At 27.0% G+C, this 230,686-nt stretch carries 186 protein-coding genes, 10 tRNA genes and 4 pseudogenes (1 of these 200 only partly in view); 109 read left to right on the top strand and 91 right to left on the bottom strand.

The genetic code is table 11. The annotated features are described in order from the left end of the window. Positions 1–144: 144 nt before the first annotated feature. Together secB and grxC are read right to left on the bottom strand one after the other, a co-directional pair. A complete protein-coding gene (secB, locus tag CRV10_RS01600) occupies positions 145–582 on the bottom strand; it encodes a protein-export chaperone SecB (RefSeq protein ID WP_136130071.1) in 438 nt (145 codons plus the stop codon). Between the two features lie 4 nt (positions 583–586). Further along, positions 587–838, bottom strand: coding sequence for a glutaredoxin 3 (gene grxC, locus CRV10_RS01595; protein ID WP_136130070.1), 252 nt, complete (start codon positions 836–838; stop codon positions 587–589). An 803-nt stretch (positions 839–1,641) separates the two neighbouring features. On the opposite strand from grxC, the gene CRV10_RS01590 reads away from it, so the two are divergent. Together CRV10_RS01590 and cspE are read left to right on the top strand one after the other, a co-directional pair. Further along, positions 1,642–2,928, top strand: a complete 1,287-nt coding sequence (locus CRV10_RS01590; RefSeq protein WP_136130069.1) for an aromatic amino acid transport family protein — start codon at positions 1,642–1,644, stop codon at positions 2,926–2,928. A 628-nt stretch (positions 2,929–3,556) separates the two neighbouring features. Next, positions 3,557–3,766, top strand: a complete 210-nt coding sequence (cspE, locus tag CRV10_RS01585) for a transcription antiterminator/RNA stability regulator CspE (RefSeq protein ID WP_006118399.1) — start codon at positions 3,557–3,559, stop codon at positions 3,764–3,766. 96 nt (positions 3,767–3,862) lie between these two features. Here cspE and ybeD read toward each other — a convergent pair whose 3' ends face one another. Beyond that, a complete protein-coding gene (gene ybeD / locus CRV10_RS01580) occupies positions 3,863–4,126 on the bottom strand; it encodes a DUF493 family protein YbeD (protein WP_136130068.1) in 264 nt (87 codons plus the stop codon). 118 nt (positions 4,127–4,244) lie between these two features. On the opposite strand from ybeD, the gene lipB reads away from it, so the two are divergent. Together lipB and lipA are read left to right on the top strand one after the other, a co-directional pair. After that, on the top strand, positions 4,245–4,880 hold the full coding sequence (gene lipB / locus CRV10_RS01575; RefSeq protein WP_136130067.1) for a lipoyl(octanoyl) transferase LipB: 636 nt from the start codon (positions 4,245–4,247) through the stop codon (positions 4,878–4,880). 108 nt (positions 4,881–4,988) lie between these two features. After that, the gene (gene lipA / locus CRV10_RS01570; RefSeq protein WP_241971807.1) at positions 4,989–5,900 is read left to right on the top strand and encodes a lipoyl synthase; all 912 of its coding nucleotides are present in this window, start codon (positions 4,989–4,991) and stop codon (positions 5,898–5,900) included. A 34-nt stretch (positions 5,901–5,934) separates the two neighbouring features. On the opposite strand, the gene rodA is transcribed toward lipA, so the two are convergent. The 11 genes from rodA to CRV10_RS01515 form a co-directional block, all read right to left on the bottom strand. Beyond that, complete coding sequence (rodA, locus tag CRV10_RS01565; protein ID WP_136130065.1) at positions 5,935–7,059, bottom strand: rod shape-determining protein RodA; 1,125 nt, start codon at positions 7,057–7,059, stop codon at positions 5,935–5,937. 40 nt (positions 7,060–7,099) lie between these two features. After that, the gene (gene mrdA / locus CRV10_RS01560) at positions 7,100–8,950 is read right to left on the bottom strand and encodes a penicillin-binding protein 2 (protein ID WP_136130064.1); all 1,851 of its coding nucleotides are present in this window, start codon (positions 8,948–8,950) and stop codon (positions 7,100–7,102) included. A 163-nt stretch (positions 8,951–9,113) separates the two neighbouring features. Further along, positions 9,114–9,767 (bottom strand): nicotinate-nucleotide adenylyltransferase, encoded by a 654-nt coding sequence (gene nadD, locus CRV10_RS01555; protein ID WP_136130063.1) that lies wholly within the window; start codon positions 9,765–9,767, stop codon positions 9,114–9,116. Then, positions 9,757–10,794, bottom strand: coding sequence for a DNA polymerase III subunit delta (gene holA, locus CRV10_RS01550; RefSeq protein ID WP_136130062.1), 1,038 nt, complete (start codon positions 10,792–10,794; stop codon positions 9,757–9,759). Before holA ends, nadD begins: the two co-directional genes overlap by 11 nt. Before the next feature lie 18 nt (positions 10,795–10,812). Then, positions 10,813–11,409 (bottom strand): hypothetical protein, encoded by a 597-nt coding sequence (locus CRV10_RS01545; protein WP_136130061.1) that lies wholly within the window; start codon positions 11,407–11,409, stop codon positions 10,813–10,815. Between the two features lie 29 nt (positions 11,410–11,438). Then, a complete protein-coding gene (gene leuS, locus CRV10_RS01540) occupies positions 11,439–14,042 on the bottom strand; it encodes a leucine--tRNA ligase (protein WP_136130060.1) in 2,604 nt (867 codons plus the stop codon). Between the two features lie 688 nt (positions 14,043–14,730). Then, the gene (gene ybeY / locus CRV10_RS01535) at positions 14,731–15,198 is read right to left on the bottom strand and encodes an rRNA maturation RNase YbeY (protein ID WP_136130059.1); all 468 of its coding nucleotides are present in this window, start codon (positions 15,196–15,198) and stop codon (positions 14,731–14,733) included. A 208-nt stretch (positions 15,199–15,406) separates the two neighbouring features. Further along, entirely contained in the window at positions 15,407–16,753 is a 1,347-nt protein-coding gene (gene miaB, locus CRV10_RS01530; RefSeq protein WP_136130058.1) for a tRNA (N6-isopentenyl adenosine(37)-C2)-methylthiotransferase MiaB, read from the bottom strand. A 297-nt stretch (positions 16,754–17,050) separates the two neighbouring features. After that, positions 17,051–17,122, bottom strand: a tRNA-Gln gene (locus CRV10_RS01525). A gap of 9 nt (positions 17,123–17,131) precedes the next feature. Then, positions 17,132–17,213, bottom strand: a tRNA-Leu gene (locus CRV10_RS01520). Positions 17,214–17,215: 2 nt separating this feature from the next. Continuing rightward, positions 17,216–17,292 (bottom strand) — tRNA-Met (locus CRV10_RS01515). 370 nt (positions 17,293–17,662) lie between these two features. On the opposite strand from CRV10_RS01515, the gene CRV10_RS01510 reads away from it, so the two are divergent. Next, entirely contained in the window at positions 17,663–18,235 is a 573-nt protein-coding gene (locus tag CRV10_RS01510) for a DedA family protein (protein ID WP_136130057.1), read from the top strand. 231 nt (positions 18,236–18,466) lie between these two features. Here the strand turns inward: CRV10_RS01510 and CRV10_RS01505 are convergent, their stop codons facing one another. The 7 genes from CRV10_RS01505 to bioB all read right to left on the bottom strand — a co-directional run bounded on the left by CRV10_RS01505 (position 18,467) and on the right by bioB (position 24,271). Further along, the gene (locus CRV10_RS01505) at positions 18,467–19,183 is read right to left on the bottom strand and encodes a Bax inhibitor-1/YccA family protein (protein ID WP_136130056.1); all 717 of its coding nucleotides are present in this window, start codon (positions 19,181–19,183) and stop codon (positions 18,467–18,469) included. Positions 19,184–19,498: 315 nt separating this feature from the next. After that, entirely contained in the window at positions 19,499–19,951 is a 453-nt protein-coding gene (moaE, locus tag CRV10_RS01500; RefSeq protein WP_136130055.1) for a molybdopterin synthase catalytic subunit MoaE, read from the bottom strand. 1 nt (position 19,952) lies between these two features. Then, positions 19,953–20,198, bottom strand: a complete 246-nt coding sequence (gene moaD / locus CRV10_RS01495) for a molybdopterin synthase sulfur carrier subunit (RefSeq protein ID WP_136130054.1) — start codon at positions 20,196–20,198, stop codon at positions 19,953–19,955. 504 nt (positions 20,199–20,702) lie between these two features. After that, the gene (gene bioD / locus CRV10_RS01490; protein WP_136130053.1) at positions 20,703–21,374 is read right to left on the bottom strand and encodes a dethiobiotin synthase; all 672 of its coding nucleotides are present in this window, start codon (positions 21,372–21,374) and stop codon (positions 20,703–20,705) included. Continuing rightward, on the bottom strand, positions 21,371–22,126 hold the full coding sequence (gene bioC / locus CRV10_RS01485) for a malonyl-ACP O-methyltransferase BioC (protein WP_136130052.1): 756 nt from the start codon (positions 22,124–22,126) through the stop codon (positions 21,371–21,373). The genes bioD and bioC overlap by 4 nt, the downstream gene beginning before the upstream one ends. After that, the gene (locus tag CRV10_RS01480) at positions 22,110–23,261 is read right to left on the bottom strand and encodes an aminotransferase class I/II-fold pyridoxal phosphate-dependent enzyme (RefSeq protein ID WP_136130051.1); all 1,152 of its coding nucleotides are present in this window, start codon (positions 23,259–23,261) and stop codon (positions 22,110–22,112) included. Before CRV10_RS01480 ends, bioC begins: the two co-directional genes overlap by 17 nt. A gap of 2 nt (positions 23,262–23,263) precedes the next feature. Next, entirely contained in the window at positions 23,264–24,271 is a 1,008-nt protein-coding gene (gene bioB / locus CRV10_RS01475; RefSeq protein WP_136130050.1) for a biotin synthase BioB, read from the bottom strand. An 88-nt stretch (positions 24,272–24,359) separates the two neighbouring features. Between bioB and bioA the strand changes: the two genes are divergently transcribed. Together bioA and gpmA are read left to right on the top strand one after the other, a co-directional pair. After that, positions 24,360–25,649: an adenosylmethionine--8-amino-7-oxononanoate transaminase gene (gene bioA / locus CRV10_RS01470; protein WP_136130049.1), complete on the top strand. Its 1,290-nt coding sequence runs from the start codon at positions 24,360–24,362 to the stop codon at positions 25,647–25,649. Between the two features lie 143 nt (positions 25,650–25,792). Next, positions 25,793–26,494: a 2,3-diphosphoglycerate-dependent phosphoglycerate mutase gene (gene gpmA, locus CRV10_RS01465; protein WP_136130048.1), complete on the top strand. Its 702-nt coding sequence runs from the start codon at positions 25,793–25,795 to the stop codon at positions 26,492–26,494. Positions 26,495–26,622: 128 nt separating this feature from the next. On the opposite strand, the gene nadA is transcribed toward gpmA, so the two are convergent. The 9 genes from nadA to sdhC all read right to left on the bottom strand — a co-directional run bounded on the left by nadA (position 26,623) and on the right by sdhC (position 37,397). Beyond that, positions 26,623–27,669 (bottom strand): quinolinate synthase NadA, encoded by a 1,047-nt coding sequence (nadA, locus tag CRV10_RS01460; RefSeq protein WP_136130047.1) that lies wholly within the window; start codon positions 27,667–27,669, stop codon positions 26,623–26,625. A 271-nt stretch (positions 27,670–27,940) separates the two neighbouring features. Then, complete coding sequence (gene sucD / locus CRV10_RS01455) at positions 27,941–28,810, bottom strand: succinate--CoA ligase subunit alpha (protein ID WP_136130046.1); 870 nt, start codon at positions 28,808–28,810, stop codon at positions 27,941–27,943. Then, complete coding sequence (gene sucC, locus CRV10_RS01450) at positions 28,810–29,979, bottom strand: ADP-forming succinate--CoA ligase subunit beta (protein ID WP_136130045.1); 1,170 nt, start codon at positions 29,977–29,979, stop codon at positions 28,810–28,812. Before sucC ends, sucD begins: the two co-directional genes overlap by 1 nt. A gap of 48 nt (positions 29,980–30,027) precedes the next feature. Further along, complete coding sequence (odhB, locus tag CRV10_RS01445; protein ID WP_136130044.1) at positions 30,028–31,272, bottom strand: 2-oxoglutarate dehydrogenase complex dihydrolipoyllysine-residue succinyltransferase; 1,245 nt, start codon at positions 31,270–31,272, stop codon at positions 30,028–30,030. A gap of 16 nt (positions 31,273–31,288) precedes the next feature. After that, positions 31,289–34,078: a 2-oxoglutarate dehydrogenase E1 component gene (locus CRV10_RS01440; protein WP_136130043.1), complete on the bottom strand. Its 2,790-nt coding sequence runs from the start codon at positions 34,076–34,078 to the stop codon at positions 31,289–31,291. 102 nt (positions 34,079–34,180) lie between these two features. Further along, positions 34,181–34,894: a succinate dehydrogenase iron-sulfur subunit gene (locus CRV10_RS01435; RefSeq protein ID WP_136130042.1), complete on the bottom strand. Its 714-nt coding sequence runs from the start codon at positions 34,892–34,894 to the stop codon at positions 34,181–34,183. A 17-nt stretch (positions 34,895–34,911) separates the two neighbouring features. Continuing rightward, positions 34,912–36,678, bottom strand: a complete 1,767-nt coding sequence (sdhA, locus tag CRV10_RS01430) for a succinate dehydrogenase flavoprotein subunit (protein ID WP_136130041.1) — start codon at positions 36,676–36,678, stop codon at positions 34,912–34,914. Further along, positions 36,679–37,026 (bottom strand): succinate dehydrogenase, hydrophobic membrane anchor protein, encoded by a 348-nt coding sequence (gene sdhD, locus CRV10_RS01425; RefSeq protein ID WP_136130040.1) that lies wholly within the window; start codon positions 37,024–37,026, stop codon positions 36,679–36,681. Next, positions 37,020–37,397: a succinate dehydrogenase, cytochrome b556 subunit gene (sdhC, locus tag CRV10_RS01420; protein WP_241971806.1), complete on the bottom strand. Its 378-nt coding sequence runs from the start codon at positions 37,395–37,397 to the stop codon at positions 37,020–37,022. Before sdhC ends, sdhD begins: the two co-directional genes overlap by 7 nt. A gap of 1,594 nt (positions 37,398–38,991) precedes the next feature. Between sdhC and fldA the strand changes: the two genes are divergently transcribed. Continuing rightward, on the top strand, positions 38,992–39,504 hold the full coding sequence (fldA, locus tag CRV10_RS01415) for a flavodoxin FldA (RefSeq protein WP_136130038.1): 513 nt from the start codon (positions 38,992–38,994) through the stop codon (positions 39,502–39,504). 22 nt (positions 39,505–39,526) lie between these two features. Here the strand turns inward: fldA and glnS are convergent, their stop codons facing one another. Beyond that, positions 39,527–41,182: a glutamine--tRNA ligase gene (gene glnS, locus CRV10_RS01410; protein WP_136130037.1), complete on the bottom strand. Its 1,656-nt coding sequence runs from the start codon at positions 41,180–41,182 to the stop codon at positions 39,527–39,529. Positions 41,183–42,525: 1,343 nt separating this feature from the next. On the opposite strand from glnS, the gene trxB reads away from it, so the two are divergent. Both trxB and infA read left to right on the top strand, forming a co-directional pair. Beyond that, entirely contained in the window at positions 42,526–43,488 is a 963-nt protein-coding gene (gene trxB, locus CRV10_RS01405) for a thioredoxin-disulfide reductase (protein WP_136130036.1), read from the top strand. 212 nt (positions 43,489–43,700) lie between these two features. Then, a complete protein-coding gene (infA, locus tag CRV10_RS01400; protein WP_136130035.1) occupies positions 43,701–43,919 on the top strand; it encodes a translation initiation factor IF-1 in 219 nt (72 codons plus the stop codon). Positions 43,920–43,941: 22 nt separating this feature from the next. Here infA and rimK read toward each other — a convergent pair whose 3' ends face one another. The 3 genes from rimK to CRV10_RS01385 form a co-directional block, all read right to left on the bottom strand. Further along, positions 43,942–44,832: a 30S ribosomal protein S6--L-glutamate ligase gene (gene rimK, locus CRV10_RS01395; RefSeq protein ID WP_136130034.1), complete on the bottom strand. Its 891-nt coding sequence runs from the start codon at positions 44,830–44,832 to the stop codon at positions 43,942–43,944. Between the two features lie 38 nt (positions 44,833–44,870). Continuing rightward, positions 44,871–45,593, bottom strand: a complete 723-nt coding sequence (gene nfsA, locus CRV10_RS01390; RefSeq protein ID WP_136130033.1) for an oxygen-insensitive NADPH nitroreductase — start codon at positions 45,591–45,593, stop codon at positions 44,871–44,873. A gap of 202 nt (positions 45,594–45,795) precedes the next feature. Further along, positions 45,796–47,013: a serine hydrolase gene (locus CRV10_RS01385; RefSeq protein WP_136130032.1), complete on the bottom strand. Its 1,218-nt coding sequence runs from the start codon at positions 47,011–47,013 to the stop codon at positions 45,796–45,798. 514 nt (positions 47,014–47,527) lie between these two features. On the opposite strand from CRV10_RS01385, the gene moeA reads away from it, so the two are divergent. Beyond that, positions 47,528–48,763, top strand: a complete 1,236-nt coding sequence (gene moeA / locus CRV10_RS01380) for a molybdopterin molybdotransferase MoeA (protein WP_136130031.1) — start codon at positions 47,528–47,530, stop codon at positions 48,761–48,763. Then, the gene (moeB, locus tag CRV10_RS01375; RefSeq protein WP_136130030.1) at positions 48,764–49,519 is read left to right on the top strand and encodes a molybdopterin-synthase adenylyltransferase MoeB; all 756 of its coding nucleotides are present in this window, start codon (positions 48,764–48,766) and stop codon (positions 49,517–49,519) included. A 183-nt stretch (positions 49,520–49,702) separates the two neighbouring features. Here the strand turns inward: moeB and CRV10_RS01370 are convergent, their stop codons facing one another. Together CRV10_RS01370 and CRV10_RS01365 are read right to left on the bottom strand one after the other, a co-directional pair. Further along, a complete protein-coding gene (locus CRV10_RS01370) occupies positions 49,703–50,110 on the bottom strand; it encodes an H-NS family histone-like protein (protein ID WP_136130029.1) in 408 nt (135 codons plus the stop codon). 1,188 nt (positions 50,111–51,298) lie between these two features. After that, positions 51,299–51,811 carry a porin family protein gene (locus CRV10_RS01365; RefSeq protein ID WP_136130028.1) on the bottom strand — a complete coding sequence of 171 codons (513 nt, stop codon included), beginning with the start codon at positions 51,809–51,811 and terminating at the stop codon, positions 51,299–51,301. A 999-nt stretch (positions 51,812–52,810) separates the two neighbouring features. Between CRV10_RS01365 and serS the strand changes: the two genes are divergently transcribed. The 8 genes from serS (at position 52,811) to CRV10_RS01330 (ending at position 60,745) form a co-directional block, all read left to right on the top strand. Beyond that, the gene (gene serS / locus CRV10_RS01360) at positions 52,811–54,100 is read left to right on the top strand and encodes a serine--tRNA ligase (protein ID WP_136130027.1); all 1,290 of its coding nucleotides are present in this window, start codon (positions 52,811–52,813) and stop codon (positions 54,098–54,100) included. 167 nt (positions 54,101–54,267) lie between these two features. Then, complete coding sequence (gene serC / locus CRV10_RS01355; protein ID WP_136130026.1) at positions 54,268–55,356, top strand: 3-phosphoserine/phosphohydroxythreonine transaminase; 1,089 nt, start codon at positions 54,268–54,270, stop codon at positions 55,354–55,356. Positions 55,357–55,433: 77 nt separating this feature from the next. Further along, positions 55,434–56,720 carry a 3-phosphoshikimate 1-carboxyvinyltransferase gene (aroA, locus tag CRV10_RS01350; RefSeq protein WP_136130025.1) on the top strand — a complete coding sequence of 429 codons (1,287 nt, stop codon included), beginning with the start codon at positions 55,434–55,436 and terminating at the stop codon, positions 56,718–56,720. A gap of 62 nt (positions 56,721–56,782) precedes the next feature. After that, positions 56,783–57,475, top strand: a complete 693-nt coding sequence (cmk, locus tag CRV10_RS01345) for a (d)CMP kinase (protein ID WP_136130024.1) — start codon at positions 56,783–56,785, stop codon at positions 57,473–57,475. Positions 57,476–57,580: 105 nt separating this feature from the next. Next, the gene (rpsA, locus tag CRV10_RS01340) at positions 57,581–59,263 is read left to right on the top strand and encodes a 30S ribosomal protein S1 (protein WP_136130023.1); all 1,683 of its coding nucleotides are present in this window, start codon (positions 57,581–57,583) and stop codon (positions 59,261–59,263) included. A 71-nt stretch (positions 59,264–59,334) separates the two neighbouring features. Next, on the top strand, positions 59,335–59,622 hold the full coding sequence (gene ihfB, locus CRV10_RS01335) for an integration host factor subunit beta (protein WP_136130022.1): 288 nt from the start codon (positions 59,335–59,337) through the stop codon (positions 59,620–59,622). Positions 59,623–59,800: 178 nt separating this feature from the next. Continuing rightward, complete coding sequence (locus CRV10_RS03735; protein WP_422386880.1) at positions 59,801–59,971, top strand: Trm112 family protein; 171 nt, start codon at positions 59,801–59,803, stop codon at positions 59,969–59,971. Between the two features lie 132 nt (positions 59,972–60,103). After that, positions 60,104–60,745, top strand: a complete 642-nt coding sequence (locus CRV10_RS01330) for an MBL fold metallo-hydrolase (RefSeq protein ID WP_136130021.1) — start codon at positions 60,104–60,106, stop codon at positions 60,743–60,745. A gap of 15 nt (positions 60,746–60,760) precedes the next feature. On the opposite strand, the gene CRV10_RS01325 is transcribed toward CRV10_RS01330, so the two are convergent. The 3 genes from CRV10_RS01325 to asnS form a co-directional block, all read right to left on the bottom strand. Beyond that, complete coding sequence (locus tag CRV10_RS01325; protein ID WP_136130020.1) at positions 60,761–61,951, bottom strand: amino acid aminotransferase; 1,191 nt, start codon at positions 61,949–61,951, stop codon at positions 60,761–60,763. Positions 61,952–62,058: 107 nt separating this feature from the next. Beyond that, entirely contained in the window at positions 62,059–64,488 is a 2,430-nt protein-coding gene (locus CRV10_RS01320) for a porin (protein ID WP_136130019.1), read from the bottom strand. A 230-nt stretch (positions 64,489–64,718) separates the two neighbouring features. Continuing rightward, positions 64,719–66,119 (bottom strand): asparagine--tRNA ligase, encoded by a 1,401-nt coding sequence (gene asnS / locus CRV10_RS01315; protein WP_136130018.1) that lies wholly within the window; start codon positions 66,117–66,119, stop codon positions 64,719–64,721. A gap of 409 nt (positions 66,120–66,528) precedes the next feature. Between asnS and pyrD the strand changes: the two genes are divergently transcribed. The 4 genes from pyrD (at position 66,529) to pqiC (ending at position 71,193) form a co-directional block, all read left to right on the top strand. After that, positions 66,529–67,539 (top strand): quinone-dependent dihydroorotate dehydrogenase, encoded by a 1,011-nt coding sequence (gene pyrD, locus CRV10_RS01310; RefSeq protein ID WP_136130017.1) that lies wholly within the window; start codon positions 66,529–66,531, stop codon positions 67,537–67,539. Between the two features lie 184 nt (positions 67,540–67,723). Continuing rightward, entirely contained in the window at positions 67,724–68,968 is a 1,245-nt protein-coding gene (locus CRV10_RS01305; protein WP_422386879.1) for a PqiA/YebS family transporter subunit, read from the top strand. 6 nt (positions 68,969–68,974) lie between these two features. Continuing rightward, positions 68,975–70,618, top strand: a complete 1,644-nt coding sequence (gene pqiB / locus CRV10_RS01300; RefSeq protein ID WP_136130015.1) for an intermembrane transport protein PqiB — start codon at positions 68,975–68,977, stop codon at positions 70,616–70,618. Continuing rightward, positions 70,615–71,193, top strand: a complete 579-nt coding sequence (gene pqiC / locus CRV10_RS01295) for a membrane integrity-associated transporter subunit PqiC (RefSeq protein WP_136130014.1) — start codon at positions 70,615–70,617, stop codon at positions 71,191–71,193. The genes pqiB and pqiC overlap by 4 nt, the downstream gene beginning before the upstream one ends. 70 nt (positions 71,194–71,263) lie before the next feature. Here the strand turns inward: pqiC and CRV10_RS01290 are convergent, their stop codons facing one another. The 3 genes from CRV10_RS01290 to CRV10_RS01280 form a co-directional block, all read right to left on the bottom strand. Next, complete coding sequence (locus CRV10_RS01290; RefSeq protein WP_241971804.1) at positions 71,264–72,994, bottom strand: AAA family ATPase; 1,731 nt, start codon at positions 72,992–72,994, stop codon at positions 71,264–71,266. A 216-nt stretch (positions 72,995–73,210) separates the two neighbouring features. After that, positions 73,211–74,305: a porin OmpA gene (ompA, locus tag CRV10_RS01285; protein WP_136130012.1), complete on the bottom strand. Its 1,095-nt coding sequence runs from the start codon at positions 74,303–74,305 to the stop codon at positions 73,211–73,213. A 581-nt stretch (positions 74,306–74,886) separates the two neighbouring features. Further along, positions 74,887–75,213: a TusE/DsrC/DsvC family sulfur relay protein gene (locus tag CRV10_RS01280; RefSeq protein WP_136130011.1), complete on the bottom strand. Its 327-nt coding sequence runs from the start codon at positions 75,211–75,213 to the stop codon at positions 74,887–74,889. 177 nt (positions 75,214–75,390) lie between these two features. Here CRV10_RS01280 and CRV10_RS01275 point away from each other — a divergent pair. The 5 genes from CRV10_RS01275 to trhO all read left to right on the top strand — a co-directional run bounded on the left by CRV10_RS01275 (position 75,391) and on the right by trhO (position 77,568). Continuing rightward, positions 75,391–75,475, top strand: a tRNA-Ser gene (locus CRV10_RS01275). 153 nt (positions 75,476–75,628) lie between these two features. Further along, the gene (gene pgsA / locus CRV10_RS01270) at positions 75,629–76,204 is read left to right on the top strand and encodes a CDP-diacylglycerol--glycerol-3-phosphate 3-phosphatidyltransferase (protein WP_241971803.1); all 576 of its coding nucleotides are present in this window, start codon (positions 75,629–75,631) and stop codon (positions 76,202–76,204) included. Positions 76,205–76,333: 129 nt separating this feature from the next. Continuing rightward, positions 76,334–76,407 (top strand) — tRNA-Cys (locus tag CRV10_RS01265). Between the two features lie 5 nt (positions 76,408–76,412). Then, positions 76,413–76,499: transfer RNA gene (locus CRV10_RS01260), tRNA-Leu, on the top strand. Positions 76,500–76,614: 115 nt separating this feature from the next. Beyond that, positions 76,615–77,568 carry an oxygen-dependent tRNA uridine(34) hydroxylase TrhO gene (trhO, locus tag CRV10_RS01255; RefSeq protein ID WP_136130010.1) on the top strand — a complete coding sequence of 318 codons (954 nt, stop codon included), beginning with the start codon at positions 76,615–76,617 and terminating at the stop codon, positions 77,566–77,568. 84 nt (positions 77,569–77,652) lie between these two features. On the opposite strand, the gene pyrC is transcribed toward trhO, so the two are convergent. Beyond that, a complete protein-coding gene (gene pyrC, locus CRV10_RS01250; protein ID WP_136130009.1) occupies positions 77,653–78,699 on the bottom strand; it encodes a dihydroorotase in 1,047 nt (348 codons plus the stop codon). Between the two features lie 332 nt (positions 78,700–79,031). Here pyrC and murJ point away from each other — a divergent pair, with 332 nt between their 5' ends. Next, positions 79,032–80,582, top strand: a complete 1,551-nt coding sequence (gene murJ, locus CRV10_RS01245; RefSeq protein ID WP_136130008.1) for a murein biosynthesis integral membrane protein MurJ — start codon at positions 79,032–79,034, stop codon at positions 80,580–80,582. 380 nt (positions 80,583–80,962) lie between these two features. Here murJ and rne read toward each other — a convergent pair whose 3' ends face one another. Next, positions 80,963–83,329, bottom strand: a complete 2,367-nt coding sequence (gene rne / locus CRV10_RS01240; protein ID WP_136130007.1) for a ribonuclease E — start codon at positions 83,327–83,329, stop codon at positions 80,963–80,965. Positions 83,330–83,783: 454 nt separating this feature from the next. Between rne and rluC the strand changes: the two genes are divergently transcribed. The 11 genes from rluC to CRV10_RS01185 all read left to right on the top strand — a co-directional run bounded on the left by rluC (position 83,784) and on the right by CRV10_RS01185 (position 93,183). Next, positions 83,784–84,746 (top strand): 23S rRNA pseudouridine(955/2504/2580) synthase RluC, encoded by a 963-nt coding sequence (gene rluC, locus CRV10_RS01235; RefSeq protein WP_136130006.1) that lies wholly within the window; start codon positions 83,784–83,786, stop codon positions 84,744–84,746. A gap of 249 nt (positions 84,747–84,995) precedes the next feature. Then, entirely contained in the window at positions 84,996–85,181 is a 186-nt protein-coding gene (rpmF, locus tag CRV10_RS01230; protein WP_136130005.1) for a 50S ribosomal protein L32, read from the top strand. Between the two features lie 282 nt (positions 85,182–85,463). Next, the gene (locus tag CRV10_RS01225) at positions 85,464–86,420 is read left to right on the top strand and encodes a beta-ketoacyl-ACP synthase III (RefSeq protein ID WP_136130004.1); all 957 of its coding nucleotides are present in this window, start codon (positions 85,464–85,466) and stop codon (positions 86,418–86,420) included. Positions 86,421–86,437: 17 nt separating this feature from the next. Further along, positions 86,438–87,370, top strand: a complete 933-nt coding sequence (fabD, locus tag CRV10_RS01220; protein WP_136130003.1) for an ACP S-malonyltransferase — start codon at positions 86,438–86,440, stop codon at positions 87,368–87,370. Between the two features lie 14 nt (positions 87,371–87,384). Further along, on the top strand, positions 87,385–88,119 hold the full coding sequence (gene fabG, locus CRV10_RS01215; RefSeq protein WP_136130097.1) for a 3-oxoacyl-ACP reductase FabG: 735 nt from the start codon (positions 87,385–87,387) through the stop codon (positions 88,117–88,119). Between the two features lie 140 nt (positions 88,120–88,259). Beyond that, the gene (gene acpP, locus CRV10_RS01210; protein ID WP_136130002.1) at positions 88,260–88,496 is read left to right on the top strand and encodes an acyl carrier protein; all 237 of its coding nucleotides are present in this window, start codon (positions 88,260–88,262) and stop codon (positions 88,494–88,496) included. A gap of 353 nt (positions 88,497–88,849) precedes the next feature. Beyond that, the gene (gene tmk / locus CRV10_RS01205; protein ID WP_136130001.1) at positions 88,850–89,485 is read left to right on the top strand and encodes a dTMP kinase; all 636 of its coding nucleotides are present in this window, start codon (positions 88,850–88,852) and stop codon (positions 89,483–89,485) included. Continuing rightward, entirely contained in the window at positions 89,482–90,468 is a 987-nt protein-coding gene (locus tag CRV10_RS01200; RefSeq protein WP_136130000.1) for a DNA polymerase III subunit delta' C-terminal domain-containing protein, read from the top strand. Before tmk ends, CRV10_RS01200 begins: the two co-directional genes overlap by 4 nt. Before the next feature lie 22 nt (positions 90,469–90,490). After that, the gene (locus CRV10_RS01195; RefSeq protein ID WP_136129999.1) at positions 90,491–91,270 is read left to right on the top strand and encodes a YchF/TatD family DNA exonuclease; all 780 of its coding nucleotides are present in this window, start codon (positions 90,491–90,493) and stop codon (positions 91,268–91,270) included. A 94-nt stretch (positions 91,271–91,364) separates the two neighbouring features. After that, the gene (gene ptsG, locus CRV10_RS01190; RefSeq protein WP_136129998.1) at positions 91,365–92,795 is read left to right on the top strand and encodes a PTS glucose transporter subunit IIBC; all 1,431 of its coding nucleotides are present in this window, start codon (positions 91,365–91,367) and stop codon (positions 92,793–92,795) included. Between the two features lie 43 nt (positions 92,796–92,838). Further along, positions 92,839–93,183, top strand: a complete 345-nt coding sequence (locus tag CRV10_RS01185; protein WP_136129997.1) for an HIT domain-containing protein — start codon at positions 92,839–92,841, stop codon at positions 93,181–93,183. Between the two features lie 50 nt (positions 93,184–93,233). Here CRV10_RS01185 and mfd read toward each other — a convergent pair whose 3' ends face one another. The 11 genes from mfd to ispE all read right to left on the bottom strand — a co-directional run bounded on the left by mfd (position 93,234) and on the right by ispE (position 107,949). Then, positions 93,234–96,695 carry a transcription-repair coupling factor gene (gene mfd / locus CRV10_RS01180; protein WP_136129996.1) on the bottom strand — a complete coding sequence of 1,154 codons (3,462 nt, stop codon included), beginning with the start codon at positions 96,693–96,695 and terminating at the stop codon, positions 93,234–93,236. Positions 96,696–96,743: 48 nt separating this feature from the next. Continuing rightward, positions 96,744–97,787 (bottom strand): spermidine/putrescine ABC transporter substrate-binding protein PotD, encoded by a 1,044-nt coding sequence (gene potD, locus CRV10_RS01175; RefSeq protein WP_136129995.1) that lies wholly within the window; start codon positions 97,785–97,787, stop codon positions 96,744–96,746. Positions 97,788–97,799: 12 nt separating this feature from the next. Next, complete coding sequence (gene potC, locus CRV10_RS01170; RefSeq protein WP_136129994.1) at positions 97,800–98,570, bottom strand: spermidine/putrescine ABC transporter permease PotC; 771 nt, start codon at positions 98,568–98,570, stop codon at positions 97,800–97,802. 12 nt (positions 98,571–98,582) lie between these two features. Next, positions 98,583–99,428, bottom strand: a complete 846-nt coding sequence (gene potB / locus CRV10_RS01165) for a spermidine/putrescine ABC transporter permease PotB (RefSeq protein ID WP_136129993.1) — start codon at positions 99,426–99,428, stop codon at positions 98,583–98,585. Then, a complete protein-coding gene (gene potA / locus CRV10_RS01160; RefSeq protein ID WP_136129992.1) occupies positions 99,412–100,530 on the bottom strand; it encodes a spermidine/putrescine ABC transporter ATP-binding protein PotA in 1,119 nt (372 codons plus the stop codon). The genes potB and potA overlap by 17 nt, the downstream gene beginning before the upstream one ends. 442 nt (positions 100,531–100,972) lie before the next feature. Then, on the bottom strand, positions 100,973–102,346 hold the full coding sequence (purB, locus tag CRV10_RS01155) for an adenylosuccinate lyase (RefSeq protein WP_136129991.1): 1,374 nt from the start codon (positions 102,344–102,346) through the stop codon (positions 100,973–100,975). Between the two features lie 82 nt (positions 102,347–102,428). Then, complete coding sequence (mnmA, locus tag CRV10_RS01150; RefSeq protein ID WP_136129990.1) at positions 102,429–103,529, bottom strand: tRNA 2-thiouridine(34) synthase MnmA; 1,101 nt, start codon at positions 103,527–103,529, stop codon at positions 102,429–102,431. Positions 103,530–104,145: 616 nt separating this feature from the next. After that, on the bottom strand, positions 104,146–105,207 hold the full coding sequence (ychF, locus tag CRV10_RS01145; RefSeq protein WP_136129989.1) for a redox-regulated ATPase YchF: 1,062 nt from the start codon (positions 105,205–105,207) through the stop codon (positions 104,146–104,148). A gap of 62 nt (positions 105,208–105,269) precedes the next feature. Beyond that, complete coding sequence (gene pth / locus CRV10_RS01140; RefSeq protein WP_136129988.1) at positions 105,270–105,854, bottom strand: aminoacyl-tRNA hydrolase; 585 nt, start codon at positions 105,852–105,854, stop codon at positions 105,270–105,272. A gap of 152 nt (positions 105,855–106,006) precedes the next feature. Next, positions 106,007–106,954, bottom strand: a complete 948-nt coding sequence (locus CRV10_RS01135; protein ID WP_136129987.1) for a ribose-phosphate pyrophosphokinase — start codon at positions 106,952–106,954, stop codon at positions 106,007–106,009. Between the two features lie 128 nt (positions 106,955–107,082). Then, positions 107,083–107,949: a 4-(cytidine 5'-diphospho)-2-C-methyl-D-erythritol kinase gene (ispE, locus tag CRV10_RS01130; RefSeq protein WP_136129986.1), complete on the bottom strand. Its 867-nt coding sequence runs from the start codon at positions 107,947–107,949 to the stop codon at positions 107,083–107,085. Between the two features lie 612 nt (positions 107,950–108,561). Between ispE and hemA the strand changes: the two genes are divergently transcribed. The 5 genes from hemA (at position 108,562) to CRV10_RS01105 (ending at position 114,175) form a co-directional block, all read left to right on the top strand. Beyond that, positions 108,562–109,818: a glutamyl-tRNA reductase gene (gene hemA / locus CRV10_RS01125; RefSeq protein ID WP_136129985.1), complete on the top strand. Its 1,257-nt coding sequence runs from the start codon at positions 108,562–108,564 to the stop codon at positions 109,816–109,818. A 38-nt stretch (positions 109,819–109,856) separates the two neighbouring features. Further along, complete coding sequence (gene prfA, locus CRV10_RS01120; RefSeq protein WP_136129984.1) at positions 109,857–110,939, top strand: peptide chain release factor 1; 1,083 nt, start codon at positions 109,857–109,859, stop codon at positions 110,937–110,939. After that, entirely contained in the window at positions 110,939–111,784 is an 846-nt protein-coding gene (gene prmC / locus CRV10_RS01115) for a peptide chain release factor N(5)-glutamine methyltransferase (protein WP_136129983.1), read from the top strand. The genes prfA and prmC overlap by 1 nt, the downstream gene beginning before the upstream one ends. Before the next feature lie 165 nt (positions 111,785–111,949). Next, a complete protein-coding gene (gene sirB1 / locus CRV10_RS01110; protein WP_199733832.1) occupies positions 111,950–112,756 on the top strand; it encodes an invasion regulator SirB1 in 807 nt (268 codons plus the stop codon). Between the two features lie 204 nt (positions 112,757–112,960). Beyond that, positions 112,961–114,175, top strand: a complete 1,215-nt coding sequence (locus CRV10_RS01105) for a bifunctional succinylornithine transaminase/acetylornithine transaminase (RefSeq protein ID WP_136129982.1) — start codon at positions 112,961–112,963, stop codon at positions 114,173–114,175. Positions 114,176–114,197: 22 nt separating this feature from the next. On the opposite strand, the gene nadE is transcribed toward CRV10_RS01105, so the two are convergent. The 3 genes from nadE to hxpB form a co-directional block, all read right to left on the bottom strand. After that, positions 114,198–115,022: an ammonia-dependent NAD(+) synthetase gene (gene nadE, locus CRV10_RS01100; protein WP_136129981.1), complete on the bottom strand. Its 825-nt coding sequence runs from the start codon at positions 115,020–115,022 to the stop codon at positions 114,198–114,200. A gap of 51 nt (positions 115,023–115,073) precedes the next feature. Then, positions 115,074–115,613, bottom strand: coding sequence for a metal-dependent hydrolase (locus tag CRV10_RS01095; RefSeq protein WP_136129980.1), 540 nt, complete (start codon positions 115,611–115,613; stop codon positions 115,074–115,076). Positions 115,614–115,820: 207 nt separating this feature from the next. After that, on the bottom strand, positions 115,821–116,489 hold the full coding sequence (gene hxpB / locus CRV10_RS01090; RefSeq protein ID WP_136129979.1) for a hexitol phosphatase HxpB: 669 nt from the start codon (positions 116,487–116,489) through the stop codon (positions 115,821–115,823). Positions 116,490–117,128: 639 nt separating this feature from the next. Here hxpB and thrS point away from each other — a divergent pair. The 14 genes from thrS (at position 117,129) to sufE (ending at position 133,352) form a co-directional block, all read left to right on the top strand. Beyond that, positions 117,129–119,045, top strand: a complete 1,917-nt coding sequence (thrS, locus tag CRV10_RS01085; RefSeq protein ID WP_136129978.1) for a threonine--tRNA ligase — start codon at positions 117,129–117,131, stop codon at positions 119,043–119,045. 21 nt (positions 119,046–119,066) lie between these two features. Further along, complete coding sequence (gene infC, locus CRV10_RS01080) at positions 119,067–119,627, top strand: translation initiation factor IF-3 (RefSeq protein WP_136129977.1); 561 nt, start codon at positions 119,067–119,069, stop codon at positions 119,625–119,627. A 59-nt stretch (positions 119,628–119,686) separates the two neighbouring features. Beyond that, positions 119,687–119,884, top strand: coding sequence for a 50S ribosomal protein L35 (gene rpmI, locus CRV10_RS01075; protein ID WP_136130095.1), 198 nt, complete (start codon positions 119,687–119,689; stop codon positions 119,882–119,884). Positions 119,885–119,924: 40 nt separating this feature from the next. Further along, complete coding sequence (gene rplT, locus CRV10_RS01070; RefSeq protein ID WP_136129976.1) at positions 119,925–120,281, top strand: 50S ribosomal protein L20; 357 nt, start codon at positions 119,925–119,927, stop codon at positions 120,279–120,281. 248 nt (positions 120,282–120,529) lie between these two features. Next, positions 120,530–121,516 carry a phenylalanine--tRNA ligase subunit alpha gene (gene pheS / locus CRV10_RS01065; protein WP_136129975.1) on the top strand — a complete coding sequence of 329 codons (987 nt, stop codon included), beginning with the start codon at positions 120,530–120,532 and terminating at the stop codon, positions 121,514–121,516. A gap of 14 nt (positions 121,517–121,530) precedes the next feature. Beyond that, positions 121,531–123,918 (top strand): phenylalanine--tRNA ligase subunit beta, encoded by a 2,388-nt coding sequence (gene pheT / locus CRV10_RS01060; protein ID WP_136129974.1) that lies wholly within the window; start codon positions 121,531–121,533, stop codon positions 123,916–123,918. 4 nt (positions 123,919–123,922) lie between these two features. Continuing rightward, on the top strand, positions 123,923–124,225 hold the full coding sequence (ihfA, locus tag CRV10_RS01055) for an integration host factor subunit alpha (RefSeq protein ID WP_136129973.1): 303 nt from the start codon (positions 123,923–123,925) through the stop codon (positions 124,223–124,225). A gap of 523 nt (positions 124,226–124,748) precedes the next feature. Further along, positions 124,749–127,157, top strand: coding sequence for a phosphoenolpyruvate synthase (gene ppsA, locus CRV10_RS01050; RefSeq protein WP_136129972.1), 2,409 nt, complete (start codon positions 124,749–124,751; stop codon positions 127,155–127,157). A gap of 598 nt (positions 127,158–127,755) precedes the next feature. After that, positions 127,756–128,130: a Fe-S cluster assembly scaffold SufA gene (sufA, locus tag CRV10_RS01045; RefSeq protein ID WP_136129971.1), complete on the top strand. Its 375-nt coding sequence runs from the start codon at positions 127,756–127,758 to the stop codon at positions 128,128–128,130. Positions 128,131–128,138: 8 nt separating this feature from the next. Beyond that, the gene (sufB, locus tag CRV10_RS01040; protein ID WP_136129970.1) at positions 128,139–129,635 is read left to right on the top strand and encodes a Fe-S cluster assembly protein SufB; all 1,497 of its coding nucleotides are present in this window, start codon (positions 128,139–128,141) and stop codon (positions 129,633–129,635) included. A gap of 57 nt (positions 129,636–129,692) precedes the next feature. Beyond that, positions 129,693–130,433 carry a Fe-S cluster assembly ATPase SufC gene (sufC, locus tag CRV10_RS01035; RefSeq protein ID WP_136129969.1) on the top strand — a complete coding sequence of 247 codons (741 nt, stop codon included), beginning with the start codon at positions 129,693–129,695 and terminating at the stop codon, positions 130,431–130,433. Next, on the top strand, positions 130,414–131,691 hold the full coding sequence (gene sufD / locus CRV10_RS01030; protein WP_136129968.1) for a Fe-S cluster assembly protein SufD: 1,278 nt from the start codon (positions 130,414–130,416) through the stop codon (positions 131,689–131,691). Before sufC ends, sufD begins: the two co-directional genes overlap by 20 nt. After that, positions 131,691–132,935, top strand: a complete 1,245-nt coding sequence (gene sufS, locus CRV10_RS01025; RefSeq protein ID WP_136130094.1) for a cysteine desulfurase SufS — start codon at positions 131,691–131,693, stop codon at positions 132,933–132,935. Before sufD ends, sufS begins: the two co-directional genes overlap by 1 nt. Before the next feature lie 3 nt (positions 132,936–132,938). Next, positions 132,939–133,352 carry a cysteine desulfuration protein SufE gene (gene sufE / locus CRV10_RS01020; protein ID WP_136129967.1) on the top strand — a complete coding sequence of 138 codons (414 nt, stop codon included), beginning with the start codon at positions 132,939–132,941 and terminating at the stop codon, positions 133,350–133,352. Between the two features lie 116 nt (positions 133,353–133,468). On the opposite strand, the gene CRV10_RS01015 is transcribed toward sufE, so the two are convergent. Then, positions 133,469–133,544, bottom strand: a tRNA-Val gene (locus CRV10_RS01015). Positions 133,545–133,691: 147 nt separating this feature from the next. Between CRV10_RS01015 and CRV10_RS01010 the strand changes: the two genes are divergently transcribed. Together CRV10_RS01010 and grxD are read left to right on the top strand one after the other, a co-directional pair. Next, complete coding sequence (locus CRV10_RS01010) at positions 133,692–134,318, top strand: riboflavin synthase subunit alpha (RefSeq protein WP_136129966.1); 627 nt, start codon at positions 133,692–133,694, stop codon at positions 134,316–134,318. 129 nt (positions 134,319–134,447) lie between these two features. Continuing rightward, entirely contained in the window at positions 134,448–134,789 is a 342-nt protein-coding gene (grxD, locus tag CRV10_RS01005) for a Grx4 family monothiol glutaredoxin (protein WP_136129965.1), read from the top strand. A 20-nt stretch (positions 134,790–134,809) separates the two neighbouring features. On the opposite strand, the gene rnt is transcribed toward grxD, so the two are convergent. Continuing rightward, a complete protein-coding gene (gene rnt / locus CRV10_RS01000) occupies positions 134,810–135,463 on the bottom strand; it encodes a ribonuclease T (protein WP_136129964.1) in 654 nt (217 codons plus the stop codon). A gap of 686 nt (positions 135,464–136,149) precedes the next feature. Here rnt and pdxH point away from each other — a divergent pair. Next, the gene (gene pdxH, locus CRV10_RS00995) at positions 136,150–136,806 is read left to right on the top strand and encodes a pyridoxamine 5'-phosphate oxidase (protein WP_136129963.1); all 657 of its coding nucleotides are present in this window, start codon (positions 136,150–136,152) and stop codon (positions 136,804–136,806) included. Positions 136,807–136,861: 55 nt separating this feature from the next. Further along, on the top strand, positions 136,862–138,136 hold the full coding sequence (tyrS, locus tag CRV10_RS00990; protein ID WP_136129962.1) for a tyrosine--tRNA ligase: 1,275 nt from the start codon (positions 136,862–136,864) through the stop codon (positions 138,134–138,136). A gap of 61 nt (positions 138,137–138,197) precedes the next feature. On the opposite strand, the gene nth is transcribed toward tyrS, so the two are convergent. The 3 genes from nth to manA form a co-directional block, all read right to left on the bottom strand. Further along, on the bottom strand, positions 138,198–138,851 hold the full coding sequence (gene nth, locus CRV10_RS00985; protein WP_136129961.1) for an endonuclease III: 654 nt from the start codon (positions 138,849–138,851) through the stop codon (positions 138,198–138,200). Between the two features lie 84 nt (positions 138,852–138,935). Then, a complete protein-coding gene (locus tag CRV10_RS00980) occupies positions 138,936–139,265 on the bottom strand; it encodes an RnfABCDGE type electron transport complex subunit B (RefSeq protein WP_136129960.1) in 330 nt (109 codons plus the stop codon). A gap of 47 nt (positions 139,266–139,312) precedes the next feature. Further along, positions 139,313–140,494: a mannose-6-phosphate isomerase, class I gene (gene manA / locus CRV10_RS00975; protein ID WP_136129959.1), complete on the bottom strand. Its 1,182-nt coding sequence runs from the start codon at positions 140,492–140,494 to the stop codon at positions 139,313–139,315. A 133-nt stretch (positions 140,495–140,627) separates the two neighbouring features. Between manA and fumC the strand changes: the two genes are divergently transcribed. Beyond that, complete coding sequence (gene fumC, locus CRV10_RS00970) at positions 140,628–142,019, top strand: class II fumarate hydratase (protein ID WP_136129958.1); 1,392 nt, start codon at positions 140,628–140,630, stop codon at positions 142,017–142,019. Between the two features lie 42 nt (positions 142,020–142,061). Here the strand turns inward: fumC and pntB are convergent, their stop codons facing one another. Both pntB and CRV10_RS00960 read right to left on the bottom strand, forming a co-directional pair. Further along, a complete protein-coding gene (gene pntB, locus CRV10_RS00965) occupies positions 142,062–143,456 on the bottom strand; it encodes a Re/Si-specific NAD(P)(+) transhydrogenase subunit beta (protein WP_136129957.1) in 1,395 nt (464 codons plus the stop codon). Positions 143,457–143,459: 3 nt separating this feature from the next. Beyond that, the gene (locus CRV10_RS00960) at positions 143,460–145,007 is read right to left on the bottom strand and encodes a Re/Si-specific NAD(P)(+) transhydrogenase subunit alpha (RefSeq protein ID WP_136129956.1); all 1,548 of its coding nucleotides are present in this window, start codon (positions 145,005–145,007) and stop codon (positions 143,460–143,462) included. Positions 145,008–145,533: 526 nt separating this feature from the next. Between CRV10_RS00960 and CRV10_RS00955 the strand changes: the two genes are divergently transcribed. The 3 genes from CRV10_RS00955 (at position 145,534) to CRV10_RS00945 (ending at position 150,720) form a co-directional block, all read left to right on the top strand. Then, positions 145,534–146,313 carry an SDR family oxidoreductase gene (locus tag CRV10_RS00955; RefSeq protein WP_136129955.1) on the top strand — a complete coding sequence of 260 codons (780 nt, stop codon included), beginning with the start codon at positions 145,534–145,536 and terminating at the stop codon, positions 146,311–146,313. Between the two features lie 125 nt (positions 146,314–146,438). Continuing rightward, positions 146,439–148,703, top strand: coding sequence for an FdhF/YdeP family oxidoreductase (locus CRV10_RS00950; protein WP_136129954.1), 2,265 nt, complete (start codon positions 146,439–146,441; stop codon positions 148,701–148,703). A 79-nt stretch (positions 148,704–148,782) separates the two neighbouring features. Further along, positions 148,783–150,720 (top strand): exoribonuclease II, encoded by a 1,938-nt coding sequence (locus tag CRV10_RS00945; RefSeq protein WP_136129953.1) that lies wholly within the window; start codon positions 148,783–148,785, stop codon positions 150,718–150,720. Positions 150,721–150,776: 56 nt separating this feature from the next. On the opposite strand, the gene pyrF is transcribed toward CRV10_RS00945, so the two are convergent. After that, positions 150,777–151,493, bottom strand: a complete 717-nt coding sequence (gene pyrF / locus CRV10_RS00940; RefSeq protein ID WP_136130093.1) for an orotidine-5'-phosphate decarboxylase — start codon at positions 151,491–151,493, stop codon at positions 150,777–150,779. A 287-nt stretch (positions 151,494–151,780) separates the two neighbouring features. Beyond that, on the bottom strand, positions 151,781–152,509 hold the full coding sequence (gene pgpB / locus CRV10_RS00935) for a phosphatidylglycerophosphatase B (protein ID WP_136129952.1): 729 nt from the start codon (positions 152,507–152,509) through the stop codon (positions 151,781–151,783). Between the two features lie 183 nt (positions 152,510–152,692). On the opposite strand from pgpB, the gene ribA reads away from it, so the two are divergent. Then, positions 152,693–153,286, top strand: coding sequence for a GTP cyclohydrolase II (ribA, locus tag CRV10_RS00930; RefSeq protein WP_136129951.1), 594 nt, complete (start codon positions 152,693–152,695; stop codon positions 153,284–153,286). 1,104 nt (positions 153,287–154,390) lie between these two features. On the opposite strand, the gene cysB is transcribed toward ribA, so the two are convergent. From cysB to sohB, 3 genes are all read right to left on the bottom strand, one after another. After that, positions 154,391–155,365 carry an HTH-type transcriptional regulator CysB gene (cysB, locus tag CRV10_RS00925; RefSeq protein WP_136129950.1) on the bottom strand — a complete coding sequence of 325 codons (975 nt, stop codon included), beginning with the start codon at positions 155,363–155,365 and terminating at the stop codon, positions 154,391–154,393. 219 nt (positions 155,366–155,584) lie between these two features. Further along, positions 155,585–158,161, bottom strand: coding sequence for a type I DNA topoisomerase (gene topA / locus CRV10_RS00920; protein WP_136129949.1), 2,577 nt, complete (start codon positions 158,159–158,161; stop codon positions 155,585–155,587). Positions 158,162–158,535: 374 nt separating this feature from the next. Then, on the bottom strand, positions 158,536–159,549 hold the full coding sequence (gene sohB, locus CRV10_RS00915; protein WP_136129948.1) for a protease SohB: 1,014 nt from the start codon (positions 159,547–159,549) through the stop codon (positions 158,536–158,538). 570 nt (positions 159,550–160,119) lie between these two features. Here sohB and CRV10_RS00910 point away from each other — a divergent pair. The 11 genes and pseudogenes from CRV10_RS00910 to gap all read left to right on the top strand — a co-directional run bounded on the left by CRV10_RS00910 (position 160,120) and on the right by gap (position 174,160). After that, the gene (locus CRV10_RS00910) at positions 160,120–161,682 is read left to right on the top strand and encodes an anthranilate synthase component 1 (protein WP_136129947.1); all 1,563 of its coding nucleotides are present in this window, start codon (positions 160,120–160,122) and stop codon (positions 161,680–161,682) included. Further along, positions 161,682–162,263, top strand: coding sequence for a glutamine amidotransferase-related protein (locus tag CRV10_RS00905; RefSeq protein WP_136129946.1), 582 nt, complete (start codon positions 161,682–161,684; stop codon positions 162,261–162,263). The genes CRV10_RS00910 and CRV10_RS00905 overlap by 1 nt, the downstream gene beginning before the upstream one ends. Positions 162,264–162,279: 16 nt before the next feature. Next, positions 162,280–163,278 (top strand): anthranilate phosphoribosyltransferase, encoded by a 999-nt coding sequence (gene trpD / locus CRV10_RS00900; protein WP_136129945.1) that lies wholly within the window; start codon positions 162,280–162,282, stop codon positions 163,276–163,278. Between the two features lie 2 nt (positions 163,279–163,280). Further along, positions 163,281–164,642 (top strand): bifunctional indole-3-glycerol-phosphate synthase TrpC/phosphoribosylanthranilate isomerase TrpF, encoded by a 1,362-nt coding sequence (gene trpCF, locus CRV10_RS00895; protein WP_136129944.1) that lies wholly within the window; start codon positions 163,281–163,283, stop codon positions 164,640–164,642. A 48-nt stretch (positions 164,643–164,690) separates the two neighbouring features. Then, complete coding sequence (trpB, locus tag CRV10_RS00890; protein ID WP_136129943.1) at positions 164,691–165,884, top strand: tryptophan synthase subunit beta; 1,194 nt, start codon at positions 164,691–164,693, stop codon at positions 165,882–165,884. Continuing rightward, complete coding sequence (gene trpA, locus CRV10_RS00885; RefSeq protein ID WP_136129942.1) at positions 165,881–166,693, top strand: tryptophan synthase subunit alpha; 813 nt, start codon at positions 165,881–165,883, stop codon at positions 166,691–166,693. Before trpB ends, trpA begins: the two co-directional genes overlap by 4 nt. Positions 166,694–166,764: 71 nt before the next feature. Next, a complete protein-coding gene (locus CRV10_RS00880) occupies positions 166,765–167,502 on the top strand; it encodes a YciC family protein (protein WP_136129941.1) in 738 nt (245 codons plus the stop codon). Between the two features lie 480 nt (positions 167,503–167,982). After that, positions 167,983–169,445, top strand: a pseudogene (gene cls, locus CRV10_RS00875) (cardiolipin synthase). Positions 169,446–169,991: 546 nt separating this feature from the next. After that, a complete protein-coding gene (gene xthA / locus CRV10_RS00870) occupies positions 169,992–170,801 on the top strand; it encodes an exodeoxyribonuclease III (protein ID WP_136129939.1) in 810 nt (269 codons plus the stop codon). Positions 170,802–170,999: 198 nt separating this feature from the next. Beyond that, positions 171,000–172,847 carry a signal peptide peptidase SppA gene (gene sppA, locus CRV10_RS00865; protein WP_136129938.1) on the top strand — a complete coding sequence of 616 codons (1,848 nt, stop codon included), beginning with the start codon at positions 171,000–171,002 and terminating at the stop codon, positions 172,845–172,847. A 314-nt stretch (positions 172,848–173,161) separates the two neighbouring features. Beyond that, positions 173,162–174,160, top strand: coding sequence for a type I glyceraldehyde-3-phosphate dehydrogenase (gene gap, locus CRV10_RS00860; protein ID WP_136129937.1), 999 nt, complete (start codon positions 173,162–173,164; stop codon positions 174,158–174,160). 87 nt (positions 174,161–174,247) lie between these two features. Here the strand turns inward: gap and alr are convergent, their stop codons facing one another. Further along, on the bottom strand, positions 174,248–175,318 hold the full coding sequence (gene alr / locus CRV10_RS00855) for an alanine racemase (protein ID WP_136129936.1): 1,071 nt from the start codon (positions 175,316–175,318) through the stop codon (positions 174,248–174,250). Positions 175,319–175,985: 667 nt separating this feature from the next. On the opposite strand from alr, the gene minC reads away from it, so the two are divergent. The 3 genes from minC to minE are packed head-to-tail and all read left to right on the top strand — an operon-like array spanning position 175,986 to position 177,772. Next, positions 175,986–176,675 carry a septum site-determining protein MinC gene (gene minC / locus CRV10_RS00850; RefSeq protein ID WP_136129935.1) on the top strand — a complete coding sequence of 230 codons (690 nt, stop codon included), beginning with the start codon at positions 175,986–175,988 and terminating at the stop codon, positions 176,673–176,675. A 14-nt stretch (positions 176,676–176,689) separates the two neighbouring features. Next, entirely contained in the window at positions 176,690–177,502 is an 813-nt protein-coding gene (minD, locus tag CRV10_RS00845) for a septum site-determining protein MinD (RefSeq protein WP_136129934.1), read from the top strand. A gap of 3 nt (positions 177,503–177,505) precedes the next feature. Continuing rightward, entirely contained in the window at positions 177,506–177,772 is a 267-nt protein-coding gene (minE, locus tag CRV10_RS00840; RefSeq protein WP_136129933.1) for a cell division topological specificity factor MinE, read from the top strand. On the opposite strand, the gene tsaB is transcribed toward minE, so the two are convergent. Next, a complete protein-coding gene (gene tsaB, locus CRV10_RS00835; RefSeq protein WP_136129932.1) occupies positions 177,769–178,464 on the bottom strand; it encodes a tRNA (adenosine(37)-N6)-threonylcarbamoyltransferase complex dimerization subunit type 1 TsaB in 696 nt (231 codons plus the stop codon). The two genes, minE and tsaB, sit on opposite strands and share 4 nt — an antisense overlap. A gap of 159 nt (positions 178,465–178,623) precedes the next feature. Next, complete coding sequence (locus CRV10_RS00830) at positions 178,624–179,838, bottom strand: TerC family protein (RefSeq protein WP_136129931.1); 1,215 nt, start codon at positions 179,836–179,838, stop codon at positions 178,624–178,626. Positions 179,839–180,178: 340 nt separating this feature from the next. On the opposite strand from CRV10_RS00830, the gene manX reads away from it, so the two are divergent. The 3 genes from manX to CRV10_RS00815 are packed head-to-tail and all read left to right on the top strand — an operon-like array spanning position 180,179 to position 182,882. Beyond that, positions 180,179–181,138 carry a PTS mannose transporter subunit IIAB gene (gene manX, locus CRV10_RS00825; protein WP_136129930.1) on the top strand — a complete coding sequence of 320 codons (960 nt, stop codon included), beginning with the start codon at positions 180,179–180,181 and terminating at the stop codon, positions 181,136–181,138. A gap of 59 nt (positions 181,139–181,197) precedes the next feature. Next, a complete protein-coding gene (locus tag CRV10_RS00820) occupies positions 181,198–182,007 on the top strand; it encodes a PTS mannose/fructose/sorbose transporter subunit IIC (RefSeq protein WP_136129929.1) in 810 nt (269 codons plus the stop codon). A 29-nt stretch (positions 182,008–182,036) separates the two neighbouring features. Next, entirely contained in the window at positions 182,037–182,882 is an 846-nt protein-coding gene (locus tag CRV10_RS00815; RefSeq protein WP_136129928.1) for a PTS mannose transporter subunit IID, read from the top strand. Between the two features lie 47 nt (positions 182,883–182,929). Here the strand turns inward: CRV10_RS00815 and htpX are convergent, their stop codons facing one another. Together htpX and CRV10_RS00805 are read right to left on the bottom strand one after the other, a co-directional pair. Continuing rightward, entirely contained in the window at positions 182,930–183,829 is a 900-nt protein-coding gene (htpX, locus tag CRV10_RS00810) for a protease HtpX (protein WP_136129927.1), read from the bottom strand. 475 nt (positions 183,830–184,304) lie between these two features. Next, a complete protein-coding gene (locus CRV10_RS00805) occupies positions 184,305–186,374 on the bottom strand; it encodes a S9 family peptidase (RefSeq protein ID WP_136129926.1) in 2,070 nt (689 codons plus the stop codon). A 287-nt stretch (positions 186,375–186,661) separates the two neighbouring features. Between CRV10_RS00805 and pyk the strand changes: the two genes are divergently transcribed. Continuing rightward, on the top strand, positions 186,662–188,104 hold the full coding sequence (gene pyk, locus CRV10_RS00800; protein ID WP_136129925.1) for a pyruvate kinase: 1,443 nt from the start codon (positions 186,662–186,664) through the stop codon (positions 188,102–188,104). Positions 188,105–188,181: 77 nt separating this feature from the next. Here the strand turns inward: pyk and CRV10_RS03715 are convergent. Further along, a pseudogene (locus tag CRV10_RS03715) lies at positions 188,182–188,559 on the bottom strand (peptidoglycan DD-metalloendopeptidase family protein); the annotation flags it as partial. 449 nt (positions 188,560–189,008) lie between these two features. After that, complete coding sequence (gene znuA, locus CRV10_RS00790; protein WP_136129923.1) at positions 189,009–189,953, bottom strand: zinc ABC transporter substrate-binding protein ZnuA; 945 nt, start codon at positions 189,951–189,953, stop codon at positions 189,009–189,011. Between the two features lie 70 nt (positions 189,954–190,023). Between znuA and znuC the strand changes: the two genes are divergently transcribed. Together znuC and znuB are read left to right on the top strand one after the other, a co-directional pair. Then, on the top strand, positions 190,024–190,779 hold the full coding sequence (znuC, locus tag CRV10_RS00785) for a zinc ABC transporter ATP-binding protein ZnuC (RefSeq protein WP_136129922.1): 756 nt from the start codon (positions 190,024–190,026) through the stop codon (positions 190,777–190,779). Further along, a complete protein-coding gene (znuB, locus tag CRV10_RS00780) occupies positions 190,772–191,560 on the top strand; it encodes a zinc ABC transporter permease subunit ZnuB (RefSeq protein WP_136129921.1) in 789 nt (262 codons plus the stop codon). The genes znuC and znuB overlap by 8 nt, the downstream gene beginning before the upstream one ends. Positions 191,561–191,564: 4 nt before the next feature. Here znuB and ruvB read toward each other — a convergent pair whose 3' ends face one another. The 4 genes from ruvB to aspS form a co-directional block, all read right to left on the bottom strand. Further along, positions 191,565–192,536: a Holliday junction branch migration DNA helicase RuvB gene (ruvB, locus tag CRV10_RS00775; protein WP_422386882.1), complete on the bottom strand. Its 972-nt coding sequence runs from the start codon at positions 192,534–192,536 to the stop codon at positions 191,565–191,567. Between the two features lie 44 nt (positions 192,537–192,580). Further along, positions 192,581–193,198 (bottom strand): Holliday junction branch migration protein RuvA, encoded by a 618-nt coding sequence (gene ruvA, locus CRV10_RS00770; protein WP_136129919.1) that lies wholly within the window; start codon positions 193,196–193,198, stop codon positions 192,581–192,583. A 92-nt stretch (positions 193,199–193,290) separates the two neighbouring features. Beyond that, positions 193,291–193,758 (bottom strand): crossover junction endodeoxyribonuclease RuvC, encoded by a 468-nt coding sequence (gene ruvC, locus CRV10_RS00765; RefSeq protein WP_136129918.1) that lies wholly within the window; start codon positions 193,756–193,758, stop codon positions 193,291–193,293. Positions 193,759–193,890: 132 nt separating this feature from the next. Continuing rightward, positions 193,891–195,660 (bottom strand): aspartate--tRNA ligase, encoded by a 1,770-nt coding sequence (aspS, locus tag CRV10_RS00760; protein ID WP_136129917.1) that lies wholly within the window; start codon positions 195,658–195,660, stop codon positions 193,891–193,893. A gap of 245 nt (positions 195,661–195,905) precedes the next feature. On the opposite strand from aspS, the gene cmoA reads away from it, so the two are divergent. The 5 genes from cmoA (at position 195,906) to CRV10_RS00735 (ending at position 201,252) form a co-directional block, all read left to right on the top strand. Then, positions 195,906–196,634, top strand: a complete 729-nt coding sequence (cmoA, locus tag CRV10_RS00755; RefSeq protein ID WP_136129916.1) for a carboxy-S-adenosyl-L-methionine synthase CmoA — start codon at positions 195,906–195,908, stop codon at positions 196,632–196,634. Further along, positions 196,631–197,599 (top strand): tRNA 5-methoxyuridine(34)/uridine 5-oxyacetic acid(34) synthase CmoB, encoded by a 969-nt coding sequence (gene cmoB, locus CRV10_RS00750; RefSeq protein WP_136129915.1) that lies wholly within the window; start codon positions 196,631–196,633, stop codon positions 197,597–197,599. Before cmoA ends, cmoB begins: the two co-directional genes overlap by 4 nt. A 327-nt stretch (positions 197,600–197,926) precedes the next feature. Next, positions 197,927–199,072 (top strand): MalY/PatB family protein, encoded by a 1,146-nt coding sequence (locus CRV10_RS00745; protein WP_136129914.1) that lies wholly within the window; start codon positions 197,927–197,929, stop codon positions 199,070–199,072. A 241-nt stretch (positions 199,073–199,313) separates the two neighbouring features. Further along, positions 199,314–201,053 (top strand): arginine--tRNA ligase, encoded by a 1,740-nt coding sequence (argS, locus tag CRV10_RS00740; RefSeq protein WP_136129913.1) that lies wholly within the window; start codon positions 199,314–199,316, stop codon positions 201,051–201,053. A gap of 113 nt (positions 201,054–201,166) precedes the next feature. Next, positions 201,167–201,252: transfer RNA gene (locus CRV10_RS00735), tRNA-Ser, on the top strand. 76 nt (positions 201,253–201,328) lie between these two features. Here CRV10_RS00735 and putP read toward each other — a convergent pair. Next, positions 201,329–202,813 carry a sodium/proline symporter PutP gene (gene putP, locus CRV10_RS00730; RefSeq protein WP_136129912.1) on the bottom strand — a complete coding sequence of 495 codons (1,485 nt, stop codon included), beginning with the start codon at positions 202,811–202,813 and terminating at the stop codon, positions 201,329–201,331. Positions 202,814–203,248: 435 nt separating this feature from the next. Here putP and putA point away from each other — a divergent pair, with 435 nt between their 5' ends. After that, positions 203,249–207,226, top strand: coding sequence for a trifunctional transcriptional regulator/proline dehydrogenase/L-glutamate gamma-semialdehyde dehydrogenase (gene putA / locus CRV10_RS00725; protein WP_136129911.1), 3,978 nt, complete (start codon positions 203,249–203,251; stop codon positions 207,224–207,226). A 94-nt stretch (positions 207,227–207,320) separates the two neighbouring features. Here putA and CRV10_RS00720 read toward each other — a convergent pair whose 3' ends face one another. Next, on the bottom strand, positions 207,321–207,503 hold the full coding sequence (locus CRV10_RS00720; RefSeq protein WP_136129910.1) for a hypothetical protein: 183 nt from the start codon (positions 207,501–207,503) through the stop codon (positions 207,321–207,323). A 127-nt stretch (positions 207,504–207,630) separates the two neighbouring features. Between CRV10_RS00720 and CRV10_RS00715 the strand changes: the two genes are divergently transcribed. The 10 genes from CRV10_RS00715 to hisIE all read left to right on the top strand — a co-directional run bounded on the left by CRV10_RS00715 (position 207,631) and on the right by hisIE (position 216,881). Beyond that, a tRNA-Asn gene (locus CRV10_RS00715) sits at positions 207,631–207,703 on the top strand. A 237-nt stretch (positions 207,704–207,940) separates the two neighbouring features. Continuing rightward, positions 207,941–209,359, top strand: coding sequence for an exodeoxyribonuclease I (sbcB, locus tag CRV10_RS00710; protein WP_136129909.1), 1,419 nt, complete (start codon positions 207,941–207,943; stop codon positions 209,357–209,359). 474 nt (positions 209,360–209,833) lie between these two features. Next, on the top strand, positions 209,834–210,733 hold the full coding sequence (hisG, locus tag CRV10_RS00705) for an ATP phosphoribosyltransferase (protein ID WP_136129908.1): 900 nt from the start codon (positions 209,834–209,836) through the stop codon (positions 210,731–210,733). Between the two features lie 4 nt (positions 210,734–210,737). Continuing rightward, a complete protein-coding gene (gene hisD / locus CRV10_RS00700) occupies positions 210,738–212,042 on the top strand; it encodes a histidinol dehydrogenase (protein ID WP_136129907.1) in 1,305 nt (434 codons plus the stop codon). Next, positions 212,039–213,103 (top strand): histidinol-phosphate transaminase, encoded by a 1,065-nt coding sequence (hisC, locus tag CRV10_RS00695; protein WP_136129906.1) that lies wholly within the window; start codon positions 212,039–212,041, stop codon positions 213,101–213,103. The genes hisD and hisC overlap by 4 nt, the downstream gene beginning before the upstream one ends. Before the next feature lie 11 nt (positions 213,104–213,114). Then, a complete protein-coding gene (hisB, locus tag CRV10_RS00690) occupies positions 213,115–214,182 on the top strand; it encodes a bifunctional histidinol-phosphatase/imidazoleglycerol-phosphate dehydratase HisB (protein WP_136129905.1) in 1,068 nt (355 codons plus the stop codon). Next, positions 214,182–214,769: an imidazole glycerol phosphate synthase subunit HisH gene (gene hisH / locus CRV10_RS00685; RefSeq protein WP_136129904.1), complete on the top strand. Its 588-nt coding sequence runs from the start codon at positions 214,182–214,184 to the stop codon at positions 214,767–214,769. Before hisB ends, hisH begins: the two co-directional genes overlap by 1 nt. Next, positions 214,769–215,506 carry a 1-(5-phosphoribosyl)-5-[(5-phosphoribosylamino)methylideneamino]imidazole-4-carboxamide isomerase gene (hisA, locus tag CRV10_RS00680; RefSeq protein WP_136129903.1) on the top strand — a complete coding sequence of 246 codons (738 nt, stop codon included), beginning with the start codon at positions 214,769–214,771 and terminating at the stop codon, positions 215,504–215,506. Before hisH ends, hisA begins: the two co-directional genes overlap by 1 nt. Continuing rightward, positions 215,488–216,258: an imidazole glycerol phosphate synthase subunit HisF gene (hisF, locus tag CRV10_RS00675; protein ID WP_136129902.1), complete on the top strand. Its 771-nt coding sequence runs from the start codon at positions 215,488–215,490 to the stop codon at positions 216,256–216,258. The genes hisA and hisF overlap by 19 nt, the downstream gene beginning before the upstream one ends. Then, positions 216,255–216,881, top strand: coding sequence for a bifunctional phosphoribosyl-AMP cyclohydrolase/phosphoribosyl-ATP diphosphatase HisIE (hisIE, locus tag CRV10_RS00670; protein WP_136129901.1), 627 nt, complete (start codon positions 216,255–216,257; stop codon positions 216,879–216,881). The genes hisF and hisIE overlap by 4 nt, the downstream gene beginning before the upstream one ends. A gap of 82 nt (positions 216,882–216,963) precedes the next feature. Here hisIE and dcd read toward each other — a convergent pair whose 3' ends face one another. Both dcd and ahpC read right to left on the bottom strand, forming a co-directional pair. Continuing rightward, complete coding sequence (dcd, locus tag CRV10_RS00665; RefSeq protein WP_136129900.1) at positions 216,964–217,551, bottom strand: dCTP deaminase; 588 nt, start codon at positions 217,549–217,551, stop codon at positions 216,964–216,966. 179 nt (positions 217,552–217,730) lie between these two features. Beyond that, positions 217,731–218,294, bottom strand: coding sequence for an alkyl hydroperoxide reductase subunit C (gene ahpC / locus CRV10_RS00660; RefSeq protein WP_136129899.1), 564 nt, complete (start codon positions 218,292–218,294; stop codon positions 217,731–217,733). 251 nt (positions 218,295–218,545) lie between these two features. Between ahpC and metG the strand changes: the two are divergent. The 3 genes and pseudogenes from metG to CRV10_RS00645 form a co-directional block, all read left to right on the top strand. Continuing rightward, positions 218,546–220,177, top strand: a pseudogene (gene metG, locus CRV10_RS00655) (methionine--tRNA ligase); the annotation flags it as partial. A gap of 86 nt (positions 220,178–220,263) precedes the next feature. Next, the gene (rplY, locus tag CRV10_RS00650; RefSeq protein WP_136129897.1) at positions 220,264–220,548 is read left to right on the top strand and encodes a 50S ribosomal protein L25; all 285 of its coding nucleotides are present in this window, start codon (positions 220,264–220,266) and stop codon (positions 220,546–220,548) included. A gap of 52 nt (positions 220,549–220,600) precedes the next feature. Beyond that, positions 220,601–220,674 (top strand) — tRNA-Pro (locus tag CRV10_RS00645). Between the two features lie 180 nt (positions 220,675–220,854). Here CRV10_RS00645 and CRV10_RS00640 read toward each other — a convergent pair. Beyond that, the gene (locus CRV10_RS00640) at positions 220,855–221,352 is read right to left on the bottom strand and encodes a TIGR00645 family protein (protein WP_136129896.1); all 498 of its coding nucleotides are present in this window, start codon (positions 221,350–221,352) and stop codon (positions 220,855–220,857) included. Positions 221,353–221,930: 578 nt separating this feature from the next. On the opposite strand from CRV10_RS00640, the gene CRV10_RS00635 reads away from it, so the two are divergent. Continuing rightward, positions 221,931–222,581 carry an epoxyqueuosine reductase QueH gene (locus tag CRV10_RS00635; RefSeq protein WP_136129895.1) on the top strand — a complete coding sequence of 217 codons (651 nt, stop codon included), beginning with the start codon at positions 221,931–221,933 and terminating at the stop codon, positions 222,579–222,581. A 41-nt stretch (positions 222,582–222,622) separates the two neighbouring features. On the opposite strand, the pseudogene gyrA reads toward CRV10_RS00635, so the two are convergent. From gyrA to nuoL, 5 genes and pseudogenes are all read right to left on the bottom strand, one after another. Beyond that, positions 222,623–225,160, bottom strand: a pseudogene (gene gyrA, locus CRV10_RS00630) (DNA topoisomerase (ATP-hydrolyzing) subunit A); the annotation flags it as partial. A 270-nt stretch (positions 225,161–225,430) separates the two neighbouring features. Continuing rightward, positions 225,431–225,742 carry a DUF883 family protein gene (locus tag CRV10_RS00625; protein ID WP_136129893.1) on the bottom strand — a complete coding sequence of 104 codons (312 nt, stop codon included), beginning with the start codon at positions 225,740–225,742 and terminating at the stop codon, positions 225,431–225,433. Between the two features lie 302 nt (positions 225,743–226,044). Then, positions 226,045–227,523: an NADH-quinone oxidoreductase subunit NuoN gene (gene nuoN / locus CRV10_RS00620; RefSeq protein ID WP_136129892.1), complete on the bottom strand. Its 1,479-nt coding sequence runs from the start codon at positions 227,521–227,523 to the stop codon at positions 226,045–226,047. Between the two features lie 27 nt (positions 227,524–227,550). Next, complete coding sequence (gene nuoM, locus CRV10_RS00615) at positions 227,551–229,050, bottom strand: NADH-quinone oxidoreductase subunit M (protein WP_136129891.1); 1,500 nt, start codon at positions 229,048–229,050, stop codon at positions 227,551–227,553. A gap of 56 nt (positions 229,051–229,106) precedes the next feature. Then, positions 229,107–230,686: the 3' portion of an NADH-quinone oxidoreductase subunit L gene (nuoL, locus tag CRV10_RS00610; RefSeq protein WP_136129890.1), read on the bottom strand. The gene runs 253 nt beyond the window's last position; the window shows 1,580 of its 1,833 coding nt (coding positions 254–1,833); the start codon falls outside the window, past its right edge; its stop codon occupies positions 229,107–229,109.

The following is a 230,686-nucleotide window of genomic DNA, read 5'->3' as shown; positions in this document are numbered from 1 at the left end:
CAAAACAAGTATACAATTTTTTGTTTAGTCAATTTTTAACAATAATATAATATGAATATATTAAATTTTATTATATAGCGCCTTATTATAATCCTACGTAATAAGATAAATAGAAATTTAGATTAATCTAGTAATATTTCTATATTATTTTTTTTGTTGTAATTTAGTTGTAAAAAGTTTATCAAAATTTATAGGTACTAAATTAATTTGAGGAAAGGTACCACGTGCAATTAAATTATTAATACATTCACTTGCATAAGGAAATAAAATATTAGGACAATATACTCCTAAACAATGCATTAGTCGTAAATCTTGAATACCTATTATATTAAATATCCCAGCTTGTTTAACTTCACAAATAAAAGCAGTGATTTTATCTATATCAGCAATTACAGTTACACTTAACACTACTTCAAATAATTCATTAGATAACTGGTATGAAGAATTATCTATATCCAATTTTAAATTTGAATTCCAGTCTTTTTGGAATATTTGTGGAGTATTCGGCGCTTCAAATGAAATATCTTTGATATATATACGCTGAATTTGAAATGTAATTTCATCAATATTATATTCTGACATATTATTACAATCCAAATGTGTTTAATTTTTTTTGATTATCAAGCGATAACAAATCGTCATAACCTCCTATAGGTTTATCATTTATAAATATTTGAGGGACTGTTTTGCTACCAGCACGTTCTATCATTTCTTGTCTTTTTATTTTACTGTTATCGATAGAAATTTCTTGAAAAGCAACGCCTTTTTTGTTTAAAAAATCTTTTGCTTGATGACAATAAGGACATGTTTTTTTTGTATATATTTCAATTTTTAACATTTTATCAACCTTATAGTATTACAGCAAATTTATCATTTCATAATCCTGTATTAAAATCTAGTATTATAAACTTAAAATATATTATTATTATAAAACAATAATATTGGTAAATTAATTTTTATTAAATCTATAATTCAAATATTTATATAAATCAAATTCGTTACCTAATGCGTTATTGTAATATTATATTTTTTGATAATATATTATACTTATAAATCTATTAATAATTTTAAAAAAACCAATTTAATTTTTTCAACATATAATCAAATTTTTTAGAAATATAACCTATCAATATTGTAAATATATTATTTCAAATTAAAATTGTATTGCAGATAGAATATGTTTTTGATATTAAATAATATTTGATATCAATTGTTAATTTTTATATAAATTAATTACTTTAAAATTAAGCAATTAACATTTATTTCATAAGGAATATTAACTTTATAATATTATTATGAAAATAATTGACTTTTATTTATTTTAAATATCATATATTCATAATATTTCTATTCGGAATATGTAATTTATATTATTGATGAACAAATATTAATGTATTAGATAACATAAAATATATATAATAATAAAATTACTCTAATCATATATTTATCATAACAAAAACGTACTGATTTTGTCAATAGATATTTATAATTTTAATTAATATTAAATTTTAATTTAAAAAAATACAAACATTTTAATTTATTTTATAAAAATAATTTATATTTTCCTTTTAGAAAAATGACATATATTTCTAATCATTTTTTAGATAAAACAACATTACAATAATTTTGTTGGAGTATTAAATGAAAACCACTCAGATCAATACGTTAAGTACTATTAATACTGTAAAAAGAGGGTGGCATAAAACAGATACTGTATGGTTATTAGGTTTATATGGCACAGCAATTGGTGCAGGAGTATTATTTCTACCTATTAATGCAGGTATCGGAGGTTTAATTCCATTAATTGTCATGGCTGCTATCGCTTTTCCTTTAACTTTTTTTTCTCATAGAGCGTTAACAAGATTTGTATTATCGGGAAATAATCCTTTAGGAGATATTACTGAAGTAGTAGAAGAACACTTTGGTACATGTGCAGGTAATATAATGACTTTATTTTATTTTTTGGCAATATATCCTACTCTTTTGATGTATAGTGTTGCGATGACTAATACATTAAATAGTTTTATTGTAAATCAATTAAAATTAATACCTCCACCACGTGTTTTAGTATCTTTCATTTTTATTATTTTTATGATGACAATAGTAAGATTTGGTGAAAAAATAATATTAAAAATAATGAGTTTATTAGTTTATCCTTTTATCATAGCATTAATTTTAATATCATTTTATTTAGTACCTCATTGGCGAGGAGAAATATTAGACACTTTGAATTTAAATGAAAATATTAATAGTAACTTATGGATTACATTATGGTTAGCTATTCCGGTTATGGTTTTTTCTTTTAATCATTCGCCTATCATATCTTCTTTTGCATTAGTAAAACGTGCAGAATACGGTGAATATGCAGAAAAAAAATGTTCACGTATTCTTATTTTTTCAAATTTATTAATGGTAATAACAGTTATGTTTTTTGTTTTTAGTTGTGTTTTTAGTCTGTCTTCTCAAGATTTAAATATGGCTAAAAAACAAAATATAACTATATTATCTTATCTAGCAAATCATTTTAATGTACCAATAATAGCTTGGATAGGTCCACCACTTGCAATTGTAGCTATCACAAAATCTTTTCTTGGTCATTATTTAGGTGCTAAAGAAGGACTTAATGGCATAGTAACTAAATTATTACGTAACTTAGGAAAAACAATAGCTCCTGAAAAAATAAATTTTTGTAATTCATTGTTTATTTTAATAACTACTTGGTTAGTAGCTACGCTAGATCCTAATATTTTAAAAATGATAGAGACATTAGGAGGACCTATTATTTCAGTGATTTTATTTATAATGCCAATATATGCAATTAGAAAAATTTCAAATATGCATAAATATTGCAATAATATTAGTGATTTATTTATTGTGTTTATAGGTTTTACAGCTATTTCTGCAATTTTATATTCATTATTTTACTAACTTATATCCATTCTATAAAAAATAAATCATCATAAGTTATTTTATATAATAAATTAATCATAATAAAAGTATACTAATTAAAATTATTTTTTTATAAAATTGTTTTTATTTACGATTATTATTGCTAATTTTGTTGTAGCTTAAAAAAAATTAACTTCAATAAATTTAGATTTGTATTTATTTTCTATATGTATATAATAAGCAATAAGCAGTTTTTTAATAAAAAATCTTTTAATTAATTGTAATAAGTTAGTTATAATACTTTATTGATAAGACTAGCTGTTGAGATAAAAAATATAGATTATGTAATAAAATATATGTCATGTTAATGTATACATTTATAATTTGTACTTATAACGGCTATTAGTTTAAAGATTTTTTTAAAATTATGTCAATATTTTATTTGAATTAAATATAATATTGTGCAATAGTTAAAGCCTAAATAGATTTGAATAGTTCATATTAAAAATTATTAGGGAGGTAAAATATTAACATAATAAAAATATGCATTGAAAATAGTACTTGTTAAAGTACAATGAAATGTAAGTTGTATAATTATTTCTATAGTTGCTGTACTGAACAACAATACAGTTGTAGCGTTATATTTTTCATGTAAAGGTAATATTAGATGTCTAAGATCAAAGGTAATGTTAAATGGTTTAATGAATCAAAAGGATTCGGGTTCATTACTCCTGAAGATGGTAGCAAAGATGTATTTGTGCATTTCTCTGCTATTCAGAGCAACGGATTCAAAACTCTAGCTGAAGGTCAAAGAGTTGAGTTTGAAATTACTGACGGCGCAAAAGGTCCATCTGCTGCTAACGTTATCAGTCTTTAAGTTAACAGTCAGAACCAAAACCACCCGCCGCTACTAGGCGGGTTTCCATTGTTAAAAACATGATAAGCTCAATTCACTTATAAAGTATTTTTAATATTACAATACAAAACGAACTATTTTAATTTTAACTAAGTTTTCATATATGTTTTCAATTTCATCAATATGATTAGCATTGATAGTAATATTCACAGAACTATAATTTCCTTTACTGCTTTTGTAGACTTTAATTTGATATTCTTCTGAGTAGTGAAGAGTGACTACTTTAATAATGTTATTAATTAAATTAGGTTTAGATAATCCAATGACTTTAAAAGTAAATTTAGCAGGAAATTGTATTGACTTTATAAGTTTTGTTTTCATGAATACACTTTATTAATATAAATAATTTATTCTATTAGTTTGATGAAACGCTAGAAAGCAGATAACTATGCAATTATAATTTTAAGTCCATTATTATTTTAACATAAAAGGATATTTTTTGCCAATAAACTCTATTGTGATACGTCAGTTAAATTTATGTCCATGGAAATCTGTATCAGATGCTATGCATAAATATACTATCCACCGTAATAATAAAAGTTATGATGAGTTATGGTTAGTAGAACACTATCCTATTTTTACTCAAGGTCGCTTCGGTTCTAGTAAACATATTTTAGAACCAACTAATATTGAAGTCATTAAAAGTGATAGAGGTGGTCAAGTGACTTACCATGGACCAGGACAACAAATTATGTATGTGTTAATTGACTTAAAACGTCGTAAAATTAGCGTTCATCAATTAATTAGTATTTTAGAACAAACAGTGATTAAAACTCTAAGTTATTTTAAAATAAGAGCTCATAATCGTCTTGATGCACGTGGAGTATACGTAAAAAATGAAAAAATTTGTTCACTTGGATTGCGTATTAGTAAAGGTTGTTCATTGCATGGATTAGCACTAAACGTAACAGTAGATTTAACTCCATTTTTAATTATTAATCCATGTGGTTATGCTAATATGAAAATGACAAAAATACAAAATTTTGATCATGATGTCAGTATTACTAAAGTTAAGTATTTATTAGTATCAGAATTTACTGATTTAATGAATTATAATTATATTAAATGGCAATAATAATACCACATGTAATAAATTTTTAATTTCTTAAGATTTTTTATTTTAATTTAAATAAATTTTAAAATGCCTTTAAAAGCATGTATTTTATTATATAATCTATTTATAATGAAAATAATTCCAATAAAAAATATAAAGATACAGGATCAAGAAATACTTCCCAAACCAGATTGGATTAAAATTAAGTTACCTATAGATTCAAGTCATATTGCTAATGTAAAATCTATCATGCGTAAAAACAATATAAATTCAGTTTGTGAAGAAGCGTCTTGTCCTAATATTATTGAATGTTTCAATAAAAAAACAGCAACATTTATAATTCTTGGTGTTATTTGCACTAGAAGATGTCCGTTTTGTGATGTTAAACATGGACAACCTTTGACGCCTGATGATAAAGAGCCGGAAAGACTAACAAATGCTATAATTAATATCGGATTAAAATATGTAGTAATTACTTCAGTTAATCGAGATGATTTACTTGATGGAGGTGCACAACATTTCGTTAATTGTATTAGTTCTATTCGTAAGAAAAGTAATAATATTAAAATTGAAATATTAGTTCCTGATTTCCGTAGATGTATGAATCTTGCTTTAAATATTATCAATAATCAACCACCTGATGTATTTGGACATAATATAGAGAACGTTCCAAGAATATATCGTCAAATACGTCCTGGTGCTAATTATAATAAATCACTTCAGTTATTAGAAAATTTTAAAAAATATCATCCTAATATTCCCTCTAAATCTGGATTGATGTTAGGATTAGGTGAAACTAATTCTGAAATTATCAAAGTCATGCAAGATTTACGTAATCATGGTGTCACTATGTTAACATTAGGACAATATTTACAACCAAGTCGTAATCACTTACCAGTAAGACGCTACGTAGCTCCAAAAGAATTTGATGATATGAAAAAAGAAGCTTTGTCCATGGGTTTCACTTATGCAGCTTGTGGTCCACTAGTTAGATCTTCTTATCAAGCTGAAAAACATGATAAAGGACTACAAGTTAATTAAATGTTATATAGAATATACATTTACTATTAAATTATCAGACAGGTATTTTCCTATGAGTATCAATAGACATCATGATACCAAATCCAGCCATCAACACTATAAGAGCTGAGCCACCATAACTTACCATAGGCAACGGAACTCCAACTACAGGTAAAATACCGCTTACCATACTAACATTTACAACTATATAAATGAATAAAATTAACATTAATGTGCTTATGATAACACAACCAAAAGCACTTGGAGCACGTAATGCTAATATTAAACCTCTTATAATTAATAATAAATATAATATAAATAAAATTAAAACTCCTATTAATCCTAGTTCTTCTGCTAAAACTGTGAAAATAAAATCCGTATGACTTTCTGGTACAAAATTCAATTGTGCTTGAGGACCTTCAAGAAAACCTTGACCATATAGTCCTCCAGAACCGATTGCTATTTTAGATTGCACAATATGATAACCAGCTCCTAATGGATCGACATGAGAATAAAATAACATAGATATACGTTCACGTTGATAACCTTGCATTAAAAAAAACCAAAAAATAGGACTAAATGAAATAATAAAAATTGATGCTATAAAAATTAATTTCCAGCCGATACCAGAAATAAATAATACAAGTAAACCTGACATAGCTACTAAAATAGATGTACCAAGATCCGGTTGTTTTGCTATTAATAAAGTTGGTATAGATATAAAAATTAAGGAAATAAAAATACGTATAAATGTTAATTGATAACAATCACGATTAATAAGCTTTGCAATTGCTAAAGGCACTACTATTTTAGCAATTTCAGATGGTTGAAACCGTAATATTCCTAAATCTAACCAACGTTGTGATCCTTTGCTTATTTGACCATAAATATCAACTATAATTAATAATATTACACATATACCATAGAGATAGTATGCAGTTATTTCATAAATTTTAGGTGGTAATTGAGCTAATATTATCATAGTTGCTAGACCAATTATTACTTGAATAATTCTTTTCTCCATAGTAACTATATTTTGGCCGCTAGCGCTCCAAACAATCATCATACCATAGATTAATACAAGGATAATAGCAAGCATTAAAAGCGGATCGATATGCATACGCATCCATATCGAATATTTTGGTACATTATCATTTTTATTTAATATTTTGATTGACATATTTGCTTTTCCATTACATATTATCATCAATTCAATCAATCTATTTATTTTTGTAGATTAAAAAATAATCTAAAATTTGACGCATAATTTTTCCAATTTTATTATTGCTACTATTTTCCATAATAATTGTAATTGCTATGCGCGGTTTATCATATGGTGCAAATGCATTCATTAGCTTATGATCACGTAAATTTTCGTTGATTTTATGTGAATTATATGTTTCATTTTTCCTTAATTTAAATAATTGAGCAGTACCAGATTTTGCTGCAATTTTATAGGGTGCATTTGCAAAATTTTGGTAAGCCGTTCCATGTCTATTATTAGCTACACCATACATGCCTTGTTTCACTATACTCCAATACTTAAAATTAGAATAGATTACATTTTTTGAAAATGGTTTATTATAATAAAATTTATTTGAATGTGCTTCTTTAACAGCAAAAAGTATATGAGGTACCTTAACCACTCCATTATTTATTAGAGTAATCATTGCTATATTCATTTGTAGTGGAGTTGCAGTCCAATAACCTTGTCCAATACCAACTGGAATTGTATCTCCTTGATACCATGGTTTATGAAAACGATTTATCTTCCAATTACGTGTTGGCATATTACCTTTGTTTTCTTGTGGTAAGTCTATACCAGTATATTGACCAAAACCAAATTTAGTCATCCATTGAGAAATGTAATTGATTCCCATATTATAAGCTATTTGATAAAAAAAAGTATCAGATGATTCTTCTATAGATTTTATGATATTAATATAACCGTGTCCTGATTTCTTCCAATCGTGATAATATTTCTTAGAACCTGGCATTTTCCACCAACCCAGATCAAATATATTAGTATTTTTATTAATTATACCTGCTTCAAGTGCTGTAAGTGCAATATAAGGTTTGACTGTAGATGCTGGGGGATAGGTGGCTTGGATAGCTCTATTATATAAAGGGAGATCCTTATTTTGTAATAGCATATTATAACTTTTAGTAGAAAGACCATTTATAAATAAATTTGCATCATAACTGGGTGTAGAAACCATCGCTAATATTTCACCATTTTGCGGATTACTTGCAATAACAGCAATGCGACCTTTATTTGATAACAATTTTTCAATATATTGTTGCAATTTTATATCAATAGTAAGATAAATATCTTTACCTGATTTAGGTAATCTTTCATCTAATAATTTGATTTTGCGACCAATACTATTGATCTTTATTTGTTGATAGCCAGAATTTCCATGTAATATTTTTTCATAATAAGATTCAATTCCTAATTTACCAATGTTTTTGTCTACTATATAGTTATCTTTTTCTTTATTTTTTTCCAAATACTCTCTATCTTTACGATTAATTCTTGCAACATAACCTAAAACGTGGGTTAATGTTTTGCCAAAAGGGTAATAACGTTTTTCATCTTTTTTAAGATATGAATTAGGTAATAGATATCTATTTGTAGCAAAATAATAAAGTTGTTTTTCATTTAACTCATGCGCAACAGATATTATCGTATTCATATTGCTTTTCTTATTGATTTTTTTAAGATCTTTATCTGTGATATTAAAAATTTTACGTATGTTTGGAATTTTATTGTTAACTTTAATAAAATCTTTTAATACTAATTCTAAGTGATATGCACTACGATTAATAGCTAAAGGTATACCGTTACGGTCATATATAAGACCTCTTCTAGGTGCAACAGGATTTAATTTAATATAATTATTCATTGATTTTATTTGATACTCTTCAAAATGTACTATTTGTAAAAAATACAAGTTTACTAATATTGCAGAAAATAGTATTAGAATGAAGAAAAAAGTAATTAAAGTTCTGTTAACAAGAATTTGTTTTATACTACTGTAACTACGAAAATTATTATTTTTAAATTGCATTTTATTTGATGAACATGTCGTCCTATTATTAATATGAATTAAATTTATTTATACAATAAAACCAAATATATTTAGAAATATTTAAAAAATTTATAATCATAATCTGCTTTATTATCAATTAATTCATAATAAAAGTAATCATGAATAAAATAATAAAAAATATTTATTTCATATATAATCTATGTTTTATAATATAATCAATGACAGCTTGCGGAAGCAAATTATTACAATTACACATTTTATTTTGACTAAACAGTAATTTTATTTTAGTAGAAGAAACATTAAAAAAAGGTGTATTAGCTAACCATATACATCCTGAAGGTTTTAAATATAGTTTGTTAATGTCACGAGTAATATATTTATACAATGAAGAATCTATTTTGTTATCTTTTTCGTTTAATGTAATGTCAGAACGATTACATACCAATAGATGGCATAATGAAATTAAATCTTTCCAACGATACCAATTAGTTAAATTTAATAAAGAGTCGTAACCCATTATAAAAGCGATCGATGTATTATTACCTAATTCTATACGTATTTTCTCCATAGTAGAAACAGTCCAAGATGGTTCTTCATATTGTAATTCACGATTATCAATTTTGAACAAAGGTTCTTTATTAATAGCAAATCTTAACATATCAAGACGTTGTATTGCATTTGCTTCTGGTTTTAAACGATGAGGAGGTATGTTGTTAGGCATTAAAATTACAGATTTTAAGCCAATCTCGCTAGCTAGCATTTTCGCTGAGTACAAATGACCAAAATGAACAGGATCAAAAGTACCACCAAATATTGCATATAAATTAGAATACATAGGATAGGTTCATCGGAAATATATTTTTACAGATAATAAAAGATAATAGTTCAAATTGTAACCAAACCATTGGATAATAGTATTGTTTTATTGAACGTTCAATTTTAATTGATAAATCAACTATTAATTGTAAATCAATAATATTCAATCTTTTTAAAGCGACATCAAATAAATATCTTCTTGTCTTCCAGATATTATACTTATCCATAATATTTTGTGATATTTTTTGATTTTGATAATGATAAATTTTTATTAATATTAAAATATCACGTTGTAAAGTACTCAATAAAATAACTGCTTCACTATCAATTTTCTCTAGCTCACTAAGAATATTAAAGGAACGAACAATGTTACCTTCTAATAAAGCATTAACCCAATCAACAGAAAAAAAACAGGGGATTTTATTTAATGATTCTTTAATTCTAGAAGTATTAATTTTATCATCGTAGCATTGTAAACATAAAAATTTTATAGCTTGATCAAGTTCTAGTAAATTACCTTCATAATAATGACAAAGCAGCTGTATTGCATTATCATCTATAAGTAAATTCATACTTCGCACACGATTTAATATCCATTTCGGCAGTTGCTTAGAGTCTAATTTCCAACATGAAACTATAACACTAGATCTAAAAAGTGTTTTAAACCAAAGACTATTTTCATCATGTTTAGATAACTTCTTTATACGACAAACAATTAAAATATTGGAATGTAAGAATTTATGCATTATAATAAGTTGTTTTGTAATTAATGAATTTATAGTGTTTTCAGTAAATTCTAAATCAATGATTATTTTAGTAGTATTAAATAAGCTTAGTGAATTGCACGTTGTGAATAATAAATTCCAATTAGTATTGTTATCTATTATAAATTTAAAGTATTCTTTAAAACCATTTGTTACAGCTTTTTTATTGATCATAGAATAACTTTCATTTAATAATAAAATTTCATTACCTACCAATATATAACTATTGTTTAGCGTATCACTAAGTTGATTACTAAGCTGTTGTGAATTAATTTTTATCATGTTTAGTACATTATTATGTTAATTAATAATTAATCTTGGCAATTTCCTATTGTGAACATTATTATTATGAATATTATTAACATGATGAATATTATTTATACGATTTAAAGGTTTAGTTTTTGGATTTAAGACAGTTGCTTTATGATTTAACTTATATATATCAAAAATATTATTTATTAATTGATCATTTATATATTGTAATTCATTATTAATTTTAATTTTTTTTGGACATAGTGCTTCAAAATAATCGTTTGTCAATAGAAAAATTTTTTGTTCAGGTAATATAAAATATATTTTTGTATTATGTATAAGGTCACAATCCGTTTGATTTGCATTGACAGAAGAATTAGATTGCTTACTTTCTGGATAACTAAATACTAGTTTGGAATATATTTCACGATTTTTTGGATTATTTTCAACTACTTCAATGTTTCTAATAGCTAATGATTTATGTAAAGATTTTACAATTGGATTTTGAGGTTGATTATTACAAATAATTATTTTACTAAATCCTGGTGGTGCTTTATAACAATAAATTGATTTCATATCACAACTGACTATAATAAATGTCATTATTATTATTAAGATAAAATTTTTATTGGTTAGTTTTTTCATATTTATTCCCTATTTTAATAAGTAAAAAATCATTGTTTAGTAACAAAATTAAGAAGTTTACTTGGTATATATATAACTCTAAGAATATTTGAAACATTAATGTATTTTGCTATCGTATATCTTTGCATAGCAATTTTTTGTATTTGTTCTTGTTTCAGATTATCATCAGAAATTAAAATTTTATCGCGTAGTTTCCCATTAACTTGAACTAATATCATTGTTGAATTATCAGTAGTTAATTCAAAATTATTAGGAACAGGCCAAGATGATTCGTCTATACTACCTTTAGCTCCTAAATGATGCCATAATTCATAACAAATATGTGGAGTAAATGGATAAAGTAGACGTGTTAAAACCAATAATATTTCTTGCCTAACTGCTCTATCTTGATAACTTTCCATAACTTTTGAATATTTAACTAGTAAATTTACTAATTTCATAATAGAAGCAATAGCCGTATTAAAAGATCTGCGACGATCAATATCATCTGTTACTTTAATAATAGTATTATTTGATTGTTTTAATAATAATTTTTGATGATTATTGAGATTGAGATCAGATAAAACTAACGAATAATTTTTTTTCTGTTGTACATGTTCAAAGACTAATTTCCAAAAACGTTTTAGAAATCGGTTTATCCCAATAATACCAGATTCTTTCCATTGTAATGTCATTTCTACTGGAGCTGCAAACATAATAAATAAGCGTAAAGTATCAGCTCCATAAAGAGCTACTATTTTCTGTGGATCAATTCCATTATTTTTAGATTTAGACATTTTATGCAGACCAGCATAAATTAAATCATGCCCTGCATTATCATATGCCTTTATAATTTGACCCTTTTTATTATATTGAGTAATAACATTTAATGGTGACACCCACTCTCGGTCACCATTTGTTTTGATATAGTAAAAAGCATCAGATAATACCATACCTTGACAAAGAAGACGCTTGACAGGCTCGCTAGATTTTACAAATCCAGCATCACGTAATAATTTATGATAAAAACGAAAATACAGTAAATGCATTATTGCATGCTCTATACCTCCTACATATTGATCTACTGGCAACCAATAATTTGCAGCTTCAGAATTTATCATATCTTCATTATAATTAGAACATGTATAACGTGCATAATACCAAGATGATTCCATAAAAGTATCAAAAGTATCAGTTTCTTTAAACGCCAACTGGTTATTTATTGTAATTTCAGCCCATTTTCGATTGACTTTAATTGGACTTTTAAGTCCATCCATAATTACATTTTCAGGCAATATAACTGGCAGTTGATTTTTAGGTATTGGCAATATTGTTCCATCTTGTAGTGTTACCATTGGAATTGGTGTGCCCCAATATCGTTGACGTGATATGTTCCAGTCCCGAAGACGATAGTGTACTTTACTTATACCAATTTTTTTTATTATCAATTCTTCAGAAATAGCTTTAAGAGCATCTGTACTGGTCAATCCATTAAATTTACCTGAGTTAAACAAAACTCCTTTTTCTATCATTGGAGATTTACTAACATCTGGTTTACTACCATCTATATTAAGAATAACAGGTTTTATCGGTAAATTATATTCAATAGCAAAATCCCAGTCTTTTTGGTTATGAGCTGGAACAGACATTATAGCTCCTGTTGCATATTCCATGAAAACAAAATTTGACACCCATACTGGAATTAATTGATCCGTTAAAGGGTTAATTGCCAAAAAATTAGTAACGACTCCTCTTTTTTTTCTTTTTGCTAAATCAGATTCAGCTAGTTTAGTATGGCGACATTCTGTTATAAAATTAGCAAGCAAAGGATTATCAATTGAATCTTTCAAAGCTAGTGGATGATTTACAGATAAATTAATATAAGTTACTCCCATGATAGTTTCTGGCCTGGTAGTATATACAACTATTTTTTCTGTATTATTAGCTACATTGAAAGTAATTTCTATCCCTTCGGATCGACCTATCCAATTACGTTGCATAGTTTTAACTTGTTCTGGCCAATATTCGAGAAGATCTAAATCCCTTAATAGTTCTTCTGCATAGTCAGTTATTTTCATAAACCATTGTGATATTTCTTTACGTTGTACTTTATTATCACAACGCCAACAACAACCATTAATAACTTGTTCATTAGCTAAAACAGTTTTATCATGATTACACCAATTTACCTCTGATAATTTTTTGTAAACAAGACCTTTTTCATAAAGTTTGATGAAAAACAATTGTTCCCAATAATAATATTCTGGCTTGCAAGTAGTAATTTCACGATTCCAATCATAACCAAATCCTAAAGATTTTAATTGTTTTTTCATATAATCTATATTTTTATAAGTCCAGACTGAAGGAATAGTATTGTTTTTAATTGCAGCATTTTCTGCTGGCAATCCAAAAGCATCCCAACCTATTGGTTGCAATACATTTTTACCAAGTAAACGTTGATATCTCGTAATTACATCCCCAATAGTATAATTCCTAACATGACCCATATGTATATTACCAGATGGGTAAGGTAACATAGATAAACAATAATATTTCTCTTTTTTTTTGTTTTCAGTCACACTGAAAGTGTTATTTGTATTCCAAATATTTTGAACTTTAAATTCTATATCTTTAGGAAGGTATTTTTTTTGCATATAAACTTACAATCCCTATATCAAATATTTTCTGACTAATTTATCACTCAAGTTTTATTTGATGCTATATGTTTTTGCATAAATATATAATTTTATATATTTTAAAGTTAACTGTTTTAAAATATATAAAATAATATAAATATTTATTATTTAAGTTAATAATAAATATCATTCTAGAAATATTAGATCACTTATGTTTAAATAAACAAAGATTTATAACAATCATTCATTATAAGTTTTCTATTAACGATAGAATAAAATTACCTTTTTTTGATTAAAAAACCTTATTAATTGTGTAAATTATAATTCCATTGTACCAGTGTCATATAATGCTATTGCATAGTATAAACTGATGACTTCCAAATTCTTTACGTTTTTTCATGAAATGATTTGCATATTTGTTTATAAATGCGACTAAACACTAGATTATAATTATATAACATTCCAGACATAAATTAATATTTTATATATAAATTTTAAGATTGACATAACAAAAATATAACAATATTAATTGTAATCAGTAATTAAAGATAAATTTAAGTCACGCATAGTTATTGATATTTTTTCGATCAATTAATACTAATAAATCATGTTTATAAAGATATTTTCTATAAAATAGATGGTATCATAAATTATTAACGGTGAAATCATACAAAATTAAATAATATTAACATATAAAAATTACATTTTATTTTTCACATATATAATATGGATTAGGATAGCCAAGAATAGACATTATTTTAATTTCAATAAATTCCATTTTTTTAGCTTCGTATCTTTTATTATGAGTATAACCAAGTAAATGAAGAATACCATGAACTATTATATGCAATAAATGAAACTCAATGGTTTTTCCTTGCTGGATTGATTCTTCTTCAATTAATGGAAAACATATGACTAAATCTCCTAGCAAAGGTAATTTTATAAAAGGAAACTGTTCAAAAGGAAATGAAAGAATATTTGTAGAATTATTTTTTTTACGATACATCAAGTTTAGCTTACAGCTTTCTTCTTTATCTACTAAGCGTATGGTAATGTTATTTTTTATTTGTAAATATATAAATATATTTTTTATCCAACACTGAAATTTCATTATATTGGGTATATTGATAGTATTTTTACAAGCAATTTGCAAATCAAAATTATTCCATTTCATTTGGTTTCATTCTTCTGATTTTAAAAAATCATTAGTCAAACTTAATTTGTTTTTAATCTAATATATATTAAATAAATAATAAATAAAAATTTTAAAAAAGGCAGTGCATTATTAATAATATTAGTTTAATAAACAAAATTATATCAATTTATACTCATATTTTAAATAAAGCATGTATTGATATTTTTATATTTAACAAACAATACTTTTAAAGAATGTCTGGTTCATTTTCTATTTTTAGCAATTTACCTTTTAAAGCATTAAAATTATTACTAACAATTTCTACGTCAACAAATTTGCCAATATTATCAGGTGAACCATTAAATGTAACAATGCGATTATTTTCCGTTTTTCCTGATATTTGTTTTATATCTTTATTTGATAAACCATCTACTAAAACACGCTGTACAGTGCCAACCATTCGATCACTCCAACGTCTAGATTGCTGATTAATAAGATTTTGTAACAAATAAAGTCTTCTTTTTTTTTCTTCTTTTTTTACTTCATCAGATAAATCAGCTGCCGGTGTTCCTGGTCTTGCAGAATATACAAAACTAAAACTCATATCAAAATTAATGTCCATGATAAAATGCATAGTTTGATTAAAATCATCTATTGTTTCACCGGGAAATCCTACAATAAAATCTGAACTTATTTGAATATCAGGACGGACTTGAATTAGCTTATTAACTATAGATTTATAGTGCAAAACAGTGTGTGATCTTTTCATTAACTTAAGTATACGATCAGAACCACTTTGTACGGGTAAATGTAAAAAACTTACCAATTTATCGACATCTTTGTAAACTTCGATTAATTCATCACTAAATTCAATTGGATGACTAGTAATAAAACGAATTCTATCTATGCCTTCAATCTTTGAAATATGACGTAATAAAGTAGCAAAATTACACATTCTACCATTAAAATTAATTCCTCTATAAGCATTTACATTTTGACCTAATAAAGTAATTTCTCTTACTCCTTGAGAAGCTAATTGAATAATTTCTAATGATATTTCTTTAACAGATCGGCTAACTTCTTCTCCTCTAGTATATGGCACTATACAAAATGTGCAATATTTATTACATCCTTCCATAATAGAAACAAAAGCGCTATATCCTTTAGGGATAACTTTAGGAAAATAATTAAATTTTTCTAATTTTGGAAAACTAATATCTACAACAGGAATCCTAACATCATAAAAACTATTTATCATTTTAGGGAGACGATGTAATGTTTGAGGTCCAAAAATAATATCCACGTAAGGAGCTCTTTGGATAATATATTCACCTTCTTGTGAAGCTACACATCCACCAACTCCAATAATTAAATTTTTTTTATTTTGTTTAAAAACTTTCCATCTACCTAGTTGGTGAAATAGTTTTTCCTGTGCTTTTTCTCTGACAGAACAGGTGTTAAGTAATAAAACATCTGCATTTTCAGGTTTTGTTGTTAATACATAGTTATGTGTCTTTTTTAATAATTCGATTATCTTAGATGAATCATATTCATTCATCTGACAACCCCAAGTTTTAATATATATCTTTTTCATGTCAACATAAACTCTTTAATATAATTTAAAATAATCTAATTACATTTAAAATATTTTTTCTTAATTTTGCCATTAAATTATTTTGATTATATTTTTAGTGTTGTAATATAAAAAAGGCATTATAGAGGTATTTAATATATGTTGTAACTCAATTAAAATATATGTAATAGATCGATTGAGTTAAACAAACAAGTCAGGTATCTAGTTTACAGATAAATACACACAAGATATTTGACATGAAAGTTAAAACATAATAAATGATTGAAAATCAAAAGTAAATTGTATCCTTATCTGTAACTGGGGTACCTGGATTCGAACCAGGGAATGCCGGTATCAAAAACCGGTGCCTTACCGCTTGGCTATACCCCAAAACGTATATGCGGAAGGCGAGATTTGAACTCGCATACCTAACGGCGCCAGAACCTAAATCTGGTGCGTCTACCTGTTTCGCCACTTCCGCAGTGGTAGCTACGACGGGAATCGAACCCGTGACATCAGCGTTATGAGTGCTGTGCTCTGACCAACTGAGCTACGTAGCCTTTCCTTTAATTATAATCATTATGATAAGTTAATCATATCCAGTCAACTAATTTTTTCACAATTAATTTTTTATTTTATATATATAAACATACATTAATAAAATGTACATAATTGCATGTTTTTTATAACAGATTATAATAATATAATCATCCATGGAAAATTAAAAAAATGTCTTTTTTAAAATATTTTGTTTAACGTTGTATTTTAAAAACCTTAAAACAAGGTTACCTATAAAAATCAATTATACCAGTATTTTAATAAAATAAATTTAATAAATAATAAACCTTCTATACATAATAAACATTCATATTCTGCAAATGCATACATAAACAATTCATCCGACTAAATTTTCGCCAAAGGAGATGTAGTATCTTACACTTAAATATTAAAGAATTAATAGCTCATTATGGCTATTTAGCGCTTTTTATTGGATGTTTTGCAGAAGGAGAAACTTTTACATTAATAGGAGGTATAACAGTACACGAAGGTTTATTAAATTTTACTAAAGTATTATTGACAACTATGGCAGGTGGTATCATTGGAGATCAATTTCTTTATTGGATTGGACGTAAATACAGCACTAGAATTTTACAAAAATTAAAAAAACATAAAAATAAAGTAATCAAAGCAAGAAGATTAATTAAGAGTCAACCTAGCTTGTTTGTGATTGGAGTACGGTTTATGTATGGATTTCGTATTATTGGTCCGGTAATTATAGGTGCAAGCCGTCTTAATTCAATGAAGTTTTTTATATTAAATGTGGTAGGAGCAGCTATATGGTCATTAACCTTTATTACTTTAGGATATTACGCTGGAAGTATAATTATTTATTGGTTGTACAGGTTTGATCAGCATTTCACGTACCTATTTAGTATAGGTTTCGTTTTATTACTATTAATAATAGTAAGTTATATATTTATTTATAAAAAAAAGGATAAGTGAAGTTTGTAGCATATAATATAATTTCTCACAAATATTATATAAATTTATTATTATTTCATTGAAAATGATAAATAATTTTTATTTAAAATCATTATTTATTATTTTTAAAAATTGAACTATATTCACGATATTAAAAAATCAATGATAAATGTTTTATTTGCTATTAATTTTTATCTCCCTTTCTCCGTTGAACTCTATTTTCTTTTTTGAGGAGATAGGGAGAATAAATTTTTACAATTGTTTATTGCGATCACCACCAATTCTAAGTAATACTGTAAATAAATTAATAAAATCTAAATAAATAGTAAAAGCACCTAATATTGAAATGCAGCGTAGATTTTCACTATCATTAATATCTACTTGATTACCAAGAATTTTTATTTTTTGTGTGTCATATGCTGTTAAAGCAACGAATAATAAAGTACTAATATATGTTATTAACCACATTAACATAGAACTTTTTAATAAAAAATTAATTAATGAAGCAACTAAAACACCAATTAAAGCCATCAATAGTATATTATTAAAATTACTTAAATCTCTATTTGTAGTGTAACCATAAAGACTCATAAGACCAAACATAGTTGCAGCTACACAAAAAATGATAGCAATAGATAAAGAACTGTATACTAAAAAAATATGTGACATTACTAATCCAGTTATCATAGAGTACAGCATGAACATACCAGTTGTTGCTGCACCACTTAATTTTGTAATTGAATTAGAGATTAAACATGTTAGAAATAGCTGTATTGCAATTAATCCAAGAACAGTATTTCTATCATTCAAAATAAATTCTGTTAATATAGGCTTATGAGCAGTTAGCCATGCAACACATGATGTAAGTATTAAACCGCATGTCATCCAGCCATATACTTGAGCCATATAAGTTTGTAGCTCTCGAGATGATTGTTGTGAAATTGAACCAGTTTCAAAATATCGGTTCATGATTGATACCTCTTAATGCTTTAAATAATATTTTTATTTTTTAATTTTTATATTGATATAATAACAAATTCTTTTTATAAAAATTAGTAAAAACAATTTCATTGTTTACTAATTATAAAATGATATAATTAATAAATAAAATATTATTTTTTGTCGTATAATTTTAATAATTCAATTTTTAGCTTCTAATCTAATTAGACCTAAAAGAAAGAGCTTTATATTATAATAATCTTCTTTAAAAGATTTTATATAATTTTTGATTTTTGTTATACGATCAATAATTAATTCTGTTACAATTAATTTAGTTAATTTTTATTAATTCCAATGAATTAAAGCATCATTATCACTAGCATTTACTTCAATCCAACGATAGCCAAAGTTTGTTTTTTCACATTTCCAAAATAATGCATAAGTTTTTATATAATCAACAAGATATTCTATAGCAGCAAAAGCTTCAGTACGATGAACACTAGTAACACCAACGAAAATAATCTCATTTCCAGGATTTAATTTTCCAAAACGATGAGTTATGTTGACACGTTCTAAAAACCAACGATTACTAGCTTCTTGAATGATTTGTTGTAAAAATTTTTCTGTCATGCCAGAATAATATTCTAATGTTAGTCCTGTGACAAGATCTCCAAGATTATAGTTGCGAACTTTACCGGTAAAAGTTACTATTGCACCACTTTCGGTACAATTGTTTAACCAGAAATATTCTTGATGTAAATCAAGAGGTTTTTGTATAATGTTAATTTTAGACTTCATTTTAGCCCCCAGTAACTGGGGGGAAAAAAGCTACTTCATCACCTGAATGAATTGGATTACTCATAGATACTAACTCATGATTTACTGCTACTAATAGGTTATCAGAACTAAATGCAATTTTCCAAGATTCACCCCTTTGAGATAAGGATTTAACCAAAGATTTAATATCTGTATAATCTTCTAGAACATCTAACGAATTAATTCCCACTATTTCGCGTACTTTAGCAAAAAATAATACCTTAATCATAAAAAGATACCGCCTAATAAATCTTTTAAAATTATTAAAACACTTGATCAACATATATTATTGATAGTAATTTTATATATATCTTAAAAATAAAAATAACATATACTAAATTTTTTAATAAGTTAATAAACAGTTCCTATATAGTATCATATAACTAATTACAAACTTAAGTTTTATTATAAATAATTTAACTTTATTTCATTATTGCTAATATCTAGTAGAAAAGATTGATTTAAATAAAAAACACAAAAACGATTAAAAGAATAAGTGTATAATATATTTACTGAAAATATAAATTAATTGATCAAGATATTTCAGGAATTTATATATACTTAATTTGATAATATAATAAATATATTAGACATAAAATAATTTTTTGGATTTTAAGACATCAAATAATAAAATGAATTTTTCTTCGGAATAAATTTTATTAATGTAATAAAATATAGCTAAAAATCATTATAAGATTAATGAGATTATAATTTATTTATATCAAATAATAAATTATTCAGGTAAAATCAAAAAATCATTGTAGCTTTTAGAATGTTCACATAATCCAAGATAAGGTATTACACCTAAACAAGGTTGTGGTAACATTTTTTTAAGACTAATAATATAATCTTCATAGTATTTATCTGGGGGTATTATTGTGTTAGCAATCCATCCTGCTAAATTTAATCCTCGAAATTTTATTGATTCAACAGTTAGTATTGCATGATTAATACAACCTAATTTAACTCCAACTACTAAAATCACTGCAAGCTGTTCTAAATGTACCCAATCTGCATATAATTGAGAAGAAGAAATTGGTGTATACCAACCTCCTGAACCTTCTATTATAATCCAATTAGCTAATTTTTTTAACTTTAACAATCCATTAGATAAAGTAGAAAATAATATTGGCGTATTTTCCTTAGCACTAAGTATATGAGGTGCAGTTGGTTCAATAAAAGATAAAGGATTTATTTGTGAATAATTTAATGATACACTACTATATCTCTGTAAAATTAACGCGTCATTATTACGAATTCCTTCCGATGTGATTTTACAACCAGATGCTATTGGTTTATAACCTGCTGTACGGTATCCATAATTGTTTGCTATTTGCAGTAATAAACTGCTAGATGTAGTTTTTCCAACTTCTACATCAGTACCAGTTACAAACAAACATTTCATAAATTAGTTACTCCATATATTAAATGATAGCTAAGACGAAAACCATGTTCATCACGTGGCCAATATGTTTCTAGCAAATTCAAACGATTACGTGTTAATAACATACTATTACGTCCTTTATGAATATGTGTGGCACCAATGCCTTTTAATGAACGCATTGCACTAATAGCATTAGGAAAATGCATGATTATAATTTGAGATTGACATTTTAAATTTTTATCATGACAAATTTTAAATATTTCTTTTTTAGTAAGAAATTTATTAGCATGACTATATTGATCAATATATGACCAAGCGAATTGTAATTCATACAAAGAACCATCACTAAGTGTGGAGAACAATAAACATCCGTATGGTTTTAACAACTTATTGAATTGACTTAATACTTGATTTAAATCATTACTCCACTGCACAACTAAATTGCTCCAAACTATATCTATACTAGAATTAGCTATAGGTAGACTATCAATATCTCCTACTATATAGTGATTTGCAGAGTTATTTTTCTTAGCTTGTTTTAACATTTGAAACGAAAGATCTAAAGCCATTACATGCTTACCATACTGCCGCCAAATACGGCTATACCATCCAGTGCCACAACCAGCATCTAATAGTAATTTGCCTAAGCAATTAGGAGCTAGTTTTAGTAATGTATCACCACTTAATCTTTGTAATTCTGAATAATTATCATAACATGTCGCAGCTCTATCAAATGCTTTTGCTATAGCTTTTTTATTAATGATTCGTTTCATGTAAAGCCTCCAGCAAAATATCTATATCTTCAAATTTATGAGCAGCAGTTAAAGTTATACGTATACGTGTTGTTCCCAAAGGTACAGTAGGAGGTTTTATGACATTAACCCAACATCCGGCTTTAGCTAATTTTGTTAAAACTAGTTGTGCTTCATTATCATCTTCTATCATTAATGGCTGAATAGCACTACTCGATTCTATTAGTTTCCAAGAAATAGATTTCATACCTTTTTTGAAATAATTTATATTTTCATTAAGACGATCACGTAAACTTTCACTTTTTTGAACTAAATGCAAAGCACATTGTAAAGCAAACGCTTGGGCTGGTGGCATACAAGTTGAATAAATTAAATTCTTTGAAAACTGTAAAAAATAATCAGCTGTGTTTTCATCGCATAATAAAGCAGCACCACCAATACCAAATGCTTTGCTGAATGATATTGTTAGTAAATTTGGTTTTACTCCTTGCAACCAACAACTACCACGTCCTTCAGCACCTGTTATTCCTATTCCATGAGCATCATCAACTAGTAACCAACTGTTATTTTTTCTTGTTTTTTCATAAATATTTTTCAATGGAGCTGTATCACCATCCATGCTAAAAATTCCTTCTGTTAACACTAATATTTCACCACGACATAAATACTGTAAAAAAAAATTCAAACTTTCTATCATATTATGACGAAATCTATATAATTTAGCAGGACTACGAATTGCAGCATCGAGCAGTGAAGCATGAATTAATTTATCAGCTATAATATGATCATATTTTTTAGTAAGTAAATTGATTACTGCTTGATTAACATCAAAACCAGAAATAAATAGTATTGCACGTGAATAACCTAACCAATTAGCCAGTTGTATTTCTAAATTTGAATGAAAACAACTAAAACCAATTATATGACTAGAAGATCCTGAACCAGTACCCATTAAATCGATACCCTTTTTCCAGCTATTAACTATTAATGGATGTTGATTTAATCCAAGATAATCGTTACTAGAAAAGTTAATATAATTTTTTTTTCCTTTTCTAATCAAACGAGTATTGTTTTTATCTATTATACAACGTTTACGCCATCTATTATTATAACGTTGTGTAGATAAAGATGAATTAATTCTCTGTTGCCAACTCATTATCATGTCGCATCATAGAATTGTTCATTGGATGATAGTTGATTATTTAGAGTATTATTCCTTTCATTATGATTACACTCTGTTTTAATTCCTAATTTACGAAATAGAATAATATCTTTATCCTCTTCTGGATTAGATGTTGTCAGTAATTTACAACCATAGAAAATTGAATTTGCTCCTGCCATAAAACACATTGCCTGAGTTTGTTCGCTCATTTGATTTCGACCAGCTGAAAGTCGAATATACGAAGTTGGTATCATAATTCTAGTTATAGCAATAGTTCTAATGAAATCAAATGGTTCAATATTTTCATTGTTAGCGAAAGGTGTACCTTTAATCTTTACCAACATATTAATTGGTATACTTTCTGGAGGTTTTGGTAAATTTGCCAATTGTAATAATAAACTAGCTCTATCTTTTACTGTTTCACCTAAACCTAATATTCCTCCAGAACAAATTTTAATACCTACCTTGCGGATTTTACTTAAAGTATCTAATCTTTGTTGATAACTTTTTGTAGTAGTTATTTTATTGTAAAATTCTGGTGAAGTATCAAGATTATGATTATAAAAATCAAGACCTACTTTAGCTAAACGTTGCGCTTGATCGTCAGATAGACTACCTAAAGTCATACAAGTTTCCATTCCTAAGGCTTTTACTTTTTTTATTATTTTTTCTAAATATGGCATATCACGATCGTGAGGACTTCTCCAAGCGGCTCCCATACAAAAACGACTAGAACCGTTAGCTTTAGCCTTACGGGCAGCCATTAAGATTTTATCTATTTCCATTAAGCTTTGATATTTTAAATCTGTGTGATATCTTGAACTTTGAGAGCAATATTTGCAATCTTCTGGACATTTACCTGTTTTAATTGATAGTAACGTGCTTATTTGTATAATCAGAGGATTGAAATATCTACGATGTACTTGTTGTGCTCTAAATATTAGTTCAATAAAAGGTTCATTAAAAAGATCTTCTACTTGTTTTAATTTCCAGTGTTGTATCATCATCTACTCCAACAATTAAAGATTAACTTTTATTGATAAATAAAATTATATTGATAAAATTATTGTTTTATTCAGGTTTATAATAATAATGTTAATAAAAAAAGATTATGAATTCGATCGTAGCCATATTTGGCATCCTTATACATCTATGAAAAAACCCTTACAATGCTATCAAGTAGTGAGTGCTAAAGGATGCCGATTAAAATTAGATAATGGAAAATATCTTATTGATGGAATGTCATCATGGTTATCAGTAATTCACGGATATAATCATCCACGTCTTAACTGTGCAATAAAAACACAAATAAAAAAAATGTCACACGTAATGTTCGGTGGTATTACTCATCCTTCAGCAATTACATTATGTCGTAAATTAATAGATATAATGCCATCATCTCTAGAATGTATATTTTTATCTGATTCAGGTTCAGTATCAATAGAAGTAGCTATGAAAATGGCATTGCAGTATTGGTTAGGAAATAATCAAAACCGTCAAAAATTTTTAGCTCTTCAACATAGCTATCATGGAGATACTTTTGCTGCAATATCTGTATGTGATCCAAATAATTCAATGCATCATTTATGGAAAGGTTATGTAAACAAAAATTATTTTGCATCTGTGCCAATATGTAATTTTTCTGATGATTGGGATATAAAATATTTTGATCATTTTGCTTTTCTTATTAAAAAACATCATAAAAATTTAGCAGCAGTTATTATTGAACCAATTTTACAGGGAGCAGGTGGAATGCGTATTTACCATTATAAATATTTACAATTGGTTCGTAAATACTGTGATATATATGGAGTATTGTTGATTGCTGATGAGATCGCTACTGGTTTTGGTAGGACTGGCAAATTATTTGCATGTGAACATGCAAATATTGAACCTGATATTTTGTGTATAGGAAAAGCACTTACCGGTGGAACAACGACTCTTGCAGCTACCATTACTACTCGTAAAATAGCTAATAAAATTAGTAATAGTCAAGCAAATTGTTTTATGCATGGGCCAACTTTTATGGGAAATCCTATAGCTTGTGCTGTAGCAGCAGAAAACATATCTATGTTACAAAATAACGATTGGATAAATCAAGTTGACAATATTGAAAAACAACTTCGTAAAAACTTATTACCACTAAAACTTCTACATCAAGTTTCAGATGTTCGTATATTAGGAGCAATTGGTATAGTTGAAACTTATAAATTAATAAATATTATAACAATTCAAAAATTTTTTGTTGAACAAGGCGTTTGGATTCGTCCTTTTGGTAGATTGATTTATATAACACCAGCATATACCATTAAACAGGAAGAATTGGAAAAGTTAACGAAATCTATTAAATTAGCAATTGAAAATCCTTTAAATTTTCTTTAATAAAATTCAGACAAACTGGAATTTATTATTAAATTATAATGTATCTTTGTAGACATTATTGAATATCTTTGATTTACAGAATATTGTACATTAAATAATGTACGATTAAAAGCAATTATTTAAAATAATTAAGGATGTTTTTTATGAACTTAATAAAGTTAGTTTTATTAAGACATGGTGAAAGTGAATGGAATAAGGAAAATCGTTTTACTGGATGGGAGGATATAGATTTATCTAGCAAGGGGCATGCTGAAGCTAAACAGGCTGCTGATATCTTGAAAAAGAAAGGATTTTTATTTGATATTGCTTATACATCTATGCTAAAAAGATCTATTCATACCTTATGGCATATTTTAGATAAACTTGATCAAGTTTGGCTTCCAGTAGAAAAAACCTGGTGTCTTAATGAACGTCACTATGGTGCTTTACAAGGATTAAATAAAGTAGAAACAGCTAATAAATACGGAAGCAAACAAGTCGAAAAATGGAGAAGAGCTTTTACAGTGTTTCCTCCAAAAATAGAAATTAATGATAGGAGATTTCCAGGATATGATATTAAATATGCTTTTTTAACACCTGAACAATTACCTGTTGCTGAAAGTTTAGAATCAACTTTTAATAGAGTAATTCCTTATTGGCATACAAATATCTTACCTAAGATCAAAAAAGGTAATAAGGTAATTATTGTTGCACATGGTAACTCATTAAGAGCATTATTGAAACACTTAGATAATATTAGTGAAGAAAAAATTGTGGAATTAAATATCCCCACCGGAAAGCCTTTAATATATGAATTTGAATTTACAAATGATTTAAAAATATTAAAAAACTATTACCTTAATTAAAAATGATTTTGATCATAATGATCATTAATTTCATAAAATATGATTTTATATTGTCTATATAATGAGATATTTAAGATATAAAATTTAAATTATTAACAATAAAATAAATATTTATATGTTGTTTTTAATTAATTTTTAAGTTTTTTTGCAAAATCAAGCATACGGTTCAATGGTAATAATGCTGCTTTACTTAATGCAGGATTTATATTAATTTCATGTTTAGAACCACCAAGTTCAAGACTATCAGAAATTGTTTTTAGAGTATTCAGTTCCATCCATGGGCAGTGAGCACAACTACGGCAGGTTGCGCCTTCACCTGCTGTAGGTGCTTCTAATAGTTCTTTGTTTGGTACAACTTGCTGCATCTTATAAAAAATAGCTCGATCAGTAGCAACTATTAATTGCTTGTGTGGTAACTGTTTTGCTGCATTAATTAATTGACTTGTAGATCCCACTGCATCTGCTAAGTCAATTATTTGTTTTGGAGATTCAGGATGTACTATTAATCCAGCATCTGGATATATTCGTTTCATATTTTTAAGTGCAGCAAGCTTAAATTCATCATGTACAATACATGATCCTTGCCAATTAATAATATCAGCTTTTGATTTATGTTTGATATAATTTCCTAAATTACGATCTGGTGCCCAAATAATTTTTTCACCTAAACTACTAAGATATTCAATTAACTCAAGTGCAATACTTGATGTGACAACCCAATCTGCCCGGGCTTTTACTGACGCAGAAGTGTTAGCATAAACCACTACAGTACGATCCGGATGATCATTACAAAAAGAATTAAATTCCTTAATTGGACAACTGAGATCTAGAGAACACTCTGCTTTTAAGGTAGGCATTAGAACAGTTTTCTCGGGGTTAAGAATTTTAGCTGTTTCTCCCATAAAGCGTACACCAGCAACTAGCAATGTTTTTGCTGGATATGAATTACCAAATCTGGCCATTTCTAGTGAATCAGAAACGCACCCTCCTGTCTTTTCTGCTAATCGCTGAATTTCAGGATCTGTATAATAATGTGCTATTATAACTGCATTTCTAGACTTTAAAAGCATTTCTATTTTATTTAAGTAAAATAACTTTTCTTCATTACTTAGTATCGGAGGTTTAACTGGTAAAAAATAAGATGGATTTTCGTAATTAAACATAATACTGTTCATTATTATTGATATAGTAAATTATTCGTTATAAAGATTTTAATATAATACCATTTAGTTTATATCTAAAATTTTTCTGATTAAAACTATTATGTATTCTGTGATTTTCCTTGTTGTATTAAAGAATAAATATTGTCTTTATATTGATCCATTAATCTCATTTTTTATAAAACTAAAACTTACTAAATAATAGTATAAATATCTTAAAATATTGTGATAAAGCATTTTACTTTAAATAATCTTGTAATAATTGATATTAAACAATGACTCATAATTATGACATAACAGATTTTACTGCTTTACCAATATCTGTCAATTTTAATACTATTTTAACTCCAGCTTGTTTCAGTAATGCTATCTTTGCTTCTGCAGTCCCTTTTCCACCTGAAACAATAGCACCAGCATGTCCCATACGCTTACCTTGGGGAGCTGTTACACCAGCTATATAGCTGACTATAGGTTTATTTACATTGTTTTTAATAAAAAAAGTAGCTTTTTCTTCAGCTAAACCACCAATTTCACCAATCATTACAATTGCTTTAGTATTTACATCATCTTGAAACATTTTTAATATATCTACGAAATCGGATCCAGGAATAGGATCACCTCCAATACCTACACATGTAGACTGACCATATCCAATATTAGTTATTTGTTGTACTGCTTCATATGTTAAAGTACCAGAACGTGAAACAACCCCTATAAAACCTGGTTTATGAATATAATCGGGCATTATACCAATTTTACATTCACCGGGAGTAATGATTCCTGGACAATTAGGACCAATCATACGCACACAACTAGAATCTAATTTGTTTTTTATTACAACCATATCCAAAATAGGAATACCTTCAGTAATTGTAATAATTAGTTTTATGCCTGCATCTATAGCTTCAAGAATACTATCTTTACAGAATTGTGCAGGCACATATATGACGCTAGTATCAGCACCAGTAAATTCTATAGCATCTTTTACTGTATTAAATACTGGTAAACCTATATGTGTAGTACCTCCTTTTCCTGGAGTTACACCACCTACAAGTTTAGTCCCATAATTTAATGCTTGTTTACAATGAAACGTAGCTTGTTGTCCAGTGAAACCTTGGCAAATTACCCTAGTAGATCTATCTATTAAAATAGACATTATTTGTTCTCCGTAGCAACATTAACAGCATATTTTACTGCTTCTACTAAATCATGTAATATAATAATATTCAAGCCGCTATCCAGTAAATATTGTTTACCTAATTCAGCATTATTACCTTCTAAACGCACTATGATCGGTAATGTTATATTTAATGTATTTATTGCACTAATAATAGAATCAGCAATTAAATCGCAACGCACAATACCACCAAAAATATTAACAAGTATAGATTTGATATTAGTATCAGATATTATGATTTTAAAAGCCTCGATAACACGCAATTCAGTAACATTACCACCAACATCCAAAAAATTCGCTGGTTGACCGCCATAATATTTAATTATATCCATAGTTGCCATAGCTAAACCTGCACCATTGACAATACAACCAATGTTACCTTGTAATGAAACATAATTTAATTCAAATTTAATTGCTTGTGATTCTCTTTCATCTTCTTGACTATAGTCATACATTTTACTTAATTCTGGATGACGAAATAATGCGTTACTATCAATGGATAATTTACTGTCTAAACAAATTAAATTACCTTTTTTATCAATTACTAAAGGATTTATTTCAATTAACTTAAGATCAAGTTCGGTAAACATAATTGATAAATTTACAAATATTTCAGTAAATTGCATTATTTCTTTACCTGATAATCCTAATTTAAATGCTAATTCACGTCCTTGATATTCTTGTTGACCAACAGAAGGATCTAATGTTATCTTATGAACCATATTGGGAGTTTTTTTTACTTTGTGTTCAATTTCAGTGCCTCCCATATTAGAACCTATAAAGCTTATACGATGTGTTTCACTATCAATAATCGCACTTAAATAGAGTTCTTTATTAATATCAGTATTTTCTTCAATTAGAAATTTGTTAACCAGTTGCCCGCAACTATTTGTTTGCTCAGTTATAAGATATTTTCCATACCATTTTTTAAAAAAATTTCTAGTTTCTTGTTTATTTTTTACTATTTTCACTCCTCCAGCTTTACCTCGACCACCAGCATGTACTTGACATTTGACCACCCACGAATTGGTATTCATTTTACAACAAACTTCTTCTATTTGTGATATATTAGTACAAATATAACCTTTTGGCACTGGTATTCCATATTGCGTAAGCAATTGTTTAGACTGGTATTCATGTAAGTTCATGATTTTTATCCATCGATAAATAAAACATTTTTTTTATTGTGTTGTAAATTATATATCTAATAATAAACGTATTGGATCTTCTAGCAGTTCTTTTATCTTAACTAAATAACCAATAGCTTCACGACCATCAATTAAACGATGATCATAAGATAAAGCTAGATACATCATCGGCAATATTACAACTTCTCCTTGAACAGCTACAGGTCTATCTTGGATAGCATGCATACCTAAAATTGCACTTTGAGGTGGATTAAGAATAGGTGTAGACATTAATGATCCAAATACACCACCATTAGTAATGGTAAAATTGCCTCCCGTAAGTTCTTCTACCTTTAATTTATTATCACGACCTTTAGTTGATAAATCTTTTATTTTTTTCTCAATATCTGCCATATTCATATGATCAGCATCATGTATAATTGGTGTAATCAATCCTCTCGGTGTTGATATAGCTATACTAACATCAAAATAATTATGATAAATTACATTATCTCCATCAATAAAGGCATTAATCTCCGGATATTGTTTTAATGCTTCAATAACGGCTTTAACATAAAAAGACATAAAACCTAGACGAACCCCATGTATTCTTTCAAAAAGATCACCATACTGTTTGCGAATATTAATTATAGATGCCATATTTACTTCATTAAATGTTGTTAACATAGCAGTGCTGTTTTTTGCAGCTATTAATCGTTCTGCAATACGTTTGCGCAAACGGGTCATAGGAACACTTTTCTCAACACGATCAATATTTGAATAATTATTAATTATTGATCTATTATCGTTGTTATGATATTCTAATAAATTCTTGACTTTTTCCATTGTTATACGTTGATTAGAATAATCATTTTTAATTTTAGAAATATCTAAATCGTATTTTGCAATAAATCGACGAATTGATGGAGTTAAAATTTCTTTTTTTTCTTGTTTTTCTTTTATTAAATCTTCTTGTTGTTGATTGATTAAAATATCTTTTTTCTGGTCTGGATTGTTATCATTATTTTTCTGATCTTGATTATTATTGTCATTGACATTATTGTTGAAATCATTATTTATTTTTAACAAACCAATTACTTGACGTGATTTTACAACAGAATTTTTATCTTCTAGAATAGTTTCTAATATTCCATTAGAAACTGCTGGAATTTCTATTATAACTTTATCAGTTTCAATTTCTACTAATATTTCATCTATATTGACTTGATCACCCGGTTTTTTATTCCAAATTGATATCGAAGCGTCAACAACTGATTCGGGTAAATCAGGAACAATAATTTCCAATATACTCATTATTTTTCCTTATTATTTACGTTAGTGCACTATTTATGAGCTCTTTCTGCTGTTTGTGATGTAAATACGTATAGCCCACAGCTGGTGAAGCAGCAGCAGGACGACTTGCATAACGTAATTTAGCATTTATTGGTATAATTTTACTAAAGTAATATTGAATATAAAACCATGCACCTTGATTTAAGGGTTCTTCTTGACACCAAATAAAATCCTTAACATTTGAATAAGATACTAATAATGCAGTTAACGCTTGATATGGAAAAGGATAGAGTTGTTCAATACGTACTATAGCAATAGTATCTTGTTTGTTTTTACTCTTTTGCTCCATTAAATCAAAATATATTTTACCAGAACACATTATTAAACGTTTAATCTTTTCTTTATCTACATTGATAACTTCATCAATTACTAGCTGAAATTGTCCATTTGCCATTTCTTCTAATGTTGATGTAACTAATGGATGTCGAAGTAGTGATTTTGGAGACATAATAATTAATGGACGACGTATTTTTCTTATAGCTTGACGACGTAATATATGATATATTTGGGCAGGTGTAGACGGAATACAGACCTGTAAATTTTGTTCAGCACAAAGCTGCAAATATCTTTCGAGACGTGCAGACGAATGTTCTGGACCCTGACCTTCATAACCATGAGGCAAAAGCATAACAAGTCCACACATGCGACCCCATTTTTGTTCGCCAGAACTTATAAATTGATCAATAACTACTTGTGCTCCATTCGCAAAGTCTCCGAATTGAGCTTCCCAGATATTCAACACTCTTGGTTCAGTAATAGAATAACCATATTCAAATGCAAGGACTGCTTCTTCTGACAGAACAGAATCCCAAACTCTAAATTTTCCTTTATTATCTGCTGATATAGAGTCTAAGGGAATATACGTCGATCCATCAATTTGATTATGGATAATAGCATGTCTATGAAAAAAAGTACCTCGACTAGAATCTTCTCCTGAAAGACGTACTGAAATTCCTTGACTAATTAAAGAAGCATATGCTAAATTCTCAGCTGCACCCCAATCAAAATTTCTTTTACCTTCTGCCATTTCTTTACGATCTTTGTAAATTTTAGCTACACGTTCTTGCACTTTTATTTCTATAGGAATATGGCTAATAATTCTTGACAAATTTTTGAGATAATTTTCATCCATATATGTTTTATAATCTTCTTCCGATTTCTTGTTGCCATATAGTGACCAAATAGATGAATTTGTAGAAGGATATAATCCTGATATCATACATTCACCTTTTTCAAGTAATGTACGATAAGAAATCACAATGTCATTTATTTCTTTTTGAGAAATAATATCATTATTACTTAAATAATCTGAATAAATTTTAAGTGCAGTAGGATGTTGTTTTATTTTTTTATACATTAAAGGTTGAGTTACCATCGGTTCATCAGCTTCATTGTGACCATGACGTCTATAGCATACTAAATCAATGAATACATCACGTTTAAATTGATTTCTATAATCTAAAGCTAATCTACTAATAAATAATACAGCTTCTATATCATCAGCATTAACATGAAAAATAGGTACTGATATCATTTTACCAATATCTGTACAATATTTAGTTGAACGTGAATCTTTAGTATTTGATGTAGTAAAACCCACTTGATTATTAATTATAATACGTACAGTACCACCTACTTCATATCCTCGTGTTTGAGACATATTTAATGTTTCTTGTACTACACCTTGACCAATAACAGCAGCATCACCATGAATTGTAATTGGCAATATTTTATCGTTATTGATTGCACGATCTATTCTAGCACGTGTTGAACCCATAATAACTGGATTAATAATTTCAAGATGAGAAGGATTGAATGCCAGTACTAGATGTAACAAACCATTTTCTATTCTTACATTAGAGGAAAATCCCATATGATATTTTACGTCTCCTGTACCAGAATTTTCTTTATTTGTTCCAGAAAATTCATCAAACAAATCTTTAGGTTTTTTACCTAAGATATTAATTAATACATTAAGACGACCACGATGAGCCATACCTACTACTATTTCTTTAGTTTCATTTTTAACTGAATGTCGGATTATTTCACGTAATAAAGGAATTAATACGTCGCCTCCTTCTAAAGAAAATCTTTTTGCCCCTGGAAATCTTGCACCTAAATATTTTTCCAATCCTTCAGCTGAAACTAAATCTTTTAAGAATTCTTTTTTTTCTTCTTTGCTGAATACAGAATAGCAACTATTTGATTCAATATAATTTTGAATCCAAATTTTTTCTTCATTGCTACTGATATGCATATATTCTGCACCAATAGAACCGCAGTATCTTTTTTTTAAACTATCAATTAAATCAGATAATTTTATTGATTCGTTTTTTCCTGTAAAAAAGCTAATATCAAAATTTTTTTTTAAATCATCGGGAGTTAACTCATAAAAGCTAGGATTTAGTTCTGCAACTAGATCTTCTTTACACAAGCCTAATGGATCTAATTTTGCACATTTATGACTATAAAAACGAAAAGCATTAATTAATTGTATAATTTGTAACTTTTTATAATTATCCTCAGGATAAGTAGAATTGAAACGATATTTTTCTTGTGCTAAGCAGAGTAAATGATTACGTATACTAGAATGTATCTGCTCTAATTGAATTTCCGTTCCTGCTATTGTTCTAAATAGTACACTCCATTGTTGATCAATAGAATTAGGGTTTTTTAAAAAATCTTCATAGATCTTTTCTATATAACGATAGTCCATATTAGCTAACCAGGAAGATTCTAGCCAGGATTTGATAGCTCTATTATGCATTATAATCCCTTAGATATTAATTATCATAATAAGTTTCGAAAAATTAATTAAATCACAAAAATGTTTCAATAATTCAAAGATATTTTTTAAATGATTTACTTATTAACTATCACATTTTAACAGCATTAATTTAATTTGATTAATAGCCTTTGTTGGATTCAATCCTTTTGGACAAACACTAACACAATTCATTATATTATGACATCTAAAGACGCTAAATGAATCACCTACCGAATCAAGACGTTCTTTTGTTTCTGTATCTCTCGTATCGATTAAAAATCGATAGAGTGTTAACAAACCAGCTGGACCAATAAATTTATCTGGATTCCACCAAAATGAAGGACATGAAGTTGAGCAACAGGCACAAAGAATGCATTCATATAATCCATTAAGACGTTCACGTTCATCCGGTAACTGAAGATATTCACGTGTTGGATTTTCATATTTATTTATTAGAAAAGGTTTGATCTTCTTATATTGTGCATAAAATTGGCTCATATCAACGACTAAATCTCTTATAACTGGTAATCCAGGCAAAGGACGTATAATAATTTTATGTTGTTTATTTTTTAATTTTGATAAAGGAGTAATACAAGCTAATCCATTTTTACCGTTCATGTTTATACCATCAGAACCACATACTCCTTCTCTACAAGAACGACGAAATGATAGTGTTGGATCTTGTTGTTTTAAAGAGATCAATGCATCTAATACCATTATGTCACGATTATCTTCGATCTCAAGAGTATAATCTTGCATGTATGGTGTTTTATTTATTTCTCTATTATAACGATAAATTGAAAACCAAAGTTTCATAACTATTTTTACTCAATTTAGTAAGTACGTACCTTTGGTGGAAAAGAATTACGAAATTTAGGTGTTATATTAACTTGGCGACGAGTCATATTTTCAGTTTGTGGAAGATAGATACTATGACATAACCAATTTTTATCATCTCTATTAGGAAAATCAAATCTATTATGTGCTCCTCTACTTTCAGTTCGATAATTAGCGGCCATTGCAGTTGCATAAGCTGTTTCCATTAAATTATCTAATTCGAGACATTCGATAAGTTGTGTATTGAATTCTTTGGAATGATCATATAATCGAACTGATTTTAATCTTTCACGTATAATCTTTAATTCATTAATACCATGTTGCATAGATTTACCTTCTCTAAATACAGAAAAATTATTTTGCATACATTGTTGTAGCTCTTTTCTAATATCAAATGGGTTTTCTCCTGTTGTATTATTTTCCCAATGATTTAAACGTACCATGGCATCATGAATTTCTTCTTTAGAAGCATCTTTTAACTCTCCTTGTTCTTCAATACTTTTAGGTAAATATAAACCAACTGCTCTACCAAATACTACTAAATCCAATAATGAATTTCCCCCAAGGCGATTAGCTCCATGCACTGATACACAAGCAACTTCACCTACTGCAAACAAACCTGGAACAATGAAATCCTCACCTTTTTCATTAATTTTAATTACTTGACCAGTTATTTTAGTCGGAATTCCACCCATCATATAATGACATGTAGGAATGACTGGTATAGGTTCTTTTATAGGATCAATGTTAGCAAAAGTATAAGATAATTCAAGAATACCTGGCAATTGTGATTCAAGATTTTTTTTTCCTAAATGATCTAGCTTTAATTTGACATGTGGACCACAAGCACCATCAAAACCACGACCTTCGCGAATTTCTATCATAATGGATCTGGCTACTACATCTCTACTAGCAAGATCTTTAGCATTTGGTGCATAACGTTCCATGAAACGTTCACCGTGTTTATTTAAGAGATATCCACCTTCACCACGACAACCTTCTGTTACTAAAACTCCTGCACCAGCTATTCCAGTTGGATGAAATTGCCACATTTCCATATCTTGTACTGGTATTCCCACACGTAATGCCATACCTATACCATCACCAGTATTAATATAGGCATTAGTTGTAGATTGGAATATTCGACCCGCTCCACCAGTAGCTAGTATAGTAGCTTTAGCTTTAAAATGAACAATCTCACCAGTTTCAATTTCAATAGCGATACATCCTACTATTGCGTTATCTATGTTTTTTACTAAATCTAATACATACCATTCTGAAAAAATTGTTGTTTGATTTTTTAAATTTTGCTGGTATAAGGTATGTAACAAAGCATGTCCAGTTCTATCAGAAGCTGCAGCAGTACGGGCAGCTTGCTGTTCTCCAAAATTTTTTGATTGCCCTCCAAATGGACGCTGATAAATACGACCATTATCAAAACGTGAAAAAGGTAATCCCATATGTTCTAATTCTAAAATTGCTTCTGGACCATTTTTACACATATACTCAATTGCATCTTGGTCACCTATGTAATCAGATCCTTTCACAGTATCATACATATGCCACTCCCAATTATCTTTATGTGCATTACCTAAAGTGACAGTTATACCACCTTGTGCAGATACTGTATGGGATCTTGTAGGAAAAACCTTTGATAATAAAGCACAATGTTGTCCAGATTTAGCAATTTGAAGAGCAGCTCTCATTCCTGCACCTCCAGCACCTATCACAATAGCATCAAATTTTCTAATTGGTAAATTCATCTATCCTCCACAAACTATAATAAATCCATAAATAGCATATGATATTAACCCTAATATAATTATCAATTGTATTATAAGGCGTAAAAATACTAACTTAACGTAATCTGTTAATACTTGCCAAACTCCAATCCAACCGTGTATAAGAACAGATAATATCATTAGCATAGTAAATATTTTAGTTACAGTATGTTGAAAAAAATTATGCCAAGTATAATAATTTAATTCATCTACATGAATTAGAAAAGTGCAAATATAAATTATATATAGAAAAATAATTATTGCTGCTATCCTTAATATTAACCAATCTTGAATACCCTTGCGACTCAAAGCAAATGTATTGTTCACCATATGAACACTCCTGCTAATATAGACAAAATTATAGTCATGCTAAATACGATGTAAGTTGAGAAAGTGCTAGTTTTTAGTGTCTCAGATAAACAGCTAAAATCCATTAATATATGACGAATTCCATTAATTATATGATATATTAAGATAGTGAAAATTAACCAACTGATAAATTTAAAATAAAAACTATTGAAAATAGATGTAATATATTGAAATTCTTCTAAAGAAGAAAGAGATAAATCTAAAAACCATAAAAAAATACCAAAAACAAATAATATGATTACACCAGAAATCCGGTGTAATATAGACGATATAGCTGGAATAGGAAAATTAATCGTCGACAATTTTAAATTGATGGGTCTTGATTTCTTCATTGTAGCTAACAATTCTTAATTAAAATCAATTTGATAATGTCAATTATAATGATTACTAAAAAAATTGCTATAAAATAAAGAGATCGCAATTATTATATTAAAAAATCTTAAAATTTTTTGATGATTGTTATTATTATATATTTTCATAAAATATTTAGTAAAATAGTTCTAAAAATTATTATTTAGAACGTGTGAGTTAGATAATTATAAATTGATTATATTCTTAGAAAGAATCTTATTCTAAATTACAATAAGATATAAAATATATTGTAGTATTTTATTTTTTTAATTACATGCGTTTTTTGTGCTATTGAAGAATTATTATACTATAAAAAATAGTAGTGATTGGTTTTAAATTATTTTACATCAACTTTATTAAAATCCAAAATATGATATTTAATTGTTTATGTAACCGTATAAAATATAAAAATAATTTCCTTATATCAAAATTAATTGGTACAAAATTTATTACATGTAATTTAAGATTCAGTCTTGCATATTTTTGTTAATTAAATAATTTATTTGTTAATGCAAATAAGATTACACAATTAGGTCAATTAATTAAATTACTTATTCGGTTGATTACATTTTATTTAATGTCAATGTGACATGTATAAAATATTTTATATTGTAATATATTTATGAGTAAATAACTGTGTTATTTATTTATATAGTATTATTTAGACATGTAAAATCCAATAGTTGTTGTATGTAAATAATTTAGAGTATTAACTATATTTTATCATAATGCTAATAGTAAATAGAATGCTTCTATTTTATAGTTTGTACATCAATTGCTCTATGTATAAGTTATAAATAATTCGTTTGTTTATTGTAGAAGTGAAAATTATTTCATTATTATTGAAAGCAGTGGATAAAAATAACCAAGTGAGGAATTTTTTTAAAAATATGTTGGAATCAATTAATATTATTGGCAATATTTAAATATTTATTAAATTAGAAATAATTCTTTTCCTTAGTCATGAATTTTTATTATCGTAAAAAATAATAAAAAATGTTTTGAAATTTTGCATGAAGCATTTAATAATAATTAATTAATTATAAATTTTAAAATATTGATAATATTAAAAATTTTATTGAAAAATATTTTTTATTGAATGATTATTAGACTATAGATGTTTATTCTTAAATAAACAGGAATAATTTTTTTCAATTTTTATTTGTTACAAGAGCACATAACAATAGATATATCAAACATTAGATATATCATTAGAAAGAAATATCATATATAAAGTGAAGCTTTCTAAGCATATTAATTGTATATTAGCTATGGAGAAACAAATTAAGTTTTAAATTAATTCATTAATAATATTTTACACTTAACATTATTTTCAAAATTAATTAATACATTGTTTTTTTAACAATAATGAATATTTTTATTTTTAAAAATTATTTATATATCTATAGTCTCAATTTTAATAAAATGTAGTATATTTAATTTTAAGTGGATATTTTAGAAATCAAACATTTTATAAATGCATAACATATAGATTATTAAAATAATAATACTAGCAATCATTAAAGTGATGATTTGTTATATTGCATAAATTATACTGATGATAAGGTTTATTATATGTCAAAAATAGGTATTTTTTTTGGTAGTGATACTGGAAACACTGAAAATGTTGCACATATGATACATAAACAATTAGGGCATAATATGGCAAATATTTATGATATAGCCAAAAGTAATCAGCAAGATCTAGAAATGTTTAATATCATTTTAATGGGTAGTCCAACATGGTATTATGGGGAGTTACAATGTGATTGGGATGATTTCATTCCGATATTAAAAAAAATTAATTTTGATGGAAAGAAAGTAGGATTATTTGGTTGTGGTGATCAAGAAGATTACACAGAGTATTTTTGTGATGCAATAGGAATTATGAATGATATTGTTGTATCTAATGGCGCAAAAGTAATAGGTTATTGGCCTACTACAGGATATAACTTTGAGTCTTCAAAAGGTATTTTAAATAAAGATTTTTTTTTAGGGCTAGCTATTGATGAAGATCGTCAGCCGGATCTTACTAAAGATCGAGTAGATAAATGGGTAAAACAAATTTTAAATGAATGTAATATATAAAGAATATTAGAAATATTAAGAATTAAAACGATGAAAATTTAGTAAAATGATCACGTAAACTAACGATACGATTAAATACTAAATTACTGGAATTAGACTTATCAATACAGAAATAACCTTCTCTTTCAAATTGATAAGTTTCAGTTGGATACGTATCTTGAATACTATCCTCTACATATCCATATTTAATTTCTAGTGATTTTGGATTTATGTTGATCAGAAAATCTTCTTCTGTTTCTGGATTTGGAATTGTAAACAAATAACTATATAAATGAAACTCAGCTGGTAATGAATGCAATGTTGAAACCCAATGAATAATGCCGATATCATTAGTTTTATATTTGTTGAATGTATTTAAATCACATGTACAATAGATGCAATTAATATTTCCTTCTTTGTCTTTAATGACATAGTCAGAACGAATCACACATGCATTACGTAAACGAACTTCTTTCCCAAGAACTAAACGTTTATAATTTTTGCCAGAATGTTCACGAAAATCAGCTCTATCAATCCAAATTTGATTACTGAATCTTACTTCACGAGTACCCATTTCTGTTTTTTTTGGGTGATTTTGCATTGTGATATTCTTTTTATAATTTATTGGAAGATTTTGAATGATTAACTTTATTGGATTTAAAACAGCCATTGCACGAGGTGCATTTTGATTAAGTTCATCACGAATACATGATTCTAATAAATTCATCTCAATAAGATTTTGTTGTTTTGTTACTCCTATTATGCGACAAAATTTACGAATTGAAGAAGCTGTATAACCTCGACGACGTAATCCAGCAATGGTAGGCATTCTTGGATCATCCCATCCTGTGACATAATTTTTATTGATTAATTGATTTAATTTTCGTTTTGACATTACTGAGTATTCCAAATTTAATCTAGAATATTCATATTGTTTTGGATATACATTGATAGAAATATGTTCTAGAATCCACTCATAAAGACGACGGTTATCTGAAAATTCTAATGTACATAATGAATGTGTAATGCCTTCTAAAGCATCTGATATACAATGAGCGAAATCATACATGGGATAAATACACCAATTATAGTTAGTTTGATGATGTTTAACAAATTTAATTCTATATAATACTGGATCTCGCATTACCATACAACTAGAAGACATATCAATTTTAGCACGTAAACATGCTGTGCCTTCTTGAAAATTACCATTACGCATTTTATCGAACAATAATAGATTTTGTTTGATAGGTCTATTCCTATAGGGACTATTTATGCCTGATTTATTCCAAACTCCACGGTATTCCTGAATTTCTTTTATTGTTAGTTCATCTACATACGCTAAACCTTTATTAATAAGTTCAATTGCATATTGATACATTTGATTAAAATAATCTGATGTAAAATAAATATTTTCCTTTAAAGGAAAACCCAACCACTGTATATCAGTTTTTATAGAATCAATGAAATTTATGTTTTCATTTACAGGATTTGTATCATCAAAACGTAAATTGCATGTACCATTATAATCTTTCGCAATACCAAAATTTAGACATATAGCTTTTGCGTGACCAATATGTAAATAACCATTTGGTTCAGGAGGAAAACGGGTACGTATTTTTTTATATCTATTGTTAGCTAAATCTTTATCTATAATTTGACGAATAAAATTAGTTGGTTGATTTTTATTTTGTTTCATTTATATAACATCCTTAAAATCACTAATAGTAAACAATCATACAACATAAATATTGATGTATGCTATCATATTAATAAGTTGTATAATTTAATATAAAATTATAATGAATAGTGAATTTATAATTCATAAAATATTGTTATCCGAAATGTATCATCATAATTGTCAAACTCATGCTATATCATGAAATTATTTTTGCATTTTACCAAGATTAACCTATATTATTTCACTAATGAATTGTCAAGCGTGTTTGATTTTATTTTTTATGACAGTATAGAAATGTTTACCTTAAGTTAGACGTAATCATATTAATTATTATTCTTTGATGTATAAAAATAGACCAACGTTCATAAATGATGATTCAAATTTCTAAATAATTTACCCTTGAAAGTTATTTATCTAATACCAAAACTCAATTTTACTACCATTAATTCATTAGCTAACTATAACCAATCTTAAAAACAATACAAGTGATATATTGCAAACTACTAAAAATGTTCTAGAAAATTTGTTAAAGGATATTTAATTTCTGAATTGACATATGGATTTTATTATCAATTTGAATTGTTATTTACCATATTGAACTGTATTATGGTACTATAAATTAATATTTTAACTTTAATATGATTTCCATATAGCACTACAAAATCAAAAAAAACATATCTTTATCGTAAAATAGTTTGAGCAATTATTTCCAGTATCTTATGCTACAGAATTAATAAAAAACAGTGATTGCATTACTTATTCATCACATAGATAATTAAATATGATAGAAATTGTATAAAAATTAATGATATATCTATTCGTTAGTTAAAAAACATAATTTCTTATTATAGTAACTAATTTTTTATTATTGAAAATACGATGGGAAATTACTTTTTAAATATCTTTTTATATGAAAATAAAAGTATATAGATAACATAAAAATAAAATATTTAATATTATATTTGTTATTGTATATTTACATATACATTGATTTTATTTATTGGAATAATATCAATGATTTAATATTATTAACAGTATGCAAAACTTGATTTTTTGTGTTTATAATTTATTGATTACCAATAGATACAAAATATTAACTTATTAACTACGTTATTTAATAATTTATTTTATGTACTAAGTAATGTATTATATAATTTGTGAGTTTAGTCGTTTTGTTTCATTATTTTTTAGCAATATAATTTGTAATATTACTAACTAAGAAATAAACATTTTTTATTGATAAATATAGCTAATAATCAATGTAACTAATATATTAATAATTTATGTTTAACAATATAAATTGTGTTACTATATAATTTAGTAATCATCAAATCTATCAAGATTAATTTATAGAGTAATATATGAAAACAAAAAAACATTGCAAATTAATAATTTTAGGATCCGGTCCTGCGGGTTATACGTCGGCTATCTATGCTGCACGAGCTAATCTTAATCCTGTACTAATCACTGGTATGGATAGAGGAGGACAGCTTGCTACTACTAATGAGATAGAAAATTGGCCAGGAGATCATTCTAATTTGACAGGTCCATTATTGATGGAACGAATGTATCAACACGCTAAAAAATTTAATACAGAAATTATTTTCGATCATATTGAAAATATTAATTTACAAAGTCGTCCTTTTCATTTATCGGGTGATTATGCATACAGTTGTGATGCACTAATAATAGCAACTGGAGCATCAGTTCGTTATATCGGTTTAAAATCAGAAGAAAATTTTAGAGGTAAAGGTGTATCTTATTGTGCAACTTGTGATGGTTTTTTTTATAAAAATAAAAAAGTAGCAGTAATTGGTGGAGGAAATACTGCTATTGAAGAATCTCTTTATCTATCTAATGTAGTATCTGAAGTACATATAGTTCATCGTCGTGATATTTTTAATGCTGAAAAGATTTTAATTGATAGATTGATGAAAAAAATAGAAGAAGGCAAAGTTGTTTTGCACATGAATTATACAGTACAGGATATCATAGGGAATGAAACAGGAGTTACCGGATTGAAATTAAGTTCTAACGTAGATGAGCAGCAAGATATCATTTTAGATGTAGTAGGAATATTTATTGCAATTGGCTATGTTCCAAATACTAATTTTTTAAACAATCAATTAGAATTAGAAAATGGGTATATAAAAATTAAAGGGGGATTAAATGGTAATGCAACTAGAACTAGCATTGATGGCGTATTTGCTGCAGGTGATGTAACAGACCATATTTATCGACAAGCAATAACTTCCGCTAGTACTGGTTGTATGGCTGCTCTTGATGCTGAATTTTATCTAGATTGCTTATCAAAAAATAATTAATAAAATATTTTTATATTTTTAAAATTTAATAAAATAACAAGTTTTAGGTATACTTATTGATAAATATTCAAGTTAGTAATTTTTTAATTAAAGTCATACTAGAATAATGTATACTTTATAATCAAGATTACTTAAGAAAACAAACTAATAATAAATTTACAAAATTGTTTTATTCATTTCTTGATTTGATTAATGTAAAGTTAGAGGATCTGATGGTCAAAGAAGATAATATTGAAATGCAGGGTACTGTACTAGATACTTTACCGAATACTATGTTTAGAGTAGAACTTGAAAATGGACATATCGTAACTGCTCATATTTCCGGTAAAATGAGAAAGAATTATATTAGAATCCTAACGGGTGATAAAGTAACAGTTGAATTAACTCCTTATGATTTAAGTAAGGGAAGAATTACTTTTCGTAGTCGATAGATTATGTATATAAATAAAATTTTTATTTATTATTTGAATAACAACATCTTTTTTCAACTAAGTCAATTATCATACTTGCAATATTTAAACCGCTTGCAGTTTCAATACCCTCTAGACCTGGAGAAACATTAATTTCTGTAACCAACGGACCTCTATTAGATCTGATAATATCAACTCCTACTACTTCTAAATTTAGTATCGAAGCTGCTTTTATTGCAATATCACGTTCTTGATTAGTAATTTCAATTTGATAAGCTTTACCTCCTCTATGCAAGTTAGAACGAAAATCTCCTATCTTGGATTGTCTTTTAATTGAAGCTACTACTTTTTTATCAATAACTAAACAACGAATATCACAACCATCAGCTTCTTTAATAAATTCTTGTATTAAAATATTAGCATTCATGATACGAAAAGCATCTATTATACTTTCTGCTGCTCTAGATGTTTCAGCTATTACTACCCCAACTCCTTGAGTACCTTCTACTAGTTTCAGTATTAAAGGAACACCACCTACTAAATCAATTAAATTTTTAGTATCTTCATGCCAAGACACAAAACTAGTTATTGGGATATCAATACCTGCCTTTGCTAATAACTGCAATGCAAACAGTTTATCACGTGCTTTAGTTATAGCTATTGATGTATTAAGTGAATAACTTCCACACATTTCAAATTGACGCAATAAGTTAATGCCGCAAAAAAAACTAGATATACCTATTCGAGGAATAACAGCATCAAAATGTTCTAACATTGTGCCATGTAAATAGATATTAGGTAATATAGGATTAATATTGATATAACATAATAAAGGATTAATATTTCTTATAAAATGTCCGCAATTTTGAGCTACCTTAATTAAGCGACAACAAGAATAAAGTGTTTTATCACGTGATAAAATAGCTATTTTCATTATTCAACACCTCATATTACTATTATCTTTTTAATTTTTTAATATATACCCCAACCTTGTTTATGTAAATAATTCAACATATATGGTCGCATTTCTTTAATCATTAATTGTTTGATTAATTGACTCCAAGTATCATTACGTTTATTATTGCTTCTATTTTGATAATATTTTTTAATATCTAAATTATATCTTTCTAGTATTTTTTGATTTAAGGGATGGTATTTATTTTCATGAACAATCACTTCCCATGGTATTCTAGGTTTTATTTCGGGTATGTATTGGGGATAACCCAAACAAAGTCCAAATAGTGGCAATACAAACTTCGGTAAATATAATAACTTTACAGCTTTTTCAATATCATTACGAATACCACCTATGAAAACACCTCCAAGATCCATGGATTCTGCTGTAATCATCGCATTTTGTGCCATCATTGCAGTATCAATACAACCAATAATTAGATATTCAATATAGCCTAACTTTGCATTAGAACAAACTTCTATATGGCGATTAAAATCAGCACAAAACACCCAAAATTCAGCAGATTCTAATATCCATTTTTGATCACCTGACAATATCGCAAATTCAGAACGTAATAATTTATCACTGATACGTATAATGGAATAGCATTGTAAAAAACTTGATGTAGATGCTGACTGCGCTGCTTCAATTATCTGTTTGCATTGCTCATTACTAACTGCTTGATTAGTAAAATTGCGAATAGAACGATGATTACAAATTAAATTAGTAATTGATTTCATTAAATCTCCAGACACTAATATTTGGTTAACCTAGTTTTATATAAATAGCTATTACGTTGATATAAGACTTAAGAAATAAAAAATCAATTTTTGAAATTACTTTACTGCAATGTTCTTACTTTACATTATAAGAATAATAAATCTTAATAATTGCATGTTAATACAAAGACATATCAAAATAATATATATAAAAAATCAATAATTAATGAATATATTGCAACAAGATACTAATCCAATTGCTCATTTTTATGATTAAAAAATCAATAAATCTACTTAAAAAGTTTCCTTTCGTAACTTCACTTAGTGCTATCAATGGACAATGTTCTATATGTTGACCATTAATTTGAAAATCAATAGTTCCAACTATTTGATTTTTGACTATAGGTGCTTCTAAACGCTTTGAGTGTAAAGTAAAATAAATTTTAATATCTTTTTCTTGGCCTTTAATCACACTTAAAGATAAATTTTTATTCACACCAATATCAAGTTTGTTTTTGTTTCCAAACCATACTTTTTGTTGTATAAAAAGTTTGTTAGCTTTAATAGGTGTTACTGTCTCAAAAGAATTAAAGCCCCAAACTAATAATCTCTCACTATCTCTAAAACGAATATTTTCATTAGGAGAACCTAGTATAACTGAAATTAAACGGGTATTATTTTTTATAGCAGAAGCTACTAAATTATTTCCAGCACTTAACGTATGACCAGTCTTAATACCATCAACTTGTAAAATACGACTCCATAGTAATTTATTCCGATTAATCTGCTTAATTTTATTAAAAGTAAATTCTTTTTCTTTATTCAATGCATATTCTTCAGGAACATCACGAATTAGTGCTTGCCCAATTAATGCCATATCACGGGCAGTACTATATTGTCCTTCTGCATCAAGACCATGTACTGTCATAAAATGAGTGTTTTTTAATCCTAATGCTTTGACATAGTAGTTCATTAAATCAACAAATGCATCTTGACTACCTTCTATGTGATCAGCTAATGCTATACAAGCATCGTTACCAGATTGAATAACAATTCCTTTATTTAAATTATATACAGATACTTGATCACCTGGTTTGAGAAACATTAAAGATGATCCTTGTAATAATGGATTTCCAGGAGCCCATGCATCTTCACCTATGGTTACTAAATCTCCATATTTAATTGTACCATTTTTAATTTTTTGTCCTACTACGTAACTAGTCATCATTTTAGTTAAACTAGCCGGATTAAGTCTTTTGTCAGAATTAAATTCTGATAATACTTTACCATTAGCATAATCAATAAGGATCCAAGATTTAGCGTTAATTTTAGGTGGTAAAGGTGTAATTTCTTTAGCATAAATGCTATAAGGAGTAGTAATTAAGGAAAATGTTTCTATAGTAAATACTATTATAAAAAGAATACTTTTAGCTTTTATCATTTGCGTTTATTAACTTTAAGTAAAAGATGTTATTAAAAGAATTAATTATAATTGTTTTTTGAATTTAATCATTTATTTTTGTATTGTTAATTCAATAATTGCTTGTTTGTCAGGAATAACGTAATTAAGATTATAATAATTTATTCATTAAAAATGATTATTAAAAATCATCTAATCGTTTTTAAACCAAAATGAATTTTTTTAATTTAACTATTTCTTTATTGCTATTAACTAATTATAGTAATATAATTAGTCTTTTTATAAAAAATCAATATTGATGTACTTAAACTATTTAATTTTGTTTTTAAATATTATTGCCAATTGATTTTGATATATTTCTTTTTATTACTAATATATTATAGTTGTAAAACATATCATTGATGTCACTTCACTATAATATTACTTCACTATTTATTAATTTACAATAAATTAAAATTTATATTTAAAAAGTTGATTATTTTTATAATAACGGAAGTATAATCAATTACTTTATTGTTATGTTATGATTATTTAAATGAACATTTATATTGAAAAATTAATATCATTCAAAAATGCTAAGAAAATAATGTTAACACATGCTCAAACAATAAAAGGTTCTTTAAGAATAAGAGTTGTTGATGCATTAGGTTATATTACATCTAAAAAAATAATATCCCCTATTAATTTACCATCATTTAATAGTTCGGCTATGGATGGTTATGCTATAAGATATAAGGATGTTAAAATTAATCATCTGTTAAAAATCAATGGTAATTCATTAGCTGGTAAACCGTTTCAGGGCAATTGGCATAAAAATAGCGTAATACAAATAACTACTGGCGCTTTAATACCACAGTATTGTGATTTAGTGATTAAAGAAGAAGATACTAAAAAATTTGGTAATAATATAATTATTACCAAACCTGGTATATTAGGACAAAATATTCGTTGGCAAGGTGAAAATATTAAATGTGGTGATTTAATAGTAGATTTAGGTGTAAAACTTAGTATATCTGAGTTGCCATTAATTGCTTCATTAGGCATTACTAAAATTAATGTAATACGCAAACTTCGTGTTGCAATTTTCTCTACAGGAAATGAATTGCAAGATATTGGAAAAAATATAAAAATTCATCAAATTTATGATATTAATCGTTTTTCTATTGCTCTTATGCTTAGTAAATTAGGTTGTGAAGTTATAGATCTAGGTATTGCAAAAGATAATGCTAATTATATAAGAGGAATGATCAAACAAGCGGATGATTATACTGATATAATAATTAGCACTGGAGGAGTATCGATTGGTAAAACTGATTTTATTAAACAAGTATTAGAAGAGAAAGGTAAAATTATTTTTTGGAAAGTAGCTATAAAACCTGGTAAGCCTTTTACATTTGGTCATCTAAATAAAAGTTGGTTTATTGGTTTGCCCGGTAATCCTGTTTCAGCTATGGTAACATTTTACCATTTAGCACAACCTTTTATTTTAAAATGTATGGGACAAACCTCCCCATCTATAACACAAATTCATAAGGTACGAACTGCAACAACTTTAAAAAAATCACTTGGCTTAACTGAGTTTCAAAGAGGTTTTCTATCTCAAAACTATAATAATGAAATGGAAGTACATTCAACAGGAGTACAAGATTCACATGTTTATAGTTCGTTTTCAAAGGCTAATTGTTTCATTATATTAGAGCCTGAGAGAGGTAATATAGAAATTGGAGAGTTAGTACAAGTTGAGCTTTTTAATCAATTACTTAAGAGTTAAATGATAAGTTTAAATAATAAAAAAGAAATATTACGTTATGTTGAACAGATAAAATTAAATAAATTTAATTTTGATGGTCAACAAAAGATCAAATCCAGTAAAGTAGCTATAATTGGTTTGGGAGGATTGGGTTGTGCAGCTTCAATTTATTTAGTAGCTGCAGGAATAGGGGAAGTTACGTTGATTGATTTTGATACTGTGATATTATCTAATCTTCAACGCCAAATTTTACATCATGATCTTGATATTGATACCCCTAAAGTTTACTCAGCTGCGGAAGATCTCTCAAAAGTTAATCCGCACTGTATACTTAATTTAGTAAATGATAAACTAAAAAATCAAAATATGTCAGAAATAATTATAAGACAACAAGTTATTATAGATTGCACTGACAACATTAAAACTAGAGAACAAATTAATCTTCTATGTTACCAATACAAAATTCCATTGGTTTCTGGAGCAGCAATTAGCATGGAGGGTCATTTAAGTGTCTTTAATTGGAGATTAGATACACCATGTTATCGATGCATTAGTCAATTTTTCACTAGAGATAGTCTTAATTGTATACAACAAGGTATTATGTCACCTATTGTAGGTATAATTGGTGCAATGCAGTCAATAGAAACTATTAAATTATTGACTGATTATGGTACAATGAGTAAAGCTAGTTTATTAATCTACGATGCATTAAACTCAAAGTTTGATCATATAAAAATAAACAAAGATTTAAATTGTCAAGTATGTAGTGTGAGATAAAATGTGATATTGTAAGTTGATTTTTCTAAAAAATTATTATTTTTAGTAGATTTATTTGATATTACGCAGCTAGTATTTATAATTGTACACTATAAGTCGTGTAATATTTTAATATAAAATAATTCCAAAAAAAACAAGAAGCCGAGTCCCCAAAAGGGCTCTCAGCTAATAATTTGATTCTATTCAATCAATCAATAATAGGAAACTATCTAAATTTTTACCTTCTGCTATAGCTTTTTTAATAGCTACCGGAGTTCTACCTTGACCAGTCCATGATTTTTTTTCACCATTTTCATCTGTATAATAATATTTAGCTGGTCTTGGAGTACGTTTATTACGTTTTTTATTAATTTCTGTTATACCTAATAATTCATTAGGATCAATACCATCTTCTAAGAGCATTTTACGATATTTAGATAGTTTTTTTTCCTTTTCTCTATTTTGAATTTCTTCTGTTTCAGCTTCTTCACGACGTTCAGTTACCACAACTGTTAATTTTTCAAGAATTTCTTCTAAATCAGCAAGTGGCAATTCTTTAGTCTGAGCACGTAATGTACGAATATTATTTAAAATTTTAAAAGGATCACTCATAATAATATCCTTAATTATAAATTAGGAGTGCAATAAGGTGTTATTAATAATATTGATGTAAATCACTTAATAAATAAATTATTTTTATCATATAAAAAATTATAGTATTTTTTAATTTAATTAATTATTATTAATAATTAAATTTATCTGAGTGTTTAAAATTATAAAACACATGAATTTACAATTATTATGAATAAAAATATTAAATATTATTTTAACACATGTTCCTTAAAATTTTTATTATTTAAAATAAATCAGTAGATACACAAAAATTAAAACAGAATTTTTATGATATTTTTTATAAAAAATAGCTCGTTGTTGATGTTAATAAATAAAAAATTTAATTATAACTTAATTCATAAACATATAAAAAACAGTGATTGTTTTAAAACAGTGATTGTTTTTATGAAAGTATTAGGTATGGGTGAATTTAAAATAATAGTATTACAAACAAAATAATAATATCTAAGAAATATATAACGTAAATATTAATATGTTTTATATGTTATTATTTAATCAGTGTTTATAAATTATTTTTGAATATTAAAGCAACTCAAAAATAAACAAATAAATTTACAGATTTAATGGTTTAATATTGATTAAAAATATTAGATCTTTAACAAGAGTAAAAAATAAATCATGTAAGTATGTTTAGTTTCTTTAAGAAAACAAATATATTAAATTGATTTTTTATAATACTTGATTTATATATCAATTTCACATAGTCTTTATTAAAGATATCAAGATAATCTCACAATATATTATGAATATATTATGAATAATTTTTGTAAAATGAATTGTATTTATTCATAATACTGAATATTTTATTTTTTAATTAATAATTTGAAATCTTTATATATAATTTATTTCTACTATAAGTATTATATAATTTTTAAGAATTAATTATTTTAATTTCTTTATAAGCAGTGAATTTACTATTTTTAATTACGACAAATTATAGGAATAAAACAATATACTATAATTATTAGTAATGTCTTAAATTTATATCTTTACCTAATATTATTATTTAATAAATGATATTTATTTCTTAAGATTACATTTGTATCTTTACCAATTTATTGATTACAAAATATCAATAATGTTCTAATATCTAATATGATAGCTAATATATTTCTTTATATGTATATGTAAAAAGACGGCATATACAGAACCGTCTTTAACAAAAATCTAGAAATTATAACCTATACCAGCAATTATATTAGTTATAACACCACTTTTCATAATACCTTTTTCAACACCTATATCAATAACAAAATTTTTCACTGGATTAAATTGGATTCCTGTAATGACTGACAATCCTAAACGTTTAAAAATAAATTTATTTCCTATTACAACTACATGTCTACTTTGAAATTTGCTGTAAGCTAAACCCATTCCTCCATAAATACTAGACCAACTATTCAAACGATACATTAGGCCAGTATCAATACTGTAATATTGACTTTTTAAATAAAATTTATTTTCAAATTTACTTACTTTAGTATATACAAATGAATTCATCCAGCTAATTGGAAAATATTTGCTATTCTCATAACGATGTCTTATATTAAAACCATTTGAATTTATAGGTATTTTTTTTGAATTTCCATGAGCAGTACCACCGGATACAGTGATGTTTGCATTTGCTATACCTAATATTAAGGTACAAATTAATGCAGGTAAATATAAAAACTTTTTCATAATTAACCTCAAAAAATGAAAAATATATTTTCATTACTAATTATTAGAATCTAAAAAAATCAAAATTATTTTTTTAATTTATTTGTAAATAATATTATATTTATTAATAATTTTTCAAAATATGTAATTTATCTATTATTGATCTGTAGTTCAATTTTTTTATAATTATTATTTTCTAATTTAAATTTTATTATTTAATAAATTTTATAATATTATTGAATTATCATATGTTTTATTTTAATGTTTTTATAAATAACATATTATTGTGATCCATTAGAAAACAAAATAGTATTAATAGTAATTGCTTAAAATTAACAATAAATATAGCAAATAATTAGTTCAAAAATTTTTTGTTTATTCTACAAATCAAATGATAGTATAAATTAATGTAGGATACTGTCAAAAAATAATAGATTAAAATAAATATTACTGAAAATATAGATGATAATCATTTATTTACTAATTTGACTTATATTTCATAATACTATGAAAAACGTATCTTCTTGATAAGATGTATTACCTATATAGTAGATTGTATTAGTAGATTGTATAAATTTATCTTAACATTAGAATAAATGTACAAGAAAAAGCTTCATTGAAGTAATTGAAGTAGATAAGATGATTGCTAAAATAATTTCAGGAATCAGAATTTACATCAGAAATTTTAAATGGAATCACACTAAGTGATAAATTAAAATAGTTTTAATAAAATACTTCTAAGAATTTAATCTTAATAAGATACAATCTTGTTTAAAATTAACTAGCTGAACTTTGTAGCATTATCATAAAAAATACTCGAAAAGTAATGATTTATATTACAAATTATGTTTAAATTTGATATTTTAATCATTTCACATCCTAATATATAGAGAATCTACTATTATAGTAATGTGCTACAATCCAAAGTAAAATTATAAATTAAATAAAATCAATCATTGAAATTATTTTTTTAACATTGTTTAATATATTTATGCAAAATCTTAAATGTATAGGATAGTTATGCTAGATCCATTTTTATTACGTACTCAACCACAAATAGTAGCAGAAAAATTAAGAAAAAGAGGATTTTCTTTGGATTTAGCAAAAATAATTTCTCTTGAAAGTCAACGCAAATTATTACAACGAGAAACTGAGCAATTAACCATATTATATAAAATCAAATCGCAATACATTGGTAAAATTAAAGCTAGTGGACAGAATATCAATGAATTATGTATGGAATCGAAGATATTAAAATCTAAATTAGATTATAGTAAAATAAAATTAAATGAATTACATAATCAAATTAAAGATTTTCTTGTACAATTACCTAACTTACCTGCAGATGAAGTTCCTGTTGGTAAAAACAATAGTGAAAATCTTGTTATTAGTTATTGGGGAGAATTACGAAAGTTCAATTTTAAAATCAAAGATCATGTGGAATTAGGTGAGATAAATAATGGTTTAGATTTTATTTCCGGAGCAAAAATAACTGGTTCTAGATTTGTATTAATGCAAGGACCAATTGCTCTTTTACACCGTGCCTTAGGACATTTTATGATTGACCTCCATACCATAGAACATGGATATCTAGAAACTTATGTACCTTATTTAGTTAATCAGGAAAGTTTATACGGCACGGGACAATTACCAAAATTTAGTGAAGATATATTTCACATACATAATATAAAAAATAAATCGGAAATTAAAAATTACTATCTTATACCTACTTCTGAAGTACCACTTATTAATTTTGCAAAAAATAAAATTTTTAGAGAAGAACATTTACCTATAAAACTAACTGCTCATACTCCTTGTTTTCGTTCTGAGGCAGGATCTTATGGACGTGATGTACGTGGTTTAATTAGAATGCATCAATTTGATAAAGTTGAATTAATTCAAATTGTGAAACCGGAAACATCAATGAATGCTTTAGAAGAAATAACAAATCATGCAGAACGAGTATTAAAATTATTGAACTTGCCATATCGTAAAGTATTATTATGTACTGGAGATATGAGTTTTGGTGCAACTAAAACATATGATTTAGAAGTATGGTTTCCTTCACAAAATAATTATAGAGAAATTTCATCTTGTTCCAACATGGAAGATTTTCAATCACGTAGAATTAAAGCTCGTTATCGTAATTCAAATAAAAAAATTTCATTAACTCATACTTTAAATGGCTCAGCTCTTGCCATAGGAAGAACATTAGCAGCAGTTATGGAAAACTATCAACAAAAAGATGGTGCAATTATAATACCAAAAGTTTTAAGTCCCTATATGAACAATATACAGAAAATAAATTGATAAAAATATAATTTTTTACTAAAAGAATTTATTGAGATATTAATAATACTTCAAATAAATTAAAAAAATTAATTCTAATTATCTAACATATCATAAATATTTATTACGTTTTCGTAAATATTCAATATTAATAAAAAATAATTTACTAAAATAGTTAGCAGGAACAAATGGAAAAAATATATAATTTTAGTGCAGGACCAGCAATGTTACCAATTGAAGTTCTGTATCGCGTTAAAAAAGAGTTAACTAATTGGAATAACTTAGGAGTTTCTGTGATGGAAATTAGTCATCGCAGTAAGCACTTTATCAAAATAGCGGAAAAAATCATTCAAGATTTTCGCGAATTGCTAGAAATACCTCCTTATTACAAAATACTATTTTGTCATGGTGGCGCAAGAGCACAATTTGCAGCAATACCTTGTAATTTACTTGGATTATTCTCTACAGCTGATTATGTAAATGGAGGATACTGGTCTAACAAAGCAATAGAGGAAGCTAAAAAGTATTGCTTACCTAATATTATAGATGTGAAAATTATCAACAATGATAAAAATGAAATTATTCCAATGCAAAATTGGAATATTAATGATAACGCAGCCTATTTACATTATTGCCCTAATGAAACTATTGATGGTATTGCTATTCATGAACAGCCTGATTTTGGAGAGAAAATAGTAATTGCTGATATGTCATCAAATATATTATCAACTCCTATTAATATAAACAGTTATGGAGTTATTTATGCTAGTGCTCAGAAAAACATAGGTCCTGCTGGTTTAACAGTTGTTATAATAAACGAAAATTTATTAGAACGAAATATTAATTCAAACATCCCATCAATCCTTAACTATAAAATTTTAGCTAAAAATGACTCTATGTTTAATACCCCATGTACTTTTTCTTGGTATTTAGCAGGATTGGTATTCGATTGGTTAAAAGAACAAGGTGGTGTTGTTAAAATAAATAAAATTAATCAAATAAAATCTAATCTTCTTTATGAAACTATTGATCAGAGTGATTTTTATCAAAATAATATCTCTGAAAAAAACCGGTCTATTATGAATATTCCCTTCAAATTATTAAATAGTAAATTAGAAGATTTATTTTTAGAAACATCATCTCAAGAAGGGTTGTTTGCACTTAAAGGACACCGTGCAATCGGAGGGATACGTGCATCGATATATAATGCAATGCCTTTGGATGGAGTTAAAACACTAACTAGTTTTATGCATTATTTCGAGCGCAAATATGGTTAATAAAATAATGATACTTTAAATTTTTTTATAAAAACCTTATCGTTCATAAGATATTACATATTTTTTGGATTTTATTTATGAAAAATTCTATAATTTTAAAACCAATTCATCGAATTAATGGTACAGTTAATCTTCCAGGTTCTAAAAGTATTTCTAATCGTGCTTTATTAATTGCAGCTTTAGCAAAAGGAACAACAAAACTATATAATCTATTGAATAGTGATGACACTAAATATATGTTAAATGCCTTAAAAAACTTGGGTATAGCTTATGAATTATATAACAATAATACTGTATGTAAAATAACTGGTAATGGTGGTTCTTTTACATCATTAAAATCCACACAATTATTTTTAGGCAATGCAGGTACAGTCATGAGACCATTAACTGCTATCTTGTCTTTAGGATCTCAAGACGTTATATTAACTGGCGAAACGAGAATGACACAACGTCCAATTGGTCATTTAGTAGATGTTTTACGAAAAGGTGGTGCTAAGATTGAGTATTTAAAAAATATTAATTATCCACCTGTTAGGATATATGGTGGTTTCATTGGTGGAGAATTTTCGATCAATAGTAGTATATCTAGTCAGTTTTTAACTTCGTTATTAATGGTATCCCCTTTAGCTAAAAAAGATACTAGAATTAGTATTAAAGGATATTTAGTTTCAAAACCTTATATAGATCTTACTTTAAAAATAATGAGTCATTTTGGAATTCAAGTAGAAAATGACAATTATCAGCATTTTTTGATAAAAGGACAACAACAGTATTATTCACCACAGGAATACTTCATTGAAGGAGATGCATCTTCTGCTTCTTATTTTCTTGCTGCAGCTGCAATTAAAGGTGGTAAAGTATGTGTAAAAGGAATTAACTATAATAGTATTCAAGGTGATATACGTTTTGTTGATGTAATAGAGAATATGGGTGCACATGTATATAAAGGAATTAACTATATATCATGTACATCAGGTAAGCTAAAAGCTGTAAATATGGATATGAATGATATCCCTGATGTTGCAATGACAATTGCTATAATGGCTTTGTTTGCTAAAGGTATAACAAAGATAAAAAATATCTATAATTGGCGTGTTAAAGAAACAGACCGTATTTTAGCAATGGCAACTGAATTACGTAAAGTAGGCGCTGAAGTTGAAGAAGGTTACGATTATCTTATTATTAATCCACCAAAAAAATTTTTTCATGCTAATATTGATACCTATAATGATCATCGTATAGCTATGTGTTTTTCTCTTGTAGCATTATCAGACACTTGTATTATAATCAATAATCCAAGTTGTACTAGTAAGACATTTCCAGAATACTTTAAAGAATTTGCTAAAATTTGTCATTATCATTAAATGATTAATTTTTACATAGATCTAAAGTAGAATGACAAAATTAATGATTATTAAAGGTAATAATGATGGCAGTTGTTCCTGTAATAACTATTGATGGTCCTAGTGGAGTAGGTAAAAGTACCATATGTAAAGAAATGGGAAAGTTATTAAAATGGAATATATTAGATTCAGGTGCTATATATCGTTCTTTAGCATTTGTTGCTATAAATAATCACATTAATTTAACAAACTCAAAGGATTTATTTCTTCATTTATATTCAAATTTCGATATAAAATTTTTCAATATAGATAATGAATTTAGAGTTATTTTAAATAAAGAAGATGTAACTGATAAAATTCGTGAAGAAAAAATAAGTAAATTATCTTCTATTCTTGCAACGTTACCTGTAATACGTAAATTATTACTCATAAAACAAAGAAATTTTGTTAAACAACCTGGATTAATTGCTGATGGACGTGATATGGGTACTGTAGTTTTTCCTTATGCAAAACTAAAAATTTTTTTATATGCAAGTTTAGAAGAACGTGCTAATCGAAGAAACTTACAGTTGAAAAAAAATGGTTTTAATGTTAAGTTTGAACGTTTACTTAAAGAAATCAAAAACCGAGATGATCGTGATTATAATCGCAAAATTGCACCTTTGTTACCTGCTAGTGATGCATTAATTATCAATTCAGAAAATATTTCTGTTGAAGAAGTTATAGAAAAAATAAAACAATACGCTCAAAAAAAATTATTATTTCACAATTTATGAACGTGATGGAGTTATGCCAAGGATTAGGTATCAACTATATAAAACAACACCAGATAACATGAAGTTAGATGGCAGTTAAAGTTAAGAGTTTGAAATATTATTAATATGTCTGAATCTTTTTCTCAATTATTTAAAGAATCACTGGAAGAAATAGAAACACGACCAGGTTCAATTGTTCGTGGCACAGTAATATCTATAGATCATGATATAGTTATGGTTGATGCAGGATTAAAATCTGAATCTGCAATTCCTATAGATCAATTCAAAGATATTACAGGAGAGATAAAAATTCAAGTAGGCGATGAAATCGATGTTGCTTTAGATGCTGTAGAGGATGGTTTTGGCGAAACAATTTTATCTCGTGAAAAAGCTAAACGTCATGAAGCTTGGATTATGTTAGAAAATGCATATGAAAATGCTAAAATTGTTATAGGAATTATCAATGGCAAAGTTAAAGGCGGATTTACTGTAGAAATTAACGGTATACGTGCATTTCTACCAGGTTCATTAGTTGATGTTCGTCCAGTTCGTGATATGTTTAATTTAGAAGGAAAAAATCTTGAGTTTAAAGTGATCAAACTAGATCAAAAACGAAACAATGTTGTTGTTTCTCGTCGTGCAGTGATTGAATCTGAAAATAGCGCTGAACGCAATCAATTATTAGAAAACTTATCAGAGGGAATAGAAGTTAAAGGTGTTGTTAAAAACCTTACAGATTATGGTGCATTTGTTGATTTAGGTGGAGTTGATGGTCTATTACATATAACTGATATGGCTTGGAAAAGAGTTAAGCATCCAAGTGAAATAGTTAGTGTAGGAGATGATATCATAGTTAAAATATTAAAATTCGATCGTGAGCGAATACGTGTCTCTTTAGGTTTAAAACAACTAGGAGAAGATCCATGGATAGCAATTGCAAAAAGATATCCTGAGGGCACTAAACTTTCTGGTAGAGTAACCAATTTAACCGATTATGGTTGCTTTGTAGAAATAGAAGAAGGTGTTGAAGGTTTAGTACATGTATCCGAAATGGATTGGACTAATAAAAATATACATCCTTCAAAAGTTGTTAATGTAAATGACTTAGTTGAAATTATGGTTTTAGATATAGATGAAGAACGTCGCCGCATTTCTCTGGGTTTAAAACAATGTAAACCAAATCCATGGCAACAATTTGCTGAAAAATACAATAAAGGTGATCGTGTCGAAGGTAAAATAAAGTCAATTACTGACTTTGGAATTTTTATTGGATTAGATGGTGGAATTGATGGATTAGTTCATCTATCAGATATTTCTTGGAATTCGAATAATGAAAGTATAGAGATATCACGTAATTATAAAAAAGGAGATGAGATTGCTGCTATTGTATTACAAGTTGATACAGAAAGAGAACGCATATCTTTAGGTATTAAACAATTGGAAGAAGATCCATTTCATAATTATATAAGCGCAAATAAAAAAGGGGAAATTGTTATAGGTCAAATAACTTCGTTTGATGATAAAAATGCTGTAGTTAAACTATCTGCTGGAGTTGAAGGTTGTTTAAAAATTTCTGAAATTTCTTGTGATCATCAAACAAATATAACTCATGTAATAAAAGTTGGAAATGAAATTGAAACAAAAATAATCAGTATTGATCGAAAAAATCGGATCATTGGTTTATCTATTAGGCATAAAGAACAAAAAGAACAAAAACAACAATCTGAAGAAAATAATAATGTTATTAATGAAGAAGTTAACTTCTCTAATGTTATGGTTGAAGCATTTAAAGCAGCTAAAAATGAATGATTAACTTAAAATATAAAAATTATTAAGCAATTCTTTGAATAATACTTTGATAATAGTTAATCGGAGATTATATGACAAAATCAGAACTTATTGAAAAACTAGCAAAAAAAAATATTCATATACCAATTAGAACTATTGAAAATGCAGTTAAAGAGATAATTGAACATATGGCTAACACTTTATCACAAGGTGAACGTATTGAAATTAGAGGATTTGGTAGTTTTTCATTGCATTATCGAGCTCCTCGTATAGGTCGAAATCCAAAAACAGGTGATAAAGTAGACTTAGAAGGTAAACATGTTCCACATTTTAAACCAGGTAAAGAATTACGTGATCGCGCAAATATTCTGGCTTCATGATTTTTACTAGATGCTGCATTTTAAACGCAGCATCCTTTATTTTATGCTTCTATTATTTATAGCAATTGTTGTTTATAAAATTATCTTGATATAAATAATTCTGAACATTTTAGTTAACATATTATTTGTTGTGATTGATTAATATAGACTATAGTCAGAATAGGAAATAAATATATAAATGGACAATGTTTTTTTTAAAACTGTAATTTGCCCTATATGTAATAGCAAATTAAATTATAATGTTAATTATAACGCATTAGTTTGTAACTTAGAATCATTAATATATCCCATTAGAGATGGAATTCCAATATTAATAAAAAGTAAAGCTAAACATATATCTATAAACTAATATAAACAGTTATATAAATTAATATAGTACAATTAAATAACATAATCATTGTGTATTTCATATACAATATTTAGAAAAGATAATTTATTTATTAAAACAATAATCCTTACTGTTTATATTTTAAGGTGTCCTATGAATTATCATATTATTCCTGTTACTTCTCTCATGCAAAATTGTTGTATTATTTGGTGTAAATCCACTTGTGAATCAGCAATATTAGATCCAGGAGGAAATGCTGAAAATATAAAAAAAATATTAACTAAGTTAAATCTTCATCCAGTAAAAATTTTAATAACTCACGGTCATTTAGATCACATTGGTTCTGCTAGAGAATTAAGTGAATTTTATCAAATCCCAATAATAGGCCCACATAAATTTGATAAATTTTTATTTGAATCACTATCAGAACAAAAAAATAACATTAATGAGATAAAATCATTAGCTTTTACACCTAATTGTTGGCTTAAAGATAATGATAAAATACAGATAGGTTTATTAACATTTGAAGTCATTCACTGCCCTGGTCACACACCAGGACATATTGTATATTTTTATCGTAAAGGAAGTTTTTTATTTTCTGGGGATGTTATTTTCAAGGGTGGTATAGGACGTACAGATTTTCATAAAAGCAATTATGATCATTTGATCAATTCTATTAATACAAAATTACTTCCATTAGGCGATAATATAACTTTTATTCCCGGTCATGGAACTATGTCTACTTTAGGATATGAAAAAATTAACAATCATTTTTTGAATTTACATTTAAATTAATTAAATTTTATTTAATTAAAGAACTTTTTTTATAGCATTACATAAAAAAGATATATTATAAGGAGTAATACCTGCAAAATTTATACGACCAGAATTTATAATATAAATACCAAATTTTTCATGTAATTTTAGGATCTGTTCTTGATTTAGATCTATACATGAAAACATACCTTGATGTTTGGTAATGAACTTAAGATCTTTTTGCACATTATTATTAATTAAAGTGTTCACAAATAAAGCACGCATGTTCTTTATTCGCATGTTCATACTTAACAATTCCTGTTCCCAAAGTTTATATAATAAACGATCTGCAGAAATAGTTGTTAATATTTTAGCACCATGCGCTGGTGGATTAGAATAATTAGAACGAATAACAGATTTTATTTGGCTAAAAGCATTATCAACTATTTTAGTACTTGATGCTACCAAAGTTATTGCACCAACTCTTTCATTATACAAACTAAAATTTTTCGAATAAGAACTAGCAATAATCATTTCTTCATGTAATTTTAAAAACATACGTAGTCCTTGAGCATCTTCATGTATATTATGTGCAAATCCTTGATAAGCAAAGTCAAATAGTGGCAATAAACCATTATTGTAAGATATTTCTGCTAAATATTTCCATTGTTCAATATCTAAATCAACCCCTGTTGGATTATGGCAACATCCGTGCAATAGTAAGATATCTCCAGCTTTAGCATTTTTTAATGAGTCTATCATACGATCAAATGCTAATGTATGATATTGATTATCATAATATGGATAATAATAAATTTCAAAACCTGCAGTACTAAATATGTTTTTATGATTAGGCCAACTTGGATTGCTAATCCAAATACGTTTTGTAGAAGTTTGTGTTAATATAAAATCTGCAGCTATTCTTAATGCTCCTGTACCACCTATAGTCTGAGCAGTACGTATATGATTTTTTGTAATACTTAAATTGTTTTTTTCAAATAATAGATTTTGCGTAAAACTAGCAAAATCCAACATACCTTCAATACTTAGATAAGTTTTAGTAGTTTCTTGTTCTAATAAAATGCTTTCTGCTTTTTTAACACTGTTAAGAATAGGAGTTTTACCAAAATTGTCTTTATAAACACCTATTCCAAGATTGATTTTGTTGGACCGATCATCTGCATAAAATAAATCAGCTAGTCCCAAAATAGGATCGTTTGGTGCGGATAAAATCGATTCAAACATAGTTTGATTCCATCCAATATATTAAATGTTATATATTAATTATTAATTTTAAGTATAAATAAAAAACGGAACTAATGCTCCGTTTTTTTATTTATAATAAAAATTATTTAAAACTTATAAACTAATCCTATAGCTAAAACATTATCTGGACCATTGAAATTAAATAGACGGTCTGGTTGTGTTTGATTGATGCGATAGTCAACATATGTTGACATATTTTTACTAATATCATAGGTAGCACCAATTTCGAGATATCTATAAATATATGTATCATTACCTTTAGTATTTTTAAATTTTGATTCAACATATGCTACAGAAGGACGAAAACCAAAATCAAATTTATATTGTGCAACGATTTCAAAATTACGCACTTTATCTGCAAAATTGTTAAAATGGGTTTTAGGGTCTGTTATATAAGTTGTAGTATATGTTTCACCATACATGGCAGCAAAATAAACATTATTTTTATCATATTTAATTGCAGCAGACCACTGTATAGCATGATCTGGCATAGAATGTAATTTATTATTATCTTGATTTATTTTTTTATCACTGTTTTTATTTTTATCGGTATTTATGTTTTTGTCGTTTTTATCGGTATTTATGTTTTTGTCGTTTTTATCGGTATTTATGTTTTTGTCGTTTTTATCGGTATTTATGTTTTTGTCGTTTTTATCGGTATTTATGTTTTTGTCGTTTTTATCGGTATTTATGTTTTTGTCGTTTTTATCGGTATTTATGTTTTTGTCGTTTTTATCGGTATTTATGTTTTTGTCGTTATCTTGATTGTTTTGATCACTATCTTGATTTATATTTTTGTTGTTATTGTTTTCAAAATCTTTATCTGTATCATTTTGATCACTATCTTGATTTATATTTTTGTTGTTATTGTTTTCAAAATCTTTCTCTAAACTATCATAAAAAAATCTATATTTATTACCTAAATATTCGTCGTTTTCTTTATATTTGTTTTTATTTTGATTATCAAACTCTTCTATCTCTTTCTGCTCATCTTCTTCTATACTACTTTGATTATTTTGTACAAATAATTCAGATTTGACATTATCAGTTTTTGGATTCGAATTATTTGGATTCGAATTATTTGGATTCGAATTATTTGGATTCGAATTATTTGGATTCGAATTATTTGGATTCGAATCATTTGGATTCGAATCATTTGAGTTCCAATTATTTGGGTTCGAATAATTTGGGCCCCAATTACTTGAGTTCCAATCACTTGGATTCCAATTATTTGGGCTCGAATAATTTGGGTTCCAATTATTTGGATTCGAATAACTTGGATTCCAATTATTTGAGTTCCAATGAGTTGGGTCCGAATCATTTGGGTCCCAATCATTTGGATTCAAATAAACTGGATGCCAATTATTTGGATTCGAATTATTTGGATTCGAATTATTTGGATTCGAATTATTTGGATGCGAATCATTTGGATTTAAATTATTTGGATGCCAATTATTTGGATGCCAATCATTTGGATGCCAATCATTTGGATTCGAATTATTTGGATGCGAATCATTTGGATTCGAATTATTTGGATGCGAATCATTTGGATTTAAATTATTTGGATGCCAATTATTTGGATGCCAATCATTTGGATGCCAATCATTTGGATTCGAATTATTTGGATGCGAATCATTTGGATTTAAATTATTTGGATGCGAATTATTTGGATTCGAATCATTTGGATTTAAATTATTTGGATGCGAATTATTTGCTTTATTAAATTTATGCAGCTTAAATCTACGTAACGGCTTATGTTTGATTGAAACAAATGTCGAAGATGAACTTGGCTTATCTACTTGATTTACAAGTGTGCTGTTTCCATATGCAGCACTTATACCTAATCCCATAGGAGAAACATAAGAAACTGATATTCCTAGAGTATTTCCATTAAAATTTGAAACATAAAAACTAGGAAAACGTTGACTTTGATATTGAACAGCAAAATCTAAATTTTTTATAAGTCCGAAGAAATTTTTATTACGGTAAGTCAACAGTCCACTATTTCTTCCAACTAAAAAATTATCTGTGTATTCTGAACTACCACCAAATTCCGGTAATATGTTAGTCCATTTACTCACGTCACTAATAATGCCATAATTACGTCCGTAATCAATAGATCCAAATGGAAACTTAAAACCAACAAAACCTAAATTTGCGTTACTACTAGAATTTATAGTTGTTTCTGGTGAATCAAGTGTAGATTGATATTGTAATTGTCCATAACCTATTATTTTATCATCTAATAAAGATTCAACTTTAAACCCAAAATTAGCACGACTTTTATCTATGCCAGTATTGTCTTCGCCATGTGGAAAATTAAAAACAAAATAATGACTTCTGTAATTAAAAGAAGTATTTCTATGTATTGCATTAGGAGTAAAATAATGTAATCCATCAATTTTACCATATAAATCTAATTTGGTATTATTTTTATTATAAACTTCTACTGCATTTGTTGCACCATTAATTAAAATAGTTAACATGGCTGCTATAAAAATTTTTTGCCTAACCATTATTCATTAGCCTCATTAGGGTTATTCAGCATAGTTATCATATTTTTTATGAATATAAATAATTTATAAAATTTAATAAATTTAATGTTTAATATAAAAATTTTTCACCTCTTGTTATAATGTTAAATTGTAATTAATTTAGTAAAATTCAAAAAACAATATGCTATCAAGATTTTTGTTTTCTTAGAAATTTTAATTTTATATATGATATATTGACCTACTATTTTTTATTAAAAATTTGCATTACGCGGAGTACGAGGAAATGGAACTACATCTCTAATATTCTGAACACCAGTAACAAACGAAATTAAGCGTTCAAATCCTAATCCAAAACCTGAATGAGGAACCGTACCATAACGCCGTAAATCACAATACCACCAGTAATCTTGTTTTTTTAATCCTAGTTCTTTAAGCCTAATATTTAATACTTCAATACGTTCTTCACGCTGAGAACCACCAATTAACTCACCTAGTCCTGGTACTAATACATCCATTGAAGCAACAGTTTTACCATCTTTATTTAAGCGCATATAAAAAGCCTTAACTTCTTTTGGATAATTTTTAACTATTACTGGTATTTTAAAATATTCTTCTACTAAGTAACGTTCATGTTCAGAAGACATATCCATTCCCCAATGAACATTATTGTCGAATATTTTTTTAGAATTTATTAAAAGATTAATAGCTTCATTATAATTTATATCTGCAAACTTAACAGTAAGAAAGTATTCTAAACGTTTAATGATATTTTTATTAATACGTTCAGCAAAAAATTCCATATCTTCTTTGCGTTCTTTGAGAACTATGTTAAACACGTATTTTAGCATTGATTCAGCTAATACAGCAATGTCATCTAATGTTGCAAATGCTAGTTCTGGTTCCAACATCCAAAATTCAGATAAATGACGACTAGTATTAGAATTTTCAGCACGAAACGTAGGACCAAAAGTATATACTTTTGATAAAGCACTGGCATAAGCCTCGGCATTTAATTGACCAGAAACAGTCAAAAAAGTTTCCTTTCCAAAAAAATCTTTATTGAAATCAATGTTTCCTTCCTTATTATGTGGTGGTTCTTCCATATCTAAAGTAGACACACGAAACATCTTTCCAGCACCTTCAGTATCAGATGATGTAATAATTGGAGTAGGTATCCAGAAATATCCTTTTTCATTGAAAAATTCATGTAAAGCATGAGCTAATGTATGGCGTACACGAGCTATAGCACCAATTATATTAGTACGAGGACGTAAGTGAGCCATTTCGCGCAAATATTCCATACTATGATTTTTTGCTGCCATAGGATAGCTACTAGATTTTTCTACCCAACCTACTACTTCTAGTTTAGTGGCTTGAATTTCAATTTTTTGACAATCACCGGGAGAATTTACTATAATTCCAGTTATAATAACCGAACATCCAGTTGTCAGATGCAATATTATATCTTTATAATTGTTTAAGGCATCATTAGCAACAACTTGCATATTGTTAAAACAAGAACCATCATAAATCGTAATAAATGAATAACCAGCTTTAGAATCTCTTCTAGTACGTACCCAACCACTTATGGTTACTATATCATTAATTAAAACACGACCATTTAACATATCTGCTATAGATACTAAATTCATAGTAATATCTCTTATTTAATAGATTACTTCGTAATATAGGTTTTATTATTTTTATTCTACGTAATCATATTGATTAAAATTAAAGAATAATCATTTCAATTTATTGAAAGTTTTATTACATATTTTTCAATTATAATCAACGATCAAAATAAATTTATCTATATTTTACAATATTTTGCCTATAAATAAAATAGCATTGGAAAACGCAATTATACTGTAATGATTTTGTTATCATAAATTTAATGAAAAAGTTCATCAAAATATTTTGTTACTTTTAATAAGAAATAATATATCAATAATAAGCACTGCAAATTAAAACATACATTATATCTTAGTAAATGTATTGTAATATTCAAATAATTATTAATAAAAATTATTTCTTATATCAATTAATCTTTTTGGAGTAAATATGATTTACTATATCATTAGATCTATATTATTTAAATTAGACCCAGAACTAACTCATAAATTTATAATTAAAAAATTAAGTATCATAGGTGGAACACCATTAGAAAAACTTTTTCAACAAAGATTAATATCTCGTCCAATAAAATGTATGGGATTAATTTTTAAAAATTCATTAGGTCTTGCTGCTGGTCTCGATAAAAATGCAGAATGTATTGATTTTTTTGGAGCTATGGGATTTGGGTTTATTGAAGTTGGCACTGTGACACCTGTAGCTCAAATTGGTAATAAAAAACCTAGGTTATTTCATTTAATAGAATCAGAAGGTATTATTAATCGCATGGGATTCAATAATCTTGGCGTAGATAATTTAGTTCATAATGTAAAAAAATCTAAATTTAAGGGTGTGATTGGTATTAACATCGGTAAAAATGAAAAAACAGACATTGAACAAAGCAAAGATGACTACTTAATTTGTATAAAAAAAGTATATTCTTATGCTGATTATATTGCTATTAACATTTCCTCTCCAAATACTCCATTACTACGTTCGTTACAATATGGAGAAATACTTGATGATTTGCTGAATTCAGTTAAAAATCAACAAAAAGAACTAGCAAAATCCAATTTAAAATATGTTCCAATAGTTATAAAAATCTCCCCCGATCTTTCAGAAGAAGAAATCATTAAAATTGCAGATAGTTTGCTAAGGTATAAAATTGATGGTGTTATTGCAACTAATACATCAATTAATAGATCTTTAGTTAATAAATTAAAACATGCTGAAGAATTAGGAGGATTAAGTGGAAGACCTTTACAGTTAATTAGTAATAAAGTAATACAATCTTTAGTAAAAGAACTTAAAGGACGTATTCCTATTATTGGAGTAGGTGGTATTGATTCTTTAATTGCTGCTAGAGAGAAAATTGCTATTGGTGCATCTTTAATTCAAATTTATTCTGGTTTAATTTATAAAGGTCCTAATTTAATAAGAAATATTATTAACTATATCTAAATTAAATATTATATTACTTAAACGCTATTAGAAATAATGAAATAAAGAAATAGTAAAAACAAATATTTTAATTACTATTATACCATTAGAAAATTATAACACATTAACTTGGTTTTTCTTTAGCTATTATTTAACTATAATATAAAAATAAATAAAGTTAAGAAAGATTGAAGGTAGAATAGATGTGATAGTAAAAAAAAATGTGGATTACATAATTTGCTCAAAATGTGATTTACTAATGGAATTGTCTTGTTCATTTGTTGGAGAACAAGCAAGTTGTCCTCGCTGTCAATCAGTATTAGTATCAAATTGGTTTGAACCTCATAAAAGACATAATATTTATGCAGCAACTGCTATGTTTTTATTAGTATTATCTAATCTTTTCCCCTTTATAAATATAAAACTTGCTGGCATCAGTAATCAAATTTTGTTGAATCAAATTCCATATATCATTATGGATGACGGTTTTACCATACTAGCAGCATTTTTTATGCTAGTCATACAATTTATTCCTTTGTATTGTATTATTATAATACTTTTACTAGTTAATCCTATAAAAATACCATTTCAATTAAAATTGTTATTAGCCAGATCTCTTTTTCATCTGCGCCATTGGATTATGGTCGAAATTTTTATGATTAGTATTTTTATAAGTTTATTTAAATTAACAAATTATGGTGATATTAATTTACAACCTAGTTTCTGTCCATGGTGTTTATTTTGCATACTACAATTACGTTTATTTCAATGTGTTGATCGTCGTTGGCTATGGGAATCTATCAAACCTATACCTAACTTAATACAAACTCCTATAACAGGTATAAGCGGTTTAATACAGGGTTTACGATGCTGTCCTTGTTGCACTGCTATAGTATCGGTATATCAGGATAAGTGCTTAAGATGTGGAATCATATCTAGTGCACGCTATGAATATAGTTTACAATATACATTAGCTTTATTAATGACTTCATTAATTTTTTATATTCCTGCTAACTTCATGCCAGTTATGATTACTGAAATTTTTGGTTTAGAATACCCTGCCAATATTATAGAAGGAATAATTTTATTATGGAATGAAAGTTATTATGTAATTGCTATATTAATATTTACTTTTAGTATTGTAATACCAATACTAAAATTTTTATCAATCGGTTGGTTATGTTGGCATGCAAGTGGATATGGTAATAATAAATGTAAAACAATGCATTTACTGTATAAAGTGATAAAATTTATAGGTCGTTGGTCTATGATTGATGTATTTGTGATACTGATACTTTCATCCTTATTGAAAATAGGAAAATTAATGAATATTTATCCTACCTCGGGGTTAATATTATTCGCATTAGTCGTGATTTTTACTATGATGGCTGAAATGAACTTTGATCCACGGTTAATTTGGGATCGTAATAATATAAAATCAAGGAACTAATATGTAATGGAAATAAACTATAATTATGCTAAGTTAACCCAAATAAAGAATTTGTCTGCAATATGGATTATTCCTTTATTAACTTTGTTTATTGCCACATGTGTTATGATATATCAGTTGGTTCATTTGGGCCCTGAAATAATATTAATTACTGATAATGGTAGAGGAATCGAAGAAGGAAGAACTATTATTAAATGTCATAATGTTAGTGTTGGTTTAGTAAAAGAAGTGTCAATATCTAAAGATTTAAATCATGTTGAAATAAAAGTTAGATTAAAATCAGGTATGAAATACTTATTACATAAAGATAGTATTTTCTGGATAGTAAAGCCTCAAATGAAACATGAAGGAATTAATGGACTTAGTAATTTATTATCAGGAACGTATATCGTATTATATCCTGGTTCTAAGGATGTTGCACTTAAAAAATACACACTCATGAATGATATACCAACGATATTACCACATGTAAAAGGGACTCGTATTCTTTTAGAAAGTAAAAAATCTGAAAAATTATTTAATGGTGATCCAGTTTTTTTTCATGGATATAAAGTAGGGATTATAGAAAATAGTAAGTTTAATAGTGATACTTACAAAATGACCTATCAATTATTTATTGAAGAACCTTATAACCATTTAGTAAATGACAAAATTTGTTTTTGGAAAAACAGTAGTATTGATGCAGGTTTATCTACTTCTAGCATGCGTATTGAGATTGGATCTATTAATACTTTATTAAATAATAGTATAAGTTTCGATAATACAGTTGGTTGTTTCTCAGGAAAATATATTGCAAATAAAAAATTATTTTATTTATTCGATAATCAGGATAGTATGAAAGAAACAATAAATAAAAATTTTATAAATTATGTATTGCTATTTTCAAGTTCTATTCGTGGTTTGAAAGTTGGTGCACCCGTAGAATTTCGTGGTATTCGTATTGGAACTGTATCAGAAGTGCCTTTTTTAAAAGCAATAACAAAACAAAAGTCAAATTATAATTATTACAATATACCGGTATTAATTCAAATTGAACCTAGACGTTTTTTTGACAAGTTAGGTAAAAATTTCATTTTAGAAAAGTATCTTCATAAAAATAAAAACAATAGAATTTACGCAATATTAAAAAATAATAACTTTATATCTCAATCAACATACATTGATTTAGATTTTAATAATAGCGAATCAATGATAAATAAAACAGAAACAGTATTAGGCTATAAAACTATTCCTACTATAAGCAGTAATTTTAATGATATACAACAAAAAATTATATTATTTCTGAATAAAATTGATAAACTACCACTTAGTGGTGTAATTATGAAATCTAATAAGACTCTTAAAGAAGCAGAAAAAATAATCAAAGATTTTTCACTGATTATGGATCAAGTAAATAGAATGTTACAAAATCCAATAACAACACATTTACCTCAAGATATGCATAAAGTATTAATTAATCTTAATGAAATTATTAAAGAGATACAGCCTGGGTCTTTATTATATGATAAATTAATTAACAATATGCAAATATTAAATCAAGTATTAAATGAACTTAAATTAATAATTAAAACTCTTAACATTAGTAGTAATGCCTTAATATATAAACCTAAGCTAGAAAAAGATCCCGAACCAAAAAGGATACAAAGGTGAAAAAAAAAGTAATAATACTTATTACAATGTTATTAACTTCATGTAATAGCTCAATACAAAAAACTTACTATCATTTACCTTTAGAAATAAACGCAAAAATTTTTAATAAACCACTTCAACATTCTACTATTTGGCTTCAACAAATTTTAATACCAGATTATCTTTCAGGTAGTGGCTTAGTTTATCAAACTAACGATGTAGAATATGTTATTACTAATAATAATTTATGGGTTAATCCTTTAGTACAACAATTAACTCAGACTATGGTATGTAGCTTAAATAAAAAACTTCCTGAATGGTTTATATCTGATTTACCATTATTTAGGACAAAAAAAAATAGATTAAATATTGTGATAAAAAAATTCCAAGGAAGATATGATGGTAAAGCAATAATTAGTGGTGAATGGATACTAAAATATCAAAATTACTTTATTAAACGTGATTTTAATTTTATCTTAACACAAAAAAAAGATGGTTATGATGAGCTTGTTAAAACTTTAGCTTTAGGTTGGCAAAAAGTATCACAACAAATATCAGAAGAAGTAGTCAAACTCAATGACAATAAGTTAAAATAAAAATATTTATTTTTATATTTCACAAGCATATGTAGTAATTTGGTAAATTAAAATAATATTTTATTCTTCGCTATTTATAAAACCACTTAAGCCAACTAAATTGACTTGAATCTGGTGTCGTATTATAATTACTTATTCTTTTTTGAATAGTATGAAGAAGACAATTTTCTTGATCTTCTTTATTTTTCCAGAATTTACCTGTGAGTAAGTAAACAGCTTCATTAATATTTGTTACCGTCCAAATATGAAAGTTATTTTGCTTAACTGATTTTACCACTTCTTGATTAAGACTTAAATGACTAGTATTTTGAATTGGTATAATTACACCTTGTTTACCTGTAAGGTTGTGCATACAGCAAACATCAAAAAAAGATTCGATCTTTTCATTTATAGAACCAACTGGTTGGACATTACCTAGTTGATCTATAGATCCGGTAACTGCTATTTGTTGATTAATAGGATATTCTGATAATGCACTGATCAATACACAAATTCCTGCTAATGAAGCACTATCTCCATCAATTTCAGAATATGATTGTTCTAATACTAATGATGCAACGAAAGGTAGCTGTATTTTTAATTGAGCCATTAGATATGATTGTATGATCATCATGCTTTTTACATATATATTACCACCTAATTTAGCATCACCTTCTATATCAACTAGTTCGTTATTACCAGGATAAACTACGCATGTAATCCTAGAAGGAACACCTATAATACGAGGATGACCAGGATAATCAATAACTGATAATCCATTAATTTGTCCTATAACTTCTCCTTCAGTTGCAGTAAGATTTTGTCTTAAATTATTCATTATTGTTTCTTTAAGATAATTTTCTCTCCATAGACGTACCTTTAAAACATTGTGTAATGCTTGACCATCTAATAATTTATCCATAATCAATACAGATTCACGAATGTGACGAATCAACCATCTTGGACATAATGGTAGTATTTCTTTATCATTAGTAAAACGAACACCTTCTTTAATCAATTCTGGCCAAAAGGTTTCCTCTGGTATAGGTAATTTATGTTTTTCTGCTAAATATATAGTCCATCTACACCAATTTAACATATCATCTTCATTGAGTATTGTTATTTCTTCTTCAAATTCAGTATAAATAGCCATTTTATATGATTCTGAATCTATTATTTGAAAATTTTGTAATGATTCTAGATCTCCGCATAAAATCAAATTTAATTTTAATGGGATTGGAGGGATCAATATAGGTAAAGGAAGTTTTTTATTTTGAGGAGGTAATTCAATATATCCTTGTTCAATTGATTTCTTTAAATAAAACCAAATTTTGGGTTGTAGTAAAATAGATTTTAAAGAAAGGACCAATGTACCACCATTAGCTTGATGAATTAAACCAGGTTCAAGATGAATTTTATTTTTGTATATACATGAATATCCAAATAATAAATTTTTTTCAATCCAATCAGTAAAATAAACCTTACCTTGACTGGTAAAAGAATGTTGTGTATCCGAAGGAGGTTTTAATATAACTGTGTCATTAGTTATTTGGTAATTTCCACCAAATAGTGAAGATGAAGGAACAATGATATTTTGAGCTATTTGTGCAATGAGTTTAAGATAATCATAGTTTTCACTACTACAAACCAATAAAATAGGAACACCTTGTTTTTGATGACATAAGTGTGCTATACCATTAATTAATCTAGGTTGTACTCTTTCTATAGGATCAACAGCATGTTCTCTAATTTTTGAGAAGACAGATTTATATTGTAAAATATCTGGCTGTAAATCTTTCCATGTAAGTTGTTTATGATTCAAAATATTAGTACTTTTTATAGTTAAAAACACATTTTACTATTTTAAAATAATAACATCAAAACATTTTCTGCATTATATTGTTAATTGTTATTAACTTAATATGATATGTATCATAAAGCTTCCTCTTCCTAAAAACAGGAAGAGGATCGTTATTATATTTATATGATATTTGCTATATTTTAATATAGCTGCTTATCTGTTTACTAATAATTAATATTATAATTTTGAAGTTAATTTTTTAAAGTAACTACTAACAGTATTTACATTTTTAATCTTTATTTCTACTCTACGATCTGGAGCTAAACATTTAATTAAAGCTTTATGATTTTTAATTTTATTACAATGATCTTTGGCAATGGAGCAAGACATACCCATATCAATTACAGACATATTAGAAGATGGAATGCCTTTATTTACTAAATAATTAAAAACAGTTTGTGCTCGTTTTTTAGACAATTCTTGATTATATTTTATAGAACCAATTCTATCTGTAAATCCTAAAATTATAAAAGTAGTGTTTTGATCTAGTGTTTTTAATGTATTACATAAATCATCTAGAGTTTTTTTACCTTCACTTTTTAAAGTAAACTTATCAAAGTTAAATAAAATATCTGTTTTTAAATCAAAATGTTTATGACCACTAATTAAAGATACCAATTGAGGATAGATTTTAGGAAATATTTTTCCAGAAAAACGTCTTTGACCAAATGTATAAGATAAACCTAAAGTTAATGATCCATTTTTAGGATTTGAACCTACAATATATTTATCACCCAAAGAATTAACAAATTGGTAATCTAGTAGTAATGAAACATCTCTAGCCATAGCATATTCAACACCGGCTGCTATAAAAGGAGAAAAACCTGCATCTTCATCTGACATTGAATTGTTATTACGTTTTGTATACTGATGTGCACGTGCATGCCATATCATCCCTCCAATTCTAGTATATACATTTAGAGTATTATAAACAGGATAACTTAATTTTGCACTTAACTGTAGATCAGCTGGTTTAAAATTACCAAAAACATTTTCCCCTGAATACTTTACATTACCTAATAAATCAAAGCCAAATTCACAATCTAAGTATGGTTTTAATTGATAGCCAAAAAATAAATTTTTGGTATATGAACGTGTATAAGTAATGCCATCATTTTTTGCATATGTATAATCATGTTCACCTGTATTAAAATATTTTGAAATCCCCAGTTTACCACCGATATACCAATTATTTTTTTGAGGCATTGCTTGTATTACAAAAGTTGAAAAACCAATGAGTAAAACTGCAGTTGCAGTAACTATCTTTTTCATTTTATACCTCGTTATAAAAATGAAGAAGTTAATTCTTATAATTTTAATTAAAAGTATAAAGATATATAATTGACGATATGTTATTGAATGAATAAACTTATTTTTTCTATTATTTGTGTTAATTAGTTAATCATGTTTATCTAAGATTACAAATTAACTGTAAGAAAAAAAATTTTGTATTTTAAGAATTTTTTTATCTTTTAATAAATACAACTGAAAATTTAGCATAATTTATAATTATTTACAAACAATTTAGGGAATATATTACATGCTATAAATTATGTAAACAGTTTACATAATTTAATCTTTAAACATTAGTAAATTTTATTTAAAATATTTAAAATTAAAAAAATAATATATTGTTTTAATGTAACGTTATATATTTTGAACCTATTTAATTAAGTAACAGTTAATTGTGTAACATAATTCAATGAAAATTTACATCACAAAAAATACTAATATACTTAAAATAAAAAACGTAATGTACAGTATTAACATTGGTAGTAAACAGCTCCTTTATTTTTTATAGGTCATTTTATTTATACTTAATTATATTGACAAAAAGTTATATTAAATTTATGTTAAAGACATTTACTAGGTTTAGGAATTCCAGCTATTTTAGATGCTTGTTTTATAATTCCTTCTGGAAATAATTTAACTAAATAAATACTATTTCCTTTTTCTCTACCATATTTATCAGCTGTAGCTCTTACTAACATACGTGTTGTAGGTGAAATTCTATATTGTAAATAAAAAGATCTCATTAAATACACTATATTCCAACGTTCTTTATTCATAAGAATATTTTCTTTTTCAGCAATTTGTATTGCTATACTTTCATTCCATTCATCAATATTTTTTAAATATCCTTCAAAATCAAATTCAATATTTTTATTATTAAGTTTCATTAATTATCCTTATTCATTAAATTATTAAAAAATCAGGTATAAAAATTATTACTAATAATTTATTGTATAAAATCAAATTTTTTATTTTATAATGTTATTGATATTCAATACACAAATATAATTATATCTGTAGTTTCTTTACATTGATAATAAAAATATTTATAATAATCCTATTATGGAGGAGTGGCCGAGTGGTTTAAGGCAACGGTCTTGAAAACCGTCGATAGGAAACTATCCGTGAGTTCGAATCTCTCCTCCTCCGTATATTTATTTTTTATAATATATATTGAATAATTGATGTGTTACACAAAAAAAGGCAACTTGAGTCTTATAAGTTATATATCATATCATAAATTTCCCCTGGTTCGAGTTAGTTTTTACAAGGATATTAGAAAACTAAAAATGAATAATTAAAATGAAGTATCGTTATATTTATAATATGATAACAAATATCAGTTTTCCTACGTTGCTAACACTACTACGTTGCTTATTAATACCTTTTTTCATAATATTTTTTTATCTACCTTTTGATAAGGCATCAAGTATAAGCGCTTTAATTTTTATTATTGCTGCAATAACAGATTGGTTTGATGGGTTGCTTGCACGCAGATGGAAGCAAATTACTAAATTTGGTACTTTCTTAGATCCAATTGCTGATAAATTAATGGTAACAGTAGGATTAGTTTTAGTATCTGAATATTTTCATACTTGTTGGATCACAATACCTGCAATAATAATAGTTACAAGGGAAATTATCATTTCTGGATTACGCCAATGGAGTAGTCAAATTAGTAATATTGAAATCATTTCTCCATTGCGCATAAGTAAAATAAAAACTACTGCACAAATGTTGTCTTTAACTATACTTTTATGGCATCCTAATACCATTATAACATATATTGGAATAATAACTTTGTATATAGCATTATTTTTTACATTATGGTCGATGTTTTCTTATTTTAAAATATTTCAATATAATTTATTACAATAAATATTAATTTTATTAATTCTTTATAAGATATAGCATTAAAATTATGGAATTTAACAACTAATGTATTGACTAGTGTAATTAAAATAGTATCATGTTCTTAATATTCGATTAATTTTATAAATAAATTAAGGCGCGTTGGCAGAATGGCGATGCATCGGATTGCAAATCCGGTAATCCCGGTTCAATTCCGGGACGCGCCTCCAATATTGCCCAGGTGGTGAAATTGGTATACACAAGGGACTTAAAATCCCTCGGCTTCATTGCTATGCGGGTTCAAATCCCGCCCTGGGCACCAATATGCAAAATTTTTTTATAATTTAGTCAACTATAGTTTATTCATTTTTTGAACATTGTTATATTTTATATATATCTATATTTTACACAATTAGGTCTAATTTAGGATTAAAACTGTGACAGTGTTGCATAATATCATTTCCAATAAGGAACTAAAAAATAGATTTTTTTCTAAACATCATTCACGTATAACAGTTTCTTTTTATAAATATTTTTATATAACGGACCCAAAACTTTTTCGTGATAACTTATACTACAACCTTAATAAATTAAAAGTTCTTGGTCGTATTTATGTGTCTCATGAAGGCATTAATGCGCAAGTTAGTATACCTGATCACCTATATAATAATATGCAATATTTTATCTGTAATTTAGATAAGAATTTGAATGATTTATATATGAATGTTGCAGTAGATAACCAGAATGATTCATTTTGGGTGCTTCGTATTAAAGTTCGTGATCGTCTTGTTGCAGATGGTTTAAAAGACAATATTTTGAATATTAGTAACACAGGAATTTACTTAGAAGCAAACGAAGTCAATGAAATGTTAGATGATCCTGAAGTGATATTTGTTGATATGAGAAACAATTATGAATATAAAATTGGACATTTTGAAAAAGCTATAGAAATACCTACAAATACATTTCGTGACCAATTACCTCAATCTACTGAAATATTAAAAAATAAAAAAAATAAAAAAATTGTCCTCTATTGCACGGGAGGTATTAGATGTGAAAAAGCAAGTGCATGGATGATCTATAAAGGATTTAAAAAAGTTTATCAAGTTAGAGGGGGAATTATTAAGTATGTTAATTGTGTACGTGAACAAGGTTTACCAAATAGATTTAAAGGTAAAATTTTTGTTTTTGATGCACGCATGAGTGAAAAGGTTTCTGAAGAAGTATTATCTTTTTGTCATCAATGTGGAGATACTAGTGATAATTACATAAATTGTGCGAATGATCATTGTCACTTGTTACTTATACAATGTGTCAACTGTGTAAAGAAATTTATGAACTGCTGTAGTTTAGTCTGTAAAAATAAGATATTAAATAATTATAATATTTAAATATTAACAATATATTTATATTGTTATCTAAAAATTTAAAAACTAAATAATAGAATACAAATCAAAGTTTGATTTGTATTCACTTTAAATTTTAATACTCCAATCTAATGTTTTTCCTGCAAGAAAAGGTACTATATGATTTGGAAATTTACCAATAGCATCCTCTACTATTGTTTGTTTTCGTATTAAGGTAATCTTATCTTTATTAACAGGTAAATTATAAAAACGTGCTCCGTTTTCAGAACAAAAAGCCTCAAAATACTTAAGTGCATTTAATTCCTCAAATATACTAGCATAAACTGATAATGCTACTGGAGCATTAAAGATACCGGCAAGTCCATGGATATTTTCTTTTTTATTACAAAAATGGGGAGCACTATCTGTACCAAGAAAAAAACTTGAATTGCCAGTTGATATTACCCTTCGTAGTGCTTCCTGATGAACTCTACTTTTTAAAATTGGAAAACAGTAAAAATGAGGATTAATTCCATTGATTAATAAATCATTACGATTTAACATTAAATGATGAGGTGTAATTGTTGCACATGTTCTTTTATCAGAAGACTCAATATATTCTACAGCTTCTTTAGTAGAAATGTGCTCTAAAACCATTTTTATTTTAGGGAATTGTTTTCTTATTGGTTCTATCACCTGATCTATAAAACGTGCTTCACGGTCAAATATATCTACATTAACATCAGTTACTTCACAATGAATTAATAGAGGTATTCCTATTTGTTGAATACGTTCTAATATTTTATTAATAGATCTAATATTTTTAACTCCATAAGATGAATGTATAGTTGAATTCATAGGATATAACTTGACCGCATGAAATATACTTGAAACAAAACCTTTTTCTATTTCGTTTGGATCTAATGATTCTGTTAAATAACATGTCATTAATGGAATAAAGTTATGACAATTTGGGACTAGAGATAAAATTTTTTTTCGATAGTTTATTGCGGATTGAATATCCACTATGGGTGATGCTAAATTTGGCATTATCATAGCTCTACCGTATGTTGAACTTGTATAATGTAAAACCAACTGAAGTAATATATTATCACGAACATGTAAATGCCAATCATCTGGACGTTTTAGAGTAATTTCATTTTGTTTTAATATCACTTATTTTTGCATCCTATATTATTAGTCAAAAAAATTGATTGAAAATAACTGTTTATTTAAATAATAATCATGAAATAATTATTCTGATTTAATTGATTTAATAACTAACTAATAGTGATATGTTAAATAAATCGATCAATATAATTCTATTATATTAATTATAAAACAGAATATTATATAACTAATATAAATAAGTTATTTTTCTCATAGTATTAAATATACAGAATGAAAAATATGATATTATATGTTTATATTAAATTTATTCAAAAAATTAAAAATCTGATTATTAAAATATCTAATTTATATAACCTTTCAAAGATTTATTTTTAATTATGAACCTATTAAAATCCTTAACAACAGTTAGCGCCATAACTTTATTATCTAGAATATTAGGTTTTATAAGAGATCTTATTATTGCACAAATTTTTGGGGCTGGGATGTATACAGATGCCTTTTTTTTAGCTTTTAAATTTCCTAATCTCCTAAGACGTATATTTGCTGAAGGTGCTTTTTCTCAAGCTTTTATTCCAGTTTTTATCGAATACAAGAGTAAAAATAATAATCTTGACAGCAAAGAAGATATAAGATTATTTGTATCTTATATCTCTGGCATATTAATAATAGTTTTAATATGTATTGTTATGTTAACTACAATTATAGCTCCTCAATTGGTTTCAATTATAGCACCAGGATTTGCTAATAAAGATAATATATTTTCTGTTGTAATCTATCTGTTACGTATTATGTTACCGTATATTTTATTAATATCATTGTCATCTTTAGTAAGTGTCTTATTGAATATTTATAATTACTTTTTAATACCAGCTTTTACTCCAATTCTATTTAATCTTAGTTTAATAATATTTACACTATTATCTAAATTATATTTTGATTCATCAATAATATTATTAGGGTGGGGTGTATTATTTGGTGGTTTAATGCAATTATTATTTCAAATACCTTTCTTAAAAAGAATTAAATTGCTGGTTATACCTCGTTTTTCTTTAAAGAAAAGTTATGTTTTATTAGTAATTCGCAGAATGGGACCTGCAATAATTAGTATGTCTGTTAGTCAAATTTCTTCAATCATTAATAATATTTTTTCTTCTTTTCTAACTTTTGGATCTATATCTTGGTTATATTATTCTAATCGACTAGTGGAATTACCCATAGGGGTACTAGGTGTTGCACTTAGTACTATTATTCTACCCTTACTGTCAGAGAGTTTAAGTAATAGAAATTACGATGAGTATTCACGCTTAATGAATTGGGGCTTAAGAATTTGTTTGATGTTATCTCTGCCTAGCAGCGTAGGTCTTATAATACTATCAAAACCAATTGTTATTTCATTATTTCAATATGGTAAATTTAGTAATCTTGATACTCTTATGACACAATATGCATTAATTGCATATGCTATTGGCTTAACAGGTTTAATGACTATTAAGATTTTAGTACTTGGGTTTTACTCTCAAAATGACATGAAAACACCAGTTAAAATAGCAGTTATTACTTTAATAGTAACACAATTAATTAATTTAGCATTTTTTAGTTCACTAGGACATGTGTGTCTATCCTTATCAATTAGTTTATCAGCTATTTTAAATTCATATTTACTTTATTATCAACTACGTAAAAAAAATATATTTAAATTACAAGATGGATGGCTTGAATTTTTAATTCATATTTTCATAGCAACATTAGTGATGGCATTAGTTTTATTAATTATATTATATTTTATACCTTCATGGGAACATGGATTAATGATAGAACGTATACTAAAACTTATAGTAACTTGTTTTATAGGATTAGTAGTATATATATTCGTATTAAAAACATTTGGTTTTAAAATAAGTGATTTTTCTTTTCAATCTAGTAAATAAAAGCCCTTTAAAAACAAACCAAAAAATAGGTTTGTTTTTAAAAATTATTCATTCATTTAATTCGTTGGATTTTGAAATATAACTACATCACGTGCATTGTGATCCTATGATAAAATTTTTATATCAAAATTAAATGAAATTAAATTCAATCATAAAAATTTTTACCAGGCTTTAAATTAATATTGATACCTTTTTTAATTTTTCCCGTTAAATTTGTTCATTAAATGTTAACTTTATTAAAGTAATTTACTATTTATAAAATCATTTTTATTAGCAGAATTATTTTTATATTTTATCAGTAATTAAGATGTCTTTTTCTTTTAATTGAATATTACTATACAAGTAGTATATTTAACATATTATACTCATTTGTTATGATATTATTGGTTATGATTTTTTTTATTTATGATAACATTATAATATATGAGTATTTTATTTGATTGTATGTTATTAGACGTCATTTCTACAGTAGTTAATGTACTATTTGAATATTTAAAATTAAACAAACTTGATTCTTTCAGATAAAAACAAAATTTTGCATTATATAAATATTTTATTAGACTGATATTGTTCTTAATAGTATTATTTTTATTTCTGAAAATATGCCTATAAGTTAAATTATTATCTTCAATGAATTGTATTTTAATATTATTAATTTTTTTACAAATTTCTAGGATCTTCAATTGACTTTTTAAATGAAAATTTAATGATATATTTTTAATTTTAAAAATGTTTTTGATGTTCCTTTTTGATTCTATTTTTATAGAATTTTTCTGGTCATACATTACTTTATTTGATATTAATCTGTGCTTGTTAAGATAATGAAATAATTTGTTTCTTATTATAAAATATTTATTTTTTCTTAAATTTTGTGCAGATAAAATGCCATGATGATATTTATTGATATAGATATCATTTAAATAATTAATATATTGTTGAAAATTATTTTTTTGTAAAAAAAATTTAGTTTTATTAGAATTAATAAAGGATGATTCTTCATTAAGAAAAATGTTTTTTAAATTGCTTACTAAACGACTTAAAAAATTATTATTATTTAAAATTCTTATTTTAGTTATTAAAGATTTAATATTAGTTTTTTTCTTAACTTTAGGATAATCCAATATTATTTGACTAGATAACAGTGAATTATTTGACATAATATTTTTTTTTATAATAGATTCTTCTAGATAACGGCGCTTAATATTATTGTCGTGATCTAAAATAGTTGTTTCATGTAACTTAGGTAAATGATAACTTAGTGTTTTAGTTTCTTCACCTTTTCTGACTCGTAAAACAGAATAGTGTGGACTTTCTAAAGCATTACTAGGAACTATAGCAGCACGTACTCCATTCTGACGTTTTTCTATGGCATTTACTGCATCTCGTTTTTCATTAAGCAAATATGATGCTACTTGTATAGGGACAATAGCATGTACTTCTTTTGTATTATATTTTATAGCTTCTTCTTCAATCAATCTTAAAATAGAAAGGGAAAGTGATTCATTATCACGGATAATACCAGTACCGCTACAACGTGGACAAATATGATGACTAGATTCACCTAATGAAGGACTTATTCTTTGTCTAGACATTTCTAACAACCCAAAACAAGAAATATGATTAATTTGAACACGTGCTCGATCTTGAGATACTTCTTCACGCAACCTATCTTCAATAATTTGTTGATTATCCAATGAATTCATATCAATAAAGTCAATAACAATTAATCCTCCTAAATCACGTAAACGAAGCTGTCTAGCAATTTCTTTTACTGCTTCAAGATTAGTATTTAAGGCAGTGGTTTCAATATCTTTACCTCTAGTAGATCGTGCAGAATTAATATCAATAGCAGTTAGAGCTTCAGTAGTATCTATAATAATAGAACCTCCCGATGGTAAAGATACTTCACGCTGAAAAGCAGATTCTATCTGTGATTCTATTTGATAGTGACTAAATAATGGAATACAGCTATCGTATTTTTTTATTTTATTAACAAAATCTGGTCTTCCAATTTCAATAATATGTTTACATGCTAGTTCTAAAAATTTCTGATCATCAATTACAATTTCACAAATATCTTGACGTAAATAGTCACGAAAAGCACGTACAATTACACTACTTTCTTGATAAATTAAAAAAGGTGCGGGACGATTACTAGATATTTTTTTAATTGTTTCCCAATGTTTAATACGGGAATTTAGATCCCATTTCAATAATTTAACTGATTTACCTAAACCAGCTGTACGAACAATTATGCTCATACCTTTAGGAATTTCTAATGATGCAATTATTTCTTTTAACTCATTGCGATCGTCACCTTCGATGCGACGTGAAATACCTGCAGCACGAGGATTATTAGGCATTAATACTAGATAACATCCAGCTAATGATATAAAAGTTGTTAAAGCTGCTCCTTTATTCCCTCGTTCTTCTTTTGCAACTTGAACTATTAATTCTTGACCTTCAATAAATAAATCTTTAATATTGTTAGCATTACTTATATCATTTTCTGAAAAATAATCTGAAGAAATTTCTTTGATTGGAAGAAAACCGTGACGCTTGGTTCCATAATCAACAAAGACAGCTTCAAGGCTGGGTTCTACACGTATAATTTTACCTTTATAAATATTTGCTTTTTTTTGTTCATGTCTAGAATTTTCAATATCTAAATCATAAAGGCGGTGACCATCAACTAAAGCAATACGTAACTCTTCCTCTTGAGTTGCATTAATTAACATTCTTTTCATTTTAAATTGCTCATTGTTCTTTTAATTAGTTCTTTTAATTAGTTCTTTTAATTAGCTCTTTTAATTAATTATATTAATGAAATAGTTATATTTATTAGATGATGAATCTTGTAATTAAAATGATATGACGTATCATTTTAAATTAGTTAAAATTTAGTATAAATATGATATAACTATATCAATTAAAAAATGGTAAATACATATGTTGAATAAAATGATATAACAAATTAATATTTCAAATAATTTTTAATCTTGCTTTATTCGTTTATATCTTTCGTTTAATAATAAGAAAATAATATTTTTAATTTACCGAGCATTTATTAATTTATTTGTATATTAAATTTTGTATTATTATAAAAACTTATTTGCATATATAATAAAAATTTAATAAAAATATTATATGATGTATTATCAATAATAGAAAAACTATATTAATATAATTAAAAATATTAAAATGACAAAGAATTATTGTAAGTTACAAAATATTACTATAACTGATAAAAATCTAAACCAAAGAATTGATAACTTTTTATATTCAAAATTTAAAAACATACCAAAAAATTTTATATACAGAATATTAAGAAAAGGTCAAGTAAGGGTTAATAAAAAACGTATTAAACCTTTCTATAAATTAGAAATAGGAGATAATATACGTATTCCACCATTTTATTTAGGTAATCAATCTTCTAAACAAATATTTCAAAAAAAAATACATGATATAACTTTTTTAAATAAAATTATCTTATATGAAGATGATTCATTAATAGTGTTAAACAAACCTTCAGGTATAGCCGTACATGGCGGAAGTGGATTAAATTTTGGTGTTATTGAGGGACTAAGAGCATTACGTCCTCGTTCATCATTTCTAGAATTAGTACATAGAATTGATAAGGATACATCTGGATTATTATTAATTGCTAAAAAACGTTCTATGTTAAGGCTATTACATGAACAATTACGTAATAAAAGCATTAAAAAAACTTATTTAACACTAGTGAATGGTATTTGGCCAAAGAGTTTAAATAGAATTAATGTTCCTTTAATAAAAATAAATCCTAGGTATGGTAAATCTATGGTATGTGTTGATATCAACGGAAGACCTTCTGAAACATATTTTACAGTAGAAGAATATTTTCAATCTTCTACACTTATGAAAGCTAATCCAGTTACTGGATATACACACCAAATTCGTGTTCATACATTATATGCTGGTCACCCTATTTTATTCGATAAACGTTATGGTAATAAAAATTTTAATAATAAAGTAATTACAACAGGATTAAATCGATTGTTTCTTCATGCTTTTTCTTTAACTTTAATTCATCCAAAAACTAAAAAATTAATGTATATAGAAGCACCTATAGATGAAATGTTAAAAAAATGTTTAAACAATTTACGTTTTTGTATGAAAAAATAATTCATAATTTCACAAACCATTGTTAATGATTTTTAATTTACTCATAAAATTTATTTTATGAATAACATTAAATTTCATAAAACTTTGCTAATATATAAGTAGTCTACTTAGATGTTTTTTATTAATTTCAGTTTTAAGTTTTTTAATGCTAAATATTATTAATGCTAAATATTACTAGTATAGATTAGAACATATTAGAGTACATGCTATTATATTTAACATAATATAAGTTATAAGGAGATGTCCACTATGGCTGTACAAAAAAATAAACCTACTCGTTCTAAAAGAGGTATGCGTCGTTCACATGATTTTCTTAAAACAAATAAAATTTCAATAGATAAAACTTCTGGTGAAACTCATCTACGCCATCATTTAACTTTAGATGGTTATTATCGTGGTGTTAAACTTATTTTAAAAAAAGAAGACACTAAATAACATTGTAACTAGCCAATAAAATTTTTTATTTCAAAAGAAATTTTTCTAAATTTATAAAATAAGATTAACATGACATATTATTTTAAAAGATTGTTAAGATAATACATTTTAATTTATTGAAAAATAAATGTTCTTAATAAAAGTTAAATTCATTACTAAATTAAAATGTCTTGGTTTGTTTTAATAAACTAATTAATTATTAAAACTAAAATGATGTATTAGGAAATTAATAAAAATAATAAAAACTATGTATTTTATATAGTTAGGAGCAGTTTATTTTCAATGTTTGCCAAAATTATTGGTACTGGTAGCTATTTACCTATCCATATTCGAACAAATCGAGATTTGGAAAAGATGGTAGATACATCAAACGCATGGATTGTTTCCAGGACTGGTATAAAAGAGAGACGTATTGCCTCAAAAAATGAAACCGTCGCGAGCATGGGATTTAATGCTGCTAAACATGCTTTAAGTATGGCTGATATAAATCATAATGAAATTGAACTGATTATTATAGCAACTACTTCTTCTAGTCATGCATTTCCAAGCTCTGCATGTATGATTCAACAAATGTTGGAAATAAAAGATTGTACTGCATTTGATTTAGCTGCAGCTTGCACTGGTTTTATTTATGCTTTAAGTGTAGCTGATCAATTTATAAAAAATGGTAAGATTAAATATGCTTTAGTCATTGGTTCTGATGTTTTAGCAAGTAAACTTAATCCTAATGACCGAAATACCATAATTTTATTTGGTGATGGTGCAGGTGCCGTTATTCTAGCAAAAAGCAATAGACCTGGTATTATTTCTACACATTTACATTCTAATGGATCCTATGCACAGCTATTAACTTTACCATATCAAGGTAGCAATATATTTCAAAATAAACCAGTTTATATTAATATGGCAGGAAATGAAGTTTTTAAAGTTGCAGTGGAAGAATTAACTAGCATTGCTAATGAAACATTAAAAGCTAATAGTTTTAACATAGATATGATAGATTGGTTAATACCTCATCAAGCAAATTTACGTATTATTCTTGCAACTGCAAAAAAAATAGGAATAAACATAGATAAAGTAGTTATTACAATTGATCGTCATGGCAATACTTCTGCTGCTTCAGTGCCAAGTGCATTAGATGAGTCAGTTCGGGACGGTCGTGTTAAAACAGGTCAAATTATTTTATTAGAAGCTTTTGGTAGTGGATTTACATGTGGTTCAGCGTTACTACGTTTCTAAATATTTAGGAGTTAATAATGACTCAACTAGCATTTGTTTTCCCTGGTCAAGGATCACAACATATTGGCATGCTAAAAGACCTTATAGCAAAATATCCTATAGCAAGAGAAACCTTTCAAGAAGCATCTTATACTTTGGGATACGATTTATTAAAATTAGTTCATCAAGGTCCAAATGAAGATTTAAATAAAACATGTAAAACACAACCAGCTATTTTAACTGCTTCTGTTGCCATATATCGTATATGGAAACAACAAGGGGGTAGAACACCTGTATTTATGGCAGGACACAGCTTAGGTGAATATTCTGCATTGGTTTGTGCAGATGTTATAACCTTTCCTGATACTATAAAAGTAGTTGAATTTCGCGGTAAATTAATGCAAGAAATAGTTGAAAATAGAACAAGTGCAATGCATGCTATCATAGGTTTAAATGAAATAAAAATTCAGCAAATATGTGAAGAAACAAAAAAAAATCAAATTGTTTCTATAGCAAGTTTTAATGCAACAGATCAATATGTAATTACAGGTGATAAGGAAGCTGTAGAGCGAGCCAGTATTGCTTGTAAATTAGCAGGAGCAAAATATATTATACCCTTAATAGTTGGTATACCTGCACATTGTGTATTAATGAAATCAGCAGCAATAAAATTAGCAAGTGAATTAGAAAAAATAATATTTAAAATACCTTCTATATCAATAATTAATAATGTTGATGTTAAAATAGAATACGATATAAGTGAAATTCGAAGCGCTTTAGTTCGTCAAATGTACAGTCCAGTTCGTTGGTCAGAAATCATCAAATCAATGGCTAAACAACGTATTACTATATTATTAGAAATTGGTCCTGGTAAAGTACTAAGTAATTTAACTAAACGTATTTCAAGCAATTTAACATCTATATCAATAAATAATAGTCACGCTTTATCAATAGCTTTAGATAATATATAGATAATATGAATAAAATGATTTTTAACAATAAAATAGCATTAGTAACCGGAGCTAGTCGAGGCATTGGACTTGCAATTGCTAAAACATTAGCATTCAGTGGCGTTAAAGTCATTGGAACTTCAACAAATGAAGATGGCATTTCAATTATTAATGATAATTTAAAAGATCAAGGTAAGGGTTTACTACTAAATGTTAATGATTCAAAATCTATAGATAACGTTTTAAAAAAAATTTATTCTAAATTTGGCAAAATTGATATTTTAATTAATAATGCAGGTATAACTCGTGATAATCTTTTAATACGAATGAATCATCACGATTGGAACGATGTTCTTAATATAAATCTTACTTCTGTTTATAGACTTTGTAAAGCAGTTATACCTTCAATGTTAAGGAAACGCATGGGACGTATTATTACTATTAGCTCTATAGTTGGAACTTATGGTAATATTGGTCAAACTAATTACGCAGCATCAAAAGCAGGTTTAATAGGTTTTAGTAAATCTTTAGCACTTGAAATCGCATCACGTGGAATAACTGTTAATGTAGTATCACCCGGACTGATTGAAACAGATATGACACGAGTATTAAATAAAGATCAACATTCTAATATTATAGAAAAAATACCTATGAAACGTTTAGGTAAATCTCAAGAAATAGCTGATGTTGTTGTTTTTTTAGCTTCTGAAAAAGCATCATATATCACTGGCGAAATAATTAACGTTAATGGTGGTATTCATGTAATTTAATTATTAGTTTCTATAAACTATTTGCTTTTAAAATAACAATATTATTATTTTGATTCTATTAGATTTTGTTGCATCCTTTTTAATATTTTATAAACTATGAAATCATCGCATAAGCGAGTTTTGACAGGAAATTAAATAGTATGAGTGATATCGAACAACGAGTTAAGAAAATCATCTGTGAACAACTAGGTGTAAAAGAAGATGAAGTCACTAATTCTGCATCTTTTGTAGATGACCTAGGTGCTGATTCTCTTGATACCGTTGAGCTGGTAATGGCTTTGGAAGAAGAGTTTGATACTGAAATTCCAGATGAAGAAGCTGAAAAAATCACTACCGTTCAGGCAGCGATAGATTATATTAATGACCACAAAAACTAAATAAGATAATTAATCCATCCAGATAGCTAAAATAGATAATAGCTATCTGGATTTTTTTATAAATTAATTCAATTTTGATGAATTAGATTGTATATATAAGCATTATTTAATTATTAAAGATAGTAAATTAATATATACAATAAATCAAAATTAAATTTAATAAATATAATTAAGGTTATTTTCGTAAACCTATGTTCTAAAAAAAACAATTATGTAGATAACATCAATATAGTGATTTTTTTAAACATGATAATTTATTTAAATAAATTTAATAAAATATTATTGATTTCAGTAACTATTTTACATATTAAAATATTTATAAAACTATATTTTGTTAATGATAAAAATAAAAAATGCAAAATAAATTTATCACTGTAGAAGGTTTAGAAAGTTCAGGCAAAACTACTGCTTGTAGTATTATTATCAAAACATTAAATGAATATGGTATTAGTAAGAAAAATATTGTGCTTACTAGAGAACCTGGTGGTACTCCTATAGCAGAAAGTTTACGTTATATAATTAAAAAAAACACAAAAAAAGAATTTATATCAGACAAAGCAGAATTATTAATCATGTATGCCGCACGAGTGCAATTGTTGGAAAATGTTATTAAACCAGCTTTAAATGTTGGTAAATGGGTGATTAGCGACCGCTATGATCTCTCATCACAAGCTTATCAAGGTGGTGGTAGGCAATTAGATAAGAATTTGATTCATCATCTTAAATCTATGGTATTAGATGATATTTATCCTAATCTAACTTTTTATTTAGATATCACTCCTGATATATGTTTACGAAGACTACAAAAAAAAGGTGATTTAGATCGAATCGAACAAGAATCATTAAGTTTCTTTGAGCGCACTCGTAATTGTTACTTAGATATAGTTAGAAAAGATAATAGTATAATATTTATTGATGCAACTAAATCTTTAGATACTGTTATTCAGAATTTAAAAAATTCTTTATTTAATTGGCTAAAAATAAAATGAATGATTATCCTTGGTTGGATCAAACCTATATACAAATCATTACTCAATATCAGAATGGTTTTCAACATCCTACAATGATAGTTAACGGAATCAAAGGTATTGGAAAAGAAATACTTATTCGCAAATTAAGTTCTTGGCTATTATGTCATAAACCGATTGGTTTAAAAACATGTCAAATATGTAATGGTTGTAAATTAATGCAGTTAAATAGTCATCCGGATTATTATATAATCAATACTCAAAGAAAAGAAAATTTAGGTATAGAAATAATTAGAAATTTAGTATGTAATCTATATCAGTGCGCACAGCAAGGTAATAAAAAAATTGTGTGGTTAGCAAATATAGACATACTTACTCAATCAGCTGGTAATGCTTTATTAAAGATAATTGAAGAACCACCACCTAATGTTTTCTTTTTTTTTAGTACGCAAAATATTTCAAAAGTATTATTAACAATACGTAGTCGCTGTATTGTATTAAATTTATGTCCTCCTAGTGAACACAGTAGTTTAATATGGTTACAACAACAATGTGTCCAAGAAGAAAAATCTATTATATCTGCACTACGTTTAAGCCATGGAATACCTGTTACAGCATTAAATCTTATAGAAAAAAATTGGTTTCTTAGAAAAGAATTATATGATAATTTATTATTTGCAATTAAGAAAGATATTTTACAATTATTACCTATTATTCATGAAAATGATAGTATCTGTATTCATTGGTTAATATCTTTAATATTAGATGCTATGAAAATGCAAAATAATATAACAGAGCATTTGACTAATATAGATCGTACAGATGTCATTTTTTTATTCTCTAAGTTTTTTTCGTTTAACAATCTAAGTAGTATGATATACGATTGGATAAACTATAAAAATAAATCAATTCATAAAACTTCAGTAAGTAAAGAATTAATGCTTGCTAATATATTATTAAGATCTTTTAGAACTAATATAACTAATTCAATAATTTTTAGTTAATTTCAATTATATGAGAAAATTTATGTTTATTGTTGATTCACATTGCCATCTCAATTTATTAGATTATAAAAACAATCATCATAACATTGACGATGTTATAACAAAAGCAGTGTTACGTGACGTAAAATTCATGCTCGCAGTATCTACTGATTTATCAGATTTTAAAAATCTAAAGAAACTAGTCGGTAAACATAAAAACATTGCACTTTCCTGTGGAGTGCACCCACTTAATAATCCAGAATCATATAATAATAAGGACTTTTATTATTTAGCTGCAGATGATCGAGTAATTGCATTAGGTGAAACTGGATTGGATTACCATTATCGTCAAAATAATAAAATAAATCAACAAATTTCTTTTCGAAATCATATTCGTGCTGGAATTCATCTAAAAAAACCAATTATAGTTCATTCAAGAAATGCCATCACAGATACTTTAAATATTTTAAAGGAAGAAAAAAGTGAAGTATGCAGCGGTGTATTACACTGTTTTTCAGAAAATCAAATCGCGGCACGTAAGTTATTAGACATGGGATTTTATATCTCTTTTTCTGGTATAGTAACTTTTAATAAAAATCAACAACTAGATAAAATTATACGTTATGTGCCAATTAACCGCATTTTGATTGAAACAGACTCGCCTTACCTTACTCCAATTCCACACCGTGGTAAAGAAAATCAGCCAGCCTATACTAGAGATATTGCTGAATATGTTGCTATGATAAAAAATATAGATATAGAAATATTAGCAGAAGAAACTACTAATAATTTTTTAAGATTATTTCAAGTATCTATTAATTAATTTAATAATCATATTAATATCAAGCTTATTAATTAATAAGTGCCCCTATCTCATTGTCTAATAAAATAGATGTATATTATAGGAGTTTTACACTATGTTAACAAATGCTTTTTCTAACTTACAAAAAATTGGTAAATCACTTATGCTACCAATATCAGTATTACCAATTGCAGGTATTTTATTAGGTTTAGGATCAGCTAATTTTAGTATATTGCCTAGTACAATATCACATGTAATGGCAGAAGCTGGAGAATCGGTGTTTTCTAATATGCCATTAATTTTTGCAATAGGTATAGCACTAGGTTTTACAAATAATGATGGAGTTTCAGCATTAGCTACTGTAGTAGCTTATGGTATAATGGTAAAAACTATGTTGACAGTATCTTCATTAATTTTATGTGATACAGTGCAAAATATTAAAATACAACATCTTACTGATACTGGTGTCTTAGGAGGTATTATAATAGGGTTTTTAGTATCATATATGTTTAATAAATTTTATCGTATTATATTACCAGAATATATAGGTTTTTTTTCAGGAAAACGTTTCGTACCAATTGTTTCAGGACTAGTTGCAATTATTATAGGTATATTACTAGCTGTTATTTGGCCGCCTGTAGGATTTACTATTGAACGGTTTTCACAATGGGCTGCCTATCAAAATCCAGTGGTTGCTTTTGGTATTTACGGATTAGTTGAGCGTATTTTAATGCCTTTAGGTTTGCATCATATTTGGAATGTTCCTTTTCAAATGCAAGTTGGTGAATTTGTCAACACATCTGGACAAATATTCCATGGTGATATTCCAAGATATATGGCGGGAGATTCAACTGCAGGTAAATTATCTGGTGGATTTCTTTTTAAAATGTATGGGTTACCATCAGCAGCACTTGCCATTTGGCATACATCTAAATCTGAATATCGTTCAAGAATAGGTGGTGTTATGGTTACGGCTATGTTAACTTCATTTTTAACTGGTATTACTGAGCCTATTGAATTCTCTTTTATGTTTGTTGCTCCTGTTCTTTATATAATACATGCTATATTAGCTGGTATAGCATTTCCTGTATGTATTTTATTTAACATGCGTAATGGAACTAGTTTTTCACATGGTTTAATTGATTTTATTATTTTAAGTGGAAATGGATCTAAAATTTGGTTATTTCCAATTATAGGTATTGTATATTCTTTAGCATATTATGTATTATTTCGTTATTTAATTATTAAATTTGATTTTAAGACACCAGGACGTGAAAATTTTAATAATAATCAATTGTCCTTAACTAATAGAGAAACAGCACGTAAGCTAATTATAGCTTTTGGGGGTAAAAACAATATTACTAGTCTTGATGCTTGTATTACGCGTCTTCGAGTAAAAGTATTAGATACTGATAAAGTAAATAGAGAGGAATTAGAAAATCTTGGTGCACGAGGTGTTCTTGTATCTGGATGTGGTATTCAAGTTATTTTCGGTACTAAATCTGGCAATATTAAAACTGATATAGATGATTATATGAAATTATGACATATAATATATTGTATGTTCTAGTATGTAAAGGAAACATTTTATGTTAAAAGAAACTATTTTTAGTAAAATCATTAAACATGAAATTTCATCTGATATTCTGTATCAAGATGAATTAGTAACAGCGTTTCGTGATGTATCACCTAAAGCACCGACACATGTTTTAATTGTACCAAACATACTCATCCCAAGTATTAATGAAGTTAAAAATGAACATGAAAAAACACTAGGAAGAATGTTCTTAGTTGCTGCTAAAATTGCAAGAGCAGAAAAAATTAATGAAAGTGGTTATCGTCTTATAATAAATTGCAATAAACATGCTGGACAAGAAATTTATCATGTTCATATGCATCTATTAGGAGGTAAAGCATTGGGTCCTATGATATAAACTGAAATAATATAATTTGTAAAATACTTAAATATCTAAATAAGATTTAATCAGACAATCAATAAATAAGTAATGAAATTTTTTATCCATTCTATACGTGAATTTTGTGATTTTATTTCATTACAGTAAACTCGTAGTTTCGTATTTCCATCAAATTTCCATTTATCAGGTTCTTTTTGTATTAAATTAACTAATTTAATAAGATCAACCTTGTTTTTTAAGGAAAAATCGAAATAACCTCCTGTATCATTAACTTTTATTTTACATAACCCTAATTGACGAGCTTGTAATCGTATTGATGCAATTTTTAATAAATTAATTGTTGCATCAGGTAATAAACCGAAATTATTAATCATTTCATTTTGTAGTTCTTGAAGATTATATTCACTTGTAGCAGTTGCAATTTTTTTATATAACGACAGACGAGTGTTTGCATTTTTAATAAAATATTCAGGAATAATAGCTGGTATTTGAAGTTCTATTTCAATGTTTTTATTATTGACTAGATCTTCTATCGAAATCGAAGAAGATTTATTACTCTTGATATCGTGAATATAATTTTCTAATAATTCCATATAAAGTGATAAACCAAGTATTTCTACCTGTCCACTCTGTTTTTCGCCAAGTACTTCACCTGATCCACGAATTTCTAAATCACTAATTGCTAATGTAAAACCAGTTCCTAACTCTTTTAAAGAGGAAATTACTTCAAATCTTTTAGTAGCCCTATTAGTAATAAATTTTTGGCTGGGAATTAATAACCAAGCATATGCTTGATAATGTGAACGTCCCACTCGTCCTCTTAATTGATATAATTGTGCTAAACCAAGCCTATCAGCACGATCAATAATAATTGTATTTGCATTTGGGATATCCATACCATTTTCAATAATTGTAGTACAGACCAAAACATTGAAATATTGACAACAAAAATCATTCATTACTTGTTCTAAATCACTTTCAGGCATTTGTCCATGAGCAATGGTTACACGAGCTTCCGGTATTAATTTGCTTATATAATTAGCTATTTTTTCAATATCACTAACTTTATTATGTAGATAATATACTTGTCCTCCTCTTAAAATCTCTCGTAAAATTGCCTCACGTATAATTTCAGAATTAAATTCAGAAACAAAAGTTTTAACTGGTAAACGATACTCAGGTGGAGTAGCAATAATAGAAATATCGCGCATACCAGTTATAGCCATATGTAACGTGCGTGGAATTGGTGTTGCTGTTAATGTTATTATATCTATATCACTATATATAGCTTTTATATATTCTTTTTGACATACTCCAAAACGATGTTCTTCGTCAACAATTAATAAACCTAAATTCTTCCACTTAATATTTTTATTTAATATTTTATGTGTACCGATTAGAATATTTATTGCACCTTTTTTAGTTTGTTCTAATATAGATTTTTGTTCTTTATCAGTTCTAAAATCAGATAACATTTCAATTTTAACAGACCAATTATTAAATCTGTTTTTAAAGTTTTCATAATATTGTTGTGCTAAAATAGTTGTAGGGACAAGAATTGCAACTTGTTTTTTATCCTCAACAGCAATAAAAGAAGCACGTATTGCTACTTCAGTTTTACCAAAACCAACATCACCGCATATTAATCTATCCATGGTGATGGGTTTGCACATATCTTCTATTACTTCATTTATAGCTTTTTGTTGATCTAATGTAATATTAAAAGGAAAATTACTGCAAAAAGACTGATATCTACTTTTATTATATTTAAAGGAATAACCACACTTTAAATTGCGATTAGCATAAATATCTAAAAGTTCTGCTGCAACATCACGAATTTTTTCAATAGCTTTTTGGCGTGCACGCAACCATATATCACTACCTAATCTATGAAGTGGTATATTGTCATTCGTATAACCTATATAACAACTAATTAAATGAAGTGATGATACCGGTACGTAGAGTTTAGTATCATCCGCGTAAGAAAGAATCAAATATTCAGAGTCAATATTATTTGTTTTAATTGTGATTAAACCCATATAGCGACCAATACCATGTTCTAAATGCACCACTGGTTGTCCATGACTTATTCTTTCAATATCAAAAATAAATTTATCTAAATTAGATTGATTCCAATTTTTTTCATCTTTATCCCAAGTATTAAAATTTTTATTAATTATATCATTTTCACAGATTATGGCTTTATTGTTCATAGTATCTATGAATCCACTACGAATATTACCAATCATCAAACTAAGCTTTTTGTATTTTGATTCATTAAAATTGTTTATTATAACAGGATTTAATTCAATATATTCAAGCAATTTTTGAATTTTTGTTTGATAAATTTTATTTTTAGCAAACAGTATTATATAACCATTAAATTTTTTAATAAATCTAGCTAAATATTTCAAAGAAAACTTATTGTCTTTCTTGGAAATTAATGGGGGAAGTAGTTGATATCCTAGATTAATATTGTTTTGTTTTTTAGGTAGTTTTTTATCAGTTATTTTTATTTGAGGCCAATCATTCAATTTGTTTATTAAACAATCTGGTTTTATCCATAAATTAGTTGGCTTTAGTAAAGATCTATTAGAATTAATATTATTATCATCATAAAATTTTTGAATGTTTTGCCAAAAATTTGCTGCCGATTTTTCTAATGTACTATGATTAATAATTATGGTATTTAATGGAAGATAATCAAAAAAGGTAAATAACGGTTTATCAAAAAAAAGAGGATACCAGTATTCAATACCAGCTGGTAAAATTCCCATATCAATATTTTGATATATGTAATCTTTATTACTATTTGTTTTGTTAAAATACCGTTTCCAACGATTACAAAAAAATTTTAGTGCATCTTTATTTGTTGGAAATTCATGTTTAGGAAATAAGTTAATTTCTGATACTCTATTAAGTAATTTTTGTTCTTTTAAATCTATTTCATTAATATCATGGATATCATCATTAAATAAATTGATACGATAACACCGATCATATCCTATAGGAAACAAATCATATAAACAACTTTTTGTTATATTATATTCGCCCGGTTCTAATATGTGGTCAACAAGTTTATAACCAATTTTCTCCAATTTGTTTTTAAAATAATTATTTGATAATTTTTCACCTTGTCTTATTAATAATGTATTACAATATAAAAAATCACTAGGACAAATTAATTGCATTAATGTTTTTATTGATATAATTATTATTCCATGCTTTATTTTAGATAATTGACAAAGTATAGAAATTCTATTCGATATAATATTTTGATTAGGAGATAATCTGCTATAGGGAGCGATTCCCCAATCAGGAAAATGATTAACATAATGTTTAGTTAACTGGCTTATTTCACTAAAAAGCTGAAGAGAATCTTGTGTGTTTGATGTTACTATTAATATAAGACCAAAATAATTTTCAATTATGTTTGTATATTCCATTATACATGAATTACCGACTAATTGACCTAAATGATAAATATCACCTGCTCTTTTAGGTATAGGGTAACGTTGTTTATTAATCATAATACTTCAATATTTTCGATTTTTATTTCATGTTGATTAAATTATTGTTTAATGATCAGCTTTAAGTTTTTGAAATAGAATTTCATATTCTCGACTAGCATCTCCTACATCATTTTGCCATTCACCTTTTTGTAATATATCGTTAGGTGGATATAATAATGTATTATTAGTTATTTTTTTTGGTAAAAATTTCTTTGCTTCTTTATTTGCAGTAGGATACCCGATAGATATAGAAACTTTTGCTGCTATTTCTGGACGCAGTAAAAAATTAATTAATTTTAAAGCACCTTTTATATTTTTAGCATGTATTGGAATAGAAAGATTATCCATCCAAAATATCCCACCTTCTTTAGGCCAAATAGTTTCTAATGGTGCACCAGATTGACGCGCCACATAAGCAGAACCATTCCAAACCATACCTAACAAGACATCTCCTTGCATATAAGGATTTCCAGGATTATCAGAATTAAATGCTACTATATTTGGCATTAGCTTTTTCAATTCTTCATAGGCAGTCTTAATTTGTTTTAAATCTCTAGTGTTACCTGAATAACCAAGTTTACGTAGTGCTATTTGAAAAACTTCACGAGCATCGTCTATTAATAGTAAACTTTTTTTATATTGAGGTTTCCATAAATCAGCCCAACTGGTAATACTTTTTGGATTAATTTCATCAGAATTAACTCCAATAACAGTAGCACCCCAAATATATGGAATAGAATAATTATTATTAGGATCAAATGGTTTATTTAATAAATTAGGATCAAGGTTCTTAAAATTAGTTAATGCAATTTTATCTATTTTCTGTAGCATTTTTTCCTTACGCATTTTAGCAACAAAATAACTTGATGGAACTACTAAATCATAAGAACCATTTTTCCATGTTTTTAACTTAGAATACATAATTTCATTGGATTCATAAGTTGAATAGATAACTTTAATACCTGTCTCTTTAGTAAATTGTTCTAATAATCCTGAAGGTACATACTCAGTCCAGTTGTAAAAATATAATACATTATTAGGTGATTGCGCTTGTACTGTAGTAAATAGCATCAATAATATACCAATAAAAAATTGAGCAAAATACTTCATTGTAATTCTCCCTTATTTATTTTTATTCAGTAATAACTGGCTACTGGCTACTAATAATAGTGATACTAATACTAAAATTACTGTAATTGCATTTACCTCTGGAGATATTCCAACTTTAACCATTGAGTAAATTTTTAATGGTAATATTTCAAAATCAGGACTAGTGACAAATGAAGATACTATAACGTCATCCATAGATAAAGTAAAACTCAATAACCATCCTGCAGTTACTGCTGGCATCGCTAAAGGTAGGATTATTTTATTTAAAATAGTCATTTCGTTTGCACCTAAATCTTTGGCAGCTTCAAACATTCTTACATCAAAATCCTTTAACCATGAATAGATAGTAATTACTACAAATGGAAGACAAAAAGTGATATGAGAAATAAGTAACGACCAAAAACCAAGTGGTATACCTAATAACATAAATAATACTAACAATGAAATTGCCATAACAATATCTGGTGACATCATTACTGTAAATAACATCCCATTAATAAATGATTTTCCACGAAAATGGTAACGATAAAGTGCTAACGCTGTCAAAGAACCTATAATAGTAGCTAAGCTAGCAGAACATACTCCTACAATTAATGAATTTTGTGCTGCTTGAATTAAACTATTGTTATTAATTAAAATTCTATACCAAGATATACTAAACCCTTGCCAATGCATTCCAAATTTAGACGCATTAAATGAATTAATAATTAAAATTAATATAGGAATATAAATCCAAGTATAAATGATAGCCATAAAACTACTACGTAAACAAGATATAGTCATTTTAACTTTACCTTAGTTTTTTAGTAAACTCATAGTACGCCAATAGATTAATAACATTATCCACATTAAAAATGTTACTACTATACTTATAGATGCTCCGAACGGCCAATCTCTAATAGTAAGAAATTGGTTTTTAATGATATTCCCAATAAGTAAATTTTTTGCTCCTCCCATTAAATCAGACACATAAAACATACCCATAGCAGGAATCAAAACCAGTAAACATCCTGCAATAATTCCAGGCATAGTAAGAGGTAATATAATATAAAAAAAAGTTTGGATTTTATTTGCACCTAAATCATATGCTGCTTCTAAACAAGATTTATCTAATTTTTCTAAATTAGAATAAATTGGCAAAATCATAAAAGGTAATAGAATATATATTAGTCCAAATATTACAGCTTCGGGTTTATACATAATATGAAAAGGCTTATTAATAATACCAAGCCACATTAAAAAATTATTAAACCAACCTCGTGTACTTAAAAAAATTTTTAGGCAATAAATACGAACTAAAGAATTAGTCCAAAATGGTACTATTAATAGAAATAACATTATTGGTTTGATATGTATGGGTAATTTAGTTAAACACCAAGCAAATGGATATCCTAATAATAAGCAAAAAACAGTAGCTATAATCGCTATATTCAAAGAATGTAATAAAACTTTAATATATAAAGGATCAATTAATCTTATATAATTATCAAATGTGAAGGTCGTATTAATTAAATGTTCATTATCACGCGTTAAAAAACTGACTATAAAAATCATTAAATTTGGTAAAAATACAAATGTAATCAACCATCCTACTATTAATAAAATCACTGTCTTTTGAAATCTATTACTCGTTAATTTCATATGGTAAAACTACCTCCCAACTTTTTACCCAATTTATAGACATTTTCTGATCTAAAAAATGATCAACATCTGGATCATCTTCATTAAAAAATTCACTAACAGTAATTAATTTACCATTTTCTAGTTCTAGAGTTGATTCTAGAGTCATCCCTTTGTAATTTAGTTCACGCACATATCCAATTAAACCATCTATATTATTACTATGATTGTAGATTTCTTTAACACGAAGATCTTCTGGTCTTAACATTACATATAACTTGTCACCTGTTTTAACCGGAAAAGGACAATAAATATCACATTCATAACCTTCAACTAATGCACGAATATATGAATTTTTATTACTTTTAAGAACTTTTGTATCGAAAACATTTATTTCTCCAATAAATCTTGCAACGAACAAATTTTTAGGTTTTTCATATATTTCACGTGGTGTCCCGTCTTGTTCAATTTTACCATTACGCATAACTACGATACGATCAGACATTGCAAGTGCTTCTTCTTGATCATGAGTAACAAAAATAAACGTAATACCAAGCTTGCGTTGTAATGCTTTCAGTTCATTTTGCATTTGTTTACGTAATTTATAATCTAATGCTGATAAGGGTTCATCTAATAACAATACCTGTGGACGATTTATTACAGCTCTAGCTATTGCTACACGTTGTTGCTGTCCACCAGAAAGTTGATGCGGATGACGTTGATCAAAATTTTCTAATTGTACCATAGTTAAAACATCTTTAACTCGTCTAGTTATTTCATAATATGGAGTTCTTTGCATACGTAAACCAAAAGCAATATTTTCAAATACAGACATATGCGGGAAAAGTGCATAGCTTTGAAATACTGTATTAATATGACGTTCATCAGCAGATGTATTAGTAATGTCATTATCATTAAGTAAAATAAAACCTTTGTTAGCTTTTTCTAGTCCTGCGATTAAACGTAAAATAGTAGTTTTACCGCAACCAGAAGGTCCAAGCAAAGTAATAAATTCACCGTTATAAATTTTTAAATTGAAATTATCAATAATCAATTTATTATCAAAAGATTTACTGATATTAGATAGTATAACTAACGATTTTTTTATATTCTTATCTATCATTCTAGTCTCAGTTTATTTACAACTAATAAATTAAATATTTTAGAATAATTAATAATATAAATGAATAATCTTGCTGTTCAGAATAGTTTAATAGTAAATTTTTTATTTATCTATCAAAATCTATATAAAACACTATGATTATGATATATATTTATATGACAAACTTTATAAGAAATCAATTTGTTTAATGAATGAATATAAATTTTAGTATAAAAGCATTTAATAATAATAAAACAATTAATTAATTTTGAATTCATTAAAATTTTTAATCAATTATAAATTAAAATAATTATATTATGCATTAAATTAATAATGTGAATATTAAATAATCGGATGTTATATATAAATATTATATTTATATATTATTTGACTTATCCCACCTTAAATATTGTACTAACATTTTTTAATTTATTTCAAATCAATTATTAAAAATAAAACTCATCTAATTCAGATTATCAACTAATTTGACAGCATATCCGAGATAGTTATGTGGTGTTAATTTTTTAAGGCGTACTTTTTCTTCTTCTGGTATTTTCAGTGTATCTATAAATTTACGTATAGTTATTGCATCAATATCATTTCCATATGTTAAATCTTTTAGTTGTTCATAAGGTTTATTAACACCATAACGACGCATTACAGTTTGAATAGGTTCTGCAAGCACTGCCCAATTATTTTCTAAATCGTTAAATAAACAATCTCTATTTATTTCTAATTTTGAAATTCCTTTTAATGCTGATTGATATGCTATAACTGAATAACTAATACCAACTCCAATATTACGTAATACAGTAGAATCAGTAAGATCTCTTTGTAAACGTGAAACAAGTAGTTTGCTTGATAAGTGTTTCATGATAGTATTAGCCATGCCTAAATTTCCTTCAGAATTTTCTAAATCAATAGGATTGATTTTATGAGGCATAGTAGAAGATCCAATTTCTGTTTTGTTATCTATTTTCTGATTGAAATAGTTTAAAGATATATAAAGCCAAATATCACTATTAAAATCAATTAAAACATTATTAAAACGTATGATACAATCAAACAATTCTGATATATAGTCATGTGGTTCAATTTGGGTAGTATAAGGATTCCAAACTATTCCTAGAGATGTTACAAAATCTTTACTTAATTGTAGCCAATTAACTTCTGGATAGGCTATTAAATGAGCATTATAATTTCCCACCGCACCATTAATTTTACCTAAGATTTCAATATCATTTAATTTTTTTAATTGACGTTTCATCCGAAATACAGTATTTGCCATTTCCTTACCTATTGTAGAGGGAGTAGCAGGTTGTCCATGTGTTCTTGATAATAAAGGAATATCTTTGTACTTTTTTGCTAATATTTTTATTTCATTAATCAATTTATGCCAGTAAGGTGCAATAACATCACAACGAGCTTTCTTTAACATCAATGCATAAGATAAGTTATTGATATCTTCAGATGTACAAGCAAAATGAACAAATTCAGAAATGTTCTTTAGTTCTGGAATATGATTTATTTTATCTTTTATAAAATATTCTATGGCTTTAATATCATGATTAGTTTTCTTTTCAATAGATTTTATATAACTGGCATCATCTTGATTAAAATTATTAATAAGAGAGTTAAGAAAATCTTTTATATCTTTACAAAAAAGGGGAATTTCTTTTATTTCTTTAGTATTAGCAAGTTTTTGTAACCAATTAATTTCAATTTGGAGTCGATATTTAAATAAACCATATTCACTGAAAATATCACGTAATTCAGTTAGTTTATTGCTATAACGTCCATCAATAGGTGATATATTTGTTAAAACAGATAATTCCATTTTTTTAATTCCTAAATTAATTTTATTAATGTAAATTAAATATTTTTAAGTAAATCTTTTTAAGATTGATATTATTTAGAATTTATAATTTAGGTAATCTTTCTTTAATGATACCACCTCCAAGACAAATTTGATCAATATAGAAAACAGCCGATTGTCCTGGAGCTACAGCTAGTACAGGTTTATTAAATATTACTTTAATACAATTATTAGAAAAAGGAAGGATTTTACAAGAAATGTCTGGTTGTTGATATCTAGTTTTTACTGTGCAGTTAAAACTAGTTTGAATTGGTTTATTGTCTATCCAATGTAAATTATGAACTATTAGACCAATAGAAGATAAACTTGGATGACACTTACCTTGAGCTACTATTAAACGATTATGTACAACTTCTTTATCAACTACGTACCAAGGATGATTGTGACTTCTTTTAGATCCACCAATACCTAACCCTTTACGCTGTCCTAATGTATAATACATAATCCCTGGATGTTGACCAATAATTTGACCATCTGTTGTAATTATATCACCTGTAGATGGTGGTAAATATTTTTTTAAAAATTCACTAAATTTTCTTTTTCCTATAAAACAAATTCCTGTAGAATCTTTTTTCATTGCATTAATAAAATTTAGTTGTTTAGCTAAAACACGTACTTGTGTTTTTTTTATGGTTCCTAGCGGGAAAAGACTTTTTTTAATTTGATATTGATTAAGCGTATAAAGGAAATAACTTTGATCTTTTTTAATGTCAATACTGCGTAATAAATAATTTTGTTTTAAATTGTTTTGACTACGTACGTAATGACCGGTGGCAATAAAATCTGCATTAAGTTCTTCCATAGCAAATTTAAGAAATAATTTAAATTTTATCTCTTTATTACAAATAACATCAGGATTAGGAGTATATCCCATTCTATAACCTTCAAGAAAGGGTTCAAAAACATAATTCCAATATTCTTCAGCAAAATTAATTTTATGTAAATAGATACCAAGTTTGTCGCAAATTGACTGTGCATCAGCTAAATCTTGTTTAATACTACATCCTTCTTTATCATCTTCCTCCCAATTTTTCATAAATAGACCTTCAACATAGTAGTTTTGTTTTTGTAACAACCATGCAGCGATAGAAGAGTCAACACCTCCAGACATGCCTATAATTACTTTTTTTTTATTTGCAAACATCTTATTAAATTGATATTTTAATTTAAAGGATTAAAAATCCAATCAATACTATACATACGTATTGTGTTACTAAGTTAGTTTATCTTAATATTATACTACAAAAATTCTTTAGCAAGAAAACATTTGTAGTATTTAATACTTTTATATTTTATAACATTCAACTATTTATTACATATACTGACTATTCATATAGAACTAATGATTTTTTATTTATTTACAATGAAATATTCGATTATTTTAATATATTATTATAGTTTTCATGAAAAACATTAGAAGATATAAAGGAACAAACCAGTTTTTTGAAAATAATAAAAGTATTTACTAAATAAAATATATACACAAAAAATCTTTTTCTTTCAAATTGTATTAAAATGTGCATTTTCTTATGTATATATTATCTTCCGTAAGATTTACACTATAACAATTTATAAATTTGATATTTGATCACTAAAAAAACCTTAAGAAAATTTTAAAAATTTACACTTAATAGATGAACAATGCAAATCTTAAAAAAAATAATATATATACTTGATACTTGTTAGTAATTTTTTAGTTTAACAAAAATAACCAAACTTAAGCAATTAGGCACTTCGTTCTTCCATATCTTAATTAAGTATTAAACATTGAATAGAAATTTAATAATATCTCCATCTTGAACAATATAGTTTTTACCTTCTGAACGCATTTTCCCAGCATCTTTTGCACCTTGTTCTCCGCTATAGAATAAATAATCACGAAAAGAAATAGTTTGTGCACAAATAAAACCTCTTTCAAAATCACTATGAATTTTACCGGATGCTTTTATTGCGCTTGTACCGATGGGAATTGTCCAAGCTCTAATCTCTTTTATGCTAGCAGTAAAATAAGTATGTAAATTAAGTAATGAATAACCGGCACGAATTACATTATTAAGAGAACTCACCTTTTCTGTCTTATTTGTAAATTCATTAAAGTTGGAGTCAATTGACGCACACAGGGGAATTACTATTGAATTTTCCTTTTCAGTAAATTTATGCAACTGAGATAAAAATCTATTATTTTGTAAATTATTATCTTCAATATTTGCGATATACATAATTGGTTTTATTGTTAATAAATTTAGATAATTAATAAAAGATTTTTCTTGAATACTTAAATTCAATATTCTTAACATTTTTAAATCTAATAAATGAATTAAACATTTTTCCAATACATTAAATTCATTATTAATATCTTTATTATTTATGTTTCGTTTTTTTATTTTTTTAATAGCATTCTCACAAGTAATTAAGTCAGCTAAAATTAATTCTTCATTAACAATATTAATATCTTCTATGGGATTAACTGTACCTGTAACATGAATGATATTATCATTATTAAAACAACGCACTACATGACATAAAGCATCAGCTGTTCTAATATTATTCAAAAATAAATTTCCTAACCCCTCACCCTTAGAAGCACCCTTAACCAATCCTGCAATATCAATAAATTCCATATGTGTTGGCACTAATCTTTCTGGATTAAGCAATGTTGATAATTGCTGTAATCTTAAATCAGGCACAGAAACCAAACCAATATTTGGCTTAATTGTACAAAATGGAAAATTTGCTGATTTTACATTTTTACCAGTAAGTGCATTAAAAATAGTAGATTTACCTACATTAGGTAAACCTATAATACCGCATTTAAATCCCAAATCTTAATTTTCCTTATACCTTATGTTTATTACTAATAATCATTTATACAGTCAGATAATAATTACGAATTAAACGCATTAAGTCTATTTATTGCTTTATGATAATCATGTGTTAACCAAATTTCTGTGCAAATTATTGCCTCATTGATAACATTACAAATAAGTTTTTTTTCATTGTTAGGTGGTTCACTAAGAACAAATTGGCTAATGTGATTACGATTTCTGGGACGACCAACGCCAATTCTTAATCTATAAAAATTTTTACTATTACCTAATTGTTTAATTATATCTCTTAAACCATTGTGTCCTCCATGACCACCACCATATTTAAATTTCGCTATGCCAGCAGGAAAATCAAGCTCATCATGTGCTATCAATATTTCTTCTGGTAAAATATTATAATATGTTGATATAGCTTTTACTGCTTGTCCACTTAAATTCATAAAGGTATTTGGCATTAATAGATAAATTTTATCACTACTAATACGCATACTAGAAGTAAATCCAAAAAAACTAAGACTATTTTTTATAGTAAGATTATGCTTTTCTATCAATAAATTCACATACCAAGCGCCCACGTTATGTCTTGTATCTATATATCTTGCTCCTGGGTTCAAGAGACCAACTATTAATTTAATTTTATTCACTTTTCAATTATACCATAACAATATCAAAATATCCTTATTACTATATAAAACTTTTATTTAGAATAGATCAATAAAATAAGCTAAATATAATTTTAATGAAAAAAATAGTAAAATATTTTAAAAATTAAATAAATTAATTTTTAAATAATATATCAATGTTCAAACATAGCGGATATAGATTCATTATTACTAATACGTCTAATTGCTTCAGCTAACATTCCGGATAAAGTTAATGAACGAACATTTGGTAAAGATTTTATTTCTTTAGATAAAGGAATAGTATCGCATACTATTACCGTATCAATCACTGAATCATGTAAATTTTTTGCTGCAAGGCCAGAAAAAATAGGGTGTGTAGCGTAAGCAAAGACACGCTTAGCACCACGTTCCTTTAAAGCTTCTGCTGCTTTACATAAAGTACTTCCTGTATCAATCATATCATCTATTAAAATACAATCTCTATCAGAAACATCTCCTATAACATGCATAACTTGAGCAACATTATAATGGGGTCGACGTTTATCAATAATTGCCATATCTGTATCATTTAATAATTTAGCAATGGCACGAGCACGGACTACTCCACCTATATCAGGAGAAACTACAATAGGATTTACTAAATCTATACTTAACATATCTTCTAATAAAATTGGACTGCCAAATACATTATCTACTGGAACATCAAAAAAACCCTGTATTTGTTCAGCATGTAAATCTACAGTAAGGACACGATCAACTCCAACATTAGAAAGAAAGTCTGCTATTAATTTTGCAGTAATAGGGACGCGTGCAGAACGTACTCGTCTATCTTGACGAGCATAACCAAAATATGGAATAACTGCAGTAATACGACCAGCAGAAGCTCTACGTAATGCATCTACCATTACAAATAATTCCATCAGATTATCATTGGTAGGATAACAAGTGGATTGAATTATAAAAATATCTCCTCCACGTACGTTTTCATTTATTTGAACACTTATCTCTCCATCGCTGAATCGATTAACAAAAATATTACCTAAGTTAGTATATAAACGATTTGCAATTAATTGTGCCAATTCCGGAGTAGCATTACCAGTAAATAATTTCATATCTGGCATAATAATTTCCTCATAATTTTTCAAAAATAATGCTTTAATTAATGAAATACCTATAAATTTTTGTTCGTATAAATTTAGATATTTTGTTAAAAATAATCATTGTTTATAATTTAACTAATCTAACTAATCTAGCTAGTGGTGTGAATTATTCTTGACAAGACTGTATGAAGAGGAGACATATTAATACCTTTAGCTATAAATCCAACAGCATATTTAGGAATTAATTTCATTAAATCATAAGCATCTTGTTTATTATTACATTCGGAAAAAACGCAAGATCCAGTTCCAGTTAATCTTGTAGGTGCGTACCTTGAAAGCGAAGAAATTATTGAATCAATTTCAACAAAATTACTTCTAACTAAATTTTCACAATCATTAGTAAAAGGTAATTTTAATAACTGATTCATATTACAATATTTCGTATTTCTAGTTAAATTATTCGAACTAAAAATATCTGAAGTATTAATATTAATATTAGGATAGGTAATAAGATACCATTTTTGTTTGATATTAACACGCCTGAGTTTTTCTCCTACTCCTTCAGCAAAAGCTGAATATCCATGAATAAATAATGGTACATCAGCACCTAATTGTAAACCAAGTTCAGCAAGTTGATTTATTGTAAATTTAGTTTTCCAAAGATAATTAAGTGCTACTAGAATTGTAGCAGCATTAGAAGATCCACTACCTAATCCACTACCTATAGGTAATTTTTTTCGTATGCTAATAGTCGCACCTGAATTTATCAATAAATATTTTTTTGCTGCTAGTTTTAATAACTTTGCTGCTTTTACAATTAAATTGTTTTCTTTTGGTATATCTATTAATTTCGTAATTAAATTAATATGACCACTATCATTTACTTTTATTTCTATCAAATCGCTATAATCAATAAATTGAAAAAGAGTTTGCAGATTATGATAACCATCTAATCTACGACCAGTTATATACATAAAAAGATTTAATTTTGCAGGCGCTGGCCAAATAGTCATCATAATATATCCTGATTCTTTTAATGTTGATATTTCACATATTTCAGTAAATATCTAATTGAATGATTATTTTAACTTTATTTTCAATAGTACATATAATATCTATAAAGCAAATATTATTATTTAATGATTAATATCATTAACCACTTAATTGATTATACTGAAAAAATAAATAATAATATACACTCAAATAAAATTATTCTTAATAATAATTACTTGTATTATAAATTATTATTTAATAACAATAGAAAAATAAACTAATTAATTTTATATAACATTTAATTTCATAGTTATTTTGATTTTTATTAATAGTTGATTTATATTAATTACAGTACTTTTTCATATGATGTATTATTACCGAATATATTATGAACTTAATAAAACTGTTTTATTGTTAAATATCGATTATGTCTTAAAATATTATTTGTGAATAATCTGTTGCATCAATTAAAAAAATCAATAATTTTTCAGATGTATTAGAACTATATTGATTGATAGTTATAAATGATTTTAGTTTGATATCTTTTTTATTTGTTTTTATCATACATGATAATCTTTTAAAAATATATCTTTGAAGAATAATCATTCAATTATAAAATATTTGAAGTCTTGCTAATGACATTGCTTGTTCTTGGAATTAATCATAAAACTGCTCCTCTTAATTTACGTGAATGTATATCATTTGGGCCAGAGATCATTAACCAGGCTCTTGATAATTTATTATCAAAGTCTATGATACAAAGTGTTGTATTGCTTTCAACTTGTAATCGAATAGAAATATACGTTAGTACAGACAATAATATTAGTTTGAAAGAATATTTAATGATTTGGTTATGTGATTATCATAAAATCAATAGAGAATATATATGTAATAAAGTATATTATTATCAAGAAAAAGATGCAGTAAGTCATCTAATGCGTGTAGCTAGTGGATTAGATTCTATGATATTAGGTGAATCACAAATATTTGGTCAAGTGAAACAAGCTTTTGCTATATCAAAAAAAAACAATTCAGTAAATAAAGAAATCGATCGAATTTTTCAAAAAACTTTTTATGTAGCAAAACGTATTAGATTTGAAACTGATATCGGATCCAATAATATTTCTGTAGCATTTGCTGCTTGTGCTTTAGTTTATGAAATATTTAATTCATTATCTAAACTGATAGTTTTATTAATAGGAGCAGGTAAAACTATTCATCTAGTAGCACATTATCTACGAAAATATAAAGTAAAAAAAATAATTATTTCTAACCGTACTCGATCCCGTGCTGATATGTTAGCTTTAGAAGTAAATGCAGAAGTAATTAACCAAATTGATTTAGAGAAACATTTACATAGAGCTGATATTATAATATCCTCAACTTCCAGTAGATTTCCTATAATTAGTAAAAATATGATACAAAATGCATTAAAAACAAGATGTAATAAACCAGTGTTTTTAGTTGATATTGCAGTGCCTCAAGATATTGATACTGAGGTTAATACATTACCGAATACCTATCTTTATAGGGTAGATGATTTAAAAAAAATTATAGATAGAAACTCAACATGTCGAACAGCTGCTTTAGTACAAGCTGAAAAAATAGTTCTTCAGGAAAGCAATGAATTCATGCCACAATTAAGATCACAAAATGCTGTTCATAGTGTTCGTAAATATCGAGCACAAATTGAAGCTATTCGCATTGAAATGGAAAAAAGAGCATTGCATGCCTTAAAAAAAGGTACTGATCCTCAAAAAGTTATGCAAGAACTAATTTATAAATTAACAAATCGCTTAATTCATGCACCTATCAAATCTCTTCAACAAGCAGCTCGTAATGGTGATAATGAGCGTTTAAAAATCTTATGTGATAGTTTGGGATTAAATTAAGATATTTTTTAAAACCTTGTTGGGAAATATTATAATAAATGAAAACTTCTATTATTACTAAATTAAAAGAACTTTTAAATCGTCATGAAGAATTAGAGTCTCTTTTAAGTAATTCAAATATATTTAGTAATCAAAAACTATTTAGCAACCTTTCACGTGAATATTCTAAACTTACTAGTATTACTGATTATTTTAGAAAATGGCAAAAAATTAATCAAGATATTGAAAATCTTAAACAATTATCTAAAGATAATGAATTACAAGATATAGCACAAATTGAACTGTGTGAATCTTATAAAAATATTGAAATATTAGAACATAAAATACAAATGCTATTGTTACCTCAAGATCCTGATGATGAACGTAATTGTTTTATAGAAATACGTGCTGCTACAGGAGGAGATGAAGCAGCAATTTTTGCTGGAGATTTATTTCGCATGTATATGCGTTATGCGGAAATATGTAACTGGGATGTAAAAATTATTAATGCTAATGATAGTGAACATGGTGGTTATAAAGAAATAGTTATTCGTATTAATAGTCATAATGCTTATGGTAGACTAAAATTTGAATCTGGTGGACATCGTGTGCAACGTATTCCTGATACTGAATCTCAAGGAAGAATTCATACATCAACTTGTACTGTAGCAGTAATTCCAGAAATAGCAGAAAATGCAATATTGCAAATTAATCCTAATGATTTAAAAATCGACAGCTTTCGTTCATCAGGAGCAGGAGGTCAACATGTTAACACTACTGATTCGGCAATTCGTATAACTCATATACCCACTGGTATAACGGTTGAATGTCAACACGAACGTTCTCAACATAAAAATAAAGCTAGAGCATTAACTATACTTGCCTCTCGTATTGAATCTTTACAAAAAGCCAAACGCCATGCTACAGAAGCTAATTTGCGTCGTAATCTATTGGGAACAGGAGATCGTTCAGATCGAATTAGAACCTATAATTTTCCGCAAGGTAGGATTACTGATCATCGAATTAATCTAACAGTTTATCGTTTAGATGAAATTCTAAACGGAAGGTTAGAGTATTTAATTGATCCTGTTTTACATGAATATAAAGCTGAACAATTAACAACACTATCAGAACAAAATTGATGAATATTCGTGATTGGTTACAAAAAGCAACATTAATTTTATGTAATAGTAGTACTCCAAAACTTGATGCACAAATAATATTAAGTTTTGTTTTAGGAAAATCTCGTACTTGGTTATGTGCTTTTGATGAAATATCTATTAATCACAAAAAAATGGTTGTTTTAGAACAGTTATTAATGAGACGAATGCATGGAGAACCTATAGCTTATTTGATAGGAAAATGTGAGTTTTGGTCACTAACTCTAAGTGTGACACGTGATACTATCATTCCACGATGTGATACTGAAATTCTTGTCGAACAGGCTTTAATGTATTTACATAATAAACCTTTAAAAGTATTAGATCTTGGAACTGGAACTGGCGCAATTGCATTAGCAATTGCTAGTGAACGTCCAAAATGTAAAGTTGTTGGTGTTGATTTTATTGAGAGTGTAATTAAAAATGCACAAAATAATGCTATCAATCTAAATATTACTAATGTTAATTTTATTGTAAGTTATTGGTTTAATAATTTGCCATTAAATAAGTTTGATTTAATTGTAAGTAATCCTCCTTATGTCGAACCTAACAGTCAGTACCTAAATTTGGGTGATATTATTTTTGAACCTATCAGTGCATTAGTGTCTAAAGAAAACGGTTTAGCTGATTTAAAAATTATAATTCAAACTGCAGTACATTGGCTAAAATATAACGGTTTAATTTTATTGGAACATGGTTGGAGACAAAGTGAAGCAGTTCACTGTATAATGCAAAAACATGGATATCGAAACATTCATACTGTTAAAGATTATGCAGGAAATCCACGTGTTACTTTAGGTTTTGCACCTAAATTAGATAGTTGTTAAATTGCATTATATATAACAAGATATAAGAAACTTAATTTATGATGTTATATAAAAGTAATAATTGAATATCAACATAATCTTTTATATTATTTAAAGGGATACATATTCAATTAAATGTTACAATACAATCAATAATGATTAATTAATTTATATTAGGAACATTATATCTTGATTACAAAATTAGATTTTAGTCAAATGATGTTATGTGAAGCAATTATTGATGCTATGGTTGATATTCGTTCTGATTTTCCTTTATCTTTTGTACAAAATCAATTGTCATTTTTAGTTGAAAAAGCAAAAGATTATGTCGGATCAGAAAATAATTCTGATTTAAAAATAAAAAAATTAATTGAACTATTTTATCATAAATGGGGGTTTGGAGGAGCTAGTGGTACTTACAATGTATCAGATGTTTTATGGTTAGATAAAGTATTAAAAACAAGACAAGGTACAGCAATATCTTTAAGCATAATTTTAATTCATATAGCTAGTGAATTAAAATTAACTCTCATTCCAATTATTTTTCCTACTCAATTAATTTTACGTGTTGGTTGGGTTGATAATTACGATTGGTTAATCGATCCATTTAATGGTGAAAAAATTAATATCTCTATTTTAGAAGCATGGTTAAAGGGAAATATTAGTGCTAATGCTAAATTACATGAAAATGATCTTGACGAAGCAACAACAATTAGTGTTATATATAAAATGCTTACAACATTAAAAATTGCTTTGATGGAAGAAAAAAAAATGGAATTAGCTCTTAATGTTAATAAGTTATTGTTGCTAATTAATCCTAATGATCCTTATGAAATTAGAGATCGTGGATTGATTTATGCTCAGTTAGATTGCGAACACGTTGCAATCAACGATTTAACTTATTTCATTGAGCATTGCCCAGAAGATCTGGTAAGTGAGATGATAAAATTTCAAATAAATATAATTAAACAAAAAAAAGTGACAATACATTAATATTATTAAAAATTATACTAACACTAACCATAGTATCTTATCTTAAAACAATTTTTTATTAATTGAAAAATGATTTTTACTATAATTTTTATTATATCAACTACATGATTATAAAAATTTCAACTAATAAATTGTCTAATTTAAAATTATTAATTTGTTTGATTATTATTATTGTATATATGAAATCAGAAAGAGAGTTAGTTTATGTCATTAAAAATTTCACGTCAAGATTTTGATCGATTCATGATACCTGTTTATAATCCTGCTAAATTTATACCGACCCATGCTAAAGGTTCAATAGTTTGGGATCAAGATGGCCAAGATTACATAGATTTTACAGGAGGCATTGCTGTTAATGTATTAGGTCATGCACATCCAATATTACAACAAACTATTCAAGAACAAACATCTAAATTATGGCATATTGGTAATAGTTATACTAATGAACCTATTTTACGTTTAGCTAAACAATTAATCAACGCTACTTTTGCAGATAAAGTTTTTTTTTGTAATTCTGGCGCAGAAGCAAACGAAACAGCAATGAAATTAGCTCGTAAAGTAGCTCTAGATGTATTCGGTAAGGATAAAAGTAATATATTATCTTTTAATAATGCATTCCACGGACGTACTTTTTTTACAATGACTGCTGGAGGAAAATCTGATTATTCGAAACATTTCGAACCACTTCCTAAAGAAATTCAACATGGATCATTTAATGATATGCAATCTGCTGTTCAATTAATTAATAAAAACACTTGTGCTGTAATTGTAGAACCAGTACAAGGAGAAGGAGGAGTTATTCCTGCTAAAGTAGCTTTTCTAAAAAAGCTGAGAGAATTATGTGACAAGTACGATGCTTTACTGATTTTTGATGAAATACAAAGTGGAGTAGGTCGTACTGGATCGTTATATGCTTATATGTATTACGGAGTAATACCGGATATACTGACAACTGCAAAAGCTCTTGGTGGTGGTTTCCCAATTGGCGCTGTATTAACTAAAGAAAAATTAGCAATAGTAATGACTGTAGGAACTCATGGTTCTACTTATGGTGGTAATCCATTAGCAGGTGCATTGGGAAGTAAAGTATTAGAATTAATTAAAAAAGATAAAATCATAGAGGGAGTAGCAGAACGACATGTATGGATTGTTGAACATTTAAAAAAAATCAACAAAGATTTTAATATATTCAAGGAAATAAGAGGTTTAGGATTACTTATTGGTGCTGTTTTAAATGAAGATTTTAAAAATCAAGCCAACAATATAAATATATTAGCTTCTGAATTCGGTGTAATGGTCTTAGTTGCTGGTCCTAATGTTGTACGTTTTACTCCAGCTTTAAATATTAGTAAAAAAGAAATAGAATTAGGTATGCAGAGATTTGCTAAGGCATGTGCATCTTTTATACAAAATAGATAGATTGTTATTAATATTACAACATTTATTTCCAAAAATCATCAAAAATATTTATAGGTAAATGACGTTTATGCTGAGTTTTTAAGTATAGATTCTCTATGATGTTATTATATTTGATATTTACAAATTTTCCTTCTAAATAATCATCTATAATATCATAACTAACTCCCAAAACAGATTCGTCATCTTTAGATGGCTGATTATCTTCTAAATCAGCTGTTGGTTTCTTTAGATATAAATGTTTCGGACAGTGAATTTCTTTTAATAAATTTCTAATTTGGCGTTTGTTTAATCTAAATAATGGATTAATATCAGTACCACCATCACCGTATTTTGTAAAAAATCCAGTAACTGCTTCTGCTGCATGGTCAGTACCTACTACTATTCCTTTATTTATACTAGCTATACTATATTGAACTTTCATTCGCTCTCTTGCTTTTTCATTACCTCTTACAAAATCAGATAAAAAAATGCCAGCATTTTTTAATGACTCTTCACTAGCTAAAACTGCATTTTTAATATTTATTGTGATCTTTCTATCTGGTTTTATAAAAGATAAAGCATCCTGACAATCTTTTTCGTCAATCTGATTACCATATGGCAATCTTACAGCAATAAAGTAATAATCATCTTTATCTGTATCTTTTCTTAATTCAGAAATAGCTAATTGACACAATTTTCCAGTAAGAGTTGAATCTTGACCTCCACTAATACCAACTATTAACGATCTAATGCAGTCATATTTTTTTAAGTATTGTTTTAAAAAATCAATACTATTACGAATTTCTTGATTGATATTAATTATTGGTTTAACTCCAAGAGTTTTAATAATTTCATGTTGTAAAGACATTTTATTGATTCCTTTAATCTAACCATTCACAGCAATATATTATTTATATGTTTAGAAAATTTTAACGTATGAAGAAATATATTTTATTAATACAGGTAAATATATTGGAAATAATATTACACAACAAACTAAACTGAGACATATTTTTTGTTCAATTTTTTTATTTTTTTTATTATTTATTATAGGAATACAGAAACGTTTACGATATGGCCAAAACAAAGGTACTCCTGCAGGAGTTAACATATCAGCAACAATATGACTAAAATAACCCAATATCATACCTTGAAATACATCATCTGGCATTAATAAACTTCTAAAAAAGACATTTTTAAAAAACCATAGAGTAATTAAGGCAAGTAAACTGTGAGTAAATCCTCTATGTCCAAAAGTTACAGATATAGGTTGTGAAATCCATCTTAATTTTTGACCAATTAATGATCTAGGATGATCAATATCAGGAATAAGGCAAGTAGTTAATACAGCTGGAATTAAGTGCCACCAATCTGCCTGTATCATTAATGCGTTTAATATAAAATTTTTAGCAAAAATAGCACTGGCTATAGCAAAAATAATATGACCATTTGTTGTCATGATTTTGTTTGTGAATTTTAAAAATTTTTTATAAATTTGTAATTTATTAATGATTCAATTATATTTTTATCAACAAAAACCTCAATTTAACAAAAATGATTTGTGTTGTTATTCAATGATTAAATCAATACTGATATGTTGATATAAAAATTTAATCATTTAATAAAAGTAATCATTGATTAATTTGTTTGTAATAAGATTATTATCTTAGCCATTTAAGTGTTCAAATGTTAATTGTGTAAGATTATTAAGTTTTACATCTGCTAAACACCATCTTGGATCATTACTATATTCAACTGCAGGTATTACAATTGAACGCATACGAGCAGCCTTAGTGGCAATCATCCCATTAAAAGAGTCTTCTATACTAGTACATTGTTGAGGCTTTACAAATAGTTGATCTGCTGCATCTAAGTATATTTGAGGATGAGGTTTACTGTAAGGTAAAGATTCAGCAGATACAATTAAATCAAAATAACTATTAAGATTAAATAATGTCAACACTCTTTTTAGCATATATAAAGGTGAAGCAGAAACAAGTCCAATTTTCAAATTGTATTTTTTACATAATGTTAGTGCATATTCAACTCCTGGCAATAAAGGTTTTTTTTCTTCAATTAATTCCATTGCTCTTGTTATAATAAAATCTATAACTTCTTTTTTGCTTGGTTTATTTAATGGTATTGATTTATACCACATACATACAGTTTGATCGATTCTTAAACCTATTGTATCGGCTACTTTAGAATGATAAGGCAATGTGATGTTTAGTGTTGAAAGAATATCATTTTTAGCTTGAATCCATAATGGTTCAGAGTCTATAATAATTCCATCCATATCAAAAAAAATAGCTATAATATTTTTATCAGGATACATGAAATATTCCATTAAAATTTGTGATTTATATTATAATTATCATTAGTTAATGTTTATTTTTTTAATTGATAATTAAACCGAATTATTTTAGATTATCAATTTTAGGAAAATAATTTTTATTAAAATTGTTAATTTTATTAGTTTACTATATGCATTTATATGTTACCATACAACAAAAATTATTAAGTAATAAAAATTAACATAAAGTATGAATTACAATTCTATTCAAGTAATTTTAAATTTTTGCTCTCTTATATTAAATACTTGTTAAATATATGATTTATGAAACAATACTTAAGATTAAGTAAAACTTTGTTATTTTAATCATATGAAAACAATACTGTTGTTATGTTATTTAAGTAATATTAGTGTTTAATTTTTTTAATTTAGGTGTAATTATTTTAATAAAAAATATTATTTCTGTATTTATTAAGATTACCAACTAAAGATTTAAAAATACACATATACTATAACTAATATAACTCAATTGTAAAAAATTATTAGTTTTATTATTTAGTTAAGATGTTTTAATGTTTTAATATACTTGCTTTATACAGTTATAATAAAATTTATGATTTTTTAAACTGTCATGATTTAATCGGGGGTTAAATTTTAATGTTGTAATCTCAAGGATATAAAATGCCTTTAATTACTTTTTCTAATAAAAGCAAGCGATATTATGATTGTAGTATAAGTATTATGGATATTGCTTTAAGTATAAATAAAAAACTAGCACAGTCTTGCATAGCTGGTAGAGTAAATTCTGAATTAGTTGATTATAATCACATTATAAGTCGTGATGCATTAGTTGATATTATCACTATAGAAGACGATATTAGTTTAGAAATCATCCGTAGATCCTGTATGCAATTATTAGGTTATGCAATAAAACAATTATGGCCAACATCTAAAATGGCAACTAGCCAGATTGTTGGAAATAATTTTTATTACGATTTTGACCTTGATTATCGTATAAATAGTGAAGATATCAATAAATTAGAAAAATATATGCATCAGTTAGTTAATTCTAGATACAATATTACAAATAAAAAAATTATTTATCAGGATGCTCGTAATTTATTTTTACAGAAAAATGAAATATATAAAATAATGATTCTTGATGAAAGAATAGATAAAGAACAGTTTGTAAGTATATATATTCACGAAAATTTTATAGATATATGTAAAGGTCCGCAAGTACCTAATGTAATTTTTTGTAAAAATTTTAAATTGCAAAAAGTTTCTGGAGCTTATTGGAATGGAAACAAAAATAATAAAATGTTGCAAAGAATTTACGGCACTGCCTGGACAAATAAAAAACAATTATCATGCTATATAAAACAACTAGAAGAAACAACTAAACGTGATCATCGTAAAATTGGCAAACAACTAGATTTATACCACTTTCAAAAAGAAGCACCTGGTATGGTGTTTTGGCATCACAACGGTTGGATCGTTTTGAATGAATTAAAAATATTTATTTCTAATAAATTTAGAGAGTACGAATACCAGGAAGTTAACAGCCCATCATTGATGGAGCGTAAAATTTGGGAAAAAACTGGACATTGGGAAAATTATAAACAACTAATGTTTACTATTATTTCTGAAAACACTGAATATTGTGTTAAGCCAATGAATTGTCCAGGACATTTACAAATTTTTAAACAAGGAATAAAATCTTATCGTGATTTACCAGTGCGTATGGCTGAATTTGGCAGCTGTTATCGAAATGAACCATCAGGTTCTTTACATGGTTTGATGCGTGTTCGCAGTTTTACTCAAGATGATGCTCACATTTTTTGTACAGAAGATCAGTTAAAAGAAGAAGTCCATAAATGCATAAACATGATATATGATATATATCATACATTTGGTTTTAATAATATATCAGTAAATTTGGCTACACGCCCAACACAACGTATTGGTACGGATAAGATGTGGGATTATGCTGAAAAAAGTTTAGAATCTGTTCTAAATGAAAAAAATATTGAATTTAAATTTCAGTTAGGTGAAGGTGCTTTTTATGGTCCTAAAATTGAATTCACTTTGCTTGATTGTCTTGATCGATCTTGGCAATGTGGCACAATTCAATTAGATTTTGCTCTTGCTAAGCGTCTCGATGCAGTGTATATAGACAAAAATAATGATCGTCTATTCCCAGTAATTGTTCATCGTGCTGTTCTTGGATCACTAGAGCGTTTCATAGGGATATTAATTGAAGAGTATACAGGTTTTCTCCCTTGTTGGTTATCACCTGTACAGGTTGTAGTAACAAGTATCACTGATAAACACCTTGAGTATGTTAAAAAATTAACACTTAAATTGCATAATAAAGGATTTCGTGTTAAATCAGATTTAAGAAATAAAAAATTAGGATTTAAAATTCGTGAACATACATTACATCGTGTTCCTTATATACTAATATATGGAGATGAAGAAGTAGAAAATAATAAAATATCAGTTCGTACTCGTTGCGGTAAAAATCTTGGACTAATGGATATTAATGATTTTATCCAAAAATTAAATCAAAAAATTTGTATTAAAAGTATTAAATAATTATTGTTGGAGGAATAAAGTATTAAAGGCGCAAAAAGAACACAGTTTACTCGTTCAGATCGTATTAATAATGAAATTAATGCAGCTGAAGTACGTTTAACAGGATTTAATGGTGAGCAAATTGGTATTGTTAGTCTACAAGAAGCGTTAAAACGGGCTGAAGTATTAGGAGTCGATTTAGTTGAAATCAGTCCTAACGCTGAACCACCAGTTTGTCGTATCATGAATTATGGAAAATTTGTTTACGAAAAAAGTAAATCTTCTAAAGAACAAAAAAAGAAACAAAAAATAGTTCACATTAAAGAAATAAAATTTCGTCCTGGTACTGATGAAGGTGACTACAAAATTAAATTACGAAATTTAATTAAGTTTCTAGAAGAAGGAGATAAGACGAAAGTCACTCTTCGATTTCGTGGTCGTGAAATGGCTCATCAACAAATTGGTATGGAAATTTTAAATCGTATAAGAAAAGATCTCTGCGAAGATTTAGATTTAGCTGTAATAGAATCTTTTCCTGCAAAAGTTGAAGGTCGTCAAATAATTATGATGCTTGCACCTAAAAAAAATAGAAATATTCACTAAATATCAAAAATTATGAAAAATCATCATTTATATTAACAATAAATTGGATATTGTTAAACATGTTAAAAATAAAAACAATACGTAGCGTAGCTAAAAGATTTAAAAAAACTGCATATGGTGGCTTTAAATATAAACATGCCAATTTACGCCATCTTCTAACTAAGAAGTCTACTAAACGTAAACGCCATCTTCGTCTCAAAAATATGATTTCCTCAGGAGATTTAGATTCAATTAATGTATGCTTGCCATATTTATAATAATTCGTGTTAATATCAGATATAAAATAGGAGAGCTTAAATGGCTCGAGTCAAACATAGCATAACTGGTCGCTCACGTCATAAAAAAATTTTAAAAAAAGCCAAGGGTTATTACGGTGCTAGATCACGCACTTATCGGACTGCTTTTCAAGCTGTTATAAGATCTGGTCAATATGCATATCGTGACCGTAAACAACGCAAACGTCAATTTCGTCAGTTATGGATTTCACGTATTAATGCTGCTTCTAGACAATATGGTATATCTTATAGTAATTTAATAAATATGCTTAAAAGAGCAGCTATAAGAATAGATCGTAAAAATTTAGCTGATATGGCCGTCTTAGATATCACGTCTTTTTCTAAATTAATAGAGAAAGCAAGTGCAATTCCAGCATAAATTATGATTTAGAAGTAATTATTATCATAGGTAATAATGAATTGATTTTTTAGATGTAAAGTTTTTTAGAATTATTATTTTAGGTTAAGTGTTTTATTATTTTATGAATTATAAAATATATAATAAATTAAAAAATAAAAGGCTACTTAAAAACCTCCTTAGTTAGTGGAGGTTTTTTATTAGTATTGAATATATTTTAAGAAACTTATAAAATCTAGTGGTTAATATTTAAATTTAAAGAGAAAAAAATGTGTAAAAAACTATCAAATTTGATAGATGAAGCCTTAATTAATATAGAAAATTCCCAAGATATTAATTCACTTGAATTAATAAAAATTAAATATCTTGGAAAAAAAGGATATATAACACAATTACTAAATTCTTTATCTGAAATTCCAGACAAAAAACGCTTAATAGAAGCTAAAAGGCTTAACAAAGCTAAACAAAAAATCATATCTCATATAAATAATCACAAGTATAAATTAGAATGTATTTCGTTGAATTTACGTTTATCACATGAACATATAGATATCTCTCTTCCTGGTCGTAGAATAGATAATGGTGGTCTACATCCTATCACTACTACTATGGATAGAATTGAAATATTTTTTAATAGATTAGGTTTCAATATAGTTAATGGTTTTGAAATCGAAGATAAATATTACAACTTTGATGCATTAAATATTCCAGAACACCATCCAGCACGTACCAATAATGATACTTTCTGGTTAGATGAAATTAATTTATTACGCACTCAAACATCAGGAGTGCAAATTCGTATAATGAAACAAGAGAAACCACCGATTCGCATAATATCTTCTGGACGTGTATATCGGAAAGATTATGATCAATCCCATACACCTATGTTTCATCAAGTAGAAGGATTACTTATTGATAAAAATATAAGTTTTGCAAATTTAAAAAAGATTATTTATGATTTTTTATATAAGTTTTTTGGAAATAACGTAAAAATTCGCTTTCGTCCATCTTATTTTCCATTTACCGAGCCTTCAGCAGAGTTTGATATTATGAACAAACATAATAAATGGTTAGAGGTTTTAGGTTGTGGACTAGTAAATCCAAAAATATTGATCGACATGAATATTGATCCAGATATATATTCTGGTTTTGCTTTTGGTATGGGAGTTGAACGTATAGCTATGTTACGTTATGAAATCAAAGATCTTCGCTCATTTTTTGAAAATGACCTGCGTTTTCTTAAACAATTTAGATAAGTTTAGGATATTGAATGAAATTTAGCGAGTTATGGTTACGTCAATGGGTAAATCCAAATCTTAGTACTAATGTACTATGCGAGCAAATTACTATGCTAGGACTAGAAGTAGAAAATGTTTCAGTAGTTAGTAATTTATTTCATGGTATTGTAACTGGTGTAATTATTGATTGTAAAAATAAATCAAATTTTAATAAAATTAAACTTCTTAAAGTTAACATAGGTGATGAACAAATATTAAATATAGCTTGTGATTCGATTAATTGCCGATTAGGACTAAAGGTAGCTGTAGCTACTTCAGAAGATGTTTTGCCAGGCAATAAAAAATTTAAAATACTAAAAGATAACGGAATTAAATATGAAGGTGTTATTTGTTCTTTTTTTGATTTAGGAATTTCAGATGCAGATGACTGCATCATCGAATTACCACCTAGTACTCCTATTGGAAAAGATGTTTATAGTTATCTACAACTAAATGATAATATTATTGAAATCAATATTACTCCAAATCGTGCTGACTGTCTTAGTATTATTGGTATATCTCGTGATATTGCAGCATTATATTCTTTACCATTAAAGGATTTACAAATCACTCCAATAAAACCAAATATAGATAATATCATACCAATTTATATAAAAGAGAAAAAAGCATGTCCCCGATATTTAGCTCGTGTAATAAAAGATATTAATATAAATATTACTACACCATTATGGATTAAAGAAAAGTTAAGAAGATGTGGAATACCGTCAATCAATGTAGTAATAGATATTAATAATTATATTTTAATGGAAATTGGCCAGCCTATAAGTGTTTTTGATATTGATTGTGTCGATCAATTTATTAATATACGTATGGCAGAAAACGATGAAAAATTTACTTTATTACATGGTGCACGAATTGACTTAAATAATAATATTCTCGTCATTGCTGATCAAAATAAGGTTTTATCAATAGCAGGTATTTGTATTGATTCACATTCTAACATCAGTAATAAAACTCAAAACATTTTATTAGAATCTGCTTATTTTAATCCATCATATATTTTAAATAATGTACGTTCTTGTAATTTAAATAGTGATATATCTTATAGATATGAACGTGGTATTGATCATAAAATACAATGTAAAGCACTTGAATACGCTACTAAATTATTATTAGATATTTGTGGTGGTCAAGCAGGTCCAATTATAAATCACGTATACAATGAATTATTACCAGTAGATTTAAAATTAAATTTACATCGTATGAAATTAGATCGTTTAATTGGTTTTAAAATCTCTGATACTAAAATTGAAGATATATTAAAAAAACTTGGTTTTATTGTACATAAAAAACATAATTATTGGACAGTAGAAATACCAAGTTGGCGTGTGGATATTTTTGTTGAAGAAGATTTAATTGAAGAAGTAATACGTATCTTTGGTTATAATAATATTCCAAATGTGCCTATTAAGACTGAACTGGTAATGATGGAACATCCTGAAAACATCTTATCTTTAAAACGTGCAAAGAATCTTTTAGTAGATAAAGGCTATCAAGAAGTAATTACTTATAGTTTTGTAGATCCTAAAAAACAAAAATTAATCAACCCACAACACAAAGCTATCTTTATTATCAATCCTATATCTCAAGATATGTCAGTAATGCGTACATCTATCTGGACTGGTTTGATTAATATATTAACTTACAATCAAAATCATCAACAAAATCGAATACGTTTATTTGAAAGTGGATATTGCTTTACATCAAATGAAAATGAATCAGATATTACTCAAACATTGCTACTAGCAGCTATAATAAGTGGTAACAAGGTAGAAGATCACTGGGATTGTAAATCTACATTAGTTGATTTTTACGATTTAAAAGGTGATTTAGAATCTTTATTACAGTTATCCAAAAACATAGAACAAATAAGTTTTAAGGCTGATTTACACTTTGCTCTTCACCCAGGAAAAAGTGCAGCAATTTATTTACATGATAAAAAAATTGGTTTTATAGGCGCAATCCATCCTAATCTACAGAACAAATTTAAAATCAAACATGAAACTATAATATTCGAATTACTTTGGAATGAGTTATCAGATTGCAAATCTATTAATAAAGAACGAGAAATTTCTCCTTTTCCAATCAATCGTAGAGATATTTCTATTATAGTAAATGAAAATATTCCTACAGGAGACATAATTACTTTATGTAAAAAAATTGGCATAAATCAGTTGGTTGGGATAAACTTATTAGATGTGTACCGTGGCAAAGGTATTTCTAAAGGTTATAAGAGTCTCACAATTAGCTTAATTTTACAGGATACTAAACGGACACTTAAAGAAGAAGAGATTGCTATAATAGTAAACAAGTATATTATGGCATTGAAAAAGCGATTCCAGGTAACCTTGAGGAATTAAACCTATGGCGCTTACAAAAGCTGAAATGTCAGAATATCTATTTGAAAAACTTAGTTTAAGTAAACGCGACTCAAAAGAATTAGTAGAAATATTTTTCGAAGAGATTCGTTGTACTTTAGAAAATGGAGAACAAGTAAAACTTTCTGGATTTGGTAATTTTGATTTGCGTAATAAAAATCAACGTCCAGGTAGAAATCCCAAAACCGGAGAAGATGTTGCAATCACTGCTCGTCGTGTAGTAACGTTCCGTCCCGGTCAAAAATTAAAAAATAGAGTTGAAAAAGCAATTTTTAAGAAAAACAATTAATATAATATTTACAGAAAAGCCAAAATTCATGGCTTTTCTGCTCAGCTATTATTTTTCTGTTTTATTTTAATATGTAATTTCTAAATGCATTATAATTAATATATTTACCAAAGTAGAAAAAATATCAGCGATCAAAATCGCTGGCTATTAGAATATTATAGAAATAAGGTATGAAACTATAAATTAGTATACAATAAACATATTTTAAATGAATATTTACAATTCAAACATTTCAATTATTAATAATAATTTTTAATTAAAAAACTTTTTAAATTTGTTTATTTATTAATAGTAACGTATGTTTCTTGATGATTATTACAATAGATTTCTTTACAATGAAAGAAACGATAGATATGTTTGGACTTTATTTATTTAATTATCATTTTTATAAGTAAGATATTTGAAATGTATAATTATAAATAAGATATTGTTTATTAGTATGTTTATTAAAAGCTTATATTTTTTTAAGTTATACATTTTACCTTTAATATTGTTATATGTTAGCTGTAAAAGGATAAGATAAATGTATAGAAAAACAGATAGACCATTAATACTATGGTATCATCAGATAAATATTAAAGATATTGATTTAGTTGGAGGTAAAAATGCTTCTATAGGTGAAATGATTAACAATTTATCTTTAATTGGCATTAATATTCCAAATGGATATGTAACTACATCTTATGCATTTAATGATTTCCTTAGTCAAGATGGTATGAACCATGACATTTATGATATTTTAGAAAAAAACGATCTTAATAAAATTGATAATTTACGCAGAATTAGCGAACAAATTTGCCAATGGATTATAAATAAACCACTTCCAAAAAAACTAGAAATAGAAATTTATAAAGCTTATAAAAGTATCATAATTAATGATACTGAAGCGTCATTTGCTATAAGATCTTCAGCAAATACAGAAGATTTACCAGATGCGTCCTTTGCAGGACAACAGGAAACATATTTAAATATAAAAAACATTAATTCAATATTAATTTCAATTAAAAAAGTATATGCTTCATTATTTAGTATGCGAGCAATTTCATACCGTATTCACAAAGGATATAATCACCGAAATGTAACCTTATCTGTAGGAATACAAAGAATGGTTCGTTCTGATTTAGCATGCTCTGGTGTAATGTTCACTATAGATACAGAATCTGGTTTTGATAAAGTAGTATTTATTACAGCTGCATTGGGTTTAGGAGAGATGGTAGTTCAAGGTGCTGTTAATACTGATGAATTTTATGTTTATAAACCTGCTTTAGTTTCTAATAAAAAATCAATAATTCGTAGAATTATGGGATCTAAAAAAGTTAGAATGATTTATTCCGATTGTTTACAAAAAGATAAACAAACAGTGTATGTTGAAGAAGTACCTAAATCTGAAAGAAATAAATTTTGTTTAAATGACACAGAACTTCAAATTTTAGCACGTCAAGCAATATTAATTGAACAACACTACAAAAGACCGATGGACATAGAATGGGCAAAAGATGGAAAAACAGGCAAATTATTTGTTTTACAGGCGAGACCAGAAACTGTTTGCTTTAATGCTAATAATAATATAATAGAACAGTATGTTTTGCAAGAAAAAAGTCAATTGTTAGTAACAGGTCGAGCTATAGGAAATAAAATTGGTTCTGGTACAGCAAAAGTTATTTTTGATATCAATAAAATAAATCTTATTCAAGAAAAAGATGTTCTAATTACTGATATGACTGGTCCAGACTGGGAACCAATTATGAAAAAAGTTTCTGCAATTGTCACTAATCGTGGTGGTCGCACCTGTCATGCTGCTATTATTGCACGTGAGCTAGGTATTCCAGCTATAGTTGGATGTGGAAATGCAACTGATGCTATTAAAAACAATTCTATAATAACAGTATCTTGTAATGAAGGTGAAATAGGAAATGTCTATAATAGTGCATTAAAATTTACTATAAACAATTTAAGAATTAATCATATGCCTAAGTTGCCATTGAAAATCATGATGAATATCGGAAATCCGGATCGTGCATTCCATTTTGCATCTTTACCAAATGAAGGTGTTGGTCTTGCTCGTTTAGAATTTATAATTAATAGTATGATAGGTATACATCCAAAAGCACTATTAGAGTTTAATAAACAAACATTAGAAATAAAGAAACAAATTTCAATTATTATTCAACCTTTTAATGAAGATCCTGTAGAATATTATGTATCACGCTTAACTGAAGGTATAGCAACTTTAGGTGCAGCTTTTTTTCCTAAGAAAGTAATAATACGTTTTTCTGATTTTAAAACAAATGAATATGTTAATTTAATAGGAGGAAATAACTATGAAATAAAAGAAGAAAATCCTATGTTAGGTTTTAGAGGAGCAAGTCGTTATCTAGATGACAGATTTCGTGATTGCTTTGCCCTTGAATGTCAAGCTATTAAAAAAGTACGAAATGAAGTAGGATTAACTAATATAGAAATCATGATTCCTTTTGTAAGAACAGTTGAACAAGCGCAAAGTATCATTCAAGAATTAAGTAACCAAGGATTAAATCGTGGAGAAAATGGATTAAAAATCTTTATGATGTGTGAAATACCATCTAATGCTTTACTAGCGGAACAATTTTTACAGTATTTTGATGGTTTTTCAATTGGATCTAATGATATGACACAATTAACACTAGGTATAGATCGTGATTCTAATATGTTGTCTTCATTATTTAATGAATTTGATGATTCATTAAAAATATTACTTTCAATGGCTATTGATGCAGCAAAAAAACAAAACAAATATATTGGGATTTGTGGACAAGGAATATCAGACAATCCTGATTTTGCAGTTTGGTTAATGGAAAAAGGAGTAGATAGTTTATCATTGAATCCAGATAACATCTTAGAATCTTGGTTGAAAATTGCAAAATTAAATAACTATTTAAAAATAGGTGATTAAATATAAAAATGATCGTTGTTAATAATTCAATAAAAATTAGTAATTAGTGTTGTTTTTTCTAATAGTAAAGATATAATTAATTTTTGTAGCTAGTTACTGAAATGTTTTCATAATAACATTCAAATTATTATATATTAGCTGAATGAGCATATTATTTTTAATAAAAGTTAAGAATAATAGTTAGGCAGATGTTGAATTATTATGATTTTTCTTTTATATGATTAGAAATTGTTTTTATAATTAGTTTATTTATATTATTATATATAAATATATTTATTTAATATTTTATAACTTATACTAAATAAGTTACAGTTAATTTTAATAATTAAATTCAATTAAGAAAATAAGAAATTTTCATTCTTAATTAAGAATGAAATCATAACAATTTTATACTGTGATTAACTAATCTATCTTTATTATTTTGATATACTTAATTATAAGTAAGTACTTGTAAAAATATTTACTAACAAATATTAAATAATATTATATTTTACAATTGAAATTTTAATTATAAAAAACGTAAATTACAACACCTCTACAATGGATTAGTAAAATATATTTAATTAATAAATATAAACTATTTTTAAGAGGATTAAATATGAAACACAAAAATTTAGACCATATTGCTTATAATGATTTAGAATGGCAAGGGTTTACATTAACTATATCTGCAGAAAAAAAAATATTTAGTCTAATTAATAAGAATCCTGAAATCAAAGGATTATGGTTAGGAATAAAAAAATCCGGTTGTGCAGGCTTTAAATACATTGTAGATTTAATACAAAATCCTTCAAGTCAAGATTTAAAATTTTCATTTCAATATGTTACATTATTTGTATCACTTCAAGCAATGCCTTTTATTGATGGAACTCAAATAGATTATGTTAATGAAGGATTAAATCAACATTTTAAATTCAATAACCCCAAAGCACAAAACTCATGTGGGTGCGGTGAAAGTTTTAGCATAGAGTAATTAAAAATATGTCACAAAATATTAAATCGTCTAAAGATATTCAATTTTGGGAAGATAGTATAAATTATAAAGAAGGTTTTTTTACTGAATTAAAAAATGATGCAATTAATAAAGGTATTAATGAAAATGTTGTTCGAGAAATTTCACAAAAAAGACATGAACCAAAATGGATGTTAAATTTTCGTCTTGAAGCATTTGATCTTTGGTTAAAAATGGAAGAACCTCATTGGTTAAAAGGATATTATGACAATCTTGATTATCAAGATTATGTTTATTATTCTACACCTTCATGTAATTGCAGCAATGAATCTAATTCATCTAGTTTTGAAAATAAACTACTATCTACAGATCGAAAACTTAATGATAATTACTTGACTAAAGAAGTAGAAAATACTTTTAATAAATTAGGTGTCCCTGTACGAGAAGGAAATCAAGTTGCTATAGATGCTATCTTTGATTCTGTTTCAGTTGCAACAACATACAGTAATGAATTATCTAAGTTTGGAATTATTTTTTGTTCTTTTAATGAAGCAATTCAAAAACATCCAGATTTAGTAAGACAATATCTTGGTAGTGTAGTCCCAATAAATGATAATTTCTATGCATCTTTAAATGCTGCTGTAGCATCAGATGGTACTTTTGTTTATATACCAAAAGGAGTAAGATGTCCTATGGAACTGTCTACCTATTTTCGTATTAATGCAGCTAAAACTGGACAATTTGAAAGAACTATCTTAATTGCAGAACAAGATAGCTACGTAAGTTATATTGAAGGATGTTCTGCACCTATACACAGTTCTCATCAATTACATGCAGCAGTGGTAGAAGTGATACTTCATAAAAATGCTGAAGTTAAATATTCTACTGTGCAAAATTGGTTTCCTGGTAACAATGGTCAAGGTGGCATTTTAAATTTTGTTACTAAACGTGCATTATGTGAAGGTAATAATAGCAAAATGTCTTGGACACAATCGGAAACTGGTTCAGCTATTACTTGGAAATATCCAAGTTGCATTTTAAAAGGAGATAATTCTGTAGGTAAATTTTATTCAGTTGCATTAACTACCGGATATCAGCAAGCAGATAGTGGTACTAAAATGATTCATATTGGTAAAAACACTAAATCTACTATTATATCCAAAGGAATATCTGCAGGTAAAAGTAAAAACACATATCGTGGATTAGTAAAAATATTAACTAGTGCAAAAAACGCAAGAAATTTTACACAATGTGATTCTATGTTAATTGGGCGTGATTGTAGCTCACACACCTTTCCATATATAGAAAATTTTACTAATACAGCACAATTAGAACACGAAGCAACAACTTCACGTATAGGTGAAGATCAAATGTTCTATTTTTTACAACGCGGGATAAGTGAAGAAGATGCTATTTTAATGATAATAAATGGTTTTTGTAAAGATGTGTTTTCTAAGTTACCATTAGAGTTTGCTATAGAAGCTCAAAAATTACTATCTATTAGTCTTGAGCATAGTGTCGGTTAGTAGTGCTAAATATGTCATGTACTTCCATTGTATTAATGGAAAGGAAATCATAATATTATGTTAAATATAAAAGAACTAAACGTAAGTATTGAAAATAAAGTTATTTTAAACAGTCTTAACCTTGAAATAAAACCAGGGAAAACGTATGCGATTATGGGGCCTAATGGCTCGGGAAAAAGCACTCTTGCTTCAACTATAACTGGCAGAGGAGAAAATAAGATTATTAGTGGTTCTATAATCTTTAAAAACAAGAATTTGTTAGAATTAAAGCCTGAAGAACGAGCTTGTGAAGGTATTTTTATGGCTTTTCAATATCCAATTGAAATTCCTGGTGTGAGTAATAAGTTATTTTTGCAAACAGCAGTAAATGAAATACGCAAATATAGAGGTTTTCAAGAACTTGATCATTTTAAATTTCAAGATATTATTGAAGAGAAGATAAAACTTTTAGGGATGCCATCAGATTTACTTAAACGATATGTAAATGTAGGTTTTTCTGGAGGAGAAAAAAAACTTAATGATATTTTACAGATGTCTTTACTTGAACCAGAACTATGTATTTTAGATGAAACTGATTCTGGATTAGATATCGATGCACTAAAAACTATATCAAATGGTGTAAATTCTTTGCGTAATGAAATTCGTTCCTTTATTATTATTACGCATTACCAACGTATACTAAATTATATAAAGCCGGATGTAGTACACGTTTTATACAAAGGTAGCATAGTAAAATCAGGAGATTTTTCATTGGTTAGACAGTTAGAGGAACATGGCTATGGCTGGCTCACTGAATAATAATGTTAGTGCTTTAAAAAAATGGTATGATTTATTTACATTCAATCAAGTTAATCGTTCTCTTCATGCTCAAAAACATTGGAACTATTTAATAAAAACAGGATTACCAGATAATAAAGATGAGAATTGGAAGTATACCCCACTAACTAACTTTTTATCACAGCAATTTGTTTTTCCAAAAAAAACAAAATTCAGCATCGATAAAATAAATCAACTAACATTGCAACTAAATGCATCTCGATTAGTTTTTGTCAATGGTTATTTTGAATTATCATTAAGTTCTTATGATAATTCAATATTTGAAATTAATAATAAGACAATATCTGAAGATTTAAAATTACCAGAACCAATTCATCCAGAAATATTTTTACATTTAACTGAAAGCTTAGCAGAACAAATTAATATTATACGTGTGTCAAGTAATAAAGTATCATCAACTCCTCTTTATTTGTTACATATAAATGATGGTCAAAAAGATGGTCTTAATACTGTTCATTATCGTAATCATTTAATCTTAGAAAAAAACACTAAAATTGAAGTAATAGAACATTTCTTAACTTTAAATTCAAACGCACATTTTACTGGTTCACGTTTAACATTTAATATATCTGATCACGCAAATTTACAACATACTAAATTAGCATTTGAGAATAATAAAAGTTATCATTTTTCTCATAACGATATGATTATCGGTGATAATGCACAAGTAGTTAGTAATACATTTTTAATAGGTACAAAAATAAGTCGTCATAATAACAGTATAAAATTAAATGGTAAACATTCTGAACTAATAATTAACAGCCTATCTGTGCCTACAAATCAAGAGATTGCTGATATTCGTATTTATTTAGAACATAATAAAAGTGATTGTAAAAGCCGTCAAATACATAAAGCTATAGTGCTAGATAAAAGTTGTGCAGTATTTAACGGTCATATTAAAGTAGCTCCAAGTGCACTCAAAACAGATGGTAATATGATTAATAATAATTTATTGTTATGCGATCAAGCTCAGGTAAATACCAAACCTCAATTAGAAATTTATGCAGATGATGTAAAATGTAGTCATGGAGTTACTATTGGTTGTATTGATAATGAGCAAATTTTCTATCTAACATCAAGAGGGATTAAAAAAAAGGATGCACAATTAATGTTAGTCAATGCGTTTGCTGTAGAGTTAATTGAAGCATTAGATAATAACGTAGTAAAGCAAGATATTTTAAATCATATAAATAAACGTATTTCTCGAGGAAATATGTGATAAAATTTAATCTTGAAGTTATTAGGAAAGATTTTCCTATTTTAAAACGTAAAATAAATGGATACCCTTTAGCTTATCTTGATAACGCTGCTAGCTCTCAACGACCATTATTAGTTATTGATGCTGAAAAAAATTTTTACAAACATAATTATGCAGCAGTACATCGCGGCATTCATACTCTAAGTACGAATGCAACCAGTTATATGGAAAATATCCGTAATCAAGTTGCAAATTTTATAAATGCATCATATTCTAATGAAATTATTTTTGTTAAAAGCACTACAGAAGGTATAAATTTAATAGCTAATACTTGGGGTATTAGTAATTTAAATTCCGATCATAATTTGATAATAACTGAAATGGAACATCACTCTAACATAGTACCTTGGCAAATTATAGCTAAACGAGTGGGTGTAGAAATTCGCGTATTACCTATAAATAAAGATGGAAAATTATGTTTAAAAGCACTTGTGAAATTAATTGATAAAAATACACGTTTGCTAGCAATAACTCATGTGTCTAATGTTCTAGGTATTATCAATCCAATAAAAGATATCATTACATATGCAAAAGCTGCAGGTGTTGTAACTGTTGTAGATGGTGCACAAGCTATAATGCATAATAAAATTGATGTTCAAGATATTGGATGTGATTTTTATGTCTTTTCTGGACATAAAATGTATGGACCAACTGGAATTGGTATATTATACGGTAGAAAAAGTATATTAAATGAAATGCCTCCTTGGGAAGGTGGAGGTTCAATGATCAATGATGTAATTTTACCAAATGGTACAACTTGGAATAATATACCATGGCGTTTTGAAGCAGGTACCCCTAATATCATTGGAATCATCGGTTTAGGAGCAGCCTTAAGTTACATACAGAATTTAGGATTAAATGTTATTAACCAACGTGAATCTGATTTAGTCTGTTATGCATATAAAAAATTATCTTCAATATCTAATATTGTAATATATAGTCCTATCAATAACACTGGTATCATTTCATTTAATCTTGGTCAGCATCATGCTTTTGATGTTGGTAGTTTTTTAGATAAATATGGCATTGCTATTCGCACTGGTCATCATTGTGCAATTCCTTTAATGCGTCATTATAATGTTACATCAATGTGTCGAGTTTCTTTATCCTTTTATAATAGTGAAGATGAAATAGATCGATTAGTATCAAGTTTAATACGAATTAATCATTTATTTAATAATCAAAAAACTTTATTGGAGAGATGAGCATTGACTTTACCTGAAAAAGAACAATTAATTTTAAATTTTAATCGCTGTGCTAATTGGGAAGAAAAATATCTTTATATAATTGAACTTGGAAATAAAATTCCAGTTGTATCTAGTAATCTACATCATTCTGACCATATAATTTATGGTTGTCAAAGTCAAGTGTGGATCAAGATAACTCAAAATATCGATGGTACTGTTATGTTTGAAGGAGATAGCGATTCGACTATAGTTAAAGGATTGATTGCTATAATATTTATTTTTTATCAGAAATTATCTGCATCAGATATTATAATTTTAGATATAGGATATTGGTTTAATAAATTGTCATTAAGGCAACACATTACCCCCACTCGTTCACAAGGCATAGAAGCAGTAATTAGATTTATTCGTAATTCTGTAAAAAAATTTATATAGAGTAATATCTATTTTTTTCAAAAATTCAAAAAAATAATCGTAAACTGTGGTTATCTGTTGTTAAATATAAATACCACTATCCTCTTTGAGATTTTATATCAATATTAAATAAGGAATGGTGCGTTCTAATGGATTTGAACCATTGACCCTCACCTTGTCGAGGTGATACTCTACCAACTGAGCTAAGAACGCAATAAATCCCACTTTTAGTTTAATTATACCTTTAATAAAATATATTAATCAAGTATTGTAATTTAAAATAGTTGATAAATTCTATTAAAAATAATGAATATTCAATTAATATCTTTATTAAGTATAAGTTGAATAAGGTAAAATAATATGTTTACAGGAATTGTACAAGGAACAGCTGAAATAGTATATATTGAAAAAAATTTTTTACCTTATGATTATACTATCAAATTTCCTAAAGAATTGATGGCTAATTTAAAATTAGGAGCTTCTGTAATGATTAATGGTTGTTGTTTAACTGTTAATAATATTAATGATTTTTATGTTAATTTTTGTGTAATTAATGAAACTTTAAAAATTAGTAATTTAGTTAATTTATCTAAAGGAGATATAGTTAATATTGAACGTTCAGTAAAAATAAATGATGAGATAGGAGGACATTTAATGTCAGGTCATATCATGACCACTGCTGAGATCTATAAAATAGTTAAATCAGATAATAATTATATCATATGGTTTAAAATTAATGATTATAATAAAATGAAATATATATTTCACAAAGGTTGTATAGGCATAGACGGTATTAGTCTAACAATAGGTGAAATTGTTGAAAAAAATTTTTGTGTTTTTATTATTCCAGAAACTTTACATAGAACTACTATCGGACAGAAAAATTTAGGTTATCATGCAAATATTGAAATAGATTTATATACTCAAGTGATAGTGGATACCGTTGAAAGATTAATGGCTTTAAAAAATATTAATAAGTCGGATTAGATTAATGTTTCAAGAAATATATTTAATATATAATATTTTTTTAATTTTACATGTATCAATAATCAATAAATTGAACTATTCAATAGACTTATCTTTCAATAAAATGATATGTTGTTAAGGATTATTATTATGGTTAATAGTACTATAGAAAAAATTCAACGTCAAATTTCAGAAAATCCGATCATACTATACATGAAGGGTTCTCCTAATCAACCAAGTTGCGGTTTTTCTGCTCAAGCAGTAAAATTTTTATCAGCTTGTGGGGAACGTTTTGCGTATGTGGATATACTAAAAAACCCTGATATTCGTTCTGAACTACCCAAATATTCTAATTGGCCTACATTTCCTCAGTTATGGATTGATGGGGAACTCATAGGTGGATGTGATATCATCATAGAAATGTTCCAGTGTAACGAATTACAACCAATAATTAATCAGGCAATAAAAAAACACAATAAAAAAAATAAATAAAAAGCCGACATTTGTTGGCTTTAACTGTAATTAACTTCTGAAAAGTTTGGCGGCCATCCTCCTAATCTTTTCCATCGATTAACTAATTCACAAAATAAAACAGCAGTTTGTTCCGTATCATATAATGCAGAATGGGCTTGTATATTGTCAAAATTTATACCAACAGCTTTGCACGCCTTTGCTAATACAGTTTGACCTAAAATAATTCCACTTAATGTAGCTGTATCAAAAGTAGCAAAAGGATGAAATGGACTATGTTTTAAACTAGTACGTTCAGTAGCAGCTGTCATGAATTTAAAATCAAAAGTTGGATTATGTGCTACCATAATAGCACAGTTACATCCAGTTTCTTGTATTCCTTTACGGACCATATCAAAAATAGAATTGAGAGCTTCATATTCGCTAACAGCACTACGTAAAGGATTTGTAGGATCAATTCCCGTAAATGCAAGTGATTCAGGATTTAATAACGATCCTTTAAATGGTTTCACATGAAAGTGTTTTGTTTCGTTAAGATCAATCCATCCATCTATATCCATTTTTAAAGTAGTTGCTGCAATTTCTAATAGAGCATCAGTTTGTTCGTTAAAACCAGCAGTTTCTATATCAATAACAACAGGATAAAATCCACGAAATCTTTTCTTAATAGTATTCAAGTGATTTAATTCAGACATAATATCTCATTATTAAAATATAAGGAATAAATTAATTTTCGTTAAATTCTTGAAACAAAAATAAACATAATTAATCATTTTTATTTAAAATTATTTTCAACATCTTATTTTTTCACTAAACTAATATTTCATATACAATGTATTGTTTTTTTGTTTTAAACTGTTTGTTAGATTAAATAATTATTAACTGATGATTTGTAAAACATATTTTTTTAAAAAAATCATATCCGTTAAGACTTAACTCATTAAAAGATATAGGTTATAGGATATTAGTATATATTGCTGTTTATTTTAGAAATACAATTATTTTTCATCAAATATTTAAATATATAAATTACGTTTACTAATCAATTGATATAACTTAATGTAATAAAAATTCAAGTTCAGTGGTGCTTGATTTATAATATCACACTACAATGCATTATTAATAATGCATTATTAATATAATTAATTTAAACAAATTTAATTCAAAAATCAATATTTTAATTTCGTACGTTAAGTAATATTAGACTAATGTTATTGTGATACTTAACAGTATTAGATTATTTTTCAAATTATTTTATTATTGAGAATAATAAATAATATATGCATTTTGCTGAGTACATTTATATTTAGATCAATATGTAATAGGTTAGAATTTTATTATTTATAAAAAATTGTGTTATATTTTAACATGAGTAATAATTATGAATTATCTGAAAGAATTTAATGATATTTCTAAATTACGAAGAGAATATATAAAGGGAAGACTAAATCGTAAAGATTTACCAGCTGACCCTTTAATTTTATTTGAGCATTGGTTAACACAGGCTTGTCAAGCACGCTTACCAGATCCTACAGCTATGACAGTAGCAACAGTAGATCAAAATGGCCAACCATATCAACGTACTGTATTGTTAAAATATTATGATGTAAAAGGTTTAGTTTTTTATACTAATCTTAATAGTAGAAAGGTAAATCATTTAATCAAAAATCCTAATATTTCATTGCATTTTTTCTGGAGTTTTCTTGATCGTCAATTAATGGTTTTAGGTAAAATAGAACAATTATCTATATTAGAAACATTGAAATATTTTAATAAACGTCCTCGTGAAAGCAAAATCAGTACTTGGGCATCTAGACAATCCTCATTACTTAAGTCTCGTCAAGTTCTGGAAAGATCTTTCTTAAAGATCGCTAATAAATTTAAAAATTGTAAAATTCCACTACCTAATTTTTGGGGTGGTTTCAGAGTCAAGTTTAATACAATGGAATTTTGGCAAGGAGGTAAACATAGATTACACGATAGATTTCTATATAAATTAGAAAATAATATTTGGAAAATATATCGGCTTGCGCCATAAACAATTTTCATATTATTATTGTAATTTTAATTAATTTATTAATTTGGATATAAAAATGATTACAACAAGTATTATAGATTATTTAAATAGTAGAGAATTAATATGTCAGTTAACTAATCAAAATGAGCTCATAAAAAAATTAAAGCACGGTTCTATAGTCGTTTATTGTGGTTTCGATCCTACGGCTGATAGCTTACATATAGGTCATCTAATACCATTAATATGTTTAAGATATTTTCAAAAATTTGGTCATAAACCAATTATATTACTTGGTGGTGCTACCGGTTTAATTGGAGATCCTAGCTTTAAAGCAATAGAACGTAAACTTAATTCTAGAGATATAGTAGTAACATGGACTGAAAAAATCCAAAAACAATTAGTAAAGTTTTTGGATTTCGATTGTGGATTGAATAGTGCTATTATTACTAATAATCTTAATTGGTTCAAAAATATGAATATATTGAGTTTTCTAAGAAATATAGGAAAATATTTTTCTGTTAATCAAATGATTAATAAAGAATCCATTAAACAACGTTTAAACCGTAATGATCATGGTTTATCTTTTACTGAGTTTTCTTACAATCTATTACAAAGTTATGATTTTGCTTATCTGAATGAAATATATAAAGTTTCATTACAGATTGGTGGATCTGATCAATGGGGTAATATTACATCAGGTATTCAATTAACACGTCGATTAAATAATAACCAGGTCTTTGGTTTAACTGTTCCTTTAATTACAAAATCTGACGGTACCAAATTCGGTAAAACTGAAAAAGAGACTATATGGCTAGATTCTAAAAAAACCAGTCCTTATAAATTTTATCAATTTTGGATTAATACTTCTGATGATGATGTTTATCGTTTCTTAAAGTATTTTACATCTATTAATAATGTTGAAATTAATAAATTAGAATATGAAGATAAAAATATAAATAAAACACCAAAGGCACAATATGTATTAGCCGAACAAATGACTACCTTAGTGCATGGAGAAAATGGTTTTAATGCTGCAAAGCGTATTACTCAAAATTTATTTTCTAATAATATTATTAATATGACTGAATCTGATTTCAGACAACTTGCATATGATGGTGTGCCAACTATCATACTTAATGAATCTGAAAGCTTACAACAAGCTTTAGTAAAATCAAAATTAGTTACTTCTTTTAGTCAAGCTCGTAATATGATTAATTTTAATGCAATTTATATTAATGGCATAAAACAATCCAACCCTAAATATAAATTTGGAAAAATTGATAAACTATTTAGCAAATATACATTGATTAGACGCGGGAAAAAAAATTACTGTTTAATTAATTGGTTATGATTTATAAAAATTTATACGAGTATATTTAATTTACTTAGGAACTATTAAGAATAGGATATATTCAAATAAATGCATAATATAAATATTTATTTTTTTCATAATAATTGCATAAATCTTGAATCTTACAAACGTCACATCTTGGATTACGTGCTTTACAAATATATCTTCCATGTAATACCATCCAAATATGACAGTTTTTTTTAAAAATTTTTGGTACTGTTTTGAGTAATTTGTTTTCTACTTGATTAACATTTTTACCAGAAGCAAACCCAGTGCGATTACATACACGAAAAACATGTGTATCCACTGCAATTGTAGGTATATTAAAAATGACATTTAGTATAATGTTAGCAGTTTTTTTCCCAACTCCTGGTAACGTTTCTAATTCCATTTGATTACTTGGTACTTTACCATCATATCTTTCTAATAAAATATGACAAATTTTTATAATATTCATTGACTTAATATTATACAATCCAATAGGTTTTATATATTTTATAATTTCACTGACACCTAATTTTAATAAGCTTTTAGGAGTGTTAGCTTTTTTATAAAGTTTTGCTGTGACCTTATTAACTATATTATCAGTAGCTTGGGCTGATAGTAAAGTAGATATTAAAAGTTCAAAAGGAGAACTGAAATTAAGTTCAATCACTGGATTTGGATTTATTTTTTTCAAACGATTAAGTATTTCTACACGCATTACTTGATTCATCTAGATTATTATTAATTGCATTTTATATAAATAGGATAATATTAATTAAATTATTGTTTTAATAATAGATAGGTTGATTAGCTATTATTTATGGTTATAAATTAAATTTAAACTTATAGATACATCTTCTTTGTTAGATTGTAAATTATTAATAGTAATATCTACTGGAATAATTTTGATACAATTTACTGGGCAAGATTCAATACATATATCACAAGAAATACAGTTTTTACTCATTACTGTATGAACAGTACGCATACTACCCACTATAGCTTTGGCCGGACATAATTTAGCACATTTATTACAGCCTATACAACAATCTTCTTTAATATATGCCGAATTTTTCTTTATTCTTTGATTTGGATTAAGATAATGCAATATATTGGTTATATCTTGATCTTCTACTATTGCCATATTTTTATATATTCTTTTGATATCTTATATTGTATACTATTAGTTATTTAATTTAGTTTATTAAATACACGAGCAAATAAACCATTACCAGTGATATTTATTGGCATTTCATCTGCAGAAATAAAATAAGATTCACCTGATTTGAATATAACATGTTTATTTTTTTTAACAATAGCAAATTGACCTGCAATACAAAACAATATTGCCATGCTTCTTTGATATATAAATTGAGATTCATTTTGTAATGAATGAATTGAGAAAGAAAAATCTTTTACTTTAACAGGGAAATGTACTTCATTTATTCTTTTCTCAGGTTTTATGACCATTTGATTTAAGAAGTTTTCTTGATATGTTATATTGGTTAGAAATTCTGGTATGTTTTTATATTTTGATGTTAATCCTGCACGTATAACATTATCAGAATTAGCAGAAATTTCTATCGCAATGCCTTTTAAGTAAGTATGCGGTGTTCCAGAATCGATAAAAATAGCTTCTCCTGGTTTTACAAAAACATAATTAAAAAATAAAAATAAGAATAAACCATTATCTTCAGGATATTGTTTCATTATTTTCTTCAGTATATTCCAAGGTTCTTCTTTTAGTACTTCAACATTAGATTTTAATTTGTTTAATGCAATTAATTTTTCTTTACCTTCCAGATATAAAAAATATTTTAATACTTTTGATAAAGTATATTTATTTGGATTTTTCTGGAAACAACTGATTGAGGGATTAATATCAATAACTTTATTTAATAATATAATTATTTGAGAAAATTTTTTAAATCCACTTAATACATAAAAGGGAGTAATAGCATAGATTAATTCAGGTTTATAATTATCATCTTTATAAATACGATTGTCACTATTTAATGGAATTGATTTTATATTTTCATTTTCAAATCCTAATTTAGCGTTAAATTTATTTGGATGTACTTGAATTGACAAAGGATTTTCAACGCATAATATTTTAAATAAAAAAGGTAAATCGCTACCAAAATATTGGAATACTGAATTACTTAATAATTGTTGTGGATTTATGTTGATAACATCGCTAAGAAGTATAGTTTTATTGTTAAAATATACTTTTGAAGGATTTTTAGGATGAGTACCTATCCATAATTCAGCCATAGGTAAATTTCTAGGATTTTTAATATTATAATGATTTTTTAAAAAATATTTGTTACCCCATTCATAATATTGTAAAGAATTCTTTAGTTTTAGTATCATATGCTAATAAAATAATTTTATATAATATATATTATAGGATATAACATAGATGAAGTTTTTTCATATCTTATACATGTAAAATATATTATTATGTTTCATATATAGTAATAATTATTTATAAGGAGATTTTATAGTGATACCAAGTCGCATCGAAAAAGATTCAATGGGATCTGTAAATGTACCTAGTAACAGATTATGGGGAGCACAAACTCAACGTGCTTTAGAACATTTCCATATTTCTATAGAAAAAATGCCTAATTCATTTATTTCTTCTTTAGCGTTAATTAAACGGTCTGCAGCAATAGTAAACTATAAGTTAGGATTATTAAAAAAACATATTTCTGAAGCAATTATTCAAGCTGCTGATGAAGTAATGGATGGTAAACATAATGAAGAATTTCCGTTAGTTGTTTGGCAAACAGGTTCTGGTACTCAAACTAATATGAATATGAATGAAGTATTAGCTAACAGAGCTAGTGAAATTTTGGGAGGTAAAAGAGGTGTATCGAGACTAGTACATCCTAATGATGACGTCAATAAAAGTCAAAGTTCCAATGATGTTTTTCCAAGTGCTATACATATAGCTTCAGCAATTACTATTATTGAACAAATGCTGCCAAAAATAATAAAGCTAAAAAATATTTTATATAGTAAATCTGAATCATTTAAAAATATAGTAAAAATTGGTCGTACTCATTTACAAGATGCTATACCCTTAACATTAGGACAAGAAATTTCTGGTTGGGTGGCAATGTTAGAAAATAATATTAAATATATAGAAAAGAGCATCCCTAATTTATTTGAATTAGCATTAGGTGGTACAGCTGTTGGTACAGGATTAAATACTCATCAAGATTATGCAATTAGTATTGCTAAAATTATTGCTGATTTCACTCAACATCCATTTGTTACAGCTCCAAATAAATTTGAATCTTTAAGTAGTACTAATGCAGTAGTAAATTCACATGGAACATTAAAAAGCTTAGCAGTATCTTTAATGAAAATTGCTAATGATATAAGATGGTTATCATCAGGTCCACGTTGTGGTATTGGTGAAATAACTATTCCTGCAAATGAACCAGGAAGTTCAATAATGCCAGGTAAGGTAAACCCTACTCAGTGTGAAGCAATAACTATGATTTGTTGTCAAGTTATGGGTAATGATGTCTCTATTAGTATAGGCGGTTCTTTAGGAAACTTTGAATTAAATGTATTTCGTCCAATGATATTATATAATTTTCTTCAGTCAATTCGTCTTATTACAGATGGCATAGATAGTTTTAACCGTTATTGTATTAACGGTATTGAACCAGCTTATGCAAGGATTGATAAACTTTTAAATGAATCACTGATGCTAGTTACCGTTCTTAACAACTATATAGGATACGATAAAGCAGCAAAAATAGCTGAAAAAGCATATAAGGAAAACTTAACTCTGAAAACTGCCGCAATGCAGTTAGGATATCTGACAGAAGTAGAATTCGATAACTTGGTGAAACCCGATAAAATGGTTGGTGATATATAAATAAATAAAAACTAAATATCATATTAATAATCTTTAATAATTTTAGATTAATTTTAAGATAGAATCAGTAGTGATTTTTGCATCACCAAATAGCATGTATGTATTATCTTTTAAAAACAATGGATTATTAACACCAGCATAACCAGAACTCATAGATCTTTTAAAGATTATAACATTTTTAGCTTTCCATACTTCTAGAACAGGCATACCGGATATTGGACTATTAGGATCTTCTTGTGCAGCTGGATTTACAGTGTCGTTAGCTCCAATAACTAATACTATGTCAGTATTAATAAAATTATTATTGATTTCATCCATCTCCAACACTATATCATATGGAACTCGCGCTTCTGCAAGTAATACATTCATATGTCCTGGCAAGCGACCAGCCACTGGATGAATAGCAAAAAGTACTTTTATGCCAAGTGATTGTAATTTTTGAGTAATTTTTGCTACTGAATGTTGAGCTTGTGCAACTGCCATTCCGTATCCAGGAACGATTATAACAGATGAAGAATTTTTTAAAAAATCTGTTATTTCTTCTATTGATATTTCACGATACGTTCCTTTAATATTTTCCTTTTTAATATCAATTATATTGTTATGTAATCCTCCTAAAATTACATTAATAAATGAACGATTCATTGCTTTACACATAATAAAAGAAAGAATAGCTCCAGATGATCCAACTAAAGAACCTGTAATTATTAAGAGGTCATTACTCAATGCAAATCCTGATGCTGCTGCAGCCCAACCGGAATAAGAGTTCAACATAGATACTATAACTGGCATATCAGCACCACTAATAGAGAGTACCACCTGTCCTCCAAATAAAAATGCTATGAAAGTCATTATTGTTAGTGAGATTATTTGTAAAATAAGATCATTAGTATTTATAAAACATAATAATAAGAAAAATGAAATGACTAACATTAAACAATTTAGTTTATGATAATGCGGTAATGCTAGTGGACGCGAATTGATTTTGCCAGACAATTTACAGAATGCTACTAAAGAACCAGTAAATGTGATTGCACCAATAAACACACCAACAAAAATTTCAATTAAATGAATATTATTATTTATTAAAGATGATATATCAGGAGATAAATTCAAATAGCTATTAATACCTACTAGTACTGCTGCTAGACCAACAAAACTATGCAAAATAGCAATTAATTCTGGCATTTTAGTCATTTCAATTTTTCTTGATAAAAAAATACCGATCAATCCACCTATAACCATAGCTGTAAAAATTAAAAAAGTATTATAAAGTATTTTTTGCATCATAATAGTAATAATTAATGCAATTATCATTCCAACAATACCAAAAAAATTGCCTTGTTTAGAGGTATTATGTTTTGAAAGACCGACTAAACTACAAATAAAAAGTATTGCAGAAATAATGTATGCTGATTTAACTAATCCACTATACATAGTCTACCCCTTACGAAACATTTTTAGCATTCGATTAGTAACATTAAAACCACCGAATATATTAATACTAGAGATTAAAATTGCAATAAAAGCAATATAATTGGTAATATTACTATCACCTATTTGCAATATTGCTCCAATAATAATAATTCCTGATATAGCATTAGTGACAGACATCAATGGAGTATGTAAAGCATGATTAACATTCCAGACTATATAGTAACCCACTATGCATGAAAGGATAAATATAGTAACATGAGATAATAAATCAGAAGAAGCTTTATTCGATAAACAAACAAAAACTACCGACATCATGATAGCAAAAATATACTTATAATTATAATAATCCTGATTTTTTTTTGTTTTTTGTTGTTTTTTTAATTTTTCTTCTTGAGATTCAGGTGATTTTATTTCAGGTCCAATAGAAATCTTAATAGGAGGAGCTGGCCAAATAATATTACCTTTATCAATAATAGTAATATGACGAACCACAACATCATTAAAATCTAGTTCTATTTTACCTTGTTTACCTTTAGATATTAATTTTATTAAATTTAATATATTATTTGCATATAATTGCGATGATTGGGTTGGCAAACGGCTTGCGAGATCTGTATATCCAATAATTTTAACTCCATTATTTGTAGTTATAATCTTATCGGGAATAGTTAATGAACAATTTCCACCTGATTGTATAGCTAGATCAACAATTACACTGCCATATTTCATACCTTGTACCATTTGTTCTGTGATAAGTTTCGGTGCTTCTTTACCTGGAATTAAAGCTGTAGTTATTACTATATCTGCTTCTTTTGTTTGATGATTAAATAATTTCATTTCAGCTTTAATAAAATCTTTAGACATTACAGAGGCATATCCATCATTAGAATTGATTGTTTCCTCATAATCTAATTGTAGAAATTCAGCTCCTAAGCTTTGTATTTGTTCTTTAACTTCAGAACGAGTATCAAATGCGCGTACTATAGCACCCATATTTTTTGCAGCACTTATAGCTGATAAACCGGATACACCTGCTCCAATAACTAATACTTTGGCAGGTAATAATTTACCTGCTGCTGTAATCTGACCACCAAAAAATCTATCAAATGCATAAGCTGCTTCTACTACAGCACGGTAACCTGCAATATTTGCCATTGAACTCAATGCATCTAGGGATTGTGCACGGGAAATGCGAGGTATAGAATCCATTGCAATTACTGTTATTTTCTTTTTTGCTAGTTGGTTAACAAGGAGTTGATTTTTAGCAGGCCAAATAAAACTTATTAATATACTACCTTCTTTTAATAAAGATATTTCTTTATCATCAGGTGCATTGATTTTTAAAATAATATCAAGTTGCCAAATTTCCTGAGTACTAGTAATTTCTGCTCCTGCATCAATATAGCTTTGATTATCAAAATTTGCATTTTTACCTGCATCATTTTCAATCTTGACACTAAAACCTAAATTGATCAATTTGCTCACGGTCTGCGGTGTAGCAGCTACACGGGACTCATTTATTAATTTTTCTTTAGTTATCCCGATTAACATATACGTTCCTTATTAAAAATAATAAATTAAAATTAAATAAAACAATGGGAAATTTATAAAAATAAAGGAATATATTAAATAGTATATATTAGTAACTACAAATTAATATAATATAATAGCGAAAATATAATTCTTACATCATAATAATTCATTTATAATTAGTTTGGATATATTAGTTTGGATATTATAGTAAGAATACATTTATTACTAAACCTAAATATTTATAATTTGTTTCTATTACGATATTGCTTGTATTAAAGATATATAGTGTTTAAATTAATTTAGATACTGTTTTAAAATCATCAATTTTTAAAGTAACTTAATAGTAAACACTTAAATTCAAGTTTTAAAGATAATATAACAATTAGAAAATTATAATAATATTTCTTATCTAAGCAATTATGTTTGAACTATATAATCTTTAAGTTTATTTATTTTTAGAATTTATGTTAATAATTGTATTTTTAATATTTATGATTCATGAAATTATTTTCATTGATTAAAAAAATAATTTAAGGATAAGATCATGGGTTTTCTTAGTGGTAAACGAATTTTAATTACTGGTGTTGCTAGTAAATTATCCATTGCTTACGGAATTGCAAAAGCTATGTATAAACAAAAAGCAGAATTAGCTTTTACATATCATAACAATAAATTAAAGTATCGTGTTGAAGAATTAGCTACATGTTTTAATTCAAATATCGTAATACCATGTGATGTATCTCAAAATAATAATATCAAGTTATTATTTATCACATTATCTAAAATATGGAAAACATTTGACGGTTTAGTGCATTCTATAGCATTTGCTCCAAAAAACCAGTTGAATGGAGATTATGTAAATAATGTTACACAAGATGGCTTTATGATTTCCCATATAGTCAGTAGTTATAGTTTTGTTTCTATGGCAAAAGAATGCAGAATGATGTTGAATAAGAATTCAGCATTATTAACTTTATCTTATTTAGGAGCTGATCGAATAATACCTAATTATAACGTAATGGGACCAGCGAAAGCTTCTCTAGAAGCAAATGTTCGTTATATTGCAAATGCAATGGGTCCAGAAAGTGTACGTGTTAACGCTATATCTCCTGGTCCTGTTCGTACATTAGCATCTTCAGGTATTAAAAATTTTAGAGAAATATTAAATTATTGTAAGCAAATCACTCCCATTCGCCGTACAGTAACTATTGAAGAAATAGGAAATTCAGCTGCTTTTTTATGTTCTGATTTAGCAAGTGGTATTACAGGACAAATTATTTATGTCGATGGTGGTTTTAATATTTCAACTATAGGTAAGATATGATTATATTTTAATAACATAAAAATATTAAACTAACGATGTAATTTTATGTTAATTTAAGCCTACCAGATCGTATACATAATATCATGTTATGGTTATTATAAAATTATTGTTGTTTTTTATTTATTATGAAATTTAAAAATAAAATAAAACCTTATAATTCAGCTGCTGGTGGATGGGATTCAATAAAATCTACAGCCCGTTTTATTTTTGATAGTAAGGCTACTTTCAAGAGTATAAGGAATCTTTTAAAGATTAATAAACAAGATGGATTTGATTGTCCAGGATGTGCTTGGGGCAATGATAACAAAAGTATTTTTGATTTTTGTGAAAATGGAGCAAAAGCAGTTGCTTGGGAAACTACTAATAGATCTGTTGATAAAAATTTTTTTGCTAGAAATAGTGTTAATTATTTATATAAGCAAAACGATCATTTTTTAGAATATCAAGGTCGCTTAGTCGATCCTGTTTATTATAATTCAAGAAACAATCATTATGAATTTATTAGTTGGGATAACGCTTTTGAGTTGATTGCTAAACATATTAATACAATGGATCATCCAAATCAATTGGAATTATACACTTCAGGACGTACTAGTAATGAAGGAGCTTGGCTGTACCAACTATTTGGTCGCTTAATAGGTACAAATAATTTTCCTGACTGTTCAAATATGTGTCATGAAGCTAGTGGTATAGGTTTAAATCTAAGTATTGGTACGGTTAAAGGTACTGTTCGTTTAGATGATTTTAATCACGCAGATGCTATTTTCGTTTTTGGTCAAAATCCTGGCACTAACCATCCTAGGATGCTACATAGTTTACGTCGTGCATCAGATAGAGGTGCAAAAATAGTTGTTTTTAATACATTAAGAGAACGCGGTTTAGAACGTTTTGCAGATCCAAAGAGACCAATTGAAGTGATTACTGTTGTGGAAAGTATTATAAATACTGCGTATTATCAACCAAATTTGGGAGGTGATATGGCAGCAGTACGTGGTATTGTGAAATGTTTACTAGAAGAAAATCGTCAAACAAATGATGTATTTAATTGTAATTTTATTAAAGATAAAACTAAAGGGATAAATGAATATCTTAAAGTAGTAGATAGTACTAAATGGAATGAAATTACAATACAATCTGGCTTAACAAAAAAACAAATTTACGAAGCAGCATTGATTTACAAGAATGCAAAGAGGGTAATTTGTACATGGGGAATGGGTATCACACAACATAAACATTCTGTTAATACAGTAAGAGAAATTGTTAATTTACAACTTTTATTTGGACAAATAGGAAAAAAAGGATCTGGTTTATGTCCAGTTCGTGGTCATAGTAATGTGCAAGGTAATAGAACTATGGGTATCAATGAAAAACCTGACCTTGCATTCCTTAATAAATTAGAAAAATATTTTGATTTTAAAGCTCCAAGATCAAAAGGTCATAATACTATTGAAGCATTAAATGCAATGTTAAATGGTAATGTTAGAGTTTTAATTTCCCTAGGAGGAAATTTAGCTGCAGCAGCGCCAGATTATTTACGTACTAAAAAAGCTCTTTCAAGTTGTGGGATAACAGTTCATATTAGTACTAAATTAAATCGTAGCCATTTAATACCAGGAAGAGAATCTTTAATACTTCCAACAATTGGACGGACTGAAATAGATAAAACAAATAACAGAAATCAATTTATTACTGTTGAAGATACATTTAGTATGGTACATGGTTCTCAAGGTAGATGCGAACCTCTATCTAGTCAACAACGTTCAGAAATTGCAATTATATCTGAAATAGCTTATAAAACATTGGGTGATAATAAAATAAACTGGAAAGCTTTATCAAGTAATTATAACTTAATTCGTAAACAAATTGCTGATATTATTCCAGGATTTGCTAATCTAACAAAAAAATGTAGTGTTTTTAAAGGTTTTTATTTAGCTAATGCAGCTTCACAATATGTTTTTAATACTGCATCAAAAAAAGCTCAATTTAGCAATGCTTTGCTACCTAAGTCAATATTTTTAAATTTAAATAATGATGTTAATTTTACTTTACAAACATTGCGTTCACATGATCAATATAATACTACTATTTATGGTTTTGACGATCGTTATCGCGGTGTTTATGGGCAAAGAAATGTATTATTTATCAATATTAATGATATGAATAAATTAGGATTTAAAACAGGACAAAATGTAGATATAGAAACAGTATGGAATGATGCAATTAAACGTTCTGTTAAAAATTTCAAACTTGTACCATATAATATTACTAGTGGTAATTTAGCAGCTTATTATCCAGAAACTAATGTTTTAATACCAATGGATAGTTTTGGTGATTATAGTTATACTCCAACTTCTAAATCAGTTCAAGTTAAATTAAAACTATCTACTTAGAATATAACGTTTTTATAAATTACTGTTGTAATGATAGTAAGTTGAATTTATCGTTTTTTTATAATAACTAAAAAAAATTATGTTTCATAACAATCCAGTACTTATACAACTGAAAAAAAAATTAAAATTACAAACTGTTTTTGTCGAAGGGGTAGTAAAACGCAAAGAAAAAGGATTTGGCTTTTTAGAGGTTAATGCACAAAAAAGCTATTTTATTCCTCCAGTACAAATGAAGAAAGTAATGCACGGTGATAGAATCATTGCGATTATACATAACAATGAAGATAAGGAAATAGCAATTCCTCAAAAATTGATTGAACCATTTTTAAATCATTTTGTAGGTCGGATTTATAAAAAAAATAATATTATTTCTATACTTCCGGATAATCAGTTCTTAACAGAATTAATTCCTTGTAATTATCATAATATAAAAAACTCAAGCTGTAATTTTCAAAATGGTGATTGGGCAGCAGCTAAAATGTGTTCACATCCATTAAAAGGAAATCGAGGTTTTTGTGCTGACATTACTGATTTTATAGTAAAAGCTAATGATCAGTATGCTCCATGGTGGGTAACGTTATCACGTCATAATCTTGAACGTGAAGCGCCAAGTATTTGTTTAAGTAAAATGATTGATGAAAAGTTAGATCGTAAGGATCTAGTTGATATGGATTTTATTACTATTGACAATATAAGTACTGAAGATATGGATGATGCACTTTATGTAAAAGAATTATCTGATGGCCATTTACATCTTACTATTGCTATTGCTGATCCTACTTCATATATTGCCGTGGGTAGTCAATTAGATATTATCGCCTCTAAACGTGGTTTTACCAATTATTTACCAGGATTTAACATACCTATGTTGCCACGTCAAATATCTGATGATATTTGTTCTTTACGTCCTAACATTAAACGTCCAGTATTAGCTTGCAGTGTTATTGTAACTAAAGAAGGTAATTTAGAAGATATTAATTTTTTTGCTGCATGGATAAAATCTAAGGCTAAATTAGCTTATAATGAAGTTTCTGATTGGTTGGAAAACATTGGAACATGGAAGCCTATAGATATTAATATTGCGAATCAAATTCGTCTGTTATATCGTTTATATTTAATACGTAATCAATGGAGAAAAACTTATGCACTTGTGTTTAAAGATCGTTTAGATTACAAATTTTTAATTAGTGAAAAAGGAGAAGTATTAGAAATAATTTCGGAGCTACGTAGAACTGCTAATCATATTGTAGAAGAATCTATGATTTTAGCTAATATGTGTGCAGGAAAAATATTACGTGAAAAATTAGGTTTTGGTATTTATAACATACATTTAGGATTTGATTCGAATAACATTGAACAAGCTGTTACAATTTTAGCTGCACATGGTATTACAGTTAATGCTAAAGATATTACTACCTTAGATGGTTTTCGATTATTGCGTCGTAAATTAGATAATCAACCTACACAATTGCTGAATAACAGATTAAGACGTTTCCAATCCTTTGCTGAAATTAGTACTAAACCAGGTCCCCATTTTGGTTTAGGTCTTGAAGATTATGCAACTTGGACGTCTCCTATGCGTAAATTTACTGATATGCTAAATCATAGATTATTAAAAGCAATAATTCTTGGTAAGAAAATTGAATGTCCTGATAACAAATTAATCACTAAGATTAGTGAACGTAAACGATTAAATCGTATAGCTGAAAAAGATATTGGAGATTGGTTATATGCTTGTTATTTATCAAAGTTTGCTAACAGTAAACATAAATTTAGAACTGAAATTGTTCATATTTCTCGCAGCGGTATGCGAGTAAAGTTAATAGATAACGGAGCTACAGCTTTTATTCCAGTTGGATTTATTCATACAGTACGTGATGAGTTAATATGTAATCAAGAATATGGAATACTAAAAGTTAAAGGTAAAATAATCTATCGTGTAACTGATATTATAGATATAACTATCACAAAAGTATGTTTAAACAAACGCATTATAGAAGCACGCCCAATTCATTAAGATTAAATATAAGTTTCGATATATATTTATTCTTAATAAATATAAATCGTATCAAATCAAATATTTTTTAGATCATTTATAATAGAATTTAAAGTTTTAATGGGATTAACAGATTGAGTTATTGGTCTTCCTATTACTAGGTAATTAATACCTTCTTTTTTTGCTTGTTGAGGAGTCATTATACGTATTTGATCATTTTTATTGCTTCCTATAGGACGAATACCTGGAGCTATTAATATGAAATTACTATTAGTAATTTGTCTAAAACGTTTTGCTTCATGAGCAGAACACACTACACCGTCTAAACCACATTCTTTCGTTAACTTGAGTAATCTTTCTGCTTGTTCTGCAGGAGAAGAAAAAATACCTAATTTTTTTAAATCATTTGTATCCATACTAGTTAGTATGGTAACAGCAACCAAACGAGGTGCATCTTTTCCTAAAGGTAATAGAGCATTTTTTGCAGCTATCATCATACGAACTCCACCAATCGCATGAACGTTTAACATCCAGACACCAAGATCTGCTGCTGCAGCAATAGCATATGCAGTTGTACTAGGAATATCATGAAATTTTAAATCTAGGAAAATAGAAAAATTTCTTTTCTGCAGCTCTTTGACTAAAGAAGGTCCAAATAATGTGAACATTTCTTTTCCTATCTTTAAATGGCAAGTATTGGGATTTATTTCATCAACTAGTTTGAATGTTTTTGTTAAATTATTAAAATTAAGAGCTAAAATCAATATTTGAGATTTATTATTTTTTGATTGCATCATATTATTAATATTTATCACAATTTAATATGATAGCTATTTATTAATTCATAATATATCTTATAAATAACTATACAATTATTAGAGTATAAAAATAAATTATCATGATACTTACCTTAAGTGCAATAAAATTTTCTGTATGTTAAATAATCATAATTAATACAAAATATAAGTGTTTTAAAAATAACAATAGTAATGAATAATTGAAATGCTAACTATAAAATAAACTTATTTTCATTTTTTATTGAAAAAATAATATTTTTTCAAATTTTAATTAATAATTTTATCTATATTTTCGCATTATTAGATAATAATTTATTAAAATCTACTAAGTAGTTTGTTAGATTTACTAACATCCAAGCTAATATATTGGCTAATATGAGATCTTGTATCCAATGCATACCAAATAACATACGACTTATTGAAACAAAATAAGCCCAAATAAATATTATTGCTATTGTTTTATAACATCGATACGGCCATAATAACGATATAGTCAATAATGCCCAACTGCTAGCAAACATAGTATGTCCTGATGGCAGTGAATATCCTGTTTCATGTATCCAGTGACGTTTAAGCCAAACAGGTAATATTTGATTAGAATTAAGTAAATTTGATACTATTTCACTACGCTCTTTATTTTTTAATAAATAAAAATTATGAATATTTAATCCGTAATGATGTTCTAACCATATTATATAAGGACGTGGTTCCTGGGATTTACATTTTACAAAAGATTTAATTTGTTGACCAGCAATAATTATAATATTAATTATACAAAATAATTTTAATAAGATTTTTGCTTTGGAATGTAAACATTTAAATATCCAGGTATTTAATATCAAATTAGTCAAAATTACCCATGGACTAGTAACAGTTTCCATTATCAAAAATATCCACTTTAGTGTTATAGCGCTTTTATAAGGATGCCAATGCCAATCTGATAACCAGAATATTAATGGTACCACTAATAATAATAACATTCCTAACGTAGTATGACGAAAAATTTTAAACACCGTTTTTCCTTGTAAAAAAAGAGATGGTTAACCTAATAAAGTTATGTCATTTAATAAATGAAGAATAAAATTTTTTATGAATTTTATGTTTTCTATTTAAGTTAGGAGATTATATAAAAATAAGATACCATATAAATGGTTATATGAGTAGTTCATTTTATTATGAGTTTTTTGGAGAGTTAAATGCAGCTTAAACGAGTGACAGAAGCCAAATTACCAACAATATGGGGAGATTTTCTTATAGTGGGTTTTGAAGAATTATCAACAGGTCATAATCATATTGCATTAGTGTTTGGTAATATTAGTAATAAGAATTCAATACTTGCTAGAATACATTCAGAATGTTTGACTGGAGATGCATTTTTTAGTCTTCGTTGTGACTGTGGTTTCCAATTAACATCAGCATTAAATGCTATTGCTGAAGAAAACGCAGGTATCTTACTATATCACCGTCAGGAAGGTCGCAATATTGGATTATTAAATAAAATTCTTGCTTATTCATTACAAGATAAAGGTTATGACACTGTAGAAGCAAATCATCATCTAGGTTTTAGTGCAGATGAAAGAGATTTCACGATTTGTTCAGATATGTTTAAACTACTAGGTATTAGTACAATAAGATTGCTAACTAATAATCCGAGAAAAGTGGAAATTTTAACACAGTGTGGAATCAATGTTATTGAAAGAGTACCTTTAGTTGTTGGTAGAAATCCTAAAAACTCGTATTATCTTGATACTAAAGCAAAAAAAATGGGACATTTATTTACAAAATCCTAAAAATAATAATTTACTATTATTTAATTTATCATTCTGTTTGTAGATGGTTTAAAAGTTAACAATTGTAATAATTATCTTAAATGCTTGAGGGATTAAAATCCTTATTCTAATTAAATTAAAAGGGTAAGTATTTTTTCGAAATGTTATTAAAAATAACTATTCATAATTTAGGTTATTATAATGTTAATCAGCAAATTAGTTATGATCGATTTTTTACAGTAAAAATTATATTTTTTATGATTATTCAAAAATTTTATCTTATAGAAAACAGGTGTTTCTCAGAAAAAATATCATTACGAAAATAATTATTATTTATTTATATTGCAGCTATTATAGCAAGTTATTATTGAAGATTTAATGTTAGAAAATGTTTCTATTGATAATCTAGTAAATTAGATTTTCAATTTAGTTAATATCTACATTTTTTATTTTATAAAATCTATTAGATCTATCATAATTAATATAAATAATTAAAGTAAAATTCTTTATTAAACGTGATTTTGTGAATAGTATAAGCCGCTTGATATACCTGTAATGCACTTCAATAGTATTACAAATTAATACACTAAATAAAAATATTTTTATCTCAAGATAATACTAATGTTTATTATATTTATGTTCATTTTTAATGATAAAATATAAAATCGATATTTTCTATTTAAATGTTTTTATTAAAAAAGATTTTATCAATGAATCTCTTAAATTTTATATTACATATCTTAATGGAAAATCAATCGATTTTTAATATTTTATAACTATTTATATTAAACATATAAAATATCTTACTGTTTTTAAAAATAATTTAAAATAAATTGATAGTACATCTTACTAAAAATATTAGTTTTTAATTTTTGTTACCATTTTTAAAAAATAAAAATTACTTCTTAAAACGCTATAATTTTAGACAAAATTTGTGCTAATATAACCTATGGTTAGTAATATTTTAATATAAGATTACCTTTAATCAAAAAAATATATAACTAGCTTTTCTTAATGAATATGAAAAAGCTAGTTATAATACTGATTTTATTTAGAACTATTATAAACTAATTTTTTGCAAAACATCTGTTATTCCAACATTTAAAATAGATATATGTAATTTAATTATTTACATGGTAGAACTGTATCTTTTAACATTGTTTCAATATCATCATTAGAACGCAAAGATACTGCACTATCTACTATATCTCTAGTTAGGTGAGGAGCAAAACGATGTATAAAATCATACATATAACTTCTTAAAAAAGTACTTCGACGAAAACCTATTTTTGTAGTACTATTTGTAAAAATATTAGAAGCTTCTATTCTTATTAAATCTGAATCAGATATTGGGTCAACAGCCATATTTGCCACTACACCCACTCCTAAACCTAACCTAACATATGTTTTAATAACATCAGCATCAGTAGCAGTAAAAACAATACGTGGAATTAATCCTATTCTTTTAAACGCAATATCTAGTTCTGAACGCCCAGTGAAGCCAAATGTATAAGTTACTAATGGAAATTCAGCTAATTCATTAACTGTTATTTCTTTTTTTCCTGCTAGAGGATGATCTGCAGTGACAATAATAGCTCTATTCCAATGGTAACATGGTAGCATTACTAAATCTTCATATAAATGTAATGCTTCAGTAGCAATAGCAAAGTCAGCAGTTCCTTTTGATACTGCCTCTACAATCTGAGTTGGAGAACCTTGATGCATATGCAATGACACAAAAGGGTAACGTTCAATGAAACCTTTAATTACCATAGGTAAAGCGTAACGTGCTTGTGTATGTGTAGTAGCTATGTATAAAGATCCTTTATCTGGCCAGGTATATTCACCTGCAACTGATTTGATGGCATCAACTTTAGATAATATCTCACGAGCAATACGTATAATTTCTTCTCCAGCAATGGTAACTTTAGTTAGATGTTTCCCACTACGTGCAAAAATTTGTACTCCTAATTCATCTTCCAGCATCCGCACTTGTTTACTAATACCAGGTTGTGAAGTATAGAGTCCTTCTGCGGTCGAAGAAACATTAAGGTTATGATTAACTACCTCGACGATATAGCGGAGCTGCTGTAATTTCATAATTAGTTTATCCCAGTAATCTACAGAATAACATTCCAATTGATATATTATTATCTAATATGAATTATTAAAGATAATATATATTAGAAATAATATTACAATCAATTTATTAGAAATTAAATCATAATTAATATATTATTTTATATATAAATACAGAGCGCATTTTTACATTTAATTACGTAAAAATGATATTTAAAATCTATTTTTATATTGAAATAATTAATTTTTATTTTCTTGCCATTTACCTTGTGTATAAAAAGCGCTCCAATTAGTTATTTTACCTTTTTTCTTGGAACTTACATACTGTTGTTTTTTATTATAACTGTATCGTATTACTGTTTTATTTCCTTCTGGATCAGTGGATGGTGCATCAGCAAGATATTGTAAACTGCTGGGTAACCGGTCGCTAAAACGCTTTAACTCTTCTACTAAAGGTGCTCTAGTTTCACGTAATTTAGGAAAAGTACTTGCTGAAAGGAATACTCCAGTAGCACTATTGCGTAATACGAAATAATCATTTGATTTTTTACAAAGTAATTCAGGTAATGGGACTGGATCTTCAGCAGGTGGAGCAATATTACCATCTTTTAGAATTTTACGTATATTTTTACAACTAATGCAACTCATATATTTACCAAAACGCCCTAATTTTAAATCCATCTTAGAACCACATTTTTCACAATTTATTATTAACTGCTCGATTCCTTTAATATAGAACTGACCTTTTTCAATATTATATCCATCACATCTTGGATTATTGCCACAGATGTAAATTTTATATTTGCTATTAGTTGTTATATAACAATCCATAGGTGTATTACATTTTTGACAGTATTTATTAATCATATTATTGTTAATTTCAATATTTTTTTGTTTTTCAACATTTATTATTTCGTTTTCTAATATTAGATTAATAGTGTTTTTACAACGATTTTTTAAGGTTAGTGAATAACCTGAACATCCTAAAAATACTCCTGTGCTTCCAGTACGAATACCCATCATTCGACCACAAATTGAACAATTAATTGAGATTAATACTATATTATTTAACTGCATACCTCCTTCTAAAGGATTCTTTTCTGCTATATTAAACTGTTTAATAAAATTATTAAAAAACGTATTAAGTACTGTTTTCCATTCCACTTGATTATTTGCAATTTGATCAAGAGTATTTTCCATTTGAGCACTGAAATCATAACTTATCAATTCATGAAAATTTCTTTTTAAGGAATCAGTTACTATTTTTCCTATTTTTTCAACATAAAAGCGATTATTTTCAATTTTTATATATCCACGTTCTTGAATAGTAGAAATTATCGTTGAATAAGTAGATGGACGTCCTATATTAAGTTTCTCTAATTCTTTTACTAAAGATGCTTCATTGAATCTTGGTAATGGTTTTGTAAAATGCTGGCTTGGTATTAATTTTTTAAGATTAATAATATCACCAATATTAACATCAATTATTTTATGACTTTCATGTTTCCTATTTGGTAATATTCTTAGCCATCCGTCAAAATCTAATTTTCTTGATTTAGACTGTAACCTATATTGTCCAGCTGTTGCTGTTATAGTAATTAATTCATAACAAGCTTGCATCATTTGACATGCAATAAACTGATGCCATATTAATTTATATAATTTTTTTGCTTCTGGTTCTATTGTTTCTAAATCATCCAATAATAATTCAATGTTAGATGGTCTAATTGCTTCATGAGCTTCTTGAGAGTTTTGTTTATTGCAATAATTTATATGATATTTTGGAAGATATATTTCACCAAATCGTGTTTTAATGTAATTACGAACATTTTCTATCGCTTCTTTACTTATACTAGTAGAATCAGTTCGCATATAAGTTATGTGACCAGCTTCATATAAACGTTGTGCAATTAGCATAGTTTTTTTAACGCTAAATCCTAAATGTATATTAGCATCTTGCTGCAATGTAGAAGTAATATAAGGTGCGGGAGCTTTAAGATAAGTTGTTTTTCTCTCTTTATTAATAATTTTATAAGATAATTGTTCTAATATTTTAATATGTTTTTCTATATCTATCTGATTAATAGGAGAGAAAACTTCTTTGTTGAAATGAGTAACTTCCATTTGTAGTTCTTCATTTTTTAAAGTTACAAAGTTACCTCTTGTTTTCCAAAATTCCTTAGGAACAAATGTTTTGATTTTGTGTTCTCGCTCTACTATTAATCGAACAACTACCGATTGTACTCTACCTGCAGATAATCCACGAGCAATTTTTTTCCACAATAAGGGAGAAAGCATATAACCTACAATACGATCCATAAAACGACGTGCTTGCTGGGCATATACTTTATTAATATTTAATTTAACAGGATTTTCAAAAGCTTTTAAAATTTTATTTTTTGTAATTTCGTTAAATATTATACGACTGAATTTATCATTATTACCAATGATTTCTTGCAAATGCCAAGCAATAGCCTCACCTTCACGATCAAGATCTGTTGCAAGATAAATTTTATCAACTTTTTTAGCTAGTGTTTTTAATTCTGCAACAATTTTTTCTTTGCCAGGAATGATTTGATAATCAGCCTTCCAATCGTTATAAGGATCAATTCCCATACGTTTTATAAGAGCTGTTTTTTTATCTAATTTATTTTTTTTACTTTTTTTTGCATTTAAAACAACCTTATTTTTATTATTACTTTTTGGCAAATCTCTAATATGACCTATGCTAGACTTTACTATATAATCGCTGTTAAGGTATTGATTAATTGTCCTAGCTTTTGCTGGCGATTCTACAATAACAAGTGTCTTACTCATATTTAATGATACCTAAATAAAAATTTCTATCCATTACAGAATCATATATTTAAAATTTTTCTCTTAACAATTAAATGCATAATGACACGTATTTAAAATACTACATTAAAGTAATTATTAATATTTATAATTAATCTCAAATTCAAACTATATGTATTTATTTAAATAATATAAATATTTATTTTATTTAGATCTAAAATACAATTTGCATTAAGCATAAACGTAAGATGATAATATAACTTAATGAATATAGTAAACTGATTTTATAAAAACATTTTATATGAAATTAATCATTATTAAAATAAAAAATATCATAATAAAATTTGTACATAAAGTATCATATTCAAAAAATATTTTAACATGATTCCATAAATCTAGAAAAAATATGTTTGTACAATATTTTTAACTTCCATAAAATAATCAAACATTTTACTACGTTTTTTTATATAACTTACCCCTATAACATTAAATTTATCCATAGCTTTAATAATAAAATCATCACTAGTACCTATTTCATCGACTAAACCTAATTCTATTGCATGATTACCATACCAGTGTTCTCCTGTTGATATACTATCTATATTAACTGTAGGACGCATTTTATGAACAAAATCTTTAAATAGTATATGTGTTTTATTTATTTCATCTTGAAATTTCCTACGGCCTTCATTTGTATTTTCTCCAAACAAGGTTAAAGTACGTTTATACTTTCCTGCAGTATAAAGCTCTACATCGACATTATTATGTTTCAATAAACGGTTAAAATTAGGAATTTGTGCAACTACACCTACAGAACCGAGAACGGAAAAAGGTGCTGCGATAATATGATGAGCCACACATGCCATCATATAGCCACCACTAGCTGCTACTTTATCTACAGCCACAGTAACACGTAAACCACAATCCCTAATGCGTTGCAGTTGAGAAGCTGCCAAACCATAACCATTTACCACTCCACCAGAACTCTCTAAACGAATTAAGATTTCATCATTAACATGATTTACGGATAATATTGCAGAAACTTCTCTTCTCAAAGAATCAACTTCTTTAGCATCTATACTACCTTTGAAATCAATAACGTACATTGCTGGTTTAGATTTTATTATTTCACCTTTTTTTGTAGCTATTTTTTCTAATTTTAATATCTTCTTTTTTTCTTTTTTTTCATTCTTTAACCAATTTTTTTTTTCTTGTAATGACAATTTAGCTAATTGCAAATCTTTTTTCATTTGTTGATAATCTTCACTTAAATTTGTTATGTGAAGTTGACCGTTAGTATGTTTTTTTCTTAAAGTTCCACTTATAAAGATTAATATTACTGTAAACATAATAACTATTACTGTTATCAACTTTGTCAAAAAAAGTCCATAATTTAATAAAAAGTTCATTATTTTTATCCCATTTAAAAATATAAATAAATGAATAACATAATTTAATTTAAAAAATCAACAAACTGATATTAATTTTAAATAATCAAATTTTCGTGTTGATATAAGATATATTATTTACATATAAAATCAATAGAAATTAGTTTTTTAAATACAAATAAACAATTATTAAGATAAGAACTGATGTATTAAATATTTTTATAATAATTAATAATAATTAATATTACATATTTTAAATCGAAATTTTAAATACAATCAACATTACGTGTATAACTTCCTAACTTAACATTTAAGATATTTAATAAACATATTCATTTATACGTTATAAATAATAATCATTTGAACAATTCGGTAATTAAAGAGATATTAATAACTTCTAGGCAAGTAAAATCAAACCTTAATTATTATTAATTCATTGTTAAATTACAGTAATATTGTCATATTAGTTCATATATTCTTGTTAAGAAATAAGATAAATATAGATTATTTATATTATTTTTTATTACCTGTATTGATATAAAAGACATTGAAACAATTTCTTTTTTATGCAGAAATTGAGAGAACATAATCATGTTAAATGATAGACCTACAGTTAAAATAATTAGTACTGATGTGAAATATCATGAAAATCCAGCAATAATATTCCATCACTTATGTGATTCAAGACCAGCAACATTATTACTTGAATCTGCAAATGTTGATAGTAAACAAAATTTAAAAAGTTTATTGATTGTAGATAGTGCGTTACGTATCTATGCAATAGATAATTATGTTTTTATACAAGCATTATCTAATAATGGACAAAAGTTATTATCATTATTAAATAATTTATTACCTAGTAATATAATTGATCAAATAGATAATAATGAACTTAAATTAAAGTTTCCAACATGCTACGATGTACAAGATGAAGATACTAGACTAAAAAATCTATCTATATTTGATCCACTAAGATTCATTCTACAATCAATGAACGTTCCTGAAGATCAAAAAGAAGCTTTCTTACTTGCAGGTTTATTTACTTATGATTTAATTTCAAATTTTGAAAATTTACCTAGAATTGAAAATGAACATTGCTGTCCTGATTACTGCTTTTATTTACCTGAAGTTTTATTAGTTCTTGATCATCAAAAAAAAACTGCTTATTTGCAAATTAGTTTATTTTGTGATGATGCAAATGAATTACAGAGACTACGAGAGCGTACTAAACAACTACATACAAAAATGTCACAAACATTGCCTGAATTACCTAAATACACATTAAAAAACATGAAATTAATGGTTAATAAAAATGATAAAGAATATTGTAAAATAGTTCAACAAATGCAAAGGTCAATAAGGTTAGGCGAAATTTTTCAAGTGGTGCCTTCGCGTCGGTTCTATTTGCCATGTCCTTCTCCTTTATCTGCATATAATACGTTAAAAAATGACAATTTAAGTCCTTATATGTTCTTCATGCAAGATAAAAATTTTTCATTGTTTGGTGCTTCACCAGAAAGTTCATTAAAATATAATGCAAATTCACGTCAAATAGAGATATATCCTATAGCAGGAACTCGTCCTAGAGGACGTCTTTCTGATGGGTCTATAGACTTAGATTTAGATAGTCGTATTGAACTTGAAATGCGTACTAATCATAAAGAACTTTCAGAACATCTGATGTTAGTAGATTTAGCACGTAGTGATTTAGCACGTATCTGTATTCCTGGAACTCGTTACATAGCTGATTTAACTAAAGTTGATCGATACTCATATGTAATGCATTTAGTATCCCGCATCATAGGTAAACTGAAGTTTGATTTAGATGCGCTTCATGCATATAGAGCCTGTATGAATATGGGAACAATTAGTGGAGCACCTAAGGTACGTGCTATGCAATTAATATCAGAGGCAGAAGGTACTAAGAGAGGTAGCTATGGTGGTTCAGTTGGGTACTTAACCTCACAAGGAGATTTAGATACATGTATTGTTATTCGTTCTGCCTATGTGGAGAATGGAGTAGCTACAGTACAAGCGGGGGCTGGTGTTGTATTAGATTCTAATCCACAGGAAGAAGCAGATGAAAGCCGTAATAAAGCTAGGGCAGTACTTCGTGCAATTACAGCTGCACATTGTTGTAAGGAAATTTTTTAATGGCTAATATTTTGCTTATTGATAATATCGATTCATTCACATATAACTTTGTTGATCAGTTAAGAATTCTTAATCACAATGTAATTGTATATAGAAATAGTGTGCCTTTTAGTTTACTAGTGAATTGTGTTCAATATATGGAAAACCCAATTCTAATTTTATCAGCCGGTCCCGGATCACCTAAAGAAGCTGGATGTATGATAAAGTTAATAGAAAAACTATGTGGACATATACCTATTATCGGTATTTGTCTTGGTCACCAAGCAATTATAGAATTTTATGGTGGTCATGTGTGTCAGTCAAGTGAAATTTTACATGGAAAAAAATCATACATAAATCATGATGGTAAAGCTATGTTTAAAAATATTAAAAATCCAATGTCAGTTGCCCGTTACCATTCATTAATAGGTGATAATATACCGGTTTGTCTTAATATTAATGCTAGATATGGAGAGATGGTGATGGCGGTAAGAAATGATTTAGATAGAGTATGTGGATTTCAATTTCATCCTGAATCAATATTAACAACAGAAGGAGGACTGTTAATTAAACAAACATTAAATTGGGTATTGATAAAATAATATTAGAGATTTAAACATGAATAATATTTTGGAAAAACTTTATCAATCAAAAATTCTTACTAAAAAAGAAATCTATCAATTATTTGAAGCAATTAATAAGGGCCAACTTAGTTCTGCACAATTAGCAGGAGCTTTAATTGCGATGAAAGTACGAGGGGAAAGTCAAGAAGAAATTATCGAGGCAGTAAATTATTTGTTAAAAAATGCTAAGCCATTCCCTCGCCCTAATTACATTTTTGCAGACATTGTCGGAACTGGAGGCAATGCAAATAAAAGTATCAATATTTCTACAGCAAGTGCCCTAGTAGCTGCAACATGTGGTTTTAAAATGATAAAACATGGCAGTAAAGGGACTTCAAATAATTTTGGTTCATCTGAAATATTAAATGCAGTTGGAATAAATTTGAATATCTCATCACGTGAAGCGCGTCAAATGTTAGATGAACTAAATATTTGTTTCCTTTTTGCGCCAAGGTATCATACTGGATTTTACAATGCAATAGAAATACGTAAACAATTAAAAACTAGTACTATATTTAATATATTAGGCCCTTTAGTTAATCCAGCTCGTCCACCAATAGCAGTTATTGGTGTATATAGTCCAAAACTTTTATTACCAATGATTAACATATTGAAAATTTTGGACTATCAACGTGCAATAGTAGTTCATGGAGGTGGAATGGATGAAATTGTCCTATACGATGCTAATAATATTGCTGAATTAGTTAATGGCAAAATTATATTTTACCATTTGACACCAGAAGATTTTGGATTTCGGCTCCATTCAAAAAAATTATTAACCGTCAATACTCCAGAAGAAAATATTAACAATTTCATAAAATTACTTAAAGGTAATGGACAAAAAAATCATGAAGAAATTGTTGCTGCGAATGTAGCTATGATTCTTAAAATTTTTGGTAATGAAAATTTACATAATAATGCCCAACTTGCACTAAATATTATTCAAAGCGGCAAGGCGTATAAACTTTTATTGGCTTTAGCATCAAGAGGGTAACTATGCAAGGTACTGTGTTAAATCAAATTATTCAAGACAAAATAGTTTGGATTGAGAAACGTAAAAAAAAACAACCACTGATAAGTTTTCAAACAAAAATTAAACCTTCAAGTCGTAATTTTTATGATGCATTAAAAGGCCCAAATACTAAATTTATTCTTGAGTGTAAAAAAGCATCTCCGTCAAAAGGATTAATTAGAAAAGGTTTTAATCCTTTAAAAATAGCTAGCGTTTATAGACATTATGCATCAGTTGTTTCAGTTTTAACCGATGAAAAATATTTTCAAGGAGATTTTTCTTTTCTTTCAATAGTTAGTTCAGTAATAAAACAACCAGTACTATGTAAGGATTTCATTATCGATCCTTATCAAATTTATTTAGCACGTAATTATCATGCAGATGCTATCTTATTAATGCTATCTATTTTAGATGATAAACAATATCTCAAATTTGCAGCAATTGCTGATGAATTAAATATGGGAATACTCACAGAAATTAATAACCGAAATGAAATTGAACGTGCTATTAATCTTAGAGCAAAAGTTATAGGTATCAATAATCGAAATCTTCAAAATTTCTCAGTTGATTTGGAACGTACAAATCAATTAGTTTCATATCTTTCAAAAAATGAGATAGTAATTAGTGAATCTGGAATCAGTAATTATTCTGATATTAAAAAATTAAGCCATTTAGTTAATGGATTTTTAATTGGTTCTAAATTAATGGAAGAAGACGATCTTGAAATGGCAGTGCGTCGTATGTTATTAGGAAATAATAAAGTTTGTGGTCTTTCTCGTTCCGAAGACGCTTATGCAGCTTACAATGCAGGAGCTATTTTTGGAGGATTAATTTTTGTTGACGGATCTCCACGTAAAATTAATACAATACAAGCTAAAAGAATTATTTCTAATACACCTCTTAAATATGTAGGTGTTTACAAAAATACAAACATTAATGAAATTATTACAAATACAGTAAAATTAGGTCTATCTGTTATTCAATTAAATGGCAATGAAAATCAAAATTTTATAGTTAAGTTGCGTCAAGAATTACCTTCCAATGTACAAATTTGGAAATCACTTGGTGTAATTGATAAAATTCCAGAACGTAATTTATCAGAGATCAATTATTACGTATTTGATAATGAAGATGGAGGTTCTGGCAAAACATTTAATTGGAATTTATTAAAAGACCAAAATCTCGATAATGTAATACTAGCTGGAGGATTAAATATAAATAACTGTATGGTTGCTTCTAAAATAGGTTGTGCTGGACTTGATTTTAATTCAGGAGTTGAAAGTGCACCTGGTATTAAAGACACAAATAAAATTCACTCAGTATTTAAAATACTTCGGAATTATTAGTTTAAAAAACATATAATCATATTAATTCAAAAAAGGAAAATTTGAAATATGACTTTATTAGATTCTTATTTTGGTGAATTTGGTGGTATGTTTTTACCTCAAATATTAATGCCAGCTCTTTTACAACTTGAAGAAGCATTTGTTAATGCACAAAAAGATGATAATTTTCAATTTGAATTAAATGAACTATTGATTAATTATGCTGGTCGTCCTACTCCATTAACATTATGTAAAAATTTAACTAAAGGGACAAAAACTAAATTATATTTAAAACGAGAAGATTTATTACATGGTGGAGCGCATAAAACCAATCAAGTTTTAGGACAGGGTCTATTAGCTAAAAGAATGGGAAAAAATAAAATAATTGCTGAAACTGGTGCTGGTCAACATGGTGTTGCTGTAGCGTTAACATGTGCTTTATTAGACATGAAGTGTCGTGTTTACATGGGAGTAAAAGATATAGAACGTCAATCATCTAATGTAATTCGTATGCGTCTTATGGGCGCAGAAGTAATTCCAGTTAATACTGGATCTTTAACTTTAAAAGATGCTTGTAACGAAGCATTGCGCGAATGGTCTGATAATTATAAAACTACACACTATATACTTGGTACAGCTGCAGGACCTCACCCATTTCCAACTATAGTCCGTGAATTTCAACGTATAATAGGTAAAGAAACTAAAAAACAAATCCTTAAGAAAGAAAATCAGCTACCAAACAAAATTATTGCATGCGTTGGAGGCGGTTCAAATGCTATAGGGATTTTTGCTGATTTTATTGAAGATCAAGAAGTGAAATTAGTTGGTGTTGAACCTGCAGGTGATGGTATTGAATCAGGGAAACATGGTGCTCCACTAAAACATGGTCGAGTTGGTATTTATTTAGGTATGAAATCTCCTGTAATGCAAACTCGAGAAGGTCAGATAAAAAAATCTCATTCTATTTCTGCAGGTTTAGATTTTCCTTCAGTTGGTCCTCAACATGCATATTTAAATAGTATAGGTCGGGCTGATTATGTATCAATTACAGATAAAGAGGCATTATTAGCATTTAAAAAACTATGTGTTTTAGAAGGTATTATTCCAGCGTTAGAATCTTCACATGCTATTGCTTATGCATTAAAAATTATCAATTTAAATCCAAAAAAACAACAACTTTTAGTAGTAAATCTTTCTGGTCGAGGTGATAAGGATATTTCTGTTGTTAATAATGTTTTTAAATTTCATGAGGAAATGAAATGAAACGTTATAATATACTTTTTAAAAGGTTAAAAAATAGTAATGAAGGTGCTTTTTTCCCTTTTGTTGTTTTAGGAGATCCATCTCCATTACTATCATTAAAAATTATAGATATATTAATTGAAAATGGTGCTGATGGACTGGAATTAGGGATTCCTTTTTCAGATCCATTAGTTGATGGTCCTGTTATCCAAAATGCTCATATGCGTGCTTTCAATTCAGGTATCACAGTTAAAAAATCTTTTAAAATGATTACTGATATACGTGATAAATATTCTGATTTACCTATTGGTTTATTAACATACGCTAATCTTGTGTTTAACAACGGCATTGAAAATTTTTATATTCGATGTTCTGAATTAAATGTTGATTCAGTATTAATTGCTGATTTACCTATAGAAGAATCTGAAGTATTTAGTCAAAAAGCCTTACAATACAATATAAATCCAATATTTGTTTGTCCACCAAATCCTAGTGATAATCTACTACGTGAGATATCAGTTCGTAGCTACGGTTATGTTTATTTATTATCACGTTCAGGTGTTACAGGTACTGAAAAGCCTGCTAGTCTAACCTCTCAACAAGTAATTAATAAATTACGTTTATATAATGCAGCTCCATTGATGCAGGGATTTGGTATTTCTAATATTAATCAAGCAAAAAAAATCATTTTAACCGGAGTAGATGGTATCATTATTGGTTCTGCAATCATAAAAGTCATCGAAAATAATTATAAAAAAATTGATTTAATGCTAAATAAATTAAAAATTTTAGCTAATAAATTTAAATCTGCTAGTCTTAAGCTCTGTTAGTTATTTTTACTGTGTATTTTTTGTATAGTTAATTATATCAACTTAATTATTTAAAATAACAAGGAGCTTATATGCAAATCACTGTAAATTCATTATACCGTGAAACTAAAACTTTTTTTAGATATCAAATAATGACATTTGTGTTAACTGCTTTATTAGCAGCGTTTATTACCACTATTTTTATTTATTGTATAGGAGAATATGACTCAAGTTTAAATGTTATTAACAATAATAATATGCAAGATAATTATTTATCAACAATTACTAATGAAGAAAACTTAAATAGAATCAATAAAATCATAACTACTGTTATGATTTTAAATCTATTAGAACTAATTAACAACACTATATTAATTGGAAGTGTTTTATATTTAATTTCTAATCTATGTAAGAAAAATCAAATTAATACGTCAGTAGCTATTCAGGAATTAATATCATTTATACCTAGACTAATGATTTTAATATTCATTATAAATTTGATGATACAAATTGGTTTTGCTTTATTGTTCTTTCCAGGATTTATAGTCATAACCTTATGTTCAATGTCTCCAATAATACTTGTAAGAGATAAAAAAAGTATTTTTTCTTCAATAAAAAGTAGTTCAAAAATAGTACGAGATAACTTAAAAATTATAATACCAGCTATTATAATTTGGATAATGAGCAAAATTTTGTGTATGATGTTTTTTTCTATTTTTAGTTTTTTGCAATCTCATTTAGTATCATTTATTTTCATGTTCATAAATAATTTAATTTTCATGTTTTTAATTACTTATTTAAGTAGATTTCATATGTTATTAAATAAATAATTCTATTTACCTTTCAAAATCATTATAGTTTATTAAAACAACTTATATTTAAAAACTTAATTGTTATATATTATAATCCTGATTGTTTAAGGAATATCAAAGTACTAGCATAATTTATAGTTATCATTACTAATGATTTACAATATTAAAATACTATATTAAATATTTACATCTTGATTTTAAAACAGTGTTCAATAGATAAATCTTCATTTTTTATATATCCAAAATATTATTATTGAAAGTATGATTATAAATGTTATAATTTACAAATTTTAATAATTTAAGATTCTTAATAAGAATTGTTTTTTTATATTCTAAAATAATATATTATGTTAATTAATTAATTTTTAATAATTTAAGACAATACATTATGTTAATTGATCATGATCCACAGCTTAATAATATTTTAACCACATTAGTATAATAATGTGGCATTATATTGAAAATATAAACATAAGGCGCGATTAGGATATTGAACGAATGATGAGTTTCTATAATATTATGGATTTTTTTTTCTTTGCGTCTACTGGCTAATAGTTGCTAATGTCACTTTACGAATATTAATGAAACGTAGAGCTGTAAACTCATCACTAGCTTGGTTATTAGCTATCTATGTTCTTCCAGTATTAGGAATAATTACTTACCTATCATTTGGAGAATTGTATCTTGAAAGAAATAGAGTTAAAAGGACACGTTCTACATGGATATATACCAATAGTTTTCTTAAAAAACTTAAAAAACAAAATAATATTTTTACTACTGAACATAGTAGTGTTGCAAATTCATTATTTAAATTATGCAGTAATAGGCAGGGTTTCCCTGGAATCAAGGGTAACAGATTAGAATTAATATCTAATCCTAATGAAGTAATAAAATCGTTGATTAATGACATTAAAATTGCGCGATTTAATATTGAAATGATATTTTATATATGGCACCCTGGTGGGTTAGCCGACGAAGTTGCTGAATCATTAATTACAGCTTCATATCGTGGAGTTAAATGTCGATTAATATTGGATTCTGCAGGAAGTTTATCTTTTTTTCGTAGTCCTTGGGTAAAAAAAATGCGCAGTGCAGGTATTGAAATAATAGAAGCACTCAAAATAAATTTATTACAATTTTTTTTACGCCGTATTGATTTACGTCAGCACCGTAAATTAGTATTAATTGATAATCATACTGCCTATATAGGCAGTATGAATTTGGTAGATCCTTGTTTCTTTAAACAGCATATCGGAATTGGTAAATGGATAGACCTAATGGTACGTATAGAAGGTCCTATTTCTACATTAATTAGCATTATCTTTAATTGTGATTGGGAAATAGAAACAGGAACTCGTATTCTGTCTATTTATGAAAATAAAAATATAAATAATTTATTGCATAAGAAAAATGCTTGCACTGCTCAAGTAGTCGCTTCCGGTCCTAGTTATCCCAAAGACATTATGCATCAAGCACTTTTAACAGCGGTATACTCTGCACGTGAACAATTAACTATGACTACACCTTACTTTGTTCCTAGTGAAGATTTGTTACGTGCTCTTTGTACAGCTGCCTTAAGGGGTGTAAACGTTGAGATTGTTATCCCTCTTCATAATGATTCTTTATTAGTTAATTGGGCAAGCCGTGCCTTTTTCAGTGAATTGTTAGAAGCAGGTGTAAATATTTATCAATTCGAAGGTGGCTTATTACATACTAAAAGTGTATTGGTAGACAAGCAATTAACACTCTTAGGTACTTTTAATCTAGATATGCGTAGTATATGGCTTAATTTTGAAATAACATTAATTGTAGATGATTTTGGCTTTAGCAATAATTTAGCTTGTTTACAAGGTAATTATATAGCTAATTCTCGATTATTAGACAGAAGAACTTGGGCAAAACGTGCATTTTGGAAAAAATTTATAGAAATGATATTCTATTTATTTAGTCCTTTACTATAGAGAAATTATTACAGTACTAACAATTAACAAGAATAAATTTTTATAGAATAGCTTTTATTTTCTTTGAAGATAATAAATGTATTGGTTGTAATAATACTAGACCTAATATAAATTTAGTTTTATTGAATTTTTAATTTAAAAAGTTTTACTAGATATTAATTGATTAATGTGTTAATTTATTTTTTCAACATGATAAGAATATTAGATACATTTAATAAGTTTATTTTATTTCTATCAGATATATATTCTTATAAAGATAATATTTTTGTTTGTATATCCTTAAACAATATGAACAGTATCAGCAATATTAGTACGGTATAACAAGCAAAATGATAATGTTTTTTTATACTTATAATTATATATATAATTATATAAAAAGATCTTTTAAGAAGTTTAATTATTTTAAAATAATTAAACTTCTTAAGTTACTATTATTTTCAAATATTATACAAATCAATAAAAATATTTACTTAATGGAATATTAAAACTAGATTAGTTAATCTGTACATATTAAGATATGTCGAGTAATTTACATTAAAAAAAATCATGAAATTTGTATCATTTAACACTAACGGATTAAGAGCTAGAATACATCAAGTTAAAGAATTAATAAAAATTCATCAACCTGAGGTAATAGGATTACAAGAAACTAAAGTAAATGATACTATGTTTCCAATTAAAGATTTCATAAATCTAGGTTACAAAATATTTTATTTTGGACAAAAAAATCATTATGGAGTTGCGATTTTTACAAAAATAAATCCAATTATGATAACCAAAGGATTACCGAATGACAAGATGGATGCTGAACGTAGATTAATTATAGCTAAAATTCCTAGCTCCATTGGTAATATAATTGTAATTAACGGATATTTTCCACAAGGAGAAAATCGTAATAATCTTATAAAATTTCCAGCTAAAAAGAAATTTTTTCATGATTTAAGGGAATATCTAATAAAACAATTAATGAATAACAAACTTATTTTAATTATGGGTGATATCAATGTTACTAGTACGGATTTTGATATTGGTATAGGAGAAGATAATCGAAAAAGATGGTTACAAATTGGGAAATGTGCATTTCTTCCTGAAGAACGTAAATGGATTAATAGTATATTTGATCTTGGTTTAGTTGATGTTTGGCGTGAAAAAAATCCAGAAGTTAATAATTGTTTTTCTTGGTTTGATTATCGTTCAAAAGGTTTTTGTGATAACCGTGGATTACGAATTGATGTAATATTAGCAACTAAAGAACTTGCAAATTACTGTATTGAAACTGGCATTGACTATAACATAAGAAAGATGGAGAAACCTTCTGATCATGCACCTGTTTGGTCGAAATTTGAATTTAATTAAAATAAATGGTTACTATTTTAAATTGAATTCTAAACAATGGGTTTTTTATTTGAATCTTAAGTAAAGAAATATTATTTATTTTTTATGATTAGAGAGGTAATTATCTTTTGTTAAAATACCGATTTATTTTTAATATTATTAAACGCTTAATTCAAGCTACTATTTTCTTCCTATATTTAGAATGGAGATATTTATAATATGAAAGTATTATGGAGAATAATTGCTGATATATTTAAATGTATATGGCTTGTGTTAAATTTTACTAGAGCGTTTATACTTAACTTTTTAATGATAGTTGCGTTTATTTTTATTGGAAAGTTTTTATTTCAACTAAGTAATCATTCTTTCAATGGTATTCCAGTTAATAAAGGAGCTTTAAAACTAGATCTGAGAGGTGTATTAGTTGATAAAATATCTGGCAATAGTTACATGAATAAAATTGAAGATCAGATATTAAGCAAAGTTCATAAAAAAAGTACTGTGCATCAAAATTTGATTTTTGACGTGGTAAGAGCTATTCGTCAAGCACAAGACGATAAAAATATTACAGGTATTGTATTAGATTTACATGATTTTATAGGAGGAGATCAAGTTTCATTACAATACGTAGGAAAAATTTTAGGTGAGTTTAGAGCTAGTGGTAAACCTATTTATGCGATAGGAAATAATTATAATCAATCACAGTATTATATTGCTAGTTTCGCTAATAAAATTTTTCTATCTCCTTTAGGTTCAGTAGATTTAAAAGGTTTTTCCACTAACCAATTATACTATAACAAATTGCTGCATAAATTAAAAATAAACTCACATGTATTTAAAGTTGGTTCTTATAAATCAGCGGTTGAACCTTTTTTATTAGATAAGATGTCAGATAAAGTTCGTAAAATTGATAGAAATTGGATCAATCAGTTATGGAACAACTATTTAGACAAAGTTTCTGCTAATCGTAAAGTAAAACAAGATCAAATATTTCCAGGTGCATTAAAAATCATTGCAAAACTAAAAGCATTAAATGGTGATACTGCAAAATATGCACTGGATAATAAACTAGTCGATTCTATAGCTTCACGTCCGGCAGTAGACAAACAGTTAATAAAAATATTTGGTTTGAATAAAAAAACTAATGACTACTACAATACTAGTATTTATGATTATCAAGCGCCAAGAAATAAAAATCAAAATGGTAATATTGCAGTTATTATGATTAATGGTCCTATTGTAAATAATAAATTTCGTGCAGATAATGTTGTTGGAAACAATATTATTCAGCATATAAGAAATGCAAGATTAAATTCAAATATAAAAGCTGTCATATTATATGTGAATAGTCCTGGCGGAAGTGTATCAGCTTCAGAATCTATTCGCCAAGAATTAATAGCATTACGTGATGGAAAAAAACCTGTAGTTGTATTAATGGGCAGTGTTGCTGCATCTGGTGGTTATTGGATTTCTACACAGTCTGATTATATAATCGCTAGTCCAAGTACTTTAACAGGTTCTATTGGAATTTTTGGTTTAGTAAACACAATTGAAGATACTTTAGATGCCATTGGTATACATGCTGATGGTGTTAGTACATCTCCTTTAGCTAGAAATTTTAGCACGAGACAATTGCCAAAAGAAATAGAACAAATTATACAAATTAACGTTTCTAATGGCTATAATAAATTCGTTGATTTAGTAGCAAAATCTCGTAAACAAACTTTTAAACAAATTGATAAAATAGCACAAGGACATATATGGACAGGTATTGAAGCAAAGCAAAATGGTTTAGTGGATGCATTAGGTGATTTCGATGATGCAGTTAAAAAAGTACAAGAATTAGCAAAAATTACTGATCCAAAGTTAATTTGGTATCAGGATAATTCAACATTAATTGATGTAATACTAAATCATGTTTCAGTTTCTAATATCTTCTTTGATTTACTAAATAATCAACTTAATTATCCAGTTGTTAATACAAATTATCAAGCTAAATTTTTAGATGATTTTGATGATCCACAAAATCAATATGCTTTTTGTTTACAATGTAATACATTAAATTAGTATTTTTTTATTCATGTTCAAGTATATCTTTAGTATGATAATAATAAATTTCTTAACGAAGAAATACCAATAAAAATCATGATAACTGAACTATATATTATTAGTATTATAGTTAAACTAGTTTAATAGTAATAAATAGTTAATTGTACAACTTTTTGTATATCAGTTCAGTTGAAATGATTTTTTATTTAATTAACATAATAAATTATATTTAATATTTAGATAATACAATCAATGAATCTGTTTTACTTGACGTTACTAATTGTTTTTGTAATTGTGAAGATATTGATTAACTAATAAAAGTTATTAAAAATATGAAAATTAAAGTAGGTATTAATGGTTTTGGTCGAATTGGGAGGATGATTTTTCGTGCTGCTCAGTATCGTTCCGATATTCAAATTGTTTCTATTAATGATTTAACCGATGTTCATTATATGGCTTATATGTTAAAATATGATTCTAATCATGGTCAATTTAATGGTACGATAGATATTAAAGAAGATTCATTAATAATTAATGGTCAAAAAATTCTTGTAACTTCAGAGAAAGATCCAGTAAATTTAAAATGGTATGAAAAAGAAGTTGATGTTGTTGCTGAAGCTACAGGTGTTTTTTTAACGAAAGAAAACGCTGGTAAACATATTGCTGCAGGAGCAAAAAAAGTTGTTCTAACAGGTCCTTCTAAAGATGATATTCCAATGTTTGTTAGAGGTGTTAACTTTGAAAGTTATCAAGGACAAGATATAGTTTCTAACGCTTCTTGTACTACTAATTGTTTAGCTCCATTAGCAAAAATTATTAATGATCATTTCGGTATTATTGAAGGTTTAATGACTACTGTGCATGCAGCTACTGCAACTCAAAAAACTGTTGATAGTCCATCACAAAAAGATTGGCGTGGCGGTCGGAGTGTATTTCAAAATATTATTCCATCTTTAACTGGTGCTGCAAAAGCTGTAGGTAAAGTACTACCAGAATTAAATGGTAAATTAACCGGTATGGCTTTTCGCGTTCCAATTTCCAATGTATCAGTTATTGATCTAACAGTCAGATTGAGTAAATCTTGTTCTTATCAAAGAATATGTGATGAAGTGAAATTTGCTTCAGAAAATTACATGAAATATATAGTTGGTTATGTTGATGAAGATGTTGTTTCAAGTGATTTTAATGGCAATACTTTAACATCTATATTTGATGCAAAAGCTGGCATAGCTTTAAATAAAAATTTTGTAAAACTAGTAGCTTGGTATGATAATGAAATAGGTTATTCAAATAAAGTTCTTGATTTAATCACTTTGGTTTCGCAAAGTTAAATGATTTTTGTTTTTTGAAGCATTTGTTTAAGATTATAAAAAGATATGAATTACTACTTAAGTGATTTGTATCTTTTTAAGTTATGACTAACAAATAATTTTTATTGGAACACGAGATGTAAGAGCACACATTAATTCATAACTTATTGTGCTAGCAGCCTTTGCCACATAATCAATTTTGAGTTTATTACCCCATAACTCTACATGTGAACCAATATTTGATTGAGGGCAGTTTGTCAAATCTACAGTAATCATATCCATCGATACACTACCTAATAGTTGTGTTATTTTATTGTCTACTATTACTGGTGTACCAGTTGGTGCATGACGAGGGTAACCATCAGCATAACCACATGCAACTACTCCAATACGTTGGGGTTGTTTAGCATAATAAGTATAACCATAACCTATACTCTCTCCTTTTTTTAATTTCTGAATACCGATAATTTTACTTGATAATGTCATAACTGGTTTTAAGTTAATGTTTATTATATCTGAATAATTTCCACTTGGTGATGCTCCGTACAGTAATATTCCAACACGAACCCAATCATAATGAACTTCAGGATGCCATAACACACAAGCTGAGTTTGATACACAACAATTACAGTTTAATCCTGAAATTAAATTTTGAATATGATGATAAGATTTGATAATTTCAGTTTTATTCTCTGCATTACCAAAATGCATCATTAATGTTATATCACGAATATTATTTAAAGAGCTTAATTTATTCCATAATTTTTGAAAGCATTTATAGTTAAAACCTAATCGGTTCATCCCACTATTGATCTTTAAGTACACACTTATAGGTTTTAGTAAAACGATATTTTCTAATGCTTGAATTTGCCACTGACTATGTATAGTAGTTATTAAGGAATAACGATCAATAAGGTACAAGTCTTCGGGACAGAAAAAACCCTCTAATAGTAATATTGGTTTTTGCCAACCATGTTCACGTAGCATTATTGCTTCTTCTATACTTAATAACGCAAATCCATCGGTGTCTGATAAACACCAAATGTTATTTATACCATGACCGTATGCATTAGCTTTTATTACAGACCAAATTTTTGATTTCGGCGCTAAACTACGAACAATTGATAAATTATGCTTTAATGATTTCTGATTAATAGTAGCAACAATTGGACGTGTCATAATGTAAGACTAAGATTCAATTTGAGTTTATATTTCTTAAATAATTTATTATTATAATAAATTATTGAATTATTACTAATAAAAAAATTATTAAACCTTACATAGATTAATGTTATTCTTCAATCAAAATATTATCAAACAATTGATTATAAGGCTGTAGTACAAAAAATCATTTATAATCTTAATAAAATAGATTGGCTATATGCAGCAATACTATAGTATGTTTGTTAGAAGACTAGTATGAATTATTATGTAAATTTTATATATTGCATCTTACAAATTTTAATATCGCATAAATACTATTATCAACTATACTTAACATATTATGTAAATATCAGCAATTTTACTTACAAATAGTTGCAAAGGTATACATATAATAACTTATTAAATACTAATAATATATTATACTAATAACATATTATATATACTACTTGTGATGTTGATTTTATTTTAAAATACATAATATTTTATTACTTAATTGATTTAGCTTTATTACATTTATAGTATGTGATATTTTTTAATTATAGAAATATATCACAATTAAATCAATAAGTATTATCTAGTTTTATAGATTCGTAGTCGAAATTTAGTACTGTATGAATTTCAAATTTTTAATAGTTTAAAATATTTAAAAATACCTAAAAAAAGATACAGAGATTACTTATAAATGCCACAATCACCAATAAAATTTAAAGGAAGTACTTTTACATTGTTTGTAGTATATATTTACAATCATGAACCTGAAATAGTATTTGCAGCAATTCAAAATAAACTTAAACAAGTTTCTTGTTTTCAAATAAAAAATATACCAGTAGTACTTAATATTGAATTTTTAAATCATGAAGTTGATTGGAAAAAAATGAAGCAAGCTATATTAGCTACTGGTCTTTATATTGTAGGTATTGTTGGTTGCAAAGAAATTGCATTAAAAAAAGTAATGAATAATATAGGTTTACCTTTACTTACAGAGACAAAAAAACATGATGAAAAAATTGATAATTTAATCAATTTTAATGAAAAATCATTTAATAAAACAAAAATAATTAATATGCCGATTAGAACTGGCCAACAAATTTATTCACGTAATTCCGATTTAGTTATAATAGGGAATGTTAGTTCAGGAGCTGAATTAATATCAGATGGTAATATTCACGTTTATGGTATTATGCGTGGTAGAGCTTTAGCAGGTATCAGTGGAGATCATGATTGTCAGATTTTTTGCAGTAGTTTAGCTGCAGAATTAATCTCAATTGCCGGAAAGTATTGGGTAATCGATCAAATCCCCAAAAGATTTTTTTGTAAATCAGCAAGCCTGTATCTTAAACAAGGCGTGCTTACTATTCAGAAACTTAATTAGGTGATTGTTTATTTATGGCACATATTATTGTCGTTACATCCGGGAAAGGAGGGGTTGGTAAAACTACATCAAGCGCAGCTATTGCTACTGGTTTAGCTAATAGTGGAAAAAAAACAGTAGTTATAGACTTTGATATTGGATTAAGAAATCTTGATTTAGCCATGGGATGTGAAAGACGTGTTGTTTTTGATTTTATCAATGTAATACAAGGGGATGTTAATTTAAATCAAGCTCTAATCAAAGATAAACGTAATGATCTATTATTTATTTTACCTGCTTCTCAAACACGTGATAAAGAATCGCTAACGCTTATAGGTGTAGAAAATATTTTAAACGAATTAAATAGTATGCAATTTGACTTCATTTTGTGTGATTCACCTGCAGGCATTGAGACTGGTGCTTTAATGTCACTTTATTTTGCAGATGAAGCTATTATTACTACTAATCCAGAAATTTCATCAGTGCGTGATTCAGATCGTATTTTAGGGATAATATCTTCAAAATCTAAAAGAGCTATAAATAATCAGGAACCAATTAAAGAACATTTATTATTAACACGTTATAATCCTAGTCGGGTCAATAATGGAGATATGCTAAGTATGCAAGATGTAGTGGAAATTTTACATATTCCAATAATAGGTGTTATTCCAGAAGATCAATCAGTATTGAGAGCTTCTAATAAAGGAGAACCTGTTATTTTAGATACCAAATCTTGTGCTGGTCAAGCATATGAAGACACAGTTAAAAGATTACTTGGTGAATCAATCCCGTTTCGTTTTATTGCAGAAGAAAAAAAAGGATTCTTCAAACGGTTATTTAAAGGATAAAACATGTCTCTAATTAATTTCTTTTTATCCAAAAAAAATCAAACTGCTGATATTGCAAAAGAAAGATTACAGATTTTAGTATCAGAAACAAGACAAGATATTAATCAGCGATTATCGTGTAAAGAACTTAAACAAGATATTTTAAAAATTATTTGCAAACATATTCGTGTTGATCCTAAAATGATTTTCATCAAATTAGACAAAAAGGATAATGATGTTTCTATGTTTAAATTTAGTATAGTTGTATCAAAAATAAGAAAAAATAATTAGTTTGATATAATTTGATTTCTTAAATAAACAGGATTAATTTGTTCTAGTTGAATAAAAGAATCTTTCCTCATTGCAACTTTTGTAAGTGGTATCATATCTTCTGAAGAAGGTAAAGAATAAGCACAAGGATTAAGGACCAATGAATGTCCTTTATAGAGATCAGGATATACGTTCCAGGCATCTCCTGCAACGGTCCATTTTCCATTTAGATAGTTCATTCTTTTTATAGCATCAACAGGTGATAAAATTTTTTCCTTATCATGCATAAACCAAATACCATTATCATTAAGTTGATATTCAGCCCAATAAATTTCATTCATGCGAGCATTAATAGCTGTTAGAACACGAGTAGCACCTTGATATCGAAATGCTCCTTGAGCTAAATTTTCCAATGTGGAAATACCAACTATTTTTATTGATCTACCGAATGATAAACCTTGTGCTACATTAATTCCAATACGAATACCAGTAAAACTTCCAGGACCAATACTAAAAGCGATAACATTAATATCAATCAAACTAATTTTACTAATTTTTAATACTTTATCTATTAATGATAAAACGTAAGCAGAACTATTTCTTTTAGTAATTTCAAAACAGTTATGGATTATTTTTTCATTATTATATTGCGCTAATACTGATACTGAACATTTTTCAGTTGCTGTATTTATTGCTAATATCTGTATAGACATTGAATAATCCTATTAGTTTTTTAATTTTAATATTATGAATCAATATGTTGTATTAATATTTTAAGACATTATTTTTTTATTTTACTTTTAGAACTATTATAATGTTATTATAATTAAAAACAAATAATAAAATAAATTACATATTTTTCTAGTTTAGAATTAAATACTGTTATCATTATATTTTGCACTATTTGCAATATTTTTTAATATATCAAATGGTGTAATGAGACCTTGTATTACTCCCATATCATTAATTACAATTATAATATTGTTTTTTGACTTATTTATAATATCTAACAATTGAAATAAATTTATATTGTCTAATGCGAACGTAACAGGTTGTTGGCAAGCAAAATTAGCAATATTTATTTCAGATGATAATTTAATTAATAGATCTTTTGCACTTACTATTCCAATGATTTTATCAAGGTTTTTACAACAAACAGGAAATAAATTGTAGGGTTTTTTTAATATTTGAGTTCTAATGTTATCAATTGATTCAGTACTATCAATCCAAAAAATTTCATCTCTTAATGTCATGATACTTCTAATTGATTTTGAATATAATAATAATAAATTTTTGATAATATATAGTTCTTGTGTTAAATTTTTTGATTTAATAATTTCTGATAAAACATAATCTGCATTCTGATTATTGGAGTCATCTTTAATATTACGATTTGAAATTTGATTAAAAATTTCTATTAAAACTGAAAATACAATTATAGAATACAAATAACTTTTAGGTATACAAAAATTGAAACTCTCTGTTATTAAAGATAATCCAATAATTAATAAAAAACTTAAAAATAATACCGCTATATTAGGATGAAAACTGATAAAATTATTTAGTGATTTTGATGCTATAAACATAATAACAGTAGCTATTATTACAGATATTATCATCAATGCTAAATTATTTATCATTCCAGCTGCAGTAATTATTGCGTCTAATGAAAATATTACATCTAATAATATAATTTGTATGATGATAAAAGAAAAACTACGTTGAACTTTTCTATGCGATATTATATTTTGGTTACTTTTAAATTTTTTGTATAGTTCAAATGTAGCTTTAAATACTAAAAAAACCCCTCCTATAAAAAAAATTAAATTACGTCCAGAGATACTAAAATTATTGAATGTCCATAGCAACTTATCAACTTTTACAAACCAGAAAATCAATACTATTAAAAATAGACGAACTATCAATGCTAATGATAAACCAATCAGTCTTGCTTTATCACTTTGTTGCTTTGGTAAATTTTCAGTTAATATTGAAATAAAAATTAAATTGTCTACTCCTAGCACAATTTCTAACGCTACAAGAGTGATCAGACCTATCCAGATTGATGGATCAAAAATGATCTCCATTATCAACTCTTAACAAATAAATTGAAATACATATGCCAATATCAACATAATATATTTGATATTAGAAAACTCATTATTAATCTATAGAGATTAAATATTAGAGTAGTTAACAATATTAAATTAAAAAAATAATCCTGTCTGCTAACAATATTATAATATTTAAAATTTAAATTATATAACAAAATTATTTTATGATTATCTTAAAATTTACTATTTTGATAATTCAGAGTAACATTTATTTTAATAACTTATATTTTTAGAATATTTAAACGTTATTTATATATTATAGGTATAATTTAAATATTAATTATTTATTTCTATAGTTAGATATGAGGTACAAATGACTATTGCAATTATAGTAAGCACACATGGTTGTGCAGCAGAAGAAATAGTTAAAACAACAGAAATGATATTAGGGAAACAAAATAATATTGAGTTTGTTGAATTTATATCAGGTGAAAATACAGAAACATTAATAACAAAATATAAAAATAAAATCGATAATCTTTGTACTTCAGAAGGTGTATTGTTCTTAACTGATATGTGGGGTGGTAGTCCGTTTAATGCAGCAAGTAGAATAGTTTTCGAAAAAATGAATTACGATATAATAACTGGAGTGAATATTCCGATGCTAATAGAAGTATTAATGAGAAGAGAAGAAAATATTAGCTTTGAAACACTAGTGTCTACTGCAGTACAAATGGGGAAAGAAAGTATTAAAACATTTCAAACTAAAATACAAAAAACTGATTTTGATATTTCTAAAACTAAAGTTATAAAGTCTCAAGAAGAAAAAGTTAATGAAAATATGAAAATAATTTTAGTTCGTATTGACGATCGTCTTATTCATGGCCAAATCACTACAAAATGGACAAAAGAGACTAATGTACAAAGAATAATTGTAGTTAACGATGTAATATCACGTGATAATGTACGTAAGATTTTATTAAAGCAATCTACACCACCTGGTATTACTGCTCATATTATTAGTGTTGATAAAATGGTTCGTGTTTGGAATAACCCTAAATATGGACAAGATCGTGTAATGTTATTGTTCACTAATCCAACTGATATACTTCGTGTTGTTGAACAAGGAGTAAAAATTAAAACCGTTAATATTGGCGGAATGGCATTTAAACAAGGGAAGATACAAATAAGTAAGGCAGTATCAATAGATAAAACAGATGTTATTGCATTTAGAAAATTACACAAACTTAATATTGAGCTTGAAGTGAGAAAAATTTCAAATGATCCTAAACTAAACATGATAGATTTAATTAGCAATATAGATAATATTTAATTTTATATTAATAATATTTACTAATAGAACAATTTAATTATCACAATGAGAACAATAATATGACAGAAATGACTTTAGTGCAAATTGCATTAATATTTATAGTTTCATGTATTGCTGGAATGGGATCAGTTCTCGATGAATTTCAGTTCCATAGACCACTGGTAGCCTGTACTTTAATTGGAGCAGTCTTAGGAGATATGAAAACTGGCATCATTATAGGAGGAACTTTAGAAATGATTGCTTTAGGATGGATGAACATTGGTGCAGCTATTGCACCAGATGCTGCTCTTGCTTCAATTATTTCAACTATTTTGGTGATTTCAGGCGGACAAAGTAAAGGAGCTGGTATAGCTCTAGCTATTCCGCTTGCAGCAGCAGGACAAGTTCTGACTATTATAATACGCACCATTACTGTAGCATTTCAACATGCAGCTGATAAAGCAGCAGAAAAAGGCAATATAAATATGGTCTCATTGATTCATATTTTAGCTTTGTTATTACAAGCAATGCGTGTTGCTATTCCAGTTTTAATTATTGCTATTACAGTGAATATTAGTACGATTCGTGATCTATTTAATTCTATACCAGAAGTAGTCACAAGTGGTTTAAATATTGCTGGTGGCATGATAGTTGTAGTAGGTTATGCAATGGTTATTAATATGATGCGCACCGGTTACTTAATGCCTTTTTTCTATCTTGGCTTCGTTACAGCTGCGTTTACTAATTTTAATTTAATAGCCTTAGGCGTAATTGGAGTAATTATGGCAATACTTTATATACAACTTAGCCCTAAATATAACAATGCTGCTAGTTTAGTTAAAAATAGTAACGATAATATAAATAATAACTATGATAATGAACTTGATTAAACAACAAACAATATATGAGAGTTAACAATATGATAGTAAATGTAAAAAAAGAAAAAAAATTAACTATCAGTGATTTAACTGCTGTGGTTATTAGATCTAATTTATTCCAAGGTTCTTGGAATTTCGAACGCATGCAAGCACTTGGTTTTTGTTTTTCTATATTACCTGTAATTCGTCGTTTATATCCGAATAATAACAATGATCGTAAACAAGCTATAAGAAGGCAACTAGAATTTTTTAATACACATCCCTTTATGGCTGCTCCTATATTAGGAGTTACTGCAGCAATGGAAGAGGAACGTGCGAATGGAGCAAAAATTGATGATGGTGCAATTAATAGTATAAAGATAGGTTTAATGGGACCATTAGCAGGTGTTGGAGATCCTATTTTTTGGGGTACTATTCGTCCTATATTTGCAGCTTTAGGCGCAGGAATAGCAATGAATGGTAGTATATTAGGACCTTTATTGTTTTTTATATTATTTAATATAACACGTTTAGGTATACGTTATTATGGTGTAATTTATGGATATAAAAAAGGGATAAATATTGTTAATGATATGGGTACCGATTTTTTACAGAAATTAACTGAAGGAGCATCGATTCTTGGTTTATTCGTTATGGGTGCATTAGTTAATAAATGGACACATGTTAACATTCCAATTGTAATATCTCGTGTTACTGATCAATTTGGCAAAATGAATATAACTACAGTACAATCTGTTCTAGATCAGTTAATGCCTGGTATAGTACCTCTTTTACTTACTTTTTGTTGTATGTGGTTACTTAATCGCAAGATAAATCCGTTATGGATTATTATTGGATTTTTCATTATTGGTATTTCTGGTTATTGGATAAAATTTCTAGGCCTATAAAAACAATTTTGGGAGCTAAAGCTCCCTAAAATGGTTTTTAATAATAATTATGGATGAAACGTATTATTTTTTTTACGCAACGCATCAATTCTTCTTTCTAAAGATGGATGTGACATCAATAGCTCAAATAATGAATTTCTATTACCATGAATACAAAGTGTTATTATATTTTTAGGCTCTCTTGGTTCATAGCTAGTTTTAAGACGTTCTAAAGCAGCAATCATTTTTTCAGTACCTACTAACCTAGCAGCACCTTCGTCTGCACAAAACTCACGACGTCTAGAAAACCACATAACAATTATATTAGCAAATGCACCTAATACAGTATTCAGTGTTGTAGAAATACTAGAATGTAAGGACATACTCATACTGTTGTACCTAGGATTTTTAACATTTGGTAATAATATATTAGATAATATTTTAGATATAACTGCAGCTAAAGCACCTGAAACAAATATAACAAAGGTATTTAAAACTCCTTGTATTAAAGTCATTGTTACCATATCACCATTATTAATATGTGATAATTCATGAGCTAATACTGCTTCTGCTTCATCTCTAGTCATGCTATATAATAAACCACTTGAAACAGCTACTAATGATTGATTTCTCTTAGCACCTGTAGCGAATGCATTTATATCGTATGCAGGATAAATAGCAACTTCTGGCATTGCAATACCAATTTTATCTACTTGATTTTTAATGGTATTAAGCAACCAATATTCAACTTCATTACTGGGTTTATCGATTATTTTACCATTAACAGAACGTATAGCAATCCATCGAGATAGCATAAGCGAAGTAAATGCGCCACTGAAGCCAATACAACACGCACTTATCATAAGTCTAATAATATTATGTGGATATACTCCTGTAAAATGTAGAAAAAACCCAATTAATATCATTATAGCAAAATTAGTGCTTGCAAAAATAATAACACGTATCATAGTTTTATTTTTTCCTTGATTCTGGATTTCAATCTAAAGCAAGTAGCAGATTAAATTGTTTATTAACAATAATTGTTAATCTATAAAAAATTAATAATAAGGCTATGATTTATAGCAGTAAATTATGATATAATATGTCTGATTATTTAGCATAACGATATAAATTAAAAAGATTTATTTTAGGAAATTATTGTCAATTAATAAATAAAATTATTTTTAATATAAAATAAAATCAATTACTATTTCTTGATTTGATATTAATTTATATAAAGTAAATAAATACTAAAATTTAAAATAGTTATTATTAATATTTTATTTTCTTATTGACAGATACTTTTATAAAATAATTTAGTGAAAATAGGATAATAATATATAATTAAAAATTTGAAATTAAAAGATTGTTATAACTATATGACTTCAATGTCAGATATTTAATATTTCTTTTTTATGAAATAATAAACACTAAAAGTAATTATTAAAAAGCTAAATTGGGTAAATTATCATATGCTAACGCAATAATAAAAGTAAGTTCTAAAGCTATGTCTTTATATTTCTTATATCTTCCAGATTTTCCTAAATGGCCAGAACACATATCTGTATATAGTAATAATAAGTTTTTATCAGTTTTAAATTTTCTTAATTTTGCTACCCATTTTGCTTGTTCCCAATATTGTACTTGAGAATCGTAATAACCAGAAGTAATAAAAATATTAGGATAATCTTTTGATTTAATATTATCATATGGACTGTATTTTTTCATATAACGATAATAATTAAATTGTTCAGGATTACCCCATTCTTCATATTCATTAGTAGTAAGAGGAATAAATTTGTCTAACATAGTATTTATAATATCAACAAAAGGAACTTGCAATACCACTCCATGAAAAAGCTTAGGTGATAAATTAATGACTGTTCCTATTAATAATCCTCCTGCACTCCCACCCATTGCATATAATTTGTTAGAATTACCTATATTAAAATTTATCAGATAATTAGTAACGTCGATAAAATCTGTAAAACTATTCATTTTATTTAATAATCTTCCAGAATCATGCCATTTTTGACCGAATTCTCCACCACCCCGTACATGCACTATTATATAAATAAATCCGCGGTCTAAAAGACTTAATCTGCTTATGCAAAAATCAGATTCAACACTATTACCATATGCACCATAACCGTAAATCAACACCGGATTTTCATTTAATTTACGATACTTACGATTATAAACTAAAGATAAAGGAACTTTAGTGCCATCTCTAACTGTTATTAGATGATATTCACTCTTGTATTTTTCAGGGTTAAAGTTATTTATAATAGTTTTTTTTAATATACATTGATTACCATTATCCATATTTAGTTCAAATATAATATCAGGTGTAGTCATTGAAGAATAACCATAACGTAATATATTATTAAATGGTGTAGAATTGCATTCTAGCCAAACTTTATAAATAGGATCATTAAAGTTCAATGTAATATTTTTTTTAATATTTTTATCTTGCCAACTAATTTGATATAACTTAGTTAATCCATTTTTTCTTTCCTCTATTACTATCCAATCACGAAATAACTGAAAATTTTCTATAATAGCACCATCATTTCCATTTATTGTAATTTTCCAGTTACATTCTTGAGTATTTTTTTCTGTATAATAAAGCGCAAAGTTATCTTTATCACGATTGGAACAAATAATAAATATGTCATTGTAATGATCAATACTATACATATGATTAAAACGTCTATATACAAATATTTCAGGTGTTTTATCAGGAAAATCCATATCAATCATTCTAACTTCAGTTGAAACAGTACTGCTAATATATATCAATATAAATTTTTTTGATGTTGTTTTATATAAGTTTAAAGAATAAGAATCATCTTTTTCTTCATATACTAATTTATCGACTGTTTGCTGCGTTCCTAATTTATGATACCATATTTGGTAATTTCTTAAGGTTTGTTGATGATTCTTTACATAAAAAATAGCTTTTGAATTTCCATCCCAAACAATACTTGGATAAGCATTGTATAATTTTTCTGAATACCAAAAATTATTTTTTATATCAAAAAATTGAATGTTATATTGAAAGCGAGAAAGAAAATCTTCAGCTATAGCAATTATACAATTATCTGGACTAATTTTTAGTGAACCTATAGAGTAAAAACTAGTAGATAAAGCACGCACGTTAGTGTCAAGTATTAAAGTCCATTTATCCTCGCCTTCAGTACATAATCTACGGTAATACTTCGGATATTCTTTATCATGTTCATATCTACTTTGATAAAGATATATACCGTTAAGATGAGGAATTGAATATTCACAAAGAGGTAAACGATCAATAATTTCTTTAAAAATTAAATTTTTTAAACTATTTTGTGATTTCATGATATATCTTGTATAATCATTTTCCAATTGCAAATATTTAATTACCTCAGTATCATTACGTTGATCATCACGTAACCAGTGATAATAGTCAATATATTCTGTACCATGTAATATCCTTTTATGAGGAATTTGCTTAGCAAAAGGTTCTTTCATAAATTTTCATCTCAATTAAGCAAGATATAATATATCTGTTTTTGTAATATTTATTTAGCAACAATTTTATTTTAATAGAAAAAATATTAATGTATATTAACAAATTTAATTTGTAAACATTATTTATTACTTTATTTTAAAATATATAACTATTATCAAGTAGCAATGGTTTTCTTTATCTATCAATTTATAAAAAATATCTTTTATAAATAAAATGAATTATATAACAATATATTAAATAATATTTAAAAAATAATTAAGTTAAAAGATAATAGGAGATATCTTTAATGTTAAATCGTTTAAGAAGAACTAAAATTGTAACAACTCTTGGTCCAAGTACCGATCATGATAATAATCTAGAAAAAATTATTATTGCAGGAGCTAATGTAATGAGATTAAATTTTTCCCACGGTACTGCTGAAGATCATCAATTTCGTGCTAAAAAAGTACGTGAAATTGCAAAAAAACTTGGTTTTCATATAGCAATTTTAGGTGATTTGCAAGGACCTAAAATTAGGATATCTAAATTTAAAGAAGACAAGATATTTCTTAAATCAGGAGATAATTTTTTACTAGATGCTAATCTTAGTGAAATTATAGGCGATAATAAACAAGTTGGTATAGATTATAAAGGATTACCTAAAGATGTAATTTCTGGAGATATTCTCTTATTAGACGATGGAAGAATTCAATTAAAAGTTCTTCAAGTTGATAAGATGAAAATTTTTACTAAAGTATTGATTGGTGGTTATATTTCTAATAACAAAGGCATTAATAAATTATATGGAGGTTTATCAGCAGAATCTCTAACAAATAAGGATAAATTAGATATTTTAACAGCTGCTAAAATTGACTTAGATTACTTAGCTGTATCCTTTCCACGTTGCGGACAAGATATTCATTATGCTCGCCATTTAGCTCGTGAAGTAGGATGCCAAGCTAAGTTAGTTGCTAAAATTGAACGAGCAGAAACAGTAGTAAATCAAAAAGCTATAGATGATATTATACTAGCATCAGATGCAGTAATGATAGCACGAGGTGATTTAGGTGTAGAAATTGGTGATCCAGAATTAGTGGGCATTCAAAAAACCTTAATAAGGCGTGCACGTCAATTAAATAGAATAATCATTACTGCAACCCAAATGATGGAATCTATGATAAATAATCCCATGCCTACTAGAGCAGAAGTCATGGATGTTGCTAACGCAGTTTTAGATGGTACAGATGCTGTAATGCTTTCAGCTGAAACAGCTGTTGGTAAATATCCTCAAGAGACAGTTTCTGTAATGTCAAAAGTATGTTTAGGAGCAGAGAAAGTACCAAGTGTTAATGTGTCAAAACATAGACTAGATGTACAGTTTGAAAACATAGAAGAAACAATTGCTATGTCTGCTATGTATGCAGCTAATCACTTACAAGGAGTTACAGCAATTATAACTATGACAGAATCTGGTCATACTCCTTTAATTACTTCACGTATTACATCTGGGTTACCAATTTTTGCTATGTCACGTCATAGAAGCACTTTAAATTTAACTTCTTTATATCGTGGTGTGACTCCAGTGTTTTTTAATAGTTATAATGAAGGAGTGTCAGCTGCTTATGATGCAATAAACCTATTAAAGGACAAAAAATTTCTTGTTGCCGGTGATCTTGTAATAGTGACACAAGGCGATGTTATGGGAACTACTGGTACTACAAATACAAATCGAGTGTTACGTGTTAGCTAAATTATAAAACATAAATAGTTTTGTTTATTGTCAAAATAGTTTTATTAAGAAATTTGTTTTTTTCTTATTGAATGATTTGGTAAATATACTGTTAATGGATTAATTGCTTGATTATTTATCCATAATTCAAAATGTAAATGAGGACCAGTAGAACGTCCTGTATTACCAGATAAACCTATCTTATCACCATAATGTATTTTTTGTCCCAACTTAACTAATATCTTATTCATGTGCATATAACGTGTTATATACCCCTTATTGTGAATAATAGCTATGTAGTTACCTGCGATATTACCGTTTTTAACTGATATAACTTTTCCTTTACTAACTGCAAACAATGGAGTATTTATCGGTAAAGCTATATCTATACCTTTATGTAAAGTTATGTTTCCAGTTATTGGATTTAATCGATTTAAACTAAAATCAGAAGAAACTTTTAGTTGTCTTTTTATTGTTAATAAACTAATAAAACTATTAAATGCAATTGAATGAAAACTTTTATGACATTTTATATAATTAAAAATAAGATGAGTTTTTATTTTACTATGTGGAACTATAATTGGTATATTACGATTCAGATCTAATCTTGAATATGTTATTAAGTTAAAGTTTTTATAAAAACTAAATCTTTTTTTTCTAATAATCTGTATTAAATTATATTTTTTAATAGCGAAAGTGAATTTATTTTTTCTTTTATTATAATACGTATATAAGATTATTTTTCTGTTATCTTTTAAATTAACCTGCCCGTTATTCTTTAATAATATTGGATATTTATTTGAATGATTTATATTAATTTTTAAACATATAATTAATGCAAATACTGTTATTATTGATTGGAAAAAAAATATATAATTAAATTTGCTAGGTGTTGTATTTCTCCTAAGCATTTTAATTTTTATTCCTATTTTTTGTTTTTTAAACAAGATTGATATTGGTTAGATAACTGTAAAAGAAATGTTAAATAACTATCTTTTGATAATTTAATATTACTACCCAATGGATCCAAAACACCTTGATTTACTTTTGTACCTTTTATTAAAGAATCAATTACTGATACTTTAAATTGAGGTTCTGAAAAAATACAAACTACTTTATTTTCTTTTATTGTTTTTTTTATTTCATATAGATGTTTTAAACCAGGTTGAATTTCAGGATTTTTAGTAAAATAACCCATAGATGATAATCCATAATGCTTTTCAAAATATACATAAGCATCATGAAAAACAAAGTATCCTTTATTTCTGATTGGTGCAAGTTCAATCATAATTTTTTTATCTGTATTATTTAAAGATAATTCAAATTGTTTTAAATTTTCATTTAATTTATCTTTTTTTTGTGGCATCAGTTGTAGTAATTTTTTATGAATTGTAATTGCAATATTACGCGCTACATCAGGAGATGTCCAAAAATGTATATTATATGTTTTACTATTAAAAGACGAATCAACATTGTTTTTGCATACATGTTTCGAATTATCTTTACAATTATTACTATTAATTGGAATAAAAAATTTTTGTATTTCCTTAATATCTGTAAGGACTATGGTTTTATTTGACGAAATATTAAATACTGATTTAGCCATAAAAGGTTCTGCATCTGGTCCATTCCAAATTAAAAGATCTGTGTCTTGTAATTTCTTTTCATCTGATGGTCGTAATATATAACTATGTTCTGATGCACCATTAGGTACTAGAATATCAACTGGCATAATACCATCAGCTATAGCTGATGCAATAAATCCAATTGGTTTAATAGAAACCAATATATTTGCATGAGCATAAAAAACGATTAGGTAAGATAGAATCAAATGAATTAATATATTTGAAAAAAAATTTTTATAAATCATAATGAGTAATTTTATTTAATACATACAATGATATTATTGTACTATATTTAAAAACTTTAGTTAAATTAAAATGCCTATAATAGTAAAACTTGAAAACATATCAGTTGTATATGGTAATAGATCTGTATTATCAAATATTAATATTACATTAAAAACAGATCATATCTTAACATTAATCGGTCCTAATGGTGCAGGTAAATCAACCTTAGTACATGTAGTACTAGGTTTATTAATTCCATCCTCAGGTAATATTAATAGGATTGCGGGATTAAAAATGGGATATGTGCCACAAAAATTATACATTGATCCAACATTACCAATTACGGTCAAAAGATTTATGCAATTATCTCAAGGTAGTAATAATGATAAAATTTTATTATCCCTTAAGCGAGTTCACGCTAGTCACCTATTAAATTGTCCGCTACATAAGTTATCTGGAGGAGAAACTCAGAGAGTTTTAATTGCTAGATCTATACTTAATCAACCACAATTATTAGTATTAGATGAACCTACTCAAGGGATGGATGTACAGGGTCAAATCGCAGTATATGATTTAATTGACCAACTAAGGTATGAATTTAATTGTGGAATTTTAATGGTCTCTCATGATTTACATTTAGTCATGGCAAAAACTGATGAAGTCGTATGTCTGAACCAACATATTTGTTGTGCTGGTACTTCAAGATCAGTTTCACAACATCCCGAATTTATATCTATGTTTGGTTTACAAGAAATGCAACAGTTAGCCATTTATCGCCATCACCATGATGACTGTGGTAATATTCATAAAAATAATTATATTAAAAAAAAGGATGATTATGATTGATATCTTATTACCAGCCTGGTTAGGTGGTATTATGTTAGTATTAGCAGCTGCTCCTTTGGGCTGTTGTATTATTTGGCATAGACTATCTTGTTTTGGTGATACTTTAGCACATTCTTCACTTCTCGGAATTGCATTTGGTTTATTATTAAATGTCAATCCGCATTATACTTTAATGTTTCTTACAGTATTTATAACTTTAATTTTAATGACGATTGAAAATCGTCCTCAATTAACTATGGATACTTTTTTAAATATTATAGCCAATACTGCACTTTCTCTTGGTTTCATTGTTGTTAGTTTAATGTCAAATATGAGAATAGATTTAATAGTTTATTTATTCGGAGATTTATTATCGATTACGTTTTACGATCTATGGATAATAATAATTACCATGACTTTAGTGCTAATAATATTAATTTGGAAATGGCGTCATTTGCTATTAATAACTATTAATAGGGAAATGGCAAAAGTTGATGGTATAAACGTTAGATATACTCGTTTAATTTTGATGTTTCTAACAGCTATATTAATTAGTATAGCAACAAAATTTGTAGGAGCATTAATTATTACTTCATTACTTATTATACCAGCTGCTACATCAAGAAATTTTGCAAAATCTCCTGAACAAATGGCTATTTTAGCAATTATCATAGGAATTATTTCAGTGACTATGGGTTTAGCTATATCAGCTTTTTATGATACTCCAGCTGCTCCTTCTGTTGTATTATGTTCAACTATGCTTTTTATATTTAGTATATTATATAGTAGGAATAAAAATTAGTATTTTATTTACCATACTGCAATTCAAAGTGACTATAAGCTTGTTGAGTGGCTATACGACCTCTTGGAGTTCTTTTAATAAAACCTTTATAAATCAAAAATGGCTCAATTACATCTTCAATCATTGCACGTTCTTCGCCGATCGCTGATGCAAGATTATCTAATCCTACTGGTCCTCCACGAAAGGTATTTATAATAACTAAAAGGAATTTGCGATCCATATAATCGCAACCTTCCTTATCAACATTTAACATTTCAAGAGCACTTGTTGAAACCGAACCACTCAAATTACCATCAGCATAAACATCGGCAAAATCTCTTACTCTACGTAGTAAACGATTTGCAATACGTGGAGTTCCTCGTGCACGACATGCTATTTCCATAGCACCATCTTCACTGATATTTAGACCTAAGCAATTAGCACTTCTAATTATGATGTTTTTTAGATCTTGAACATGATAAAATTCTAAACGTTGAATAATACCAAAACGATCATGTAATGGAGATGTTAGAGATCCTACACGAGTAGTTGCTCCAATAAGAGTAAATGGTTGTAATTCAAGTTTAATAGAACGAGCTGCTGGTCCTTCACCTATTATAATATCTAATCTGTAATCTTCCATGGCAGGATAAAGCATTTCTTCAAGAACTGGAGATAAGCGATGAATTTCATCAATAAAAAGAACACTATTAGGCTCAAGGTTAGTCAATATAGCAGCTAAATCTCCAGTTTTTTCTAAAGCTGGTCCTGAAGTAATTGACAAATTAGCATTCATTTCATTTGCAATAACATTTGCTAATGTTGTTTTTCCTAAACCTGGTGGACCAAAAATCAACAAATGATCCAATGCATGACCACGCAATTTAGCTGCTTTTATGAAAATTTCCATTTGATTACGTACTTGTTGTTGACCAAAATATTCTCTAAGATACTTAGGCCGAATATTTTTTTCGATATTTTCTTCTGTTGTTTTCATAATAGAATCAGTAGTTGAATTATTATATTCTATCATAAACTACCTCAAACAATATTACGTAATGCTGTTTTAATTAACATTTCACAACTATTTTCTTTGGATTTATTCAGTTTAATAATCATATTTTTAGCTTCTTGCGATTTATATCCTAAAGCTATTAAAGCTGCAATAGCTTCGGCTTCAACATTAGTAATACTTGAAAATATAGTTGAATTAACAGTATTAGATACTAAATCACCTTTAGTTAGATTATTATATATATTTTTAAATACATCTTTCAGTTCAATAATTAAATGTTTAGCAGTTTTTTTACCAATACCAGGTAATTTCATTAATGTATTTACTTCTTCATTTTCTATTAATTTAATAAATTGATCGGCTGAAATACTAGAAAGTATAGATAAACCTAATTTAGGTCCCACTCCATTTACTTTGATTAATTCTCGAAACAATACACGTTCATCTTTACTAGTAAATCCAAATAATAACTGAATATCTTTCCTTATTACAAAATGGGTAAAAATAGTTACTTGATTATTAAGTTCGGGTAGTTTATAAAAGCAAGTCATTGGCATATTTATCTCATAACCTACACCATAAACTTCAAGCAAAACAATAGGGGGTTGTTTTTCTAAAATACTACCATTTAATTGACCTATCACAAAAATTATTCCCTTAGTTGCTAGACATATTTATGTTAAGTTAGAAATTATTTTATTATAAAAAAACAATTTTTTAAATAACAATTATTTTATTATTGAGTACTATGATGATGAGTAATGGCAACCGCTAATGCATCAGAAGCATCAACTTGTGGATTTATAGAAAGTTTTAATAACATTCGAACCATATACTGTACCTGAGTTTTTTCTGCGTTTCCAATCCCAACTACAGTTTTTTTAACCTGACTAGCAGTATATTCAAAAAGTGGTAGGTCGTAATTTATAGCGGCAACTATTGCTGCACTTCTTGCATGTCCTAATTTTAATACAGAATGGACATTTTTAGACATAAATATTTGCTCAACAGCAAAACAATTTGGTGAAAATTTTTTTATAATTTTACTAATACCAGTATAAATTAATTTTAAGCAACTAGCTAGTTCACTCGTATTTGTAATAATGCAACCGCTATCTATATAAGATATTTCACGATTACATTGATAAATAACACCATATCCAGTACAACGGGATCCTGGATCGACACCTAAAATAATAGACATTATAAATCTCTAATTTAAACTTAATAAATTGATATTTAACAATTAAAATTTTAATTAATTCTTATAAAGAATTAAATATAATATTATATATTAATTAGTTTGTTATTTATATGAATAATTATCATAATTCTACTAACGATTATTGTTTATTAATTGAATTCCTAATTCTATCAAAGAATTCAATTCTACTTCATTAGGAGCATCTGTCATTAAACAATTAGCAGAAGTAGTTTTTGGAAATGCAATAACATCACGTATATTATCTGTATTTGTTAGTAACATTATTAAACGATCTAAACCTAGTGCAATACCTGCATGAGGTGGAGTTCCAAATTTTAAGGCTTCCAATAAAAATCCAAATTTAATTTGTTGTTGTTTTTCTGAAATTTTAAGGATATTAAAAATAGTTTTCTGCATTTTAATATTGTCAATTCTTACTGAACCACTACCAACTTCGTAACCGTTAATAACTAAATCATATGAATCAGCTAATGCAGAAGTTGGGTTTATAAATAATTCTTCTGAATTAGTAATTTTTGGAGAAGTAAATGGATGATGTGTTGAATATAAACATCCATTAATATCTTTAGTAAACATTGGAAAATCGGTCACCCAAACAGGAGCATAGGTATCGCTATTAAACATTTTTAGATCTTTACCTAACTTAATTCGCAATGCACCAAGTGAATGTATCGTTTTTTCATTAAAATCAGAAACAATTGCTATTAAATCGTTATCTCGAGCATTAGTACTCTTCAAAAGATTTTCAATTGTTTCCCGATCATAAATTTTTGTTATTGAGCTTTGAATACCTTCACAACCTTTCTTAATATCGTTAACTTTGATATAAATTAATCCTTGTACTCCATATGATTTAATAAAATTACTGTAATTATCCATTTGTTTTCTAGTAAATTTTATACCATTAGGTATACACAATGCAGCAGTGCGACTTTTTACTGCGTTGTTTGAATTCTTGAATGATGTAAAATAGTCTTTTTTAAAGATATCAGTAATATCTATTATTTTCATTGGATTACGCAAATCTGGTTTATCTGAACCGTAAATTTGCATTGCTTTTGCAAAAGTTATTTCTGGAATTTTACCTATGTCAATGCCTTTTGTATGTAACCAAAGATTTCTAATTAAACGTTCAATAATTTCACGTATTTGATAGGATTTAATAAAAGATGCTTCTATATCAATTTGAGTAAACTCTTGTTGTCGATCAGATCTTAAATCTTCATCTCGAAAGCATTTAACAATTTGATAATATTTATCAAATCCAGCAACCATAAGAAGTTGTTTGAATAATTGAGGAGATTGAGGTAAAGAATAAAATTTACCTTTATGTATGCGGCTAGGCACTAAATAATCTCTTGCACCTTCTGGTGTTGTTTTACTCAAAAATGGAGTTTCAATATCAAGAAAACCTTCATTATACATGAAATTATGAATGAAGTTAGTAACTTGAGAACGAAAAATTATTTTTTTACTTAAATCTGGACGACGTAAATCTAGATACCTATACTTAAGACAAATCTCCTCTTTATTACTTTGATAAAAATCAAGTGGTAATGGGTCAGATTTGTTAATAATATTTAAAAAATTAGCTAAAATTTCTATTTTCCCTGTTACCATTTTAGAATTTATGTTTTTAATATCACGTGAACGTACAATACCGATAATTTGTACACAAAATTCATTTCTTAATGTAGATGCTAATTTAAAAGTTTCTTGATATAAATCATAATCAAAAATTACTTGTATAATACCTTCACGATCTCTTATCTCTACAAAAATAATTTTTCCAAAATTACGAAAACCATTAATCCAACCGCATATTTTTACTTGTTGACCTAAATCAGCTAAAGTTATTTGGCCACAGTATTTTGTACGCATCACGAATATTGATCCTCAATTAAATTTATTACTAAATAACATATATTCTACTACTAAATGATATATTAAATAAATTATAATATTACAATCAACAATGTTTTTATACTAAATTTTCGTATTTTATAATATAAGAATCACAATTATATTGATATTAAACTTATTACACAATAATTATATACTAATTGAGTAATTCTAAGATTTTTATTAAAATAGTATCATTAATATGTTTTTACGGTCATATATATATGAATAATAGAGATACGTTATATTCAACACCAGTTGAAACAATAGGTGACTGGGTATTCAATGATGAGATAGTAAAAGTATTTCCTGATATGATAAAACGTTCAATACCTGGATATTCTAATATAATTTCTATGATTGGAATATTAGCAAGAAGTTTTGTAAAACCTAATAGTAATATCTATGATTTAGGATGCTCTTTAGGAGCAGCAGCTTTATCTGTTTGTCGTAATGTTAGTGCGCCCAACTGCACTATTGTTGCTGTTGACAATTCTCCAGATATGATACGTCAACTACGTCAATATATTAACAATATAAAAACAAAACTAAACATAGTAATTCTAGAAAATGATATTTTAGATATTGAAATCAAGAATGCTTCTATGGTAATACTTAATTTCACTTTACAGTTTCTTAAACCTTTAAGTCGTCTTAAATTAATACAGAATATTTGGGAAGGATTAAATCCTTGTGGCATTTTAATTTTATCGGAAAAATTCAGTTTTGAAGACAGTAAAATTAACAAATTAATGTCAAATATGCACTATCATTTTAAGTTAGCTAATGATTACAGTAAATTAGAAATTATACAAAAAAATCAAATGTTAAAAAATGTTATGTTAACTGATAGCATCAGCACTCATAAAACTAGATTACAAAAAGTTGGTTTTGTACATATAGAAATTTGGTTCCAGTGTTTTAATTTTGGTTCAATAATAGCACTTAAATGATAGAATTTATAGATGTTTACAAACAATTTGAACAAATCCCCAGTTTATCAAGTTGGTTCAAATTATTACCATTACAAATCAATTCCTGGAAAGAAAATCAATTGCATGGACATTTTTATGAATGGTTTAAATCATTAGAGCATCTTCCTTTACTAAAACCACAGTATTTGAATATAACATCTAATATCGAGGCAAGCGATGGTAATATAAATAATATTCAAAGTCAAGGAATAAAAAAATTGTTATATAATCTTATGCCCTGGCGCAAAGGCCCTTATTCATTATATGGAATCAAGATTAACAGTGAATGGCGTTCAGATTGGAAATGGAATAGGATTATACCACATATTTCTTCATTAAAGAATAAAATAATTTTAGATGTTGGTTGTGGTAATGGTTATTATATGTGGAGAATGATTGGAAATGGTGCTTATTTAGTTATTGGAATAGATCCTAACCAATTATTTTTATTTCAATTTGAAGCTATACGTAAATTACTAAATAATGATCGTAGACTTCATGTATTACCTTTTAAAATCGAGCAGTTACCTTCACTTCAATCATTTGATATGGTATTTTCTATGGGTGTTCTTTATCATCAACGCTGTCCTTTAACACATATTTTACAGTTAAAAAATCAACTGAAAAGTGGTGGTGAACTGGTTCTAGAAACAATCATCGTTAGAGATAATAACAATTTATTAATACCCAAAGAAAGATATGCAAAAATGCGTAATGTATTTTTTATTCCATCAGCTAATTTATTAGAAAAATGGTTAAAAAAAAATAATTTTATAGATATACGTATTGTCGATTATTCAGTTACAACCTATAAAGAACAACGCAGTACTAAATGGATGAATAGTCAATCATTATCTAATTTTTTAGATCGATATAATGTAAATAAAACAGTTGAAGGATATCCTGCGCCAGTCCGTGCAATATTAATAGCGAAAAAACCATAATATGATAAAAACGTTATTTTATACATAATTTTAAGATAAATTATTTTAATTTCATTAACATTTAGGGATATTTTTTCAATTACTTTTCGCATCTAATTGTTTATCATGTTTAGTACATTATTAAAATATAGAACAATACATTATCCATATTAAATATATTTTTTTAAAATTATCAAATTATTATTAATTAAAATTATCTATCTAAAACAATATTATACTTGTTATATATATTATAATATGAATATGAAATATATTTGTTTTTACATAAAAACTTTTAATGATTTCTAATAACTAAAGAGGATAAATATTTTTCAATAGGACATAAAAATGATATTTAGTTTTGATCAACAAATAGAAAGACGTTATGGTGATAGTATTAAATGGAATAAATATAAAAATAAGGATATAATACCTTTATGGGTAGCTGATACTGATTTTAAATCGCCTCAATGTATTATAGATGCAATTAATGCTAGAGTATCGCATGGTATTTTTGGTTATGGTGATACGCCTAGTTTGTTAGTTGATATATTTATTAACTATTTATATAAAAAATTCAATTGGAAACTAAAACCAGAATGGATAGTAGTCTTACCAGGTGTAGTTAGTGGATTAAATTTATCTGTACGTGCTTTTACAAATATCAACGAAAGGGTTATTACACCTATCCCAATTTATCCACCTTTTCGTAATGCTGCAAAATTAGCTAATCGAGGTCAATTAAATATACCTCTGATATTAAAAAATAATCGTTGGGTATTAAATCTTGAAATTGCTAGGGATAAAATAAGCAATAAAGAAAGATTGCTAATGTTATGCAATCCACAAAATCCTGGAGGAACAGTTTATAAATTGCAAGAATTAAAAGAACAATTATCTTTTGCACAGCAAAATAACTTAATTGTTTGTTCAGATGAAATCCATTGCGATTTAATATTAGAACCGAATACAGAACACGTACCTTTTGGTTCCTTAAATGAGGATGCTGCTCAGCGTAGCATTACATTCATGTCTCCATCAAAATCTTTCAATATTGCTGGTTTAGGTGCTTCTATAGCAATTATTCCTAATAAGATTTTAAGAAAAAAATTCATGCGTATCCGTCAAGGTATAGTTCCAGAAGTAAATCTTATTGCTCGTGTAGCTGCTGAAGCTGCATGGCTTAAAGGAAATAAATGGTTACATTCGTTGATTAACTACCTCCGAATTAATCGAGACTTATTGTCATATCAAGTAAATTCATTTACATCATTATCAATGGTATCGCCAGAAGCTACATATCTAGGATGGATAGATATTAGTAATCTTAATATTAATAACCCTAAGCTTTATTTTGAAAAATATGGGTTGGGTTTTTCTTCAGGCATGGATTTTGGTGATAATAATTTTATACGCTTTAATTTTGGTTGTACTCGTCATACTTTAGAAGAAGCCTTAAAAAGGCTTAAAGTTGCATTAAAAAAATATAATTAATTTTAATAAGACTAAAAATTTTAATAAATTTATTGGTTCAAATATGAATGTATCTTTGAAAATTAATAATTTAAGTTATAGTTAATAATATAAACTTGTAATTTATTTTTATTCAATTACCAAGAAGAGATAAAGTAAATTTATTAATACTATAATTTATTTGTTTATAATTTTAAAATTATTATTTAAAATTAAAGAAATAAAAATATCAGTTTAAAAAAGAAAAAATAAGGTTAAGTATTTGAATATTAAACTTTTAATTTCTAAAAGAATTATCACAGCAATGATTTTATCTGGTATCAAAGAAATAGATTGTAAACCACAAGTACGTCAAACTACAAAATCTAAATTTGGCCACTACCAGGCAAATGGTATTATTTGTTTAGCAAAAAAGCTAGGTAAATCTTCGATAGATTTAGCTGAGAAAATTATTTATCACCTTGATTTAAAAGGTATAGCTAGTAAAGTTGAAGTTGCTGGAATAGGTTTTATCAATATATTTCTTGATATTCAATGGATGCAAAAACAAGCGAAAAATATGTTAATATTACCAAAGTTAGGTATAACAAAAATCAAACCACAAACAATCGTTTTAGATTATTCTTCACCAAATATAGCTAAAGAAATGCACGTTGGTCATTTGCGCTCTACTCTTATAGGTGATGCTATGGCGCATACTCTTGAGTTCCTTGGTCATAAAGTTATTCGCGCTAATCATATTGGTGATTGGGGTACGCAATTTGGTATGTTGATTGCTTTTCTTAAAAGAAAATACAATGAAAATTGTGCAACAATAGAAATTTTATTAAAGGATCTTGAAGAATGCTATCGTAAAGCAAAATATAATTATGAAACAGATCCAGTATTTGCCGATTTAGCTAGAAGTTACATATTAAAATTACAACAAGGTGATAAAAATTGTCTTGCTTTATGGAAAAAAATTGTTGATGTCAGTTTAAGACAATATCAAAAAATATATGATCGTTTAAATGTGACATTAACATATAAAGATATTATGGGAGAAAGTACGTATAACCATATGTTACCTGAAATTGTCGATGATTTAAAAGCGAAAGGTTTAGCTATACAAAGTCAAGGAGCTATTGTTGTTATTCTGGATGAATTGAAAAATAAAGAAGGACAACCAATGGGAGTTATTATTCAGAAAAAAGATGGTGGATATTTATACTCTACAATTGATATTGCTTGTGCTAAATATAGATATGAAACATTGAAAGCAGATCGTATTATATATTATACGGATTCTCGTCAACAACAACATTTACTACAGGTTTGGAATATCGTAAGAAAAGCTGGTTATGTTCCTGATTCTGTAGTTTTTGAACATCATATTTTTGGTATGATTTTGGATAAAAATAATAATCCATTCAAAACTAGATCTGGTGACACAATTAAATTGTCTAAATTATTGGATGAAGCTTTTAGAAGAGCATATATACTGGTAAAAAGTAAAAATCCAAATATAGATAGCAATGAAATAAATTATCTAGCAGAATCAATTGGAATTAGTGCTGTAAAATATTCAGAATTATCTAAAAACAGAACCACTGATTATGTTTTTAATTGGGATCAAATGTTAACCTTTGAAGGTAATACAGCTCCTTATATGCAATATGCTTATACACGTTTAATGTCCATATTTAATAAATCAGAAATTAATATTAACATTTTAGATGCAGATATAATAATTACTAACAATCAAGAGGAAACATTAGTAATGTATTTATTACAATTTGAAGAAATACTTGCTCAAGTAGCAGATAATGGCACTCCTCATATCATGTGTAATTATTTATATCAATTAACTAGCAAATTTTCTAATTTTTATGAAAAGTGCCCTATTTTAGTCTTTAAAGATCAATCAATCAGATCTAGTCGTTTACAACTATCTGTTTTAACATCTAAAGTATTGAGACAAGGTCTCAATATTTTAGGTATTACAGTCTTAAACATTATGTAGTAATTTTAGAAATAGTTTTTTATGAATTCATAAAAAACAAATTATAAATGTCTTTCTTATAATATTAGTAATGAAATACTATACTATACAGTATATTTATATTCATTTTATGAGGTGAGATGTCCGAGTGGTTAAAGGAGCACGTCTGGAAAATGTGTATACGAAAAACGTATCGAGGGTTCGAATCCCTCTCTCACCGTCAATCATATATAAAAAATGTAAAATAATATACAATATATCTGATTAAAGTTAAAGATTAGTTAATTAACTAAAATTCATTTCCTGTGAAGTTTAGAAGTTGCTAAATCAAAACGTTCAATAATTTTATTAGATGGTTTTTCCCCGATTAAACTAACTATTACAATAGCTACACTAGCAAATACAAAACCTGGAATAATTTCATATAAATCATTCCAACCATATTTTTTCCATAATAGTACTGTGAGTACACCTACTAGCATACCTGCTAACGCACCATTACGGTTCATACGTTTCCAGCATACACTAAAAAGTACTACCGGACCAAATGATGCACCAAAACCTGCCCAAGCATAACTTACTAAACTCAGTACTAGATTGTTTGGATTAATTGCTAAAGCAATAGCAATAACTGATATTAATAAAACCATACAACGTCCTATCCATACTAATTGTTTTTGAGTTGCATTTTTGTTAAGAAAATTCTTATATAGGTCTTCAGTTAAAGCACTTGAACATACTAATAACTGACAACTTAAAGTAGACATTATAGCTGCAAGAATTGCAGAAAGTAAAATTCCAGAAATCCATGGATTAAATAATAAAAGAGCTAATTCAATAAAGATACGTTCACTATTTTCAATAACTACACTAGATTGTTCTGGATTATTTTCAAAATATGCAATACCGAAAAAACCAACTGATATTGCACCTATTAAACATAATATCATCCATGTCATACTTATTTTACTTGCTGTAGAAATTGAATTGTGAGATTTAGCAGCCATAAAACGTGCTAAAATATGAGGTTGGCCAAAATAACCTAAACCCCATCCTAGTAGAGAAATTATCTTGATAGAACTTAAACCTTTAATTATATCAATATTTGATAAATTTTTAGCTTCAATTACTGATATTGAGTTACCCAATCCACCTGATGCAATAATCACCATAATAGGAGTTAATATTAATGCAAAAATCATCAAACTGGCTTGTACAGTATCAGTCCAACTAACGGCTAAAAACCCACCAATTAAAGTATAAGTGATTGTAGTAATGGCACCTATTATTAAAGCAGATGAATAACTAATATTAAATGTACTTTCAAACAATCTAGCACCTGCTACTATACCTGAAGAACAATAAACTGTAAAAAAGATTAAAATAATTATAACAGATACAATCAGTAAAACTTTACTATTATCTTCAAAACGATTAGTGAAAAAATCGGGTAAAGTCAATGCATTATTATGATATTCAGTTTGAACACGTAATCTACCAGCAACAATTTTCCAATTTAGCCATGCGCCAATTGTTAAACCAACAGCAATCCAGATTTCGGAAATACCAGATAGATAAATAGCTCCAGGCAAACCCATTAATAACCAACCACTCATATCCGATGCACCAGTTGAAAGAGCAGTTACTACGCTTCCAAGACTACGTCCACCTAGAATATAATCATCAAAACTTTTAGTAGAACGATAAGCAATAAAGCCTATCATTAACATTCCAACAATATATACTATAAAAGTCACTACCATTGGTACATTTAAAATCATACGTTCTCCAATCTATTGAAATAATTTATTTATTATTAATAAATTATTTTTAATTCACAATTTTTCAGGATAGATAATCATACTAGTCATTTTTTTGTTAAGAGATTCACCCAACCAATTAAAGTATAAATCTACACGGAAAAGCGTGTCATAATATGGTATATTAAACATATATATTATTAAAAATATATACATTTGATGAAATTTGCTTTCTGATATTATAGATAAAAAACCGAGCACACTTATGTTTGTTAAGATCTTTATATTTTTAGTTAAAGTTATTTTAATGACCTTTTATTGTAAATAATAGTAAAAAACATGATACATAACAACATAAAATTTTTCTATAAAGTAAAGAGAGATAAACAAAAAATTAAATATTGTTTATAAATAACAGATTATTAAAAATAAATAATTTTAAGGAGCACTGGAATCATGGGTATAATTACCATGGGTATAGGTTTAGATAATTCTACTCATAAGCGTATCAAAATAGCCGCTCAAAGTATTAATCAAACACCTAATTGGCTAATCAAACAAGCTATTTTCAGTTACTTAATTCAAATTGAAGGAGGAAAGACTTTACCAGAAATTTCTTTATATCATTTTTCTTTAAATAACAGTGAACGAATAACTTCAGACCGAATATATCAACCATTTTTAGAATTATTAAATGAAATTGTACCACAATCAACCACTAGATCCATTGTGACAAAAAATTGGTGTACTTCTGAAATGGAATTGATACCTGTTTTACTAGAACAATGTATTATTGATGATACTTTGAATAAAAAAATTCATGCTTTAGCTTTAAGACTGTCTAGTAAATTGAGACAAGAAAGTATAAATACTAATAAAACTTCTGGAATAGTGCAAAATTTATTGAAAAATTTTCCATTATCATCTGAAGAAGGTATTTCTTTAATGTGCTTGGCTGAAGCATTATTACGAATTCCAGATAATCAAATGCGTGATATATTGATTTATGATAAAATAAAGAGTGGTCAATGGGATTTACATTTAAATAATAATAATACTTTAATTGTTAATCTAATGACTCGAGGGCTAATCTTTATCAAAAAACTAATGTTAGTTAATGATAATCAACATGTGTCAAATTCATTTTATAAAAAATTGAGAAGTAAAATTTTTACACATAGTAGTCCTTTAATACGTAAAGCTGTAAATATCACAATACGTCTTTTAGGAAAACAATTTGTAATCGGAGAGAATATTGATAAGGCGTTAAGTAATTCTCTTAAATTAGAAAAAAGTGGATTTAGTTTTTCATATGATATGTTAGGTGAAGCAGCTTTAACTGATAGTGATGCTAAAAAATATTTAAGATCTTATACAGAAGCTATTCATGCTATAGGAAAAGCTTCTAAAGATTTTGGAATTTATGAAGGACCAGGAATTTCAATAAAATTATCAGCTCTTCATCCTCGTTATACCAGGACACAATACTCACGCATTATAGAAGAACTTTACTCCAATTTAAAGTCATTAGCATTGCTAGCTCATTCTTATAATATAGGAATTAATATAGATGCAGAAGAATCTGAGCGCCTTGAATTATCATTAGATTTATTAGAAAAACTATGTTTTGAACCAGCTTTGAAAAATTGGAATGGTATAGGATTTGTCATTCAGTCTTATATGAAAAGATGTATATTTGTAATAGATGAATTAATTGATCTAGCACAGCGTAGTAATCATCGCATTATGATTCGTTTAGTAAAAGGTGCTTATTGGGATACAGAAATTAAGCGTGCACAAATAGATGGACTTGAGAATTACCCAGTATATACAAGAAAAGTATATACTGATGTTTCATATATAGCTTGTGCTCGTAAACTATTATCTTTTCCTAATTTAATTTATCCACAATTCGCAACACATAATGCTCATACTTTATCAACTATTTATCAATTAGCAGGAAATGATTATTATATAGGACAATATGAATTTCAGTGTTTATATGGTATGGGAGAAACTCTGTATAAAGAAATAGTTGCTAAAAAAATAGAGGGAAATAATAAATTTAATCGTCCTTGTCGTATATATGCGCCAGTTGGTACACATGAAAAATTATTAGCGTATTTAGTACGTCGTTTATTAGAAAATGGAGCTAACACTTCTTTTGTTAACAAAATAATTGATCAATCTATACCAATTAATGAATTAATCGAAAATCCAGTAAAGACAATAAAAAACATTGGTCTTATTGAAGGAACTATCGGTAAATCTCATCCAAAAATTCCTCTACCACGTTGTTTATATGGAGATAAAAGAATAAATTCAAAAGGTATCAATATAAATAACGAGCAATCCTTAACTACAATAGCTAACGATTTGATAAAAAATACCGAAATATTTTATTTAGCTAAACCAATAATTAAAAATAAATTAATTAATATTAAAACCAGCCGACTAGCAGTTAACCCAGCTATTTCAAATGATATTCTCGGTAGAGTACTTGAAACTGATGTGAAACAAATAAATCAAGCAATAGAAGATTCTTTAAGTACAGGATCAATTTGGTCTAAAGTCTTACCAAAACAAAGAGCTGTAATTTTAGAACGTGCTGCTAAGATTATGGAAAATAGAATGAGTGAACTTATATGTATTTTAATACGTGAAGCAGGTAAGACTTGCATTAACGCTATATCTGAAGTTAGAGAATCTATTGATTTTATATATTATTATTCCAATATAATCAAAAAAAATTTTAATAACGACACGCACGTACCTTTAGGATCAGTAGTTTGTATCAGTCCATGGAATTTTCCGTTGGCTATTTTCATAGGCCAAATTGTTGCTGCATTAGCAACAGGGAATACTGTTATAGCTAAACCAGCAGAACAAACTCCAATAATTGCTGTAAAAGCAGTTGAGATTTTATTAATGGCAGGTATACCTGTTGGAGCCTTACAATTGTTCACTGGTTCAGGAGAAACTGTCGGTAAAACATTAATAAATGATAGTAGAATTCAAGGTGTTTTATTTACTGGTTCAACAAAAGTAGCGAAAATAATACAAAAAAATATAGCTGGTCGTTTAGATAAAAAAGGAAATCCTATACCTTTAATAGCTGAAACTGGTGGAATCAATGCAATGATTGTTGATTCTTCTGCTCTTACTGAACAAGTAGTTATAGATGTTATAACATCAGCTTTTGATAGCGCTGGTCAAAGGTGTTCATCATTACGTTTACTATGTATACAAGAAGAAGTAGCTGATCGTACGATAAAGATGTTACTTGGTGCGATAGCAGAATATAAAGTTGGTAGCCCCGACAGTTTATCTACTGATATTGGTCCTATAATTGATGCACATGCTACAAAAAAAATAAATAACCATATTAATTTCATGTATAGCAAGGGATTTAAAATTCATCAATCATCATTAGAAAATAAATATAATGAACATAGCAAATTATTAAGTGATAATTTTGTAAAACCTACTCTTATTGAAATAAATGATATTATCGATTTACAAGAAGAAATATTTGGTCCAGTACTACATATAGTTAGATTTAAAAGAGATAATTTGTTAAATATAATCAAACAAATAAACATGTTGAATTATGGACTAACATTGGGCTTACATACTAGAGTAAATACAACCATACATCAATTAATATCCGAAGCGAAAGTTGGCAATGTTTATATTAATCGAAATATGATTGGTGCAGTAGTTGGAGTACAACCTTTCGGTGGTGAAGCTTTATCCGGAACAGGTCCTAAGGCAGGTGGTCCACTATATCTTTATCGTTTATTATCAAGTTATCCTAATCATTCAATCAATGCAACTATATATCAACAAGGTCTGAGTTTTATAGAGATCAATGACAGATTACGAAAAGAGCTTCTATTACCATATTATGCATTCAGTAAATGGGCTAAAAATAAAACATTAATTGGATCTTTGTGCTTACATTATTATAATTGTTCCAAATCTGGATTTATGATTGATTTGCCTAGTTCCACAGGAGAAAGAAATACTGTTTCATTATATCCTAGAGAAAAAATTTTTTGCGTAGCTTATAACGAACAGGATATATTAATTCAGCTAACTGCTCTTATTAGTATAGGTGGCAAGGCGCTTTGGCAAGATGATCAATTACATCGCAATATATTTAATGATTTACCTGAAGAAGTTAAAAACCGTATTTCATTAATGACTAATCCTTTTACATCAGATTTTGATGCTGTAATTTTTCATGGTAGTAAAGATCGATTAAGTTATCTTTGTAAGCAAATTGCAGATCAAGTAGATAAGATAGTGCCTATACAAGGTTTTGCTTCAACTGAAACTAATATATTTCTTGAACGTTTATTAGTTGAACGTTCTGTAAGCATTAATACTACTGCTGCTGGAGGGAATACAAATCTTATAACTATTAATTAAACAAAAGCCATGGGTAAGATTTATTCCATGGCATTTTAATTATCTTAAATAAGATGAACATTTTTATAATTATCGTATATTAATACTACATCTTTTAGTTAACGTATTTTTTTATATTATTCATTTCTTCAAAAAACCAAATTCCTATAGGAAAATCTTCCAATATTATTAAATACATTTTTGATTTTTTGAAAGGCTCAGGTTCAATAGCTAAAATTTTTCCTATTCTATTTTTTATACCTTCAGTTTTTACAATTACATAATCACCAATTTGCATTAATTCTCTCCAATTTTAAATAAAATTTTCATTTATTATAAATAATTATTCAATAAAGATGCATATTGTATTTATTTTTGATAACATATAAGTTATACTACCAGTGTTTTTTAATAGTTTATTAAATTCCTCTGTAGTTCAGTTGGTAGAACGCCGGACTGTTAATCCGTATGTCACTGGTTCGAGTCCAGTCAGAGGAGCAAAATTAATTGATATTATTACGGTTCTTAACATGAAAAAATGAATAACTATTTCGTTCATATTATTTTTCAATTGATTTTCACAATTCAAGTATTTTTTTATTAAGGTACCATTTAATATGATGTAAATTCATAATTTTTTATTTATGTATTTATCTTTCAATGATAAAATACAGTGGTTACTTAATGCCGACTACTAAAAGATTTTTATTCGTTTTAATTTAAATGGTAGAATAGATGAATTGTTATTCAACCAAATTTTTTTTTCATGATTATGAAACTTTTGGTACTAATCCTGCTCTTGATCGTCCCGCTCAATTTGCTGGAGTATTTACAGATGATAAATTTAATATCACTACTAGACCTAAAATATTTTACTGTTGCTTACCAAATGATTATCTACCTAAGCCTGAATCTGTAGTCGTTAACGGTATTATACCTCAATTAGTAATGCAAAAAGGTTATAATGAAGCAGAATTTGCCAAACGTATTCATAACATATTGACAATTAAGCAAACTTGTACAGTAGGTTACAATAATATACAATTTGACGATGAAATAACCCGTAATATTTTTTATCGCAACTTTTATGATCCATATGCTTGGAGTTGGAAAAATGGTAATTCACGTTGGGATCTTTTAAATGTAATGCGTGCGTGTTATGCACTACGTCCTGAGGGGATAAATTGGCCAAGAAATAAAGATGGTTTTGTTAGTTTTAAATTGAAACATTTAACAAAAGCTAACGGTATCAAACATGATAATATACACAATGCAATGTCTGATGTGTATGCCACTATAGCTATAGCAAAATTAGTTAAAGAAAAACAGCCAAAACTTTTTGAGTATTTATTCAAGAATCGTAATAAAGAAAAAATAATCTCGATGATTGATATTGTCGGAATGAAACCTTTATTGCATGTTTCTAATTTATTTGGGAAATCAAGAAATAATATAAGTTTAATTTTACCATTAGCTTGGCATCCAAATAATCGTAATACACTAATTGTGATAGATTTGTCTAGCGATATATATCCTTTATTAAGAAGAGATGTTTTTTTTCTACAAAAATTTTTGTACGAAAAAAAATATAATAAGGAAATTGCAGATAAAATTCCTTTAATATTAGTGCATATCAATAGGTGTCCAATTTTAGCTTCCATCAACGTCTTGCGTCCAGAGGATGAAATAAGATTAGGATTAGATCGTGCTCATTGTATTAATAATTTAAAATTAATTTATAATAATCCAGAAATAAGAAAAAAAGTATTAATAATTTTCAATATGCAAAAACAAAATATAACATCAGATGTAGATACTAAATTATATGATGGATTTTTTAGTTCATCAGATCAAGCTAAAATGAATATAATTCATAGAACATCACCGAAACTACTTTCTAAATTAAATCTGAATTTTGAAAATAATAGATTAAAAGAACTTTTATTTCGTTATCGAGCAAGAAATTATCCTAATACATTAAGTTTCGAAGAACAGCTTTGTTGGAAAAAACACTGTAAAATTAATTTAAATTATAAAAGAATTAAAAGTTTTTTATCAGAAATAAAATTATTGAAAAAATCTTACAAAGATAATCAAAATAAAATTGAAATATTAAGGTCTTTATATTTTTATGCTAAAAGCATAATTACATAAAATGAAAAAACATAGAAAAACACATTGCTGAAAGAATAATAACATTTTAAAAATCAAATAAATATCGAAATTATATCTCTTAAGTTTACAAATTATTAACATTAATCAAATCTAATAACTTAAATCATAAAACAATCAATAATTTTATAAATATAAAAACTCAATAAAATGACATATGATACATTTTAATTTAATTATATATTATTAATTATTACTAATTATAGTATTAAAAAATATTAATAAGTCATAATATCATTGATATAATACGTTAATTAAATCTATATTTTTTGTTTAATTTACAAAAAATTTTTAGTAATTATATTATATAAACATACTACATATTTTATACAATCTCCAGTAATATTTATTAAATATCCTATCTAAATATACTTGAATAGATTGCGTAATATCAATAAATTATTGATATAAATAATCTTATGTAGAAAATATACATGAAATGAGAAGATAGGAAATATGTTGAATAATACTCGTTTGCGCATAGCAATACAAAAATCTGGTCGTTTAAGCGAAGATTCAAAAGAATTGTTAATGCGATGTGGAATTAAAATTAACCTTGAACAACAAAGATTAATTGCGCTTGCAGAAAATATACCAATTGATATTTTACGCGTACGTGATGACGATATTCCTGGTCTTGTAATGGATGGCGTAGTAGATTTAGGTGTAGTAGGAGAAAATGTTCTTGAAGAAGAATTGTTAACAAGATTAGCACAAGGTGATAATCCAGAATATATTATATTACGAAGGCTTGATTTTGGTAGATGTCGTCTATCAATAGCAATGCCAATAAATTATGAATATGTTGGATTAAAATGCTTACATAATGCACGCATTGCTACTTCTTACCCTCATCTTTTAAAAAGATATCTTGATCAAAAAGGTGTTGTGTTTAAAACTTGCATGTTAAATGGTTCAGTAGAAGTAGCTCCACGTGCCAGTTTAGCTGATGCAATTTGTGATTTGATTTCTACAGGAACTACATTAGAAGCAAATGGTTTAAAAGAAGTTGAAGTGGTTTATCATTCGAAAGCAGTAATTGTGCAACGTGCTGGAACAATGATTGAATTTAAACAAGATTTAATAAAAAAGATGATGACAAGAATTCAAGGTGTTATTAAAGCAAATGAATCTAAATATATCATACTACATATACCACGTGAAAAATTAAAAGAGGTAATAAATTTATTTCCTGGAACAGAATCTCCTACTGTGATCCCCATATCTGGAAACAGTGATCGAGTAGCAATGCATATGGTTAGTAGTGAAACATTATTTTGGGAAACAATGGAAACATTGAAGACTTTAGGAGCTAGATCAATTTTAGTATTACCAATTGAAAAAATAATGGAGTAAACATATGGAATATTTAGTTCCAATTGAATGGGGAAAATGTACTAAATTACAAAGACAAACACTTCTAACACGTCCAAAAACTACCTCTTCCATGAATGTAGAGCAAACAGTATTTAATATATTAAATGAAGTGAAAATACACGGAGATAAAGCATTATATGACCTAAATATCAAATTAGATAAAATATCACTTACAGATTTACATGTTACATCGCAGCAAATTTCAGCATCTAGTATGATGATTGGTAACAAATTAAAAAAAGCTATGAAAAATGCTTTTGATAATATAACAACTTTCCATCAAGCACAAATTCTAAATCTTGTTGATCTAGAAACACAAACAGGTGTAAGATGTCAACAAATTACTCGTCCTATAAAATCAGTAGGATTATACATTCCATCAGGTTCTGCAGCATTATTTTCTACCGTTTTCATGTTAGCAATTCCAGCACGTATTGCAGGTTGTAAAAATATAGTAATATGTTCTCCACCGCCAATTTCTAATGAAATTTTATATGCTGCTAATCTGTGTAAAATAACAGAAATATATCAAGTAGGTGGTTCGCAAGCAATAGCAGCACTTGGTTTTGGTACTAAGACAATACCACGGGTAGATAAAATCTTTGGTCCAGGAAATGTTTATGTAACTGAAGCTAAAAAGCAAATAAGTCAAAGATTAGAAGGTATAGAAATTGATATGCCTGCTGGTCCATCAGAATTATTAATAATTGCTGATAATAATGCTAATCCAGAATTTATTGCAGCTGATTTGTTATCTCAATCAGAACATGGACCAGATTCCCAAGTAATTCTTTTAACTACATCTCTGAAATTAGCAACAAAAGTTGCAACAACTATAAAAAAACAATTAATAAACTTAAAAAGAAAAAACATTATAATTCAATCATTAAATAACAGTTTAATTATTGTACTTAAAGATTTACAAGAATGTATAGAATTATCCAATATGTACGGACCTGAACATTTAATGATTCAAACATCTACCCCGAGAAATATTTTAAAACTAGTTAATAATGCGGGATCAATTTTTTTAGGTCCATGGTCTCCAGAATCAGCTGGTGACTATGCTTCTGGGACTAATCATGTACTGCCAACATCCGGATACACTAAAACTTTATCTGGTCTTAGTATAATAGATTTTCAAAAAATAATTACCGTTCAAGAAATTACTGCACAAGGTTTAATGAATTTATCTTCTACAATTGAAACTTTAGCTGCAGCTGAAAAATTAGATGCTCATAGAAAAGCTGTTAGTTTGCGTGTTGCTGTATTGAAGGAAAAAGTATGAATTTTAATATGATTAAAAATTTAGCACGTAAAAATGTGAATAATTTAGTACCATATCAATCAGCACGTCGTTTAGGAGGAAAGGGTCATATATGGCTAAATGCTAATGAATTTCCAATTTCCGTACATTTTGAGCTATCTCAGAAAACGATGAATAGGTATCCCGAATGTCAACCAAAATTAATGATTGCACGTTATGCTGATTATGCTAATTTAAATTCTGACCAAATTCTAGCAAGCCGTGGAGCAGATGAAGCAATAGAGTTAATAATGAAAACTTTTTGTGAACCGGGTAAAGATTTTATTTTGTTTTGTCCACCTACTTACGGTATGTATAAAGTTAGTGCTGAAATTATCGGTATTAACTATCGCATTGTTCCTACAATCAATAATTGGCAGCTAAACATACAGTCAATTGCTGAAAATTTAAATCATGTAAAAGTCATTTATATTTGTCGTCCAAATAATCCTACTGGTAATCTTATTCCACTAAATGATATTTACAATCTTCTAGAAATTACCGCTAGTAAAGTACTTTTAGTAGTAGATGAAGCTTATATTGAATTTTGCATTCAGTCTACACTAGTAAAATTGTTAAAAAATCATAAACATTTAATAATATTGCGTACTCTATCTAAAGCATTTGCTTTAGCCGGTTTACGTTGTGGTTTTATCTTAGCTGATAATAAAGTTATTAATCTTTTACTAAAAGTAATCACACCTTATCCTGTAGCAATACCAGTATCTGATATAGCAACTCAAGCATTAAGTAAAGAGAATATTATTTTGATGCAAAACAATGTCAAACAATTAAATATCAATAAGGTATGGCTATTTACACAACTTACTCTATGTAATTGTGTGAAAGAAGTATTTACAAGTGAATCTAACTATATTTTAGTACGTTTTGAAAATTCAGCTAAAGTATTTAAATATTTATGGAACAAGGGAATTATATTACGTGATCAAGATAAAAATCTTGGATTAGAAAAATGTTTACGCATATCTGTTGGAACCCGTCAAGAATGTGAACATGTAATTACCGCGTTACAAGATTTATAACTGGAATAAATATGAATCAAAAAACACTTTTTATTGATCGTGATGGTACTATCATTGCAGAACCTGCAATAAATTTTCAAGTAGATCATATAAGTAAACTACATTTTGAACCAAATGTTATTTCTGCTCTTTTATCTTTACAAACTAATGGTTACAATCTTGTGATGATTACTAATCAAGATGGTCTAGGAACAATCAATTTTCCTAAAATTAATTTTGATGGTCCTCACAACTTAATGATACAAATTTTTAAATCACAAGGAGTTGTTTTTGATGACATATTGATTTGTCCACATACAAAAGAAGATAATTGTTGTTGCCGAAAACCTAAAACTAAGATGGTAGAAAAATGGTTAAGGCATGACATAATTGATAAAAATCATAGTTATGTTATTGGTGATCGTTCAAGTGATCTTCAATTAGCGCATAATATGGGTATCAAATCAATTAGATATGGTAAGAAAGGTAAATATTGGAATGAAATTACAAAATATTTAATTAGCCTTAAACGATATGCAAAAATAGAACGCAACACAAAAGAGACAAAAATATTAATTGAAATTTGGTTAGATATTGAAGGTCAGAGTAGTATACATACTGGTATAGGTTTTTTTGATCACATGTTAGAACAAATTTCAATACAAGGTGGTTTTTGTATGAATGTTAATGTTAAAGGAGATCTTTATATTGATGATCATCATACTGTTGAAGACACAGGTATAGTCTTAGGACAAGCATTATTAAAAGCACTAGGTGATAAAATTGGTATAGGAAGATATGGTTTTATCCTTCCAATGGATGAATGTTTGTCAAAATGTATATTAGATATATCAGGACGTCCCTACATTAATATTAAAGCTAAATTTAATCATCAACATGTGGGTGATTTAAGTACGCAAATGATACAGCATTTTTTTAGCTCTATTTCCTATGGAATGATGAGTACTATTCATTTAAAAACTAAAGGAAAAAATGATCATCATATGGCAGAAAGCTTATTTAAAGTTTTTGGACGGACTTTAAGACAGGCTATTCGTTTAGACGGAAACATTCTTCCAAGTTCTAAAGGGATTTTATAATGAAAATTGTTATCTTGGATACTGGTTGTTCTAATATATTATCAGTAAAGTGGGCTATAAAACGTATAGGATATTCTCCTGATATTAGCTGTGATGATGATACTATATTATGTGCTGATAAACTAATTTTACCTGGAGTTGGTACAGCAAAAACAGTTATGAATAATTTATATCAAAATAATTTAGTTGACTTAATTAAATGCTTTAAAAAACCAATGTTAGGTATATGTCTTGGGATGCAAATACTAGGATCTAGTAGTGATGAAAATGGTGGTATAAATACTTTAGGTATTGTTAATGAATCAACTTCTTTAATAAACACTCATTTACCGTTACCACATACAGGATGGAATAGAATTAAATTTCTATCTAATAATGACTTATTTAAAAAAATTGATAATGAAAGCTATTTTTATTTCATGCATAGCTATGCTATGCCAGTAAATAGTAATACTATATCTCAGTTTTGTTATGGTAAACCTTTTACAGCTATTTTACAGAAAAATAATTTTTTTGGAGTACAGTTTCATCCTGAACGTTCTAATAAAGTAGGATCGCAGTTATTAAAAAATTTTTTGGAGATGTAATGATTATTCCAGCTTTAGACCTAATGGATGGTAATGTAGTTAGATTATATCAAGGATCTTATAATAAAAAATTAAATTATGACATAGATCCTTTCCTACATATAAAAAAATATACTGAGGAAGGAGCTAAATTAATCCATTTAATTGATTTAAATGGAACAAAAAACCCTAATAAACGTCAAATTCATTTATTGAAAAATTTATTAAAAAATATTGATGTTTGCATTCAGATTGGAGGTGGTATTCGAACTAAAAATGATGTCAAAATGTTACTTGATTCTGGTGCAAATCGTGTAGTTATAGGATCAATGGCAGTAAAAAATCATGAAGAAGTAAAAAAATGGTTCATTGAATTTGGATCTCAACATATTGTATTAGCAATTGATATACGTATTGATGTTAATTATTCAAAAAAAGTTGCAATCGATGGTTGGCAAAATACTTCTAATACAACAATAGAAGAAATAATAAAGAATTTTCAATCAGTAGGACTAAGATATGTATTGTGTACAGATATCTATAGAGATGGAACTTTACTTGGACCTAATATTAATTTATATAAGGAAATGATAGAAAAATTTCCAAAAATTATATTTCAATCTTCAGGAGGTATCAGTTCATTAAATGATATAATATCATTACGGAATATAGGAGTTCAATCTATAATTGTTGGACGTGCATTACTTGAAAATAAATTTACTCTTCTAGAGGCAATTAAATGTTGGCAAAAAGAATAATTCCTTGTCTAGATGTTCATGATAATCGAGTTGTCAAAGGTATTAAATTTCGCAATCATAAAATTGTTGGTGATATTTTATCATTAGCGAAATACTATTCTGAAGAAGGAGCAGATGAATTAGTATTTTATGATATTAATGCATCCGTTAATTCAAAAGTAGTTGATAAAAGTTGGGTTTCTCGTGTTGCAAAATTAATCGATATTCCTTTTTGCGTAGCAGGTGGTATTAATAATTTGGAAAAGGCTTCTAATATCCTTCAATCCGGCGCTGATAAAATTTCTATAAATTCACCAGCTTTATTAAATCCTTCATTAATAACACAATTAGCAGATCGTTTTGGAGTACAATGCATCGTTGTAGGAATCGATACTTGGTTTGATAAAACTCAAAATAAATACTTGGTTTATCAGTATACAGGTGATGTATCTCGTATGGTTATCACTCAATGGGAAACAATTGAATGGGTTAAACAAGTTCAAAATATGGGGGCAGGAGAAATAGTACTAAATATGATGAATCAAGATGGCATGCGTAATGGATATGATTTAGTGCAATTGCGAGAAGTAAGAAATATATGTAAAGTACCTTTAATTGCTTCAGGAGGAGCTGGAGAAATGTATCATTTTTTAGATGCGTTTAATCAAAATGTAGATGGAGCTTTAGCTGCGTCAGTGTTCCATAATAAAATTATTAACATACGTAAATTGAAAAAATTTTTAATAGATCATGGTGTGGAGATTCGTAAGTGATAAATGCAAAAGAAATTTCCTGTTTAAATTGGGAAAAAACACAAGGTATGATACCAACTATCATTCAGGATTATATATCAAGTCAAGTGTTAATGCATGGTTATATGAATCAACAAGCATTAAAAAAAAGTTTAGAACAAGGTATTATAACTTTTTTTTCTCGCACTAAAAATTGTTTATGGACTAAAGGAGAAACATCAGGAAATTTATTAAAATTAATTGATATCACAATAGATTGTGATAAAGATACATTATTAATTTTAGTAAATCCAGTTGGTCCAACTTGTCATTTAGGAAATTATAGCTGTTTTTGTATTTCAGAATCTAATTGGTCATTTTTTTATAGATTAGAAAAATTATTAGCTGAACGCAAAAAATATCATGTTTATAATTCTTATACTTCCAAACTTTATGCTAGTGGAACTAAACGCATTGCACAAAAAGTTGGGGAAGAAGCAGTTGAATGTGCATTAGCAGCTGTAACAAATAATCATCAAGAACTGATTAATGAAGCATCTGATCTGATTTATCATTTATTGATATTATTACAAGATCAAGGCATCGATTTTAATATGATTGTTAATAATTTAAAGAAACGCAATATAAATAATAACTCTATATAAATATCTACGTAAAATATTTATTTTATATTAACTACATCATAATTATAGCAGCTTAAAAATAATATGTTTAATGAATCATTATTTATTTTAAATCTTCATTGATTTTACTTTTTTCTGCTCCTTTTTGACGATAGTATTTTGAATTTTTGCGAATATTATATGGTTTTAATGCTGAATTAGAAAGTATTTCAAAACTAAGAGCACAGATAGTCATACCTGGACGCAATGCTAACGGTATTTTGCCAAAATTGTAAAATTCTAAAACAATATGACCTTCCCAACCAGGATCAATACGATGAGCAGTTGCATGAACCATTAATCCAAGACGAGCTAATGAAGATCTTCCATCTAACCAACCTACTAGATTATCTGGCATAATTATAGACTCTAATGTTACTGCTAAGACTAAATTACCAGGATGAAGAAAAAACAATTCATTATCCATTAAATTAATTTCATTACTCATTACTTGATTTAATGATTTACGCACTGTACATTCAGATCCACTCAAATCTATATATGCGTTTGCATGATCATTAAAAATTCTAAATTGGTTACCTAATCTTAAGTCTACTGTAGCACCAGTTATACGGTTAGCAGGAGGACGTGGTATTATGGTTAAATTACCACATTCTAACCAAGATTCAATATCTCGATCACATAATCTCATGAAATCAACTCTATAGTTTATATTATTTATAAATTAATCAATATTTTTCTAATCATAATACCATGATTAATACCATAATATAGATTAATTAATGTATTATGTCATAATAATTTTAAATATACCAATACTCAATTTCTCAATATCGAGTACTGGTATATTATATAAAAGACAATTATAAATTAAATTTTACCAACTAAATCTATAGAAACAGTTATACTATCATCACCTTTTTTCCATTTGGCAGGACAAACTTTTCCTGGATTATTATAAATATATTGAATAGCCTCAATTTTATTTAATAACTCAATTGCATTACGACCAATACCATTAGGATTTATTTCAATATATTGAATAATATTTTTTGGGTCTATAATAAATGTACCACGGTTCGCTGTGCCTGTATCTTCTTGCATCATATCAAAATTACGAGTTAAAATACCGGTGGGATCACCAATCATTGCATAATTAATTTTTGATATAGTATCGGATAAAGAATTCCAAGCTTTATGAGAGAAATGAGTATCAGTAGAGACTGAATACACATCAACTCCAAGTGTTTGAAATTCAATATAATGGTCAGCTATATCTCCTAATTCAGTAGGACAAACAAATGTAAAATCAGCAGGATAGAAAATAAAAACATTCCACTTACCTTCTAAATTTTGTTCTGTAACTTCGATAAATTCATTTTTTTTAAATGCAATATTTTTAAATGGTTTTACTTTAGTATTAATAATAGACATACTTTATTCTCCATAAAATTTGATTTAAATTAAAATTTTTGATAGCATTGTGAAATATATTTTAATTAAATTAATTCTGTATTTATATTTAAAACATCTAAAACAATCGATTAATAAAATATTAGTTAGTATGCAGTATGAATAATACTTAATTAAGTTGATTAATTGATCTTCTATACAGTTCCTTAAAGAAAATACTAATTATTAAATAAATATTAAATTTCATTTGAAATCTTTAAATATATTACATTATGAATCAGTCAGTTAAAAAATTATTAGTTACATGTGCTTTACCATATGCTAATGGAGACATTCATGTAGGGCACTTGCTTGAGCATATACAAGCAGATATTTGGGTACGTTATCAAAGAATGCTTGGCAATACAGTATACTTCATTTGTGCTGATGATACTCATGGTACTCCTATTATGATTAAATCTCAACAAACAGGTATTTCTCCAGATAAAATGATTACTCAAATTAAAAATAGACATGAAATTGACTTCGCAGGTTTTAATATTAGTTTCGATAATTATCACTCAACTCATAGTGATGAAAATAGAAAATTGGTTGAATTTATATATAATAGACTTAAGAAAAATGGTTTAATTAAAAAACATATAATTACTCAGTTATTTGATAGTACAAAAAATATGTTTTTACCTGACCGTTTTATAAAAGGTACATGTCCTAAATGTAAAGCATCTAATCAATATGGTGATAGTTGCGAAATTTGTGGTTCTATTTATAATAGTATAGATTTAATAGAACCTAAATCTATATTATCAAATACAGTACCAGAACTTAAAAAATCAGAACATCTGTTCTTTGATTTACCTCATTTTACTGAAATGTTAAAAGTTTGGACACAATCTGGAGTATTACAAAGTCAAATATCAAACAAAATACAAGAATGGTTCAAAATAGGATTAAAACAATGGGATATTTCTCGTGATGCTCCTTATTTTGGTTTTAAAATTCCAAACTATTGTGATAAGTATTTTTATGTTTGGTTAGATGCACCAATTGGCTATATTAGTTCTTTTAAAAATTTGTGTAAAAAGCGTACCAATATTAATTTCAAAGAATTTTGGGAAAAAAATTCTCAAACGAAATTATATCATTTTATTGGAAAAGATATAGTATATTTTCATAGCTTATTTTGGCCAGCAATACTTGAAGCAAGTGATTTTAGGAAACCAAGTAAAATATTTGTACATGGATATGTTATGGTTAATAATAATAAAATATCTAAGTCAAAAGGTAATTTTATTACTGCTAGACAATGGTTACAATACTTAGATTCTGATAGTTTACGTTATTATTACTCAACGAAAATTTCTTCTAATATTGAAGACATCAATTTGAATTTACGAGATTTCATTAACCGAGTTAATAACGATATTGTTAACAAGATAATAAATATTGCGTCTAGAACTTCTAGTTTTATTAATAAATATTTTGATAATAAACTTGCAAATAAATTAGATGATCTGGAATTATATCAAAATTTTCTTAAAACTTCTGATGAAATAGAAAACTATTTTTTAAATTGTGAGTTTAATTTAGCAACACAGAGGATTATTTCAATGGCTGATATAGCTAACCTATATATAGATAAAAAATCACCTTGGAGGTTGGTAAAGGATAAAAGCTCTTATAATCACTTACATGAAATATGTTCAATGGGTATAAATTTATTTCGCATAATAATAACTTGGTTGAAACCTATTATGCCTGCTCTAAGTGATCGTGCAGAATTATTTCTCAATAGTAAATTGAATTTTAATCTGATCCAGAAGCCATTACTCAATCATAAAATAAATTCATATAGAAAATTGTATAGTCGTATTGAAATATCACAAATAGACAATTTATTAAAAAATAAATCATAGGTTTTTGTTTTTTTATATAAAAATAATAATCATTTTTAATGATTGATAATTATTTTAGTTGTAAAGGAATCAGTATGATTACTATCAATGCAATAGAAAGGAAAGATACAGGAAAAGGAGCTAGTAGAAGATTAAGAGCTAAAAACTTTTTTCCAGCCATCATTTATGATACTTGTGGATGCAATATTCCCATATCTTTAGATCACAACTATATTATGAATTTACAAATCAATATTAAATTCTATCAAGAAACAATTAAAATCATTGTGAATGACATGGAAAAACAAGTTAAAATTCAAGAGATTCAAAGACACCCTTATAAGCCAAAAATAACTCATATAGATTTTATGGTAGTTTAATTCAGTAATATCCTATTATGTTAATTTATAATAAATATTATATTTCACAATTCGGCACGTAGCGCAGACTGGTAGCGTACTGGCATGGGGTGTCAGTGGTCAGAGGTTCAAATCCTCTCGTGCCGAACATAAGGATTGAAAAATTGTGTTAAAAAATTAAAAGATCAGTTTTTAAATAATATATACTTCACAAGTAATATTAAAATTTTTGTTTTTCATTAATTAAAATTAAATTGATTATGTTTTGTTTAATGAATCATATAACATAATTGCAATGGTATAGGTTATATCATATTAATAAAATAATTACTTTTTTAATATTTTACTCATTCTATCAATATAAGCCATTCCAAATGCGGAAAGAACGAAAGCCAAGTGAATAATAACGCACCACATTATCTTATTATCAGTTACTTTTTCTACTTCCATGAATACCCTTAAAAGATGTACAGAGGAGATAGCAACGATTGAAGAAGCGACTTTATTCTTTATAGAATTGACATCCATTTTCCCCATCCAACTTAATTTCTGATGTTGATCATTAACAGTCATTTTTACGATAAAATTATCATAACCTGAAAACATTACCATTACTAATAATCCACCTACCAAAGCAATATCTATTAAAGATAAAACAATTAATATCAACCCAGATTCAGATATAGTGAATAATATTGGAATCAAGTAAATTATACGTTGAAAAAATTTTAAAGTAAGTAAAATAAAGCCAAAAGACAATCCAATATAAACGGGAAAGAGTAACCACCTTGATGCATAGATGATTTTTTCTATAGACCATTCCATTTTTTGTTATATGTTCCTTATTTTGATCTTGAATCACAAATAGTAAAATATTAGGATAATTTGACATGATTTTTCATGAAAATATTTATTTTTGATCTTGATTCTATTAATATGTAAATGTTTCATTTATAATGATCTACAATATTTTATATTAAATAGTAATAATTACTGATTCGGTTTTTTATGTATAATAAAAAATAGATAATCTACATTATCTATTTTTTCAATTGAAAATTATATGAAAATAGTATTAAAAATATATATAAACATACTGAAAATATCTACTGAAAATAGTTTATTTTTTGATAATTTTAAAATTCAGTTATAGATAAAACATCTAGTAATATAATGATTGTATTTATTACGTTAAATAAGTTTCAACTGAAAAATTCATTAGTATAAAACTCAAAATGCAGGATGTTATATAAATTATTATAATGCTATTGTTAAAATTATAATAATTTACGTAAATAATCATACAAATATAAACTGCAAAAATATATAACAAATAATATTTTAGCAATTTACTAGAAGTATTATAATAAATACATTTTATTAAATAATATAAAGATATAGAGATGAATTCAAAATATAAACGTACTCAATTAACCTTACCGCAGAATACTAGCAAACTATTACTTCATTCCTGTTGTGCACCATGTTCAGGAGAAATAATGGAAGCATTAATTGCTTCTAGTATTCCTTATACTGTTTTATTTTATAACCCTAATATACATCCACAACGTGAGTATTTAATTCGCAAAAAAGAAAACAAAACTTTTGCCTATAAATATAATATACCATTCATTGATTTAGACTATGATAAAGACAATTGGTTCATACGAGTCAAAGGTTTAGAAAAAGAACCTGAACGTGGTATACGTTGTAAAATATGTTTTGATATGCGTTTTGAAAGAACAGCTTTATACGCTTTTGAAAATAATTTTGATGTCATATCTAGTTCACTTGGAATTTCACGTTGGAAAGATATAAATCAAATAAATGAATGTGGTAAGCGTGCAGTAATGAATTATAAAAATATTGTCTATTGGGAATATAATTGGAGGAAAAATGGAGGTTCTACAAGAATGATCGAAATTAGTAAACGTGAGAATTTTTATCAACAAGAATATTGTGGATGTATTTATTCACTTCGGGATTCTAATAAATATCGTCTTTCTAAAGGTAGAGATATTATTCGTATAGGAACCAAATTTTATGGAAAATAAAATTCATGATGTATTTTAACCTATGTTTTCTATTTAATAACATCATCTTCTGCTGGTTCAGCTACTCGTTGAACACCAACTACTGTTTCATTTTCTGCAGTTCGAAGTAATATTACTCCTTGTGTATTACGGCTTATAATATTAACTTCAGATACTCTTATACGAACTAACGTACCTGCATCAGTTATCATCATAATTTGATCATTATTAACTACTTGAATAGCACTTACTACTAAACCATTTCTGTTTGTTACTTTAATAGAAATTACTCCTTTTGTTGCACGTGATCTAGTTGGGTATTCATTGTTTGCAGTTCTTTTACCATAACCATTTTGTGTCACAGTCAGAATAGATCCTTCCTTACTAGGTATAATTAGAGAAACAACACGATCATTATTTGTTAATTTAATACCTCTTACGCCTGAAGCAGCTCGTCCCATAGTACGTACAGATACTTCTGAAAATTTAACTACTTTACCTAATGCAGAAAATAACATCACTTCATCACAACCGCTAGTTAAAGCAACACCAATTAATTCATCTTCTTCTTGTAAATTAATGGCAATTATACCAGTACCTCTTGGACGACTAAATTCTTTTATAGGAGTTTTTTTGACAATGCCACTAGCTGTTGCCATAAATACATTAAAACCCTCAGTATATTCACGAACCGGAAGAATTGCAGTTATACGTTCATCCTTTTCTAAAGGAAGTAAATTTACTATTGGTCGACCTTGTGATATACGGCTAGATTCTGGTAGTTGAAATACTTTCATCCAATATAGTCTTCCTTTACTGGAAAAACATAAAATAATATCATGAGTATTAGCTACTAATAGACGATAAATAAAATCTTCTTCTTTAATACGAGCTGCTGATTTTCCCTTACCTCCACGACGTTGAGCTTCATAATCTCTTAACGGTTGATATTTTACATAACCATGATGTGATAAAGTAACAACAACATCTTCTGAAATTATTAAATCTTCTGTATTAATGTTAACACTATTAGTCATAATTTCTGTACGGCGTATATCACTAAATTGATCACGCACTAAACGTAGTTCTTCCCGAAGCACTTCTACTAAAGTCATGGATTGTTGTAAAATATTCGTTAACTGAGTAACTTGATTAAGTAAATCATTATATTCATACATTAACTTACTATATTCGAGACTAGTAAGTTTTTGTAAACGTAAATCTAAGATGGCTTGAGTTTGTTTTTCTGATAATTTGTATTGTTTAGCATTTTTATCAAATAATTTTTCTACTAAGTTAGATAAAGTATCATTTTCATCTCGTTTATTAAAAAATGGTTTGATATTATTAAAATGCCAAATTGTGTTAATTAAATTAGATTTAGCCTCTATAGGTGTATTTGCTGTTCTAATTAAATTAATAACAGAATCTAAGTGAAATATTGCAACCAGCAGTCCCTCAAGAACATGAATGCGATTTTTAGCTTTATTTAGCTCAAATATCGTACGACGGGTAATAATTTCTTTACGATGATATATAAATGATTTTAAAATGTCTTTTAAATTCATTGTTTTAGGTTTACCCTGATGAAGGGCTACCATATTAATACTGAATGAAGTTTGTAATTGAGTTAATGAATAAAGATTATTTAGTACTATTTCAGCAGATGAATTACGTTTTACCTCTAGTACTATACGTAAACCATCTTTGTCTGATTCATCACGTAATATACTAACTCCTTCAATACGTTTTTCTTTTATTAATTCAGCAATTTTTTCTATCAAATGAGATTTGTTTGTTTGATAAGGAAGTTCATAAATTATTATTATCTCACGACCAGTTTTTATATCCAATTCAATTTTGCTTCTAGCTCTAATATAAATTTTACCACGACCAGTACTATAAGCCTGTTCAATCCCCTTTTGGCCATTAATGATAGCTGCAGTTGGAAAATCTGGTCCGGGAATATAATGCATTAAATCTTTAACAGAAATACTTTCATTATCTATATAAACTAAACAAGCATTTATGACTTCTCGAATATTATGAGGGGGAATATTAGTTGCCATACCAACAGCAATACCAGATGAACCGTTAATTAATAAATTAGGAATTTTAGTTGGAAGGACTTCAGGAATAGTATTAGTATCATCATAATTTTTAACAAAATTAACAGTTGATTTTTCTAAATCCACTAACATTTCATGAGCAATTTTTGACATCCTTACTTCAGTATAGCGCATTGCAGCTGCAGAATCACCATCTATAGAACCAAAGTTACCTTGACCATCTACTAACATATAACGTAAAGAAAAAGGTTGTGCCATTCTTACTATAGCATCATAAACAGCAGAATCACCATGCGGGTGATATTTACCTATAACATCACCAACTACTCGAGCAGATTTTTTATAAGGTTTATTCCAATCATTACCTAATTCTTTCATAGCAAAAAGTATACGACGATGCACTGGTTTTAAACCATCTCGAACATCTGGTAAAGCTCTACCAATAATAACTGACATAGCATAATCGAGATATGAATTTTTTAGTTCTTCTTCAATATTAATGGGTATAATTTCTTTTGTATCACCATTCATTGAGCTAACTATCCCCTGATCTACTGTTTAAATTGTTTTTCTAGCATTATATTAAATTTATTGTAAATTCCGATAATATCAAATAAAAGTGATAATTACTATTACTGCTCTAAATTATTTATCTAATCATATTTTAATAAATTATTATTGACCATTAAAATATATTGTATATTGCCATATAATACAATAATGCATTACAATTAATTAACTAAACAAATATCAAAATAAACGGCGAGTATATGAACTCACCGTTTATTCTAAAGAATAAGATTATCGGTTTATTAATAATAAACCAGCTAAGAATCCTATAAAAACACCTATGCCTACACCATGCCATGGTTTTTCATGTAAATAGTCATCTATACAATAAGCGGTTTTTTTTACTTTATAATAGTAATCATTAGATGTTTTATTCGTTCGTGATGTGACATTTTGTAAAATTTTTTCTGCTTTCTTTTTTAAATCAATATATTTTTGATCAGATAAATCACCGGATGATTTTAAGACTTCTTCTAGCGTATCAGTCATTAGTGCTAAATCATCAATTACAGTACCTTCAGAAGATATAGTTTTTTTTAACATTTTTCCGTCCTCGGTAAAAATTTTAAGCACTGCTAACTACATACTAAACTCAAACTTTAATTGTTATATCAATAACAAAATTTGATATTAAATTATTATAGTAAGATTATAATATTAATTTAATATAATATATTAGTAGTTTTAATAAGTAAATTCAAATGCAATTTAACATTTGATTTATACTAATTGCTATTATTTTAAAATTTATAAAAACATATTACAAAATACTATTCGAAATTTAATGAAAATAAAATTATCACAGTGTTATGAAACTAGTAATCAATTAACTTATTTAATCAATATTAATAATACATCCTGGGATGTATGGACAGGATTAAATCTATCAAAGGTTGAGGGTAAATACCTAACATAATAGTCAAAGTTGAATATAAAAATAATGTTATTTTTATTGGTTTTAAACAACAATCATTAGATATAATCTTTTGATTTGTTTTCAAAGGAATCATATAGAGATTAAGGATTATCCTTAAATAATAATAAACACCTATTATGCTACTAATTAATATTCCTCCTACTAACCACCATAAATGTGTCATTATGCTTATTGAAATAATATAAAATTTTCCAATAAATCCTAAAGTAATTGGAATTCCTGCTAATGATAATAACATTATAGTCATAACCAAACATAAATAAGGATCATACCAAAATAAACCACGGTAATAGTTCATAAAATTATCATCTATATCACTATCATCCTTATCATAAATTTTTGAAATTAAAATAATTATCCCAAATATTCCTAAATTACTGAATAAATACCCAATCATATAAATTCCAGAACTTTCTAAAGATAACTGATTTTGCTTTATGGTAATTAATGATATTAATAAATATCCAATATGAGAAATTGATGAATAACCTAATAATCTCTTTATGTTTGTTTGAAACACAGCCATAATATTACCGAAAATTATTGACATAAAAGCTATGATAATTAAGATATTTGCAATAATTATGCTATTTGTAATAGGAATATAAATAAATAACTTTGTAATAGTACTAAATATAGACATTTTACTAACTGTAGATAAGAAACAGGAAATTGAAGTAGGTGCTCCTTGATAAACATCTGGTGTCCAGAGATGAAAGGGTACTAAAGACAATTTAAATCCAAGGCTTGTAATAATCATACAAAAACCAACTAAAAATAGTGGTTTGTATATTAGCAAATCAGAAGTGAATCTTTTACCTATTACTATATAGTTTAAACTTCCAGATTCAGAGTAAACTAAAGCAATACCAAATAGCAAAAAAGAAGAAGCTACCGTTGATAAAATGGTATATTTTATAGATGCTTCTAAAGAAATTTTTTTATAAAAATTATAACCAATTAAACCAAATAAAGGCAAAGATAATAATTCTATACCTAAAAATAAAGTTACGAAATTATTAGTACTAGATAAGATAATACCACCTAAACTTGAAATTAATATTAATAAGTAAAATTCTTCTTTATGATCTAAAAATTTACTTAACCAAATATAAGCAAAAATACAAGTTGATAAACTTGATATAATTATCAATGCTATATAAAAAATAGAATAATTATCTATATATAGTAAAGACATTATTTTGATTTCAGAAACTTTGTTTACAAAATAAAGCGATAATAATGAAAATCCTAAATTAATAGATGTAACCAAGGCGATAAAAAAATGATTTCTTTTAACAGATATGGAAATCAATACAATCAATATTGTAAATCCAATAATTATTAATGGAAACGATGCTATTAATTGATTAGGCAATGTTATCATGATATATTTTAGCCTTGTTATTAGGACTTAAACAATTAAATATTTTTGAATATTAGTTATTGAACTATATGAAAGATCTAAGATAGGTTGTGGATATAAACCTAAGAATATTAGAGCGATAACTAATATTCCAATAATTATAAATTCACGTAATGAGATTCGTGATAAATTGATATTAGATTTTGAAGTCCCATGATAAACATAATAGATCATTATTAATGAATAAATGGAAGAAAATACTAATCCAAAAGTTGCAATAATAATAATAATAGGCATTGTTTTAAAACTGCCCATGAGAATTAAAAATTCACCTATAAAATTTCCAGTACCTGGCAAACCTAAGTTAGCTGCTATAAAAAACATTGAAAAACCGGGAATCCAATTTATTTTAGACCATAAATCACCCATTTTATCTATATCACGGGTATAGAGACGTTGATATAATTGACCACATAAAATAAATAATGCAGCAGTTGAAATACTATGTGCTAGCATTTGAATTACTATACCCTGAAGTGCTAATTCACTGTTAGTACCAAGCGCAATTAATATGAAACCCATATGTGAAACTGAACTATAAGCAATCAAACGTTTCATATCTGTCTGTGAAAATGCCATCCAAGCTCCGTAAAAAATATTAATAAGGCCTAAACACATCTGAATTGGTATAAATTCATGCGATACATGTGGAAATAAGGGTAAACAAAAACGCATCAATCCATAAACAGATGTTTTTATTAAAATACCTATTAGATCTACAGAACCACAAATTGGTGTTTGGCTATGAGTATCTATTAACCAATTATGAAAAGGGACTACTGGTAGTTTGATTACAAATGCTATGAAAAACCCTAGCATTATTATGTATTCAATATTATGAGACATTGGAGTATGTAATAAATTTTCATAATTAAATGTCCATACCCCTGTTGATTCATAGTATATAAATACTAACCCAAAAATAGCCAATAACATAATTAAACCGGAAATTTGAGTATATATAAAAAACTTAGTAGCTGCATCAACTCTGGTTTTTATATTAGATCCTTTATATCCCCATAATGAAATAAGAAAACACATTGGAATAAGCATTATTTCCCAAAAAAAGAAAAATAAAAACATATCAATAGAAAGGAAAACTCCAATAATACCACCTAAAACACACATTAAATTTAAATAAAAAAATCCTTGATGTTTTTCTATTTCATTCCATGAAGAAAGAATTGCTATCAAACCTAAAAAACCAGTTAATATCAACATCGATAAAGAGAGACCATCTAATGCTAAATTAAAACTAATACCAAACCTTGAAATCCACGGTACGCAAAAAATTAACTGCCATCTAGGAATACTAGAAGCACCAACCATAGAATAATATCCATTTATCCAAATTTTTAAAGAAATCAATAAAATAAACACTACAGATACTATAGCAATTAAGCGAGGTATTTTTACATTAACAAAACTAGTCAAGCAACATATAATTCCACCAATAAAAGGAATTATAATAAGCCAAAGTAGTAACACAGCGTATATTCCTTTATAAATAATTTTTTATTAAAGTATTTTCTACCAACATGTTATTATATAATTTTTATTAAAATTATAGTAATTAATGCCAAAGTACTTATGCTTATGGATAAGATATACCATCTCAAATATCCACTTTCACTAATTAGTAAAACTTTATTAACAAGACGTAATAATAGTATTGGAAAATCAAATAAATTTTTTAAAGGATCGTTTTTTAAAATACTTGCAATTGAAATATATGGTTTAATAAATAATTTGCTATATATCCAATCAAATCCCCATGCTTGATACCACAAAGCATGAAGAAACTTGCCATAAGTGCTATTATTAATATTAATTTTTTTCAAAAACAAGATCCTAGACATTAAAATACCAACAACAATTAATATACTAGAAATGATTTCTAATGTCCATTTACTAGTTTCATGAAAATTGTGTTTAGGATATATATTTTCTAATGATGGTTTTATTAATGCACCAATAAAAGTTGATAATAATAAAAGTGTAATTAAAGGTATATAGTAGTTAATACCTGTGTATTTTTTCTTTATTATTATTTTTTCTTCACCATGAAATATATTAAAAATCATACGAAATGTATATATAGCGGTTAATAAAGTACCGCATAAACAAACTAACATTATAATAATGTCATCATTAGATAGTGAGCTAAAAATAATCTTTTCTTTACTATAAAATCCTGAAGTAATTAATGGAATAGAAGCTAAGGAAGAGCCTCCTACTAAAAAACAAACATACAAAAAGGGAAGGTTTTTCTTTAATCCACCCATTTTAAAAATATTACGTTCATGATTACATTCTAAAATAAGAGCACCTGAAGATAAAAATAATAAAGCTTTAAAAAATGCATGAGTCATCAAATGAAAAACAGCAACATCCCAAGCTTTTGAACCTAAAGCTACAAACATATAACCAATTTGACTCATAGTAGAATATGCAAGAATACGTTTAACATCAGTTTGTACTATAGCAGAACAACTTGCTATTGTAAGAGTAATAACACCTATAATACTGATCAAATATAGTATTTTTGGTGTCAATAGAAATAAGCAATGGATACGTGCTATTAAATACACTCCCGCAGTAACCATAGTAGCAGCATGAATTAAAGCTGAAACTGGAGTTGGCCCAGCCATAGCATCAGGTAGCCATGTTTGTAGAGGTAATTGTGCAGATTTTCCTACAGCACCTGCTAACAACATTAACGTAATTAATGAAATAGTATAATTATTATGAATTAAACTTAATTTTGCTATGTTTGATATATCACTAAAATTTAAAGTACCTAATTCGTTATATATCATAAATAATGCAATAATAAGAAATACATCTCCAATTCTAGTAGTAACGAAAGCTTTTATGGCAGCCATGCAATTTTTTTCACTACTATAATAAAAACCAATAAGTAAGTAAGAACAAAATCCAACACATTCCCACCCAAGAAACATTAGTATCAAATTGTCAGCTAACACTAATACAATCATGCTAGCTATAAATAAATTAGTATATGCAAAAAAACGTGAAAAACCTTCTTTTCCTTGCATATACCAAGATGAAAACAAATGTATTAAGAATCCTATCATACTAACTATGCATAACATTATTAAAG

This window comes from Candidatus Pantoea edessiphila (genome assembly GCF_002933355.1).
In the GTDB taxonomy this organism is placed as follows: domain Bacteria; phylum Pseudomonadota; class Gammaproteobacteria; order Enterobacterales; family Enterobacteriaceae; genus Pantoea_C; species Pantoea_C edessiphila.
The sequence above is the reverse complement of the archived record's forward strand: the minus strand, read 5'-3'. Positions and strand labels throughout refer to the sequence as shown.

Bases quoted from the DNA above. Each gene is read 5' to 3' on its own strand.
- secB (WP_136130071.1), bottom strand. From the start codon at position 582: ATGTCAGAATATAATATTGATGAAATTACATTTCAAATTCAGCGTATA.
- grxC (WP_136130070.1), bottom strand. From the start codon at position 838: ATGTTAAAAATTGAAATATATACAAAAAAAACATGTCCTTATTGTCAT.
- CRV10_RS01590 (WP_136130069.1), top strand. From the start codon at position 1,642: ATGAAAACCACTCAGATCAATACGTTAAGTACTATTAATACTGTAAAA.
- cspE (WP_006118399.1), top strand. From the start codon at position 3,557: ATGTCTAAGATCAAAGGTAATGTTAAATGGTTTAATGAATCAAAAGGA.
- ybeD (WP_136130068.1), bottom strand. From the start codon at position 4,126: ATGAAAACAAAACTTATAAAGTCAATACAATTTCCTGCTAAATTTACT.
- lipA (WP_241971807.1), top strand. From the start codon at position 4,989: ATGAAAATAATTCCAATAAAAAATATAAAGATACAGGATCAAGAAATA.
- rodA (WP_136130065.1), bottom strand. From the start codon at position 7,059: ATGTCAATCAAAATATTAAATAAAAATGATAATGTACCAAAATATTCG.
- mrdA (WP_136130064.1), bottom strand. From the start codon at position 8,950: ATGCAATTTAAAAATAATAATTTTCGTAGTTACAGTAGTATAAAACAA.
- nadD (WP_136130063.1), bottom strand. From the start codon at position 9,767: ATGTATTCTAATTTATATGCAATATTTGGTGGTACTTTTGATCCTGTT.
- holA (WP_136130062.1), bottom strand. From the start codon at position 10,794: ATGATAAAAATTAATTCACAACAGCTTAGTAATCAACTTAGTGATACG.
- CRV10_RS01545 (WP_136130061.1), bottom strand. From the start codon at position 11,409: ATGAAAAAACTAACCAATAAAAATTTTATCTTAATAATAATAATGACA.
- leuS (WP_136130060.1), bottom strand. From the start codon at position 14,042: ATGCAAAAAAAATACCTTCCTAAAGATATAGAATTTAAAGTTCAAAAT.
- ybeY (WP_136130059.1), bottom strand. From the start codon at position 15,198: ATGAAATGGAATAATTTTGATTTGCAAATTGCTTGTAAAAATACTATC.
- miaB (WP_136130058.1), bottom strand. From the start codon at position 16,753: ATGAAAAAGATATATATTAAAACTTGGGGTTGTCAGATGAATGAATAT.
- CRV10_RS01505 (WP_136130056.1), bottom strand. From the start codon at position 19,183: ATGAACCGATATTTTGAAACTGGTTCAATTTCACAACAATCATCTCGA.
- moaE (WP_136130055.1), bottom strand. From the start codon at position 19,951: ATGAAGTCTAAAATTAACATTATACAAAAACCTCTTGATTTACATCAA.
- moaD (WP_136130054.1), bottom strand. From the start codon at position 20,198: ATGATTAAGGTATTATTTTTTGCTAAAGTACGCGAAATAGTGGGAATT.
- bioD (WP_136130053.1), bottom strand. From the start codon at position 21,374: ATGAAATGTTTGTTTGTAACTGGTACTGATGTAGAAGTTGGAAAAACT.
- bioC (WP_136130052.1), bottom strand. From the start codon at position 22,126: ATGAAACGAATCATTAATAAAAAAGCTATAGCAAAAGCATTTGATAGA.
- CRV10_RS01480 (WP_136130051.1), bottom strand. From the start codon at position 23,261: ATGAGTTGGCAACAGAGAATTAATTCATCTTTATCTACACAACGTTAT.
- bioB (WP_136130050.1), bottom strand. From the start codon at position 24,271: ATGATACAACACTGGAAATTAAAACAAGTAGAAGATCTTTTTAATGAA.
- bioA (WP_136130049.1), top strand. From the start codon at position 24,360: ATGTTAATAAAAAAAGATTATGAATTCGATCGTAGCCATATTTGGCAT.
- gpmA (WP_136130048.1), top strand. From the start codon at position 25,793: ATGAACTTAATAAAGTTAGTTTTATTAAGACATGGTGAAAGTGAATGG.
- nadA (WP_136130047.1), bottom strand. From the start codon at position 27,669: ATGAACAGTATTATGTTTAATTACGAAAATCCATCTTATTTTTTACCA.
- sucD (WP_136130046.1), bottom strand. From the start codon at position 28,810: ATGTCTATTTTAATAGATAGATCTACTAGGGTAATTTGCCAAGGTTTC.
- sucC (WP_136130045.1), bottom strand. From the start codon at position 29,979: ATGAACTTACATGAATACCAGTCTAAACAATTGCTTACGCAATATGGA.
- odhB (WP_136130044.1), bottom strand. From the start codon at position 31,272: ATGAGTATATTGGAAATTATTGTTCCTGATTTACCCGAATCAGTTGTT.
- CRV10_RS01440 (WP_136130043.1), bottom strand. From the start codon at position 34,078: ATGCATAATAGAGCTATCAAATCCTGGCTAGAATCTTCCTGGTTAGCT.
- CRV10_RS01435 (WP_136130042.1), bottom strand. From the start codon at position 34,894: ATGAAACTTTGGTTTTCAATTTATCGTTATAATAGAGAAATAAATAAA.
- sdhA (WP_136130041.1), bottom strand. From the start codon at position 36,678: ATGAATTTACCAATTAGAAAATTTGATGCTATTGTGATAGGTGCTGGA.
- sdhD (WP_136130040.1), bottom strand. From the start codon at position 37,026: ATGGTGAACAATACATTTGCTTTGAGTCGCAAGGGTATTCAAGATTGG.
- sdhC (WP_241971806.1), bottom strand. From the start codon at position 37,397: ATGAAGAAATCAAGACCCATCAATTTAAAATTGTCGACGATTAATTTT.
- fldA (WP_136130038.1), top strand. From the start codon at position 38,992: ATGTCAAAAATAGGTATTTTTTTTGGTAGTGATACTGGAAACACTGAA.
- glnS (WP_136130037.1), bottom strand. From the start codon at position 41,182: ATGAAACAAAATAAAAATCAACCAACTAATTTTATTCGTCAAATTATA.
- trxB (WP_136130036.1), top strand. From the start codon at position 42,526: ATGAAAACAAAAAAACATTGCAAATTAATAATTTTAGGATCCGGTCCT.
- infA (WP_136130035.1), top strand. From the start codon at position 43,701: ATGGTCAAAGAAGATAATATTGAAATGCAGGGTACTGTACTAGATACT.
- rimK (WP_136130034.1), bottom strand. From the start codon at position 44,832: ATGAAAATAGCTATTTTATCACGTGATAAAACACTTTATTCTTGTTGT.
- nfsA (WP_136130033.1), bottom strand. From the start codon at position 45,593: ATGAAATCAATTACTAATTTAATTTGTAATCATCGTTCTATTCGCAAT.
- CRV10_RS01385 (WP_136130032.1), bottom strand. From the start codon at position 47,013: ATGATAAAAGCTAAAAGTATTCTTTTTATAATAGTATTTACTATAGAA.
- moeA (WP_136130031.1), top strand. From the start codon at position 47,528: ATGAACATTTATATTGAAAAATTAATATCATTCAAAAATGCTAAGAAA.
- moeB (WP_136130030.1), top strand. From the start codon at position 48,764: ATGATAAGTTTAAATAATAAAAAAGAAATATTACGTTATGTTGAACAG.
- CRV10_RS01370 (WP_136130029.1), bottom strand. From the start codon at position 50,110: ATGAGTGATCCTTTTAAAATTTTAAATAATATTCGTACATTACGTGCT.
- CRV10_RS01365 (WP_136130028.1), bottom strand. From the start codon at position 51,811: ATGAAAAAGTTTTTATATTTACCTGCATTAATTTGTACCTTAATATTA.
- serS (WP_136130027.1), top strand. From the start codon at position 52,811: ATGCTAGATCCATTTTTATTACGTACTCAACCACAAATAGTAGCAGAA.
- serC (WP_136130026.1), top strand. From the start codon at position 54,268: ATGGAAAAAATATATAATTTTAGTGCAGGACCAGCAATGTTACCAATT.
- aroA (WP_136130025.1), top strand. From the start codon at position 55,434: ATGAAAAATTCTATAATTTTAAAACCAATTCATCGAATTAATGGTACA.
- cmk (WP_136130024.1), top strand. From the start codon at position 56,783: ATGATGGCAGTTGTTCCTGTAATAACTATTGATGGTCCTAGTGGAGTA.
- rpsA (WP_136130023.1), top strand. From the start codon at position 57,581: ATGTCTGAATCTTTTTCTCAATTATTTAAAGAATCACTGGAAGAAATA.
- ihfB (WP_136130022.1), top strand. From the start codon at position 59,335: ATGACAAAATCAGAACTTATTGAAAAACTAGCAAAAAAAAATATTCAT.
- CRV10_RS03735 (WP_422386880.1), top strand. From the start codon at position 59,801: ATGGACAATGTTTTTTTTAAAACTGTAATTTGCCCTATATGTAATAGC.
- CRV10_RS01330 (WP_136130021.1), top strand. From the start codon at position 60,104: ATGAATTATCATATTATTCCTGTTACTTCTCTCATGCAAAATTGTTGT.
- CRV10_RS01325 (WP_136130020.1), bottom strand. From the start codon at position 61,951: ATGTTTGAATCGATTTTATCCGCACCAAACGATCCTATTTTGGGACTA.
- CRV10_RS01320 (WP_136130019.1), bottom strand. From the start codon at position 64,488: ATGGTTAGGCAAAAAATTTTTATAGCAGCCATGTTAACTATTTTAATT.
- asnS (WP_136130018.1), bottom strand. From the start codon at position 66,119: ATGAATTTAGTATCTATAGCAGATATGTTAAATGGTCGTGTTTTAATT.
- pyrD (WP_136130017.1), top strand. From the start codon at position 66,529: ATGATTTACTATATCATTAGATCTATATTATTTAAATTAGACCCAGAA.
- pqiB (WP_136130015.1), top strand. From the start codon at position 68,975: ATGGAAATAAACTATAATTATGCTAAGTTAACCCAAATAAAGAATTTG.
- ompA (WP_136130012.1), bottom strand. From the start codon at position 74,305: ATGAAAAAGATAGTTACTGCAACTGCAGTTTTACTCATTGGTTTTTCA.
- CRV10_RS01280 (WP_136130011.1), bottom strand. From the start codon at position 75,213: ATGAAACTTAATAATAAAAATATTGAATTTGATTTTGAAGGATATTTA.
- pgsA (WP_241971803.1), top strand. From the start codon at position 75,629: ATGAAGTATCGTTATATTTATAATATGATAACAAATATCAGTTTTCCT.
- murJ (WP_136130008.1), top strand. From the start codon at position 79,032: ATGAACCTATTAAAATCCTTAACAACAGTTAGCGCCATAACTTTATTA.
- rne (WP_136130007.1), bottom strand. From the start codon at position 83,329: ATGAAAAGAATGTTAATTAATGCAACTCAAGAGGAAGAGTTACGTATT.
- rluC (WP_136130006.1), top strand. From the start codon at position 83,784: ATGACAAAGAATTATTGTAAGTTACAAAATATTACTATAACTGATAAA.
- rpmF (WP_136130005.1), top strand. From the start codon at position 84,996: ATGGCTGTACAAAAAAATAAACCTACTCGTTCTAAAAGAGGTATGCGT.
- CRV10_RS01225 (WP_136130004.1), top strand. From the start codon at position 85,464: ATGTTTGCCAAAATTATTGGTACTGGTAGCTATTTACCTATCCATATT.
- fabD (WP_136130003.1), top strand. From the start codon at position 86,438: ATGACTCAACTAGCATTTGTTTTCCCTGGTCAAGGATCACAACATATT.
- fabG (WP_136130097.1), top strand. From the start codon at position 87,385: ATGATTTTTAACAATAAAATAGCATTAGTAACCGGAGCTAGTCGAGGC.
- acpP (WP_136130002.1), top strand. From the start codon at position 88,260: ATGAGTGATATCGAACAACGAGTTAAGAAAATCATCTGTGAACAACTA.
- tmk (WP_136130001.1), top strand. From the start codon at position 88,850: ATGCAAAATAAATTTATCACTGTAGAAGGTTTAGAAAGTTCAGGCAAA.
- CRV10_RS01200 (WP_136130000.1), top strand. From the start codon at position 89,482: ATGAATGATTATCCTTGGTTGGATCAAACCTATATACAAATCATTACT.
- CRV10_RS01195 (WP_136129999.1), top strand. From the start codon at position 90,491: ATGTTTATTGTTGATTCACATTGCCATCTCAATTTATTAGATTATAAA.
- ptsG (WP_136129998.1), top strand. From the start codon at position 91,365: ATGTTAACAAATGCTTTTTCTAACTTACAAAAAATTGGTAAATCACTT.
- CRV10_RS01185 (WP_136129997.1), top strand. From the start codon at position 92,839: ATGTTAAAAGAAACTATTTTTAGTAAAATCATTAAACATGAAATTTCA.
- mfd (WP_136129996.1), bottom strand. From the start codon at position 96,695: ATGATTAATAAACAACGTTACCCTATACCTAAAAGAGCAGGTGATATT.
- potD (WP_136129995.1), bottom strand. From the start codon at position 97,787: ATGAAGTATTTTGCTCAATTTTTTATTGGTATATTATTGATGCTATTT.
- potC (WP_136129994.1), bottom strand. From the start codon at position 98,570: ATGACTATATCTTGTTTACGTAGTAGTTTTATGGCTATCATTTATACT.
- potB (WP_136129993.1), bottom strand. From the start codon at position 99,428: ATGAAATTAACGAGTAATAGATTTCAAAAGACAGTGATTTTATTAATA.
- potA (WP_136129992.1), bottom strand. From the start codon at position 100,530: ATGATAGATAAGAATATAAAAAAATCGTTAGTTATACTATCTAATATC.
- purB (WP_136129991.1), bottom strand. From the start codon at position 102,346: ATGGAATTATCTGTTTTAACAAATATATCACCTATTGATGGACGTTAT.
- mnmA (WP_136129990.1), bottom strand. From the start codon at position 103,529: ATGTTTGCAAATAAAAAAAAAGTAATTATAGGCATGTCTGGAGGTGTT.
- CRV10_RS01135 (WP_136129987.1), bottom strand. From the start codon at position 106,954: ATGCCAGATATGAAATTATTTACTGGTAATGCTACTCCGGAATTGGCA.
- ispE (WP_136129986.1), bottom strand. From the start codon at position 107,949: ATGATGACTATTTGGCCAGCGCCTGCAAAATTAAATCTTTTTATGTAT.
- hemA (WP_136129985.1), top strand. From the start codon at position 108,562: ATGACATTGCTTGTTCTTGGAATTAATCATAAAACTGCTCCTCTTAAT.
- prfA (WP_136129984.1), top strand. From the start codon at position 109,857: ATGAAAACTTCTATTATTACTAAATTAAAAGAACTTTTAAATCGTCAT.
- prmC (WP_136129983.1), top strand. From the start codon at position 110,939: ATGAATATTCGTGATTGGTTACAAAAAGCAACATTAATTTTATGTAAT.
- CRV10_RS01105 (WP_136129982.1), top strand. From the start codon at position 112,961: ATGTCATTAAAAATTTCACGTCAAGATTTTGATCGATTCATGATACCT.
- nadE (WP_136129981.1), bottom strand. From the start codon at position 115,022: ATGTCTTTACAACATGAAATTATTAAAACTCTTGGAGTTAAACCAATA.
- CRV10_RS01095 (WP_136129980.1), bottom strand. From the start codon at position 115,613: ATGACAACAAATGGTCATATTATTTTTGCTATAGCCAGTGCTATTTTT.
- hxpB (WP_136129979.1), bottom strand. From the start codon at position 116,489: ATGTATCCTGATAAAAATATTATAGCTATTTTTTTTGATATGGATGGA.
- thrS (WP_136129978.1), top strand. From the start codon at position 117,129: ATGCCTTTAATTACTTTTTCTAATAAAAGCAAGCGATATTATGATTGT.
- rpmI (WP_136130095.1), top strand. From the start codon at position 119,687: ATGTTAAAAATAAAAACAATACGTAGCGTAGCTAAAAGATTTAAAAAA.
- rplT (WP_136129976.1), top strand. From the start codon at position 119,925: ATGGCTCGAGTCAAACATAGCATAACTGGTCGCTCACGTCATAAAAAA.
- pheS (WP_136129975.1), top strand. From the start codon at position 120,530: ATGTGTAAAAAACTATCAAATTTGATAGATGAAGCCTTAATTAATATA.
- pheT (WP_136129974.1), top strand. From the start codon at position 121,531: ATGAAATTTAGCGAGTTATGGTTACGTCAATGGGTAAATCCAAATCTT.
- ihfA (WP_136129973.1), top strand. From the start codon at position 123,923: ATGGCGCTTACAAAAGCTGAAATGTCAGAATATCTATTTGAAAAACTT.
- ppsA (WP_136129972.1), top strand. From the start codon at position 124,749: ATGTATAGAAAAACAGATAGACCATTAATACTATGGTATCATCAGATA.
- sufA (WP_136129971.1), top strand. From the start codon at position 127,756: ATGAAACACAAAAATTTAGACCATATTGCTTATAATGATTTAGAATGG.
- sufB (WP_136129970.1), top strand. From the start codon at position 128,139: ATGTCACAAAATATTAAATCGTCTAAAGATATTCAATTTTGGGAAGAT.
- sufC (WP_136129969.1), top strand. From the start codon at position 129,693: ATGTTAAATATAAAAGAACTAAACGTAAGTATTGAAAATAAAGTTATT.
- sufD (WP_136129968.1), top strand. From the start codon at position 130,414: ATGGCTGGCTCACTGAATAATAATGTTAGTGCTTTAAAAAAATGGTAT.
- CRV10_RS01010 (WP_136129966.1), top strand. From the start codon at position 133,692: ATGTTTACAGGAATTGTACAAGGAACAGCTGAAATAGTATATATTGAA.
- grxD (WP_136129965.1), top strand. From the start codon at position 134,448: ATGGTTAATAGTACTATAGAAAAAATTCAACGTCAAATTTCAGAAAAT.
- rnt (WP_136129964.1), bottom strand. From the start codon at position 135,463: ATGTCTGAATTAAATCACTTGAATACTATTAAGAAAAGATTTCGTGGA.
- pdxH (WP_136129963.1), top strand. From the start codon at position 136,150: ATGAATTATCTGAAAGAATTTAATGATATTTCTAAATTACGAAGAGAA.
- tyrS (WP_136129962.1), top strand. From the start codon at position 136,862: ATGATTACAACAAGTATTATAGATTATTTAAATAGTAGAGAATTAATA.
- nth (WP_136129961.1), bottom strand. From the start codon at position 138,851: ATGAATCAAGTAATGCGTGTAGAAATACTTAATCGTTTGAAAAAAATA.
- CRV10_RS00980 (WP_136129960.1), bottom strand. From the start codon at position 139,265: ATGGCAATAGTAGAAGATCAAGATATAACCAATATATTGCATTATCTT.
- manA (WP_136129959.1), bottom strand. From the start codon at position 140,494: ATGATACTAAAACTAAAGAATTCTTTACAATATTATGAATGGGGTAAC.
- pntB (WP_136129957.1), bottom strand. From the start codon at position 143,456: ATGTATAGTGGATTAGTTAAATCAGCATACATTATTTCTGCAATACTT.
- CRV10_RS00960 (WP_136129956.1), bottom strand. From the start codon at position 145,007: ATGTTAATCGGGATAACTAAAGAAAAATTAATAAATGAGTCCCGTGTA.
- CRV10_RS00955 (WP_136129955.1), top strand. From the start codon at position 145,534: ATGGGTTTTCTTAGTGGTAAACGAATTTTAATTACTGGTGTTGCTAGT.
- CRV10_RS00950 (WP_136129954.1), top strand. From the start codon at position 146,439: ATGAAATTTAAAAATAAAATAAAACCTTATAATTCAGCTGCTGGTGGA.
- CRV10_RS00945 (WP_136129953.1), top strand. From the start codon at position 148,783: ATGTTTCATAACAATCCAGTACTTATACAACTGAAAAAAAAATTAAAA.
- pyrF (WP_136130093.1), bottom strand. From the start codon at position 151,493: ATGCAATCAAAAAATAATAAATCTCAAATATTGATTTTAGCTCTTAAT.
- ribA (WP_136129951.1), top strand. From the start codon at position 152,693: ATGCAGCTTAAACGAGTGACAGAAGCCAAATTACCAACAATATGGGGA.
- cysB (WP_136129950.1), bottom strand. From the start codon at position 155,365: ATGAAATTACAGCAGCTCCGCTATATCGTCGAGGTAGTTAATCATAAC.
- topA (WP_136129949.1), bottom strand. From the start codon at position 158,161: ATGAGTAAGACACTTGTTATTGTAGAATCGCCAGCAAAAGCTAGGACA.
- sohB (WP_136129948.1), bottom strand. From the start codon at position 159,549: ATGAACTTTTTATTAAATTATGGACTTTTTTTGACAAAGTTGATAACA.
- CRV10_RS00910 (WP_136129947.1), top strand. From the start codon at position 160,120: ATGTTAAATGATAGACCTACAGTTAAAATAATTAGTACTGATGTGAAA.
- CRV10_RS00905 (WP_136129946.1), top strand. From the start codon at position 161,682: ATGGCTAATATTTTGCTTATTGATAATATCGATTCATTCACATATAAC.
- trpD (WP_136129945.1), top strand. From the start codon at position 162,280: ATGAATAATATTTTGGAAAAACTTTATCAATCAAAAATTCTTACTAAA.
- trpCF (WP_136129944.1), top strand. From the start codon at position 163,281: ATGCAAGGTACTGTGTTAAATCAAATTATTCAAGACAAAATAGTTTGG.
- trpB (WP_136129943.1), top strand. From the start codon at position 164,691: ATGACTTTATTAGATTCTTATTTTGGTGAATTTGGTGGTATGTTTTTA.
- trpA (WP_136129942.1), top strand. From the start codon at position 165,881: ATGAAACGTTATAATATACTTTTTAAAAGGTTAAAAAATAGTAATGAA.
- CRV10_RS00880 (WP_136129941.1), top strand. From the start codon at position 166,765: ATGCAAATCACTGTAAATTCATTATACCGTGAAACTAAAACTTTTTTT.
- xthA (WP_136129939.1), top strand. From the start codon at position 169,992: ATGAAATTTGTATCATTTAACACTAACGGATTAAGAGCTAGAATACAT.
- sppA (WP_136129938.1), top strand. From the start codon at position 171,000: ATGAAAGTATTATGGAGAATAATTGCTGATATATTTAAATGTATATGG.
- gap (WP_136129937.1), top strand. From the start codon at position 173,162: ATGAAAATTAAAGTAGGTATTAATGGTTTTGGTCGAATTGGGAGGATG.
- alr (WP_136129936.1), bottom strand. From the start codon at position 175,318: ATGACACGTCCAATTGTTGCTACTATTAATCAGAAATCATTAAAGCAT.
- minC (WP_136129935.1), top strand. From the start codon at position 175,986: ATGCCACAATCACCAATAAAATTTAAAGGAAGTACTTTTACATTGTTT.
- minD (WP_136129934.1), top strand. From the start codon at position 176,690: ATGGCACATATTATTGTCGTTACATCCGGGAAAGGAGGGGTTGGTAAA.
- minE (WP_136129933.1), top strand. From the start codon at position 177,506: ATGTCTCTAATTAATTTCTTTTTATCCAAAAAAAATCAAACTGCTGAT.
- tsaB (WP_136129932.1), bottom strand. From the start codon at position 178,464: ATGTCTATACAGATATTAGCAATAAATACAGCAACTGAAAAATGTTCA.
- CRV10_RS00830 (WP_136129931.1), bottom strand. From the start codon at position 179,838: ATGGAGATCATTTTTGATCCATCAATCTGGATAGGTCTGATCACTCTT.
- manX (WP_136129930.1), top strand. From the start codon at position 180,179: ATGACTATTGCAATTATAGTAAGCACACATGGTTGTGCAGCAGAAGAA.
- CRV10_RS00820 (WP_136129929.1), top strand. From the start codon at position 181,198: ATGACAGAAATGACTTTAGTGCAAATTGCATTAATATTTATAGTTTCA.
- CRV10_RS00815 (WP_136129928.1), top strand. From the start codon at position 182,037: ATGATAGTAAATGTAAAAAAAGAAAAAAAATTAACTATCAGTGATTTA.
- htpX (WP_136129927.1), bottom strand. From the start codon at position 183,829: ATGATACGTGTTATTATTTTTGCAAGCACTAATTTTGCTATAATGATA.
- CRV10_RS00805 (WP_136129926.1), bottom strand. From the start codon at position 186,374: ATGAAAGAACCTTTTGCTAAGCAAATTCCTCATAAAAGGATATTACAT.
- pyk (WP_136129925.1), top strand. From the start codon at position 186,662: ATGTTAAATCGTTTAAGAAGAACTAAAATTGTAACAACTCTTGGTCCA.
- znuA (WP_136129923.1), bottom strand. From the start codon at position 189,953: ATGATTTATAAAAATTTTTTTTCAAATATATTAATTCATTTGATTCTA.
- znuC (WP_136129922.1), top strand. From the start codon at position 190,024: ATGCCTATAATAGTAAAACTTGAAAACATATCAGTTGTATATGGTAAT.
- znuB (WP_136129921.1), top strand. From the start codon at position 190,772: ATGATTGATATCTTATTACCAGCCTGGTTAGGTGGTATTATGTTAGTA.
- ruvB (WP_422386882.1), bottom strand. From the start codon at position 192,536: ATGAAAACAACAGAAGAAAATATCGAAAAAAATATTCGGCCTAAGTAT.
- ruvC (WP_136129918.1), bottom strand. From the start codon at position 193,758: ATGTCTATTATTTTAGGTGTCGATCCAGGATCCCGTTGTACTGGATAT.
- aspS (WP_136129917.1), bottom strand. From the start codon at position 195,660: ATGCGTACAAAATACTGTGGCCAAATAACTTTAGCTGATTTAGGTCAA.
- cmoA (WP_136129916.1), top strand. From the start codon at position 195,906: ATGAATAATAGAGATACGTTATATTCAACACCAGTTGAAACAATAGGT.
- cmoB (WP_136129915.1), top strand. From the start codon at position 196,631: ATGATAGAATTTATAGATGTTTACAAACAATTTGAACAAATCCCCAGT.
- CRV10_RS00745 (WP_136129914.1), top strand. From the start codon at position 197,927: ATGATATTTAGTTTTGATCAACAAATAGAAAGACGTTATGGTGATAGT.
- putP (WP_136129912.1), bottom strand. From the start codon at position 202,813: ATGATTTTAAATGTACCAATGGTAGTGACTTTTATAGTATATATTGTT.
- putA (WP_136129911.1), top strand. From the start codon at position 203,249: ATGGGTATAATTACCATGGGTATAGGTTTAGATAATTCTACTCATAAG.
- CRV10_RS00720 (WP_136129910.1), bottom strand. From the start codon at position 207,503: ATGCAAATTGGTGATTATGTAATTGTAAAAACTGAAGGTATAAAAAAT.
- sbcB (WP_136129909.1), top strand. From the start codon at position 207,941: ATGAATTGTTATTCAACCAAATTTTTTTTTCATGATTATGAAACTTTT.
- hisG (WP_136129908.1), top strand. From the start codon at position 209,834: ATGTTGAATAATACTCGTTTGCGCATAGCAATACAAAAATCTGGTCGT.
- hisD (WP_136129907.1), top strand. From the start codon at position 210,738: ATGGAATATTTAGTTCCAATTGAATGGGGAAAATGTACTAAATTACAA.
- hisC (WP_136129906.1), top strand. From the start codon at position 212,039: ATGAATTTTAATATGATTAAAAATTTAGCACGTAAAAATGTGAATAAT.
- hisB (WP_136129905.1), top strand. From the start codon at position 213,115: ATGAATCAAAAAACACTTTTTATTGATCGTGATGGTACTATCATTGCA.
- hisH (WP_136129904.1), top strand. From the start codon at position 214,182: ATGAAAATTGTTATCTTGGATACTGGTTGTTCTAATATATTATCAGTA.
- hisA (WP_136129903.1), top strand. From the start codon at position 214,769: ATGATTATTCCAGCTTTAGACCTAATGGATGGTAATGTAGTTAGATTA.
- hisF (WP_136129902.1), top strand. From the start codon at position 215,488: ATGTTGGCAAAAAGAATAATTCCTTGTCTAGATGTTCATGATAATCGA.
- dcd (WP_136129900.1), bottom strand. From the start codon at position 217,551: ATGAGATTATGTGATCGAGATATTGAATCTTGGTTAGAATGTGGTAAT.
- ahpC (WP_136129899.1), bottom strand. From the start codon at position 218,294: ATGTCTATTATTAATACTAAAGTAAAACCATTTAAAAATATTGCATTT.
- rplY (WP_136129897.1), top strand. From the start codon at position 220,264: ATGATTACTATCAATGCAATAGAAAGGAAAGATACAGGAAAAGGAGCT.
- CRV10_RS00640 (WP_136129896.1), bottom strand. From the start codon at position 221,352: ATGGAATGGTCTATAGAAAAAATCATCTATGCATCAAGGTGGTTACTC.
- CRV10_RS00635 (WP_136129895.1), top strand. From the start codon at position 221,931: ATGAATTCAAAATATAAACGTACTCAATTAACCTTACCGCAGAATACT.
- CRV10_RS00625 (WP_136129893.1), bottom strand. From the start codon at position 225,742: ATGTTAAAAAAAACTATATCTTCTGAAGGTACTGTAATTGATGATTTA.
- nuoN (WP_136129892.1), bottom strand. From the start codon at position 227,523: ATGATAACATTGCCTAATCAATTAATAGCATCGTTTCCATTAATAATT.